The sequence below is a fragment of the Arthrobacter sp. B0316-5-4 genome, from assembly GCF_059090325.1.
The window spans coordinates 286,996-516,014 of sequence record NZ_JBNHFN010000001.1; the positions used below are offsets into that span (position 1 = coordinate 286,996).

Here is a 229,019-nt window from a genome sequence, read left to right on the forward strand (position 1 = left end):
TGCAGTTCGGCGAGATCCTCGATGGCTCCTTCCAAACGATCCGACGCAATGCTGCGGCGATGTTTGGCTCGGCGCTGATCGTGCAGGCCATTGGGGCCGTACTGGCCGGGGCGGTCACGGTGGGGATGGTCCAGATGACCTCATCCCTTGAGACCGTCAACTCAGAGGAGGAGTTCCTCGAAGCGATGGGCCCGGTCTTTGCCGTGATGGCAGGCGCCCTGGGTATCTCGGTACTGATTGGTTTCCTGGGCTCGGTCCTCCAGGGTGTTTTGGTGGTCCCGGTGGCGAGGTCGGTCCTCAATCGAAGGACAGGCTTCAAGCAGATGTGGGTGCTTGCCGGCCGGAGGATCTGGCCGCTTCTTGGCGTTGCCGCCTTGCTGACCGTGGGCGGGCTGCTCGCTGTTGCTGCCGTGGCGGGGATCGCGGTGCTGCTGTTTACGGCGATGGGACCGGCGGCCTTGCTGGTTGTCCTGCCTGTGGGGCTGGGTTCCATCGTCCTTTTTGTTTGGATTGGCCTGAAGCTGATGCTCGCCCCGGCGGCCATCGTCGTGGAACGTACAGGCGTCTACGACGGGCTCCTGCGGTCCTGGCAGCTGACCAGGAACAACTGGTGGCGTATTTTCGGGATCACCCTCGTCGTGGCGATCATGGTCGGAATCATTGCCCAGATCGTGCAGATTCCTGCTTCCCTGGCCGCCACTGCCATCGGAGGGGTGGTTTCGCCCCACCCCGACCAGGAAACAGTTGCGTCCACCATGGTGGTCACTACGGTGATTTCCTCCGCAATCGGGGCTTTGGTGGGGTCAGTGACCTTCGCCTTCCAAGCGTCGGTCCTGGCGTTGCTGTACATGGACCTCCGCATGCGTCGGGATGGACTGGATGTCGAGCTGATGCGGTTGATGGAAACCGGCGCTGACCCGGACGGCATCCCCGGCGCTCCGTCGGCCCAGCCCGGCAGTACCGGCCAGCCGCCGGGCGGTGGACACTTTCCTTACACCCCGCCCGGTCAGCGTCCACCCGCATGAGGCTTAACGGCTGGGACGCACTTGTGGCCTTGGAGCCACCTGTGGTTCCGGATCGCGACGAAGCGCGCCGATGGGCCGCCGAAGAACTCGCCAAAGCCCAATACCCGGACGCCCGCCCCGGTTGGGTGGACCAGATGTGGCGGGATTTCCTGGACTGGCTCTCATCCTTTGATGGGGAGTTGTCCAGTCCGGGACCCGACCTTGCCGTGCCCGTGATCCTCGCCTTGGCCGTAGCAATCATTATCGTGGCCATCTTCGTGGTCCGGCCGAGGTTGAATGCACGGCGGAAAGCGGGGGACACAGACATCTACGGTGACGACCACAGCATGGACGCGGACGGGTACCGGAGTCGCGCCGCAACTGCGGCCGACGACGGCGACTGGCCGGCCGCCGTCGTCGACCTGTTCCGTGCCCTGGTCAGGTCCGCCGAAGAGCGGGACGTGATCGATGTCCGGGCCGGCAGGACCGCAGATGAAGCCGCAGCCCAGCTGGGAAGTGTTTTTGGCGCTGCACAAAGCCGGCTGGATGCTGCGGCCCGCGTGTTCGACGCGGTGCGCTATGGCGAAGCGGGCGCGACGAAAGCCGATTATGGTTCGCTGCGGGAGTTGGACGCCGATGTCCTTGCAATGAAGCCCGACTATGCAGGGCAGGCCACTGCCGGCTTCGCGGTGCCACGATGACGACAATCCCGCAGGAACGCACACAAGATTCGGATGGACCGGCACCGGCCGATGGCTCCTCCAGGCGAGCCTTCCCGGACTGGTTCCGGAAAAACCTGGCATGGATCGCCATTGGTGCCCTCCTCGCCGGCTTGGTGGCCTATCTCGCCATTTCCAGTGTCACTGGAAACGCCGATAAGCGCCCACTGTCCGCCCGGAATCCGGCCCCGGATGGCGCGATGGCAACGGCAGAGATCCTGGGACGCCATGGCGTTTCCGTCACTCCGACCGACACGTTGGAGGAGACCAAGGCTGCGTTGTCGGAGAAGCCCGAAGCCACAGTGCTTCTCTACGATCCACGTGGCTTCCTCGACCAGGACCAAGTACAGGACGTAGCCGCTGCGGCGGACCGGTTGGTGCTGGTCAAGCCAAGGTTGCGGAGCCTGAGCGGACTGGGGCCGGACTTTCGCCCGGGTGGCGTCGTTCCTGAAGCAACCACGGTGATTGAACCGCGTTGCGACCAGGAGGACGCCACGGCGGCCGGCAAAATTTCCGCGCAAGGACCTGTCTTTTGGGGGCCTGTAGTGTGCTTCCCCATCCGGGACGGCGGACCGGGAGTGTATGCCGCAACAGCCGACGGACGCGTGGTGGTGATCGGCAGCACCGAGGTATTGGACAACGGACACCTTGCATCTGAGGGCAACGCGGCCCTGGCACTGCGGACCTTGGGGAACAGCCCTGAGCTTGTCTGGTACATGCCCGGCATCGAAGATATTGCTGCATCCGATTCAAGGCCCACCCTGAACGATCTGGCACCACGTTGGCTGGCATTCGCCGGCCCCTGGCTTGGCCTCGTGGCCGTCCTGGCCATTGCCTGGCGGGGACGGCGCATGGGTCCGCTGGTGTTCGAACCCCTTCCCGTGGTGGTGAAAGCAGCAGAAACAGCAGAGGGCAGGGCCAGGCTGTACCAGGACTCCCGGGCTGTAGGGCGCGCGGCGGAGAATCTTCGGGCAGGAATCCTCACCCGCTTGGCCCGCCATTTCAACCTCGGGGCCGACGCCACCACCGAAGCTATCCTGGACGCCTGCTCCCACCGATTGGGGAGGCCGGCACCCGAAATACGTTCAGTCCTGATCGACGCCATGCCCGCAAACGAAGGCCAACTGGTGCAGTGGGCCCAACAAATCGAACGAATCGAAGAGGAGGCAACCGCCCGATGAGCAGCCAGCCGAACAGCTACACGGACACCAACAGCCAACACACAGGCGGTGCCGCACCACAGCAGGCACCGGAACGCCCTGCGGGGGAAGACCCTGCACGGCAGTCGCTGCTCAACGTCCGGGCGGAAGTGGGCAAGGCTGTCGTCGGCCAGGATGCCACAGTGACGGGCATGCTGATCGCCCTGCTTTGCGGTGGCCACGTGCTCCTGGAGGGTGTGCCCGGTGTGGCGAAGACACTCCTGGTGCGGGCGTTGTCCACGGCGCTTAGCCTGGACACCAAGCGCGTGCAATTCACCCCGGACCTGATGCCGGGCGATGTGACGGGGTCCTTGGTGTACGACTCCCACTCGTCCGAATTCACTTTCCGCGAAGGCCCGGTCTTCACGAACATCATGCTCGCGGATGAGATCAACCGGACGCCACCCAAGACCCAGGCTTCGCTGCTCGAAGCAATGGAGGAGCGCCAGGTCTCGGTCGATGGGGTGTCCCGTCCGTTGCCGGCGCCTTTTATCGTGGCGGCCACGCAGAATCCTGTGGAGTACGAGGGCACCTATCCCTTGCCGGAGGCCCAGCTCGACCGTTTCCTGCTCAAGTTGACCATGCCCTTGCCCGGAAGGGCCGAGGAGATTGAGGTCATCCGACGCCACGCCGGCGGTTTTGATCCACGCAACCTCGCCGCAGCTGGCGTACGGCCGGTGGCTGGCGCCGTCGAGCTGTCCGCCGCCCAGGCGGCAGTAGCGCAGGTGACTGTTGCTCCCGAAATTCTTGCGTACATCGTGGACGTGGTGCGGGCCACGAGGTCCGCCCCGTCCTTCCAGCTCGGCGTCTCGCCCAGGGGTGCCACCGCATTGCTCAACACGTCCAAAGCGTGGGCGTGGCTATCGGGCAGGTCCTTCGTAACCCCGGACGATGTCAAAGCGTTGTCCTTGCCCTGCCTGAGGCACAGGGTGGGCCTGCGGCCGGAAGCCCAGATGGATGGCATCCAGGTGGATGAGGTCCTGGGCAGCATCCTGGCGTCCGTCCCGGTGCCGCGATGATTCCAGGTCTACTCGAGGACCGGGCGGCGTAAGTGGCGATCACAGGACGTTTCGTGCTCCTGGCCTTGCTGGGATTGGTTCCCTTGGTGGTGTTTCCGGCATGGAGCACCGTTCTGCTTGTCAGCCTGGGACTCCTGCTTCTGTTGGTCCTTGACCTCATCGTGGCGGTGTCTCCGGCCAAACTGGGCTTGGAACGACGACAACCCGGCAACGTGACGCTTGAGGGCCAAGTGGAATCCGTTGTGATGGTGTCCAATCCCACGCGCCGTAAGCTGCGGGCCCATCTCCGTGATGCATGGCAGCCGTCAGCTGGAGCCATCAATCCTGTCCAGAGCATCACGGTCCCGTCCGGTGAGCGGCGCCGCCTGACCGTGGCCCTCGTCCCCCGGCGCCGCGGGGATTTGGAAAGCCCGCACCTGACCATTCGCTCAATGGGGCCCTTGGGCCTGGCCGCCCGGCAGCGCACGCGCTCGCTCCCTGGCCGGCTACGGGTTCTGCCGCCCTTCCATTCAAAACGGCATCTGCCTTCCAAGCTCAGGAAGCTCAGGGAACTGGACGGCAAGGCGGCCGTGCAGATCCGCGGCGCCGGAACGGAGTTCGATTCCCTCCGGGACTACGTCCGTGGAGACGACGTCCGGTCCATCGACTGGCGCGCCACGGCGCGTCGGACGTCCGTAGTGGTGCGGACCTGGCGCCCGGAGCGGGACCGGCGCGTCGTCGTCGTCCTCGATACCTCACGCACTGCTGCGGCCAGGATCAACGATGAGCCCCGCCTCGATACCGGCATCGAAGCCGCGTTGTTACTGGCTGTGCTCGCCGAGCGGGGCGGAGACCGGGTGGACTTCCTCGCCTACGACCGCAGGTTGCGCGCCCGCGTCGAATCGGCGTCGAAGGGCAATCTGCTGGGACAGTTGGTCCAGGCCATGGCCCCGTTGGAAGCGGAACTGATCGAACTGGACTGGCAGCAGATACCGGGCCAAGTGCGGGCCGTCTCGGCGCACCGCTCCCTGGTGGTTTTGTTGACGGCGCTCGACGGCGGTGCCCCCGAAGAGGGACTCCTCCCCACAGTTGCGCAGTTGTCGCGTCAACACGCGGTAGTGGTTGCCTCAGTGCGGGACCCCCTCCTCAGCGGCATGAAAGAACAACGGACAACGGCCAGCCAGGTCTTCCGTGCGGCCGCCGCTGAGCGCGCGCTGTTGGAACGGGCCGCCGTTACGGCCCAACTGCGACAGTTGGGAGCCGAGGTAGTGGACGCCGACCCCCTCGACGTTCCGCCGCTCGTCGCTGACACCTATATCCGGCTGAAAGCCGCCGGACGGCTCTAGGAAGGACACCCATGAACGGACCCATCTACCAACTCGCCCTCGGTGAGGACTTCAAAAGGCTCGCGCCAGAGCTTCAGGAGTATTTTTCGCTTTCGGCTGGTTCAGGCACCTACGGAATAGGCGAGGGGACCTTCGATGTTGTGGGTTGCCGGCAGAAATGGCTGCGGCCCCTGCTCGCGTTGACCGGAAGCGAGCAGGCCTTCTTCCCCGAGTACGGCGAAGGCATACGGTTCCGGATCGAAAACCATGCCCATGTTGATCCATTCGGGCGCCCGGCGCTGACGGCCCGCCGGGAGATCTACTTCCCGTCCGGAACGAGGCTTTTCCATGACACGACCAGCGCCATTCCGACGTCCGGCGAGCAACCGGCACCTGGGGTGGAAGCCCGCTTGGTGGACCATGTAGGGCGGTATCGCCGGCTGGTCACGGACCTGGAGGTGGGTGTCACTCCAGAGGGCCGGCTACGTGGAGTGTCCAAAGCCAGCCGGCTCCTGCTGGGGCCGCTGCGGATCCCCTTGCCGGCGGCCCTGGACGCCCGGGCCTACGCCGAACAATGGTGGGACGACACCGAAGGCAAGCACCGGATCCAGGTCAAGGTCATCCAGCCGCAGATCGGCCTGGTCCTGGTGTATGCCGGGCGGTTCGATTACCGTCTGGCACCCTACCTGCCCGGCACGGCACCCGGCACAATGCTCCCGCGGTACGCCGAACCGGACCGCTGGGAGGAACGGATCTAGCCCTGGATAAGTTGGTCCAGACCATCAGCCACGTTCGTCAACTTGGCCAGGACGGCCTTGGCCGACGACGGCGTGAAGTGTTCCAATCCCGTGGAAGGAGTGACCCGCACCCCCGCAAGCTGCGATGCCGGCAAGCCGAGTTGGCGCCACGGCTTCCAGATGCACTCCACCACGTCTGCTGTACGGGGCAGCGTCGCTTGGGGATCACCTGTTGGCAGGGCACCCGCCCACAAGCGTTTCCCGTCTTCGACGGCGGCGGCAAGCTGTTCCCACTGCCGGGTTGTCAGGGCCCTGAGCGGCACGGCAACGCCATCAGCTCCGGCAGCAAGCACGCGGTCAATGGGTGCCTCAATCTCCGGAACCGACACAACGGTTTCCACCACCCCCGCAGCCTTGAGCGCGTCGATGACCAACCGCCACGCGCCGGTCACTTCCTCCCCGGGGATGGAGCGCAGGGTCCGGTAGCCACTCGCCGTCGGGATGGTCCCCGCCATGATCGAAGCGATATCCGGTTCGTCCACCTGGACCACGATTCCGGCGCCCGGCACCGCCGCTGAGAGCCTCCGAACATAGTCACCGACGCCAGCTGCCAGGGACTCCGCAACGTCCCGCCTGGCGCCATAGTCCAAGAGAGCCCGTTCGCCGTTGTGCAGGTAAAGGCTGGCAGCCAGGCTCATGGGGCCCAGCATCTGGACTTTCAGGGACGTGGCCGAAATATCCTCGGCACCAGCGATATCGGCCAGGATGTTGATGTCTGTGGACAGGGCCGATCGTGCGCGTTGGGCATCCTTGCCGGGCCTGTCCACCAGCCGCCAACCATGCGGCTGGACGTCGATGGCCAGGTCCACCAACAGGGAACCCGTTCGGCCGACGGCGTCCGCTCCCACGCCCCTGTCCGGCAGCTCAGGCAGGAACGGTAGATGGGGGTCGCCCAACTCGCCGCGGATAATCCGGTTGGCCTCCGCAGGGTCGCCGCCCGGCCACGGCCCCAACGCCGTGGCGCTGGCACGCAAGTCATTCGCTGAGGACACGGATCAAGCCTGCTGGCTGGAGATCTGGTGATCCTCGGCAATGGCCTCATGGTGGCGGATCACTTCGCTGATGATGAAATTCAGGAACTTCTCCGCGAAGGCGGGGTCAAGGTGCGCGTCCTCAGCGAGCCGGCGCAGCCGTGCGATTTGGGCAGATTCCCGGCCCGGATCCCCGGCGGGAAGTTTATGGGTGGCCTTGAGGACTCCTACCTTCTGGGTGGCCTTGAAGCGCTCAGCCAGCAGGAAAACCAGGGTGGCGTCGATGTTGTCGATGCTGGACCGGATGGACAGCAGCTCATCCATGACGGCGCGGTCCACCTGGCCGGCCAGGGAACTCGCTGCCGGGTTGAAGGAATCGGCGTCATCGGGAAGGGCATTGTTGTACTCGGTCATGCACCCCAGTCTAGGGTGTGGGGACCGGACACCGCCGGTGTTACTTGCCCTCCACGGGCGAGGCACGCACCACGCCCCGCGAGCCCTGAGGGCAGTGTTCCTGATGCCGGAAACGGAGCAGAATGGCAGCATCACTGCAGGTTAGGCAAAGGAGCTCACATGAAAATCGCTGTGCTGGGTACGGGAATGGTAGGGCACGCGCTCGCCGGAAAACTGGTCACCTTGGGCCATGAAGTCACCATGGGTTCCCGCGAAGCCGGCAACCCCAAGGGCACGGAATGGGCCGCCCAAGCCGGTGCCGGGGCCAGCGCTGGCTCGTTCGCGGAAGCCTGCGCGCAGTCCAGCCTGATCATCAATGCCACACCCGGTACCGTCAGCCTGTCAGTCCTGGCCGAGGCGGGGGACGCCACAATGGATGGCAAAATCCTGCTGGACGTCTCCAACCCGTTGGATTCATCAAAGGGGTTCCCTCCCCCGCTCTCGGTCTGCAACACGGACAGCATCGCCGAAACCATCCAAAGGGCCCACCCCGGAGTCCGTGTCGTGAAGTCACTGAACACCGTCACCGCACCGGTCATGGTGGACCCTGGCCGGCTACCGGGCCCACACGACATCTTCATGGCCGGTGACGACGCTGACGCCAAGGCTGTGGTTTCCGGCCTGCTCCAGGAATTCGGTTGGACTCCCCCGCACATCCGGGACCTGGGCGGACTGGACGCCGCACGCGCAATGGAGATGTGGCTCCCCCTCTGGTTGCGTATTTTCATGCAGCAGCCCCAAGGAAAGATGTTCAACATCGGCATCGTCTCCGAATAGGCCACATGCAGCAAAGGCACGCCCCCAAAACATGGGGGCGTGCCATTGCCGTGGCTCTTGCGCCGGGAGAAATGCCGGCTTAGCCGCCCAGCAGCGCCCGGTGCGCTTCCCGCCGTCGTGCTTGTTCGTCCGGGTCCGGCACCGGCAGCGAGGCGATCAGCCGCTTGGTGTAGTCATGCTGGGGCGAACCCATCACATGGTTGCCGATCCCCTGCTCCACCAACTGGCCTTTGTAGAGCACGCCCACCCAATGCGACAACATGTCCACCACTGCGAGGTCGTGGCTGATGAAGAGCGCCGCGAAGCCGAACTGCTCCTGGATGTCCTTGAAGAGGTCCAGGACTTTGGCCTGCACCGACACATCCAGGGCCGAGGTGGGTTCGTCGGCGATCAAAAGCCGCGGGTTCAGCGCCAGCGCCCTCGCGAGGGAAGCCCGTTGCCGCTGCCCACCGGACAACTCGTGTGGGTAGCGTTGAGCGTACGACGCCGGCAACTGGACTGATTCGAGCAGCTCACCGACCTTTTTCCTCGCTTCGGCGGCGCTCGGTTTCGTGTGGATGATCAGCGGTTCCGCCACGCACTCACCAATGGTCAGGTGCGGGTTGAATGAGGCCGCCGGGTCCTGGAAAACGAATCCGATCTCCTTCCGCAGGGGACGGAAAGAACGTTCTTTGAAGTCCAGCATTTCGTAGCCGAGAACTTTCAAACTGCCACCGGTCGTCCGGTTCAAGCCGGCGATGGCGCGGCCGATGGTGGACTTTCCTGAGCCGGACTCGCCCACCAGGCCAAAGACCTCGTTCTCCGACACCGTGAAGCTGACGTTGTCCACGGCCTTGAAACCGTGCCGCCCGAACCGTCCCGGGTACTCGATAGTCAGGTTCTTCGCCTCGACCAGCACCTTGCCATCCTGGTGGAGGCGGCCCCGGGCACCCTCAGAGGCCGAGTGTCGGCCCAAATGGGGCACCGCGGCGAGGAGCTTGCGGGTGTACTCCTGCCGGGGTTCGGCGAAGAGGACGCGGGACGGCGCCTCTTCCACCACATCGCCCTGGTACATGACAACCACACGGTCAGCGAGGTCAGCCACAACGCCCATGTTGTGCGTGATGAGCACAATTGAGGTGCCGTAGTTGTCCCTGAGGTCGCGCAGGAGCTGCAGGATTTCGGCCTGGACGGTGACGTCCAACGCCGTGGTGGGTTCATCGGCAACGATCAGCCCCGGGTTCAACGCGAGCGCCGCGGCGATGACGACACGTTGTTTTTGACCACCGGAGAACTGGTGCGGGTAGTAGTTGACCCGGGTTTCCGGGTCCGGAATACCTACCTTGCGCAGCGCCTCGGTGGCCCTTTTTTTGGCTTCCTTGGCGGAAACACGCTTCCCATCCGTTGCGTGGGCCCGGATACCTTCGGCAATTTGCCATCCCACTGTAAAAACAGGATTCAATGCCGTGGATGGTTCCTGGAAGACCATGGCAACGTCCCTGCCCCGGATTTTCCTGAGCGCGGACTTGCTGACACTGATCACGTTGTTGCCGTTGATCACAACGGCACCTGAGCTGATGGCCGTTTCCGGAAGCAAACCCAGAATGGTCTTTGCGGTGACGGTCTTTCCCGATCCCGACTCGCCCACAATGGCAACTACTTCACCGGCCTTCACATCCAGGCTGACGTCCTTGACGGCGTGAACGTCCCCGCCATCGGTGGCGAACGTGACCTGGAGACGGTCGATGGTAAGCACGGGCTCACCAGCAACGGCCTGGTCTGACACATTTCCAAGGTTGGTGGTCATGGCTTTCCTGCCTCTGCCGGGGTCTCCGGCGTTCCTGTTTCCGGGTTTGCAGACGGTGCCGGGTTTGCGGACGGTACCGGGGTCCTGCCGGCGCGCTTGCGGCCACGGATTCGGGGGTCGTTAAGGTCGTTGATGCTCTCTCCGACCAACGTCAACCCCAGTACGGTCAAGACGATTGCAATACCGGGAAAGACACCCGTCCACCAAATTCCGGACGAGGTGTCAGCCAGGGCCTTGTTGAGGTCGAAACCCCACTCGGCCGCTGACGTCGGTTCGATGCCGAAGCCCAGGAAGCCCAAGCCGGCCAAGGTGAGAATGGCCTCGGATGCGTTGAGGGTGAACATCAGTGGCAGCGTCCTGGTGGCGTTCTTGAAGATGTGCCGTCCGATGATGCGCAGGCTCGACGCGCCCAGGACCTTGGCCGACTCCACGAATGGCTCAGCCTTGAGGCGGATGGTTTCGGCGCGTATCACCCGGAAGTACTGTGGCACGAACACCACGGTGATGGATAACGCACAGGAGAAGATACCGCCCCAGAAACTGGACTGGCCACGGCTGATGACAATGGAGATCACGATCGCCAGGAGCAGTGTGGGGAAAGCATAGATGGCGTCTGCGACCACTACGAGGATCCGGTCAAGCCAGCCACCGAAGTACCCGCTGAGCAGCCCCAGTGCGACACCGAGGAACAGGGACATTGCAACGGACACAATGATGACGGTTACGGCTGTCTGCGAACCCCAGATAACCCGCGACAGGACGTCATAGCCTCCCACGGTGGTTCCCAGCAGGTGCTTTCCACCCGGAGCCTGCTGGGTGGGGAAGGAACCGGAGGCATCGCTGAGCTGGGAGTATCCGTAAGGTGCCAGCAGTGGAGCGAAAATGCTCGTCAGGATGAACAGCCCACTCAGGACTACCCCCACAATGAGCATGCCGCGTTGGAGCCCCACGCTTTTCCTGAGGTGGGACACCACCGGAAGCCGCGAGAACAGGGGCTGCCGGGGCGGGGTGAGCGTTGGTGTGCTCATGGTCAGTACCTCACTCGGGGGTCGATGAGCGCGGCGATGATGTCCACGATGAAGTTGGTGACGGCCACGATGATGGCCAGCAGCACCACGATGCCTTGGACAGCCACGAAGTCGCGGGCGTTCAGGTACTGCACCAGTTGGTACCCAAGGCCTTTCCACTCGAAGGTGGTTTCCGTCAGGATGGCACCGCCCAGCATCAACGCGATCTGCAGGCCCATGACGGTAATGATGGGAATCAGTGCCGGTTTGTAGGCGTGCTTGGTCACAAGCCTGTACTCGCTGACGCCACGGGAACGACCGGCCTCGACGTAGTCCTTGCCGAGCGTGCCGATCACGTTGGTGCGCACCAGGCGCAGGAACACCCCGGCGGTCAACAAGCCGAGTGCGATGGCTGGGAGGACTGCGTGGGCTGCGACGTCTCCAAGTGCCGTGAAGTTGCCACTGCGCAGCGCGTCCAACCAATAGATGCCCGACGGCGCCGCGAGTCCGCCCATGGTCAGTTCCGTGCGGGTTGAAGCACGGCCCGCGACGGGGAACCATCCCAGCCAAACGGAGAAGGTGAGCTTCAGCAGCAGTCCGGAGAAGAAGACGGGTGTCGCGTAGCAAAGGATCGCGAAGAACCGCAGCACGGCGTCGGGCGTCTTGTCCCGGTGTTGGGCGGCGATAAGTCCGAACGGAATTCCCACTGCGAGCGCAACGATCAGCGCGTTGATGGACAACTCCAGCGTTGCCGCACCAAACGTGGTGAGCACCTCGACGACGGGACGCCGGTCGGTGATCGTGGTACCGAAGTTTCCGGTCAGGAGTTGGCCAAGGTACTCGAAGTACTGGACAAGGACGGGCCGGTCGTAACCGGCGTCGTGTATTCGCTGGGCCAGGACATCCGGAGGTAGCCGGCCGCCCTGGGCTGCGGTGATGGGGTCGCCGATGACCCGCATGAGGAAGAAGACGAGTGTCACGAGGATGAAGACGGTGGGGATGATCAGGAAGAACCTGACCACGATATATCTACCGAGGCCACCCCCGGCTTTGGATTTGCTCTTAGGAGCTACGATGCCGGGCTCAGCCTCGGGCACCTCAATAAGTGTTGTCATTATTACCTGTATTTCCTGCCCGTGGATTGCGCGGGATTTGGCTCATACATGCTGGCCACGTTGGGTTGGTCAGCAAAGGAGGCGGGACACCTGGTCAGCGTCCCGCCTTCCCTTCCCATTACTGAGGTGCGGTTACTTGGAAACAGTTCCGAGACGGAACTTGAACGACGGATCCAGCGTCTTATCGACACCGTTCACGCCACTGCCGACAACTGCCACCTGGGCACCCTGGAGCAGGGGCAAAGTGGAGATGTCCTTTGCCAGCGCATTCTGGACATCCTTGATGTCCGCTTCACGCTTGGACTTGTCCGCTTCGGTGAGCTGCTTTCCGATGAGGTCGTTGACCGTAGCGTTGTTGTAGTGGTTCTTCAGGAAGCCGCCCTCCGGGAAGAACGGGGTGAGGTAGTTGTCGGCGTCACTGAAGTCAGGGAACCAACCGAACTGGAACAGCGGGTACTCGTCGGCGCGGCTGGCCTTGCTGTAGGTCACCCACTCTGTGGATTGGAGGTTCACAGTGAACAGGCCGGACTTCTCAAGCTGTTCCTTCACCATGGCGTACTCGTCACCGGAGGATCCGCCGTAGTGGTCCGGGTTGTACTGGAGGTTCAGTGCCACGGGTTGGTTGATCCCGGCATCCGTCAGGACCTTCTTGGCTTTGTCCAGGCTTGGCTTGCCGGCGTCGCCATATGCGTCCTTGAACGACTCGTTGGCTCCGAGGAATCCGTTGGGAACGTTGGAATACAGGGGAAGGTAGGTGCCCTTGTAAACCTGGTCGGCGATGGCCTGCCGATCAACGAGGTTGGCGATGGCCTGCCGCACGGCAAGTGCCTTGGCGGGGTCCGCGCCGGTGGCTTTGGTCCCGAATGGCATGGTGTCGAAGTTGAAGGTGATGTAGCGGATTTCGCCACCGGGTCCGGTGAGCACCTTGACCTTGGAATCCTTGCGGAGATCATCGACGTCGGTTGCGCTCAAGCTGCGGAAGGCTACGTCGATGGCGCCTTGCTGGATTTCCAGTTTCAGGTTGGTGGGGCTGGCGTAGTACTTGATGGTGGCGGCGTCGTTCGCCGGCTTGCCAAGGACACCCTTGTAATCGGCAAATGCCTTGAAACTAACCAGCTCGTTCTTTTTGTAGCTGTCGATCGTGTACTGGCCGTAGAAGGCGTTGGCCTTGATGATTTCATCATCGGAGAGGATCTTGTCGGCCGGGAAGACTTCATCGTCAACGATCGGGGCGGCAGGGCTGCTGAGGACCTGGCCAAAGGTCTGGTCGTTGGCGTTCTTGAGCTTGAACACCACAGTGGTGGCATCCGGCGCGCTCACGCTGGCGATGTTGGTGAGCAACGACGCCGGTCCGGCGGGATCGTTGATGGCTACCTGGCGGTCGAACGAAAATTTGACGTCCTTGGAGTCCAAAGTGTGGCCATTGGCCCACTTGAGCCCCGACTTGAGCTTGACCGTGTATTCGGAAGGGGCCGTGAACGACGACGATTCGGCGAGGTCGGGTACCGGATCTGCGCTGCCCGGCTTGGAATTGAGGAGGAAGGAGTAGATCTGGTTCATCACCATGAATGAACCGTTGTCATAGGAGCCTGCCGGATCAAGGGAGGTGACCTTGTCCGTGGTGCCGTAGGCGATGGGGCCGGCGGCAGCCGGAGCGGATGATGAACCGCCTCCGGAGGGCCCGGTGCATGCCGTCAAGGCGAATGCGGAGATGCCCGCCAGCGCGATAACGCCGTGCAGGGCCTTCTTGTTCAGTGCCATCTGGTGAACCTTCTGTTCGATGGATTGGGCGCGCCGCCGTGGAAAATTTGTGACGACGGACACTCTTGATTCCACGATTCAACCAGACTTCCCAGGCCGGGAGCCCCGGAAATTGTGATTCGAGACACAAAATTTACCTTCCAGTAGCTTTCTTCCCCGTCTGGCAACCATTGCCCGCCCGCAGAGGCCGGAATATCGTTGATCCCGGGTGGTCAGTCAAGGGACGACGGTTCGAAGGACAGGCACATGGATAAGGCAGCCCTCTGCGTAGGCATCAACCAATTCGCATCCCTGCCGCAGTCGAGCTGGCTCCAGGGCTGCGTGAACGACGCCAAGGACCTGGCAGCTGTCCTGGCAAAAACGTACGGCTTCGAGGACTCGTCCATCACCGTCCTCTGCGACGAGCAGGCAACAAAGCAGGCCGTCATGGCGGAGCTGAACAAACTGGTGGACGCGGCGGCCGCCGGGAAGACGACCCATCTCGTTTTCACCTTTTCCAGCCATGGCACCCAAATCCCTGATACCAACGGGGACGAGGAAGATAGCCTGGACGAGGCCTTCGCCTGCCATGACATCACCAGCAGCGGCGACGCGTGGGACCCGGACACTGTGATCTCCGATGATGAACTGGCCGCCGTTTTTGCCCGCTTGCCCGAACGTGTCCTCATGGACGTTGTCCTGGACACCTGCCACAGCGGCACTGGGCTTAAATCCTTGGACCTGCTTCCCGGCAGGCGTCCGCGCTTCCTCCCCGCGCCAACGCCGGAGGCTGCCATAGCGAACGAAGACAAGGAGCTCCGAACCCTGCGTGACCTGGTCAAGTCCGCCAAGCTCTCGACTCCCGTGCTGATGGCAGCCTGCCGGTCGGACCAAACGGCCGCAGATGCGTTGATCGAGGGCCGCTATAACGGCGCCTTCACCTACAACTTCCTGAAGTCACTCCAGAGCGACGGGACGTTGGGCCGGTCGGAAATCCTGAAGCTGGTCAGCAAAGGCCTGAAGGCCGGCGGCTTCGACCAAGTGGCGCAACTGGAGGCCTCGAAGGCAGCCCGCAAGGCCGCTTGGGGCGCTTGACGGCCCGCGTTAGGCGCCGGTCCCTAGTCGCCGGTGTCGTGGAACCTGTCCCGCACGCCTGAGGACGCAGCCTGCTCGGCGTCGTGCTGTTGGTCCGAACCGAACAACTGCCCTTGGCGGTCCCGGTCCATCACGGGCTTGAGTGCGGCGTACACCAGCCGCCCACCGGCGTCGAACCGCAGAACCCCGCCACCGCGGATGTCCACGTAATCCCTTTCGGTCCTCAGGCCGAGGCGCACGTTCGCTTCCCGCCGGCTCATCCGTACCGTTTGGATGAACGAAGCCCCAATCTCGGAAATGATGAACCCGTCCGGGGACACACGCTCCGATGTCCGGACGCGGGTGGAACTCAGTGGAGTTCTTCGCTCCAGCCTTGCCGCCTCAAGTAGCCTCGGGTTTTCCCACACGAATCGCTGCACTTCCTGGGGGTCGGATCCCAGTGCCGAAAGGCGGATGGGATAACGGAGCCCTTGGTAGTTGTCCACACCGCTGATGTTGTACATGGACACCCGCCGGATGCCGATTGCGGAGAATTCCGCTTGAAGCGCCTCACGGTACCCATGCATGTCCTCGGGAACCATATCCAGGTCGGCTGCAATGATGCCCCGCAGGAGATCCCGCCAAGATACGTCCACCGGCGGCATGTACGAAAGGCCCCGGATAACCATGCGCAGGACACGGGTTGCCACGATCGAGCCTGACTCGGCTTTTTGCTGGAGGCTCTGCCCTTCCCCCAGCCTGGCATTCCTTTCGGTCCAGAGCCGCTGTACAGCGCGGAGCACCGCACCCACCACCACGGCGCCACGTGCATGGGGTTCAGGCAGTTCCTGCCACTGGTCCGGAACGGCACCCACGAACGGCTCACGCAGTGGGCCCCGGGCGAACAGGTCGCGTGCGAAATCGAAAAGCGATCGCATCATGACCATGTCGTCAACCACCTGCCCCGCTTCGAAACCGCCCCCGGCCGCTTCAAGCTGCCGGTAGACAACTTCCCGCGAAGAAAATACCGAAAGGATGGCCACGATGTCGGCCAACGCCTCGTGCATCGCCAACTGCTCCATGGTGGCCAGCTCATCGGCCCAGGCCGGACGGAATCCGTCCAGGATCGCGTGCGTCACTTCATGGGCCACGATGTCCCTGTAGAGGGCCGTGGGAACTTTGTAGCCCATCCGATCCACCGAGCCGAAGCGGATGACGTTGCTTCCACGCTGGTATCCGGTATCGGTGGCAGTGACCAGGTCGCGTGCTTTGAGGACCACGCGCCCCTCCGGGTTCCACGGCATGCGCCTGCCCAGTGTGCTCTCAAAAATGTCCAGGGTGCTCATCGCCACCCCGTACACATGTTGGGCCAGGAATCGGGTGTCGTCCAGCAGTTCCCGCAGTCCGTGCGGTGGTGGCTCGTCGACCAACTGCCACGGGTCCCCCTGACGGGTAAGTGTCACCGGGGATACGTTGGTACCGCGCCACTTCCGGATGTGGATGGCGTAGCGGTGCCCGGTGGGACCGCGCCTCAGTCGTTCCACAGGAATCCGCACCTGCGCCGTCAACGGAGCAGCACCGGCCGCTCCAATTGGCCCTTCAGCCAGGACGGTCACCGTGACCATCTGCCCGGCTTTGACGTCTCCCGGGCCCTTCTTTGGAAATGCCACAGTCATCGCCATCCCGAATGCGGACCCCAAACACCGCAGCGGAAAGCGCTGCTTAGCCCAGTATGGAGGCCGGCCAATCGGGAGGCAATGGTCCTTAGAGTGCTGCGCGCTGCAGGGAACGGGCGGCGTCGATGGTTGCTTGCCCCAGGACCCTGCTCCCCTGGTAGAGGACCACGGTCTGGCCGGGAGCTACACCACGCAAGGGATCCGTCAGGGTAACCACGAGCTCAGACCGCTCAATGCCGGAGTCGTCGGTCACTGCTTCCACGTGCGCAACTGCCGGCACGGGATCGCCGTGGGCGCGGACCTGGGCGTAGCAGTCGAACTCTGCACCAGTGGCAACCTCTGAAATGGGCAGCCCTGCCCACGAAACCTTGATGCCTCGAAGTTCATCGATGGCAAGGAGCGCTTCCGGGCCAACCACAACTTTGTTTTCCTTGGGACGGATTTCCAGGACAAACCGGGGCTTGCCATCGGCTGCGGGCGTCCCAAGCTTCAGGCCCCGCCGTTGTCCCACCGTGAAGGCGTTGGCGCCGGGATGCTCCCCGACCTTGGTGCCGGTTTCATCGACGATATCGCCGGTAGTCATCTCGATCTTTTCGGCCAACCAGCCACGGGTGTCGCCGTCGGAAATGAAGCAGATATCGTGGCTGTCCGGCTTGTTCGCCACGGACAGGCCGCGTCGCTCAGCTTCGGCACGGACTTCAGCCTTGGACGGCGTGTCAGCGAGCGGGAACATGGAGTGCTTGAGCTGCTCGTGGGTCAGGACGCCCAGAACGTAGCTCTGGTCCTTTGCCCAGTCAGCGGCGCGATGGAGTTCGCGGTTACCGTCGGCGTCTTCGATGACCTTGGCATAGTGGCCCGTGCACACGGCATCAAAACCCAGGGCAATGGCCTTCTCCAGCAATGCGGCGAACTTGATGCGTTCGTTGCAGCGCATGCACGGATTGGGAGTGCGCCCGGCGGCGTACTCGTCAATGAAGTCCTGGACGACGTCTTCCTTGAAGCGTTCCGAGAAGTCCCACACGTAGTACGGGATTCCCAGGACATCGCACGCACGCCAGGCATCACGGGAGTCCTCAATGGTGCAGCAACCGCGGCTTCCGGTGCGAAGGGTCCCTGGCATGCGCGACAACGCGAGGTGGACCCCGACGACGTCGTGCCCTGCCTCTACTGCGCGGGCGGCTGCCACGGCGGAGTCGACTCCGCCGCTCATTGCTGCAAGTACTCGCATGCTGGCTTTCTGTGTGTTTGGGGCTGCCCTGTGTCCGGCCCGGAACGGCCAGTGGGCCCGTCCATTCTAGCTCGCGGTAGCCGGAGTGTGCTAAATGCCTTGACCACCCCCATTCCTGATTCTAAAATTAGGACTACTGATTTTAGAATCGAGCTGACATGGCTACAGAACGAATGGTCATTTCCGGCGGCGGCCTGGCCGGCGCCTCTGCTGCCAGGACCCTGCGGGCCGAAGGTTTTGATGGCCCCATTACCCTGCTCTGCGCCGAGAACCGCATCCCCTACCTCCGCCCTCCCCTTTCCAAGGAATTCCTGCTCGGAAAGGCAGGCGAAGATTCCGTACCGGTGGTTCCGGCGGGCTGGTACGAAGAAAACGGCGTCGAACTGCTGCTCGGCAACGTCGCGACGGCGGTGGATCCGGCCAGCCACCGGATAGCGCTGCCAGGTGGCCTCCACCTCGAATACGCCAAACTGCTCATCGCAACCGGTGCACGTCCCAGAACCATCCCCCTTCCCGGTGCGGACCTCGAAGGCGTCATGACGTTCCGAACTTTCGATGACAGCCTGCGCCTGCAAAGCCTCCTCAAGGACGGTGGACGGAAAGTGGTCATGATCGGATCCGGCTGGATCGGCATGGAGTTGGCGGCGGCAGCCCGCTCGTACGGCAATGACGTAACGCTCCTGGGACTGGAAGACATTCCGCTGAGCGCCGCCATCGGGCCGGAATTAGGGCGCTACTTCCAGCACCTTCACCTGGAACAAGGTGTCTCGTTCAGGCTTCCGGCGAGCGCGGCGCGAATCGAGGGACGCGACGGAACGGCGGAGGCAGTCGTCACCGACAGCGGCGAAAGGCTACCGGCCGACATCGTCATCATTGCTGTCGGCGTGGTCCCGGACACTGCCCTGGCGGAAGCGGCAGGCTTGGCGATCCGCAACGGCATCCTGGTGGACTCCGGACTCCGCACCAGCGCCCCGGATGTCTTTGCCGCGGGCGATGTGGCAAACGCCCTCCATCCGTTCACCGGCGAACACCACCGCAGTGAACACTGGTCCAATGCGCTCAACGGCGGCAAGACCGCGGCGAGGTCGATGCTGGGCCAGGACGCCACCTTTGATGTGGTGCCCTACTTCTACACCGACCAGTTCGAGGCGAGCATGGAATACTCGGGCTTCCCTTCGCTGGCCTCGGGCCTTTCACCGGTGATTCGCGGCGCCTTGACTGACGAAGGCTTCATCGCATTCTGGGTCAAAGACGGATGTGTGGTTGCCGGCATGAGCGTCAACCAACGCCGTGTCCACAAGGCGATCAAGGCCCTCATCACGGGCCGCGTCCGCGTCAGCCTGGACCGGCTGACCGATCCGGCAGTGCCGCTCGAAGAACTTCTTCCCACCCCATAACATGCACGGAGCAGCTCAAACCTGGTGCTGCCTCGCCACCGTCGCCGCCGTTTGAATGCTGGACTCGTGGCCGGCCATGCCGGCCTGTCGTGCCCGCGCGCACGCCTCCGGCAGCGCCTCGAGGAGGGCGTCAACGTCAGCTTCTGTAGAGCTGTGGCCCAAGGTGAAGCGCTGTGCTCCGCGCGCTGTGTCCTCATCCAAACCCATGGCAAGGAGGACATGCGAAGGCCGCGGCACTCCCGCGGTGCATGCCGAGCCCGTGGACGATTCCACGCCTGCCAGGTCCAGGAGGAAGAGCAACGAATCCCCTTCACATCCGGGGAACGTGAAGTGGGCGTTGCCGGGGAGGCGTCCAGCGCCGGGCGCCCCTCGCAGCACAGCGTCGGGAACGGCCGCCAGGACGCCGTCGATCAGGCGGTCGCGGAGTCCGGCCAGCCGATCCTGCTCCTCCGCCAGGTGGGCGGTGACTGCTTCGGCGGCCGCAGCGAACGCGGCGATCGCAGGCGTATCCAGGGTTCCCGAGCGCACGTCCCGCTCCTGCCCACCACCGTGCTGAACCGGGGTCAACGTCACGGCCCTGCCCAGGAAGAGAGCACCCACGCCCACCGGTCCGCCCAGCTTGTGGCCTGACACGGACATCGCCGACAGGCCCGATCCACGGAAGTCGACGGCAACAGAACCGAATGCCTGGACGGCGTCCGAATGCACCGGGATTCCGTGTGGCTTTGCCAGCCCAACAACCTCAGCTACCGGCTGGATGGTCCCGACTTCGTTGTTGGCCCACATCACGGTAATCAGCGCAATCGAATCAGGATCCTGTTCGATTTCGCGCTGAAGGACGTCCAATCGGATGGTGCCTTCGCTATCCACCGGGAGCCACACAACATCGGCTGCCTCGTGGCGCTCCAGCCACTCCACGGTGTCCATGACTGCGTGATGTTCGACGGCGGAGCAGAGGATGCGGGTCCGGCGGGGGTTTTCGTCGCGGCGGGCCCAGAACAGGCCCTTGACGGCCAGGTTGTCAGCTTCAGTTCCACCCGAGGTGAAGATCACTTCCGATGGATGCGCGCCGGCGGCAGCGGCCAGCGTTTCGCGGGCATCCTCCACCGCGCGGCGAGCACGACGTCCTGCGCCGTGGAGCGAGGATGGATTGCCTGTGCGCGCCAGTTCACGCGTCATGACGGCGAGCGCTTCAGCCGAAAGGGGCGTGGTGGCAGCGTGATCGAGGTATACAGGCACCTTTCAATTCTACCGGGCCTGACCCTACCGGGCAGTTTCAGGTCATCGGCCCTCGGTGGTGCTGGTGATCCTTGCGCAACAGTGCCCGGGGTCCGTTCCGGCGACCACCGTCCCGGTGGGCAGGCCCGATGTTTCCGCTGCCCCTCGAAGGAAAGCGCCGTTCATGGGGCAGACCACGTCCGCGTGGTTTCTTGAGAGCCGGTGGAAGGGGCAGTTGAGCAACAGGTACCCACCGCCGTCGTCGGGAGCGGGCTGGTATCCGAGGTCCGAAAGGGCGCCGATGAAGTCTCCCGGGCGTCCGGCCTCACGGCCGGATGCATGCGCCACATCGAGCAGGGCCCGGGAAACCGGCACATTCTCCGCCTGCGAGTGGGCGATGGCCGACGCCATAAGCTCCCCGGCGAGATCGTAGTTCCGCTCGGGCACGGAAGCACTAACCTCTTCGAGTGCCGGCCTGTAGAGCTTCGACGGTCGCCCGGACCCGGGACCGGTTCTGCCTGTCGGCTTCCTGAACTCACTGCGCAGGAGTCCGCCGGTAACCAATCGGTCCAAGTGGAACGAGGCTGTGCTGCGGGGAAGGTTCAGGGCCGCAGCTGCCTCATCCCGTCCCACTGCGTCCCGGGCACCCACAACGTATTCATAGAGTGCGCGCCGGTTTTCCTCTCCCAGGGAGGCCACGGCGGCAATCCTGCGGAGCCATGGGAGGTCGGAGGAGGTGCCCATGCACACAGGATAACTCTAAAAAGAGACTCATTGATTTAAGAGTGCCGCATATTCACGGCACCAGCTCAGGAGGGTGGAACAACAGCGAGCTTGGAAGCCATCTCCGCCCGGGCACTTGCCAGCGCTCCAGGGTTCGGGCAAGCGAGGGAAATGTACACCGACGACGCCGGCGTGCTGAACAACCTTGCCAGCACCATCGCCGCGGCACCCCCGGAAGAAGAATCCAGGGCGAGGAACTCCACGCTGTGCTGCGGCTTGTCATCGTCCTGCCCCCACCGAAGCGAGACGGGCTTCAGGGTCTCGGCGGCGATCCCGGCATCCAGGTAATGGAACAGTGCCTTGGTGGAAGCGTCGTCGTCGCCTGATACCACCAACGGGCCCTGGTTGACGCTGACACGGATCGCCAACGTGCATCCGTCGGCCCTTTTGTACCGGACTTCTCCCTGCAGGCCGGAATGAACCAGTGACCACCCAGGCACCTCCTCCATCCGGCTGGAGACTGTCACGGGATCCCCTGTGGCCAACGTGGCGCCTGCGGTCATAGGCAGGTCCTTGGCGGCCACAGCCTCCGCATCATGCCCGGGTGTAATGGTGGGGGTCGAAAGCGTGGACTCCGACGGCGACGGCTTCGGTGCTTCCGGGTCCGGGACGTTGACGCTGCAAGAGGCCAGCAGGACGCCAACTACGCCTATGGCAGCCGACCCGGCCAGCCGCCGTCGAACATTCCCTGACACTCCCGCTCAAGCCCCTTCCGGATTCCCCTGTCCCTGACGCGATCGAGTCTATCCGCCTACGGCCGGGCCTCCGCCGTCGCGTCAGGCGAGGACACGCAAGCCGCCCGGCACCACTTCCACGTCGACAGGCAATTCGCCAAGCCTCTCGCCGTCGGCATAAGCAACCACGCCCGCAGCCTCCAGCCGCACTTGCCTCACCCTGCGGATTTGCACGGCCGGGTGGTCCGTATGCTTCCCGGCGAACACCTTGGGAAACACTGCCAGGAAGCGCAGCCTTGAAAGCGGCCGCACCACAAACAGGTCCAACCATCCATCGTCAGGGGCTGCGTCGGGGGTGATCCTCATGCCACCCCCAATCGATTGCCCATTGGCCACGGAGATCAGCAACGCACGCTGCGTCCACTGCTTGCCGTCCGCCATCACCGAATATTCGATCGGCCGAAAGGAGCCCAACTCCCGAAGCATCGCCAGGTTGTACCGGCTCTTGCCCCGCGGCCAGCGCCACGAATTGGCCCGTTCATTCACCGCGGCATCGAATCCGGCAGACAGCACCCCGGCAAAGTACGTCGTCCGCCCCTCCACAGTGACCCGTCCGACGTCGACCTTCCGGCCACCGGCCGCGAGCGCGGACAGCGTCCGCCGACACGCAGCGGTGGCGTCATGGAGGGGCAGGTCCAGCAAGCGCGCCACATCATTGCCGGTACCGCTGGGCACGATGCCCAAGGGGATGTCGAGGCCGGCAAGGGCGTTGACCCCCAGGTGGACCATGCCATCGCCTCCCACCACCACCAACGCAGCGACCTCGGTCCCGGCGAGCGCCTGGTCGACCACGTCCGCCAGGGCGGCGTAACCGTCGGTCTCGAGCACGACGACGTTCCAACCTGCGGCGCGGATGAATCCTGCGGCCTGGTGCCCGGCATGGCGGGTATGCCCAAAGGAAGCGGCAGGATTTATCGCCAGGACAATGTTCCCGGACGTGCCGGAAGGAGGGACGGGTAGCGCCGGAGCAGTCACAGGCTGCATTATGCCAGCCGGGAACCACGCACCCTCGTACACTCGTTCACCAGGTAGCTGGATAAACTTGCCAGTGCCGCGCCGTTCTTGCGCGGACCGTCATAAGAGAAGGGCCCGTGCTTGGCCGAGGGCAGCAGTTCGCACTATCAGGTTCTCCGTGTCTCCGTCACCGCGACGGACAAGGAGATCAAAGTGGCGTACCGCAAGGCCGCCCGCAAGGCACACCCCGATCACGGCGGAGAAGCGGAAATGTTCCGGCGGGTGACCTTGGCCTACGAGACACTTATCGATCCACAACGCCGGGCTGAATACGACCGCCGCTACGCCAGCGGAGCGTCGACCGTCAGCCAGCCGCGGCCAGGCGACTACACGGGCGCGTCCGCACCTGGCCCGGGATCGACCACCAACATCAAACGGCCCCAAACCCAACGAAACACAGCCGGTGATCCCCCGGTCTACGTGCCCGGCTTTGAGGACCCCAACGAGGTTCCCCTGATCTCTGCGGCAGAGGCGGCCCAGCAAGTCCACGGCATGCCCCGCAAGCGCGGGATCTTTGGCGCTGAAGCGCGCATCCAACGCGAAATGAGGACGGTCCAACTCATCAGCCGGCAAGTCCTGACCGCCATTCCCGCGGCCCGCCTGATCAATGGTCTCCGTTCGCCCTCGGACAACAACCACATCGACCACGCCGTCCTGTCCGGCTACCGGCTTGCACTGGTGGGCTCCATGCTCCTCCCCAAGGGGGCCTACGCATGGGACGGCCAATCATTGCGGCACGGCGGCCGTTCCGTCGCTCCCCCGCAACTGGCGCACATTGTCCGCCACATGCAGGACATCTTTCCTGAACTCAACGTCACCGGTTGGGTGGTCCTGCACAGCCCGGACGGCAACCTCCATGAACCTGTCATCGACCAGTACGGTAAAGGCCAGTCTGCCCACAACCCGGTGGAAGTGGTCAACGGCGCAGGACTTGCCCGGGGCTTGAAGCAGTTCCTCAGCTCCGGACCGGCGCCCAACACGGTAGTGGTCCCGGTCCTGGCACGCCTCCTCCGCGGGATGCATTAGGCCCAAGCAGGAGCTCCGTGGATGCCTGACTAAGATGGGACGGTGTTCCGCATCCTCTTCCACACTCCAGAAATCCCGGGCAATACGGGCAACGCTATCCGCCTCGCGGCCATCACGGGAGCAGAGCTCCATTTGGTGGAGCCCTTGGGTTTCGATTTTTCCGATGCCAAGCTGCGCCGTGCCGGCCTCGACTACCACGACCTTGCTGTCGTGACAGTCCATAAGGACATCGACGCTGCCTGGTCGGCCCTGCAGCCAGAGCGCGTCTTCGCGTATACCGCCGACGGCGAAACGTCCTACACGGATATCAGCTACCGGGAAGGCGACGTGCTCATGTTCGGCCCCGAATCGGTGGGCCTGCCGGAATGGCTCAAGCAGGACCCCCACGTCACCGCACGCGTCCGCCTTCCCATGAAGCCCTCCCTCCGCTCACTGAACCTGGCCAATGCAGCCTCGATCGCAGTTTTCGAGGCGTGGCGGCAGAACGGATTCGCGGGCGCCAAACTCTAGCCCATCCAAGGGCCCCACAGCACCGAATACCTTTTGCAGGGACAACCCCTGGACCGGATATTCACTGAGGGAGCCTACGTGAGCGTGCAGCAGACCAGCGTGATGGTAACAAGGCACTGCCTCGCCGCGCCCGCAACACCAACGGCTCATGCTGCCGGATTCAAACGGGACAACATATGCTGGACGGTGATGGACATCCCCAACAAACCCTCCGCTCCGGTCTTCGAGCCGGCCGATACTGCGACAGACCTGAACTCGCAGCTCACCGGCCTGCTCAACCTTGTGGCCGCAGGGGACCAGCAGGCTTTCGCAGAGTTCTACCGACTCACTTCACGCCGGGTATTTGGCATGGCCAAGCGGGTGTTGATTGACCCGGACCTCAGTGAAGACGCCACCCAGGAAGTCTTCATCCAGGTATGGCAAGGCGCTGCGAAGTTTGATCGGGCTGCAGGAAGCCCGCTGGCCTGGCTCATGACCATCGCTCATCGTCGTGCCATTGACCGCGTCCGTGCCGTGCAGTCCGCAACAGATCGTGAGGCCAAGTACGGCGCAGCGAGCCTGGACCCGGACAGGGACCTGGTGGCCGAGGAGGCAGGCAGCAACCTCGAAGCCGAGGCCGTCAGCCGATGCCTTGCCACCCTGACTGACACCCAGCGCGAGTCCGTCAGGCTCGCCTACTACGGCGGCCTGACCTACCGGGAAGTTGCCGAGCACCTTGGCGCCGCCGTTCCCACGATCAAGTCCCGCATCCGCGATGGACTGCTGCGTCTGAAGACCTGCCTGGGGGTGGGTTGATATGAGTGAAAACACTGGTGGAGGCTTTATCCGCAGAATGTTTGCCAACGACATCGCTACCGACCTCGCCGAGGGCCGCGTCCTTGAACTGGCGGAAATCTACGCCCTGGACGCCGTCAGCGACGAGGAACGGGCCATCATCGACGACTTCGTCAAGACCGCTCCCGAGGGTCCTGAATTCCATGAGCGAGTCCGACAGGCCCGCGAAACACTCGCCGCCGGCTTCGCGCCCGAGGAAGAACCGCCCGCGGGTCTCTTCGACAACATCATGGACCGTATCGCCAAGGACGCCGCTACGGAGCCCGCCTCCGCACCGGAAACGCCCGCGGCGGCTGGCCCCGCCGTCGACGAACTCGCGGCCGCGAGGGCGAAGCGCGAAGAACGCCGCAGTGGCGGCGCGCGCCGATGGATTGTGGGAGCGGCAGCCGCCGCAGCCATCGCCATTGGTGGAATTGGCGTGGGGTCGTACGTCTCCGCCCAGAACGATCCCGTCAACCAGGTCCTGCAGGCGCAGGACGTCCAGAAGCAGTCCGCAGCCGTTCCCGGCGGCGGCACAGCCACCATCTCGGCATCCTCGGCCAAGGACTCCTTCGTGGTCCTCATGAACGGCGTTGCACCCGCGCCTGAGGGCAAGGTCTACCAGTTGTGGACGCTGCCGAAGGACGGATCCGCACCCGTACCGCAGGGCACCATGGATGCCCAGACGCTATCGAAGCCGGCGGTTGTGAAGGGCCTTTCTTCGGCGTCCTCCGTAGCCATCACGGTGGAACCAGCCGGCGGGTCGAAAGCGCCCACCACAGCCCCGGTGCTGGTGGTAGCTCTTTCCGCTTGAGCGCTGACGCGCCGACTTAACGCCCGACGGCGGCCGCCCCACCACAAGGGGACGGCCGCCGTCGGGCGTCTTACTGCGTTCCGGAAGCTATAACACCAGCGACAGCAGCATCACGAAGCCGAATCCCACCACGGAAATCAGTGTCTCCATGACGGACCAGGTCTTGAACGTTTGCCCCACGGTGAGGCCGAACAGTTCCTTGACCAGCCAGAAACCGGCGTCGTTGACGTGCGAGAGGAACAGTGAGCCGGCGCCGATCGCCAAGGCGAGCAATGCCGCGTGAGTTGGGCTCAGGCTGCTGGCAAGGGGTGCGACGATACCGGCTGCCGTCACCGTGGCAACTGTCGCCGAGCCGGTGGCCAGGCGGAGGGCCACAGCGACGACGAAGCCCAGGACCAGGACGGACATGTTTGCGCCCTCTGCCCACTTCTTGACCGCGTCTCCGACTCCCGCGCCAATCAGTGTCTGCTTGAAACCGCCACCAGCACCCACAATGAGGAGGATGGCTGCGATCGGCCCAAGGCTCTCCCCCAGTTTGGCCGTGATCCTGGTTCCCGTGAACCCTACGGCATACCCGAAGGTGACGATGGCCAGGAGCACGGCAAGGGTCATGGCCACCAAGGGCTGGCCGACGAAGTCGAAGAAGATCCTGATGCCGGGACCAGTTGCCGCGTCGGGCCAGATGATGCCACCCAAGGCCTTCAAGAGCATCAAAACCACCGGGAAAATGATGGTCAGCAGAGTCACCCCAAAGGAAGGCTGGCGCTTGACTTCGCTCAGGTCCGCCGTGTGCTGGGTGTCAATGCCACCAGCAACCGCAGGAGCGTCCACGGGGACCCACCGGGCAGCCAGGCGTGAGAAAAGCGGGCCACAGATAATGACGGTGGGGATGGCCACCAAGATGCCCAGGCCCAGCGTTGTTCCCAGTTCCGCTTTCACTGCGCTGATGGCAATGAGTGGTCCGGGGTGCGGCGGCACGAGTCCGTGAAGCACCGACAGGCCTGCCAAGGCCGGGATGGCGATGCGCATCAGCTTCATCTTGGATCGCTGGGTGACCAGCACGATGACCGGGAGCAGCAGGACGAGCCCGATCTCGAAGAACATGGGCAGGCCGATGATGACAGCAACCAGCGTGATCATCCAGACCAGCTTGTTGCCGCTGGCCTTGGCCAGCAAAGTATCGACAACCCGGTTGGCGCCGCCGGAATCGGCGAGCAACTTCCCGAGCATGGCGCCAAGCGCGATCAGCAGGCCGACTTCCTTCAGGACACCGCCCACACCGTCCTCGAAGTTGGTGATGACTTTCCCCAGCTCCACCCCTGATGCCAGCCCCACAAAGGCTGAACCCAGGACAAGGGCAAGGAAGGGGTGCATTTTGAGTTTCGCGATCAGCACTACGATCAGGGCGATTCCCAACGCCGCCACCACGAGGAGTTGCGTGTCATGCGCGGTCCATTGCTGGACCTCCGTCGCAGTTTCCAGGGCCTTCACGAAGCACTCGTTCCGGTATTGGCGCCTGCGGGGCGAAGACCAAGCCGCTCAATGACTTCATCCGCTTCTTCGGCGGGCGACGCGGAAACGCACAGCGAGATGTAGTTCTCGTCGTCGGTGGGTTCCTCCAGGGCGTCAAACTGTGATTCCAGAAGCGACGGTGGCATGAAATGCCCGTGCCTGGAGGCCAGTCGGTCCGAGATCTTGTCCTTGCTTCCTTGCAGGAAAACGAAGACCACTCCTTCGCCGCGGAGAACGTCGCGGTACTTCTTTTTCAGTGCCGAGCACGTAATGATTGCCGGGATTCCGGCGTCCGTGCGCTGACGGATCCAATCCGAAATGATTCCCAGCCAGGGCCAACGGTCCTCATCAGTGAGGGCAAGCCCCGACTGCATCTTGGCTACGTTGGCTTCGGGATGCAGGTCGTCGCCCTCGGCGAGATCCCATCCAAGTTTTCCAGCGAGAACGCCGGCTACAGTCGATTTGCCGGAACCGGAGACTCCCATAATCACCAGTACGGGTTGTTGCGCAGTCTTCGCCATCAAAGTCTGCCTTCCTCGAATAAATATGATTTAACCGAGACCAAGCATATGACACGGGTTACATCTCGGCAATGTCAGAAGCCGGCGATAGTGCTGGATCCGTTGACTGACACGACGTGGAAGCCCTCTGCGCTGGTCCCCTCCGGCAGTCCAGCACGATGTCCGTTGTGCTGCATCAGGCCGCGGACCACCCTCTCCATGGCCTCAACATCAGGGTGCTGGCTCGCGTGGACCCGGATGGCGTCGAGCTTGGCGGAAACATGGGCCGAGACATCCACGAAGTGGTTCTCCCTGGCCTCCGGGCTTGAAATAAACCAGAGCCAGGGCAGCTTGTAGGCCTCGAGGCCGGCCTCAGCCAGTTCCGGATAGGCGAAGGGATTCTCCACCGCCGGATACACCGCCCGGGTCACTGCTTCCCCTGCGGCAAGGTGGTCAGGGTGGCTCTTCTGGAGGCGGTCCCAGTTCCTTTCCGGGTGCATGGTCAGCACGATGTCCGGGCGGATTTCACGGATCAGCTTCACAACCTGCTTGATGACGCCGTGTGTCGGTTCAAGGTATCCGTCGCGCTCGTGAAGGTAATGGATGTCCGTGACACCCACCAACGCGGCGGCCCGTTTCTGTTCCTCGGCCCGCAGCTCGATGATGCGTTCCCGGTCCACGGGATCAAAACCGCCGGCATCGCCGTCGGTCATTATGCAGTAGCTGACCTGGACACCGGCTGCAGTCCAGGCTGCGATGGTCCCCGCAGCGCCGAAATCGATGTCGTCAGGATGGGCGGTAAAACAAAGCACCCGCTCGACACGCTCCGTGGAGGCATCGAACGGGCTCTTTGCTGACAGGACGTCAGTAGGCAAAGGGATCAGCCTTTCCGCTTCTTGATTTCCGCGGTGGCCTGCGGGAGGACCTTGAACAGGTCGCCGATGATGCCATAGTCCGCGATCTCGAACACCGGTGACTCGGCGTCCTTGTTGATGGCAACGATGACCTTGGAGGTCTGCATGCCAGCCTTCTGCTGGATGGCCCCGGAAATGCCGGCCGAGATATACAACTGCGGAGACACCGTGACACCGGTCTGGCCGACCTGGGCATCGTGACCAATCCAGCCGGCGTCAGTGGCAGCACGGGATGCTCCCACCGCGGCACCCAAGGCGTCTGCGAGCTCTTCCAGTGGACCGAAGTCCCCGTCCACGCCACGTCCGCCGGCAACAACGATCCTGGCTTCGCTGAGGTCCGGCCGTCCACTGACCGGCTTTTCCGTCCGGGCGGCGATGCGGGCAGAGTTGGCTGCGGCGTCGGCCGGAACCTCCACCGTGGCGGTTGTCGGGGCAACCGATTCAGCAGCCGCTACAGGTTCAACGTTGTTGGCCTTGACAGAAAGCACCGTCACCGGCGTAGTGGCCTTGGCCGTGGTGGTGTACGAACCAGCCAGCACGGACTTGTGCGCAGTGCCGTCGGCTTCGACGCCTACGACATCCGTGATCACACCTGCACTGAGCTTGATGCCGAGCCGGCCTGCGATTTCCTTGCCCTCAGGCGAGTTATCGAGAAGCACTGCGGTGGCTCCCGAAGCGTTTACAGCTGCCGCAAGGTACGCGGCCTTCGGTCCTACGAGGTATTCGTCAAGGTTCGCCAGCGACGGCTGGTACACTGTGGAGGCGCCATAGGCACCCAGGGTGGCAGCGACGTCGTCGGTCAGTTCACCGGTGATTGCGACGGCGGTCTCCCCCAGCGAACGGGCGATGGTCAGGAGCTCCAGGCTGCTCTTCTTGAGAGCGGCTCCCGGGTTGTCAATGAAAACAAGTGCATTTGCCATGGTTGGGATCCCCTTAGAGCAGCTTCTGTGCGGCCAGGAAGTCGACCAGCTTGATGCCGGCGTCGCCTTCGTCTGTGATGATGGTGCCCGCGGTCCGGGGCGGACGCGCATCAGCCGATTCCACCACTGTCCAGGAACCGGCCAGGCCGACCTGGGAGGCGTCCAGCCCAATGTCGGACAGCGTCAGGGAAGTGATCTTCTTTTTCTTGGCCGCCAGGATCCCCTTGAAGTTGGGGTACCGGGGTTCGTTGATCTGGTCCGTGACCGAAACGACGGCCGGAAGGCCCGCTTCGACTGTCTCCGAAAAATGGCCGGCGTCACGGCGTGCGCGGACCTGGCCTCCCGTCACTTCCAGGCTCGATGCGAACGTCACCTGTGGGTACGACAACCGCTCGGCCAGCTGGGCCGGAACCAGCGAAGTCTCGCCATCGGTCGATGCCATGCCCGTCAGGACCAGGTCCACGGGTCGGCCATCTGCCGAAAGGTGGCCAATGGCAGCGGCAAGGGCCAGCGACGTGGCCGCAGCATCCGAGCCCGCCAACGCGTCATCGCTCAGGTGAACGCCCGAATACGCGCCGATCTGAAGGGATTTCTTCACGGCATTGACGGCCCCCGAAGGGCCCATGCTCAGGGCAATGACCTCGTTACCGGCTTTGGGACCGCCACGCTCTTCTGCGAGCTGCAGCGCGGCCTCGAGGGCGTACTCGTCCAATTCGGACAGGATGCTCTCGTCACGGTCGGTTGTGTTGTCTGGGCCGGTGATGTGCCGGTCGAACTGCGCGTCCGGGACGTGCTTGACCAGAACGACAATCTTCAATGTCTCTTCCACTGTCTTCGAAGCAGCCTTCCATGCTTGTGGACGGCCAACCGCAGAAGCGTGGCCGTGAATTGCCCAGCGCGTGGGCTCGTCCTAGCTAAGCATATTGCCCGCAGAATTCCACTCCCAGCGTTAACCCCTGTTGCGGGCCACCGGGCCGGGTACGACGACGAGGCGGGCAACACCCCAAGGGGTGCGGCCCGCCGTCGTACTTGTGTTTCGCGCTGTTGCTGCGCGGCGCCTGCTGCTGGACAGCGCTTACTGCTGGGCGGCGTCGAGGGTAACCTCGACTTCCTGCGACTGGCCGCCGCGGAGGATGGTCACCTTCACCTTGGCTCCGGCCGGCTGTTCCCGGACCGCTGCAGTCAGCTGGTTGGGGTCGCTGACGGTGTAGTCGCCGAACTTGGTAACGACGTCGCCCACCTTGAGCCCAGCCTTCGCTGCGGCCGAGCCGGACGTCACCGAAGCAACCTCGGCACCCACCGAGAAGCTCGAGTCACTGCCCGTGGAGGACTTGGCCCGCACGGACACGCCGAACTGGCCGTGGCTGGCCTTGCCGGTATCGATGATCTCCTGTGCCACGCGCTTGGCGTGGTTGATCGGGATACTGAAGCCCACGCCGATGTTGCCGCTGGACGAATCGGACGTGCCACTGCCAGCGGAGGCGATGGCGACGTTCACGCCGATGATTTCGCCCTTGCTGTTCACCAGGGCACCGCCGGAGTTACCCGGGTTGATCGCGGCGTCAGTCTGGATCACGTTGATGGCAATGGATCCCTCGTTCGCCGTGGACTGGCTTTGGCCACCGCCTGGAGGTGCGAACTGGAAGCCCTGGTCACCGCCCTGCGAGTTGTCTGTGCCCTCCTTCGGAGCGGCCGACGAAGCCACGCTGATGGTCCGGTTCAGGGTCGAAACGATGCCGTCCGTGACCGTCCCGGTCAGGCCCAGCGGCGAACCGATGGCGACGGCGGTGTCCCCCACGTTGATCTTTGAAGAATCACCCAACGATGCGGGAACCAGGCCCGAAGCGTTATCCACCTTGATGACGGCGAGATCAGACAACGGGTCCGTTCCCACTACAGTGCCTTTGAGCACCTTGCCATCGCTGGTCCGGACCTCGATCGCCGCGTTCGACGTCGCCCCATCCAGCGTGACCACGTGGGTGTTGGTCAGGATGTGGCCCTGGTCGTCGAGGATGATGCCGGAGCCCGTACCGCCTTCGTTGCCACTGGTTGCCTTGATGGTCACCACGCTGGGCGAGGCCTTGGCTGCTGCTGCTGTGATGACGTTGACGTCGTCCTTGTTGTTCACAATGACCGTGCTGGACTGGCTACCGGTCGCGGCCGTCGGCGAAGTGTTGTTGTCCCACAACGCGTTGCTGCCTGCCACTACCCCGCCGCCAATCAGGCCAGCAGCGAGCATGCTCGCCACCAGCGTCCCGACGCCGAAAGCCGGCTTGCGCTTGGTGGCGACTGCTGACGAGTGCCCCGGCGTGTGCTGCGATCCCGGTCCCTGCTGGGGTCCCTGGGCGTTGCCGAAATGCGAACCCGGATTGTTGGCCTGTCCACCGCCGTAGAAAGGCTGCTGCGAGGGGTACGCAGGACGCTGTGTCGGATCCTGCGGCTGGGCAGAAGGCTGAGCCGCTCGGGCCGGCCCTTGCTGCGGGGCGCCGTAATAGTGGGGGTTCGGTGCCGGGGGCTGGTGCTGTCCGGCCGGCGGCTGATATGCAGGAATGGGGGTTGTCGGTTGAGCTGCGCCCCGGGCCGATCCACCTTGCCCTGAAGTCCAGGCAGGCTGCTGCTGGGTAGCGTTGGCATCGTTGTGCCCGCCCGGAGTGGCCCGCGCCTCTGACGGCTCACGGTTCTCTGGTGCGGTGCCCTGCGCTGGGTTCTCCGTCATGGGTCTTCCTTTCGTCCTCGTCTTCATCAACTATGTACCCATTTACTGGAACAAAAGCGGACGTTCGCTGGGAGCTTCCTGAAAGGGCAGGCCGACTGGTCCAGGGTTCCCTGGATTGCCCTCAACGGGTCAACAACCCTGCTTTCTCCTATATTTCGCTGGTGGCATATTCAACGCTGTGGACGGGCTATGGGGTGCACCATAGAATCAAGAGGAATTGCCACAGCGACCTGCGGCTTTACACCATGCGTGGGGGCGCTGAGCATTCTGTGACGATTGGTACGCCTTGTTCCAGTCGCAGACGTGCTGAAGGGTTGCACATGCGGTCAATATTTAAACGCGTACTCGCTGTCATTGGCGTGGCCGGAGTGTTGGCCTTGCCGGCCGGCGCGGCTTTTGCTGCCGATCCCGTGACGATACCGTCCGGGCAGAACATCGTGGACGATGCGAATCTCCTGGGCAGCCGCAAGGGTGAAGTACAGGACGCTATTCAAAAGACGCTCAAGGACCACAAATACAACTTGTATGTGGTGACTGTGGACTCGTTCACGAATCCTTCGGATCCCAAGGCGTGGACAAAGGCCGTTGCCGACAACAGGGGCATGGGCAAGCCGGACGCCATTCTAGCGATCTCCAAGGCTGGCCAGTACAACTTCGCCCTGAACTCCGGGAGCGCCATTTACTCCAAGCAATCCGCCATCGCACAGAATGCCGTGTTGCCGAACCTGGCCGGAGGCAAGAAGGACTTTGCCCAGGCCGCGATCGATACCGCAGCCGCTATCGGTGATGCAGCTGGCGGCGGCAGTGGAACTGTGCCCAGCGGTAACGCTGGGGTCGGCGTCCTGGTTGGCGTCGGCGTCGTAGCGGCAGGCGGTGCCGGCACGTACCTCTACCTCCGGAACCGCCGCAAGAAGGCCGGTACCAAGGCGGTCAGTGCAAGTTACGGTCCGCAGGGCGAACAGCTTGACCCATTGGCCGGCCTGAGCATCCCCGAGCTGAGGCAGAAGAGCGGTTCGCTGCTGATTGAGGCCGATGACGCCATCAAGTCAAGCGAGCAGGAACTCGGCTTCGCGCAGGCACAATATGGCGACTCCGCGATTGGCAACTTCACCAAGGCCTTGGAAGAGGCCAAGAACCACATGACTGAGTCGTTCAAGTTGCAGCAGCAGCTCGACGACCATATTCCCGACACTGAAGAGCAGCAACGGACCTGGCTTGGAGAGATCATTCGCCGGTCCGAGGCCGCATTGGCGTCCCTCCGCGACCAAAAAGCCGACTTCGACTCGCTGCGGGAGTTGGAGAAAAACGCTCCGCAGGCTTTGGCCGCCGTCAATTCCGGTGCCAAGGAGGCAGATTCCAAAATTGCCAACGCTGAGCAGTCGCTTGAAGGCCTTCGCGCGAAGTATGCCGAGTCCGCCCTGACGCAGGTATCGGATAACATCCTCCAGGCCAAGGAGCGGCTGGCCTTTGTGCAGAACGCCGCCACGGCCGCGCAGGAGAAGTTGGCTGCAGGCGAGAACAGCCTCGCCGCCGTCGCTGTTCGCGCCGCAGAGGAAAGCCTGCACCAAACGAACGTGTTGATTGACGCCATTTCGAAGACCGCCGGAAGCCTCGACGAGGCCCGCTCCTCCCTTGAAGGTGCAGTCGCGGAAACCAGCCAGGACCTCGCCCAGGCCAGGGCCATGATCCAGTCCGGGGAACATCCTGAACTCGCAGGACCCGTCGCCGGTGTCGAAGCCGCCTTGGCGCAGGTGAAAACCGAGATCCAAGGCGGAAAGATCGATCCCATTGCAACACTCAGCCGCGTTGAGTCTGCGCACCAGGCGCTGGACCAGTCCCTGTCCGGCATTCGGGACCAGCAGGAGCAAGCGCGCCGCGCACAGGCTTCGCTGCAGCAGACCATCATGGCCGCGCAGGCGCAGATCAGCGCAACGTCCGACTACATAACGGCCAGGCGTGGCGGCGTGGGCACGGAGGCACGCACACGTCTGGCTGAGGCCCAGCGAAACCTGGATTATGCCCTGTCGATCTCCCGGAATGATCCAGTTACGGCCCTCACTTACGCCCAACAGGCCCATTCACTCGCTGCCCAGGCAGCCCAACTTGCCCAGTCGGACGTCGACCAGTTCGGCTACGCGGACCAGGGTTACGGCCGTGGTGGCATGTTCGGCGGTGGCGGAGGCGGCGGAGGCGGCCTCGGAGGAGCCATCCTCGGCGGAATTCTCATCAACTCCATCCTCAACGGCGGCGGAGGTGGCTGGGGTGGTGGCCACAACGACGGCGGGGGCGGCGGAGGTTTCTTCGGCGGCGACTCGGGCGGTGGCGACTTCGGTGGCGGTGGCGGCGACTTCGGTGGCGGCGATTCCGGCAGCTTCTAGACCTACAAACTAAGCGGGGTTCGTGCCCCGAATAGAAGCGGTACAACAACTGATCACTGATTTCAGTGGGCATTCACTGAGCAGGACGAAAGGCAACACCATGGTTAAGCAGTCCATTTTCGGTCGGATCTCCCAGCTGGCAAAGGCCAACATCAACGCCTTGCTCGACCAGGCAGAGGACCCTCAGAAAATGCTGGACCAGATGGTCCGCGACTACACGAACAACATTGCCGAGGCCGAGTCAGCGGTGGCCCAGACCATCGGCAATCTTCGGATGCTGCAGGCGGACTACAACGAGGACATCAAGAACGCCCAGGACTGGGGCAACAAAGCCCTCGCCGCATCACGCAAGGCAGACGAATACCGCGCTGCCGGTGACGCCGCGGATGCCCAGAAGTTCGACAACCTCGCCAAGGTGGCCATCCAACGGCAGATGACTGCCGAATCCGAGGCGCGGACGGCAGAGCCGAGCATCGCTTCCCAGACCGAGGTTGTGGACAAGCTCAAGACCGGGCTTGACCAGATGAAGAACAAGCTCAACCAGCTGACCGCCAAGCGCAATGAACTCGTTGCTCGTTCGAAGACCGCCGCTGCCCAGTCGCAGGTACACGATGCCCTCAAGAGCATCGACATCATGGACCCCACCAGCGAGGTAGGCCGCTTCGAAGAGAAGATCCGCCGCGAAGAGGCCAAGGTCCTCGGGCAGCAGGAGCTTGCCAGCTCCAGCCTTGACGCACAGTTCAACCAATTGGAGGACTTGGGCGAGCAGACCGAAATCGAGGCCCGCCTCGCAGCCCTCAAGTCAGGCGGCGCCAAGCCTGCCATCGGCGCTGGCACCCCCGCCTCGAGCGGGTCGACCGTCGACGAAGCCGACTTCGACAAGCTCTAGGAAGCCGCCGGCACATTCATTCCGGCACCCTTCTGAAACATAAGAGTGGGTGGGAACCGTACACGGATCCCACCCACTTTTTTGTCGCCCCTTTTAGGACTGCAGTGCAACTAGGCGGCGGGTAGCGGTTGGTCCTGGCCTGGGCTGACGTCCGTTGCCACTTCCGCCCGGATTTCAAAACCTTTCGGGTGGAAGTAGGTCACCGTGCACTCCAGGACCTCGCCGTGGGGTCCGAGCGTGGTCCGTTCCAGGCGGGGGACCATGGGAAACCCGCGTACGTTCAGCGCGTCAGCGAGGTGCTCTGGGGGCGCATGCATCGTTACCGTGATTTCGGCCCGCTGCAGTGGCTTAAGGGTCCTGTCCTGGATGACCTGGTAAATCGAGTTTCGTTCCGCATCAGCAAGGCTGATGTGGCGTCCAATGTGCGACGGTATGAATATCTCAGCTATGGCGTAGGGCCAGCCCGCACTTGAGTACGAGCGGCGAATGACCAGGACAAGATTGTCGTCGGAGACCAGCTTGGCTGGCACCGATTGGTCCTTCTCCATCCACTTATATTCGATGAGTCCCTTGACGGTCTTCATCCCGGCCGCCGTAAAAGTCTCCATGAAGGGCGCCAGGCGATTGAGCATCTTGACCGGCCGCTGGGCCATCACGAACGTGCCCTTGCCCTGCCTGCGAATCAAGAGACCCTTGACTACGAGCTTTTCAATGGCTTTTCGGACGGTGGTACGGCTGATCCCGTACTCCTCCATGAGGGACTCTTCCGTGGGTATTCGGGCCCCCGGTTCCAGACGGCTGACCTGTTCCGTCAGGACATCGGCCACCTGCTGGTAGACGGCAACAGGGCTGTCCCGTTGAAGGAGCCGACGCTCAAGGTCAGGGTGGGGGTCTTCATTGACCAACGGGGCCGTCTCCTCTGTTCCTGGCACAGTCTGGGATTCGTCAGGCGGCAACGTGTTTCCTTGCGCAGCCAGTCGGCTTCGATGCTAGCATCGGTGACCCAGCCAGCCCTTAAAACAAAAGATCCGGACCAGTATTACTGATCCGGATCTTTCTCCAGTTGCGGGGACAGGATTTGAACCTGTGACCTCTGGGTTATGAGCCCAGCGAGCTACCGAACTGCTCCACCCCGCGTCGCAAGAACAACTCTACCGCACCTTCGGAGTGCATCTGACCAGCCAGCCCATAAGGTGCCGCAGATCACGCCCGGATACCACGGTCACTCCCCCGTTGCAGGCGGAACCTGAGCGAGCGTCGCGCCCAAGCAGGCGGAACCTGAGCGAGCGTCGCGCCCAAGCAGGCGGAACCTGAGCGAGCGTCGCGCCAAGTTTCCGGGGCAAAACAAAAGGTCCGGATCAGTGTTTACTGATCCGGACCTTTCTCCAGTTGCGGGGACAGGATTTGAACCTGTGACCTCTGGGTTATGAGCCCAGCGAGCTACCGAACTGCTCCACCCCGCGTCGCAAGAACAACATTACCGTCCGGTGAATGGCAGACCAAATCCTGGCTACGTGATCTGCATCTCCCTGCACGAGCAAGGGCCGGTGCCGGCCCCAAAAGGGGCTGGCACCGGCCCTAGCCGTGCTCGCTGCTCTTAGCTACTGGGCGAAGGCGACGGGGTCGCGCTCGGAGTAGCTCCCGGCGTCGTGGTTGGTGCAGGAGTAGCACCCAAGCGGTTTTCAGCGTCCACGGCCCTCTTCAGCGCCTCAGAGAGCTTGGTTTGCTGGGCACCATAGCCGGCAAAGTCGCCCTTGGCCAAGGCTGCCTGCCCCTCCTGGATGGCCTTGTTGGCATCATCCAGGGCTGCCTTCAGATCCGCTTTCGCGTCGCTGGGGCCCGCCGGGGGCGTGGTGGTGCCCGGAGGAGCAGTGGGCGTCTGTCCATTGTTTGCGACATCGCCGGCCGAAGCGCCGGAGTCTCCGCCGAACAGCTGGTTGAGTGCCTCATCCAGTGTGGGCGCGAAGCCGATCTTGTCACCGAACGCAACCAGGACACGCTGGAGCGTTGGGTAGGACGTCTCACCCGTCGACTTCAGGTAGACCGGCTGAACGTAAAGCAGGCCGCCACCCACCGGAAGGGTCAGCAGGTTGCCGTTCAACACATCCGAGGCACCCTGGCGCAGGAGGTTCAAAGCCTGGGACACGGTGGGGTCGGAGTTGAACTTGTTCTGCGCCTGGCCCGGCCCGGGTACCTGCGTGTCGGTAGGTAGCTGCAGGAGCCTTAGCTGCCCGTAGCTGTCCGCCTTCACGCCCTTGACGTTTCCGGCGTCAGAGTCGGCCGCCAAGAACCCGTAGAGAATGTTCCTCGCACTGCCATTGACCGTCTGCGGGATGAACGAGGACGTCAGCTGGAAGGCCGGCTTGTCCTGGTCCGGCATCTGCAAGGACATGTAGAACGGTGGCTGCTTGACGGCTTCCGAAACGGTGGGATCGTTCGGGACGCTCCAGGCATCGTTGTTCTGGTAGAAGCTGTCTGGATCCGTGACGTGGTAACGGCCAAGCAGTTCACGCTGGACCTTGAAAAGGTCCTCCGGGTAGCGGACGTGGCTCATAAGGTCGCCCGACATTTCAGAGAAGGGCTTGATGACCGTCGGGAAGACTTTCTGCCATGCCTTCAGGATGGGGTCCTGGTCATCCCATGCGTACAGGTTCACGGAGCCGTCGTAGGCGTCCACAGTTGCCTTGACCGAGTTCCGGATGTAGTTCACGGAGCTGTTGGGCAGAGCGACGGTACGGCCGGCGTTGGTCTGCGAATCGGCGGTGGCGTTCTGCAGCTGCTGCGGTTGCGAGTACGGGAAGTACTGGCTGGTGGTGTAACCGTCGACGATCCACTTAACCCGCCCATCAACGACGGCCGGATAGGCGTTGCCATCCACCGTCAGGTAGGGGGCCAGCTTCTCAACGCGTTCGCGCGGGTTGCGGTCATAGAGAATCTGCGATTCTGCGTTGACGCCATCCGAGAGCAGCAGGTCAGAGGACTGGAACTTGATGGAGTAAAGAATCCGGTTGAGCCAATTACCAACGTTCGGGCCGCCATTGCCGTTGAAGGTGTACTGCGTTTCGCCCCCGCCTTCGCGGCCAACGGGTCGGTCCTGCTCACGGTTCGGGGCACCATCAGGGGCTCCCACGATGGAGTATTCCGGGGAATTTTCGCCGAAGTAGATGCGCGGCTCGTACGACGTGTCGTTGCCGAGTACGCCGTTGGACGGGATGCCTGACTGAAGGAACTCCGGCTTGCCGTCCGCGGTGAACTTGTTGCCCTTTGCGGCAACGACGCCATATCCGTGCGTGTAGACAATGTGCCTGTTGACCCAGGTCTGCTGGTTGGCGCTCAGGCCATCGGGGTTCAGTTCGCGAACCGCGATCACTGTGTCCTGGACCTTGCCGTCCACCACGTAGCGGTCGACGTTGAGGGTCTGCGGGAACTGGTAGTAAGGGCGGAACTGTTCAAGCTGCGCAAACGCCGATGAGATGAGGTTCGGGTCCAGGAGCCGGATGTTCGCCGTTGTTTGGGCGTCCGCGGCCAGCGCACCGGAAGTTGCGTTGGTGGTGGCGTTGTAAGCCGACACATCAACCTTGTCCAGGCCGTAGGCCGCGCGTGTCATCTTGATGTTGCGGTCAATGAAGTCTTTTTCCAGGGTATTTTCCGAAGGCCGGACCTGGAATTGCTGGATGACCCACGGGTAGACGCCACCGGCGAGGATGGCTGTGATGACCAGCATTGCCGTACCGATGACCGGCAGGCGCCAGCGTCCGATGACTGCGGCGATGATGAAGAGGATCGCCACGAGCGCTGCGGCTACCGCAAGGATGGCCTTGGTGGGAACCACCGCGTTGACGTCGGTGTAGAGGGCGCCGGCCCAGCGGCCTGAGTTGCTCTGGACTGTGGTGTACCTGTCCAGCCAGAAGTTGATACCAAGGAGAACCAGGAAAATGGCACCGGTCACGGCGATGTGGATCTGGGCGGCGCGGCTGGTGAAGATGCCGCGTTCCATGAGCCGGATGCTGCCGTAAAGGTAGTGCGTCAGGATGCCCGCGATACCAGCCACAACGGCGATGCTGATGAGGAATCCATTGACGAATCCCAAGAACGGCAGCGTCATCAGGTAGAAGCTGATGTCGAGGTTGAACAGCGGATCTGTCTGGCCGAAGGGTTCCTGGTTGAAGAACAACAGGGCCTTTTGCCACTGGCTGGCGGCCGCACTGCCGGCGAAGAGGCCGAAGAGGATAGGCAGGCCGATCATGACCACGCGGCGGACAGGCTCAAGCTGCGCCTGGTAGCGGTTGAGGTTGTCCCTGGACTCGGCGTCGGGAGCGTAGACGGGCCTGGACCTGTACGCAATCCGGATGGCGAAGAACACGGCTGCGAACATCATCGCGAAACCAATGAGGAAAGTAATGATCCGGGCAAGGTTTTCGCGCAGATAAACTTCGAAGAAGCCGAGCTGCTGGTACCAGAGGACGTCAGTCCAGACGTTGGCGAAGAAAATGAACCCGACGACGGCCACTGCCACGACAATGAGCGTCGGCGTCAGGGCACCTCGTCTCAGCGGTGATCTTCCGGGCGGGTTGGAGCTGGCGGGACGGGACAAACTCTGTACCTCATTGGTGTCAGTGAACAGTCGGTGTGCGAGTGATTGACTTTCTCTGCCGCTGGGATATGGCGGAGGCCGTCATATATGCCACGAGTGGCAGTAAAGCTAAGTTCCACCGTCAGTCTAGTTGTTTGTGCAGGTGGGAAGGCCCGCCGTGTCTTGCCCCGACGCAAGCCGTTCCACCGCGGAGGTCGCGTCGGCGAGCGTTTCGACCTTGACCACCTGCAAACCGTCCGGCACATGGCCTACGACATCGGCACAATTGGCCGCCGGAGCAAGGAACATGGTTGCCCCGTGGCTGCGCGCTCCGATCATCTTCTGGGCAATGCCGCCAATCGGCCCCACAGCACCGTCGGCAGTGATGGTTCCAGTACCAGCTACATGCTTGCCGCCCGTGAGGTCGCCTGGTGTGAGGTTGTCCACGATCCCCAGGGCAAACATCATTCCGGCGCTCGGCCCGCCGACGTTATCCAGCGAGATCCGCACCTCGAACGGGAACGTGAAGTCGCTTGCGAGCAGCACACCCAGGACGTAACGCCCGGCATCGTTCTTGGTCGGCGTGACGGTTTCGGTCACTTGGGTGCCCTTCCGGTCAACGACGACGGCGGCAGGGGCTCCCGCCGCAGCGGCCAGTTCCGCCTGGATCACGCCCATGGACGTAATGGTCTTGCCGTTGATGGAGATCAGGCGGTCGCCTTCCTGGATCTTCCCTGTCGACGGCGACGGGTCGGACAGGCCAGCGACGGTCAGCCGCTGTTCAAACGGGATATCCAGCTCCCGCAACGCCGCGGCAACAGCATTCTCCTGGGACGTCTCCATGGCGATTTCGCCCTGTTGGACGGTCTGCTCCGCGGTTGTGCCCTTGGGGTAGATGAGTTCCTCTGGATAAATGGCTTTGGAAGGGTCCACCCACGCACGGAAGACATCGAAGATCGTGGCCGGGCTCTTGGGGCCGCCGGTCATGACCACCGTTGTGAGGTCCAGGTTGCCACTCGCAGGGAACGACTCCCGGCCGGAGATAGTGATGACCGGCTTGTCGCCGTCCTTACCCAACGTATTGAAGGTGGGACCGGCTGACTCAATAACGTACGGCACGGGCAGGGCCGCGGCGCCGACTCCAAGACCCACAGCCAACAGGCCGGAGATAACCATGACCATGAACCGGATGTCCCGGGGAGGTGCCGGAGGCACGGAGGAGGGATCGGCGTCGTGCACTTGACGCGGGTCCAATGAGCCCTCGGGGCTGGGCGAAGTAAGCATTGGGACCTCTCTATGCCGGCATTGCGTTTCCGGTTACATGGCTCCGGCCGCCGAAGGCGACGGCGGCATATATACCAAGCATCAACAGTACGCGTTCAGACGTTGTGGCACTGCTTTGCCTACAGCGAACGACGCCCCATCCGGGCAGACAGCGTTGGGCCCGCGCGGTACGGTGAAAGAGATCACCAGCCAGTTCGACGATCGGCGGCACCATGACTTCCAACCCCAACAATCCGTCCAATGACGACGAGAATCCCCAGGATCCGCTGGCAGAAATGCTCCAGAACCTGATGGGCGGGCAGGGCATGGGCAACATCGATCCCGCTGAGCTGGCCAAGGCGGCGGGACTGCCCAACGATCCCCAGCTCCTTCAGCAGATGTTCGCGCAGGTCCAGGCCATGATGAGCTCGTCCTCCGACGGCCCGGTCAACTGGCAGCTTGCCCACGAGAATGCGCGGCGTGTCGCGGCCGCTGGCAGTGATCCCTCCGTCAGCGCCCACCAAGCCAAGGAAATCGACGAGGCGCTTCGGCTCGCAGAGCTTTGGCTCGATCCCGTCACCGATCTTTCCGCCACCGGCCTCATTGGCCGTGCCTGGTCCAGGGCCGAGTGGGTTGAAGCCACCCTTGGCACGTGGAAGCGACTGACAGAGCCGGTGGCGAACAGCATCGCCAATGCTTTGTCCAACGCGCTCACCCAGCAGATGCCCGAGGAAATGAAGTCCATGATGGGCGGTGCCTCGTCCATGCTGCAAAACATGGGCGGAGCGATCTTCGGCATGCAGCTGGGACAAGCCATCGGTGCACTCTCCGCCGAAGTGGTCAGCTCCACAGACATCGGTGTTCCGCTGGCCGACCTTGAAATGGCCTTGCTCCCCGCCAACGTATCGAAGTTCGGTGAAGGCCTCAGCCTCCCGGAGAACGACGTCCGGCTCTTCCTCGCGGTCCGCGAGGCGGCACATGCCCGCCTCTTCGTACAGGTTCCCTGGCTGCGGGGCCACCTCCTCGGTGCCATTGAGGCTTATGCCCGTGGCATCCACATTGATATGTCGCGTATCGAAGACCTGGCCCGCGACCTTGATCCCAGCAACCCCGAGGGAATTCAGGAAGCCCTGTCGCAGGGAGTCTTCACGCCTGAACGCACACCCGTCCAGACGGCCGCACTTGAAAAGCTCGAAACGGCACTCGCCCTTGTCGAGGGCTGGGTGGATGAACTAACGGCAGAAGCCACCGCCAACGTCTTGCCGTCCGCCACAGCGCTACGAGAAACGGTCCGTCGCCGTCGGGCAACGGGCGGCCCGGCGGAGCATGCTTTCTCGTCCTTGGTTGGACTGGAACTCCGTCCCCGACGACTCAGGGAAGCTGCGACTCTCTGGGCAACGCTGAAGGAAGAACGTGGCATCGCCGGCCGCGACGCCATCTGGCACCACCCCGACTTGCTCCCTACTGGTGAGGACCTGGACGATCCCAAGGGATTCTCCGAGCGGCGGCGACTCGCCGAGGCCAGCGACAGCGAGGTGGACGACGCCCTGCAGAAGCTGCTGAACGGCGGATACGACACCGATGGTGGGGAAGTACCGGACTCCCCCCGCGGGACAACGGAGGACGAGCCGGAGACGGACGACACCGATCCGCAGTCACCGAATAAGTAGGCAGTACCAACAGTGGCCGTCCCTTCCCGGGGCGGCCACTGTTGCCTTAAAAGCTCCTGCTGAATCAGCAGTCGTCGCTGGCCGCCTCGTCGTGGCCATTGCTGTCCGCGCCGCTCGGCAGCCCCCGGGACGTAGCGAAGGCCACACCTTCCAGAAAAGCCTTGGCGCGCTGCGTTTCCGGATAAGCCTCCACCAACCGCCAGAAGTCGGCATTGTGTCCGGCGACGAGCAGGTGGGCGAGTTCGTGCACCAGGACATAGTCGATGACCCACTGCGGCATGGGCTGGAGCTTGTTCGAAAGCCGTATGGTGCCATCCGCCGGAGTAGCTGAACCCCAACGCGAGTTCTGGTTTCCAACCCAGCGGACCGACGTCGGAACTGCCCGCCCGCCAAGATACGTCCGCGAAAGATGCGCGGCATGACTCGCCAGTGCTTGGTCCGTCGCAGGACGTCGCCTGCCGGCACCTGCCTGGCGCTCCCCCTGCTTCTTGAGTTTGGACAGCATGCGCCCCACCCATTCGCGTTCCTGGGATGTGGTGAAGCTCGCCGGAATGGCCACAACAGCATTGCCGTCTTCCCAGAAGGCAGCGACCGTCCTGCGCCTGCGGGCCGACCTCCGTACTACCACCGGAGCGCCATCTTCAGTGACCAACGGGATGCCGGCCGCGGCCGAAGAAGGGCGCCCCATCAGAGCTCAGTGCTCTCAGCGAGCACAGCCAATACAGCCTCACCGTAGCGCTCAAGTTTGGAGGGGCCAATACCCGCCAAGCCTGCCAACTCCTCAAGGGAGGAAGGCCGTGCCTCGGCAATCGCCGTCAACGTCGCATCGGTGAAAACGACATACGCAGGCACGTCCGCCGACTGGGCCTCTTCCTTACGCCATTGCCGCAGGGCATCGAAAGTCTGCTCCTCATACGTGGGAGGACATTGGTTGCAACGCCCGATTTTCCGCTCGGCTCCGGTGGCGAGCATGCTCCCGCACACCCTGCACGACGCCGGGGCGGCAGCCTTGCGCCGCACAGGACCCGACTTGCTGCGTGCATTTGCGGAAGCCACCGAATCCGGACGAAGCCCATCGAGGAAGCGCGAGGGTTTCCGGTTGGCCCGGCCACCCGGAGTACGCGCGGTGGACCACGACATAGTGAGGTGCTCACGCGCACGGGTGATGCCCACGTAGAGCAACCGGCGCTCTTCGTCCACGTCCTCAGGAGTGTCAGCGAAGGAAATCGGCATCAAGCCTTCGCTGAGGCCCACCAGGAAGACGGCATCCCACTCAAGGCCCTTGGCAGCGTGGAGTGAGGCCAGCGTGACACCCTGAACGGTGGGAGCATGCTGTGCAACCGACCGCTCCTGGAGCTCGTTGACGAATTCGGCCAAGGTGAAGGACTCCCCCCGGCTCACAGCAAGTTCGTCGGCCAGCGCGACCAACGCGGCCAAGGACTCCCACCGCTCCCGCAGGGCTCCCCCGTTATGTGGGGCCGCATCGGTGTAACCAAGCGAGGCGACGATATCCCGTACCACCTGGCCCAGCGATTCCTGGGGGCCCTCGGCTACGGCACGGGTAGCGGCACGCAACTGCAATATTGCGTCCCGGACTTCCTTTCGGGCGAAGAAGCGTTCACCGCCGCGAAGCTGGTAGCCGATCCCGGCTGAAGCCAGTGCTTGTTCGTAAGCCTCCGACTGTCCGTTGGTCCTGAAGAGGATGGCTATTTCGCTGGCCTTGACCCCGGTATTGAGCAATTCCTGGATTCGGCCCGCCACGACGGCAGCTTCCGCTTCGTCGTCAGGGCACTCCATGAACCGCGGTTCCGGACCGGCTGGGCGCTGCGCGATGAGCTGCAGCGGCGGGGCCCAGGCAGCGTCAGCCGCCGGGCCTCCACTTCGGCGCGAGCCAAGGAGCTCATTCGCCAACTTCACTACCTGCGGGGTGGACCTGTAATCCCTGATGAGCTTGGCGACGGTAGCGCCCGGGAACTTCGCTTTGAATCCGAGCAAATGCTTTGGCGAAGCCCCAGTGAAGGAGTAGATGGTCTGGCTGGCGTCACCCACCACGCAGAGCTCGTCCCGACCCCCGAGCCACAGGTCCAGGAGCCTTTGCTGGAGGGGCGAAACGTCCTGGTACTCGTCCACCACGAAATGGCGGTATTGCTCCCGGACGGTTGCTGCCACTTTCGGGTCTTCCTGAAGGATCCCCACAGTGATAAGCAGGACGTCTTCGAAGTCGATGACGTTTCGGTCCGTCTTGATATCCTCGTACGCCTGGAACACCCGGGACACTGCCGTCAGGTCGAAACCTCCGGGGGTTCCCCTGCCTTGGGCGTTTTCCAGGTAGTTGGCGGGTGTCAGCATGGACACCTTGGCCCATTCGATCTCGGCAGCCAGGTCCCTGATGGAGGCACGGTCAGTACTGAGGCGGAGCCTGCGGGAGGCCTCGGCGATCATGTTGGCTTTGTGGTCCAACAGGCTGGGCAGCGTGCCGCCAATAGCCTGGGGCCAAAAGAACTGCAGCTGCCGCAGGGCTGCGGCGTGGAACGTTCGGGCCTGGACATTGGCAACGCCGAGGTCTCGAAGCCTGCTTCGCATTTCAGCGGCGGCCCTGGCGGTGAACGTGACAGCCAACAGTCGCTGGGGGCTGTACACGCCCGAGTGCACACCGTAGGCGATGCGGTGCGTGATGGCCCGGGTCTTGCCGGTGCCCGCGCCGGCCAGGACGCACAGGGGACCTGTCAAGGTACTGGCAACTTCGCGCTGCTCTTCATCCAGGCCACCCAGGATGCGTTCCTCAAGGGAGGTACTGGCGTCGAAAAGGTCTGCTGTCACGGCTGGAGGTCTTCGATGACGCCGCCGTACCAGTGCTCAATCAGGGAGCGTGCAATGGACAGGCGCGTGGAGATGGTGATCTCGCCACTAAGGACCGCTTCCTGCAGTTCCTCACGGCTGAACCACCGCGCACGGGTGACCTCGACGCCGTCGGGCCGCGCCACGGCGTCGTCCGTCGTGGCCGTGAACCCCAACATGAGCGAGGCGGGGAAAGGCCAGGACTGCGATCCGAGGTACTGGCAGGCGGTCACACGGACGCCCACTTCTTCCCCGATCTCGCGCACGACAGCCTGTTCCAAGGACTCGCCCGGCTCCACGAATCCTGCAAGGGTGGAGTAGTTCCTGGCATCGGCAGGTCCGCCGCCGCCAAGGAGGAGCCGCCCGTCCGGGCCCACAACGGTGACAATGATGGCCGGATCAGTGCGGGGATAATGCTCCGAGTTGTCCTTTGGGCATCGCCGAACCCACCCTCCGGCTTCGATGTCAGTGGGATTTCCGCACTTGGGGCAATGCGTGTGGTTTGCGTGCCAGTTGGAAATGGCGCTGGCCTCGATGAACAAGGCAGTATCGATGGCGTCCAGCCGTGCGGCAACCTCCCGGAAGCCGGCCCACTGGACATCCGAAGGCACAGCCAACGTGCCGGGAGCGAGGGGCTGATTCACTGTGAACAGCAGGACGGGAGTGCCTTCCGCCAACGACGACGGTGTGAGGGTGGTGCCGAGGTAGATGGCCGTGACAGCACCGGCGTCGGCTTCCTGGAGGGCGTTCCACAGCGTCGTTGCGTCACCAAACCAAAGGCCGCTCTCGGTGAGCAGCGCCTTGCGCTCCGAAATCACCATGGCCCGGGCACTACCGGAAGCGATGAGTTCCTCGACCATGCCAGGCTTCATACGGGCGGCCGAACCGCGGTCCACCATTGCTGGTCGGACCGGCAAGACTGTGTCCATAAGGTGGTTGGCCAGTGCCGGGGACTCCGTATAACTCATGTATCTACCGTACTGACTCGTACCGACAAAAAACATTTGGCCGGGCCCCACCTTGTGGACACCTGGACAGGATGCCGGTGGAACGACGCATTCTGCCCTGTTTTACTGCGGATCTGAAGACTCGCCGCGCTGCATCATGGCCTGAGGCCGCACTCAATCTACCGTGGAAGACGTGAGAAGAACACCGCTCGAACTGGCCGCTATAGCAACCGCGGCGGTGCCTGGATTGGCGCCGACGGCTACAGCCTATTCCCCCGACGACGACGCCGACTTCGATTCGGCGTTGCTGCTCGACGCGGAAGGCAAGCGCTGGCGCGTCCGTTCGCCGCGCCATCCAGAAGCAAGCACCCGGCTGGAGACCGAGTTCATGGTGCTCCGCGCCTTCGCACCCGCCATCCGGGCTGAGCTGCCGTTCCACGTCCCCACCATCGCAGGCACGGTGCGGCAGGGCGCGCTCACCACCTTCGTTTACGCCCATCTGCAAGGCGGGATGCTATCCATCGAGGAACTCTCGGCTGGCACTCCGGCATTGGCGCGTGAAGTGGGAGCCGCTTTGGCAGCCATCCACGACCTGCCGTTGACGCTGGTCACCAACGCGGACCTTCCCAGTTATTCTGCCAACGAGTTCCGGCAACGCAAGCTCAACGAACTCGACCAGGCCGCCACCACCGGCAAGATTCCGGCAACATTGCTTCGCCGCTGGGAACACGCACTCGAAGACGTCGCCCTGTGGCGGTTCAACACCTCGGTGGTACACGGCGACCTTCACGAGGACAACCTCATGGTCCAGGATGACTCCGTGACCGCGGTGACCGGCTGGACCGATCTTCGCATTGGCGATCCCGCCGATGATTTTGCCTGGCTGGTGGCCTCCAACGAGTCGTCATTCGTCGAAGCGGTCCTGAGCCACTACACCCAGGCACGCCGCGAGACTCCTGATAACCACCTCCTTCGCCGCGCCGCCCTGCTGGCCGAGTTCGCCCTGGCCCAATACCTCGTAAAGGCAATGGCCGCCGGACACCAAAGCATGACAGCCGAGGCGGAGTCCATGCTCCAAACCCTGGCAAACGACATCGAAGAGCAGGCCCGACGCGACGAAGCGGCCCAAGCCGCTGAAGACGAAGCAGCCGCTCACGAGCTCGCCATGGCGGCCGCCTCGCAGCCGCCTGTCAGCGTCATGGCGATTCCCGACGTCGGACCATCCGTTTCGGTGGCGGCCATCCCCGCCACCACAGAACCGGCGGGTGCCACACCCGCTGGGCCTGCCAATGAGGAAAAGGACCCGGAAATCATCGGGGACGAGAACGCAGAGGCCCTGGACAACGCGGGCGAAGCCGGCCCGGGAGCCCAGGTGGACCATGACGAGACCTCGACTGCCGCCATTAGCGTGGTTAACGTGACACCATTGCATTCAGTCGACCGCTCGTAGGCCTCAGGCGCTGTTCTTCAACGCACGCGCAATAATCTCCTCCAGTTCTTCGGCTGTGCCCAGATCATGGGGCCTCACCACGGAGTCGTCCACCACGTAGTAGAACGCGGCACTGACGTCGTCGAGGGGCACCCCTTGCAGCCGTGCCCAAGCGAGCCGGTACACGGCGAGTTGAACTGCGCGCGACGCCAGCTGTTGGCCGGAGGGCCGGCGGCCGGTCTTCCAGTCGATGAGCTGCCAATGCCCGTCCGGGTCACGGAAGACAGCGTCGATGCGTCCGCGGACCACGACATCGCCAATGCGGGTTTCCACGGGAACTTCCACGAAAGCGGGGGCACGATGGGCCCACTCTGATTGTTTGAACGCCGACACCATGTCATCCAGGCCGTAGGCCTCGTCGATGTGCGCGTCGGAACCCGGCGCTTCGTCAAGGTCGAGCATGCCAGTTGTCCCGAAGTACTCCTCCACCCATGCATGGAACGCCGTACCCTTACGGGCAGAGATGCCAGGCTCCCGGGGCACGGGCCTGCGGAGTTGGGACAGGACAGCGGCTGGGTCAGCACCGAGGTCCACGAAAAGGGACGCAGAGATGTGGCTGGGCAGGTGAACATCCTGGACTGATGTACGCATCCGCTGGCGGTCCAGCAGGAGTTCGGCCTCCTGGGACCACTTTGAGGCCACGCCACTCAATTCATCAAGGGCGACACCGGGGGTGGGACGTTCTATGAACTCGCGAACCGAAGCAGCCGCCTGGTCCATGGCAGCCCGACGCCCTGGAACCAGCCTGAGACGCGCGCCGGTCCTGGGATCGGACGGGCCTTCCAAAGGATCATAGGGAAACCGGGCTACTTCCAGGGTCGCGGTCAACGGGCTTTCCTCCGGCAGGGCTTCCTCAGCTACGGATTCCGGATGGACGACTGCCCGCCCATTCCTGCGGGAAGGTCCCGGCTCCGCGCCGTCCCCTTCCAACCCCGCAAGCGGTGCCAGTTCTGAAAGGAAACCCGACATCGAGGCCATCCCTGAACGTGAACCATTCCAGGCTGCGCTGGAGGCCCACAGGACGAATTTCGCCCGGGTGTAGGCCACATATGCCAGCCTGCGTTCCTCTGCCTCGCCGTGATGCTGGACCTCTGACTTGAAATCCTTCTCTGCGTCCAGCCACCCCTTCTGGTCAGGCTGGTCAAGGTCCCACTGGGGAAGGTCGGCGCGGTCCCCCCGCAACGGCCACGGCAATGCTGCAGCTCCGCTGCTCCATCGGGAATCCCGGTTGCTGGGGAACGAGCCGGCGTTGAGCCCGGGAACAAAGACAACGTCCCACTCCAAACCCTTGGAGGCATGGACGGTCAGCAACTGCACGGCTTCCCTGTTGGTCTCCACCGGGGCGACGTCCAATCCGCCCTCCTCTGATGCTGCCGCCTCCAGCCAGGACAGGAAAGCCAACAAGTCGATACGCTGCGACGTCTGCAGGAACCCGGCCGCGGCGTCCTGGAACGCATCCAGGTTGCGGCGCGCCTGGTGAATGCTGATACCTGGTTTGGCGGCCACTTCGATGTCGAGGAGCATAGCCCGTTCCACTTCTCCGAGGAGCGTGGTGAGGTCGTCGCCAATGTAGCTCCTGAGGAAGCGAAGTTCCGAGGCGAGCCTGGCCAGGCGTTCCAGGGCGGCCTCGCTCAAGCTCCTTCCGTGCCCGGACGTCCAGCCGGGCTTGGGCAGGAAGTCCAGTGCCTCCACCAGACTTGCAGCGTCGGTGATGTCGCTTTCAACCACCACCGCGGCAGGCTCCTCATTGGCATCGAGGGGATCGGGGTGGGAAGCGGGGGCAGACCGGCGACGGGCCAGCGAACGCGACCAATCGCTGAAAGCCATCAAGTCCGCCGGACCAATGCGCCAACGTGCGCCGGCCAGCAACCTCATCAGGGCATCAGAACGTCCGGGATCTGCCAGGACCCGGAGGGTGGCCACCAGGTCCACGATCTCCGGCGTGTCCAGCAGGCCTCCCAGACCGACGATCTCGTACGGGATTCCTTGCAGCTCGAACTCACGACGAAGGCACTCCATCTGGGCGCGCCTGCGGCACAACACGGCCATCGTTGGCCGGACGGGCGTACCGTCCTTCTCCTCTTCGAAGACGGTCCGCTGGTAACGCCGGACATCGCGGGCGATGACGGCGGCTTCGTCCTCATCGGTGCTGAAACGCCCGATCACGACGCTCCCGTCAGCCGCCGCCGGGCTGGGAACCAGTGCCGGGACCGAGACGCTGGTGGCTGATTCCCTCTCCCCTGCCGGCCCATCTGTCTCCGCGGCCTTGTTCAGGGGCGACGCTATGGTGTTGGCCGCCTCCAGGATGTTCCGGCCGTTGCGCCAGGCAGTGGTCAAGTACGACGTCGGAGCCACGGAGTATGACTCAGTGCCGCCTGCCACATCAAGGTGCTTGACCGGAAACTCCTGCACAAAATGGAAGAGCTGGCCCGCCGAAGCACCCCGGAAGCCGTAGATCGATTGGTTGGGGTCGCCCACCGCGGTGACAGCATGGCCCTGTCCGAACAAACGGGAGAACAGGACGAGCTGGGCATGGGAGGTGTCTTGGAATTCGTCCAGCAGCACCACCTTGTAACGGGCCCGTTCGGTGGTGGCAGCAAGGGGGATGTCGCTGGCAATCCTGGCGGCAAGCGCCACAAGGTCACCGAAATCGAGGACACCCCGCTGTCGCTTGGCATCCTGGTAGCGGACCACCATGTCCGCGACGCTGGCACGCGTCCGGAGCATCGACGCCAGCTCACCGGCAGCCTGGGTGGGGTTCTTCTTTGCACCCGCTACGTACGGAAGCTCTTCGAAGGCGTGGACGCGTTCAAGGACCCATTCCCTGACAGCGGCCGGATCCTGGAGGTGTTCAGCACACTCCCCCGCCAGCTGGATGACGGCATTGACCAGGGTTGACTTGGCTGCGGTGAAGTGTTCGTAGTCGCCGTCGTAAGCCTCCACGACTTCACTGGCAAGCTGCCAGGACTGGGCGCCGCCCAGCAGGACGACGTCGCGTTCAATGCCCAACCTCAGGCCGTAGTCGGAGACGATGCCGCTTGCGTAGGAGTGGTAAGTGGAGACCTTGGGTTCGAGGTCATCGGCACCCATCAGCCCTTCCGGAAACCCGATGCTGCCATCGTCTTCGGCGGCAATCCGCTGCAGTGTGGCCAGCTTGGTCCGGATGCGACTGGCAAGCTCCCCTGCGGCCTTCCGGGTGAAAGTCACGCCAAGGACTTCTTCCGGGCGCACCCAGCCGTTTGCCACCAGCCACACCACGCGATCCGCCATGGTGGCGGTCTTGCCGGAACCGGCTCCAGCGATCACCAGGCGCGGTGTAAGGGAGGAGGCAATGATGGCTGATTGCTCGTCCGTGGGGTGGTTCTTCTCACCCAGGATGTCAGCCAGTTGCGATGGTGTGAACCGGGGCTCAGGAACGTCCTCCGCGCCAGGAGTGCTGGAGGCAGAACCATCCAGGAGCTCGATTGTCATTCGGTGACCTGCTTTCCTCTGGCGCACAACGGGCAGATATCGGGGAGGCGGCACCCATGGCCACCATGACCGCCTTTGCTGGGGTCGTGCCGGGCTTCGAACGTCGCCGCAGCCATCAACGCAGCAGCCTCATTGACCAGGCCCTCAGCCCAGTTATCGGCAGGGTCAAGCGGCTCCTGCTGTTGCACGGCAGGGCTCTTGGCCTTGGTTCCGAGGTGGGCCAGCACGGCTCCCCCGGGGACGGTGCCGTCAGCTGCTCCGGCGTCGGGCGTTTCCGTCCCGGTTCCGGCCTCCCGGAAGGCACCTTGAAGGACTGCCGCCTGGTATGCCCCCAGTTGGGGGTGCCTGGCAACTTCGGCTTTACCAGGCTGGCGTTTTCCGGTCTTGAGGTCCACGATGACCAGCCGGCCCTCGGAATCGATCTCCAATCGATCCACTTGGCCGCGGAGTACCGCGTGCCGCGTGTTCGCTGCCCCGGGATCGCCAGGGTCAACGGCGTCCACGTGGACATCGGGCAGCTGTACTTCAAAGTCATGCTCGACCGTCAGCAGGCTCCTTCCGTCGCTGCGCATGAGGAGCACATACTGGGCCAGCTTGCGGACCATGAGTTCAGCCCGCTGGAAGTCGAGCTTTCCCTCCCAATTGTCTTTCATGCCAAGGGTGGGCCAGCGCCTGACAAGCTCTGCCACGTACTCGGAACCGGACGCCTCGGGGAGCTCCTGGGCGATGCTGTGCACAAGGGTTCCCAGGCTGCGCGCGAAATCCGTGGCAGCCTCTCCTCCTGCGGCCTGGACAAACCAATCAAGGGGAGACTTGTGGACGGCTTCGACTTTCGAGGGTGAAACGGACACTGTGCCCCCGGGCGGCACCACGGCCGCTTCGGAGCTCAGCGGCGCCAGGCCCCACCAGGTGTCCGGGTGCGCGCCTGGGACAGGGGGCTCGGTGCCGGCAAGACGGGCGAGTATCCGCGCAGCCTCCCGCGCGGCTTCCGGACCGCCGGGACCGGACTCGCCTGCCTGCGCATGCTGCCGCAACTCCGCGACGAGCGCACGCAGCGTCATGGGACGGTCCACGGGCGTGTAATCGCGCCGGTACTCGCCCCCGCCCAGCGGCGCCACGTAGTCCAGGAAGGCCGAGGGCTGCTCGTCTTCAGAAGATACAGCGGTGCAAATGAGGACCTCGCGGGCACGCGATACTGCAGTCGAAAAACTCCTCAGTTCGTCGTAGCGGATGTCGCGGAGCCGGCTCAAGGGTCCGCGACTCAGGGCGTAGTCCACTCCATGCTCCACAGCGTCGGCGTACACGGTGCTGCCGAGCAGTTCGCCGCGCAACCGGGTGTTGGGCCACACACCTTCCTGGAGACCGGCAACGATCACCACCGGCCATTCCCTGCCTGCAGCGCTGGCCGGTGTCATGATCTCAACGCAGGCCTCAAGCTGGGCACGGGCCGCGAGGGTGTCCATGGGAAGTTCCTGGTTCATCAAGTACTCAAGGAACTGTTCGGGACCGGAGCCTGGCAACTGGTCCACGAACCGTTCTGCCGTATGGAACAGGGCCATCATGGCATCCAGGTCGCGGTCCGCACGCGCCCCGGCGGTGCCGCCTTCAAGCGCTGCGTCCGCCCAGCGGGAGGACAACCCGGTGGCCTGCCATAGTGCCCAGAGAACGGACTCGGCGTTGGCCCCGGGCTGCGCAGCGGCTGCGGCGCCCGCAGCGAACATTCGTGCCAGCCGGCGTGCCGAACTGCCCTCGATGCCCAGCGATGCCAGGGCCCCTGGCTGGAGCAGCGCCTCCACGAGCAAAGCGTCGCTGGACCGCCCACCGCCGCCCAGCAGTTCCTCGCGGCGCAGCGACTGCCGCAGCCTGCGCAGTTCGATAGCGCTGGCGCCACCAATCCGCGACGTCAGAAGGGAAACCGCTGTCTCGGGGGTCAACTTGGCAGGGTCCAGGACGATCGCGAAGGCCTCCAAAAGAGGACGTACGGCGACTTCGTCGCGGACGGCGGAGTCGGCCACCGGGACGCGAACGGGGATACCCTGGCCGCCCAGGTAGCGCTGCAACTGCGAAATCTGCCCGCCGTTGCGAACAATCACCGCGATATCGCTGAACTCCCACCCCTCCCGGAGCTGCGCTTCCAGGATGCGTTGGGCTACATAGCGCATCTCGTGGACGGCAGAGGGAAGAACGTGCCCTTCGACGCGGCCCTCCCCTGTGGAGGTGACCTCCCCGGCTTCTGACAGCGGCGGTTGTTCCATCCGCCGGGCGAGCTGACCGCCGGAACGCTGTGAAATGCGGGCGGCGACCCGCGTCCAGGCTTCGGCTACTGCCGGCGTGTGGCGGTGCGTGACCCACAGGGGAAGTTCAAGTACCTCCTGGGTGGCGCCGCCCAACAGGGATGGCAACTCCGCAACGAGGTCTGGGCGCGCACCCCGGAAACCCTGCACGACGGTATCCGGGGAATAGGTCACCACAACATCCTTGCCCTCCGCCACATCGGCGAGGAGCTCGAACACAGCAGGGTTGGATTCCTGGGCATCGTCCACGAGGATGAGCTGGAGGCGTTCGCGTTCGGCGGCCAGGAACGACGGCGAATCCTGGAAAATCTGGCGTGCCGTGGTGATGATTCCGGCGGGGTCGAAGGCCTCGGGCATTCGCAGGTCCAGGACATCCCTGTACTCGCTGTACAGCTCCGCCGCCGCCATCCAATCCGGCCGGCCACACTCATAGGCCAGGCCAACCAGGTCTTCGGCTGTACGGCCCGATTCGATGATGCGGTCGAACAACTGGCGGATCTCGTGGCGGAAACCGCGGGTGGGAAGGGCAGCCGTGAGATCCTCCGGCCAAGGCAAATGGAACCCCGGACGTGAGTGGCCCTCCAGCAGCTCTTTGATGATGAGGTCCTGTTCGGGGCCGGACAGGAGCTTTGGCGGCCGCGCCAGTGGAAGGATGCCTTCTGCCTTGGCCCGCCGGATGACGTCGAAGGCATAGGAAGCCCACGTCCGTGCCGGCGTCGTACTGAGGCTTCGGTCCAATCGCCCCGTGAAGGTGTCCCGCAGGCCTGCCGCCGCGTGCCGCGCCGGGGCAAGGATGAGAATGCTTCCGGGGTCCAAGCCATCCTCGCGGACTCGGCGGACAGCAGATTCGACGAGCACTGTGGACTTGCCTGTTCCAGGACCTCCGGGAACAAGGACGGGTCCACTGCCTTGCGGAAGCGAAACCACTGCCTGCTGGTCCGGGGATAGAACAGGTGCCGCGTAGTGGGTTTCGCGCGGCGGCAGCAGACGGAGTGCTGCCGAAGCTTTGCGGGGTTTGGTACTTGTCGCGGTCACACAGTCATTTCATCATCGGGCACCGACAAAATATGGAGTTGACGCTCCAACTGGTCCGAGATCACATCAAGTTGGTCGAATTCCGCGTCAGTGGGCGCCCATCGCGCGGCAGCCAGGTCCACACGCCAACGGCCCTCGCCCGTCAGCATGAATGCCTGGTACGCGCCATGCAGCGGGGTGGACTCGGCCAGGTAGTGCCGCAGGGCATCGGCTTCGTGCCCGGCAGGTGCCTCGCCACTTGCCCGCAACACCCTCCACCACGCTACGGGGCTGCCGTAATGGCTCATGACGGAGCCAACCTGCCGTGGGCCACCGGCGCCCAGAAGCTCGGCCACATCCCCGTAGGACACTGCTGAGCCGGACGGAACGAGGTCCACAACGGCCAGCACCGCCGTCACGTACTCCATCCGCATGTGTTCAGCGTAACGGCAGGAGTGTCGTGCCCAAATAGTGTCGGAGCCAGCCGGTAGCTTGAAGACATGAGCTCCTGGAACACCCTCTCCCGCGCCGCGTTCGACCTCGAGACCACCGGGAAGAACTCCCGTTCAGCGCGGATCGTCACCGCATCCATCACGGTGGTGGATGAACGCGGGGAGCTCATTGCGGAGCATGAATGGCTGGCGGATCCCGGCGTCGAGATCCCCCTTGAGGCCAGCGAAGTTCACGGAATTTCCACCGAGAAGGCGCGCGCAGAGGGCCGCCCTGCGGCCGAGGTCACCCGCGAGATAGCCGCAGTTCTTCAGGGACTTTTCGACGACGGCACCCCGGTGATTGCTTTCAACGCGAGTTACGATTTCACTGTGCTCGCGGCCGAGTCCGCCCGCTACGGCGTTCCGCAACTGAGCCGCTTCCCCGTCCTGGACCCGTACGTCATGAACAAGCAGGTGGACCGTTACCGCAAGGGCAAGCGAACCCTGACGGCGCTGTGCGAGGAATATGGGGTGGACCTTAACAACGCCCACACGTCAGCTGCGGATGCCCTGGCAACCTTGAGGGTGCTGGACGCCATGGCCGGCAAGTTTCCCAAGCTGCAGATGCCGGCGTCCACACTCCACCAGTTGCAAGTGGACTGGGCGGCATCGCAGGCTGCTGATTTCCAGCAGTACCTCCGCCGCAGCAAGCCGACCGCTGTTATCGAGGGCGAATGGCCCGTCCTTCCGCCCGAGGACGCCAGCCGGGGCGGCTTCTAGCCGCAACGCACGTTCGGGGAACCGTCGCACGCGGATTACGTTCTGCGACGCAAGTCACAAGGGACTTCGGGAACCTCCACCAGGGGTCCAGTCGTGCGCGGATTCCACGATGGTGCCAGCCTCCTGAATACTCCGGCGTCCATGTGGTTTCGCAAGGGAACTTTATTCGAATAAATCGAGGGTAGGCAACCACTTATTCGATTCACTATGCGTTGGTGCCCTGGTGACATAATTAAGTTTGGCGGGTTGAAGTCTGCTAGGGCAGCCAACTTTCGTTTCGCTGCCGTGTTCCCCGCCCAACGCGATACGTCTCCGTGACCCGATGAAAGTGATTTCTTCATGAAATTCAAAGCCCCTAAGTGGCTGTCTGTCGCCCCCGTGGCCGCAGCCCTGGTGATCTCCCTGGCAGCATGCGGCGGTGGATCCTCCACCCCGAGCGGCACCCCCACCGACGCCCTCGCCGGCAGCGACCAGAAGAGCCTGGACTCCTTCACCACCGCTGACGTCACCCCCTTGGACAAGATCGACAAGTCCAAGCTCGGCCTCATCACTGACGGCACCCTTCGCGTCGGCACCCTCTCCGACGCCCCGCCCAACATCTTCATTGATCCTTCCGGCAAGTTCACCGGCTACGACAATGAACTGCTCCGCGCCATCGGCGACAAGCTGGGCCTGAAGGTCGAATTCGCGTCGACTGACTTCTCAGCGCTGCTCTCCCAGGTGGGCAACAAGCAGTTCGACGTCGGATCCTCCTCGATCTCCACCACGGACGCCCGCCGCAAGACAGTCGGGTTCACCAACGGTTACGACTTTGGCTACATGGCCGTCGTGACCAAGAAGGATTCCAAGGTGACCGGCTTCGCCGACATCAAGGAAGGCCTGCGCGTCGGCGTTGTCCAGGGCACCGTCCAGGATGACTACATGACCAACACCCTCAAGATCGAGCCTGTCCGTTTCCCTGACTACAACACCGTCTATGGCAACGTAAAGAACGGCCAGATCGACGCTTGGGTTGCACCGTCGCAGCAGGCCGAGGGTCAGGTCAAGGAAGGCGACAACACCAAGATCGCCGAGAAGGTTGTCAACACCCAGAACTTCACCGCATATGCCGTGAACAAGGACAACAAGCCGCTGATCGACGCCCTGAACTCCGGTTTGGACGCTGTCATCGCCGACGGCACGTGGGCCAAGCTCACGGCCGAGTGGTACAAGGACCGTCCGACTGCTGCTGAGCAGACCCCCCAGGGCTGGAAGCCGGGCAGCAAGGCCGTCCAGATCCCCGCCAAGTAACCCGGACGTTCCATGGATATCCTCAACCAACTGGCCGAAAGCTTCTTTGACTGGAAGGCAATAGGCGAAGTCCTTCCCAAGATGTTCGCCGTCGGCCTGCCCAACACCATCGTGCTGGCTGTCGTCTCCGGCGTCATCGGGACAGCGCTCGGGATGCTGCTTGCCCTCATGGGGATTTCCCGGAACGCTGCGGCACGGTGGATAGCCCGCATCTACACCGACATTCTCCGCGGGCTTCCACCGGTGCTGACCATCCTGGTGATCGGGTTCGGTTTCGGCCCGATCATTCGTGAACTCACGGGCTCCACCAGCCCGTACCCCATGGCCATTGCGGCGCTGTCCCTGATGTCTGGTGCCTACATCGGTGAGATCTTCCGATCCGGCATCCAGAGCGTGGACAAGGGCCAGTTGGAGGCTACCCGCGCCCTCGGGTTCAGCTACGGTTCCTCCATGCGCCTGGTAGTGGTCCCACAAGGTATCCGCCGCGTGCTCCCGGCCCTGGTCAACCAGTTCATCGCGTTGATCAAGGAATCGTCACTGGTCTTCATGTTGGGACTCCTGGCAACTGAGCGTGAGATCTTCCAGATCGGCAAGGACGCGGCGGCCAACACAGGCAACCTGTCCCCCTACGTAGCTGCCGCCATCTTCTACCTGGCACTGACCATTCCGCTCACCCACTTCGTGAACTGGATTGATGGCCGGATGCGGACCGGCCGTCCGGAGAAGAAAGAACCGGACGAAGCAGCAGCCGTCGTTGGAAAAGGAGCCCAAGCATGAGTGAATTCGTTTCAGGCACATTGACGGCCAAGAACATCCACTTGTCCTTCGGCAGCAACCACGTCCTGCGTGGCATCGACCTGCACGTCGAGAAGGGCACCACCGCCTCGGTGATTGGTCCTTCAGGATCGGGCAAGTCGACGCTGCTTCGCGTCATGAACCGGCTCATCGAGCCGGACCAGGGCGACATCCTGCTTGACGGGCGCTCGGTTCTCAAGGACAACCCTGATGAGCTGCGCCGCCGGATCGGCATGGTCTTCCAGCAGTTCAACCTGTTCCCGCACAAGACGGTGGCAGAGAACATCTCGCTGGCACTGCGCAAACTCCGTGGCATGTCCAAGGAGCAGGCGCGGGACGAGGCCCTGAACCAGCTGGACCTGGTGGGGTTGAAGCACAAAGCAGATTCCCGGCCAGCCAACCTCTCAGGTGGCCAGCAGCAGCGTGTGGCTATTGCCCGCGCGCTGGCCATGAAGCCGGAGGTGATGTTCTTCGACGAGGCAACATCTGCGTTGGACCCGGAGCTCGTCAAGGGCGTCCTGGCCCTCATGACTGACCTGGCCAAGGGTGGCATGACCATGGTGGTGGTGACGCACGAGATGGGCTTCTCCCGCAACGTTTCCGATGTGGTGACCTTCATGGATGCCGGTGTTGTTGTGGAGTCGGGTCCGCCGGAACAGCTGTTCACGGATCCGCGCACGGAACGCCTCCAGGGCTTCCTTTCGGACGTCCTCTAGAAGCTACCCAAGCAACAGAAAACCCCGCCTTGCACGCCCCCTTAGGGGCTGCGAGGCGGGGTTTCGTGCGTTGAGAACCAGAAGCTACTGGCCGGCCTTGACCCGCAGTACTGTCAGCGCGGCGGCGTCCACCTTGGCACGGAAGGCCGGATCCGTTTGGGCCTTCTTCACCACAGCCTGGTGCATGGCGGGGATGCTGGCAGGGTCGGCGCACACCAGCATGGTTCCCCCGGCGGCAAAGAAATTCAGTGCCCGGTCCGCATCCGTCCATGCTTTCAACTGGGCGGCGCTGCACAGGTCATCCGACACGACGATTCCCGTGAACCCGGCGTCGGTACGCAGCATAGTCTCCATGATGGTCGGCGAAAACGGTGCAATGTTGGCGGGATCGATCTTGTCGTAGTAGGCATTTGAGACCATGACCCACCGGGCGCCACCTTTGATGGCCGCCTGGAACGGCTCCAGGGCGGGATCATTGCGTGTGGTGGCAGTGTCGCGGACCTCGCTGCTTACGTCCGTGTTCGGAACCACGCGGCCCAAGCCCGGGAAGTGCTTCACCACCGGAGCGACGCCGGCATCCTTCATGCCGTCGGCGAAGGCATTGCCCAACACCGAGACGTCGTGGGGTGTGAAGCCGTACTCACGCTGGAACTGGCCGATCGGGGCGTTGGAGGCCGCAAATTCGGGACTCGTGACGGTATCGAGGACGGGGGCCAGGTTCACGTTGACGCCAACGCTGCGTAGCTCCTTGCCCCAGACAGCGGCATCTGCGCGGAGCTTGGCAGGCCCAGCTCCGGCCTGCACAAGCGCTGTGGGCATCTGCGAGAAACCAGGACCGGACAGGACCTGCACAAAACCTCCTTCCTGGTCTGTGGCAACCGACAGTGGCAAACCACCGGTGGTGGAAGCGGAGACCGTGCTGGTCAACGATGACACCACGGAGGCTGCCGGCGCCGTTCCGGCTTTACTGCGTCCGCTCAAGTACACGTTTCCCACGTGATAGCTGTTCAGCGCCTCCATGGTTGCAGGCTCCACGCCGGTGGCCTTGGCAGCGACCATGAACAACTGTCCAACACGCTGTTCCAAGTCCAAGGTGGCCAGCTGCTGTTCAGCCGCTGATGGGGCGCTCGTCGTCGGCGTTGGGGCTGGAGCAGGAGGCGCTGGAGCGGACGACGGTGCGGATGGCGTTGCCGCCGCGGTGCTGGGGACCGGTGCGGCTGATGACGGGGAAGAAGAGGCCGACGGCGACGCCTGCGCCGGGGTGGGGGCGGAACCGCCACTGCCTGCAGAGCAGCCGGACGCCATGGCGAGGAAAGCTCCAGCCGCCGCGATGCTCATTCCGAGGGATGCAATTGTCTGGGTCTTGCGCATGGTAAACCGTTAATTCGTTGGGGTTGGGTTTCCATCTACGAGCCTACCCCGTGCAGGTACAACAATGCCCCGGGGAGCTACCTGGGGCAGCTCGCCGGGGCACGGTGGCCAGGTCAGGCCGAGGCGGCCGCAGCAGCTTTCGCAGCTGCCGGGAGTGCGTCGAAGATCCGGCTCATTGCCGCGTCGTCGTGGGCTGCAGACAGGAACCATGCTTCGAAGACGGACGGCGGAAGATAGACACCGGAGTCCAGCATGGAGTGGAAGAACGGCGCGTAGCGGAACGATTCCTGGGCTTGGGCGTCGTCGTAGTTGTGCACGCCGTGGGCAGAGGTGCCGAACGCGACGGAGAACAGGTTGCCTGCCCTCTGGATAGAGTGGTCTACTCCGGCGGCGTCCAGGGCGGACGAGAGGGCCGCTGAAAGCTCCAGCGAACGGGCATCAACGTGGGCGTAGACCTCAGGCGTCGCGTTCGTCAGCGTCGCGACGCCGGCGGCCATGGCCACCGGGTTCCCCGACAACGTTCCGGCTTGGTAGACCGGACCAACCGGAGCGAGGTAGTCCATGACGTCGGCACGGCCGCCAAGTGCCGCCGTCGGCATACCGCCACCGATGACCTTGCCGAAGGTGAGAAGGTCCGGCGCCCAGCCTTCCTGGCGGCCGGTCAGACCCCAGTAGCCGGCGTGGCCGGTACGGAATCCCGTGAGGACTTCGTCGAGGATGAGCAGCGCACCGTGTTCCTTGGTGATCCGGGAGAGTCCGGCGTTGAAGCCCTCCCCCGGGGTGACGACACCCATGTTGGCCGGAGCCGCTTCAGTGATGACGGCCGCGATGTTTTCGCCATGGGCGGCAAAGGCAGCTTCGACGGCGGCGAGGTCGTTGTAGGGCAGCACCAGGGTTTCCGCCGCAGTAGCTTCGGTAACACCTGCCGAGCCAGGCAATGCCAAGGTAGCGACGCCCGAACCGGCCGCGGCGAGCAGTCCATCGAGGTGGCCGTGGTAGCAGCCGGCGAACTTGATGATCAGGTTGCGGCCGGTGTAGCCGCGGGCCAGGCGTACAGCCGTCATGGTGGCTTCAGTGCCGGTGGACACCATCCGGAGGCGTTCGACGGCGGAGACACGTTCCTTGACGATGGCGGCCAGGTTGGCTTCATCCGGAGTGGAGGCACCGAAGGAAAGGCCACGGTCCACGGCCGCGTGGACGGCGTCGAGGACGGCTGGGTGGGCATGGCCCAGCAAGGCCGGCCCCCAGGAGCACACGAGGTCGACGTATTCCTTGCCGTCTGCATCAGTGAGATAGGCACCCTTGGCCGAAACCATGAACTTCGGGGTTCCTCCCACGGATCCGAAGGCACGGACCGGGGAGTTCACGCCACCGGGCATAAGGGACCGGGCGCGGTCGAAGAGCTGGTCGGAGACGGGGGTGTTTGAAGTCATGGTTCCTATTCTTTCAGTGATTCATCAGCGGCAGGGCCGTCGCCTATGGAGCCTCGGCAAGCAGCTCGGTGACCCGTGGGGCTACCTGTGTTCCGTAAAGCTCGATGCAGCGCATCATGGACTGGTGCGGCAGCGTCCCGTTGCTGTACTTGAGGTCGAAGCGGTCCACTCCGAGGTTCCGCTTCAGCAGGGCGATCTTCTGCGCCACGGTTTCCGGAGAGCCAACGTAGAGCGCGCCTTCGGGGCCGCACATCGCATCGAATTCGCCCCTGTTGCCCGGGCCCCAGCCACGCTCGGCTCCGATCCTGTTGCGCTGCTCAAGCCAGTGCGGGAAGAGTTCTTCGCGTGCAGCCTCGTCGGTATCGGCGATGAAACCCGGTGAGTGTGTTGCGATCTGGCGCATCGGATGGCCGTACTTGCCCATTGCCTCTCGGTAGAGATTCACCAAAGGCGCAAAGCGGCGGGGCTCTCCCCCGATGATGGCGAAAATGATCGGGTATCCGTATTCAGCACAGCGCAGGACTGATTCGGGTGTTCCCCCGACGCCGATCCAGGCGGGCAACAGATGGTGCTGCAGCTTCGGGTACACCTGGAGTCCGCTGACGTTGGGCCGCGTGCGTCCTTCCCAATGGACGGGTTTCTGCGCCCGTACTTTGTCGAACAGCTCGAGCTTTTCCTCGAAGAGGACCTCGTAATCGGCCAGGTCCAGGCCGAACAGCGGGAAGGACTCCACGAAGGAGCCCCTTCCGAGCATCACTTCGGCCCTGCCATCCGATATCGCATCCACCGTCGCGAACCGCTGGAACACCCTGATGGGATCATCTGAGCTCAGCACCGTGACCGCCGAGCCAAGTCGGATCCGGGATGTCACGGCCGCTGCCGCAGCAAGGAAAACTTCCGGTGCGGACACGGCAAAGTCACGGCGGTGGTGCTCACCTACGCCAAAAGCGTGGATGCCGACGGCGTCCGCCAGTTTTGCTTCTTCGAGCAGCTCCCTCAGGACTTGCGCGTGTTCCTTGGGATTGCCGTCGGCGTCGAGTCCTGCGTCGCCGAAGGTGTTTAGCCCGAGCAGGATCTGGTTCGCCGCTACCGGCGCGGTGGGGTCGGAGGAAACGGAGGTCATCAGGACTCCTTCAGCCAGCCTGCCAGTTCGGAGGCCCAGTAGGTCAGTACGGTATCGGCGCCGGCCCGCTTGATCCCCAGCACGGACTCGGTGATGGCACCACGCCTGTCGATCCAGCCGTTGGCGGCAGCCGCTTCGATCATGGCGTACTCGCCTGAAATTTGGTAGGCCGAGACGGGTACCGGGCTCATGGCTGCGACGTCGGCAAGGATGTCCAGGTAGCTCATGGCCGGCTTTACCATGACCATGTCCGCCCCTTCCTCCAGGTCCAGCTCAACTTCAAGGATGGCTTCGCGACGGTTGGCCGCGTCCATCTGGTAGGTTCGGCGGTCACCCTTCAGCTGGGAATCAACGGCTTCACGGAACGGGCCGTAGAAAGCGGACGCATACTTGGCTGCGTACGCCAGGACAGCTGTGTTCTTATGGCCGGATTCCTCCAGCGCTTGCCTGATGACGGCGATCTGGCCGTCCATCATGCCAGACGGGCCCAGGACGTGCGCGCCGGCATCAGCTTGCGCCACCGCCATCTGGCCGTAAATCTCCAACGTGGCGTCATTGTCCACGTAGCCCTCGGCGTCCAATACACCGCAGTGGCCGTGGTCGGTGAACTCGTCCAGGCAAACATCGCCCATGACCACCAGGTCGTCACCGACCTCGGCTTTGACGTCGCGGATTGCCTTGTTCAGGACACCGTCAGGGTCAAGGGAGGCAGTGCCCTGCGCGTCCCGCACTGCGGGTACGCCGAAGAGCATGATGCCGCCCACACCCAGCTGCACGGCCTCGGCGGCAGCGCGCTTCAGGGAGTCGGTAGTGTGCTGGACGACGCCCGGCATGGAGCTGATGGGGCTCGGTTCTGTAAGGCCCTCCCGGATGAAGGCCGGGAGGATCAGGTCTGCGGGGGCCAGCCGGTTCTCGGCGGTCAGCCTGCGCATGGCGGGAGTTGTGCGCAAGCGGCGGGGACGATGGTTTGGAAAGCTCATTGCGGGTTCCCTTCGTTGGCGAAAACAGATTCCAGGGCGGCCACGATGCCGTCCGGTGTTGGTTCTTTGGCGGTGGCAGCAACGGTGAGTCCGAGCTGGGAGGCTGCCGCCGCCGTCGGACGTCCAATGGCGATGACCTGGCAGCGGCCCAGTTCCGGAAAGTCCCTGGCGATGCGCCGTGCGCCGCTGGGCGAGGCGAGCACCACTGCGTCCATCGTCCCGGCGTCGAAGGCCTGACGCGCTTCCGCGGGGCTCACCGTCCGCGGCGCATGGTCTTGAACCACGACGGCGGACGGCAGTTCCGCCCTCAGGCGGCGTTCAGCGCGGGCAGGGTAATCAACCGTGTGATAGGCGGTCACGGCGGTGACATCGGCGCCCTTGGCGGCCAGGCCTTCACGGAGGCCCGGTGCGGCGATATCGGCCTGGGGCAGGAAGACCTGCTCGGGCGCCGCTGTCCAGAGGCCAAGGAGGCCCTCGGCCGACTGTGCCTCGGTTGGGGCCAGCGCTACCGTGAGTCCAACGGATTCCAGAGCCTGCCTGGACGATTCGCCAATGGTAGCCACCCTGGTGCCGGCCGGCACCAGCTGGGCAAGGGCGACACCGCGTTCGGCAGCCTGCTCCAGGAGGACCCGCACGGTGGTGATGCTGCTGACCACCAGCCAGTCGAAACCTCCCGCTGACAACCGGTCAACAGCGGCATCCAAGGGCGAGCTGTCTTCGGCCCGTTCAAAGTCGATCAGTGGAAGCACTAATGGCTCCGCGCCAGCTCCGGTAAGGAGCGAAGCCAAAGCCTGGGCGCGGTCGGCGGTCCTGGTAACCAGGATGCGCCGGCCGGCCAGGGCCTTTGGTTCCAGGGGCTTAGGATGCGGCAAGGTCCGCAATCTCCGCGGCACCGGCAGCGAGCAATAGCTCAGCCACCTCGATGCCCAGCAGGGTGGCTCCCACTTCAGTCAGGCCGTCAGTGGCCTTTTTCTCGCGCACGGTCTTGGTGCCGTCCACTGAGCAAACAGCAGCTTCCAGGTGAAGCATGCTCCCCTTGCGGAAGGCAAAGGCACCAACAGGAGCCGCGCAACCGGCCTCAAGCCTGGCCAGGACCGCCCGTTCGGCTGTGACTGCAAGGCGCGTGTCTTCGTCGTTCAGCGCGGCAAGCGCCTGGGCCAACACGCCGTTGGAGCCCTCCGTTGTGCCTGCCTGGCGCGGAGCATCCTCCGTCCGGCATTCGATGGCCAGCGCCCCCTGCCCCGGTGCGGGCAGCATGACGTCGGTTTCGAAGAACTCGCTGACGGTGTCCAGCCGGTCCATCCGCTCCAGGCCGGCAGCGGCGAGCACCACGGCGTCGAGGTCGCATGACTTACCGGCAATAACCTCGGACGTAGTGTTTCCCGGGAGCCCCGGGACCCTGCCGAGGCGGGTGTCCACATTGCCTCGGATATCGAGGACCTCGATGTCCGGGCGCGCGGCCCGAAGCTGGGCTGCACGACGGGGTGAGCCCGTGCCCACCTTCGCCCCGCCCGGCAGTTCCGCGAGAGTCATGCCGTCGCGCGCGCAGAGGACATCCCGCACGTCGACGCGCTTTGGCGTCGCAGCGATACTCAGGCCGAGGGCCGCCCCTGTGGGCAGGTCCTTCAAGGAATGCACGGCGACATCGCAGGTGTCAGCCAGCAACGCATCCCGAAGTGCTGCGACGAAAACGCCCGTGCCGCCCATTTGGGAGAGGGAACCGGTCTTGACGTCGCCCTCGGTCCTGATGTGCACGAGGTCTACCGGGAAGCCGCCGACAGCAGCCAGCTTGTCGGCAGTCTGCTGCGTTTGAGTCAGGGCCAGCTTGCTGGCCCTGGTGCCAATGCGGACGGTCACTTGGCGGCCTCCGACGCGGCGTACGCGTCATGGCCGATGCCAATGCGGGTACCTACTTCGGCAATGACGGGCTTGGCACCGCGGAAGTTCTCGCAGCAGTTGGGGCGGCACACGTCGTACCACGGTCCGAGGTCGGTGACATGCGGACGATCGGCGATGTTGTTCTCCACGGTACGTTCGCAGATAAGGTCCACGAGGCCGGAAACGAAAGCCGCGTGCGTGCCCGGCGTGGGAACGCGTGTGGCCTCGATGTTGAGGTTCTTGCACGTTTCCAGTGCTTCCGTGTCCAGGTCCCAGGCAACTTCCATGTGGTCGCTGACGAAACCCAGGGGCACAATGACAACGCCCCGGACACCTTCCGGAGCAATCTCCTCAAGGTGGTCGTTGATGTCCGGTTCCAGCCAGGGAATGTGCGGTGCGCCCGAGCGTGACTGGTACACGAGATCCCAAGCAACGTTGGGTGCCACGGTGTCCATGATGGCCTTGGCGTTGGCAAGGTGCTGGGCTGCGTAGGCAGATCCCTCAGCGAACTCGCGCGGCTCATCGTCGGAACGACCGGCTGCCTCGGCATCGCGGGTGGGAATGGAGTGGGTAGCGAACAGGACCCGGATCTTCGAGTCCGGGTCGGCTTCGCCGGCAGCAGCCAGCTTCCCGCGGATTTCTTCCAGACCGGCGGCTGTTCCCTCAAGGAAGGGCTGGACTACCCCGGGGTGGTCGAAGTACTGGCGGATCTTGTCGACCTCGAGCTTGCCGTCCAGGCCGGTTTCGGTCAGGGCCACGCCAATGTCTTCGCGGTACTGGCGGCAGCTGGAGTAACAGGAGTAGATGCTGGTGGTGAGCATCAGGATCCGGCGGTGGCCGGCGTCGTACGCGTCCTGCAAAACGGGGGCGATGTAAGGGTCCCAGTTACGGTTGCCCCAAAGGACGGGCAGCTCGATGCCGCGCTGTGCCAGCTCCGCTTCGATCGCTGCCTTCAGCTCGCGATTCTGCTGGTTGATGGGGCTGATGCCACCGAATGCGCGGTAGTGGTGCGACACCTCTTCCAGCCGCTCGTCCGGGATGCCGCGCCCGCGGGTGACGTTGCGCAGGAAGGGAATGACGTCTTCCTGGCCTTCGGGTCCACCAAAGGAAGCCAGCAGGACGGCGTCGTACTGCTTGGGTTCCTGGCGGCCACGCTCGGTCACGCTGTTGGGTTCGGTGGAAATGGGGAACTCGCTCATGCCAGGACCTCAGCAATCTCGGCGGCGCTGACGCGGCGGCCGGTGTAGAAGGGGATCTCTTCGCGCACGTGGTTGCGGGCTTCGGTGGCACGCAGGTGGCGCATCAGGTCAACCAAATCCACCAGTTCAGGAGCCTCGAGCCCGAGGATCCACTCCCAGTCACCCAGGGCGAACGAGGAGACCGTGTTGGAAATGACCTGCGGGAATTCGCGGCCGAGGAGGCCGTGGTCACGGAGCATCTTGCCGCGTTCTTCGGCCGGCAGGATGTACCACTCGTAGGAGCGGACGAACGGGTACACGCAGAGCCAGGTGCTGGGCTCGACGCCCCGGGCGTATGCGGGCACGTGGCTCTTGGCGAACTCGGCCTCTCGGTGCACGCCCATGGCGGACCAGACGATCTCCGTTCCTGCGAACAGCTTGCTACGGCGGATGGAGCGGACGGCGGACTGCAGGTCCTCCGGCTTGGCGCCGTGGAGCCACACCATGATGTCGGCGTCCGAGCGCATCGCCGACACGTCATAGCTACCGCGAAGGACCACGCCGCCATCGGCGAGCGTTTCGGTCAGGGCTTCGAATTCCTGGACAGCATCGCCGCTGCGCAGGACGTCGGCCGAGCGCTTGAAGACGGTCCAAAGCGTGAAGAACTGCTCGTCGGTTCCAGCAGTTTTAGTGACAGATTCGGCAGAAGTGTGGCTCATGGTTCAAGTTTGCCCCGTGCCAGCCGCTAAGTCGAAACGGATCAGTTCTACAAAGCGTAGAAGTGATGTAAATCACGCAAAAGCGGGCCCGTCCTTGATGGCTTGGCTAAGTTGCTTCCGGGTGTCCGCCACGACGGCGGCCAAGCCGTTACCGGCCAACCACCCCCCGACCACAGTCAGCCCCTCAGCAGCGGCGCATACCTCACGGACGTGCGCCACGCGCTGTTTATGACCGACGGCGGCAAACGGCAGGGCACCCGCCCAGCGCACCACATCCCAATCCACAATGTCCGCCCTGGAAACCGGCACCGTCAATAACCGTGAGGCATCAGCCAAGGCCGCGGCGAGGAGGGATTCGTCATCCATGACCACGTCAGCGGAGCCACCCGCGTCTTCGCGTCGACCATAGGACAGGCGCAGCACGTGGGTACCCGGGCCGGCTTCCCCTGCGAGCCAGTCCCATTTTGCCGTCGCGTGGGTCAAGGCCTTCGCCGTGATGCCGGGGGTTTGCGGCGCCACCAGGATGCCGGTTCCCCGGGGTCGTCGATCAAGTTCGGGCACGTCCACCACCATCGTCACCAGGCTCACCAAGGGTCCTGGTGCCGGACGCAGATTGGACAATGCCGGCAGCGACTTTTCCAGCAATGCCACCGCCGACGGGCCGTCGAGCGCTACTACCAGATGGTCGGCGTCGTACGTGGAATCGCCAGCGGTGACGCGCCAGCCGGGAGCGGTCTTCGCGACGTCCGTTGCGGCCGCATCCGTGAGCAGGTCCACGCCCCGCCCACGCAGGTCCGCCACCAAGGCCGTCACCAAGGTGTTCATGCCACCCTCTAAACCGGCGACGGCGGAACCCGCCTTGGCCAGCCCGGAGCCACCCTGCTGGGCTGCTGCATCTTTGCCACTGCGGACCGCAGCAACCTTGCGCTGGGCTGCGACGGCCGCCGACAGCGAACCGTGTGTTCGAATTCCGGCCCGCAGCCCCGGCGCAACCATGTCCACGTCCAGGAGTGCGGGGTCCGCGGAGTGGACACCGCCTACCACCGGGGAAACAAGCCGCTCCAGGACCTTCCTGCCCATCCGGGTCCGCACAAGGGAGGCAACACTGGTGACATCCGAGGACGTTCCCAGTGGCGCCGGCAACCAACGATCCCAGGAGGCCCGCAGCGCACCGAAGAAACCCAGTGAACGCCGGACCTCGGGGTCCCACGGGTTCGCCGGAATGCCGAGGACCCCGGTTTTAGGCAATTCCTGCGGACCGTCGGGCAACTGCACCCAGGCACCACCGGGGTGCGGGGCTACGATCCTGTCGCCGAGTCCGAGCTCCCGCGCAAGGTCGGCTACCGCTGAGGACCTCGTGGCATATGACTCTGCGCCGCTGTCGAGTTGGAGCCCCGCAACAACATGGCTGCCCACGCAACCACCCCACGCGCCGGTGGCTTCGAGGACAGTGACCGACTTGCCGGACATGGCAAGTTCCCGCGCAGCCAGCAGCCCTGAGACGCCACCACCCACCACCACGGCACGTGGTCCTGCAGGAGGGGCTGTGGGCGTTGGATGTCCCCCGCGCATGGCCCTACTCTGCCGGAATCGAGTGGATGAGTTCCACGACCCGGGTCAGGACGGTTGGATCCGTCTCCGGAGGAACGCCGTGGCCCAGGTTCAGGACGTGGCCCGGGGCGTGCGCGCCGGCCGCAATGACCTCGCGGACGTGCGCTTCAAGGACATCCCATGGCGCGGACAGCAGCGCCGGATCGATGTTGCCCTGCAGCGGAACGGTCCCGCCAAGGCGACGGTTCGCCTCATCAAGGGGAAGCCGATAGTCCACGCCCATCACGTCCACTCCGACGTCGTGCATGGCAACCAGGAGTTCGGACGTGCCGGTGCCAAAGTGGATCAACGGAGCGCCGAGGTCCCGGACATGGTCGAGTGCCCGGGCGGAGGCCGGTGCTACGTACTTGGTGTAGTCGGCAAGGCCCAGGGAACCTGCCCAGGAGTCAAAGAGCTGTGCGGCCGAGGCGCCTGCTTCAAGCTGCGCCTGGAGGAACATTCCCGACGTATCGGCGGCCCAGTTGGCCAGGGCATTCCACGTCTCAGGGTCGGCGTGCATCATGGTCCGCGGGCCGAGATGGTCGCGGGAGGGCTTGCCCTCAACCATGTAGGCAGCGAGCGTGAACGGGGCACCCGCGAAACCGATCAGCGGAGTTTTGCCGAGTTCCGCGACTGTCAGGCGCACGGCCTCACGGATTGGCTCCAGCGCCTCCCACGTCAGGGTGGGAAGTGCAGCGACATCAACTGCCGTGCGGACAGGCTTGTCCAGGACCGGGCCCACTCCGGGGACGATGTCCACGCCGACGCCTGCAAGCTTCAAGGGAATGACAATGTCCGAAAAGAAGATGGCGGCATCGACGTCGTGACGCCGGACGGGCTGCAGCGTGATCTCGGCGGCGAGTTCGGGGCGCAGGCACGAGTCCAGCATGGCAACGCCTTCGCGGACCTTCAGGTACTCAGGAAGGGAGCGGCCGGCCTGGCGCATGAACCACACAGGCCTGCGTGACGGCTTGCCGCCACGGTAAGCCGTGATCAGCGGTGAGTCCGGGGTACGGCCGTCCTTCAGCGGGTGGTTGGGGCCGAGGGCTCCCGCCGGGGCGTTGGAGGCCGTACTCTGGGATGCTGCCGAGCTAGAAGTCATGCCTTCGATTGTGCCGAAAATCCGGGGCAAAAGATAACGACAAGCTGTCACGTCGCGCCCCAAGGGGGCCGCTGTGGCGGGGATCACGCATCAGCGTGTGGATTACCACGGCGCCATATTGTTCTACCGGGCTACGAAAAAGCTATGATGGGGTTGCTGTGGTTCTTTTCTCATTGGTGGCTACACACGCCGACATCGACCTCGAAACTGTCGCTCAGTTGAGCAACGGTTCCTCCGGGCTTGCCTCCGCAGCCCTCACCGATTCCCCTGTGGTTTCCGGAGCGGTGGTGCTGGCCACCTGCAACCGCTATGAGGTTTACGGCGAAACAGGTAACGGGGCTGACGTTGAAGCGGCCCGCTCCGCCTTGGTTTCCCAGATCAGTGAACTGAGTGGCTTGAGCGAGCAACTCGTCTCCCGCTCTTTTGCAACGCACACCGGTCCCGAGGTCACCAGGCACCTCTTCGCCGTCAGTGCCGGACTGGACTCAGCAGTCGTGGGTGAGCGCGAAATCGCCGGCCAGGTCCGTCGCGCCCTGATCACTGCCCAGCAGGAAGGCACCGCGAGCTCCGGCTTGGTCCGGCTTTTCCAGGCCGCGTCCAAGACCGCCAAGGACGTCGGTGCGCAGACCGCGTTGGGCTCACGCGGCTTGTCGATTGTCTCCGTTGCTTTGGACCTCGCTACCGACCTCGCCGAGAACGATGATTGGTCCACCAAGAAAGTAGTGGTCTTCGGCACTGGCGCGTATGCGGGTGCCACCATGTCGCTCCTTCGCGAACGCGGCTGCACCGCGATCTCGGTTTATTCTTCCTCCGGCCGCGCCGAGGCTTTCGTGGCCACCCGCGGGGGTACAGCGCTCGACGCCGAGACGTTGCCCGCCGCTGTCGCAGCAGCTGACGTCATGATCGGGTGCAGCGGTTCAGACAACCGCGTGGAAGCTGCGGACCTCGCACGCGTCCGGGCACAGTCGGATAAGCCGTTGATTGCGATCGACCTCGCCCTGACCCATGACTTTGATCCCGCCGTCGGCGAACTCGACGGCGTCGAACTCCTCACCCTCGAATCGGTCCGGCTCGCTGCACCCCAGGAACAAGCAGAATCGCTGTCCCAGGCCAGCGCGATCGTGACCGGCGCGGCTTCTTCCTTTGAGTCCGAGCGCGAGGCACGCTCCGTGGACACGGCCATCGTCGCGCTGCGTCGGCACACCATGAACGTGTTGGACGCGGAGATGGAGAAGGTCCGTGCCCGCCACGGTTGCACGGCGGCCGCGGAGGAAGTCGAATTCGCGTTGCGCCGGATGGTCAAGCAGCTCCTTCACATTCCCACCGTCAGGGCCCGTGAACTGGCCGCCAACGGCCAGCAGGAGGAGTACGTCGCAGCGCTGGAGGCTCTGTACGGCATCCAGGTTGAGCAACCGGCCGCAGCCCCGGCCGCGGAGTGCCCTGTGGATCACGGGCAGCTCCGCTCCGAAAGCGCCTGACTCCGCCTGCTAGGCGAAAGCGTTGATCCCTGTCGGCTTCGCGGACAAATCCCATAGCTTGGTGGCATCGGCCTTGTCGATGGCGTGCGCATCCACGCCCTGGTACCTCGCCAACGGCGATTCCTTGTCCGTGGGATTGGCAATATCGCAGTCTTCGCAATAGACGCCGCCCTTACCGGACAGTGCCGGGGAAGTCGCGGCCCATACCGAGGTGGCAGCGCCCTGTTCCGGCGTTTTGAATCCTTCCCGGACGTTTCCCTCCGCATCCATCCACCCCGCTGCGACCATCTCTTCCTTGGGCAAATGCCGTTGGAGTTCGGTCATGATGCCACCCGGATGGACGGCGAAAGCCCGGACTCCGGAGTCCTTGCCGAGGCGGTCCAATTCCACGGCGAAGAGGGCGTTCGCCGTTTTGGCCTGGCCGTAGGCGCGCCATTTGTCGTAACCGCCGTCAAAGTTGACGTCGTCGAACCTGATGGGCGACAACTTGTGGCCCGTGGATGAGAGGGAAATGACGCGGGCGTCCCCCGAGGCGGCAAGGGCCGGCCACAAGGCATTCACCAGGGTGTAATGCCCCAGGTGGTTGGTCGCGAACTGCGCCTCCCAGCCCGGACCTACCCGCTGTTCCGGGCTGGCCATGATGGCGGCGTTGTTGATCAGAATGTCCAAGGAACCGTGCCCGGCCAAGTATCGCTGCGCGAAGGCCTTGACGCTGGCCTGGTCGGCCAAGTCCATTTCTTCGACTGTGACCACATCGGCGAGCCCGGCCGCGGCAAGCACTTCCTTGGCATGCTCCAAGCGCCTTGCGGGGACGGTCACGGCGGCGCCGGCTGAGGCCAGCGCCCGCACGGTCTCCAGGCCCAGCCCCGAATATCCGCCAGTAACGATGGCCGACTTTCCGGAGAGGTCGATCCCGTCAATGACTTCCCGGGCGGTGCCCAAAACCGGAACCAATAGGGTGTTGCAGGGTTTCTGCCAGTTCTTCGCTCATGGTTGAGCTTTGCAGATAAAAGCCGGAACGGGCAACGCTCAGTAGACGGGCTTTTGGGGTTCCACGTCACGCATCCAGGCGAGGATGCCGCCGTCGAGATGGCTGACGCGCGTGTAGCCGGCCTTCTGCGCCGCATCCAGGACCGCAGCCGAGCGGGTGCCGGCCTTGCAGTGGAACACAATGTCCTTATCCTGTGGCAGGTGGGCCCACGCCTCTCCGGCCAGGATCCGGCCTTGCGGGATGAGGACGGAACCATCAATATTCACGATGCTGTACTCGCCCGATTCACGGACATCCACCAGTTCAAAGTCCCGCTCCCCCGACGCCCGCTCGGCCAGCATCCCTGCGAGCTCGGTGGCAGTGACCGTGTGGTCCTGGTCGGTGGCGGAGATGGGAGTGACGCCGCAGAAGGCCTCGTAGTCGGTCAGTTCGGTGATTGGTTCGGCTTCCGGATCCTTGGACACCTTGATTTCCCGCCAACTGCCGCCCAAGGCGTCAAAGAGTGCCACGCGTCCCAGCAAGGAACGTCCGACGCCGGTAATAAGCTTCACGGCTTCGGTCACCATGAGCGATCCAACAGCCGCGCACAACATGCCGAACACGCCGCCCTCACCACAGGAAGGGACGGAACCGGCCGGAGGCGCTTCGGGATAGAGGTCCCTGTACGTGGGTCCGTGTTCGGCCCAGAAGACACTGACTTGCCCATCGAAGCGGAAGATGGAGCCCCACACATAGGGTTTGCCGAGGATGGCGGCGGCGTCGTTCACGAGGTACCGCGTGGCAAAGTTGTCGGCACCGTCCAGGATGAGGTCATACTGCGCAAACAAATCCAAGGCGTTGGAGGAGTCCAGGCGGAGGTTATGCAGGACCACGTCCACCAAGGGGTTGAGCTCGGCGATGGCGTTGCGGGCGGACTCGATCTTGGGCGTACCCACGTCCTTAACACCGTGGATGACCTGGCGTTGCAGGTTGCTGAGGTCCACGGTGTCGTCGTCCACGATGCCCAGGGTTCCCACTCCCGCAGCAGCCAGGTACAGCAAGGCCGGGGAGCCAAGCCCGCCGGCGCCTATGACCAGGACTTTCGCATTCTTAAGCCTGCGTTGGCCCACAGCGCCGATTTCCGGAATGATGAGGTGCCGGGAGTACCGCTCCACCTCGGCCGGAGTAAGTTCGGCGGCAGGTTCCACAAGGGGTGGAAGGACGGTGGGCGCAGCGGTGCGGACAGCAGCAATTGAGGCCATACCCCAATGTATGCCTGCAGATACCGCCCGGTCATATTACCCACCGGTAGAGTGGTCATAACTGCAAAGGAAAGGCGGCAGACTGTGGCTGACGGCACACGGGCAAACGATGGAGCACCCGCGAAGCAGGAACGGACCGGTTCGCCTCGTTCGCCAAGGTTGCCGCGGGACGAGCGTCGCGCGCAGTTGCTTAACGCAGCGTTGGAAGTCTTCGTCGCCAACGGGTTCCACGGCGCAGCCATGGACGAAATCGCAGAGACGGCACACGTGAGTAAGCCGGTGCTCTACCAGCACTTCCCGTCGAAACGCGAGCTTTACATGGCGCTCCTGGATAGCCATCTCGCAACGTTGACCGACCTGATGCTGAGCGCACTGAACTCCACCACGGACAACAAAGAGCGCGTCAAGGCAGTGATGCGGGCCTACTACCGGTTCATTGCCGACGACGACCAAGCCCACCGCCTGGTGTTCGAGTCGGACCTGATCAACGATCCCGACGTCAGTTCCCGTCTGGAAACATTCAACAAAACGTTCGCGGACGCCGTAGCCCACGTCATCGCCGAGGACACCAAGCTACCGCCGCTGGAAGCGCAGCTCCTGGGCCGGGGCCTGGCAGGAATGGCGCAGGTCAGCGCCCGGTATTGGCTTGAGACGGACGGAAACCTGGACCTCGATGTGGCCAGTGATCTGATCTATCGTTTAGCTTGGCGCGGAATCAGTCGATTCCCCAAAGAGTCCTAAGCTACAAATAGAGGACTGACTTAACACTTGATTGGCTTGGAGGCCTTGCTGTGGAAGTAAAGATCGGCATTCAGAACGTTGGCCGCGAAATTGTGCTCGAATCCGCTTTGGATGCCGACGCCGTTGCCAAGATCGTGGCGGAGGCCGTGTCCAAGGGCTCGGAATTGCGCCTCACGGATGAGAAGGGCCGCCAGGTCATCGTTCCTGGCAGCGTTTTGGGCTATGTGGAGATCGGCGCCGAGGAAGTCCGCCGCGTGGGCTTCGGCGCCCTCTAACAGTCCCCAAACACCCCGTCGTCCGCTAAGGAGTCTTCATGCTTTCACTCGTCGTGGTGGTTCTTGCAGCCATTGCCACAGGCTTTATTGTCTGGGCCAACGACAAGCGGCACGGCAGATACGGCGTCGCCCTTCCGGTGGGCGTCTCAACGGCTGTTGCGGCGCTGAGTTGGATTGCCTTTATCAGCGCCGGCCTGGGCTACCAGCCGGGGGTCACGTGGATTCCGTGGGTTCTCCCCATCGTCATTGGAACCGCAGCAGCTGCGGCCGTAGTGGTCTACCTGGGCCGCACGCGGACCAAGCACGATACCGAGGCCCTCACCAAGGCCCTCCGGCTCTAACGGCACCTGACAACAATGGCCATCACCCGCGGGTGATGGCCATTGGTGGTTAACGCGCTCCCAGTACCCCTAAAGGAACTCGGCCCGTCCCTCCATGGCGGAGGACGCCAGAGCGTGTTCCCGCCGGGGAATCCGGCCCGCCTGCTTGGCCAAACGGCCGGCTATGACGGCGTGTTTGAAGGCTTCTCCCATTTGCACCGGGTTCTGCGCGCGCGTCACCGCAGTGGCGAGGAGGACGGCGTCGCAGCCAAGTTCCATCGCCAGCGCCGCATCGGAAGCGGTTCCGATCCCGGCGTCGAGAACCACGGGCACCGACGCCCGTGACACGATCAGCTCAATGTTGTGCGGGTTCAGGATGCCCAGGCCCGTGCCAATGGGTGAGCCAAGGGGCATCACCGCGGTGGCGCCCAGGTTTTCCAGCCGCAGGGCAAGGACGGGGTCGTCATTGGTGTAAGCGAAGACCTTGAATCCGCGGTTCACCAGCTGCTCTGTGGCTTCCACGAGTTCCACGGCATCGGGCAGGAGTGTGTGCTCGTCCGCGATGACTTCCAGCTTCACCCAATCGGTCTCCAGCGCCTCACGGGCAAGTTCGGCGGTCATCACAGCGTCCTTCGCTGTGAAGCAGCCCGCCGTGTTGGGCAACACCCGGATTTTGTGGTCCACCAGGAGCTGGAAGAGTGACCCTGTTTCGGCCGGGGAATAGCGCCGCATGGCAACAGTGGTCAGCTCCGTACCCGAGGCCAGGAGCGCAGCACCCAAACCGTCCAGGCTCGGAGCACCCCCGGTTCCCATGATCAGTCGCGAACCAAAGTCGACGCCGTCGATCACCAAGGCGTCGGTGCTGGGGGCAGTGCTTGTTGTGGTCATTGTTCAGCCTCCCTGGACTGCGGTAACGAGTTCGAGTTCATCGCCGTCGGCGAGCGCTGTTGCCGCCCACTGGCTGCGTGGCACCACCTCGGAATTGCGCGCGACGGCGACACCCAGCTTGCCGCCGTCGGCCGCCTGTCCGCGGTGGTCCAGGACGCGGCCTGTGATGGCGGTGACGAGCGTGCTGACAGAGGCGTCATCGGCCACTGCATGGTCGGATCCATTGAGTTTGATGTTCATGCGGTTTCCTTGCTGCGGACGTGTGCTGGGATGAAGTTCCGTGGATCGGGGGCGCTAGCCTTAAAGCGGTCTGGGCGGAAAGGGGCCCACCGTGGATCGGCCGACCCGTTGATCAGTTCCCCGACAATCCTTGCGGCTACCGGTGTCAGCAGGACTCCGTGACGGAAGAACCCGGTGGCAACCACCAACCCCTCGATGTCGCCCTTGGTTCCGGCGACGCGGCCAAGCAACGGCGCGTTGTCCGGCGTCCCTGGCCTGGCCCGGGCAGTTGCCTCGAGGAGTTCCAGTTCCGCGACCGCGGGGACCATGACCTGGGCGTCGCGCAGGAGCTGGTACACGCCACCGGCCGAGACGGCATTGGACGCTGTGGACAGTCCGTCCTCACGCTGGGTAGCGCCGATCACCACCGTCCCGTCGTCGCGGGGGACGACGTACACCGGAACACCCCGCACTATCCCCCGCACGGTGGAGGTGACCAGTGGTTGCAGGCTTTCCGGAACCCGAAGCCTGAGGATGTCGCCATACACCGGCCGCAGGGGAAGCGTGAGTCCTTCAGGCAGGCCCTTCAAGCCGGCGGCGCCGACCCCGTTGGCGACCACGGTCTCGGCGGCCACCACGCTGACGCCCGAATCGAGTTCGACTCCTGCAACCCGCCCCTCGTCCCACAGCACGCGCTTCGCCAGGGCTTCCAGGGCGAACCCATTGTTCGCCCCCGTGACCCAGGTGGGATCGTCCGGCGAATGCGCGGCCAGCCCGGCCAGGAGGCAGTCCGCGAGCCTGCGCGGGTCCACCTGGTGGTCGGCGGGGATGTCGAAGGCGCAGGAAATTTGTGGACTGAGCAGGGGTTCACGCTCCCTCGCGTCCCGAAGGGCAAGGGGTTCCACGCCCAGGCCGGCAGCCTTCTGTACCGCACGGAGGTCTGCGAGCGCCCGTCGGTCGGCGGCGTCGGCACCCACGGCGAGGGTCGGCGTCGTGCGATATCCGGCGGCGTCCCCGCCTCCGGTGAGTGTGGCGACAAAAGGCGGCCACAGCCGCGAGGATTCGACCATGAGTTCCAGGAGATCTTCTTCCTGGTAGTGCAGTTCACTGACGGGTGCCAACATCCCGGCAGCTGCGAAGGTTGCGCCGCTGGCGGGGTGGGGGTCGATGAGGACGACTGAGCGGCCCAGCCTGCGCGCCTGGTGGGCGATGCCCAATCCGATGATGCCGCCGCCGATGATGGCCACATCTGCATGAATGGCGTCTGCCATGTGTTCCCTTCCCTACGCCGGTATTAGCCGGATCAGGTCAAGCGGTCGGCTCTGAAGCCCTCTCAGCCGGACGGTCACAAAGTCGAACGTCGCGGCTCCCGCAGTACGTGCCCAGTTTAGAGGAACTACTCTGGTTCCCATGACCCAGCCTGTATCCCTCGCCTCAGCCCGACTCTATTTGTGCACCGATGCCCGGAAGCGGCAGGGCGACTTCGAAGACTTCGTAGATGCCGCCTTCGAGGGTGGGGTGGACATTATCCAGCTCCGGGACAAGTCGATCGAGGCAGCCGAAGAACTGGAGCTGTTGGCCATCCTGCGCAGTGTGGCCGAGCGGCATGGACGGCTGTGGGCTGTCAACGATCGGGCCGATATTGCCAGTGTTTCCGGGGCTCCTGTGTTCCACGTGGGCCAGAAGGACCTGCCCTTGACTATTGCCCGGACCTTCCTCCCCTCCCCTGCCGCGATCGGACTTTCCACGCACACTCCGGAGCAGGTCAATGCTGCCCTCGCCGCTTCGACGGGCGACGGTGGCCTGGACTACTTCTGTGTTGGTCCGGTCTGGGCGACACCCACCAAACCGGGGCGCGAAGCAGTAGGGCCGGACCTGGTCACATATGCCGCAGAAGCGATGAAGCGTGCCGACGAAGCGACAGCTGGTGCGGTGCAGCTGCCTTGGTTCGCGATCGGGGGCATTGACCTGAGCAACGTGGAACAGGTCCTTGCTGCGGGAGCCAGCAGGATCGTCGTCGTCCGCGCCATCACGGAAGCTGGAGACCCGACGGCTGCGGCCAAGTCGCTGCTGCAGGCATTGGACTCCATCTAGGGAATCGTCCACCTTGCGGCCTTGACATGGTGTGATCCCCGAAATGCGGGATAACCTGATTTTCGTGTCACATCATCGGATTGCACCCAACGTCGACGACTCGTCGGACCAGCTCGCAGCGGCCCTCGCAGCACTGCGGACGGAGCTGGAACTCCCAGGCGCCTACCCCGCGGGCGCAGTGGAGGAAGCCCAAAGAGCGGTGGCAGACCGGAAGCTGCCGGAACGCGACCTTCGGGATATTCCGTTTGTCACCATCGATCCCGCGACGTCGACAGACCTGGACCAGGCGCTGTTCATAGAGCGCGCCGGCCACGGTTACAAGGTCCTCTATGCGATCGCCGATGTCCCTTCCTTCGTGGCTCCCGGGGGCGCCCTCGACGCGGAGACACGCCAGCGCGGACAGACCTTCTACGCCCCGGATGGTCGGATTCCCTTGCACCCGGAAGTCATCAGCGAACATGCGGGAAGCCTGCTGGCAGAGCAGGACTGTGGCGCCTTCGTCTGGGATTTCGTCCTGGACGCGAAGGCCGAAGCGGTGACGGTGACAGTAGGCCGCGCCACCGTGCGCAGCCGGGCCAAGCTAAGTTACAAGGGCGTCCAGGAGCAGATCGACGACGGGACGGCACCGCCCGTACTGCAACTCCTCAAGGAAGTGGGGTTGAAGCGGGTTGAACTCGAACGCCTCCGCGGCGGCGCGAGCCTGAACATGCCCGAACAGGAGATCGTCCAAGCGACCGACGGCGGCGGCTACAGGATCGTTGCTGCCCCGTCGTTGCCGGTGGAGGACTGGAACGCCCAGATTTCACTGATGACCGGGATGGCGGCGGCCCAGCTGATGCTGGACGGAAAAGTTGGCATCCTGCGCACCATGCCCGCACCGGATGAACGCTCACTGCAGCACTTCAAGAGGCAGACCACCGCCCTCGGCAAACCATGGGACGGCCGGATTACCTACGGAGAATACCTGCGGACCCTGGACGCATCGGATCCGAAGCAACTCGCCATCCTGCACTCAGCCGGGACCCTGTTCAGGGGTGCCGGCTACACACCGTTCGATGGCGAGGTGCCGGCCGACGTCATCCAGGCAGCCATCGGCGCTCCGTATGCGCACACCACGGCGCCTTTGCGCCGCCTGATCGACCGGTTCGTACTGGTGATCTGCGAGGCGCTGAGCAACGGCCACGACATCCCTGCCTGGGCCCGGGAGGCCTTGCCATCCCTGCCCGAGATCATGGCGTCGTCCGACCAGTTGGCTGGCCGCCTCGAACGTGCCGCCGTGGACACGGTGGAGGCGGCGCTGGTCGCCAACCACATCGGCCAGGAGTTCGATGCCGTCGTCATTTCCGGCTCAAAGCCAAACGGATCAGGAAACGGAAATGGCAAGGCCAACGGCAACGGGAACGGCGGCCCTTACGGAATCGTCCAAATAGCGGAACCCGCAGTGACCGCCCGTTGCGACGGCGAACTGGAGTCCGGGACCGAAGTCCGCGTCCGGCTCGTCAAGGCTGACATCGCAAGCCGGGAGATTCGGTTTGAACTGCTGCCGTAGCGCCGTTCCACCCAGGATCCGGGCTTTCCGGCTCCCAGAGGATAGACTGGGCGTGTAGTAATGGATGCCCGGTCGTTGATTCAGTTAATTTTTGAACTCAACAAGCCCGCCCCTACGCGATCTTGAGATGTACCAACTGGTCACCAGTGCCAGTACTTAGATAGCCCGCGATCGGCTTCCACTGGACTTGCTTGCGCGCCCGTTCGTGCTCCGGTACGGCTCCACCGCCCCGTTGAGCATGCAGCGCCATTGCCCAAATGAATAAGGAAACTCCCTGTGAGTGAATTGCATACCCACGAAGTCCTGACGGACTCCACCGGAACTGAAACCATCGAACCCGAGGAAACGATCGTCTCGGACGAGACGCCCCACGAGATCGAAGAAAAGTCGTTCGCGGACTACAACGTCCGTGCCGACATCGTTGAGTCCTTGGCCGACGCCGGAATCACCCACCCGTTCCCCATCCAGGCCATGACCCTCCCGGTCGCCTTGAGCGGCCACGACATCATTGGCCAGGCCAAGACGGGTACCGGCAAGACCCTCGGATTCGGCATTCCTGCGCTTCAGCGGGTCTCTGGCCGCGACGACGCCGGCTATGAGAAGCTCGCCGTCCCCGGCGCACCGCAGGCCCTGGTCATCGTCCCCACCCGCGAACTTGCCGTGCAGGTCGCCAACGACCTCCAGACGGCATCGCGCAAGCGCAACGCGCGCATCGCCACCATCTACGGCGGCCGGGCGTACGAACCCCAAATCGATGCGCTGCAGAAGGGCGTCGAGATCGTAGTGGGCACCCCTGGCCGACTCATCGACCTCTACAAGCAGAAGCACCTGAGCCTGAAGAACGTCAAGATGGTCATTCTTGACGAGGCCGACGAAATGCTGGACCTTGGCTTCCTTCCGGACGTTGAGACCCTGATCGCCGGCACCCCCGCCGTACGCCAGACGCTGCTCTTCTCCGCGACCATGCCCGGTCCCGTGATCGCAATGGCGCGCCGCTACATGACGCAGCCCACCCACATCCGTGCAGCAGACCCGAACGATGAGGGCCTGACCAAGCGGGACATCCGCCAGCTCATCTACCGTGCGCACAGCATGGACAAGACTGAAGTTGTTGCCCGCATCCTGCAGGCCCGCGGACGTGGCCGGACCATCATCTTCACCAAGACCAAGCGCACCGCCGCTAAGGTCGCCGAGGAACTCGTGGACCGCGGGTTCGCGGCTGCAGCCATTCACGGCGACCTCGGCCAGGGCGCCCGCGAACAGGCCCTCCGCGCCTTCCGCAACAACAAGGTGGACGTTTTGGTTGCCACCGACGTCGCCGCCCGTGGCATTGACGTTGATGACGTCACGCACGTGATCAACTACCAGTGCGTGGAAGACGAAAAAATCTACCTGCACCGTGTTGGCCGTACTGGCCGCGCCGGCAACAAGGGCACCGCAGTCACGTTCGTTGACTGGGATGACATGCCGCGCTGGGGACTCATCAACAAGGCCCTGGGACTCAGCGTTCCTGAGCCCGTTGAAACGTACTCCTCCTCGCCGCACCTCTACACCGACCTCGACATTCCCGAGGGCACCAAGGGACGCCTGCCCCGGAACAAGCGCACCCTGGCAGGTGTGGACGCCGAGGTCCTGGAGGACCTGGGTGAGACCGGCAAGAGGAACTCCCGCTCTGGTGGTTCGGACCGCAATGGCTCCCGTGACGGCGGACGTAGCCGCGACAGTGGCCGTGACGGTGGCCGCGGACGCGACGGCGACCGTGATGGCGGCCGTGGCCGTTCAGGCAAGACCGACTCCGGCGAATCCAACGGCGAGGCCGGACGCAACCGTACGCGCCGTCGTCGTACTTCCGAAGGCGAAGCAGCCCCGGCTGCCGTTGCGTCGGAAACGGGCCCGGCAACGGACAACTCCGAGAAGCCTGCACGCACACGCCGCACCCGGACCCGTCGCCGCAACGGCGAAGTGGTCTCCAATGAAACCGCAGCTGCCCAGTCCGGCAGCACCGAGGCCTAAATCCCTCAATGACTGAAACTGTTTGGGCGCCGGACGGCGGCAACCTGGTGGTGCACGCGGATAACGCGGACTTCCTTCCAACGCTGCCGGACGGCGCCTTCACACTCATTTACGTGGACCCTCCGTTCAACACGGGTCGGGTCCAACGACGCCAGGAAACCCGGATGGTCCGCAACTCGGACGGCGACGGCGACCGCGTGGGCTTCAAGGGCCGCTCCTACGACACCATCAAGGGCGCCCTGCACAGCTACGACGACGCCTTCAGCGACTACTGGTCCTTCCTGGAGCCCAAGCTTGTGGAAGCCTGGCGCCTGCTGGCAGACGACGGCACCCTGTACCTGCACCTGGACTACCGCGAGGTCCACTACGCCAAGGTGATGCTCGACGCCATCTTCGGCCGGGAGTGCTTCCTGAACGAAATCATCTGGGCCTACGATTACGGCGCCCGGGCCAAAAACCGCTGGCCCACCAAGCACGACAACATCTTGGTGTACGTGAAGAACCCCACCAAATACCACTTCGACAACGCTGAAGTGGACCGTGAGCCCTACATGGCCCCGGGCCTGGTGACCCCCGCCAAACGCGAACTGGGGAAGTTGCCCACCGATGTCTGGTGGCACACCATCGTTTCGCCGACCGGCCGGGAAAAGACCGGCTACCCCACGCAGAAACCCGAAGGCCTGGTCCGCCGTATCGTCTCCGCATCAAGCCGCGAGGGCGACTGGTGCCTGGACTTCTTTGCCGGATCCGGGACCCTCGGAGCTGTCGCAGCGAAACTGGGACGAAACTTCGTGTGCGTCGACCAGAACGAACAGGCCATTGAGGTCATGCGGAAACGCCTGGGCAGCAAGGCCGTGTTCCACCAGGCCCAAGCCACCGCTCCCTAGCCAGGAACGCTCAGGCGACACCCTTCACGAAGGCCGTCACCGAGTCAGCGATCATCTGCACGGCGATGGCAGATAGCAGGAGGCCCGCAATCCGGGTAACCAGCTCCACTCCGTTCTCCCCGAGCACCCGCTGGACCACGCCCGCGAACCGCATGGCCAGGTACAGCGAGGCGAGAACCACAGCGATGCCCAGGCCTACGGCAAGATAGCCGGACAGGTCCTCGGACTGCTGGACAAACACCATGACCGCCACGATGGCTCCCGGCCCGGCCATCAGCGGTGTGCCGAGGGGAACGAATGCCACGTTCTTGTACTTGGCGGCGTTTTCCTCGCCACTGGTGGACCCAGTCAACAGCTGCAGGGCAATGAGTACCAGCAGCAGGCCGCCGGCACCCTGCAGGGCCGCCAGCGATATGTGCATGTAGTTCAGGATCGACTGGCCGAAGATCGCAAAAACCACAATGACGCCCGTCGCCACCAAGAGAGCCTGGAAAGCCGAGCGGTTCCGGTCCTTGGGCGACATCTGGGCCGTCAGTGACATGAAGATCGGCACCGTACCCGGCGGGTCCATGATGACGAACAGGGTAACGATCACCGAGGCCAGCAACTGCAGGTCCATCAGCGGACTACCGTGCTGCCCGTAGCCAACTCCTCAATACGGGCCAGAACGTCAGCCGGCGTCGTGTTTTCGCCGAGGAGGTTCGGTTTGCCGGCGCCATGATAATCGGAGGATCCCGTCATCAGCAGCCCGTGCGCGGCAGCCAGGTCGCGCAGGAACCGCCTGCCGTCCTCCGGGTTGTCCCGGTGGTCCACTTCAAGCCCGAGCAGGCCGGCGTCGATCATTTCACGGTAGGTGCCCTCCCCCACGATCCGCCCCCGGGACGAAGCCACCGGATGGGCGAACACCGGAACGCCCCCTGCCGCGCGCACCAGCTCGACGGCGACAGCCGGGTTTGGCGCATAGTGCTGGACAAAGTAGCGCGAATGGGAAGTAAGGATGGAGGTGAAGGCTTCCGTGCGGTCCGCGACCACCCCGGCGGCCACCAACGCATCGGCGATGTGCGGGCGGCCCACTGTTGCACCTGGTGCCACGTGGTGGATGACATCGTCCCAGGTCAACGGGTAGTCCTCGGACAGCAGAGTGACCATATGCTCGGCGCGGGTGAGGCGCGCGTCCTTGGACTTGGTGATTTCCTCCAGGAGGCCAGGGTGGGCCGGGTCGTGGAGGTAGCTGAGCAAGTGGACGCTGATGCCCTGCTCCGTCCGGCAGGAGATCTCCATGCCAGGCACAAACTCAATACCGTGTTCCAGTGCGGCTGCCGCCGCCTGCTCCCAGCCATCCGTGGAGTCGTGGTCAGTCAACGCCACGGCGTCCAGGCCAGCCGATACGGCGGAAATGATCACCCCGGCGGGTGTCTCGGTTCCGTCGGAAACATTGGAGTGCGCATGCAGGTCTATCCTCACTTTCCCAGCCTATGGGATGCGGGGCTGCTTGGAGCGTTGCGCCGTTGGCCTCCTCACCGAACTGGTGGGACGATGTAACGGTGAACGATGCCGAAAACACCCAAAACATGGACTCCGCAAATTCCCAGCCGCTGCAGGAGCGCGTTAACAACCGCTCACAGAGGCCAACATCCGATGCTTTCAAAGCATTCATGGCCAGCAATTGGGCTGCCGCCCCGCAGGTGACCCCTGGGCGCGACGCCGTTGCAGACCACGCTGCGCGCCGCCGTCGTGCTATCTCCGAACTGTTCAAAGGCGAACGTCTTGTCATCCCGGCCGGTCCGCTGAAGGTCCGTTCCAACGACTGCGACTACCGCTTCCGCCCCCACTCCGGTTTCGCGCACCTCACGGGTTTGGGCGTGGACCACGAGCCCGACGCCGTCCTCATCCTTGAGCCGGTGGCTGAAGGCAAGGGCGACGACGGCGGTCACCACGCCGCGACGCTCTACTTCCGTCCGCTGGCGGGCCGCGATACCGAACAGTTCTACGCTGACTCACGCTCCGGTGAGTTCTGGATCGGCGCACGTCCGACGTTGGCGGAATTCGAGGCCCGCCTGGGACTGCCCACCGCCCACATCGCCGAACTCGAAATGGCAATCACCAAGAACGTGGGTGCCCCGGAAATCGGTGGTATCTCCATTCGCCTGGTCCGCAAGGTGGACGAGAACATTGACGCCTTGGTGGACACCGCCCGCTACAACACTGCCAAAGACCCCGAAACCCTTGACCTCGGCGAACTCGACGCCATGGACGAGAAGCTCAGCGAAGCACTCTCCGAATTGCGCCTCCTCAAGGACGAGTGGGAAATCGAGCAGATGAAGATCGCCGTGGCGGCCACCGTGGAGGGTTTCGCCGACGTCGTTCGTGCCCTTCCGCGGGCCCTGACCCACGCACGTGGCGAACGCGTCGTAGAGGGCGCTTTCTTCGCCCGCGCCCGCGAGGAAGGCAACGAGCTCGGCTATGACACCATCGCTGCCTCGGGAAACAATGCCACCGTTCTGCACTGGACCCGGAACACGGGAAAGGTCAACGCAGGCGAACTCCTCCTCCTCGATGCAGGCGTGGAGGCTGATTCCCTCTACACTGCCGATGTCACCCGTACCCTGCCCGCCACCGGCACCTTCACTGATGTCCAGCGCAAGGTCTACGAGGCCGTCCTGGACGCAGCCGATGCCGGTTTCGCAGCCGCGCAGCCGGGCGTGAAGTTCCGCGACATCCACACCGCCGCAACCACCGTCCTGGCCGAACGCCTCGCCGAGTGGGGCCTGCTCCCCGTCTCCGTCGAGGAAGCCATCAGCCCCGAAGGCCAGCAGCACCGTCGCTGGATGCCGCACGGCACCAGCCACCACCTCGGCCTGGACGTCCACGACTGCGCACAGGCCAAGCGTGAACTCTACCTGGACGGGATCCTCACCGAGGGCATGGTCTTCACCATCGAACCCGGCTTGTACTTCAAGGACGAGGACCTCGCGATCCCTGCCGAATACCGCGGAATCGGTGTCCGGATCGAGGACGACATCCTGATGACTGCCGATGGCCCGGTCAACCTCAGCGCCGCCCTGCCCCGCAAGGCAGACGACGTCGAATCCTGGATGGCCGGTATCTACCAGGAGGCGCAGGGCTAAGCCCCAGCAGCTCAAGGGAACCGCCAACAGCGCAAAAGGGAAGGCCACCGGAGATCCGGTGGCCTTCCCTTTGTGCTTTGCTGGGGGCTACTGCTGCTTGGGTGCGTCCTCGGACCCGGCTTGCTGTCCGTCTTCCTGGGGCGCGTTTTGGCCCTCCGTCACGCGGACACCATACTGCGGGCGCCCGTCGGGCAGGTCAGGGTAGCGGACAGCTGCCGGGGGCTGTTGATTCGACGGCGCAGCACCGGCGTGGGTGTTCCCGCTTTCCGGCACGCCGGCTTCGGCGTTACCGCGCTGGCCGTACGGGTCGTTCCAGGTGGACGGCCGCTCGGGCGCCTGGCCCGGCTGCTGCAGCGGAGCGCTGTGCTGGTTGTAGTTGGTGGCCTGCGGCGCTGCCGCCTGCGAGGGGTTCATCGGGAGCTGGTGGAGCAGGCGACGGGCCTCGTGGGCTGCTTCAATGGCGACGATGACGTCGTAGTTGGTGGCCACCACCTGGCTGGTTGATGTGAAGTCGCGCTTCCCGCGCTGGGTGGCATAGGTGACGATGCCGAACAGCATGAAGAAGGCTGCGCCCATCAGGACCGAGGTGATGATGGAGAACGGTCCGCCGCCCGGCGTAAAGAAGGACAGCATCACGCCGACGAAAAGGCCAAACCACATACCGCTCAAGGCACCTGACAAAGCCACCCTCGGATAGCTCAGGCGACCGGTCACCCGCTCCACCATTTTGAGGTCGTTGCCCACGATCGACACCAGCTGAACCGGGAACTGCTGGTCCGCCAGGTAATCCACCGCCTTTTGGGCATCCAAATACGAAGTGTACGAGCCAACGGTGTCTCCTTGGGGGACGCTCCGGGACTCCTCGACGGCTTTGGGACCACCAAAAATGTTAGACATAGCCCCATTGTGTCCCATGGACATGTGAAGCGGCTGGAATTCAGCTAAAAGAGAGCAGACTCGGTAGCCTGTAAACATGAGCACACATCCCTCACGCGTCTTTGTCGCGCGCCTGCTCGGCTTGGACGTCTTCGACCCCTTGGGCGATCGTCTTGGCCGGTTGCGCGATGTCGTGGTGCTCTCCAGGGGCACCCGTGGAGCCCCCCATGTGGTGGGCATCGTGGTTGAAGTGCCGGGCAAGAAGCGCGTTTTCGTGCCGATGACCCGCATTACGTCCATCGACCAAACGCAGATCATCTGCACCGGCCTGGTTAACCTGCGCCGCTTCGAGCAGCGGGGAGCCGAGACACTGGTGGTCGCCGAGATGTTCGATCGCCGCGTCACCTTGGCGGACGGCAGTGGAGACGCCACCATCGAGGACATCGCCATGGACCAGCACAGGTCCAAGGACTGGTTCGTCAGCAAACTTTTCGTCCGCCGTGGCCACTCCCTGTCGCCATTGAGCCGGCTGCGCCGCAACGAGACCCTGATCATCGACTGGGCCGACGCCCAGACCGGCGCCCATAACGAGCCGCAGGCGGCAACGCAGTTCGTGGCCACCCACGAGGATCTTAAGCCTGCCGACTTCGCCGAAGCCCTGCAGGAAATGAGCGACAAACGCCGGTTCGAAGTAGCCAGCGAGCTCCAGGACGAGCGCCTCGCGGACGTGCTTCAGGAACTTCCCGAAGACGACCAAGTGGAGATCCTCTCAGCCCTGGACGTGGAGCGCGCCGCCGACGTCCTTGAAGAGATGGACCCCGACGACGCCGCTGACCTCCTGGCTGAGCTCCCCACGGCGCAGGCCGAGGAACTCCTGCAGCTCATGGAGCCGCAGGAAGCCGAGGACGTGCGCCGGCTCCTGGAGTACGACGAAGACACTGCCGGTGGCCTCATGACCCCTGTCCCTGTCATCCTCCCGCCCGAGGCCACGGTCGCGGAGGCCCTCGCCCACGTCCGGCGCGAGGAGCTCTCCCCTGCCCTGGCGTCGTCGATCTTCATAGCCCGCCCTCCGCTGGAGACACCCACGGGCCGTTTCCTCGGCGTGGTGCATATCCAGCAGCTCCTGCGTTTCCCGCCGCCGGAGCCGCTGGGCAACCTTGTGGATAAAAACCTTGAGCCGCTCTCGGACCAAGCCCACATCAGCGAGGTAGCCAGGACGTTGGCCACCTACAACCTGAATTCACTTCCAGTTGTCGACGACGACGGCCGCCTTGTGGGGGCGGTGACTGTTGATGACGTGCTGGATCACCTGTTGCCGGATGACTGGCGGGCCCACGAGGACGACGCCCCTATAAGGAGACTTGGAGGCCGCATTGGCTGATAACAACGCCACCCGATCATCCAAGTCCACTGGACGTTCGGGCAGCAGCCTGGACACTCCCCTGAGCGGGCGCCAACGCATCCTGCCTAAGTTCTCCCCCAACCCGGACGCCTTCGGCAACGCCACTGAGGGCTTCGCCAGGTTCATGGGCACGCCGACGTTCCTCGTCTACATGACGGTGTTCTGTGTGTTTTGGCTGGCTTGGAACTCCTTTGCGCCCACCGAGTGGCAATTCGACCGGATGGAGCTTGGCTTCACCCTGCTGACCCTCATGCTGTCGCTCCAGGCTTCCTACGCAGCCCCGCTGCTCCTCCTGGCACAGAACCGACAGGATGACCGCGACCGTGTCTCCCTCCAGCAGGACCGCCAGCGCGCCGAGCGCAACCTTTCCGACACCGAGTACCTGACCCGGGAATTGGCATCGCTGCGCATTGCCCTGCGTGAAGTGGCCACCCGTGATTACGTCCGCGCCGAGCTGCGGAGCCTCCTGGAAGACATCATCGACGCCCAGGAAGAACTTCGCGAGCATGATCCGGCCACCGACGGCAGCGAATCCTCGGGAGACAAAGTCAAGGAGAAGCTGAAGGAGAAGCGGGACAAGTCGCGCGGACCCCGCACCCAGCAAATCCCCAAGGTCCGTCCGCCGCGGACCGCCGGCCCACAGCATTCCACCGCCAAGCAAACACCTGAGAACCCCGAAAGCCGAGCCTGAGCGTATGAGCACCGTATCTGCCGAGGCGCTCCGTGCTGCCCTGGCAACCGTCATTGATCCGGAGCTCCGCCGCCCCATCACCGAACTCGGAATGGTCGAATCGGTCTCTGCCGATGATGCGGGCGCTGTCCACGTTGCTGTCCTCCTGACCATCGCCGGGTGCCCCTTGCGCGAAACCATTACCGAGGACGCCACTGCGGCGTTGTCCAGGGTGCCGGGCGTGACCGGGGTGGACGTGGAACTCAAGGTCATGACACCAGCCCAGCGCGAAGCACTCAAGGAGCAGCTCCGCGGTCCCGGCGGCCAGCGCGGAATACCGTTCACCAAGCCGGGTTCGTTGACCAAGGTGTACGCGGTGGCCAGCGGGAAGGGCGGTGTGGGCAAGTCGTCCGTTACCGTGAACCTCGCCTGCGCCCTGGCAGCCCAGGGCCTTCGCGTCGGCATAGTGGATGCGGACGTCCATGGCTTCTCCGTGCCGGCCCTTATGGGAATCACGCAGAAGCCCACACAGGTTGACGACATGATCCTCCCGCCGGTGGCTTATGGCGTGAAAGTCATTTCCATCGGCATGTTCGTGGCAGGCAACACGCCCGTGGCGTGGCGTGGCCCCATGCTTCACCGGGCCCTGGAACAGTTCCTCACGGATGTGTATTTCGGTGACCTTGACGCACTGTTCCTCGACTTGCCTCCCGGCACGGGCGACATCGCCATCTCCGTGGCCCAATTGTTGCCCAACGCGGAGATCCTGGTGGTCACCACACCGCAGGCAGCCGCCGCTGACGTTGCTGAACGCGCCGGCACGATAGCCACCCAGACGGGTCAAAAAGTTGCCGGCGTCATCGAGAACATGTCGTTCCTGGAAATGCCCGACGGCGGCCGCATGGAATTGTTCGGAAGCGGCGGTGGCGCCACCCTGGCTGCGCGGTTGAGCGCCGCGGTGGACGCTGACGTTCCGCTGCTGGGCCAGATTCCCTTGGACATCCGTTTGCGGGAAGGCGGGGACGCCGGAAAGCCCGTGGTCCTGGCTGCGCCGGAAACGGCTGCCGCTAAGTCCTTGGAGGTTATTGCCTCAGCCCTGGCTACCCGGCCGCGTGGACTATCCGGCATGCCTTTGGGAATCCAACCCCGCTGACCGGCCCGGCCTGGCATGTCCAGGCGAGCAAAACGCTGCGGTTCGCCTCAGGTGGCTTCAGTGTCGAAAGGCGCGGCTTCGCCATCTGCAAGCCGCTCGATGATCCTCGCCGGGGGTTTGGGTTTGGTGTCCTCAGCCGATGCAGATGCTGCGGCGACCGGCGCACCGGCACTGACCGGCTTGGTGTCGTCCTCCAGGAGTGCATCCTTGATGATGCGCCGGGGGTCGTACTGGCGAGGATCGTACTTCTTCCAGTCGACCTCATCGATGTCGATGCCGACTTCTTCTTTGATCTGCTCGCGTGCGCCGGATGTCATCCGCCGGACTTCCTTGACCAGGTTGGCGAGCTTTTGAGTGTATTCGGGCAAACGGCTGGGACCGATGACGAGTACGCCGATAATCAGAAGGAGTATGAACTCCGAGCCGTTGATTCCAAACACGCTACGAAGATTACCTTGTCTGTGGTGCCGCTCATAAACCGGCGGGACGGAGGAGGGTCTGGAGGCCGCGAAGGAGCCGCCCGTACCAGGACTCAGAGCCCTCCCTGTGCCCCGCCCGCGTCATGGAATCGCCGGCCCGGACGATTTCCGGGACCGCATCATCAGCGCTTTCCGGAGGCAGATCAGAGGCGTAACTGATCACGGCTGCGGGCATGGCGTAGACAGCCTTCCACGGCGTTCCCTGAGTGAGGGAGAGCTGCGCAGTGCTCGACTGGTCAGCTGATTGCCTGTCGGGCGGCAGGTGCTCTTCCGTGATGGTGGCGTAATGGCCGTTGCTTTCGAGCTGGATTTCCACAGCGGGGTGTCCGTTGCGCATCGAGGCTTGGGCGGAGACGACGTGGAAGCCCATGGCCAGGAGTTCCGGACAGGCCCACCCTTGGTCCCGCAGGTCGTCCAGTTGCGACGCACTCAGGCTCATGGTGGTGCCGGCCTTGAACGTCGAATCCATGGCGTCCACTGGTCCAGCGCTCCAGGCCCCCACCAGCGCTCCAGCATTGCTGGTCCCGGCAAGCACCTGGGGTTGGTTATCCCCGGCCACCACGTAAGCGGCGACGCCCAGGGCTCCGGCGCTCACAGCGAGGGTGCCGGCTGCGACGGCGGCGAAACGAAGACCCCGGGACAGTCCGCCCGGTTGGGGCTGGCTCCAGGGATCCTGTGCCGGTTCGCTGGCCAGCCGTTCCGTGTGCTGGATCAGCCGCGCAGCGAGGTCCTGGCTGGCTTCGGGCACGGCCGCACCCCGCAGCCGCTCAAGGTACTGCCGTTCACGGCCTACCGCGGCGCGGCAGTCCGCACATTTTTGCAAGTGTTCCGGTAGCCGCGAATGGCGGCGGGCAGCGAATGCGCGCCGGGACAGGGCTCCCGGACGGAAAGGACGTCGAGGCATCGACAACCTAGTGGATACTGGCGATGCGGGGCATCTTCAAGCGTGGCTTACGGGCCTCGGCGGGTCGGGGATCGCGGTGGGCCAGCTTCTCGCGCAGCATGGTCCTGCCACGGTGGATACGGGACCTGACGGTCCCCAGTTTGACCCCGAGCGCCTCGGCGACTTCGTCATACGAGAGGCCTTCAAGATCACAAAGGACGACGGCGGCGCGGAAGTCGGGCGGGAGCTCCTCCAGCGCCCGCTGGACGTCCAGGTCAAGGTTGTTGTGCTCAAAGCTCTGCTCGGGTCCGGGCTCGCGGCCAGGAAGCCGGGACTCGGCGTCCTCGGCAAGTGCGTCAAAGCGGATGCGGCTCTTACGGCGTGCCTGGTCGAGGAACAGGTTGGTGGTGATGCGGTGCAACCAGCCGTCCAATGTTCCCGGCTTGAAGTTCTCAAGCGAACGGAACACGCGGACGAAGACCTCCTGGGTGAGGTCTTCGGCGTCGAACTTGTTGCCGGTCAGGCGGTAGGCGAGGCGATATACCTTGGCGGAGTGGTTCGCAACCACTTCCTCCCAGCTGGGCATGACCCATTCGGCAACGGCCTCGAGGCCTTCTGATGTTTGGACTGGCGCAGCATGCGATGCCGGCATCGTCCACTCCCCTCAAACTGTGGTTCACCGAAGAATCCGGTGCCGCCCACCTCATGGATGACCGGAGCAATATCATCCCAAGGTTGTCTGGGAATTTCCTGACTGGCCGCCGTTTTCTCCGCAGGGCGGAAAACGTCAGTGGACACAGCCGCATGCCACTCCCCCAACAGCGGGTTTACGCGGGGCAACGCAGTAGTCTGGTACAAACACCCCTACCCGCGGAAAGCGAATCCTTCATGAGTGCCGACAAGTCAACCAGCTGGTCCTATGCAGAAGATCTGCCGGCTGAGGACGACGTCTTGTTGCGTGCCCGGGAGCGGTCCTTCGAGCTGGGTGTTACCCCGATCAGCCCGGGTGTTGGTGCGGTACTGACGGTCCTTGCTGCCGCTTCGAAGGCGCAGACAGTAGTTGAAGTCGGCTCCGGCGCTGGCGTTTCCGGCGTCTGCCTGCTGCGGGGCCTCAGCCCGCAGGCGGTCCTGACAACCATCGACGTCGACGTTGAGCACCTGAAAGCCGCACGGGAAGCGTTCCTGGAATCCGGCAGCCCGGCAAACCGTACGCGTACGATCTCCGGCCGCGCGGCTGATGTGTTGCCTCGACTGACGGATTCGGCCTACGATCTCGTCTTCATCGACGCGGACAAGCCGAACTTCCCCAAATACGTTGAACAGGCGGTGCGCCTGCTTAAGTCCGGTGGCACTTTGGTCATCAACGACGCCCTGGATAAGGACCGCGTCTCCAACCCTGCGGCGCGGGACGCCACCACAGTGGTCCTGCGCCAGATCGGCAAAGCCATCCGCGACGACGAGCGCCTGGCTTCCGCCATGCTGCCAACGGGCGACGGACTTCTGGTGGCAGTCAAGAAGTAGCGGGGAGCTGCGTCCAACGGCGCAGCCTTTAAACTCAAAGCAGGGCTCCAGCTTCCGCCGGGCCCTGCCTGGTAAATCTATTCGGTCACACCTACGAGGCATTCCTTGAGGTTCTCCGCTTCGGAGGCGTTGAGCTCGACCACAAGCCGGCCGCCACCTTCGAGCGGCACACGCATGATCAGGCTGCGTCCCTCCTTGGTAACTTCCATAGGGCCGTCGCCAGTACGTGGTTTCATAGCCGCCATTAGGAAAATCCCCTCCATTTGTCCCAAGTACGCCCAACCCGGCCGGGCTGGATCCGCGTAGCAATTGCAGCCGGCGGCAACGCTTGGGAGGCCGCCTTGGCCGGGCACTTTAGGTGCTTTGTCCTTGCTAGTAGTCCATTATCCCGTACTTACCCGTCCGTAACGAAATCAACAGCCTGTTTGTCAGGGCTTTGTACATATTGCCTTCCGGAACAAAGCTCCACGTCAGGGCGGATAATCGCCGCCACCGGGCAAAGGGGCCCATGCCCAGAGCCATACCACCCAGACGATCTGGAGGAGGATGAACATGACGACGACGGTTCCCCGGTACGCCTTGGACCTGGACAACATCGCAGTTGCCAGGGCCAGGGGAAACAGCGGCAGGAGCATCCGGAAGGTACTGGTTTGCGGGTGCAGGAACACCAGCAGGTAACCCATGTAGCAGGCGCACCATAGCCGGAGCTCCGTACCCAGCGCCCTGACGGGCCTGGAGATCATGACCAGCACGAACAAAGCGGTGAAGACGAAGGGGGCGAGCACGCCCAGGACCGGACCAAAAAGCATCCGCCCGGTGTCAAACCAGGGCTTAAAGGGCACAAGGTCATGTCCGCGCCAAGCCGTTTCCGTGCGGGTATAGGCTGCTGGATCGCCTGTGACCGCCCAGGCAATGGCTGGCCATGCGAGGGCTGCGATACATGTGGCTGCCACCAGGGCACCCAGCGACAACAGGCTTCGCGTAGACAGGGGCTGGCTACTGCCACCGATGCCCTGGCGGTTCCTTGCCGGCCCGAAACGCTGCCATAGCCGCCAGAGGAACAGGAGACCCACCATGGCCGCGAACGGCAACCCGGCGGGCCGCGACAGGGCCATCAGGAGCACCACGGGGATGGCAGCCAGGTAGTGCCGCCGCACCACCAACAACAAAGACGCGGCAAGGAGCAGGAGGTTCAGGGACTCCGCGTATGGGACCTGGAGGATCGGCGAGACGGGGAAGGTCGAGACAAAAATGACGCCCCACATGGCTGTGCGCCTGCCCGCGAACTCCCTGAAGAGCTGGTGAATGACCAAAGCGGCTGCAAGCCCTGCCACCATCGCAATGGCGGTGAGCGCAGGGAGGGTGCCCAGCCCGGTGACGGCCGAAAGCCCACGTGCGAGCAAAGGAAACAACGGATAGAAGGCCCAGGCGTTTTCCTTCACCACGCCGTTCTGGTCGATGGGCAGGACGGTCGGGTAGCCGTTGTCAACGGCCTCCTGGTACCAGCGTCCGTCCCAGATGGTGATGAAGTTCCAGTAGTCCGGAGCCGGCGCAAACCAGGGGTTGGTTCCTTGCTGCACTGCGGCCGCCATGAAGATGCAGGCGCTCACCAAACGGGCGACGACGAACGCCACGGCAACCTGAAGCCACCACGGCCACCCGGCCATCCGTGCGCCGGCGTCCGACACTACGCGGGAAAGGCGTACCGTGGGTCCCACTCCGGCCGGGATCGGAGCCCGGGAACTCACTGTTTGGCCCGGGTGTTCTCGTCGTCGCCGGGCCGTTGCGGTGTGAGCGCACTGAGCCTCTCGATCTCCCTGTCCTTCGCCTGCAACTGGTCCCGGAGCTCATCGAGCACCTGGTCCACCTGGTCCATCCGGTAGCCCCGCAGGCCCAAGGCGAACCGGACCGTATCGACGTCGGACGGCTTGGCGTCCGACGGCAGCAGGACAGGAGGCAGGTTGGGGGTTGGGTCATCGAGCCCCGCCCCCATGGAGCGACCGCGAACGATTCCCGCACCCACAAAGAGGGCAGCGCCAACCAGGACAATCGCAACAAACACCAGAAAAAAGCTCACAGGGTCCATGGTGCCAGAAACACCTTGCTACTCCGGGCGTTGCTCTCCGGTGGGGCTCGGCAGCGGGGCCCCATGAAGCACACGGTGAACGGCGTCTGCCGGGTCATCGACCAACTGGATCAGGTCGAGGTCCTTTTCGGACACCATGCCCTCTGCTACCAGTGTTTCCCTGATCCACTCGATCATGGGGCCCCAGAAGCGGACTCCCAACAGCACAATCGGGAACGAGGTCACCTTGCGAGTCTGGACGAGGACCATGGCCTCGAACAGTTCGTCCAGGGTGCCGAGGCCGCCTGGCAGGACAACGAAGCCCTGCGCGTACTTGACGAACATGGTTTTGCGGGCAAAGAAGTACCTGAAGTTGATACCGAGGTCCACCCACTGGTTGAGTCCCTGTTCGAAGGGAAGCTCGATGCCAAGGCCGACGGAGACCCCGTTGCCCTCCACGGCACCTTTGTTGGCTGCCTCCATGGAACCCGGTCCGCCGCCAGTGATGACCGCGACTCCGGCTTCGGCGAGCTTTCGACCAACCTCGACAGCCATCTCGTAGTACTCGGTTCCCGGCTTGGTCCGTGCCGAACCGAACACGCTGACAGCCGGCCCCAGGTCCGCCAAGGCACCGAAGCCCTCAACGAATTCGCTCTGGATCCGAAGGACGCGCCAAGGGTCCGTGTGGATGAACTGGCCGGCACCGCTCGTGTCCAGCAAATGCTGGTCCGACATCCCCGTATCGGCCTGTTTGCGGCGAAGCTCCAAGGAGCCCTTGTGCTTGGCAGGCGCTATTTCAGACGGCAGGGGCACGTGGGTGGCCTTGACGCGTCCGTTGGCATCCGGATGGGGAACTGGGTGCTGGCTGATGCTCATTGCCCAAGGCTAGTCCCTATGGACCCCTGCTCCGTCCCAGCGACCCGCCTGTTGCATTGCAGTCTGGTATATCGCTGAAGGACAGGTTTCTGTTCAGTCACGATCTTGGGGAAGTTGCCGTGACCGTGGTCATATTTGCGTCTTTGTTCGCTAGATTCTTCGTATGACTACTCAAGCGTCCGGCGATGCCCTCGTCTCACTGAACGGCGTCAATAAGCATTACGGTCAATTGCACGTCCTGAAAGACATCAACCTGCAGGTTCGGAAGGGCGAAGTCGTGGTGGTCATCGGACCGTCAGGCTCCGGCAAGTCCACCTTGTGCCGCGCGATCAACCGCTTGGAAACGATCGACGACGGCGCGATTGCCATTGACGGGAAGAAACTCCCCGAAGAAGGCAAAGACCTCGCCCACCTGCGGGCCGACGTCGGAATGGTCTTCCAGTCCTTCAACCTGTTCGCCCACAAGACGATTCTTGAGAACGTCACGCTGGGGCCGATCAAGGTCAAGAAGGTGGCCAAGGGTACGGCTGACAAGGAAGCCATGGCCCTCCTCGAGCGCGTCGGCGTGGGGCACCAGGCTCCGAAGCTGCCCGCCCAGCTGTCAGGTGGGCAGCAGCAGCGCGTAGCCATCGCCCGTGCTCTGGCCATGAAGCCGAAGGTCATGCTCTTTGATGAGCCCACCTCCGCACTGGACCCCGAAATGATCAACGAAGTCCTGGACGTCATGATCCAGCTGGCCAAAGAAGGCATGACCATGATCGTGGTCACCCACGAGATGGGCTTTGCCCGCAAGGCCGCTGACCGCGTGGTGTTCATGGCTGACGGCCAGATCGTGGAGGACGCGACTCCCGAGGAGTTCTTCACCAACCCGAAGAGCGACCGCGCCAAGGACTTCCTGTCCAAGCTTTTGACCCACTAGCTCCCCACCGCCCGCACCCCGGCTGTAGAGACCGCACCCTGGCCGTACGACGGCCAACCAATGAAAGGAATGTCATGAAGGCTTTTATTACCCGGAGGAAGTCGCTCCTGGTGGCCGCATCGGCCGCGCTCGCCCTCTCCCTGAGTGCCTGCGGCGGTGGCGGAAGCTCCACCACTCCCCCCGTTGCCTCGGCCAGTTTCGACGCCGGAACCACGATGGAAAAGCTGAACAAGGCGCAGAAGATCACCATCGGCACCAAGTTCGACCAGCCGCTCTTCGGCCAGAAGGGCCTTGATGGCAAGCCTGTCGGTTTCGACGTTGAAATGGGCAAGGCAATCGCCGCCAAGCTGGGCATCCCCGCCGACAAGATCGAATGGGTAGAGACCGTCTCCCAGAACCGCGAATCGTTCATCGAGCAGGGCCGCGTCGACCTCGTCATCGCTACCTACACCATCAACGACGCCCGTAAGGAAAAGGTCGCTTTCGCAGGACCGTACTACGAAGCCGGCCAGGCACTGCTGGTGAACAAGGACGACAACTCCATCACCAAGCCTGAAGACGTCAAGGGCAAGAAGGTTTGCTCCGTCACCGGTTCCACCCCTGCCAAGACCATCGCTGAGAAGTACGGCGCAGAGGTTGTCCCTGCCGCCACCTACACCGCTTGCCTTGAGCCGCTGCGTAACAAGCAGGTCGTGGCTGTCACCACCGACAACGTCATCCTCGCCGGCTACGTCGACAAGGAACCGGACGCCTTCAAGCTCGCTTCGGACACGACCTTCACCAAGGAGCCTTACGGCATCGGCCTGAAGAAGGACGACACCGTCTTCCGCAACTGGATCAACGACCAGCTTGAGGGCTTCGAGAAGGACGGCACGTACAAGAAGGCCTGGGAAGCCACGGCAGGCAAGGTCATCAAGACCACGCCTGAACTTCCTGCGATCAACCGCTACTAGTCGGGACCAGTCAGCTGCCGCCGCCCCATGGACGGCGGCAGCTGGCGAATCCAGGACCCTGCTCCCTGATTAGCTGCAGCCAAAGGAACCCATGGACGCCGTTATAGCAAGCCTCCCCGAATACTGGGACGGATTTCTCCGAACCCTGTATCTTTCCGTCATTTCAGGAATCATTGCCCTCATCGTCGGGACAATCCTGGCGGCCATGAGGGTCTCCCCCGTGGCTGCCCTCCGCGGATTCAGCACGTTCTACGTTGAAGTCGCCCGAAACACCCCCCTCACCATCATCTTCTTTTTCGCAGCCATCGTTCTGCCACGGCTGGGCGTCAAGTTCGAACAATTCGAAGTGGCTGCCATCATCGCCTTGAGCAGTTACACGGCCGCTTTCATCGCCGAAGCCGTCCGTTCCGGCGTCAACAGCGTGCCCGTAGGGCAGGCTGAGGCCGCCCGCAGCATAGGCATGACCTTCATCCAGGTTCTGGGCTTCATTGTTCTCCCCCAGGCTGTCCGTACTGTGATTCCGCCGTTGATCAATATCCTGATCGCCCTGGTGAAGAACTCATCGGTAGCCGGCGCCTTCTTCGTCCTTGAGCTTTTCGGCTATGGCCGCAAGCTCTCCAACGACTACGGAGACCAGGTTCTTTGGATCCTGCTCGGGGTGGCGTTCTTCTACCTCCTGATCACAGTGCCGCTGGGCCTCCTGGCTCACTTTGTTGAACGTAAGGTGGCGATTGCCCGATGACCTCGGTCCTGTACGACGTCCCCGGGCCCAAGGCCCGCCTCTACTCGCTCATTGGGTCCGCCGTCGGCATCCTGATCATCCTGGGCGTACTCGCCATCGCAGTGACCACCCTGGCACAACAGGGCATCTTCGACTCCGAACGCTGGGAGATCTTCTACGGTCCCATGGCCCCGGATGTCTGGAGCCTCATTGGGCAGGGCATCCTGTCCACGTTGGCTGCCGCTGCCGTGGCGGCAATCATCGCATTCCCTTTGGGTATTGCGCTGTGCCTGCTGCGGATCTCCTTGATCCCCTGGGTCCGGATTCCCACGCAGGTGGTCCTTGAGTTCCTCCGCGGCATGCCCGTGGTCCTCATGATGTTGTTCATCCTGCTGGTTTTTGCCACTGGACAGTTCCAAGCAGTTGTTGTGGGCCTTACGCTGTACAACGCCGCCATCTTCGCCGAAATCCTGCGTGCTGGTATCCAGTCGCTACCCAAAGGTCAACGTGAAGCCGGCCTGGCCATCGGCTTGCGGAGTTTCCAATCGCGGATGTCCATCGAATTCCCGCAGGCTGTCCGCCGGATGCTCCCCTCGCTGGTTGCCCAGTTGGTGGTTCTCCTCAAGGACACCTCGCTGGGCTACATCGTGGGATATGAGGAACTCCTCCGGAAGATTCAGATCATGGCCGACTTCCTGGGGCCGGACTTCCTGTTCCCCGCGTTCTTCGTGGGCGCCGCCATCTACATCCTGATCAACCTGACGGTGTCCCGGATTGCGATCATGATTGAGCGCCGTGGCTCCAAGAAGGCCGCCGGTGGCATGGCATCGGCCATCAAGACCGTGGATCTTGAGGTCAACGTACCGGGTACGGAAAAGAAGTAGTCTCCGCACCACGCAAAGAAGGTCCGCAGCCACCAGGCTGCGGACCTTCTTTTTGTGCGCTGTTTAAGCCAGCCACGTCCTCAGTGCCCGCAGGCACTCACGGATGGCATCGGCGTCGACGTGCTCGTTGTCCTTGTGTGCCAGCAGTGGGTCGCCGGGGCCGAAGTTCACGGCCGGGATGCCCAGCTCGCTGAAACGCGCGACGTCGGTCCACCCGTATTTGGGCTTGGGTTCAGCACCGACGGCAGCAACGAAGGACGCCGCGGCGGGGTGGTTGAGTCCTGGACGGGCGCCGGCAGCAGCGTCGGTGCGGACGACGTCGAACCCCTCCAGGAGTTCACGGACGTGGGCTTCTGCCTGGTCCGGGGTCTTGTCCGGGGCGAAGCGATAGTTGATCTCAACCACGCAGCGGTCCGGGATGACGTTGCCTGCCGTACCGCCGTTGATCTTCACCGCGTTGAGGCTCTCGCGGTAATCCAGCCCGTCCACGTTGATGGTTCGCGGCTCGTAGGTGGCGAGCCGCGCCAGGATGGGGGCTGCGGCGTGGATCGCGTTGACGCCCATCCACGCCCGCGCCGAATGCGCGGTCTCCCCGAGAGTAGTAGCTTCGAAACGACTGGTTCCGTTGCAACCACCTTCCACTGTGCCGTGGGTTGGCTCCAGCAGGATCGCGAAGTCACCGTGCAACAGGTCCCCGTGGTTGCGGACCAAGCGTCCGAGCCCGCTCTTGACGGCTTCCACTTCCTCATGGTCGTAGAAGACGAAGGTGACGTCCTTGTCCGGCTGCTTGCCGTCGTCGAACAATGTTGCCGCGAGGGCAAGCTGCACAGCAACGCCGCCCTTCATGTCCGTGGTGCCACGGCCATAGAGGACGCCTTCACCGGGAACGCCGGATTCCCACGTGGCCGGTACGGTGCCCAGCGATCCCTCCACGGTGGGCAGGGGCACCGTGTCCAGGTGCCCGGCCAGGATGACGCGCTCGGAGCGGCCAAGTTCGGTACGCGCAATGATGGCGTCGCCGTCCCGGGTCACGGTATAGGCAGGGATGGCGCGCAAAGCGGACTCAACGGCGTCGGCGAGCTCAGTCTCATTGCCGGAAACGCTGTTGAAGTCGATAATTGCGGCAGTCAGCAAGGCAACGTCCTGGCGCAGGTCAAGGAGGGCGGGAGCAGGATTCAGGGTCACCCGTCCAGCCTAATGCCCGCAAATGCGACTTCTGTGGCGTGAGACGGGTTTTAACCGACCTCTGCCTGCTGGATAGACTTGGCCCATGACTGAAACTGCTTCCTCCGCTGCGCCCGCACAGGCGCCCGTAAACAACCGATCGGCCTACGGATTCGGCCTCGCCACCATCGCCACCTCGGCGTCCGGGGAAGCAACCGTGCTGGACGTCTGGTACCCGGCCCCAGCGTTGGGCGTCGCCGCTGACTCCCTGCGGGACGTGGAGAACGCCGATCCTGCGCTGACAGCACTCGCGGACGAGAGCAAGGATGCAGATCGCGGCACCGAGCAAAAGGTGGTCTTCGCACAGATCGACCTCGACGCCGCCCCGGCTGACACCGCGGATGCCTACCTCCGCCTGCACCTCCTCTCGCACCGACTGGTCACACCGAACAGCATCAACCTGGACGGCGTCTTCGGCAAGCTTCCCAACGTCGTGTGGACCAACTTCGGCCCCGCAGCGGTTGACGGCTTCGAGCTGACCCGCGCACGCCTGCGCAAGCGCGGCAACGTGGTGGTTTACGGCGTGGACAAGTTCCCGCGCATGGTTGACTACGTGGTCCCCTCCGGTGTGCGCATTGCCGACGCCGACCGCGTCCGCCTCGGCGCCCACCTCGCCGAAGGCACCACCGTGATGCACGAAGGCTTCGTGAACTTCAACGCCGGAACCCTGGGCACCTCCATGGTGGAAGGCCGCATCTCGGCCGGCGTCGTGGCTGGCGACGGAACGGACGTCGGTGGTGGAGCGTCCATCATGGGCACGCTCTCCGGTGGCGGCAAGGAAAAGATTGCCCTGGGTGAGCGCGTCCTGCTCGGCGCCAACTCCGGCGTGGGCATCAGCATCGGTGATGATTCCGTGGTCGAAGCCGGTCTGTACGTCACAGCAGGTACCCGTGTTCGGGTTCCGGGCCCCAAGGACGAGAACGGCGAGGACACCAGCAAGATCATCAAGGCCGTGGAACTCTCCGGAGTCCCCAACCTGCTCTTCCGCCGCAACTCCACCACCGGCGGCGTGGAAGTCCTTCCGCGCAAGGGCCAGACGGTGGAGCTGAACGAGGCACTTCACGCCAACTAGCAGGAGGAAATCCGTGCGCCGGTTCCGCCGCGCCATCGTTGCGGTGCTGGCATTGGCCCTCGTAGCAGGGGCCATCTACGCGATCGTGGCTGTACTGCAGCGCTCCGAAACCCTGGTGACGGAGCGCTGCGTCGCCGTCGTGGGTTCTGACAGCCACGAACTCGCAACGGACCAGGCCGCCAACGCTTCGCTGATCTCCGCGATCTCCGTCAAGCGGGGCCTTCCGCCGCGTGCCGCGAGCATCGCCCTCGCCACGGCGATGCAGGAATCCAGGCTCCGCAACATCAACTACGGTGACGACGCCGGCCCCGACTCCCGAGGCCTGTTCCAGCAACGGCCCTCGCAGGGCTGGGGCACGGAAGCCCAAGTGATGGACCCCGTGTACGCAACCAACGCGTTTTACGACGGGCTGGTCAAAGTGCCTGGCTTCGAAACCATGGAGATCACCCAGGCCGCGCAAGCCGTCCAGCGCTCAGCGTTCCCGCGCGCCTACGCCCAGCACGAGCCGATGGGCCGGGCCTTCGCTTCGGCGCTGACCGGGCACTCGGAATCTTCACTGAACTGCGAACTGCGCATGCCGGAAGCGGCTGGCGACCCTGCCGCCGTCGTCGATGAACTTTCGACGGCGTTCGGCACCCAGGCGGCCACGGTTCAGGGCCGTACGGTGCAGTTGGATATCGCGGGAACCCAAGCCTGGGCTGTGGCTCACTGGGCGGTGGCGAATGCCAAGACATTGTCCATCACCCAGGTTGATGTTGCCGGCCAGACCTGGAACCGGGAGAAGCGGAACGGCTGGCAAGCGTCGGCGGCTCCAGCCGGACCGGTCACCATCACGGTGTCCGCCCCCACCACCTGAGTCAGGCCAGGAGCTCGACTACCGGCTGGACGTAACTGCGGAACACGTCCGGCTCCGACAGGAGCCGATGGCTCATGATCATGGTGTTGGGCTCCAGATACCAGGCACGGGGTTCGTTGAGTGGGAGTTCGATGATGGTGAGCTCGAAGTCACGCGAACTCCTTCCGACCTCCAGGAGCCTGTCCTCCACCATCTCGTTCAGCACGTGGGTGACGCCATTCGCCTCGCGCGCCGCTTCCAGGTCCGCGTACTCGTCGATCCTGTCCGTTGCCCACCCAAGGGCTGAACCGAAATGGGCCTGCAGGACACGCTGGAGCGCCGGCGAATTCCCGAAAGCCTTGAAGCTGGGAGGCGCCAGTTCCGACGCCGGCTTGGGATAGGACTTCACGAGGCTCTCCCACCAGGCCTCCCACTCGGTCTTGAGGGCCTGGATGCCCCCTACATCCGAAGTAAGGTGGCTATGGTCGGCGTGCCGGACCTTGGGGGCTGCGTGGGACAGCAGCGGTGTGCCGGCACCGTCAAGACCGGCAATGTCACGCAAGTACAAGGCGATGAGCATCGGCCCTGATGTGTCCATGGTGATGCGCCATCCCGGGCCGCCAGACTCATGCATCCGAATTCCTCCCTTTGGCAGGTCCCCGACAAGTCCCAGTCTATTCCCGTTAGCCCCCGGCGGTAGAGGCCCGGACCCACTGCTTGGCAGGCCTGTGGTAACCGCTAATGCTCCGCCGGCAACGCTTCCAGGGAACGCAGGTGGGCGGCGAGGACGTCGCTGCACATCTCAGCGGTCATCCACTCAGGCTGGAGCAACGCGTGCATGCACAGCCCTTCAAGGGTGGCCAGGAGCCTCTCGGCTTCCGCCACGAGTGTTTGATGGGCCTCGGCCTCTCCCGGGCTCAGAAGCATGATGAGACGCCCGACGACGGCGGCAACGGCACGATGGCTCCGCTCGGCTTCTGCGGCCAGCACCGGTTTGATGCGTGCAGCGTGCCGGAAGGCCATCCAGACGCAGGCATCCACCGCCAGTTCTTCGTCCAGGGGAAGGAATTGGCCGAGCAGGTTCAGGACGGCCGCGTGCTGTTCCTTGCTGCCGAGGGGCTCCGCTTCGACGGCGGTGAGCGCGGCCTCAAGCCTGCCGGCAATTCGGTCAATCACCGCTCCGAAAGAGAAGGCCAGGAGTTCGTCGCTGCTGGCGAAGTAGTGGCGTACCGAGCCCACTGCCAGCCCGGCCTCATCTGCTACTTCTCTCAGGGATGCCCGTTCCAAGCCATCACTGGCAATGATCCGGAAAACAGCTTGGACAACTTCCTGGCGCCGGGCTTCGGCATCAACAATTTTGGGCACTAATTGTTTTTAGCACGAACGTGCTTCCACAGCGCTCAACACTGAGCGGCGTGGCTTCGATTTCCGATAGCGTAGGGACCATGAAAATTCTTGTCACGGGTGGCACCGGCTACATCGGTTCCCACACCGTTTTGTCCCTTCAGGAAGCCGGCCACGACGTCGTCGTACTGGATAACCTGGTGAATTCAAGCGAGGAATCCCTCCGCCGGGTCTCGGAGCTGACCGGCAAGAGTGCCGCTTTCCACAAGGTTGACCTGGTGGACGAGCCGGGCGTCGAAGCCGTTTTCGACCAGCACCAGATTGACGCCGTGATCCACTTCGCCGGGCTGAAGGCAGTGGGCGAGTCGGTTCAGGAGCCACTGGCCTATTACTACAACAACATTGTGGGCACGCTGAACCTGCTCCGGGCCATGGACAAGCACGACGTCCGCTCGATCGTCTTCAGCTCCTCCGCAACCGTGTACGGCGAGCACAACCCGATCCCCTACATCGAGAAGATGGAAATCGGCGCCAACAACCCTTACGGTCGCACCAAGGAACAGATCGAGGACATCCTCTCGGACCTGGGCAATGCGGATGACCGCTGGCATATCGCACTGCTGCGCTATTTCAACCCGGTGGGCGCCCACCCGTCGGGCCGCATTGGCGAGGACCCCCAGGGCATTCCCAACAACCTCGTGCCGTTCATCGCGCAGGTGGCCGTGGGACGCCGGGAGAAGCTCATGGTGTTCGGCGGAGACTACGACACCCCTGACGGCACCGCACAGCGCGATTACATCCACGTGGTGGACCTCGCGGACGGCCACGTGGCAGCCCTGAATTACATTGCCGAACGTGCAGGCGTTCGCCGCTGGAACCTCGGCTCGGGCCGGGGCTCCTCCGTCCTGGAAGTCCTGCGCTCCTTCGAGAAGGCCGTGGGACAGCCGATCCCCTATGAGATCACGGGCCGCCGCGCAGGCGACCTTCCCGCATTCTGGGCCGACGCTTCCTCCGCCTTGGCTGACCTTGGCTGGTCCACCACCAAGACAGTGGACCAGATGTGCGAGGACCACTGGCGCTGGCAGAAGAACAACCCCTACGGGTACAACGCCTCCTGAAGCAACGACGGCGGCCGTCCACCTCGCGCGAGGTGGACGGCCGCCGTCGTTATTGGCTTGGTACTAGTTGGCCGGGTAGTTGCGCTCCGGTTCCCCTGTGTAGAGCTGCCGCGGGCGGCCGATCTTGGTCTGGGGATCGTTGATCATTTCGCGCCACTGGGCAATCCAGCCCGGGAGGCGGCCGATGGCGAACAGGACGGTGAACATCTTCTCGGGGAAGCCCATGGCCTTGTAGATCAGGCCGGTGTAGAAGTCGACGTTCGGGTACAGCTTGCGCTGGATGAAGTAGTCGTCCGCGAGGGCCTTCTCTTCGAGGCGCATGGCAATGTCCAGGAGTTCGTCGTTGCCGCCGAGCTTGCCAAGAACTTCGTGTGCCGTTGCCTTGATGATCTTGGCGCGGGGGTCGTAGTTCTTGTAGACACGGTGTCCGAAGCCCATGAGGCGGACGCCGTCTTCCTTGTTCTTGACCTTCTCCATGTAGTCCTCGGGCTTGATGCCGTCGGCCTGGATCTGGCGGAGCATCTTCAGAACTGCTTCGTTGGCGCCACCGTGGGCGGGGCCGAAGAGGGCGTTGATACCGGCGGAGACCGAGGCGAAGAGGTTCGCGTTGGACGAACCCACCAGGCGCACGGTGGACGTGGAACAGTTCTGCTCGTGGTCAGCGTGAAGGATGAGCAGGAGGTCCAGGGCCTTGACCACCACCGGATCCATTTCATACTGCTCGGCGGGAAGGCCGAAGCTCAGGCGCAGGAAGTTCTCCACCAGGTTCATGGAGTTGTCCGGGTACAGCATCGGCTGGCCGATGGACTTCTTGTGCGCGTAGGCGGCGATGACCGGGAGCTTGGCCATGAGGCGGATGGTGGAAACTTCCACGTGCTCCGCGTTAAAGGGATCCAGCGAGTCCTGGTAGAACGTGGACAGCGCGGAAACGGCCGAGGAAAGCACCGGCATGGGGTGGGCGTCGCGCGGGAACCCGCCGAAGAAACCCTTGAGTTCTTCGTGCAGGAGCGTGTGGCGGCGGATCTTCTGATCGAACTCTTCCAACTCCGTCGGGGTGGGAAGGTTGCCGTAGATCAGCAGGTAGGAAACTTCGAGGAAGCTCGAGTGCTGCGCGAGCTGCTCGATGGGGTAACCCCGGTAGCGCAGGATGCCTGCGTCGCCGTCGATATAAGTGATGGCCGAGGTGGTGGCCGCTGTGTTCATGAAGCCGGGGTCATAGGCAACGGCGCCCGTCTGCTTCAGCAGCTTGGAAACGTCGTAGCCTTCGTTTCCTTCTACAACCTTGATACGCGGCAGTTCGAGTTCGCCGCCGGCATGGCGCAGTGTCGCGCTGGTGGTCTCAGTCATGGAGTCCCCTTCATGAGGCCTTTGGGCCTCTATCGAACGCTTGTCCAACCAACTTCTGGTGCCGCCGCCTTCGGCCCTACTGTTGCAGGGCTCCAACGGCCGAAGTGCTTTCTTAGTGAAGGCCACCATTGATAGTCAGTTAAAAAGCTACCGCCAGTAACCCCACGGAACTAATCCGTGCCTTCCGGTTACCGGCGGAATAGCGCCATAAGTGGCGCAAGTCACAGCTTTGTTATGAGCCCGTACCCAAGCGCTCGACGGCGGCATCAATCCGTTCGTCGCTGCCCGTGAGCGCGACCCGAATGAAGCCGTTTCCTGCATCACCGTAGAAAACTCCCGGTCCCACTACGATTCCCAGCTCCGCGAACCGTGCCACGGTGTCCCATGTAGGTTCGCCCGCCGTGGACCAGAGGTACAGTCCGGCCTTGGATTCCTGGATGTCCAGCCCGAACTTTTCCAGCGCCGGGACCAGCCGTTCGCGACGGCCGCGGTACAGGTCCTTTTGGGCGAGGACATGGCTGGCATCACCCAGTGCCACACGCATGGCTTCCTGGACGGGGTACGGAACGATCATGCCGGCATGCTTCCGGCTGTTGACCAGATTGGCCATGATGGCGGAGTCACCGGCGACAAAGGCTGCACGGTACCCGGCGAGGTTCGACTGCTTGCTCAGCGAATACACACTGAGCAAACCGTCCGTGGAACCGCCCGAAACGCGGGGATCCAGGATGCTGGGCACAGCTTCTCCCCCGCGCTGGGCATCCCATTCACCCCAACCGAGCTCGGCGTAGCATTCATCCGAAGCCACCACTGCGCCAATTTCGCGGGCCTGGGCAACGATCCGGCGCAGCGACTCAACGTCCCGGACGCTTCCCGTGGGGTTGCCGGGCGAATTGATCCAGATCAGCCGGACGTTCGCGCGGGTGGCGGGGTCCAAGGCATCGAGGTCGTCCGCGGCGACCGCCGTGGCGCCAGCCAGCGAGGCGCCGATGTCGTAGGTCGGGTAGGCAACCGTGGGGCGCACAACGACATCGCCGGCGCTCAGACCGAGGAGGAATGGCAGCCAGGCCACCAACTCCTTCGACCCGACGGTCGGCATGACATCCTTGGGGTCCAGCCCCGGCACGCCTCGCCTGCTCGCGAACCAGTCCACCACTGCCTGGCGAAGCGCCTCAGTGCCGTGGACAGTCGGGTAACCATGTGCGTCTGACGCGTTGGCCAGCGCATCACGAATCAACCCGGGAGTGGGATCCACCGGCGTACCGATGGAAAGATTCACTGCGCCGCCGGGGTGCTTGGAAGCGGTGGCAACGTAGGGCGCCATGGCCTCCCACGGATAGTCAGGCAGGTTCAGGCCGAAAGCCGGCGCCGCGGAAATCAACGAAACTACCGCCCTTAGTGGTCTTGGTTCTGCGGGGGCAGCGCGGCAATGAAGGGGTGGTCCTTGCCCGTGTTACCCACCTTGGCGGCTCCACCCGGCGAACCGAGGTCATCGAAGAACTCGACATTGGCCTTGTAGTAGTCGGCCCACTCTTCGGGGGTGTCATCCTCGTAGTAGATGGCCTCAACAGGGCATACGGGTTCACAGGCACCACAGTCGACGCATTCATCGGGGTGGATATAGAGGGAACGCTCACCTTCGTAAATGCAGTCGACAGGGCATTCCTCAATACATGCCTTGTCCTTGACATCCACACACGGCTGCGCGATTACGTACGTCACGTCCCAGACCTCTCCACGGTTTGTCCCGGCGATGGCCGGGGTAATACTGCCGGCATCATGCCGGGCACTCAACTTCCGAGCCTATTATCCAACAGTGCGCCGACGCCAACCTAGCCCGCGTCTTAGTATGAATCCGTGACTTCCCCGCATTTGCCACCCGGACAGTTCCTTCGCAGCGCCGAGCCGGGAATCCGGGTCGTGGTGCGCTACAGGATCGACGACGGATTAACGGACGCGCTGGGCTACTTGCTGAAGACCAGCGAAAGCAGCTGCACCGTGCGGACCCGGACATCCGACGTCGACATTCCCCTGGCGATGGTTATCGCCGCGAAAGAGGTTCCGCCACCACCGCCGCGCCGGGCTTCCCGAAGCGCAAGCGAGTGACAACCACGAGCATGATCATTGTCACTGCGCCGATGCCAAACACCCACACATTGCCGACGCCGTCGCCCAGCACCAGCTGCTTGGCCGGGCCCGCAGACGACACAACACCGACGGCGGCATAGCTCACCACACCGGCTACCGCCGTCGGGCCTATTGAGCGTGCCCAGGCGCCCAGCCACAACTGGACGGACGCCAGAAGCAACAAAGCCGCAGCGACACCCCAGGGGACCTCGACGCCGGCCACCGGCACTGTTTGGCGGTGCAGGGCGGTTCCTGCGGCGGCCACGAAAAGAGCCGCCGGCACGGCCGCGGCAATGCCACGAACCGTACCGGCGGCTCCTCTCTTCATTCAGCTGTTCCTGACTGTTTCAGTCAGAGCAGGCTAGGACTTGGCGCGGGCGCGGTTGGCCTTGGCGCGCTCGTTGGAGTCCAGGATGACCTTACGGATACGGATGGATTCCGGGGTGACCTCGACGCACTCGTCTTCGCGGGCGAATTCGAGGGACTCTTCGAGGGTGAGGTCGCGCGGCGGCGTCAGGTTCTCGAAGGTGTCGGAGGAAGCGGCACGCATGTTGGTGAGCTTCTTTTCCTTGGTGATGTTGACATCCATGTCATCAGCGCGGGAGTTCTCGCCGACGATCATGCCTTCGTAAACCTCGGAGGTGGGCTTCACGAAGAAGGAACCGCGCTCCTGCAGGTTGATCATGGCGAATGGGGTAACAACACCGGCGCGGTCGGCGATCATGGAACCGTTGGTGCGGTATTCGATCGGTCCGGCCCACGGCTCGTAGCCCTCGGAGATGGAAGCAGCAATACCGGCGCCACGGGTGTCCGTCAGGAACCGGGTACGGAAACCAATCAGGCCACGCGCAGGGACGATGAACTCCATGCGGCACCAGCCGGTGCCGTGGTTGGCCATGTTGGTCATGCGGCCCTTACGGGCAGCCATGAGCTGCGTGACGGCGCCAAGGTATTCCTCAGGCACGTCGATGGTCATGTGTTCCATCGGCTCGTGCAGCTTGCCGTCGATGGTCTTGGTGACAACCTGCGGCTTGCCCACGGTCAGCTCAAAGCCTTCACGACGCATCTGCTCAACCAGGATGGCCAGCGCGAGCTCGCCACGGCCCTGGACTTCCCAGGCGTCGGGACGCTCGGTGGGGAGGACCTTGATGGAGACGTTACCGATCAGTTCCTTGTCCAGGCGATCCTTCACCTGGCGTGCCGTCACCTTGGCGCCCTTGACCTTGCCGGCCAGCGGCGAGGTGTTGATACCGATCGTCATGGAGATCGCGGGATCATCCACGGTGATCAGCGGCAGCGGCTGCGGGTTCTCGGCATCCGTGAGGGTTTCACCAATGGTGATTTCCTCGATGCCGGCCACTGCGACGATTTCGCCCGGGCCTGCGGATTCGGCGGGAACACGGGTGAGAGCCTTGGTGGCAAGCAGTTCGGTGATCTTGACGTTCTTGAGCTCACCGTTGGCGCGGGCCCAGGCAACGGTCTGGCCCTTGCGGAGGGTTCCGTTGTAGATGCGGAGCAGGGCGAGGCGGCCAAGGAACGGCGAGGCGTCCAGGTTGGTCACGTGTGCCTGCAGCACGCCGTCCGGGTTGTACGTCGGAGCCGGGATGTGCTCGATGATGGTCTTGAAGAGGGGCTCGAGGTCCTCGTTCTCCGGTGCCGAGCCGTTGGCGGGCTGGTCCAGGGATGCGCGGCCAACCTTGGCGGCGGCGTAAACGACGGGAACTTCGAGGACCTTGTCGAGGTCCAGGTCCGGAACTTCGTCGGCGAGGTCGGAGGCGAGGCCCAGGAGAAGGTCCATGGACTCGTGGACAACCTCGTCGATGCGGGCGTCGGGACGGTCGGTCTTGTTGACCAGGAGGATGACCGGCAGGTGCGCTGCAAGGGCCTTGCGGAGCACGAAGCGGGTCTGCGGCAAGGGGCCTTCGGAGGAGTCGACCAGCAGGACGACGCCGTCAACCATGGACAGTCCGCGCTCAACCTCGCCACCGAAGTCGGCGTGGCCGGGGGTGTCGATGACGTTGATGGTGATGGTCTCGCCATTGGACGACGGGCCGTTGTAAGCGACCGTGGTGTTCTTCGCGAGAATGGTGATGCCCTTTTCGCGCTCCAGGTCACCGGAGTCCATGACGCGGTCCTCAACCTCACCATGGGAAGCGAAGGAGTTGGTCTGCTTGAGCATGGCGTCGACCAGGGTGGTCTTACCGTGGTCAACGTGTGCGACGATCGCGACGTTGCGCAGATCGCTCCGCGACGCAGTGTTGGTGATGGTTTCAGACATGCGTTAATGACTCGTTTCAGTGGTGAAGTCAGCTGTTTGTATCCGCGCGCATACCTGATCGACTTGATCGGAACACACAGCGAAAAGACCCCGGGACACAGGGCACCTAAAGCAAGTCTAAACGCAGAAGCATTTATGCGCCTAAAAAGCAAGCCATCGGCGGCCGGGATGTGGCCTTGCTCACAGCGCATCACCGTTCAGTAACCACACGTCCACTTGCTGGATTTTCCGACGTTCGTGCCCCATGATTGCAGCAGAACCAGTGCCACACGGAGACCAACGATGCGCAAAGCCCCGGCAACGTTCCGCATGCTCGCACCATTGATCGCCGTCGGCGTTCTACTGGTGGGCTGCGGACAGAACCAAACACCCCTAGAACCCGTCCCGACGCGCTCAGCCGCGCCCGGGCCAGCCCCGACGTCCGCCGCGGAAAAGCCACTCCGGTCGGCGCCCTCGCCCACTGCACTGAACCTGCCTGTCGGTTCCCTGTACAAGAACCCGGCGAACAACCGCAATGAACTGGTACTGGCCGACGTCCGCCACACGGCGGTGTTGATCGGCGATTCCCAGGCCATGCCCAAGGACTCCTGGCCGCAGCAGGGCATCGCTGCCTTGGGATACAAGCTGCACGTCGTGGGCATGGGCGGGACAGGGTTTGTTGCCACAAACGGCAAGACGGGCAATTACATTGACGCGCTTCAGCGTGGCGACTGGGTTCTCCCCTATGGCGAGCCTCCCCTGATCGTCATTGAGGGTGGCGGCAACGACGCCACCCAGCGGGCCACCGATGCCCAGATCACCAGCAATGCGGAGCGGCTTCTGGCGGCACTGACCAAGCGCTACCCGGGCTCCAAGCTCGCCATGATCGGTACCTTGGCCCGCGGCGCCAGCTACGGGGGCGCCCGACGCACCGAAGTAGATGCGCTCGTGGGCAGGATCGCGGCCAAGCACGGCATTCCGTTCGTCAGCGCCGGCGACTGGCTCACCCGGTACAACGCCGTGGGAGATCTCCAGGATGGCGTCCATCTTAAACCCGCAGGACACGCGAAGCTGGGGGCCGTCCTGGCACGTGAACTCACCGCACTGGGCCTCACGGCGCGTCCTGACAGTGAAGCCGCAACGCCGGCGCAGTAGCGGCCCTCAAAGCAGCTTTAACGGCAAGAGCCGGTGGTTCCCATTGAGGGGAACCACCGGCTCTTGTCGTTTGCGGCTTTGTTGGAGTTCGACGCCGGGTCAGGCCACCTCAGGCGGCAAAAGCAGCGAACCGCCGGGGATGGCATCCAGCAGGGCCTGGGTGTAAGCCTCGCGGGGGTTGTCGAAGACGTCGTCCGTGCTGCCCGTCTCAACCAGCTTGCCCTTTTGCATCACGCAGACGTGGTCTGCGATCTGCCGAACAACAGCGAGGTCGTGGGTAATGAACAGGTACGTCAGGCCCAGGTTGTCCTGGAGCTCTGCCAGCAGGTTCAGGACCTGAGCCTGCACCAGCACGTCCAGGGCCGAGACGGCCTCATCGCAGATGATCACTTCAGGATCCAAGGCCAACGCACGGGCAATCGCAATACGCTGGCGCTGACCGCCCGAGAGTTCATTCGGGTAGCGGCGCATGGTCGACTGTGGCAAGGCCACCTGGTCCAGCAGTTCACGGACCTTTTTCTCCCGGCTGGCCTTGGTACCGATCTTGTGGGTCCGCAGCGGCTCTTCGATGGTCCGGAAGATGTTGTACATCGGATCGAGAGAGCCGTAGGGATCCTGGAAGATGGGCTGCACCCGGCGGCGGAACTTGAACAAGTCCCGGCTGTTCAGCGTGGAAGTATCGACGCCGTCGAAAATGATCTTTCCGGACGTCGGTTCCAGCAGGTTCAAGACCATTTGGGCCACAGTGGACTTGCCCGAGCCGGACTCCCCCACAATGGCCGTGGTGGTTCCACGCCTGACCGAGAACGAGACTGAGTCGACAGCCGTGAAATCAGTGGTCTTGCCAATGCCTCCACGGAGTTTGAAGACCTTGGTCAGGTCCTCAACCTTCAGCACCTCCTCGGGAAGCGCAGACTCGACCACCACGGGTTCCGTGGGGGCCAATAGCTCGTCGGACTCAACACCCTGTTCCTTGGCGACCTGGATACGCCGGGACGCAAGGGACGGGGCTGAGGAAACCAGCCGCTTGGTGTAAGGGTGCCGCGGGTTGCGGAGCAGTTCAAGCGACGGACCGGATTCCACAACCTGGCCCTTGTACATCACCACCACCTTGTCCGCCCGCTCAGCTGCCAGGCCGAGGTCGTGGGTGATGAGCAGTACAGCCGTACCCAGCTCGGACGTCATCTTGTCCAAGTGGTCCAGGATCTGGCGCTGGACCGTAACGTCAAGGGCCGACGTCGGCTCATCCGCGATCAGCAGGCGCGGCTGGCAGGAAAGGCCGATGGCGATCAGCGCGCGCTGGCGCATGCCACCCGAGAACTCGTGCGGGTACTGCTTGGCGCGACGGGCAGCGTCGGGCAGGCCAGCCTCGGACAAGACCTTGGCAACGTCCTCGGGGCCGGACGGAAGACCGTTGGCTTTCAAGGTCTCCTTGACCTGGAAGCCGATCTTCCACACCGGGTTGAGGTTGGACATCGGGTCCTGCGGAACCATCCCAATGGAGTTGCCGCGGAGTTCGATCATCCGCTTCTCGCTGGCGTGGGCGATGTCTTCCCCGTCGAACAGGATCTCGCCGCCGGCTACCCGGCCGTTCCCGGGCAGCAGACCGATGGCAGCGAGGGCCGACGTCGACTTGCCGGAACCCGACTCGCCCACGATGGCCACCGTCTCACCGGGCATCACCGTAAGGTGCGCATTCCTGACGGCGTTGACCTCACCATTGCTGGTGGCGAAGTTGATCGCGAGGTTTTTGATCTCCAGCAGGGGACGCTCGGAGCCAGCGACTTCTTCCTTGATGTGAACTGAAGAGTTCATGGCTTCGCCTTTCATCGCTTACGCGCTTTGGGGTCGAGGGCATCACGCAGGGCATCGCCGAGCATGATGAAGCTCAAGACTGTAATCGACAGGGCAATAGCCGGGTAGAGCAAGGGCATCGGGTTTGAACGCAACGAAGCCTGCGCAGCCTGGATGTCATTACCCCACGACATGACGCTCGGTGGGAGCCCGATGCCGAGGAAGGACAACGTGGATTCGGCCACGATGAACGTGCCCAGCGAGATGGTTGCAACCACGATGATCGGAGCCAACGAGTTGGGCAGAACGTGTCGCAACAACGAACGGAACTTGGAAACACCCAGCGAGCGGGCAGCGACCACAAAGTCGGCGTTCCTGACTTCGATCACGGCGCCTCGGGTAATGCGGGCAATTTGGGGCCAGCCGAAGACGATCAATATCAGTACCAAGGTCCAAACAGTGCGGTTCGCACGGAACACGGGCAGCTGCATCATGACAATGGCGCCGAGGATGAGCGGCAAGGCGAAGAAGATGTCCGTAAGGCGCGCCAGCAGGGCATCAGCCCAGCCACCGTAGTAGCCGGCCAGCGCACCAATGATGCCGCCGAAAAGAACGACGCCGATGGTGGTGAACAGGCCAACCGTCACCGACGAACGGGTACCGAAGATGACACGGGCAAAAACGTCACAGCCTTGCTGGGTAAACCCCAGCGGGTGGCCGGCAGCGGGTCCGCCATCGGAGTTGGACAGCTGGCAGGCCTCGGACGTGGGATCGATCTGCGAGAACAGGCCCGGGAAGAGCGACACAACTACGACAGCCAGGATCATGATGGCCGAGATGATGAACAGCGGCTGCTTGCGCAGGTTCTTCCATGCTTCGCCCCAGAGGCTCGAAGGCGCGGAGTCTTCCTTGACCTTGTCCGTCGCCTGGAGGGGCGTCTCTTCAAGATCAGCGACAAAGTGCTCGATGTGGCGCGGGGCAGTGTCCTGCCCAGTCAGGTTATTTTCAGGAGTCATAACGGATCCTCGGATCAAGCCAGGCATACAGAAGGTCAACGAGCAGGTTGGAGAGACAGTAGATCAACACCAGCACTGTGACGATGGAGACCACGGTTGGGCCTTCACCTGACAGGACGGCACGATACAACCGGTTACCCACACCAGGGACGTTGAAGATGCCTTCCGTAACGATTGCTCCACCCATCAGTGTGCCAAGGTCGGCTCCCAGGAAGGTCACCACTGGGATGAGCGAGTTGCGGAGAATGTGCACGTTGATGACACGGAAGCGGGACAGGCCCTTGGCCGTCGCGGTCCGGACATAGTCGGCATTCATGTTCTCGATGACGCTGGTGCGGGTGAGTCGCAGAACGTAAGCGAATGAGGCCAGGCCCAGAACGATGGCGGGCAGGATCAGGTCTTGAACCGTAGCCGCCGCGCTGACCGTGGGTTTGGCCCACCCCAGTTGCACGCCAATGAAGAACTGCAGGATGAAGCCGAGCACGAAGATCGGGATACCAATGACAATCAGGGATGCGATCAACACGGTGCCGTCGAAAAGCTTGCCCTTGCGAAGACCCGCGACCAAGCCGAAGGCGATGCCGAAGACAGCTTCAAAAATCAGGGCCATGACGGCGAGCCGTGCAGTGACGGGGAAGACCTCGCCAAGCACCGCTGCGATCGGCCGGCCGGAGAAGTCCTGGCCGAGGTCGAACGTGAAGATGCTCTTGAGGTAGAGCAGGTATTGAACAATGAAGGGCTGGTCCAGGTTGTACTGGGCACGCAGCTTGGCCGCGACTGCTTCGTTGACGGGTTTGTCACCGAAGAGAGCAGCAATGGGGTCGCCAGGAAGGCTGAAGACCAGGAAATAAACCAGCAGTGTCGCTCCCAGGAAAACGGGAATCAGCTGGAGGAATCGTTTAAGGATATAGGTGGCCATCAGCTCACCACACCCCGATCAGCAGGCACCCGGGGCTGGGGTGCAGCGGAGTTGTTCATCAAAGAACCTTTTCGTCTGATGTGCAAACGTTCCATGCCAAGGCAGTGTAGGCCTGCACAAGGACGCCCAACCAGAGTTGGGCGTCATTGATTTGCAACGAGATAAGGCGGCGGAGGTGCTCAACTGAGCACTTCCGCCGCCGAATCGCGCTTACTTGCCGGTGATGTTGTAGTACAGCGGGACGCCGTCCCAGCCGTAGTCAACATTCGAGACGCCGGTGCTCCAGCCACCCTGTGCTACCTGGTACCACAGCGGGATGGCGGGCAGGTCCTTGAGAAGGATTTCCTGCGCCTTGTTCATTGCCTTGTTGCCGTCGGAAACGCTTGGGGCGGACAGGCCATCAGAGATAGCCTTGTCGAACTCCGGGTTCGCGTAGCGGGCATCGTTGGAGCCTGCACCGGTCTTGTAGATCGGGCCGAGGAAGTTGTACAGCGACGGGTAGTCTGCCTGCCAGCCGGCACGGATCGAACCGGTCAGCTTGGCCGAGGTCGCGAGATCGCGGGCTTCCTTGAAGGTGGCGAACGGAAGGCCTTCGGCCTTGATGCCAAGGTTGTTCTTGAGCTGGTTGGTCATTGCCTCAACCCAAGCCTTGTGGCCACCCTTGTCAGCGTTGTAGGCAACGGTGAAGACGGTGTTCGGATCCCACTTCTGGATGGCGTCTGCCTTGGCCCAGAGGTCCTTGGCCTTGGCGGCGTCGAACTTCAGGTTCTCAGAACCGGGGATGCTGTCGCTGTAACCGTCCAGGACGGGAGCAGTGAAGTCCTTGGCCGGCTGGCGTCCGCCGCTGAAGATGACCTTGGTGATCTCATCGCGGTTGATGGCCATGGAGATGGCCTGGCGGCGCAGCTTGCCGGCTTCGCCACTCCATTCCGGCAGGTATTCCGGGATGGCAATAGTCTGGTTGCCCGCGTACGGCTTCTCAATGAAGCGGTCGCCGAGATCGGTCTTGAAGTTCTTCAGCGCGCTGGTGGGGATGGTCTGCAGGATGTCCAGGTTGTTGGACAGCAGATCCTGGTATGCAGCGTCGTCGTTCTGGAAGATCTTGAACGTCACGCCGCCGTTCTTGGCCTTGCGCGGACCGTTGTAGTCAGCGTTGGGGACCAGCTGGATCTGCACGTTGTGCTGCCAGCCGTTCTCTGCCATCTTGTACGGGCCGTTGCCTACAGGCTTCTCGCCGTAGGTCTTGGGATCAGCAAGAGCTGCTGCCGGAATGGGCATGAAGGCCGTGTATCCGAGGCGCAGCGGCCAGTCAGACTCGGGCTGCTTGAGCTCGACCGTGAAAGTGGTGTCGTCCACGACCTTGAGGCCGGACATGGTCTCCACAGTGGAGCCCTCGGCACTGGTCTCGTCGTAACCCTTGATGCTCTCAAAGAAGGTGGCGCTGAGCTGTGCGTTCTTTGCTGCTGCACCGAAGTTCCACGAGTCAACGAACGTCTTGGCCGTGATGGCCTCGCCGTTGGTGAACTTCTGGTCCTTCTTCAGCTTGATGGTGAAGTTCTTGGCGTCGGGCGCCTCGATGGACTCCGCCAGCTCGTTGACAGGCTTACCGGACGGGTCGTAGCTGACGAGGCCAGAGAAGATCAGCGTGGCAATCTTGCCACCGCCAACCTCGTTGATGTCGGCCGGCATGAGCGGGCGCTGCGGCTCGGAGCCGTCAGCAATGATGACCTTGTTGGGGTCGCCCGTGGATGAACCGGAGTTGTTGCTACCGCCGCCACCGCAACCGGTGGCTGCGAGGGCGATGATCGCCGCTACGCCTAGAGCTTTGGAAGTGCGCGAGAAACGCATTCCGCCTCCTATGAGTCGGGGAATTGAACAGGGGAAATTCGTGATTCCCCCCAGGCACAGGCACAGTTTCCTACTGTGACGTTGCCTACATGTGAGTGTAAGCCTACCCACATTGTGTCCGGATGTTGGGACTTGATGGCCAAACTGTAACCGTTCCGCAACCTCTACATGCCTAAACTGCCGGGAATTTCAAGTCAAACGCTACTCGGTGGTAGCATTCGCTGTCTGACAGCAGGACAGGAACCTTTTTCGCCCGCGCCGGGGCGCCGTAGGGCCGCCGTCGTGCATGTAGTTAGGCTGGGTGGATGGCGACAGTTATCCTCGTGCGGCACGGACGCACTACAGCCAATGCATCCGGACTCCTGGCTGGCCGGGCCCCCGGCATCAGCCTCGACCAGATCGGCCGCGATCAGGCAGCCGTCGCCGGAGACCGGCTTGCGCCGGTGCCATTGGTCGGGGTGGTGTCGAGCCCTCTTGAGCGTTGCCAGCAGACCGCCCAGTTCATCCTTGATCGCCAGGCCGCCAAGCCTTACGCCCCCATCGAACCAGCTCTCACCGAGTGTGATTACGGACAGTGGCAGGGCCGCAAGCTCAGTGACCTCGCGACCGAGGACCTGTGGCAGGTCGTACAATTCCAACCATCAGCAGTCGTCTTTCCCGGCGGCGAATCGATGGCCGCCATGCAGGCGCGCTCGGTAGCGGCCATTCGACGCCACGATGCAGCCTTCGAAGCCGAACACGGCCCGGAGGCCGTTTGGGTGGCGGTCAGTCATGGCGACATCATCAAGTCCATCCTCGCCGACGCGCTCGGCATGCACCTTGACCTCTTCCAGCGCCTCAGCGTGGACCCCGCCTCGGTATCGATCATCCGTTACGGCTCCAACCGACCGAGCGTCTTCGCAACCAACACCGTCGCCGGCGATCTGTCCTGGCTGTCCCGGAACGTGCCTTCCGGTGATGCCCCAGTGGGCGGCGGCGCAGGGCATGCGACGCCGTGAGCGTCCTCTGCCTAGAATATTGACATGCCTACACGTGTTCACGAGTTTGCCTGGCCCGATCGGGTGGTGGTTGGCACGATCGGTCTTCCGGGAGCGCGCACGTTCTACCTGCAGGTGCGCGCAGGGAAGCAGATCGTCAGTATCGCCTTGGAGAAACAACAGTCGGCACTCCTGGCCGAGAAGATCGATGAGATTCTCGACCAGCTCATCACGGTCGGAGGCAACCCCTTCAGCGTTCCCACGGGCACTCCCATAGAGCTTGTGGACAATGACCCGTTGGAGGCCGTTCAGGAGCAGTTCCGTACCGGAGCCATCAGCCTTGGTTGGGACCCAACTACGGCCCAAGTGGTGATAGAGGCCTACCCCATCTCCGAGCTGGATGATGAGGACGATGAGGCGATGGACGTTGACGATGCTACCGACCGCGAAATGCTGCTGGTACGGATGCCGGTAGGAACGGCCCGTGCCTTCGCCAAGCGCACCCGGGAGATCGTGGACGCCGGCCGTCCTCTGTGCCCGCTGTGTGGCAACCCGATGGATGCCGAAGGTCACGTCTGCCCCTCCCCCGGGCTCTGATGCCGACGCCGGACCTGCTGACCGCGGAGCTAACCCTCACCGGACGCATCACGACGGCATCCAACGCCACATTCCTTGGCAGCATCGGCGAGCTCGTGGTGGTCTACAAGCCGATAGCAGGCGAAAGTCCGCTCTGGGATTTTCCCAGCGGGACCCTGGCTCATCGTGAGGTGGCCGCTTACAAGGTGTCCGAAGTGTTCGGCTGGAACATCGTGCCCCACACCTGGTTGCGCGATGGGCCGTTGGGTAAAGGGATGGTCCAGGCCTGGCAAGAGGAAGACCCCAGCCAGAATCCAGTGGACCTCGTTCCGGCAGAGGCCGTGCCCGGCAGCGACTGGAAACAAGTGCTCCGCGGGCAAGGCGAGGACGGGCAGATGGTGGCCCTCGTCCATGAAGATTCGGCGGCGCTCAGGAGAATGGCTGTGTTCGACGTCGTGGTCAACAACGCCGACCGCAAAGGCAACCACATCCTGGCCATGGCTGAGGGCCACCGCCACGGCGTAGACCACGGCCTCACTTTCCACCGAGAACACAAGCTGCGCACCGTGTTGTGGGGGTGGGTCGGGGATGCCCTGATTGATGGAGAGCTCGACGGCGTCCGCCGCGTCAGCGACGCACTCGAGGGACAGTTGGGGCGGGACTTGGAAGAACTCATCACGCCTGCCGAAGCTGAAGCACTTGCCGACCGGTGCGCCGCGTTGCTCGAAGAGGGGCAGTTCCCGGCGCCCAGTGGAGAAGCCTCAGCGGTACCCTGGCCCTTGTTCTAGGGGTGAACTCAAGCACTATCAAAGCCAATCTGATGCTGCCGCCTGGCCGTCAACCGATTATGTACGCGAATCCGCGCCCGTCGGAAGCCACAGCGGCAGCAAACTGGCTGGCACGATGCAAGTACTCGGCGGCATAGGCCGCATCGGCATCCAGTGAGGTACCGGGCGAGAGGCTGGCTATGATGTCGCGGTCACTTATGTTTCCAAGATCCCGAGCGACCGCCGCGACAGCGTCAGGCGGAAGAGCGCGCACCCACGGTCGCCAAGAACAGCCATCGTCGTCGAAATCCACTTGCCCCTCGAACATCTGATATGCCATCCTCGGCGTTGCGTCTGAACGTCGGGGAGCGGTAGCCCGCTGCAGGAATCTCCAGGCCTTATCAAGGTACAAGAAGTCGCGTTCGGGAAGCGCCGGCAGGGAGCCCACGATGCCCATCGTGGAGGCTGGCTCGACTCCCCACGCGTCCGCGAGGGGATCGGATCCAATCACGGACTTCGGGTCAGCCAGTGCTTTCCCGGTCTGATCGCTGTCGAATGCATAAGCGTAATACCTGATTCCCATAAAGACAGTCTGGGCCGGACAGCGTGCTGCCCAGCCCAGAAAACTGTCCTATGTGGAAAACGAGTGGCGCCCTGACAGGACGTGACCCCTCGCTTTGAGGGCAGCGAACGGGTCCGCTTTGCTAGACGTTAAAGCGGAATTCCACCACGTCGCCGTCGGCCATTACGTACTCTTTGCCTTCAATGCGGACCTTGCCGCGGGACTTTGCCTCAGCCATGGAGCCGGCATCGACGAGGTCGTCGAAAGAGACAACCTCAGCCTTGATGAAGCCGCGCTGGAAGTCGGAGTGGATGACGCCGGCTGCCTGGGGAGCAGTGTCACCCTGACGGATGGTCCACGCACGGGTTTCCTTCGGGCCGGCAGTCAGGTAGGTCTGAAGGCCAAGAGTGTGGAATCCGACGCGTGCCAGCTGGTCCAGGCCCGACTCGCTCTGACCGTTCATTTCCAGCATTTCGCGGGCTTCTTCCTCGTCCAGTTCAACGAGGTCTGATTCAAGCTTGGCGTCCAGGAAGACCGCGTCGGCCGGGGCAACGAGGGCACGGAGTTCTTCCTGCTTGGCCGGGTCGCCCAGGATGCCTTCATCGGCATTGAAAACGTAGATGAAGGGCTTGGCCGTGAGAAGTCCGAGCTCCTTGAGGTGCCCCATCTCCAGTTTGTCGCTCTTGATCGAGCTGAAAATGGTGTCGCCGCGCTCCAAGACAGCCTGGGCCGCTTTGATGGCCGCCAGTTCGGCAGCTTCGCGCTTCTTGATCTTGACTTCTTTTTCGATGCGCGGAATCGCGTTTTCGATGGTCTGAAGGTCGGCCAGGATCAGTTCAGTGTTGATGGTCTCCATGTCGGAGCGGGGATCCACTTTGCCGTCCACATGGATGACATCCGGGTCATCGAACACACGGACCACCTGGGCAATGGCCTCGGCCTCGCGGATATTGGCCAGGAACTTGTTGCCCAGGCCTTCACCCTCGGAGGCGCCCTTGACGATGCCTGCAATGTCCACGAAAGACACGGGCGCGGGCAGCAGCTTCTGGGAACCGAAGATCTCGGCCAGCTTCGCCAGGCGCGGATCCGGCAGGTTGACTACACCCACGTTCGGCTCGATCGTCGCGAACGGATAGTTCGCGGCGAGCACCTGGTTACGGGTCAGTGCGTTGAAAAGGGTTGATTTGCCGACGTTGGGCAGTCCGACGATGCCAATAGTAAGAGCCACGAGCATTGATTCTACCCGTTGATACCTTGTCCATGCTTGTTCGGCCCAGCGCTGTGGCGACCCCCACGGCCGCAGCCTCGCTAAAAGTGTCGTACCCCTGTGACAGGGTTGCCACATGGATGGATTTGGATTGGTTTTGGCACTGCTCATGTTGCTGATCGGCGCGGCCCTGGGTCTGGCGGCCGGCTACGTCGTCTTCCGACGCCGGGGCGCCGGCTTGGAGGAGGACTTCGACGCCGTATCGTCACGCCTTTCGGAGGTGACGGCTCAGCTCGCAGCGGCCGACGCCGAGCGGCGGCTTTTGTTCACACAGAACCGGGAACTCAGCGCAGCAAGGAACTCTGATGGAAGTGTCCTGCGCGCCCTGGCGCCCGTGGCGGAAAAGCTGACCGCGGTGCAGCAGCAGGTTTCGCTGCTCGAACGTGACCGCGTTGAGCAGTACGGACAGCTCGCCCAGCAGCTGCAGGACGCCCGTTCGTCCGATGAACAACTGCTTCGGTCAACCCACGCACTGGCCTCAGCCCTGCGTTCCAACAGCGCACGCGGGCAGTGGGGCGAAGTCCAGCTTCGGCGTGTGGTTGAAGCTTCCGGGATGCTCAGGCACGTGGACTTCCATGAGCAGGTCCACTCGGGCCGCACCGAGAACACGCTGCGACCGGACCTTGTGGTCCAGCTGCCCGGGGATAAGCAGTTGGTGGTGGACGCCAAGGTCCCACTGGCCTCCTACCTCGCGGCACAGGAACAGCTCCACGGAGACGGGGCATTCGGCGAATCGGTAACGCAAGCCTCCGCCCATGATTCCAAGACCCTCCTGGCCCAGCACGCCAAAGCCCTGAAGGCGCACATCGACGCCTTGGCCGGAAAGAAGTACTGGGACATCCCGGGGAACTCACCGGAACTGGTGATCTGCTTCCTCCCGGCCGAGTCCATCCTCGCCTCTGCCCTTGAGGCCGACCCCGGCCTGCTTGAACACGCACTGTCCAGGAACGTCGTCCTGGCATCACCCGGGACGTTGTTGGCAGTCCTCAAGTCGGTGGCCTTCACGTGGCGGCAGGACGTCCTCACCGATAGCGCGCACGAGCTGTTCGACCTCGCCAAGCAGCTGTACGAGCGCATGGGCACGTTGGGAGAGAACGTCAGCAAGCTGGGAAGCTCACTCAAGACGTCCGTGGACCGCTACAACGCCATGGTGGGCACCCTCGAAGCCCGGGTGCTCCCGACCGCACGGAAGTTGAACACCATGGACGATGCAGGCCTCACGGCGCCCATGTCCGTGGAAGCTGTCCCCCGGGCATTGGCAGCCCCGGAACTTCTTACGGAGGAGCCCCAAGAGTCTGCTGCTTAACGAACTGGCCCGCAGGGGCGACCACTTCCGTCAGGAAGGGCGCCCGCTGCGGGCCAGATCCATAAGAGCTTCTTGCTAGGACGTAGGACGGTTCCCGCGGCCACCGAGGGCCCGGGTCACGTCGCCGGCCTTCTTCAACGTAGCTCGCAGCTCCTTGGGGAGCGAGAAGAGGAGATCTTCCTCCGCTGTTACCACTTCCTGGACTTCGCCATAGCCGTAGTCGGCCAGCAGGCGCAGGACATCCTGGACAAGAACTTCGGGGACGGACGCACCAGAAGTTACGCCGACGGTCGCCACGCCTTCGAACCAGCCTTCGTCCACCTCGTTGGCGAAGTCCACGCGGTAGGAGCTCTTGGCCCCGTACTCGAGGGCGACTTCAACCAGGCGTACTGAGTTCGATGAGTTGGCCGAACCAACCACAATAACCAGGTCAGCCTGCGGTGCGATCTTCTTGATGGCCACCTGGCGGTTGGTGGTGGCATAGCAGATGTCGTCGCTGGGCGGATCCTGGAGCGTCGGAAAACGGTCCTTCAGGAGGCGGACGGTCTCCATGGTTTCATCCACGCTCAACGTGGTCTGCGAGAGCCAGATGGTCTTCTCGGGATCGCGCACTGTGACCTTGTCCACCTCGTGCGGACCGTTGATGATTTGGATGTGCTCGGGAGCCTCGCCGGCTGTGCCCTCGACTTCCTCGTGGCCTTCGTGGCCGATGAGAAGAATGTCGTAGTCGTCCTTGGCAAAGCGCACGGCTTCGCGGTGGACTTTGGTGACCAGCGGGCACGTCGCGTCAATGGTGCGCAAGCCACGGTCCTCTGCCGACTGGACCACTGCCGGTGAAACTCCGTGGGCGGAGAAAATGACCAGTGCGCCTTCGGGAACCTCGTCCGTTTCCTCAACGAAGATGGCCCCTTGTTCTTCCAGTGAGCTGACCACGTGGACGTTGTGGACGATCTGCTTGCGAACGTAGACGGGAGGACCGTAGTGCTCCAGGGCCTTTTCGACGGCAATGACAGCCCTGTCCACGCCGGCGCAATAACCGCGGGGGGCTGCCAACAGCACCTTCTTGGGACCTGTGACGGGTGCCGCCGCCTGTACCTCTTCCGGCGATCGCCGTCTCCGGGGCACGCTGGGCATCGGAATCGAAATTGCTGTGGAGGTCATCCCACAATGTTACCGGTCAGGTCATTGACCCTGGGCATAAGGTGATGGCCGTCTCGCGGAAATGATCCATGCGACTAAGCCGATCACCAACAATGCCGCCGAGACCAGGGCTGTCACCGTTGTCCAGGAACCGAAACCGGACTGGACTGCCGTCAGGAACTTACCGGTGAACAGCCCGGCCAGTTCGTTGCCGTTGGAGAGTGTACCTACTGCCGCTTCAGCGACATTCAGTCCAGCCCACCAAAGACTTGCCACGGCCAAACCTCCCAGCCCAAGGAACGCCAGGACCGCGGGCCGCCTGCGTGCCACGAACAAAGCCAGCAACGCCGAAACGAGAGCTCCCAGGGCGGCAACCCACCACAAGGGGGCAAAGGTTGCGACCCGTTCCACCAACTGGCGGTGGGACGGCTCACCCAACGAAATCAGCCTTTCAGAGGGGACATCCAGGCGGACGCGCGTGGCCTCGGCAAAGTGGTCACGGATCAGCCTGACCAGGGGCGCAATGTCCAAGACCAGGGCCGTGGAAGCACCGGATTCTTCCGGCTGCCCAGCCGCACCGAAGTTCAGTTTGTGGCTGTTCCTTACTGTCTCTTCCCAAGCCTGCGGATAGTCGCTCCAGGACTGCATCCCGGACGCCGCCTGTTCAAGAACCCCGGCGGCCAGGGATTTGATGGGCCCCGGGAGGTTGACTGAGGATTCGAAGGAGCCGACGGCGGCGTCCGCCAGACGCGCCTGGAAATCGGGATCACTGCCCAATCCACCGGCGATGCGCGTGAAGCCATCTTCCTGAACAATGTTTTGGTCCACCCACGCGGCTGGAACGGCGACGGCGGTGAGCACCAGGGCGAGGATCACTCCCAGTGCTGAAACGAAGGTACGCAAGGTCATCCTCGGGGTCGGGGCCAGTGCCACCATCCTAGGTCTGTCCACATGATACGAAAAATGTCGGAGCCACCCGGTAAAGCTATGGATAGAGTTGGAAGGCGGTCGGCACTCCTTGCCGCACCCCGAGCAAGTTGCCGCACCCCGAGCGAGGATAGTGATGATGCTGGTACAACCACGGCTTCCGGCCCAGTCGCGGACCTGCCATGTCCGCTGAAGCGACTCCCGAGTCCACCCTCCCCGGGACTGCTGCCGAGACCAGTCCGGATAATCCCTGGCCTTTGCAGCTGCTTTCGCGCAAGCTCAAGGCCCACATTGAGAGGGCACCGGCAGCCTGGATTGAGGGCCAGGTCATCGAGTTGAACCGCAGGGGTGGCAATGCGTTCCTGACGCTGCGTGATGTTGACGCCGAGATTTCACTGCCGGCATCTGTGTGGTCCACAGTCCTGGACCGGCAAAAGGTACCGCTTGAGCGCGGGTCGCGGGTAGTCGCCTTGGTCAAGGCGGATTTCTGGGTCAAGACCGGACGCCTGAACATGTCGGTCAAGGACATCCGGCCTGTTGGCCTGGGCGACCTGTTGGCTCGCATTGAGCGGCTCCGCCAGGCTTTGGCCGCGGAAGGCCTGTTCGCTGATTCGCGCAAACGGAAGCTGCCCCTGCTCCCCCACCGCATAGGTCTCATCACGGGCCGTGACTCGGACGCCAAGAAGGACGTGTTGCGTAACGCGGCCCTGCGCTGGCCAGCCGTGGAGTTCGATGTTCGAGAGGTTGCCGTGCAAGGCAACACGGCGGTGTCCCAGATCATCGCTGCCCTGAAGAAGCTGGACGCAGATCCGCATGTGGACGTCATTGTCCTGGCCCGTGGCGGCGGCGCACTGGAAGATCTGCTCCCCTTCAGCAACGAGGACCTGATCCGTGCTGTCTCTGCAGCAACCACTCCTATTGTCAGTGCGATTGGCCACGAGGCAGACCGGCCGATTTTGGACGACGTCGCCGACCTCCGCGCCTCCACGCCCACCGATGCCGCAAAGCGGATCGTCCCGGACGTCGCCGAGGAACTGGCCATGGTTCGCCAGGCCAGGGACCACCTCCGCCGGAGTATTGGCCGGATGGTGGATCGCGAAACTGACCGGCTCCACTCCTTGAGGTCCCGTCCGGTCCTGGCATCCCCCGCGTCCATGGTGGACGCGCGCGCCGAGGACATTCACCGCCTGCAACTGCGCTCACATTCGGCGGTCAGCACAGCCGTTGTGCGCGCGCTGGACCAGGTGCACCACCTGCGGGCACAGGTCAGGGCGTTGTCGCCGCAGAAAACACTGGACCGGGGCTATGCCGTTGTCCAACTGGTCGGCGATGACCAAGCCGGACACCAGGTGGTCAGCAGCCCTGAGGACGCGCCCGAGGGCGCGGAACTGGCGATCCGCGTGGCCGACGGTCGCTTCAGGGCTGTCTCCGGCGGCCAGGGACAGCTCCTGGAGCATTGAGTCCGCAGCCAACATTGTCAGCATCACAATCGAAGGACATCATGACCGAGAACAATTCAGCGGCGCCAACACCTGATTCCCTGGACGCCTTGAGCTACGAGGAGGCCCGGGAACAGCTCGTGGCCGTTGTTGGCCGCCTCGAAGCCGGCGGGGCCAGCCTCGAAGAATCACTGGCGCTCTGGGAGCGTGGCGAGGCCTTGGCCAAGCGCTGCGAGGATTGGCTTGAGGGCGCCCGCAAGCGCTTGGCCTCGGCACGGGATGCCGGCAACGACGGCGGACCTGTCGCCAGCACCGACTAGCGGTCAAGCAGGGGCTCAGGACTCCTCGACGAGCTTCCTTTCAGCAGCGACGTCGAAGTCGGCTTTTGGCCAGTTCAGCTGCATCCCTTCGAGCGCATCCAACAGCAACTGCTGAACCGCGATACGGGCATACCACTTCTTGTTGGCTGGTACGACGTGCCACGGGGCAATGTCCGTCGAGGTCTTCTGGAAGGCCACGCTGTACGCGTCCATGTAGTCGTCCCAGTAGGCCCGTTCCGTGAGGTCGCCGCGGCTGTATTTCCAGTGCTTGCTGGGATCGTCCAAGCGGGCAATGAGGCGCTTCTTCTGTTCCTGCTTGCTGATGTTAAGCATGACCTTGACGATCGTGGTGCCCTGCTCCGCCAGGCCCGCCTCGAAAGCGTTGATGGCCGCGTACCGGCGCTCCAACTCGGCAGGGTCGGCCCACGCGTGGACGCGATGGATCAGGACGTCCTCGTAGTGCGATCGGTCAAAAACCCCCACCATGCCGGCATCCGGAACGTGCTTCTCGATCCTCCAGAGGAAGTCGTGGGCCTTCTCCTCGTCCGTTGGCGCCTTGAACGCGGCTAGTTGCACCCCTTGCGGGTCCATGGCACCTACGACGTGGCCAACGATTCCGCCTTTACCCGCAGTGTCCATGGCCTGCAGAATCAGCAGGAGCCGCTTAGTGCTGCCGAACTTGCCCTCCGCGAACAGTTTCTCCTGCAGTTCTGTCAACCGTGAATCCTGGGCAGAGAGCAACGATTTTCCGTCAGATTTCGCACCGTCGTAGCCCGGGGTGGATTCCGGATCCACCTCCGCCAGCGAAAACCCCGGTCCGACCCTCAGTACGCTGGCCGGACTCTTGGCGAACTCAACTTCAGCCATCAGGCGTGCCTTTCTGCCGGGCCGCGCCCCCGCGGCGCGGCCATGGACCTCAGGCTAGTTGCCCGGGTACCTCGACAGGAAGTCCGCCATGCGGCCAATCGCTTCTTCGATGTCCTTGACGTTGGGCAGCGTGACCATCCGGAAGTGGTCTGGGCGTACCCAGTTGAAGGCTCGCCCGTGGGAGACCAGGATTTTCTGTTCCTTCAGGAGGTCCAGGACAAATTTCTCGTCGTCCCGGATGTGGTAGACCTCCGGGTCCAGTTTGGGGAAGAGGTAGAGAGCTCCCCTGGCCTGCTGCGTACTGACCCCGGGAATGGCATTGAGCAGATCGTAGGCCTTGTTGCGCTGTTCCAGCAGGCGGCCTCCGGGCAGGATGAGGTCGTTGATGCTCTGGTAGCCGCCAAGAGCCGTCTGGATGGCGTGCTGCGCCGGAACGTTGGCACACAGGCGCATGTTAGCCAACAGGTTGATGCCTTCAAGGTAGTCGGCAGCATCCTTCTTGGGCCCCGAAATAGCCATCCAGCCTGCGCGGTACCCGCAGACCCGGTAGGCCTTGGAAAGCCCGCTGAAAGTCAGGCACAGGACGTCGTCTCCGGTCAGCCCGGCAAGATTGACGTGGACTGCGTCCTCATAAAGGATTTTCTCGTAGATTTCATCCGAGAAAAGAACCAGCCCATGCTTTTCGGCCAAGGCAACAATCTTCTTGAGGGTTTCCTCGGGGTAGACGGCTCCGGTGGGGTTGTTGGGGTTGATGACCACGATGCCCTTGGTGCGCGGGGTGATCTTGGCTTCGAGGTCCTCGAGGTCGGGCTGCCAACCGGAATCTTCGTCGCAGAGGTAGTGAACGGGACGGCCGCCGGCCAAAGCAACCGATGCCGTCCACAGAGGGTAGTCCGGAGTGGGAATCAGGACCTCGTCGCCGTCTTCGAGGAGGGCCATGAGGGACATGGTGATCAGTTCGCTGACCCCGTTGCCCAGGTAGATATCGTCGACGTGGATGTTCTGGATCCCGCGGGTCTGGTAGTACTGCGAGACCGCGGTCCTGGCCGAGAAAATGCCGCGCGAGTCGCTGTAGCCCTGGGCGTTCGGCAAGTGGCGGATCATGTCCACCAAAATGGCGTCAGGCGCTTCAAAGCCGAAAGGAGCCGGGTTTCCGATATTCAGTTTGAGGATCCTGTGACCCTCCGCCTCCATCTGCTGGGCGGCCTGAAGAATCGGTCCACGGATGTCGTAAAGGACATTATGAAGCTTGGTGGACTGCTTGAAATTCGCCATCCCTCAAATATGCCACACGGGTGATGGACTTCTGCTGAGACTTGACTCACACAAACGACGACGGCGGTGACGGGCCCGCGCGGGTCCGTCACCGCCGTCGTACGCGGTTTTCGTCAGGCGTTACTTAACGATGCCCTTGTCCTTCAGCCATGCGGCTGCGGCATCCTTGGGGCTCTGCTTCTGATCGCCGCTCACTGCACGGTTCAGGTTGATCAGGTCATCCGTGGTAAGGGTCTTGGAAACGTTATTAAGCGCTTCCTTGGCCTTGTCCGTCATCTTGGCCTTGCTGTAGAGCGGCACGACCTGCTGGGCCTTGAAGTTGTTCTTGGGATCCTCAAGGACCACGAGGTCGTTGTCGACGATGGAGGGAGTGGTGGTGTAGATGTCAGCCACCTGGACCTTGTCCTCCAGCAGCGCCTGCAAGGTCAGGTTACCGCCGCCGTCGTTGAACGGCTGCAGTCCCTTGAGTTCGCAGTTGTAGTTCTTCTTCAGCCCCGGGAAGCCGTAGGAACGGGTCTCGAACGTGGCCGGAGCTGCCATGGTGAAGTCCTTGCAGACCTTGGCCAGGTCCTCGATGGACTTCAACTGGTACTTCTCGGCGGTGGCCTTGGTAACCACCATGGCGTCCTTGTCCTCTGCCTTCGAGGCTTCCAGGACGGCCAGCCCATCGGGGAGCTTGCCCGAAAGTGCCTTGTAGACGTCCTCAGCTGACACCTCGGAAGCCTCGGTATCAACGTAAGACAGCAGGTTGCCCGAGTAGTCCGGCACGAGGTCGATGGAGCCATCCTGGACGGCCTTGAAATAGATCTCGCGCGATCCGATGTTCGGCTTGGACGTTGCTGTGAGGCCTGCGGCGTTCAGGGCACCAACGTAGATTTCTGCGATGACCTGGCTTTCCGGGAAGTCGGCAGAGCCGACCACCAGCGAGCCGCCGGCAGCTGAGCCGCTGGGCGCCGAGGTGGATGGCGTGGCCAGCGGGCTGCCGCCACAGGCGCTCAACGCGAGGGCTACACCCAGGCCGGCTGCGAGGCCGCCAAGTCCACGGCGCGTAAGGGTCATGGGGACGGGATTTTTCATGGTGTACCTCCTTGAACGGCAGCCCCGGCGGGAGCTGTGGCTGTGAGATCGTCGGCCGCCTTCTGGCGGCCGCTTGAATCGAGGGTCAGGCCGGGCGAGAGAACAAGCCTCTGCACGCCGGCAAGGATCAGGTCCACGGCGATGGCGAGCCCGGCAATGAGCAGGGAACCGCCAAGCATGCGTGGGAAGTCCTGCAGGACGAGCCCGTCAAACAGGTAACGTCCCAAACCGCCCAGGGGCAGGTAGGCCACTACCGAGACGGTGGCAATGACCTGCAGGACCGCGGTGCGGATGCCGCCGAACATGACTTGCAGGCCGTTGGGAAGTTCCACCCGGAAGAGGATCTGGAGTTCGGTCATGCCCATGGCCCGGGCAGCGTCCACCACCACAGCGTCGACGCTGGAGATCCCGGCGTAGGTGCCGGCGAGGAGCGGAGGGACCGTCAAGATCACCAGGGCCCACACCGGTGGCATCAAACCACTTCCGGCGAGCAGGGCAAACAGGACCAGCAAGCCGAGCGTTGGCAAGGCACGCAGCGCACCGGCCACCGCCACGGCAACCACACGCCCACGCCCTGTATGGCCGATGAACAGCCCGATGGGTACGGCGATGATTGCGGCGATGAGGAGCACCAAAGCGCTGTATTGCAGGTGCTCGAAGGTACGGGTGGGGATTCCACCGCTTCCCCTCCAGTGGATGGGATCGGTCAACCACGCTATGGTCTCGGCGAAGATGTTCACGAAGACGCCCCCGGATCGGGGTGCAGGGCCGCGTGCGGAACGACGGGCCCGGACTTGGGTTCAGTCAGCAGCGTGTTGGCGTCCTGGCGTTGGGACTTGCCGCCGGCGGCCCGGGTCCACGGGGTCAGCAACCGCTCGAGGATGACCAGGACGGCGTCCATGATCAGCGCCAGGACTAGGATGGCGATGATGCCCACAACCACTTCGGTGATGAAGGTCCGCTGGAGGCCGTCCGTGAACAGGACGCCAAGGTTTCCCACACCAAGGAGCGCCGCGACGCTGACCAACGAAATATTGCTGACCGACACCACGCGAAGGCCCGCGAACAGGACAGGCAGGGACAGCGGGAGGTCCACCTGGAAGAATCTGGGCAGCGGTTTGAAGCCCATGGCTACGGCCGCGTTGCGAAGGTCGTCGTCAACGGAGTCGAAGGCGTCCATGGCGGCACGGACCAGAAGCGCCACCGCATAGATGGTCAGCGCAACCACCACGTTGATGGGATCCAGGATCCGCGTGCCAAGGACGGTGGGAAGAATGATGAAGAGGGCCAGGGACGGAATCGTGTAGAGCAGCGACGTCGCGGTGGCTACCACCGACCGGAGTGCGGCATTGCGCCGGGCCAGTTGGGCCAGGGGAATCGAAATCAGCAGCCCAAGGATCATGGGAACAATGGCGAGCACCAGATGCTGCCCGGCCAGTCCCAGGACCATGCCACTGTTGGCAAGGAACCACTCCATCAGGTGGCGTCCTCCCTGTGGTGCCGGACTTCCTCGATCAGGGCAAGGACTTCCGCCCCCTTCAGCACTCCGGCCACCCGACCGTCGTCGCCCACTGCGACGCCAAGCCCCGACGGCGACGACAACGCGGCATCGAGCGCGCGGCGCAGGGTGTCGCCCTTGCGGAACAGCGAACCTCCCGGGATCAGGCCTGCCCCGTCGCGCGGAGAGGACCAGCCAAGGGGCCTTGAGTCGGCGTCCACCACCAAAGCCCACTCCCCCGACTGGCGGCCTGCATGGAGGCCGTCGGAGGGGCTGACCATGGTCACGGGGTGCAATGTCACGGCATCGGCGGGGTTGAAGGCAAGGTGGCGGAAACCGCGGTCACGTCCAACAAAGGAAGCAACGAAGTCGTTGGCTGGCGCCCGGAGAATCTCTTCTGGCGCCGCGTATTGGGCGAGCTTGCCGCCGACAGCGAACACGGCGACTTTGTCTCCGAGCACGGTGGCTTCGTCGATGTCGTGCGTGACAAAGACGATGGTTTTGGCCAATTCCCGCTGGAGCCGCAAAAGTTCCTGTTGCAGTTCGTCGCGGACCACGGGGTCGACGGCGCTGAAGGGTTCGTCCATGAGCAGGACGGGCGGGTCGGCAGCGAGCGCCCGGGCCACCCCGACGCGCTGCTGCTGGCCACCTGAGAGTTGAGACGGATACCGCTTGCCAAGCACTGAAGCCAACCCGACGACGTCGAGCAGTTCCGCTGCGCGCTTCCGCGCCGCCGCCTTGGAAACACCGTTGAGTCGCGGGACGGTGGCGATGTTGTCCAGCACTGAGCGGTGCGGGAGCAAACCGGAGGACTGCATGACGTAGCCCATGGAGCGGCGGAGCTGCGCGGCGGGAACCCTGGAGACGTCGTCGCCGGCCACCGTGATGGTTCCGCTGGTTGGCTCCACCATCCGGTTGATCATGCGCAGGGACGTGGTCTTGCCGCAGCCCGAAGGTCCGACGAAGACGGTAATCGAGCCTTCGTCGATGGACATACTCAGAGCGTCCACCGCCGGCTGCCCGCCTTGATATTGCTTGGTGACGCTCTTGAACTCAATCATGGCTTCAGCCATACCCGGGCTTACCTATCTTTGGCGGACATTATCGGTAGAGCCAAACGATCATATGCAGGCTTATTACTCGGCTGCAAAGCAATCTTCACCCAGCGTAGCCAGCGGCACCGACGATGTCAGCGCCGCCACGGATTCCGTAATGAATCGGCAATGTTCACCGTCTGCGTCGTTTACCGCCCTTCCCTGCGCGTTCTTCAGCTTGATCGTGCCTGGACCGCTCCGCGGCGCGCTGGCCCCTGTCCGCGGACATGACCTTTTGGTGCCATTCCCGCTGGTAGGCCCGGCGTGCTGCGGCATCATGTTTCCTGCTGAGGGCGGCCAGTTCGCGCTGAAGTTTCAGGTAGCTGGCCCAGCGCCTGGGATCGAGGGACTCGTCCGCGAGCGCCTCCTGGACGGCGCATCCCGGCTCTGCCTGGTGGGCGCAGTCGGCAAAGCGGCATTGGGTGAAGAGTTCGTCGAGGTCCCCGAACATCTCGTCCATTCCGTCGTCCGCGTCGAAGAGCCCAAAACCGCGCACGCCCGGGGTATCCATCAGCACAGCGCCGCCGGCCAACGGCACCAACTCGCGTGAGGTTGTGGTGTGTTTTCCTTTGCCGTCCCCCGCCCTGACGGCGCCGGTCTGCTGGATCTCCCGTCCGGCGAGTGCGTTGATGAGGGTTGATTTACCCGCGCCGGACGGACCCAGCAGGACCAGCGTTGCACCCCCGGGAATGTGGCGCATCAGTTCCTCGAGACCGTCGCCCTGCTCAGCGGAGGTGGTGACGACCTCCACACCGGCTGCCTGGAGGATCACCTCCCCCACGACGTCATCAGCCAGGTGGGCAAGGTCCGCTTTGGTAATGACCACCAGAGGCGTGGCGCCCGAGTCCCACGCGGCAACGAGGGTCCGTTCCAGACGGTTATGGGTCAACGGACGGTCCACTGGAACCACCACTGCCACGATGTCGATGTTGGAGCCCAGGATCTGCTCCTCCGAGGAAGCCTCAAAGGCACGCTTGCGGCTCAGGGCCGAATGCCGCGGCAGGACCTCGACGACGGCTGGCTCGCCGGCGTTGTTGTGGCCGAGCCACACCCAGTCCCCGGTGGCTGGAACCAGGCCGTGTGCCGGATAGGGCAGGTGGAGGAGACCGTCACGTGATGCCACGAGGACGCGGTTCCGGTCGAGGCGGACGACTCGGCCGGGCGTGGCCCGCGCATCAGGAGCCGCATTGGCGCGGAAAAGCTCCGCAGTCCGCCCGGTGAAGCCATATTCCACGGGTCCGTGGAGTGCTTGGCTGGTATTGATTGAAGGGTTGCTTGAGGAAGCGTAAGTGTTCAATGGAAGCCTCTGCTGAGGCCCGGCCGCCCTAGCTTTGGCAGGCTGATGCCGGGACAGGAATGGTGGGGTGATGACGGTGCGCCGCAACTGTGTGCGGGGCGCGCAAGATCGTGGCAATCATCAAATCCACCTCCTCGGCATCAAGGGCCGGCTACTCAAAGTCCGGCAACGATGTTCAGACTAGCCAACAGCCATCGCTTTTGGCTAGGCCTGCGGGTTAGTTGAGCTTCCCGTCCTCGGGTCGCTCCCGGTGCAGGCGCAGGGCAGTGTCCACCAGGGAGACCCTGTTCAGCTTCCCAACATCCTCCAAGGGGATCCAGGCTGCATGCGTCGTGCTTCCGTCCACTTCATGGGTCAGCTCGCCTCCCACCACGGTGGCTTCATAGACCAAGCGGAGCGCCTCGAAGTCCGTCCCGGTCCCATCGGGCCGGGTTTCATCCTGCCAGTGGCCCACGTCTATGCCCAGCATCCGTTCGATCTTCGCTTCATAGCCGGTTTCTTCGAAGACTTCCCGCCGGCATCCGTCCACCGGATGTTCCGCAAAGTCGAGTCCCCCGCCGGGAAGCGTCCAGCCTTCCTTATCGTCCTGTTTCCAGTAGGCCAGCAGGATTCGCCCATCCCTGACGATCACGGCGTAGGCGGCTGGGCGGGTATCGAACTGCAGCGTCATGGTGCCAGCATATGCGCCGCTCCGGACGCCCTACTCCTACGAAAGCTCCGCAGCAGTTATCGGCCCAGCTTCCTCCGGGCCCAGGTCAGGCTTTTCGCGAAGCTCGACGACGGTCCCCGGCTTGGCCAGTTCAAGAACCTTGATCGTGTTGCGGCCGGCTTTTACCAAGGGGGCCGGGGCGTAAAGGGCTCCCTGCGGGCCCTTCTCCCAATACCGCCCAAGCAGGAAGCCGTTGAGCCAGACGAATCCTTTGCCGGAATCGGGCAGCGCAATGTAGGTGTCGGCGGGCTGCCCGACGTCGAAGTGGGTTCCTGCCAGGTCCTCAAGGTCTTCTTCCTTCCAGTCCGCCAAGGCAACTGGGATCTGTGTCCAGTGGAAGGTGTAGCGCTGGTTGATGAGGACGCCGCCCAGGATGCCTTTACCGTGTCCGGTCAGCGGGCCGTAATTGATGCGGCCAAGGTTCTCAACGAGGATCTCGAGCTTGGCCGGCACGCCATGTCCGGTGACAACCAGCCCCTCAGCACCATTGACATCATCCAGGACCCCGGCGAAGTCGCCATCCACCCACACATAGGCCCGATCGTTCAGCCCAGCGATTTTCAGGCGGCTTTCTGTCGGGGCATCGGCGCGTCCGGGAAGAATGGCTTCGGAGGCGTAGAGGACCATTCCGGCATCGAGCCCCAATTGCTCGAAGCTGAGGGGTTTGACGCTGCTCGTGGGCTTACCGGCTGCCCGGAGCAAGTCCAGCAGGTCCGGAGCTTCCGGCAAAGCCAACGACCGGGCGGGGACCACCGGAGCTTCGGCGAGCAGTTCTGCGGGGATTTCCGGCAGGTCCTCAATGCCCTGCGCGCGGTAGAACTCAGCGCGGAAAGCATGGAACTTGGCAGTCAAGGCACCGTTTTCGGCGATGGGTGCGTCCGAGTCGTAGCTGGTGACTGTCGGCTGCAGCATGGTGCCGTCGTGGTTACTGCCGGACCACAGGCCAAAGTTGGTTCCACCATGAGCCATGTAGACGCAAAGCGAGCCGCCAAGGTCAAGCATTTTCCGCGCTTCCAACGCCGCGTCCTCGGCATCCCTGCGGTGGTGGTGCTCGCCCCAGTGATCGAACCAGCCGCCCCAGAATTCGACATTGAAGAATGGCTCATCAGGCCTTCGCCGCTGCCAGGTTGCCACAGCTTCGTCACCCCGGCTTCCCAGGGTTGCCGTCGCCCAGGTTCCTTCCACCGAACCGCCGTCGAGGAAGTAGTCGGTGCCTCCGTCGGCTGTGAAAAGCAGTTCCGTGATCCCGTGCTCCTCCAGGACACGCCGGTTCCAGCGGATGTACTCGTGGTCGTCGCCGTAGCTGCCGTACTCGTTTTCGATCTGCACGGCCACCACTGGTCCACCCACGGATGCCTGGCGCGGGGTAATGATGGGCAGGAGGTGGTCGAACCACTCCTCCACTGCGGCGGTAAATTCAGGATCCATGCACCTGAGGCCGATGCCTGGGATGCCGGTCAGCCAGGCGGGGAAGCCCCCGTTGTCCCATTCCGCGCAAATATAGGGCCCAGGGCGGACAATCACGTCCAGGCCCTCCTCGGCGGCCAGGTCAATGAACCGTCCCAGGTCACGCCATCCGGTAAAGTCCGGGGCCTGATCCGGCTTGGGCTGGTGGAAGTTCCACGCGACATAGGTGTCCACCGTGTTGGCGCCCATGGCCTTGAGTCGACGCAGCCGGTCCTGCCACAGCTCCGGGGGGACGCGGAAGTAGTGGATGGCTCCGGCGAGGATGCGGTACGGTTCACCCGAACGGTAAAGGACAGCGTCGTGGTAGCTCAAGAGGGCGTTGTTCACGTGGAACAGATTAGCTCAATTTCCAACATTTATGCACAGGTGATGAACACATGACCAATCTTGATACGTCCCCAGCGCAGGAAGTTTGCCCTGCTGCACCGGAGGGGCAAGGTCCATGCGTCCAGCTGTGGCCTGAACGGGAAGTTCCCCTGGGTGGGGTCCGCGCCATGAACGTCATGCGCACCCTGCCGCAGCGCGGGCTGCCAACAGTGGGAGCCTGGTGCTTCCTGGACAGCTTCGGGCCCGATCGGGTAGCCATGAGCGTCCTTCCCCACCCGCACTGCGGACTCCAAACGGTCACTTGGCCACTGGAAGGTGCCGTTCGGCACCGCGACAGTGTCGGCAGCGATGTGGTGGTGCGGCCGGGCGAGCTGAACATCATGACGGCGGGCCACGGCATTTCCCACTCGGAATTTTCCGTCCTTCCCGCAACCACCGAGTCAGGCTCCAGCCCCCTGGTGGCTGAGATCCCCGTCTCCCGGGGGCTTCAACTGTGGGTTGCCCTACCTGAAGAGCACCGCCACCGGGCCCCGTCCTTCGAGCAGGTCCGCGATCTCCCGGTAGCTACCGGACCGGGCTATACCGCGACGGTCATGGTGGGCGAGTTCGCCGGACAGCGCTCCCCGGCCACCATGTTCAGCCCCATTGTTGGTGCCGACATCGTGGGCACGGGACGCCTTGAGCTGCCGCTCCGCCCGGACTTTGAACACGCAGTGCTGGTATTGGATGGCGGCGTTGCCATCGACGGACAAGACATCGAAGCCGGCCCGTTGGCCTACCTCGGCGCCGGGAGGAGCAACCTTGCCGTGGAAGCCCAGCCCGACACCCGCTTCATGCTTCTTGGCGGCGAACCGTTCGGCGAAGACCTGCTGATGTGGTGGAACTTCGTAGGACGGACACATGAAGAAGTGGAAAAGGCCCGCGAGGAATGGGAGGCCGAAGGACTGCTCGACGACGATGCTGCCGCCACCTCGCGCTTCGGCTTCGTCCACGGCCACGGACCCGATGCCGGCCCCGAAGCCGGACGAATCCCGGCTCCCCCGCTTCCGGGAGTCAAGCTCCGGCCACGCACGCGTTCTTGAACAGCTGGTGCCCTTAGCGGGCTTCTGAGGACATCAGCTGTACGAACCCTGCTCTAGTCGCGTTGCTCTGCCACGAGCCGGGGAACCCCGAACACCGGGTCCTGCTGGAGGATCCGCACATCCACGATGCCGGCCTCAGCCAACCTGGCTTTGAAGGCTTCCTGGAGCCTTGGCACGTTCATGCCCAGTCCACTGCCCAGGATCACCGGGCCGTCCAAGCCGAGTTGTCGAATGGCCTGTTCGGCGAGGTCGGCGAGGTCGGCACCTGCCTGCTGCACCAGTGCCAGGCTCACGCCGTCACCGGCGTCGGCTGCTTCGACCACCAGGCGGGCCTGCTGCGCCCAGAAACGGCGGCCCGTGTCCGGTGAATGGAACAGGGCAATCAGCTTGCCGGGTTCCTCCACGCCACATGACTCCAACAGGGCACGGCTGAGCTGATCCGGCTCCAAGCCTTGGTTCATCCGCCGGAGGCTGTGGCGTACGGCTTCGCGGCCCAGCCAATATCCGCTGCCTTCGTCGCCCAGGAGATAACCCCAGCCGCCCGCCCGGGCCTCTTCGCCGGCGTCGTTCCTCCCCCAGGCCGCAGAGCCGGTGCCGGCGATGACGGCCACGCCAGTACTGGCTCCACCAGCGGCCAACAGCAGCCGGGAATCGTGGACCACCGTGATCCGGGCTCCGGGTGCGTGCGGGGCAATCAGATCTGCGAGCGCCTGGGCGTCCTCGTCGGTATCTATACCGCCGGCGCCAGCGTAAACCTCTTCGATAACGCCTCCGCCGATCCTGCCAAAGAGTTCGGCAAGGTTGGCTGCCGCCTGCTCGCGGCTGACGTTCTGGACGTTGGCGCTTCCGGCACTCCCATCCCGTACGGGAGTGCCGTTTTCGAACCGCACGCCGCGGGTTTTCGTCCCACCGATATCGAGCCCGATGACGGTGCCGCTCAGGACATTCTCACGGGCAGGGGAATGTTGGGCAGAGTCAAGATTGTTCACCGTGAAAGACTAGCTTGGAGCGTCCTGAGGAGGAACCGCACATGCCTGGATCCATGTTTGGCACCCCGTTCATCGCAGCCCCCATGGCTGGCGGAACATCAACCCCGGCGCTGCTGCGGGCTGTCCACGAGGGTGGGGGCCTGGGTTTCCTTGCCGCCGGTTACAAAAGCCCCGAGGCCATGGTTGCGGAGATAGCAGCGACGCGGACCCTCAACATCAGGTTCGGCATGAACGTCTTTGTTCCCAACCCACAGCAGCTTCGACCCAGCCCGGAAGCGGTGGCACGTCTTGAGGCGTACCGGCGCGAACTGGAGCCCGAAGCCGCCCGCTACGGCGTGATCTTGCCTCCGCTGCGCCTGGACGACGACGACGCGTGGCAAGACAAGATCGATGCGCTGCTTGCCGATCCGGTGGAAGTGGTGAGCTTCGCTTTTGGCCTGCCGGGAAAAGCAGTTGTCCAGGCACTGCAAAAGGCTGGCACTACGGTCGTCTCGAGTGTGACCAGCGTTCAGGAGGCCCTCGCCGCCGCGGAGGAGGGACCGGACGCCATCGCGGTGCAGCATGGGTCCGCTGGTGCCCACAGCGCGGCTTTCCTCCCCCGCACCAACGAACCAGCCGACGCACAGGGAGCCCGGACGACGGCGGAGCTGGTCGCCCAGGTGCGGGCCGCCGTCGGACTTCCGCTGATCGCGGCGGGCGCGATCATGGACAACGCCGGGCTTCGCGACGTTCTGGCGGCCGGGGCGGAAGCCGCTCAAGTCGGCACGGCGCTGGTCCGGACAGACGAAAGTGGTGCCCGGCAAGCGCATAAAGATGCCTTGGGCGATCCTGCGTTCACCACAACGGCCTTGACCCGGGCGTTCACGGGGCGAACGGCGCGATCGTTGGTCAATGACTTCGTTCGCGATCACGCTGACGCACCCGAGGGCTACCCCGCCATTCACCACCTCACGGCACCGGTACGCGCGGCGTCGTCGGCTGCCGGGGACCCGCAACGCCTGAACTTGTGGGCAGGCACCGGTTGGCGGCAGTCGCGTACAGGTTCGGCAGCGGACGTGGTCAGGGAGTTCCTGACCGGGCTCTGACAAGTTCGGCCAGCAAGCCGCCGCCCTCGGTGACCACCATTTCGCGGAAGAGCCGAACGGCGTCGGGTTCAAAGCTCCGGTCCCGCCACGCCAGGCCAATCTGCCTGAATGCGAGCCCGGACTCGATGCCCACCTCAACTAGTCCAAGTTCCGCCTCCGGAAGGAACTGTCCGGTTCCTGAGCCGGGCCCTGCAGGTGGGAGGATGCTGAAGCCCAGTCCGGCGGAAACCAGCCCACGTGCTGTGGTGGATTCCTGGACTTCGAACGCGATCCGGGGACGGAATCCGGCTTCCCGGAACAGCGCCTCACCCAGCGCCCTGAGGCCAACACCGGTGGGCAGGGTTACGTAGGGCTCGTGCCGAAGTTCAGAAAGGCGTACGCTGGGCCGCTCCGCCAGTGGGTGGCGGTAGTGGAGGACCGCCCTCAACGGTTCACGGTAGAGCGGCAGGGAACGGATGCCCTTGCCGTCCGGCGCCATGGGTGCGATCAACGCGAAGTCGGTTTCCCCTGCCGCCAGTTCCTGCAGGCAGTCGTCGCGCGGACCCTGCCTGAGCTCAAAAACGGTATGGGGATGGCGCCCGCGGAAGGCGCTGATGAGCAGTGGCAGGGTGGCTTCACCGAACGTGTGTTGGAACGAGACGCCTATGCGCCCCCGCACGACGTCGGACTCGAGCCTTACCCTGTCCAGTCCGTCCTGAAAGTCCTCCAAAGCGGCCTCAATGTAGGGCAACAATGTCCTGGCGGCGGGAGTGAGACGGATGCCCCGGCCGTCCCGGATGAGCAAATCCATCCCGACGATCGCGCTGGCCCTGGCCACGGCCCGGCTGACCGTGGACTGGGGTACCCCAAGCAACTCGGCTGTTTCGGTCATGTGTTCGGTGCGCCCCAGTTGCGCGAGGACAGGCAGGAGCGGGAGAAGCTGGATGAGTTGGTGATGATCGGGCTCCATGAAGCTCCCTGGCTGGTCGGAACTATTCATGCTGTATCGCATGAATCGTATCGAACTTATGCATTGGATCATGAAGAGGGCCCGGGCCTACTGTTGCCCGGTGAGTAAAACGACGGTCATGGGAAACACGCAAACGTGGGACGGGCACGCCAAAGGATCCCCCGGATACCGTCGCGTCCTGGCCGCGTTGGCCCTCGCCGGGGTGGCAACATTCGCCCAGCTGTACTCCACCCAGGCCGTCCTGCCACTCATGGCAAGCGATCTCCACATCACCGCCGCCGAGGCCGCGCTCAGCATCTCCCTCGCAACCGTGGGACTCGCCGCAACGGTTTTGCCGTGGTCGTTCGTGGCAGACAGGATCGGCCGCGTGCGAGCCATGGCCATAGGCATCGCCGCAGCCACCCTGCTTGGGTTGATGGTTCCGCTGGCACCGACCCTCCCCTTGCTGCTGAGTCTCCGGACGCTTGAAGGCATGGCCCTGGGCGGTATTCCGGCCATCGCGATCGCCTACCTGAACGAGGAAGTCACCAAGATCCATACCGCCCTGGCAGCGGGCAGCTATGTTGCGGGAACCACGCTGGGCGGTCTCGCCGGCCGATTAGTTGCCGGCCCTGTTGGCGAATTGTGGGGCTGGCGGGCCGCCGCACTGGCCGTCTCCCTGCTCGCCACAGTCTCGGCCGTGCTCTTCCTGGTACTCGTCCCCAAGCAACGCCGGTTCAGCCCCTCTCCAGCCATGGGATTCCGGGGTGCGCTGGGCACCTTGGGCGGACATTCCCGCAATCCCAAACTCCTGGCGCTCTACTTGCAGGCGTTCCTGCTGATGGGCGGCTTCGTGGCCGTCTACAACTACCTGGGCTTCCGCCTCCATGCTGAACCGTTCGGTCTCCCCGCCACAGTGGTGAGCCTCATCTTCCTGGCCTACCTTTCCGGCACCGTCAGTTCACGATGGGCCGCCGGCCTGACCACCCGGTTCGGCAGGCGCAACGTCCTCCTGGCCGGAATTGCCATCATGTCCGGAGGCCTCGCCCTTACCCTGGCCGAGAATCTGGCAGCCACGCTGGCCGGGCTCGTTATTTTCACGGGAGGCTTCTTCGCTGCGCACAGCGTCGGCTCGGGGTGGACCGGTGCCATCGCCACCACGGGTCGCGCCCAGGCAGCATCGTTGTACAACCTCTCCTACTATCTGGGGTCGAGCATCATCGGCTGGGCTGGCGGTCTCGCCTTCCAGGCCTACGGTTGGCCGGCTTTGGCGTGGAGCGTCATGGCCCTTTCATGCACGACGGCGGTTGTCACCTTGGCGGTACACCGCGAGCCACGCCACACCAGTTGATCCCCGCCGGCCTGGACCTACAATCGGAGGCATGACACAGGTCACGAAAACCCGGGAGCTGTCGTCGCCAGAACGTTTGCAGGCATTTACCGATGCCGTGGTGGCGATTGCGTTGACGTTGCTCATCCTGCCGCTCATGGAAAGCGTGGGGGAACTCGGGGACCATGACGGCACCACCGCGCAATGGTTGGCTGACGAACGCTACGCGTTGCTCGGCTTTGCCCTCAGCTTCGTCCTGATCGCAGTTTTCTGGCGGCACCATCACCAGCTTTTCACCCAAGTACGCCAAGTGGACAGCGGCTTGCTCTGGTTGACGGTGCTGTGGATGTTCACTATCGTCTGGATGCCTGTCGCCACTGCCCTGTCCACGCAGATGCGAGCGGACTGGGCCCAGCCACTGGTCTATATCGGAACGCTGTTCGCGACCAGCCTGATGCTGGTCCTGGCCCGGGTGTATTTGCGCTCGCACCCGGACCTGCACACCATGGACGACGACGAAGCCCGGGACGGAATCCGCGCCGGAAGCATCGTGTCAGGACTTTTCCTGGCGGCGTTGCTGCTTGCCCTGGCCATTCCTTCTGCCGGCAACCTGCCCTTGCTGCTCATGCTCCTGTCCGAACCGCTCCAGCGCTTGGCCCGGCGGGGCGGACGGCAGAGGTCCACTGCCCGATAGTCAGCTGAAGATTTCACCGTCTAGGATGAATGAAAGGCAATTTCAGGAGGATCCGTGAGCAACCCCACGAAGAATGTTCGGTCAACCACGGGCAGCACTGAGCCCTTGGATGCGATCGACGAACGGATCCTTGCGGCTTTGGTGGATGATGCCCGTATCTCGAACAAGCAATTGGCCGAGCTCGTCGGAATCGCCCCCTCCACGGCTTTGATGCGGACCCGGGCGCTTTCCGAGCGCGGCATCATCGAAGGCTTCGAGGCGGTCCTGAGTTTGCCGGCCATTGGTCGCTCGGTCCAGGCCCTTATCGCCGTTCGGCTCCGCGCCCACGACCGTGACCAAATCGACCGTTTCACGGCACGCGTTCCGAAGCTTCCCGCGGTGATCTCCACGTTCCACACCACAGGCTCGGTGGACTACCTCCTGCATATCGCGGTGGCCAACACCGATGATCTCCGGAATTGGCTCCTGGACAATCTCGCCACCGACCCCGTGGTGGGTCATACCGAAACAACCATGGTCTTCCAGCACATTCCGGGAAACCGCGGACCACTGCCGGAATAGCCTCGACTGTCAGGCTCGCAGGGCGCTCCGAAGTGAGAAGACCGCCAGGGCCAGGGCAGCCACTCCGCAGAGGATGGTGAAACCCACGACGGCGGCCTGCAGCCCGAGCGATGAGACGGCCAGTCCCAGCCCAATCACCGGAACGGCGCTCCCCAAGTACGTAATCACGTAGACCGTGCTGATGACCTGTGCATGGCGTGCCGCTTCGACTTTTCCGGCCACCTCGTTGAAGACCTGGCGGAAAGCAATGCCTTGGCCCGCGCCTGCCGTAATGCTGGCGGCGACAAGAAGCCATGGGCTCGACCACGCGGCCGCCGCTCCCACCAGAACCACAGAGACACCCAGGACGCCCAGTGCGACAGGGACCACGAATCGTCCACGGGCCCCCAGCAGTTGGCTCAGGGCCGAAGCACCCAGGGTGACACCCGCCAGAAGTCCTATCAACGGCCTCGAATCGGCGTGCACCACCGTGGCGAAGTACCCCGGCGCCAGGGACAAGCAAAAACCGAACACCGCAAAGCTCAGGAACCCGGTGGCTGCTGCCATCCAGAATGCTCCGCGTGCGTCTTTGGAAATGGACGGCTTCCTGGGGGCAAGGACCTTCAATGGCCTGGGGCCTTCCGCCGGTGCGATGGCCGGCCGGGCTTTGAGCAGCCACAATGGAATGAGCGCCGCCAGCAACACTGCGGAATGAACGTAGTAGGGCGTACGTGTGGGGTCCGGCAGGAGTGACAGCAGGCCGCCGATTGCGGGGCCGGAAGCGACGCCACCAGCTGAGGAGAGCAACGTGAACCGCGACGCCCAGTCCGGCCGTTGGGGCAGCAGTTCGCGGAGGGCTGCGGAGCTCGCACCGGTGGCGAGACCCACGGCCACGCCTTGGAGGGCCCGTCCCATGGACAACGACACCAGGGTGTCGGCGTTTGCGAAGATCACCCCGCCTACCAGGCCCACCATCACCGCAAGGACCAACGCGGCCCGGCGGCCGATGTGGTCGGACCAGTGGCCGGCCACCATGAGGACCGCAACCAAGGCCAGCACATAGCTTGAAAAGGCTATTGTCACGTCAAGCGAGGACATGCCGATCCTGGCCTGAAGCAACGGGTACAAGGGCGTGGCAAGGTTGGCGCCAACCAGCAGCGTGAAGATCACCACCCCCGCGAGGACCAGCCGGGCGGTGGTGGAGGCATCCCATCCCCAGCGTGCAGCGGTGGCCGGACGCATGCGGAGTTCGCTCAAGACAGTCATTTCCATGCCTTCGGGCTCGGTGGCCGGGCTGGGAAGTCCTTGTGGGAGAACCAGCACGACTGAACAGTGATGGCAATAGAATGCAATAGAGCTGCGCTCAACGAACCAAGCGAATGCATGAATTGATCAAAAGACTCAAAGTGTAGCTATCAAAGTGAGCTGGAGTGACCATTTGAACAGTCTTGACCCTATGGACCTGAAAATTCTGCTGGAACTGATCCGGGACCCCCGCATCCAGATTGCCGAACTGAGCGAAGCCCTGGGGATAGCCCGCAACACTGCCCAAAGCCGGATCAAGCGTCTTCTGCGCTCCGGAGTCCTGCAGGCAGCAGGCCGTGAAGTGGACCTCGAAAAGGTGGGGTACGACGTCGTCGCTTTCGTCACCATCGAGGTCACCCACCGTGAACTGGACGGCGTCATTGGGGCGCTGCGCCTGATACCGCAGGTGCTGGAAGTGCACGAGATCTCCGGCCGGGGTGATCTCTGGTGCCGGGTGGTCGCCACGGACACCCACAACCTCCAGTCCGCCCTGCGTGCAGTCCTGCGCACCAAGGGCGTGATCAGGACCGAAACGGTGTTGGCCCTGCACACTCATATTCCGTACCGGACGGAGCCACTGATCGGAAGGATGGCAGCGGCCCCAACACGGGGCAAGTCCGAAGGGCAGAGCGCCGGCGCTGCGGCCCAAGCGGACTAGGATTTCTTGCATGGATTGGCTTTCACACATCTCCCAGATCAATTGGCTCGCCGTACTTTTGGCTTTCGTTTCAAGCATGGTGATCGGCTTTGTCTGGTACATGCCGGCCGTTCTGGGAGGGCGGTGGATGCAGGCAATCGGCAAGACCGAAGACGACCTCAAGAACATTGACGGCGGCGCCGGAATTTGGGTTCCCATGATGGTCGCAGCGGCCGTTACCAGCATCCTGCTGGCCATACTGATCACCGCACTGGACCTCAACACATTCCTTGCAGGCGGCTTCTTCGCCCTGGTCATCGCCCTGGTTTTCCGGTCCGGCGGCCACGTCATCCACAACGGATTCGCAGGGCGCCCCACGGCGGTGACGTTGATCGACTCCGGCCACGACATCGCGGCGATGACTGTCGCCGGGGCCATCATCGGGGCCATGCAGTAGCGTTCAACCAGTGACCATTATCGACAATGCCGTATATGTAGACGGCGTACGCACTGCCACCCCCAACAGCCTTGAGCAGACTTTCGAAACCCTTTCGGTGCACGGGGGCATGGCCTGGATCGGCTTGTACCGGCCAACACAGGAGGAAATGGCGGCGGTCGCCGCAGAGTTCGGCCTCCACGAACTGGCAGTGGAAGACGCTGTCTCGGCGCACCAGAGGCCCAAGTTGGAACGCTACGACCACAGCCTGTTCACAGTGCTCCGCCCCGCCCGCTACCTGGACGAGACCGAGACCGTGGAATTCGGCGAACTCCATGTCTTCACCGGTCCGAACTTCGTGGTCACCATCCGCCATGCTGAAACGGGAGGAGTGGCCCGCGTCCGCAAGCGTTTGGAAGAACGCCCCGATCTGCTGCGGCACGGTCCGGAGGCGGTGCTGTATGCCCTGGTGGACCAAGTGGTGGACGATTATGCGCCCGTGATTGCCGGCCTGGAAAACGATATCGACGAGATCGAAGACCAGCTCTTCAGCGGCGACAGTGCGGTCTCGCGCCGTATCTACGAACTGGCGCGCGAAGTCATCCAGTTCCAGCGGGCCATCCATCCCCTCCCGGAGATGATGGTCCTGCTGGAAAAAGGCTTCGAAAAATACGGGGTGGACATCGAATTGCAGCGTTCACTGCGCGACGTCGAGGACCACGCACAGCGTGTCATTTCCCGCGCGAACTCGTTCCGTGACCTCCTCCAGAACGCCCTCACCCTGGACGGAACACTGACGGCCAACCGCCAAAACGAGGCAAGTGCCGCGCAGAACGAGCAGGTCAAGAAGATCTCCTCCTGGGCGGCCATCCTCTTCGCCCCATCCTTCGTGGCAGGCGTCTACGGGATGAACTTCGACAATATGCCTGAGCTGCACTGGGAATTCGGGTATCCGCTGGCCATCGGCCTGATGTTCGGCGCCGCCCTGCTCATGTACCTCATCTTCAAGCGAAAAGGGTGGCTGTGACTCCTGCCCTTGGGGTGGGTCCGCGTTCATTGCCGAACTCTGGCCGCGCCATGGTTGACGACATAGCGGACGACGCCGGCCGCTCGGGTTTCGAACTCGAGCACAGCCAGCGTCTGGCAGCCGAGCGGTTGGCGGCTTTCGGCGCCCAGCTGACCGGCCGCCGTCGTGCACTATCCCGAAAGGCGCCCCGGAGCCTCTACCTTCACGGACCCGTGGGCCGCGGCAAGACGTGGCTGATGGACAGCTTCTACTCGAAGTTGCCGGTCCGGAAGCGGCGGGTGCATTTCCACGATTTCTTCCGCTCGCTCCACGCCGGAACGCATGGTTCCACAGCGGGTAATGGAACCATGATCCAGCGGTCGGTGGACGCGCTGCTGGCTGACATCGATGTGCTGTTTTTTGACGAGTTCCACGTCCATGACGTTGGAGACGGCATGTTCATCGCACGCCTCCTCCGGGATGCGGCCAAACAACGCATTCCCTTGGTGGTGACGTCGAATTACGCTCCGGACGAGCTGCTGCCCAACCCCTTGTGGCATGAGCATTTTGTGCCCACCATCCAGGCCATCAAAGAAATGATGGACATCGTGGAGATCTCCGGGGCGTCGGATTTCCGGCGCTTGCCTGCAGGCGAGGCCAAACCGGAGGGCCCTACGGAGGGGTTCCGGTCAGGGCGCATCATTACGCCTGGGACGTCCACCCAACTGGGTCGTTTGGGCCTCTTCGCGCCTACACCGTCGCAGAGCCGCGTTTTGACCCCCACCACGCAGCCGATCGTTGTCAGGAATTCCGATCCGGACCTGCTCTGGGTGGGCTTTGATGAACTATGCGGAGGGCTGACGTCGCCCGCGGACTACCTTGCCCTGGCGGACAGCTACACCACATGGGTGATCGACAATGTTCCCTCACCAACCGGAAACCATCCCGCGCTGGCGCCCGCCTGGCAGCGGTTCAGCAACGTGGTGGACGTTCTCCACGATCAGGACATCACCCTGTTCCTGGTAGGCAAGGGCCCCCTGGACTGGGATGGCGCCGGTTCCGGAGGCGTACTGCCGGTGGATCTGGCACGCATCGCGAGCCGCTTGTCATTGCTGACCCGTGACGAATCGGCCGGATCTCTTCACAGCGAAGAGTCTGCCGGAAGCTGAGCTTCCGGCAGACTTTCCCTAGTGTCCAGATGCCTAGAGGGCTCCGCCAGCGGCGCCAGGGGCGCTGGCATCGTTTCCGCCGTCGCCGACGGTCTCGCGGGCCACATAGTTTTCGATGTCGAAGAGGTTTTCGGCGCGTTCGGTGATGTTCAACAGGGTGGTCATTGAAGCCACTTCCTCCACCTGTTCTTTCAGGAACCACAACATGAACTGCTCGCCCAGGGCATCCCCCTCAGCACGGGCGACGCGGAACATCTCCTCGATATCGCGGGTGACTTGTTTCTCCTGCTCCAAAGCCAACGCAATCGGCTCTTTGGCGTTGGCAAAGTTATTGCGCACAGGGGCGACGCCCGGAATCTCCACATGCACATTGCGGTCCAGCATGTACTGAACCATCATCATGGCGTGGTTACGTTCCTCAAGTGACTGACGATAGAAGTGACGGGCCAGTTGCGGCAGGTCCTCGCCGTCAAAGTACACAGCTACAGCGATGTACTGCTGGGACGCTGCAAACTCGTTGGCAACCTGGGCGGACAACAGTTCATTGAATGTCTTCTTAGCCATGGCACGATCCTACAGTCGGGCCCGGACAGTTCACGGCCTCCGATTTACGGGAGAAGAGCAGCGATCCACACGCCTGTCGCAGCCGCGAGCACGCTCGCGGCCATGGTTCCCAAACCATTGACAAGCGCCAAACCCGTTCGCCCGCTTTGGACCAGGCGAATGGTCTCCAAGCTGGCCGTGCTGAACGTGGTGTAGCCTCCCAGGAAGCCTGTGCCGACGATCAGCAGCAGCGACTCGGGCGCCTGACCACGCATGACGAGTCCGGCGAGGAAGCCCAGGACCAAGGACCCGGAAACATTGATGAGGATCGTGCCCCAAGGCAATGCCGTCCGGAAGCGGGTGCGGACCAGCCCGTCCACCACGAAACGTGCCGCCGCGCCCAGTCCGCCGGCGAGCGCCAGAAGGATGACTGTCACGGATATCGGCCTTTGGTGAGCCTGTGCTGCCATGAACCCAACCAGATACCTGCAGTTGTAGCGGCCACACCGCCCACGAGGCTGGCAGCAAGGTAACCCAACGCTGCGGGCCCCGTACCTGCGGCAAACAGGTGAACAGCGTCCACCGCCAATGTGCTGTACGTGGTGTAGGCGCCTAAGAACCCCGTACCCAGGGCGAGCCTGATGACCCGGCGACTGCCGACGTCGGGCCCCCTGCGTGACAGTCCTTCGAGGAGTGCGCCGAGCGCCAACGCTCCGGTCAGGTTGATGGCCAGGGTGGGAAGAGGCCACCCTCCTGGCGCCGGGATGACGAGGCCAAGGCCGTAGCGCGTGAGCGCGCCCAGGACTCCGCCTGCAGCCACCATTCCAATGAATCGCCAATGAAGGTGGACTGGGCGCTTGGCCTCAGTCGTCGTCATCGTTGGCCGGGACCCTGGGGTTTACGGGGACGACCAGCACGGGACGGTCTTGACGATGGAACAGATGGCGGGCAACGGAGCCGGAGGTCATTTCCTTGAGTGCGGCAGTCAACGTATGGTCGCGTGTGCCCACCACGATCATGGCCGCGCCCAGCTCGTGGGCTTCGCGGGCCAGTGCGTGCGCAGGCTCCCCCGCCAGTGGCACCAGTGACCATTCGACGCCGGCACCAGCCAGTTGGGCGGCCAGCGATGCCTTCAGCGAGCGGGGAATGGCCTCGGTTTCTTCGTCAACTCCGTCCGGATCGATCGGGGCCGAGCGACCCCCTACGGTGCCATCAACCGGATAAACCGTTGTGTCAGCGTAGGCGCACACCAGAGGCCGTCCCGAGAGGGCAGCCATGTGGGCGGCCTGTTCAACCACGACGGGATGTTGGCCAGGCATGACGCCTACCAGGATTGGTCCGGTCATGCGGCCGGGCTCCGGTGAGCGGCGTTCGGGCGTGTCAGTCACACGGCAAGTCTAAGACGCCCTCCCTGCCGCATCTGCAACGCCTTGCCCGTCCCGCCGGAATCATCGACGGCGACCCGCCCACCAGCCGGCCAGCAGCGGGAGCACCGAACCGAACATCAGCACGGTACCCAAAGTGGGGTCGGCTTCCCGAACCACGGCGCCCGCAATCAGGACGGCACCAAAGATCACCGCGCCCACTGCCCTGTGTGCCAGTCGAATGAGCCGTCCCACTTGCCGTTCCAGCCGTCGGCTGGAAATCTGCAGCGAGCCGTCCTCGATCTGCGTGATCACGCCATCCAGGCGCTTGGGCAAGCGCAAGGCAACGACTGCGGCATCAAACGCCTGGGCCGCCACATCCTTGGCAAGCCCGCCGCGCTCATCGCGGAGCAACTGCGCCGCGTAAGGCTCCACGGAGTTCCAGAGATTGAACCGGCTGTCCAATGAGCTGCAGACCCCCGACGTGAGGGACATTGCCCGGATGATGAGCAGGAAATTCTCCGGCAACTGGAAGGGCAGCGATCGGACCACCGTGCCGAACTCGGCACCGAAATCGCGGAACTCGCGCGGATCCACGTCCCTCAATTCGGCGAAGCCCATTCCGCCAAACCGGTCGAAGAGCTGGGACATGGCCCGCTCCAGCTCAGGTTTGTCAGCCGAAGGCATCAGAACGCCAACGTCGCCGATGGCCTCCACCAGCCCCTTGCCATCCCGGGAGGCGGCCGCGATCAAAAGTTTGCGCAGGCCACTTCGCGTCCTCGGGGCAACCTCGCCCATCATGCCAAAGTCGATGAACGTCAGCTTCCACGGATGCTCCGCTGGGCCCTTGGCTGGCGTGACGAAAATATTGCCCGGATGCGGGTCGGCGTGGAAAAACCCGTTCGTGAACAACTGGTCGAACATGACGGAGGCGAAAACTGGTGCGACCTTGGCCGGGTCTATGCCGGCTTCCCGCAAAGCCCCAGCGTCGGTGATTTTGATGGCCGTGACATCTTCCAGGGTGAGCACGCGCCTTGTTGTCCGTTCCCAGACGATCGCGGGCACCGTTACGCGGGCATCGTCGGCGAAATCAGCCGCGAAACGTTCCGAATTCGCCGCCTCGTTCAGGTAGTCGATTTCCTCGAGGCTGGTCTTCTCGAACTCTTTGATGAGGGCCGACACATCGGCACGGTCTGACACGAGGCGGATGCGGCTCAGCCAGCCACCCACCCGGCGCAAGGCGGCCAGGTCGACGTCGACAATGGCTTGGATACCCGGGCGCTGAACCTTGAACACCACGCTGCTGAGTCCGGTGTCGGCGGCATTAGCGGGCAGGAGCTGTGCCCGGTGCGCCTGGCCCAGGGACGCCGCGGCGATTGGCACTTCCTCGATCGAAGCAAAAATTGCCCCCAACGGCGCGCCCAACTCGGCCTCGGCAAGGGATCGGATCGCAGGGAAAGGCACAGGAGGCACCTCGTCCTGCAGCCCTTCCAATTCGGCGGTGATTTCCGGCGGAAGGACATCCAGGCGGGAAGACATGAACTGTCCCACCTTGATCATCAGTCCCCCCAGCTCCACCGCCAGGTCATGGAACCGTTGCGCGAAAGTGCGCATCCTCCTGGCCCGGTTGCGCTCCCCAATCCGACGCAGCCCCACCCGCGGCAGCAGGAGCTCAAACCACCAGGTGACAGCAAGGTGCCAAGCGGCGAAACGCAGGATTCGGCGATAGCGGGCACGGGTGTCCCCCGCGCCCGGTGCTGGATCTGCCCGGTCGCGCCGAACCGACGTCACCCCTGTCAATCCTGGGCGAGGATGGAGTAGAGCCGGCGTCGTGCCTCTTCAAGCACGGTGACCGCTTCCTGCACTTGCTTGGGCGTTCCGGTGCGACCCACTTGGGCCGCCGCTTGCGCAAGCGCCATTCCGGCTTTGGGAAGGGCCCCGAACCCTGGGCCCGACCCCGTGCCCGTGGACTCCCATGGTGAAGAGGTTTCAGAGTCGGCCAGGTACTCCCGTCCGGCCTCAGTCAAGGAGTAGATCTTGCGTCCGTTGGATTCCTCCGAACTGACGAATCCTTCGTCCGCGAGCAGTTGCAGCGTGGGGTAGACGGACCCGGCGCTTGGCTTCCAGCTTCCTTTGCTGCGCTCATCGATTTCACGAATGATCTGATAGCCGTGCATGGGGCGCTCTGCCAGCAGCGCCAGGACGGCCGTGCGGAGTTCGCCCCGCCCTGCCCTGGTTCCGGAACGTTTCTCGAACCGCGAACGAAACTCGTCAACGGCCTGCCACATCCCGTCAAAACTGTTGCCCATGAATCCGCCTGCGGGGAATGAATCCTGCATCTTGCCCACCTCAATTTGTAGCGAACGATACTGAACGATAGTTAACGATATGCCCCGATCCAGGCCCAGACAATGGCCGTGACGGCCTCCGGGTACAGGAAATCCCGGGCAGACGCGTGGATGGAAACGCGTCTGCCCGGGGCGATGCCGGATTGGCTATGCTGCGACCCGCGAGGGCTTCTTCAGGAACAGTGCCACAACCAGTGCAGTGAGCAGGCAGAGTCCTGCGTTCACGCAGATGGCGGTAGTGACGCCGCTAAGGACAGCGGGAGCCTGGTTGTTGCCGACGGCCAGGATCTGAGCTGTGAAGATTGCGCTCATGACCGGGATACCCATGGTGATGCCGACCTGCTGGCTCATGGTCGCCAGCCCCGTTGCCAAGCCCTGTTCCCCATCCGGGAGTCCGCAGGTTGCGGTGACCATGAACCCGACAATGACTATCAGGTTGGCGACTCCGCCAATGAACGTGGCAACCAGCAACATCCTATGACGCGAATGCCGCACGGGAGGTCAGCAGGGTCTACGCCGTCATCCCGTGGGAACCCATCCACAGGGAGTGATGAGCCAAGAAGGTGCTATGAGACCAGCCAAGCGACACTCACATGTTTTCGGTTGACGACGCACCCTGCAGACCTGAAACTGAGCCCATGGCCAAAGAAGACGAGGGACAAGCCGTTGCTGCTGTGATCGGCAGGTTGGTGAACAAGTTCCCGAACGCTCCCCGACCCCTGGTCGAAGAAATTGTCAGCGAGGAATACAACGCACTCAATGACGGCCCGATCAGGGACTACGTACCTGTGCTGATCGAAAGGGCAGCCAAGATCCGGCTCAAGGACTCTCTCAAAAGAACCTAGAAACACCACTATTTACCGAACGGTTCCCGCCTGGCGGGACACCTTCGGGCCCATTTATCTGCCTGACAGTCGGAGGCAAAGAGGTTAGGTGGGTGGAGGGTGATACCAATAATTTAGTAATCATGCTTACTATTAGGCGTCGTTAGGCACGTCGGAGGGACACTGCTCACTGGGGGCAGCGGAACCCGTGCCGGAAATTGGAGCCAATCGTGAGTGCTGAATCCGCCACCAGCGGGCTGTCCGATGAGGAACTGATGGCGGAAGGTGCAACGCCGCTGCCCGACAAGGAGGTCGCCTCCGTCTTGGACTTGAACGCCGATCTCAACCTCGGCATTAGTGCCGCGGCCCCGATCGACCTCGGCGTCGCAGCCAACGCCAACGTTGCCGCCCCGATCGACGCAGCCGCCTCTGCCAACGTTCTGTCCTTCGGCTCCGAGTCCCAGGCCCTTGCTGACCAAGGCACCTTGATTACCCAGGGCGTCACCGGAGACGCTACTGCCCACTCAGTGCAGGACAGCGGCATTGACCAGGGCACCGCTGCACCCGCGGACGGCAGTGGCACCGCCGCCACCACAGAACCGACGACGACGGACCCGGCCACCGCGGGTGCGACGCTTCCCGCTGAAACCAGCGACGGCGCCCTTCCCGGCGGTGTGCTTCCGGCAGGAAGCACACCGGATCTTGGCGGGACCGCAGCTGGAGCTTCGGGCGCCCTGAATGGCAACCTGCTTAACGTCGACGTCAACCTCGATGCGAATGCCGGCATTGCCGCACCCATTAACGGCGCAGTGGCCGCCAACGCCAATGTTGCTGCCCCGATCGATGCTGCCGTGGGCGCCAACATCGGCTCGATCGACAGCAACGCGGTCGCGGTCGCCCAGCAGGATGCCATCATCAACCAGGACATCAACGGCAACGCCACGGCAGGGGCTGAGCAGCAGTCCACCATGAAGCAGTAACCAGTCCATGACCAGCGTTCAAGACGGGCCGTCCATGCCGGACGGCCCGTCGACCCCTGCCCCGGCATCCGAATCCTCGGCGCACCCGGACATCCTGCCGCCGCCCGGGCTGGCCGACGGCGTCGAACTGATCGGCGAAACCAGAGGTTCCGGCTACAAGCAGGCCCCGTCGCTCGTTCGGCGCGCTGACGGCCAGACAATCCAGTTGACCCGGCTGCTGTACGTGATCCTCGAAGCGGTGGACGGCAACCGCGGCCTGGAGGAGATCGCACAGCATGCCAGGAGCGCCGTCGGCAAGGATGTCAGCGCCGCCAACGTGCGGACCCTGATCGACACCCAGCTGCTCCCGCTGGGTCTGCTGCGGCTGGCCGACGGCTCGCAGCCGCAGGTCCGCAAGGCCAACCCGCTCTTGGGCATGCGGTTTCGCTACTCCGTCACTGATCCGGAACGCACCCGAAAAATCACGGCGCCGTTCGCCGCGCTGTTCAACCCGCTGATCGTCATCGCCGTGACCGCTGCCTTCCTCGTCATCTGCTGGTGGGTGCTGATGGTCAAGGGGCTTGCTTCCGCCACGCATGAGGCCTTCGCGAACCCAGGCTTGGTGCTGCTGATCCTCCTGGTCACTGTCCTGTCAGCGGGCTTCCACGAATTCGGCCATGCCGCCGCTGCCCGCCGCGGCGGCGCGACCCCCGGTGCCATGGGCGCCGGCCTGTACTTGATGTGGCCGGCCTTCTACACAGACGTCACCGACTCCTACCGGCTGGGCAGGGGCGGCCGGATCCGCACCGATCTGGGCGGCCTGTACTTCAACGCGATCGTGGCAGTAGCCATCATGGGCATCTGGTGGGCTACTGGCTTTGATGCACTGCTGCTGGTGGTCGTGACACAGATTCTGCAAATGGTCCGGCAGCTGATGCCGATGGTCCGCTTCGACGGTTACCACATCCTCGCCGACGCCACCGGCGTCCCCGACCTCTTCCAACGAATCAAGCCAACGCTGCTCGCACTGATCCCTTGGCGCAAAACAGACCCACAGGCACAACTGCTCAAACCCTGGGCCCGCGCTGTCGTCACTATCTGGGTCTTGGTCACAGTGCCCCTGCTGGTGTTCAGCCTGGCCACCATGGTGCTCACCCTCCCCCGCGTCGTCGGCACCGCCTGGGACCACGGCGAGAAACAGCAAGCCGCCCTGGCTCACAGCCTGGCCGCCGGGGACTTGCCGGACGCCGCTGTGCGGGTGCTCGCTCTGGTGTGCATCGCCCTTCCAGTGGTGGGCATCTTCTACATCCTGGTTCGCCTGGGCCGCCAGGCCGTTACCGGCCTGTGGCAAAAAACCCAGGGCAAAACCTGGCAGCGAGCCGTCGCCATGGCCGCCGTCGCAGCCGTCACCGCCGGCCTCGTCTGGGCATGGTGGCCCAGCGCCGGGACATACCGTCCGGTCCAGCCCTACGAGAGCGGCACACTGACCGACGTCACCACCACGATCTTTCCAACCTCAGGTGGTCATAACCTCAAACAAGGCCAAGCCGGAGGGACTGTGGCCCTTTGGCCACAAGATGCCCGCAAACCCACCAGGGACGAACCGCAGCTGAGCATGGTTCTGGTCCCCCACACCTCCTCGGCGACACCAACAGCCTCCGACACAACGACGGCGGCCCCGTCCTGGGTGTTTCCCTTCGACAAACCGCCAGCGCCCGACGACGGCGACAACCAAGCCCTCGCCGTCAACACCAAAGACGGATCCGTGGTCTACGACGTCGCCTTCGCCCTGGTCTGGGCCGAAGACGGCAAGGACGTACTCAACACCAACGAGGCCTACGCCTTCGCCAGCTGCAAAGACTGCACCGCCATAGCTGTGGGCTTCCAGGTGGTCCTGATCGTAGGACAAGCCAACGTAGTAGTCCCGGAAAATCTCTCCGCGGCGGCCAACTACAACTGCATCCGCTGCCTCACGTACGCCCTTGCAAACCAGCTGGTCCTGACCCTTGACGGGCCACTAAGCGCCGACGGCATGGCCAAACTGAATGCGCTCTGGCAACAGATCGCCGAGTACGGCAGGAACCTGCAGAACGTACCGCTGTCCGAAATCCAAGGAAAGCTCGAAGGCTTTAAAAGACAGATCGTGGAGATCATCCAAACCGACCCCAGCACCACCTCACACGTAGCCGGGACCCCGACACCAACGTCGTCAGCACCCCCCGGACCAACGCAGTCCACTGGCCCGCTCTCCACCCCAAATCCAGGGACAACCACACCAGCGTCCGGCGTCGAAACAGTGCCGCCGCCCGCACCAGCGGCTTCAACACCGGCACCGTATCCAACCCAGGCCACCGGCCCCGCCCAGCCGACCGCCGCCCCCACCGTCCCGGCACCCGGTCCAGCCCCCTCCGGCCCGGGCCTACAAACAGCGGAGCCCGCACAGACACCAATCACCGCGCCCACACCATAGCCCCCACCGGGTCGGCGCCCAGTATGAAGGGCGCCCGTAAGTAACGCCTCGAAATGGCTTGATCAGGCATCGTCCCGGGCGGCTATCCAGACGGTCCAGTAGTCGATTTCCTCAATCGGCCCTTCGGCATGGACCCTGGCAGAAATGTAATCGATGAGGCGCTCGAGCTCCGGGCTAGAGAGCTCATGCAGAATGGACCGCCCCGTACGTGCCGCCAAGTCGTCGGACAGTTCATCGATTGACGTGTAGGTGCGGCGCCTTTCGGCGAGCGTGTGTCGTTCAGGGTTGCTGAACCCAGCCGAGCGAAGATCGGCCTCCACCTGTTGTTCCTTAGGGCGGCGTGCTGCCTCGAAGTCAAGAAGGCGGGGGTAAAGCTCGAAGAAGTAGCCGCGGAGGTGTGTCGGGGATCCAGGTCGACGCACGTCCGTCATCGTCCGGTCCTGGATCATCAGACGCCCCGCCGGGCTAAGGATTCTTTTGGCTTCCCGGTAAGCGAGAACTGGATCGTTGAGGTGATGGACCAGTGCCCGCTGAAAGACCAGATCGGCTGAGTGATCCGCCAACCCGGTCGCGGTGGCATCTGCCACCAAAAACGTAAGGTCCGGCGACTCGTCGGCGCGTGTGACGGCATCTTCGATCATCTGGGCGGAGAAGTCGACGCCGACCACGGACTCAGCTCCGAGTTCGAGCCATGAGGTCGAATAGATCCCTCCACCGCATCCTATGTCCGCCACCCGCAGGCCTTGGGGATCGATCAGCGCGGTGATCCCTTGCGTCCACGTCTGGTCGGCAACGCGCAGGGCATAAGTATTGCGGTTGGCAGGGCTGGAGAAGTCGATGGGCATAGGGCGCTCCGTTCGAGACCGGTTTAGGTTACGAGTGTGACGCTACCCGCGTAAATATCTTGACGTCAAGATATACTCGGTGGTGTGAAAGCAACCCATGACTCCCCTGCCGACAGCGTCGACCTGCTCGTCGAGGGGTGGCAACGCGCTCTTCCTCAGGTCGATGCTTCTCCGCTTCAGATCTTCAGCCGCATTGGCCGGATCGCGCAGCGTCTGGACGCCGCGCGCAGGGAAGCCTACGCACTGCACAATCTCCAGGGGTGGGAATTTGATGTCCTTTCCGCCCTGCGACGGTCGAACCCTCCCCATGAACTCACCCCGGGGGAACTGATTCAGCAGACCCTTGTCACTTCCGGCACGATGACCAACCGGGTGAACCGACTGTTGGACCGATCTCTGGTAGAGAGGCGCGTCAGTGACCGTGATGGTCGGGTGGTCCTTGTGCGGCTCACCGGTAGTGGTCAAGCCATTGTCGAAGCGGCGTTCACCACGCTGATCGAGAAAGAACGGATGCTGATAGCCGACGTCCCTGGTCGTCATGAGGAGCTCATCGGACCCCTGCGGGCGATGCTTCTGGCCCTCGAGTAAGGTCCGATGGGGTTGGAGACGCCAGCGATGTAGCAAATTCCTGTGTTTATGGCCTCAAATTTGTGGAGCTAAGGGGATTCGAACCCCTGACCTCTTCGATGCGAACGAAGCGCTCTACCAACTGAGCTATAGCCCCTGGGCCGGGTATTGATGCCGGACCAGTGTCCCTAGGCTACAAAGTTTCCCCGCGCTTTTCCAACCACGACACGAACGTCTCGGTCCCAACCTTTTGCTCTGGGACCAGGTTGTAGCCTGCACGCAGGTAAGCGCCCATCGGTCCCGGCAACGGCAGCCCGATGATCTTTCCACGTGCGCCCGTGACACGTTTCCAATCTTCGGCCAGTTGCCTCATGGTCAGCACCTCCGGACCGCCCACAGTGCGGATGCTGTGTGATGTGGAATCGTGCCCAGCCATTGCCGCTTCCAGCAGGGAGGCTGCGGCATCCTCCGGCGAGATGGTCTGGAACCTGGCCCCCGTGAAAGTGGGAATGAGCCCTAGCCGCGCGCCGGTGGCAAAGATGATCGCTACGAGGCTGTGGAACTGCGTGGCCCTGACCACGATGCTCTGCAACGGCGACCCCGCGTACACACGCTCCTTGTCGGCCTTGGAGACATAATACGAATAATTGCTCAGGTCACAGTTAATAATGGAGAGCGCCACAACCCTGGCCACCCCGGCCAGGTGGGCGGCCTCGACGAGGCGAGCACCGCCGTCGGCGAACTGCTTTTTGGCTTTGCCAAACTGTCCCTCAAGGCAATCAATAACGACCTCGGCATCCGCCAGGGCGGCAGCCAGCCCTTCGCCCGTGGTGACGTCGGCCGCGAAGTAGGTGGCGCCGTCGAGACGCTGATCCGAACCCGCGGCTGGCACATGGCGGCTCAGCACGGACACCGCGTGTCCCGCAGCTAGGGCGAGCCGGACCACCTCACGGCCAACCTGGCCGGTGCCCCCTGCTACGCAGATGCTGGTCATGAAGGCTGTTACGCGCGACGGCGTTGAAGGACGTCATCCAGGTTGCTGAGTGCGCTCTGGCTTTTGACGGAAACCGCAGCGGCCTCTGCCTGCTCGGCATTTTGCTTCAAGATGGGCTTACCCACAGGCTTGGGGGCTTCCGGGAGATCCAACGGCTCGGGTGCCGGGCGGGCTGCTTTAGCGGCATCGACATACGTGGGTTTTGGGACCTCAACAGGTTTCCAGCTTGCGCCCTTGGATTCCTTGGCAGTGCTGGCTGAGTGATCCCCGGCGGCAACGGCAACTGCCAGGGCAGCCTGACGCAACTCGTCCGCCGTGGGTCGGTTGGCTTCGCGGCTGGCGGCCTCAGCATCGAAGACTATGGTGGCCTTCGGCTCGGCAGGCTCTTCCTTGGGCAGGTAACGCGCCGGAGTCGGGATGGGCGCTGCCTGCGCTGCGCGCCGTGCCCGTCGTTCACGAAGGTCGCGAAGGGCGAGCCTGCGCAACACCACGACGGCGACTACCGCACCGATCACCGAGACGAGCGGCAACCAAAACGATCCCTTACCGAAAAGGCTAAGGACGCCTGAAACTATCGCCGTCAAGAGCAGGGCAAGCCCCGACAACGCCAACGTAAACCGGGCATATCGAATAGTGAAGGGTGTGGAGGACGCCTTCTGAGGGGCAGACGCGGCCGCTGGGGATCCTTGGGGCGACGCCGGTGCTGTCCTGTGCATGGTCTCCATCGGTTTCTCCTGCTGAGGTGCCAAAGTCAGTACCACCCCTGCCTGCGGTTCGTCTGGTTCGTCGTCGATAGCGTCTGCTGGAACAGCTACTGTTTGGACTTGCGAACGCCTGTTCCGTAAAACGTAAGGCGCCACCCAGACCATCCACAGCGCGACAGCGACCACGAGTATCACTGAGCTGCTGAGAGGGAAGTCCACATTCAAAACCGTAGAAGCAAATCACCGGGGGCGGCGGCATTGAGGCCGGTGTGTCGTGGGCGAGTCCGCAAATGACTGGACTTAGGGCCAAAAAGGACTATGACCTGCCCGTTTGTCCGCTCAGCCACCTGCGCAGGAGTCCTTCGGGAACTTCGTCGGAAGTAAGCGCAAAGGAGCGGTGGTCGGCCCACTCACCGTTGATATGCAGGTACCGTTCCCGGTAGCCCTCATCACGGAAGCCCAGTTTCTCCACGACCCGGAGGCTAGGCGCGTTTTCGGGCCTGATATTGATTTCCATCCGGTGCAGGCCCAGCACGCGGAAGCAATGGTCGGTGGCCATCGCGACGGCGGTCGGAGCGATGCCATGCCCGGCACGGTCCTTATCGACCCAATAGCCCAGGGTGGCCATCATCGCCGAACCCCACACAATGGAGGAAACCGTTAACTGCCCCACAATCTTCGGTTCACGAAAGCCGGGGGTCCGCTCGACGATCACAAAAGGCAGTGCGGTGGACTGGCGGGCCTGATCGTTCAAGGAGGCCACCATCTGGCGATAGCTGGGGAGGCGCCCACCCGGAGCCGGGTTGGACGCCTCCCACGGCGCAAGCCATTCACTGTTCCGTGAACGGACTTCGGACCACTCCCGCTTATCGCGGTAGCGGATGGGCCGAAGCAACAGGTCTCCGCTTTCCAGCGTCACCGGCCAGATCGCAGAGCCGTACATCCGTTGTTACTTGGGAAGAGCTGCAGTGAAGTTCGGCAGCCACTCGCGCAATTCGGGACCGAGGTCCTCGCGTTCGCAGGCAAGCTCGATGCAGGCCTTGAGGTAGCTCAGCTTGTCGCCGGTGTCGTAGCGGCGTCCGCGGAACACAACGCCGTACACGCCATAGCCTTCACCCTCGCCCGCCGCGAGTACCTCGAGGGCATCCGTCAACTGGATTTCCCCGCCACGGCCGGGCCCGGTCTTCTCCAGGACCTCAAACACTGCCGGGTGGAGGACGTAGCGGCCAATCACGGCCAGGTTTGACGGAGCTTCTTCCGGCGAAGGCTTCTCCACGAGCTGCTTGATGCGCACGTAGCCGTCCTCGCCTTCGTCCTCAACGTCCGCGCAGCCGTAGGCGCTGATCTTTGAGGGCTCAACTTCGATGAGGGCCACCACGGATCCGCCGGTCTTCTGCTGGACAGCAATCATCTCGCTGAGCAGGTCGTCCTTGGGATCGATCAGGTCATCACCAAGCAGCACGGCAAACGGTTCGTAGCCAACGTGCTGCTTTGCACGAAGAACTGCGTGGCCGAGCCCGTTGGCGTCGCCCTGGCGAACGTAGTGGATGTCGCCCAGGTTGGTGGCCGACTGAATGGCCTCCAACTTGGCAGTATCACCCTTTTCCGCAAGCGTTGCCTCGAGGGCAGGCACACGGTCAAAGTGATCTTCGAGGGCGCGCTTGCTGCGCCCTGTGATCATGAGGACGTCGTGCAGGCCCACCTTAACGGCTTCTTCGACGACGTACTGGATGGCTGGCTTATCAACCACGGGCAGCATTTCCTTGGGCATCGCCTTTGTTGCAGGCAGGAACCTGGTGCCAAGGCCCGCTGCGGGGATGACGGCCTTACGGACAGCATTGTTATCGAGAGTCACCGGACTAATCTAACGGAAGGAAGACATCAACGGCTAAACCCCGCCGCACCGGCAGGGAGTTTTTTGATTCAGGAAAGGGCAGCCCTGCTGCTCCTTCCGATGGCACGGACAGACCCTAGGAACGGATATGAATGGCAACGAAGGAAGACATCCGGAGCAGCCGCCGGCTGCACAGGCGAAGCCTGACCTCGGAGCAGATTGCAGCCGCCGGCACGTCGATTGCACGGCACGGCACGGAGTGGGCGGCCGCAAGGACCTCCTCCGCCGGCACTTTTGCGGTCTACGTCGGCGTCGCCTTCGAACCTCCCACACTGCCCCTCATTCAGGCCCTCTACGACGCCGGACATCGGATCCTGCTCCCGGTCTGTGAGCCTGGGCGGCAACTGAGCTGGGTCTACTGGACCCCGTCAACCGTGTTCGTGCGGTCCTCCTACGCCCCCATCGACGAGCCCGAGGGCGAACGGCTGGAAAGTTCAGTAGTAGCGGACGCCGCAGGGATTTTCATGCCTGCCACGGCTGTAGACCGGGACGGTAACAGGATCGGCCAAGGTGGCGGCTACTACGACCGGCTCCTCCAGGGACTCGACGCATCCGGCCAGCGGCCGCCCACCATCGCGGTGGTGTACGACGACGACCTGTTGCCTTCCGGTTCCATTCCCGCCGAACCGTTCGACCGCCCCGTGCGGGAAGTGCTCACGCCCTCCGGGTTCATTCGCCTCGACGGCCCGGAATAGGCGACCACGTCGCGATGTTATGACCTTCAGTCCGGCACGACTGCTGCCAAGGCACCGGATGATAGAATTGGCACTCAGGCCCTGCGACTGCTAACCCGGATACGCTCCGGAGGCGTGGCACAGGACCTGAACCTTGTCCTGAAGGAGGAATTCAGTGCCCACTTACGCATACGCCTGCAAAGACTGTGACCATGCCTTTGACATCGTCCAGTCCTTCTCTGACAGCTCCCTGACGGAGTGCCCCGAATGCAAGGGAGCGCTTCGCAAGAAGTTCAACAGCGTTGGCGTCGTTTTCAAGGGCTCCGGTTTCTACCGCACTGACTCCCGCGACGCCAAGGGAAGCACGGTTTCGGCTGCTCCCGCAGCGCCCGCAGCTGCGTCGTCGACGCCCGCGGCAACACCCGCGCCGGCAGCCGCGGCCAGCTAGGAACCGTCTTTTCCACATAGGACAGCCCGGCACTGTTTCCGTGGGTGCCGTGCTGGCTAGCGTGGCTGCATGCCACACCAGCCACGAAGCACACTCCTTGCCCGCGCCGAGCGCTCAGCTGCGGCCGTCGGGAACCGGTCTCCTCAATTACGGCCGCCCGTACGCGCCCCGTTTGATACCAAGTTCAGCCGGAACCGTCCGCGCAACCCTGACACTCGGCGTGGACTGAGGCGCAGGTTCGGATCATGGATCTCACGCAACCGCCGCCTCACTGTTGCGCTCCTGCTCTGTGCCGCTGCCGGCATCGCAGTCCAGCAACTGACACCCGCAGCAGAGCAACGCGTCAACGTACTGGTGGCTGCCCGGGACCTCCCGGGCGGCACCAGCTTGGCTGCCTCCGACTTCACCGCAATCCCCGTGTCCCGGGACCTGGCAATCTCCACCGCATTTGACGACCCTGGCGTCCTGGTGGGACGCCAGCTTGCCGCGCCCCTTGGCCGGGGGCAGATCCCCACGGAATCGAGCCTGCTGGGTCCTGGGCTGCTCACCGGCGCACCCCCTGGCACGGCAGCAGTCCCTCTGCGGATGGCCGACCCGTCATCCATCCAGCTACTCTCCCCCGGGCAGTTAGTGACCGTGGTCCTCACCTCAGCCGGATCCTACGATGAGTCCCGCGAAAGCCAGGTCCTGGCGGGTCCTGTTGCCGTGCTCTGGACCTCTGCCCAGGGCGGGAAGCCCGGTGAGTGGCTCGGTACGGGTGACAGCGACGGCTTGGTGGTAGTGGCGGCTGATCCCCAGCAAGCAGAAAAGCTCGCCGGCGCATCAACGCAAGGCAAGCTTTTCTTTGTACTGGTCAGCCCGTGATGGGAAGTGCCGTCGGGACGCGCCTTCAGGGTGGACTGTTAGCCCCAGTGAGGGGGCTTTTGCTCCTTCAGCCACTCCTCATGGTCATAACCGGACTCGTCTCCCCACCGGCGCGGATCGTCCTCCGCGGCCTTCGTAGGAAGAATTCCTTGCGAGGCCGGCTTGGCAGGAACAGCCTTCGACTCCTCCGGGTCCCCCGCGCTGCCTTGGACAGCATCATCAGAGCGCTCCGCGGCGTTGTCTTCCTCGCCGGTTACTTGTTCCGTCATTGGTGCTTCTTTTCCGTTGTCGGCAGCAGCATCGTCCGGCTTGGTGCCAGCCTCGTTGTTGCCGGCCGCCCTTCGCGCACTGGGCGTGAAGGATGGCTGTGCTTTGTCCAGGTTCAATTGTTCAACATCCACGTCCAGGAAGCCATGCTGAGGAGTGGAGGCGAGCTGCGGGATGTGGTTTTCAAGTCCCAGGTAGGAGCCGATACGGTCGGCACAGGACGACGGGTCAGTGAAGACTTCGATCGTCCACAGCGACATGTAGCGCCAACCCATGCGCTCCAGCAGTTGTGGTCGCAGGCGGCTTCGCTCGCGCACGCTCATACGCCTGTAACGCTCGGTTCCATCGGATTCAATGGCCACCGGAGTAGGAATCTCCGCACCCTCCCGGCCAATGGTATGCACCGGATCCGCGGCGGCAGCGATGTCCAGTACCCCATCGTAGAGATGCCAGACACGCGCTCCACGGGCACGCAGCCGCTCCCCCAGATCTGCCACCAGGGGATCCTCACCCAGTGCTTGTTCGCTGGCGACAGCACGGGAAGCAGGCGTTCCAAGGTTGCTGTTTCCAGAGAGTTCACGGTCCAGCAACTCGTAGAAGTCCACGGCACCATGAGCCAGGCGGTCCTGGTCGAGGTCTTCGGGACGGAAGCAGGTCAGCACGTGCATGGAGCGACGGGCTCGGGTCATTGCCAAAGCGAAGCGGTTACGCCCGCCTTCCGTGGACAAGGGCCCGAAGGAGTGGAGCGCACGGCCATGCGGAGTGCGTCCGTAGCCGAGCGAGAAAATGACGTGATCCCGTACCAAACCCTGAGCGCGCTCCAGGTCCACCACCCTGAAGGACTCGGGACCCGCTCCGAAGAAGGTGGACAGGAGGGGATGGTTGGGCAGTTGGAGCCTAATGGCCTCACCAATCCTGGCCGCGTGGCGCAGGCTGGCCGTTACTACCGCCAAGGATGTGCGGGGGCGAAGCCTTGCGTGTTCGAACACAAGGTCCACTACGCGGTTGACCTCCGCGGTGACGGACTCGACGCCTTCGTGGTCGGCGCCCGGGAGGCCAGTACCATCGGGGATGTATTCCACCAGGATCGAACGGTCCAGGCCGGTGACCGAATTGCCGTCGGGCAGGCGCCGCAGTCCGCCGTCGTAGTAGTTCTTGCTCAACTGGAGGATCAAGTCCTCGTCCACTGCGCGGTAGACCCAATTCAGCTGCCAGGTCGGAAGTACACGGGCAAGGGCCTTGAAGGCGCTGTCCACAACTTCGTGGCTGGCTACGCCAGCAACCGGGGGTTCCACGGCAACACTGAAAGTGCGCGCGTTGGCGATTTTCGCGTCCCCGAAAGCCACTACCTGATGTGCACGGGCAATGGCAGGAAGAACTGCCTGCAGGGAGGTGGACTCAGCATCGATGATCACCACGGCGTCAAACTTTTGCTCGGCAGGAAGGACGCCGGTCAGCAGGTAGGGGCTGACCGACCACACCGGCACCAGCAGCGGCACTAGGTCCGGCGCCTGCGCGCTCAGCGCTGGCAACGTCACACGGCCGTCCTTCAACAGGGCGCGAAGCAACTCGGCCTGCCGCGGGTGTTCGAGGATGCCCTGACGCCATTTCTGCGCCAACTGCCAACGAAGGCGGGCGGCACCACTGGCTATATGGGCCTGGTCCGCGAGCCGGTATTCGGCCTCGAGGCGGCGCAACGAGTCACCGTCGGACATTGCAAGGTAATCGTCGCCGCTGATCATGGCTTCCAGCGCGGACTGCCACCAGGCAAGGTCCAGCTCTGCTGCCACCGAGGGTGCCGGGACTTCGCGGGCAGCGAGATCAGCGAGCAACTCACCAAGACCGTGCTCGCGCATCTCCTCAATCAACAGCGTCCGCTCGGGCAAGGTCTCCAAGGTGGCGGTGTCCGCTACCAGGCGCTCCAACCGTTCCATGAGTTCCAGGTACGGCGTTTGGTGCAGGGAGCCTCCGGCGGCAGTGTGCTTGAGGGCTTCACCGAGCCGGAGCAGTTCGACGTCCAGCTCCCGGTAGAGGGCACCGAGGTCGGCAAGGCCGGACGGCACAGCCGGGTGGCGCTGCGTCGTCGCGTAGCCGGCCCACAGGGCACGCTGTTCCTGGACCAGTACCAGCGAACTATGGAGGTCCGCGATGTGGACGCCGGGCCGTACGTATTCCTTGGCCACGCGCCGCAGCCGGGAACGCTGCATGGAAGGCATTTCCAGGTTTCGTTCACGGCGCCACGCGGAGCTGGCTGTCGCGGAGATGAGGTCGTGGACGGGCCGGTCAAAGATATCCGGGGTGAATTTGTCCAGGCTTTCACGCACTGCAATGAGCAGTTCGAGCTGCGCTCCCCACTCGGTGAAGGTTTCGCCCAGCCTGATCTCGGCGTGGTCGGAGACCTGCTTCATGCGGTCACGCAGGATGGGGAGTTTCTCCTCAGCCAGCCGCACCAACTGTTGGGCTTCTTCTGTCTCTTTGCGGGTCACCAGACGTGCGCCATACCAAGGGCTGGAAGTCGAGGCGCGGCTAAAGCTGCCCAGCTCGGCCGCACGACGCAAACGGCCGGCGAGCTCTTCACGATCCTTGATGTTGTCCAGGACGCTGCGTTTCAACCGCACGGTCGTGGAAGGCGCAGGGTGGATGGACGTCAACTCCGCGAGCGACTGCATAGCCTGGTACGGCGAGCAACCCCAGCGCTCACGGACATTGTGCAGGGACGCCACATGGTCCATCAGGGCATGCCGGTGTTCGGTCAGCGTCTGATGAAGGTTCCCCAGCTGAGGCTCCAGGGCCTTCTCGCTGCGCATGATGGCCCGGACCAGCTGGCCCTTAAGCTGCTGCGGCGTCGTTCCGTTGCCTGGCCGGAAGAACATCGAATCGAGGCCCAACGATTCCAGGTGCGCGGACAGTCCGGCAAGGCTGGACTGCCTGTCCCCCACCACGAGGACGGACTTTCCTTCGCTGACCAGGGCGCCGATGGCGTTGATCGCGGTCTGCGTTTGCCCACTTCCCGGAGGGGTGCTGACAACGAGGGAATCTCCAGCCCGGACGGCGTCCACAACGTACTGCTGGTCCGTGTCGGCGTCGAGCAGGAGGAGTTCATCGGCGGGATCCCGCTGGTCAAGATCGGCAAACCTGCCCGCTTTGATGGGTTCAGGCTCAATATCGCCACCGTTGGCGGCACTGGCCAAAGCGGCCACCGTGGGGTTGTTCATGTTGATCCACGGATCATCCAGGTTCCCCGAGAGATCAGCCAAGGTGGTGACGAGCAGATTGAACTCCACCTCGGCCCCGTGAATGGGCTGGACCAAGGTAGCCAAACGATCCAGAACCGGCTGCGGATCGAGCCTGGCCGTGTTGTAGGCCATGCGTGCCACGGCGTTAACATCAAAAACGATGCCATGAACTGTTTTCAAGTGCCGAACGAGGGCCGGGTTCATACGGGCCTGTTCGGTGAGCTGGAGCTCAAAGTCGTCCTCGCCGGGCCGGACGGTGAGAACAATGGACGTGAGCATGACCGGCGCGGAAACGCGCTGCGGCTTGCCACCTACCGCCGATGTCCACACCACGGTGCCGGCGGACAAGTATCCGGCTTCGATACCGCGGTCGTTGCTGAGTTCGAAGATTTTGGACCGGATATTCCGGGCTGCCCGGGCGGCAACCAAATACTGTTGCCGGTCCCTGATCAGAGTGGACAAACGCGTCCTGCGGCCCGCGAGCAGCTGGGCGAGGCCGGACGGGTGGGCATTGCTGAGATCAATGGCGCCTTCCGGGGTCTTAACGAAACGCAGCATCGTATCCGCCCCGGTAACGGGCTTAAGACCAGACAGCCATTTCCTGAGCTCCTCGGAGCCCTCTTCCTGGCCTAGACCTAATGACACAACTTCTGCCTTCTTTTCTGTACTAGCTTTAGACGCCCTGGACCATAACGGCATACTTTCGAGGGTAGCCGGAATACCCGGCCAGCCCACTTCGCAACGCTGTTCCGACGCGAAATTCGCCGCCAGTTAGCAACTGGCTACCCGTCGACGGCTCACAATGCCCCTGGTTGAAGCACAGTGGCCGGCCCCCAAGGGAGGCCGGCCACTCAGAATGCTATTCCCACTCGATGGTTCCCGGTGGCTTGCTGGTGACGTCCAGCACCACGCGGTTCACCCCTTCCACCTCATTGGTGATGCGGTTGGAGATCCGGGCCAGGAGGTCATACGGCAACCGGGACCAGTCAGCCGTCATGGCATCCTCGGAGGACACCGGGCGGAGCACGATCGGGTGTCCGTAGGTGCGGCCGTCGCCCTGAACACCAACGCTGCGTACGTCAGCGAGCAAGACGACGGGCATCTGCCAGACGTCGTTGTCCAGACCGGCAGCCGTCAGCTCTGCACGGGCAATGGCGTCAGCCTTGCGCAGCAGGTCCAGGCGCTCTTTGTTCACTTCACCAACGATGCGGATACCCAGGCCGGGGCCGGGGAACGGCTGGCGGCCAACGATTTCCTGCGGCAGGCCAAGCTGGGCGCCTACGGCACGGACTTCGTCCTTGAACAGGGCGCGCAGAGGCTCGACAAGCTCAAACTGCAGGTCCTCGGGAAGCCCACCCACATTGTGGTGGCTCTTGATGTTTGCAGCGCCTTCTCCACCGCCTGACTCGACGACGTCGGGGTACAAGGTGCCTTGGACCAGGAACTTGATCTTCTCGCCGTCGGCCGCGGCCTGGGCGATGATGGCCCGTTCCGCTTCCTCGAAGGCGCGAATGAACTCACGGCCGATGATCTTGCGCTTGGTTTCGGGATCGCTGACGCCTGCAAGCGCCGACAGGAAGCGTTCCTGCTCGTTCGCAACATACAGGTTGACACCCGTAGCGGCCACGAAGTCCCGTTCAACCTGCTCGGCTTCGCCTTCGCGCAGGAGACCGTGGTCCACGAAAACACAGGTCAGCTGATCGCCGACCGCGCGCTGGACAAGGGCGGCGGCAACGGCGGAGTCAACGCCACCAGAGAGGCCGCAAATGACCTTGGAGTCCCCGATCTGCTCGCGGATACGATCCACTTGCTCTTCGAGGATGTTGCCTGTTGTCCAGTTGGGGCTCAGGCCCGCTCCCTTGAACAGGAAGTTTTCCAGGACATGCTGGCCAAGGACCGAGTGCTTCACTTCGGGGTGCCACTGCACACCGTAAAGGCGCTTCTCGTCGTTGGCGAAGGCCGCTACCGGGGCTCCGGCCGTAGTAGCCAGCACTTCGAAGCCCTCGGGCGCTTCGTGAACGGAGTCGCCGTGGCTCATCCAGGTGTTCTGGGACGCCGGTACGCCATCGAGGATGGATCGTGCGTCACCCACAAGGAGCGCTTCGGTTGCGCCGTATTCCCGCAAACCGGTCTGGGCCACTTTGCCACCCAAGGCATTTGCCATGGCCTGGAATCCGTAGCAGATGCCGAAAACGGGAACGCCGGCCTCGAAGAGGTCCGGGCCCACAAACGGCGCGCCCTCGGCGTAGACGCTGGAGGGTCCGCCGGAAAGAATGATGGCTGCCGGGTTCTTGGCCAGAAGCTGCTCGGTGGTGAAGGTATGCGGAACGATTTCCGAATACACATTCGCTTCCCGGACGCGGCGGGCAATCAGCTGCGCGTACTGGGCACCGTAGTCAACAACCAGCACCGGCTTCTGGGAAGTCTGGGGTGCGGTGGGAGTAGTCACCCACCAAGACTACTTTGCCGGACCACCCGGGTGCACGTTGGCAGCGGCGCAGGACGGCCAAATCCGGGCCGGTCGTTAGGCATCTCACACCAGCGATGCCCAGCGGAGCCTAGTAACGCTTGGAGGCCTGCGGGTTGGCGGCCAGCTCGGCCTCCACCTCTGCGTGGAATTTCTTCTCGACGAAGAACGACAGCAACGGGATGACGCCGCCCAGTGCCAGCAGGATCATCTTGGAGAACGGCCACCGCATGAGGGACCACAGCCGGAAGTTGGAGACCAGGTAGACGACGTACATCCAGCCATGGACAATCAGCACCGAGGTGGAGATGTTGAACCCACCGATGACGCCCTTTGGCTCGGACTCGGCAAAGCCGAAACCGAACGGCTGCCCGGTGACCGCATCAGTACCGCCTGCGAAGAGCGAGACACCGAAGGCGTAGCGGGCAATCAGCTCCGCGCACAGCAACAGAAGCATCGCACCCGTGAGGTAGGCCATCACCTTGTAGAACTTCAGCGCAGAACGGATCTGGGCTTCCGTTCCGCCGAACCGCCGTTTCTTGGGCTTGTTTCCGGATTGCTCGGGCTGGATGGCCGGTTTGGGCTCAATCATTGCTGCACCTTTTGTTCTTGCTCTGGGCTTGTAGGTTCTGTGCTGGCTGTCGTAACTGTGCCGTTTTCGGCGTCGAACTCGTCGTCCTCATCCTCTTCCAGGTCCCGGCGGTAGTCGTCCTTGACCAGCCGCCACCAGATGAAGATCGAGAAGCCTGCGAAGACCACCCATTCCACTGCGTAGAAGAGGTTCAGCCAGTTGACCTGCTCAGCGGGCGGCTGCGCGGGGATATTGAGGGCCTTCATCGTGTCGGAGACCGGCACTGCTACCCCATCGGCCATCTCTGACGTCGCGGCGATGAAGCCAGGATAGCTGGACACTTCCCAGTCGTTGATGAGTTCCGCGGTGGACACCGCAGACGCGCGTCCTGGCCCGGCGTCGAGGTTTGGTACGGGGGCTTCAGACGGGATGAGGCGACCGGTAAGCGTGATAGTGCCCGACGGCGGCGGCCCGGCTTGGGAGGCGTCGGCCACCCAGCCACGGGCTACCGGGATCCAGGTCTGGGGCGAAGCGGCCACGCCGCTGAGCTTTGGGGCGTCGTTGACCGCGAAGGCCGAGACGATCCAGTAACCCTTTTGGTTGTTGTACAGGCGGCCCTCTACAAGGACCTGCTTGTCGGGGTCATAGCTTCCGGTCGCGCTGACCATTTGGTCGGATACGGATCCGTGGAAGAACTCGCCCGGCTTAAGGACGTCCACCAGGGGTTTTACTTCCTCGATGCTGGACGGCGCAGGCGGTTCGTGCTGGGTGGACCGGCTGAGCTGCCACTGACTGAGCAGCACAAACACCCCGGACAGCACAAGCGCAAAGACCAGTCCTGCGATCCAGCGGGGTTTCAACGCGGTTTTCAACACCCCTTAACCGTACTTCGTCCGGCTGTAGAACAACGAAACGGGCCCTGGAGTAGGGCATCAGGGTCCCTGCGCGGCGACGGAGTCGACACGAAAGGGCCTGCCCCAATCTTTAGTGGTCGAAGAACACCAGGCTGGAGTTGATGAGTTCGGAGATGACTTCGGGATCGTGCGCCCGGCGCATGGATTCCCTGAAGGATTCCTTCGATAGGGACCGGGCGAGGGTGGCCAGGACCTCAAGGTGGTCCGAGAAGGAGCTCGCCGGGGTTGCGATGAGGAGGATCAGTGTTGCGGGACCGTCCGTTGCGCCGAAATCCAGGGCGTGGCCAAATTTGGTCACGCCCACTGCAATGGAGATCCTGTCCACGTACTCGCTGCGGGCGTGCGGCAGCCCAATTCCCCCGGGAAGTCCCGTAGCCAGCTGGTGCTCACGGGAATGTACCTGCTCCAGGAAGCCCTCGAGGTTGGTGATCCTGCCAGCAGCGTGGAGCTTCGTGGCCAGTTGGGCCGCGGCATCGATCTTGTCCTGGGCAACAAGTTCGAGGATGACAGTATCCGGGGTTGTCAGTTCCGCGTCATACCGGTCAAGTGGTTCAGCCAAGTCGTGTTCCCTCCAGTGTGGCCTTCTGGCCGCATTTTCCTGAACTGGTCAGCGAAGGGGAACGATGTCATCCACTCCCATGCGTGCGGCATCGGCCGATTCGTCATCGGGTTGCTGTTGACTGAGTCGTTCAGCTTCCACCCGCGCCAGGTAGTGCTTGATTTCGCTTTCGCGCTGAGTCTCGCTCCAGCCAAGGATTTCTCCCATCAGCTTAGCTACTACGGGCGCGGCAGACACACCCCGGTCCCAGGCTTCGATGGAAATACGGGTACGACGGGTCAAAACGTCGTCAACGTGACGGGCGCCTTCGTGGGTTGTCGCGTAAACAACCTCTGCGGCCAGATAGTCGTCGGCACCGGGAAGAGGCTCTGCCAGCTCCGGTCGGTTGGAAACGATGTCGAGGACTTCCGGGGTCATGGAGCCGAAACGGTTGAGCAGGTGCTCAACACGGGCAACGTGGACGCCCGCCTGCTCAGCGGACCTGCCCCGCCGGTTCCATGCGGCTTTGAATCCTTCGGCGCCGAGCAGCGGAATGGTGTCCGTGCAACTGGATGGAACGCGTTCGTCCATGGCCCTGGTTGCCTCGTCCACTGCATCCTTGGCCATGATCCGGTAGGTGGTGTACTTTCCGCCGGCCACAACCACCAGCCCCGGCACAGGATGCGCCACAACGTGTTCGCGGGACAGCTTGGCCGTGGAATCGTTGTCGCCGGCCAGGAGCGGCCGGAGCCCTGCGTAGACGCCCTCCACGTCTTCCCGGGTCAATGGACGCTTCAGGACCTTGTTCACATGGTCCAGCACGTAGTCGATGTCCTTGCTGGAGGCAGCCGGGTGCGCCTTATCGAGCTTCCAGTCGGTGTCGGTTGTTCCGATGATCCAGTGCCGCCCCCAGGGAATGACAAAGAGCACTGACTTTTCCGTGCGCAGGATCAACCCCACAGTGGACTGGAAACGGTCGCGCGGCACAACGAGGTGAATGCCCTTGGAGGCCCTGACCTTGAGTTGCCCCCGGTCCGTGACCATCGCCTGGGTTTCATCCGTCCACACGCCGGTGGCGTTGACTACTTGCTTGGCCCTGATTTCGAAGACACTGCCGTCCTCCTGGTTTTCCACTTTGGCGCCCACGACGCGTTCGCCTTCCCGCAGGAAGTCGACCACCCGTACCCGGTTGGCTGCATACGCACCGTAATGGGCTGCAGTCCTGACCAGGTTGACCACGAGCCGGGCGTCATCGACTTGCGCGTCGTAGTAGCGGATGGAGCCGACGAAGGCGTCGTCCTTCAGGCTGGGAGCAGCGCGCAGGGTGCCGCGCCGGAAGAGGTGCTTATGCATGGGCACGCCGCGGCTGTGCCCGGATGTCAGGCCCAAGGTGTCGTAAAGCAGGATGCCTGCGCCGACGTAGGGGCGCTCCCAGAAACGGCGGGTCAGCGGATACAGGAAGGGCACAGGGCGGACCAGGTGGGGTGCGATCTGCTGGATCAGTAGCCCGCGTTCCTGGAGTGCCTCCTGGACCAGTCCGAAATCGAGCATCTCCAAATACCGAAGGCCGCCGTGAATGAGCTTGGACGAGCGGGACGAGGTTCCTGAGGCCCAGTCCCTGGCTTCGACGATGCCGACTGTCAGCCCACGGGTCACGGCATCCAGCGCGGCGCCGGCTCCAACCACACCGCCGCCCACAATCAGGATGTCGAGCTCCTTGCCGGCTTCCGCGGTGGCTTTCAGGACTTCGATCGACGCGGCGCGGGATTCCGGGCTTAATGCTCCCTGGGAATTCCCCTGCGGACCGCCTGCGATATTGCTCATCGGACCCCTCCTCAAACGCAACAGCTGGTAGTTCCCTACCCTACTTGTTGCTCGCCGCCTTGGGCAGGGCCGCGATCGGGGCGGGCCGGATCAGTTGCCCGAGTACGGTGACACGACGACGTCAACGCGCTGGAACTCCTTGAGGTCCGAATATCCAGTGGTGGCCATGGAGCGCCGGAGCGCACCAATGAGGTTTGACGTGCCATCCGTGTGGTGCCCCGGTCCGAAAAGAACCTCTTCCAACGGACCGACCGTACCGACATTGACGCGGTCACCACGGGGCGTTTCGAGGTGGTGCGCCTCCGGGCCCCAGTGCCAGCCACGGCCGGGGGCTTCCTCGGCACGTGCCAAAGCGCTCCCGAGCATGACAGCGTCGGCGCCCATGGCGATGGCCTTGACGATATCGCCCGAGCTGCCCATGCCGCCGTCGGCAATGACGTGAACGTAACGGCCACCGGACTCATCCATGTAATCGCGGCGGGCAGCAGCGACGTCGGAGATGGCAGAAGCCATGGGCGAGTGAATGCCAAGCGCGCGGCGGGTAGTGGTGGTTGCGCCGCCACCGAAGCCAACCAGCACACCGGCAGCTCCTGTGCGCATGAGGTGCAGGGCGGGCGTGTAGCCGGCGGCTCCGCCGACGATCACGGGAACGTCGAGTTCGTAGATAAACTGCTTGAGGTTCAAAGGCTCGTGGTTCTTGGAGACGTGTTCCGCTGAGACGGTGGTACCGCGGATGACGAAGATGTCGACGCCGGCCGCCACCACCGTCTTGTAGTGTTCCTGCGTGCGCTGCGGGGTCAGGGAGCCTGCAACAGTGACGCCTGCGGCGCGGATCTCGGCAAGGCGGGAGCTGATGAGTTCAGGCTGGATGGGTGCCATGTAGAGGTCCTGCATGCGCCGGGTGACGGCTGGGCTGCTGGTCTCGTCCGGCAGTCCTGCGATCTCGTCGAGGACCTTCTGCGGGTCCTCATAGCGCGTCCACAGGCCCTCGAGGTCAAGGACGCCAAGACCGCCCAGGCGGCCAAAAGCGATGGCCGTATCAGGGGACATCACGGAGTCCATGGGGGCTGCGATGACCGGGGTCTCGAACTTGTAGGCATCGATCTGCCAGGAGACAGAGACGTCCTTCGGGTCACGTGTCCGGCGGTTCGGAACGATCGCAATGTCATCCAGGGAGTAGGCACGACGCCCACGCTTGCCACGGCCAATCTCAATCTCATAAGTCACTGCTCGAGTTTATCCCACCAACTCCACGCCACCGGTCCGGCCCCGCCACGGGGCGCAACGAGACACTGTGACTAAGGAACGTTCCGGCTGGTCTCGTCGACGGAGAGCTGGGACTCGAACATCCGGAAATACCGGCCCCGCAACGCAACCAGCTCCTTGTGCGTTCCTTGTTCGGCGATCCGGCCGTCCTCGAGCATGTACACGATGTCCGCCTTCTCGATGGTGGCCAGGCGGTGGCTGATGGCAATGATGGTGCTGCTGCGGTCCGCGAAGAGGCGGGTGAAGATGCGGTGTTCGGCCAAGGCATCGATTGCCGATGTGGGCTCGTCCATGACCATGAAAGAGGCATCGCGGTAGAAGTTCCGCGCCATGGCCAGCCGCTGCCATTGGCCGCCGGAGAGTCCGCTCCCCTTGCGCCCCCGCGGGTCTTCCATCCAGTTGCTGACGTGGTTTTCCAGGCCATTGGGCAGCTTGTTGATGAACTCCATCGCCTCGGCGTCGGAAGCGGCGCGCCTGACGCGGGCATCATCCCGTGGCGCGTCGACATCGCCCAGGTAGATGTTCTCGGCCGCTGTGGCGAACTCGTACTTGAGGAACTCCTGGCTCAGGACCGCGAGGTGCCTGTGCCAGCTGGTGACGTCGATCCCGGCGAGGTCCACGCCGTCGAGCAAGACCTGACCCGAATCAGGCCGGTACAGCCCGGCCAGGATGCGGATCAAGGTGGACTTCCCTGCACCGTTTTCACCGACGATGGCAATATGCTGGCCCGCCTTGATGGTCATCGAAATGCCTTTGATGACTTCGATGTCACTGCCGGTGTAGCTGAAGCGGATGTCCTTCAACTCCACTGTCGAAGGAGAAACGGCCAGGGGCTTCTCCTTGCCACCCGGAACCGGCAGTGCCATGAAGAGTTCGTAGTCCTTGAGGTTGGCAAGGTCCTCATCAATGGAACTCAGTGACGACACGAGGTTGTTGGCCGTGGACAGGGCCCGGCTCACGATCTGCTGGACGTAGAGGAACTGGCCCACGGGTTGAGCCCTGGCGATGATCTGCCCCACCACCCAGATCAGCGACACCACCTCTGCACCGTATTGCAGGGAGTCGGCCACCAGTTGTTTGGGGATGTAGCGCTTCTGGAAGTCCAGGCGCCTCCGCTCGTCCGCGTCCCGCAACCGGGAGCGCAGGTCCATCAGGTACCCCACGATCCCGTAGAGCCGCATTTCCGCGATGTGCTGCGGCCGGAGGAGGTTTTGCTCGATCATCCGCCGTTGCCGGCGCGAATCCACTTGGGTGTTCCAGTGCGCGATCTGCTCACGGGAAAGTTTGAACTGCAAATAGACGCTGGGCACAATCGCCACCAGCACGATCACTGCGATCCACCAACTGACCAGCAGCAGCGCACCGATGGCCAGAATCACGGACACAAGCTGCGTGAAAATGGCAGCGATACGGTCCAGTACCCGGGCATACGAATCGGAGAACCGCTTGGCGCGGTCGTAAAGGTCCACCGTCTCTTTGTCGTCATAGCGCCAGAAGTCCAGCGCCAGGAAGCGTTCATACATCATGTCGCCCACGATCGCGCCAACCCGGAAGCTCATCAACTGCTGGATGTAGCGGTCAACACTGCTGAACGCACCCCAAAACAACCCCAGCGCAGCGGTGACGACGACGTAGAGAACAGCCCGCGGACCGGCGTCGGGATCCCCCGCATAACCGGCCGCCAGGGCGGTGGTGGTGAGCGCGGCAAAGTAGGTGGTGACCAGCGGCAGGGTGGCCGAGATCAGCGAACCAAGGACCTTCATGACCACCGCTGCCGGGGACGCCTTGAAGCTCACCTTAAGGACCTGCCCGACGGCGCGAGCGTACGGACGCAGCGCCAGCTTGCGGGGCGGTGCCTTGTTCAGCCGGACCGACTCCGGGTGCCGCGGTTCCGCGGGCTTTTCAGACATGTGCCCAGCCTATGCTTCCGGGCCGACATTTCAGCCGCCCGGCTTAAACAGCTGGTCCCCATGGATTACTCCACGGGGACCAACAGGTCAGATCAGCGGGAGCCGTAGTTCGGCGCCTCGACGGTCATCTGGATGTCGTGCGGGTGCGATTCCTTCAGGCCGGCCGGCGTGATACGGACGAACTTGCCGCGCGCCTTGAGCTCGGGAATGGTGGGGGCACCCGTGTAGAACATGGTCTGGCGGAGGCCACCCACCAGCTGGTAAGCCACCGAAGCCAGCGGTCCACGGAACGCCACCCGGCCTTCGATGCCCTCGGGGATGAGCTTGTCATCACCGGAGACGTCGGCCTGGAAGTAGCGGTCCTTTGAGTAGGACGTGTTCTTGCCGCGGGACTGCATGGCACCGAGGGAACCCATGCCGCGGTAGCTCTTGAACTGCTTGCCGTTGACGAAGATGAGGTCTCCCGGGGACTCCTCGCAACCGGCAAGGAGGGAACCGAGCATCACGGTATCGGCGCCGGCAACCAGGGCCTTGCCGATGTCGCCGGAGTACTGCAGGCCGCCGTCGGCGATCAGCGGGACACCGGCCGGAATGGCGGCCTTGGCGGACTCGTAGATCGCAGTGATCTGCGGAACGCCAACACCGGCCACAACACGGGTGGTGCAGATAGAGCCCGGGCCAACGCCCACCTTGATGCCGTCGGCACCGGCGTCGATCAGTGCCTGCGCACCTTCACGCGTTGCCGCCTGGCCGCCGATGACGTCCACGTGTGCCGCTACGGGATCGGACTTCAGCCGGGAAATCATATCGAGCACGCCCTGGGAGTGGCCGTTGGCCGTGTCCACGAACAAAGCGTCAACGCCTGCGTCGATGAGCTTCATGGCGCGCTCCCAGCCGTCACCAAAGAAACCGATGGCTGCGCCCACGCGGAGCCGGCCCTCATCGTCCTTGGTGGCCAGCGGGTACTGCTCAGCTTTGGTGAAGTCCTTGGTGGTGATGAGGCCCTTGAGCCGGCCCTGCTCGTCTACCAGCGGGAGCTTTTCGATCTTGTTGGTGGCCAGCTTGTGCGAGGCTTCCTCGCGGCTGATGCCAACGTGCCCGGTGATGAGGGGCATCTTGGTCATGGTGTCGGAGACGCGGCGGGTCGGGAACTCGGACTCCGGAATGAAACGGGTGTCACGATTGGTGACGATGCCCAGGAGGCGGCCTTCGGGATCCACCACCGGGAGACCGGAAACACGGTAGCGGGAACACAGTTCGTCCAGTTCCTGCAGCGTGGCCTCGGGGTTGATGGTCAGCGGGTTGGTGATCATGCCCGATTCACTGCGCTTGACGCGGTCCACGTGCTCGGCCTGGTCGTCAATGGACAGGTTGCGGTGGACAACGCCCAAGCCACCCTGGCGGGCCATGGCAATCGCCATGCGGGACTCGGTCACGGTGTCCATCGCGGCAGAAAGCAGTGGGGTCTGCACGGTGATGCGCTTGGAAATGCGTGACGTGGTGTCTGCCTCGGACGGAATGACATCGGTGTGTCCGGGGAGCAGCAGGACGTCGTCGTACGTCAGGCCAATGAAGCCAAACGGATTATGTTCGGGCTGGGTCATGAGTGTGCGCCTCTTACCTGGGTTCTTGGGGGCTTAACTGGTAGGGGTTGCAACTGATGACCAGCCCGTCATTACGGGACTGGCCTGTGCATAGGTACTGCATGGCAGAAGGTGCTGCCGGTATTGAATAAATAGTAGAACCTCCGCGGCGATCGCCATATTCCGCGACGCCTGACTGTGAGCAACAGCACTGGCGGCAGGTCGCCGTCGTACGTTTCCTGGACGCTGCAGGACGCGGGACTAGCTGTCCGACCAGCCCGTGGCGGCCAGTAACCGTTGCTCGAACATCGGGATCATTGTCTGCACGTACGTCTTGCTGAGGTGGTTGTCGTCCTTGTAGACATACACGTTGCCCACAACTGCCGGGCACGTCCCTTGCTCGCAAATGAAATCGCTCATGTCCATCAGGTAAAGCCGGTCCACCTTGCCCACATAATCGTCCAGGGGCGAGGCCGCCGCCAAGGACTCTTCCAGGGGCACATTGCAGTCGGGCGAATCCTTGCCCTTTTTCTGCACGCACTCGGGCATGTTAAAGCTGAAGCGCGGATTGTCCCGGACACCCACCACATCGATACCGAGGTCCGTGAACGGTTTGATGCCTTCGAGGTAGCCCGGCACTTCAGTTTCGAAGGGCGCCTCGACGTGCGTCAGCGACGCCACCGTGAACACGGCATCCGGTTTGTGCTCCAGGACGTATGCGGAACTTGCCCTGTTGAACTCGTTGCAAAAATCGGCCCGCTCCGACGATTGCGCTCCGAACCGGCAGCCACCCTTAAGGAGCGTCACCACTTCCCAGCCATGCTGCTTGGCGACAGGGCCCAGGGCAGCCATGTACTGCTGGGAATGCGAGTCCCCCAGCACCACAATTCTCTTGGTGACCACCTCGGGCTCCTCATTCTGGAGGCAGCCCTCCAGCACAGGATCGCTGGGCACGTTATCCCCGGTGCACTCCCCATCCACGTTCGCCCATTCATCCTTCATGGCCGCCGGCGCCGGGATGACCAGGGCTTCCTCCGACGGCTTCCCCGCATAATCCGGGGACAGCGCGGCCGCGCCCGGCGTCAGCTCGTGGGGCTGGGAAGCAATCGCGGTGGCCTCCGCAGTGATGGCACCCTGCCAGGCCGTGACCGGCAACGCCAATAACGCGCCGCAGGAGGCAATCACGACGGCGGCACGCCAGGACCGTACGTCCGGCCACTTCCAGCGCCGCAATGGTTGTTCGACATATCTGGTGGTGGCCACCGCAAGCACTGCGGCAGCCCCCATGATTCCCATGCCTTCCAGGATGCTGGGCGTGGTGGTCCCGGAGGCGAGCAGGAAGAACACAAGGATGGGCCAGTGCCACAGGTAAAGGGCATAGGAGATGCCCCCCACTTTGACCAGCGGACGGGAACTGAGTATCCGGTCAACGCCCCAATGGCTGCCGCTCTGCCCGGCGACGATGACGGCCGCGGCGGCGAGGGTGGGCCAAAGGGCTACGAAACCCGGGAAGGAGCGGTCCACCTTGAGCAGCAAACCACAGGAGAGCATGGCTGCGATGCCGGCCCAGCCAAGGAAAACCCGGAACCGACGTCCTGGATTCAGGTAGGGCAGGGCCAGGGCAAGCAAGGAACCCAGGGCGAACTCCCACAGTCGGGCGCGCGTGTCGAAGTAGGCGTAGGCCTGGTTGCTGTAGGTCTCTTCGATGGAGAACAGGAGCGAAGCCACGAACACCACGGCGAACGCCAGGAAAAGCAACTGCCGGTGGCCAACGGCTTTGCGCTGCGGAAACCGCCTGGCCAAGTGAGGCTGCAGCAGTGCAATGCCGGCAAAGATCAGCGGCCACAGAATGAACACCTGGCCCTGCACGGACAGCGACCAGAAGTGCTGGAGCGGGCTCGCATCCACGTGCTGCTGGGCGTAGTAATCCACGGCGAAAGCTGCAAGCTGCCAATTTTGCCGGTACAGGAGGGAAGCCCACGCCTCCGTGAGGACATCGGGCCAACGGCTCTGCGGGATAAGCGCCCACGTGCCGGCCAGGACGGCCAGTAACACCACGACGACGGCGGGCAGCAACCGCTTGAACACGTGCAGCCAGTGCTGCACAAGGCGCAAGGGCCGATTTGCCTCAAGCTTGCGGGTGAAGGACAACGTCAACAGGAACGCTGAGATCAGCAGGAAAACATCCACACCGCCGGACACCTTGCCAAGCCAGATATGGTAGGCAGCCACCATCACCACAGCCAAGGCGCGCAGGCCCTGGACTTCCGGACGGAAGCGGCGTTCCGGCGTCGTGGTTTCCGCGGTTCCTGACGCAGCCGCGCTGCCCTGGGTCTCCATCATTCTTGCCACCCGGTCGCGGCAAACCACCTCTCGTCGAACATCTCGCTCATGCTGGTGACGTAGGTCTTGGACAAGTGGTTGTCGTCCAAATACACGAACACGTTTCCCACGACGCTCGGACACGTGACGCCGTCGCAGAGGAGGTCAGTCATGTCCAGGAACGCAGCGTTGCCAAAAGTTCCCTGTAGTGCGACAAAGGGGCTTTGGGCGGCAAGGACCTCGGTCTCATCCGATTTGCAATCGGCACTGTCAACGCCCTTGGCCAATGCGCATTCGGTGACGTTGTAGTCGTACCGCGGGTTGTCACGGATGGCGACCACGCCGATGCCCAGGTCGTTGAAGTTAGTCACAGTCTGCTCGAAGCCGTGCACCAGCTGCTCATCCGGAGAGGACGGGGATGCCGCGGTTCCGACCATGAACACCGTGTCGGGTAACTTTTCCGCAGCGTATTTGAACGCCGCAGCATTGAAGTCGTTACAGGCGTCGTCGGCATCCGGATTCTCCGGCATGAAATGGCATCCGCCCAGAAGCAAGGCCGTAACCCTCCAGTGGTGGGCCTCGGCAAGAGGTCCAATCGCGGCGAGCCACTGCTGTGAATGCGAGTCGCCCAACACCAAAATGTCCTTGGTGGCGTCAGCCCCCACGTCATTCTGCTGGCACTTCTCCTGAAGAATCTTGTCTTCGGGCTTGGACTCCCCCTCGCAGGCACCTGCGAGTGTTGCCCAATCCTCAGGCAGCTGCTCGGGAGTGGGCAAGGTCTTGGCGTCCTGGCTGACCAGGTCCACATACCCAGGAAGGAGTGCGTGGGCGCCGGGATTGTCATTGAAGGCCTGCGCCTGGGCGGCTTGCAAGTCCAGATACTGCTTGTACTGGAATCCGAACAGCGGCGCACACGCCACGGCCAGGCAGGCAGCGATAGCAATGGCGGAGCGACGGCGGTTCACCTCCGGCCACTTCCATTCCCGGAACGGCTTCTCCACGTACTTCGTGGTGAGGAAGGCCAGGACCAACGCCAGCGCGACGATCAGCGTTCCGGAGAGCCAGCCGGCATGGTCCTTGCCGGTCCAGGCCAAGGCAATCACCAGAATGGGCCAGTGCCAAAGGTAGAGGGCGTAGGAGTTGTCACCCAGCCGGACCAGGAGCCGGGAGCTCAGGATCCTGTCAACGCCCAGGCGGCTGCCCGTCTGGCCAGCGGCGATCACTGCGACTGCAGCAAGGGTTGGCCACAAAGCAACGAATCCCGGGAAGGCAGTCTGGACCTGCAGCAGGATTCCGCAACTCAACATCGCGGCAACGCCGATCCAGCCCATCACCACGCGGACTGGCTTGGCGAAGTTCAGGCCAGGCAGGACCAGCGCAAGCAATGTTCCCAACGCGAATTCCCACAGCCGGGCAAAAGTGTCGAAATACGCCACAGCCTGGTTGTTGGCCGTGAAAATGATGGAGTACGCCAGCGAGACAACGAAGATGATCGCAAAGACGTAGGCGAGCGTGGCACGGTACCTGAGGCTGAAGCGCCGGCACAGGAGCGCCACGGAAGCGAAAATCACGGGCCACAGAATGAAGACCTGGCCCTGGATGGAAAGCGACCAGAAGTGCTGCAACGGGCTCGCCAGGCTGTGGTCCGCAGCGTAGTAATCAACGGCCAGGCCCTGAAGGAGCCAGTTCTCGTAGTAGAACAGCGAGGCCCACCCTTGGTTGACCACCTCGACCCAGCGGGTGGCCGGCAGGAAGACGAAGCTGGCCGCAAGCGTGGCCAGGAGGACGACCACGACGGCGGGAAGCAGGCGGCGGAACAGGTGCAGCCAGTGCCGCAGTAGGTCCATCGGCCGGCGTTGTTTGTAGCGTCCTGTGAACTGCAAGGTCATGAGGAACGCCGAGATGAGGAGGAACACATCCACGCCTCCGGAGACCCGCCCGATCCAGACGTGGTAACTCACCACCATCAGGACAGCGAGCGACCTCAGACCTTGGATTTCAGGGCGGAACTTCGACTTTCCAACGGGTCCCGAAGCCCGCCTGCCGGGTCGGGCAGGGGCTGGGATCGTTGGCGTAGTCACGTTAGGCAGTTCCTCAAAAGCTGTGGCACAAAGCATCCATCATACGCGGTCCGTCCGCGCCAACCCATTTGGGTCCGTCATCCGGGCTGCGTTCCAAGGCCCCATTAGCTCAGGTTCAGCTATGGATTATCCCAGTCTCGGCTGTGCGTCGCCTGTGCCCGTTGCGCCCTCCGGGCCGTCCCGGGAACTACGCTGAAACCTGATGCAACGGAGGGAGCACCATGATCGTCCAGCTGCGCCTATGCGTGCCGGCGGAATTGTCTGAGTCGGTTCTGGAATGCTGCCTTGAGCAGAACGGAGCGGCCGAAACGGCGGTACACAAGGGAGCCTCCGTGGAGCCGCCCGGGGACGTCATAACAGTCCAAATCGCACGGGAATCCGCCGAAGAGCTGATACAAAGGCTGCACACCCTGAAGCTTCCGGAACTCGGCTCCATCTCAGTTTCCTCGCCGGATCTGGTCCTGTCCGCACGCGCGGATGAGGCCGAGGCGGCCGCCCCAGGGGAATCCGCCGATTCCGTCATCTGGGACGAGGTATCCCGGCAAACCGGGGAAGACTCCAAACTGACATGGAGCTTCCTCGCGTTCCTCATCATTGCGGCGCAGTTGGCAGCAATAGGAATTGTGACCGATTCCACCATCGCCATTGTGGGTGCGATGGTGGTCGGCCCCGAGTTCGGCCCCCTTGCCGCGTTATCGGTGGGACTGGTGGAACGGAAGTGGCGCCTGGTACGGAGTTCCTTGCTGGCCCTCGGCGTCGGATTCCCCGTAGCGATGGCGGTGACGGCAGCCGCAGCGTGGTTGTCTGTCCCGCTGGGCTTGTTTCCCGCTGACGCTTTGGTCCAGGGCTCCGCGGTGGAGTTCATCTATCACCCGGGACCCTATTCACTTATTGTGGCCGCCCTCGCCGGGGCGGCCGGAATGCTGTCCATGATCAGCCACAGGTCTTCAGCCCTAGTGGGCGTATTTATCTCCGTCACCACTGTCCCTGCGGCCGGCTATGTTGCCGTAGCTCTTGTCCTGGGCGAATACAGCAAGGCTGCGGGGTCGGCGATGCAGCTGGCCCTGAACCTCGTGGGCATCGTGGCAGCAGCCGCCGCGGTTCTGGTGTTCTACCGGCTCATCGGCAAGCGCGCATCCTCGGTCCGGCGGCCAACTGCTCCCACGGCTACCGCGCGACGATTCGGCGCAATCCGGCGGGCGAAGTAGCTGGCTGCTGGGGCCAAACCCTCCACCACATCCCACCCCCTTCAACCCAACCCTCCACCACACCCCACCCCCTTCAGCCCGACCCTCCACCACATCCCACCCCCTTCAGCCCAACGCTCCACCACATCCCACCCCCTTCAGCCCAACGCTCCACCACACCCGGGGCGTGAGAGAGCGTCCCAGCCAAACAGACGGGACGTGAAAGAGCGTCCCGGGCAAACAGGCGGGACGTGAGAGAGCGTCCCGGGCAAACAGGCGGGACGTGAGAGAGCGTGCACAGCAAAAAACCCCGGCCACGATGTCGTGGCCGGGGTTCTTTGGAGCAGGCAGCTTAGTGCTGGTGGCCTGCGTGTGCGTCTTCTTCCTCGGCCGGCTTTTCGGCAACCAGGGTCTCGGTGGTGAGGACCAGGGCAGCGATGGAAGCGGCGTTGCGGAGTGCGGAGCGGGTGACCTTGACGGGGTCGATCACGCCAGCGGCGATCAGGTCCTCGTACTCGCCGGACTTGGCGTTGAAGCCGTGGTTGGCTTCCAGCTCGGAAACCTTGGCAACAACCACGAAGCCGTCGAAGCCGGCGTTCTGTGCGATCCAACGCAGGGGCTGGACCAGGGCACGGCGAACGATGCCAACGGCTGCTGCCGCGTCACCTTCCAGTGCCTTGACGGCCGGGGACTCGTCCAGTGCCTTGAGGGCGTGGATGAGTGCGGAACCGCCGCCGGAAACGATGCCTTCTTCAAGGGCTGCACGCGTGGAGGAAACGGCGTCCTCGATGCGGTGCTTCTTTTCCTTCAGCTCCACCTCGGTGGCAGCGCCAACCTTGATCACGCCGATGCCGCCGGCGAGCTTGGCCAGGCGTTCCTGCAGCTTTTCCTTGTCCCAGTCGGAGTCCGTCCGGGTCAGTTCGGCACGCAGCTGTGCAACGCGGTCGGCCACGTCCTGGGCCGAACCTGCGCCGTCCACGATGGTGGTGTTGTCCTTGGTGACCGTGATGCGGCGTGCGGTACCGAGTACCTCGAGGCCGACGGAGTCCAGGGTCAGGCCGAGGTCCGGGGAGACAACCTGTGCGCCGGTGAGCGTGGCGATGTCCTGGAGCATAGCCTTGCGGCGGTCGCCGAAGCCCGGTGCCTTGACGGCAACAACGTTGAGCGTGCCGCGGATGCGGTTGACGATCAGCGTGGAAAGGGCTTCGCCTTCGATGTCTTCAGCAATGATGAAGAGCGGCTTGTTGGCCTGCAGGGCCTTCTCCAGGAGCGGCAGGAAGTCCTGCAGCGAGGAGATCTTGCCCTGGTTGATCAGGATGAGGGCGTCCTCAAGGACGGCTTCCTGGCGCTCTGCGTCGGTGACGAAGTACGGGGACAGGTAGCCCTTGTCGAACTGCATGCCTTCGGTGAGGACCAGCTCGGTCTGCGTGGTGGAGGACTCTTCAATGGTGATGACACCGTCCTTGCCCACCTTGCCGAACGCCTCAGCCAGCAGTTCGCCGACCTCGTCGCTCTGTGCAGAGATCGCAGCAACGCTGGCAACCTGGGTGCCTTCGACTTCGCGGGCGTTCTCCAGGAGGCGGGCAGCTACGGCTTCAACGGAAACCTCAATGCCACGCTTGATTTCGCCCGGAGCGGCGCCGGCTGCAACGTTGCGCAGGCCTTCCTTGACCAGGGCCTGTGCCAGCACGGTAGCCGTGGTGGTGCCGTCGCCGGCGACGTCGTTGGTCTTGGTGGCTACTTCCTTGGCCAGCTGTGCGCCAAGGTTCTCGTAGGGGTCGTCAAGCTCAACTTCGCGGGCGATGGTGACGCCGTCGTTGGTGATCGTGGGAGCGCCCCACTTCTTGTCCAGCACGACGTTGCGGCCGCGCGGACCAAGCGTCACCTTGACAGTGTTGGCGAGCTTGTCGATACCGGCCTCAAGAGACCGGCGGGCAGCATCGTTAAAAGCAAGCTGCTTTGCCATGGTTGTGTCCTTTCAAGACAGAAAACCCGCACCGCTGTCGGGTCGGAATGATTCCAACGCGGCGGCGGTGCGGGCTCCGGGAAGTTACTTTACGACGATCGCGAGGACGTCGCGGGCGGACAGAACGAGGTACTCGTTGCCGCCGGTCTTGACTTCGGTTCCACCGTACTTGGAGTAGATGACGACGTCGCCAACGGTTACGTCAACCGGCACGCGGTTGCCGTTGTCATCGAAGCGGCCGGGGCCGATTGCAACAACTTCGCCTTCCTGCGGCTTCTCCTGTGCGGAGTCCGGAATAACCAGGCCGGAAGCCGTGGTCTGCTCTGCTTCGAGCGGGCGAACAACAATACGATCCTCAAGAGGCTTAATCGAGACCGACACTCGGACTCTCCTTTTCATGAGCTGATTCATGGACTAAGAACTAGGGTGCCGGGGCGTGCAACCGTCGTCGCGGTGCCGGAGGAACGCCTGGCGTGGTTAGCACCCTCCGGGGGAGAGTGCTAATAAGACTCTATGTAAGCGTTAGCACTCGGTCAAGGTGAGTGCCAGCATTTCGTCATCGGTGAACTCCGCTCACCGGCCGGTGAGGTCGTCCAGGTCGTAGTCTTCGCCGTCGTCGTCCCCATCCACGGGGGCGTTGCCGCGGTTCCGGTACAGCACTACTGCGGACAGGACAGCCACGACGCCGGAGATCACCAGGGCGATGATCCCGCCGATGCGGGCGCCGCTGTAGAGGTCGCGGATCTCCCGCGCTTCGTCGGTGGCATCGTTGACGCTCTTGCCGGTGACGGAGTACGCGGCCGCATTGAAGGAGTCCAAGGCCAGGATGATGATGAGCAGGGCTATGCAGACCACGGCTATCACGATGCCCGCAATAAGTGCGGGACGGGCATATTTGGTGATGCGGGACGGCTGTGCGGCTGCGTTGTCTTCCATGAAAACAACCCTATCTGGCCGATTCACCAGTCACGCTGTCATATCCTGCGACGTTAGGCTTGATCCCATGCCTCATGCACCGCAGGAACAGATCGCGCCCTTGCTGACCACCGAAGGATGGGAACTTCTTGCCTCACTGGGGCCGTACAAGGAAGCCGATGCATTCAGCGTTAATGCCGACCTCCGGAAGGCAGGCCACTCCCCCGAACTTGTGGCCGCCGTCCTGACCCAGTCCCGCCTGCGGACCCGGGCCGAGGCCAAGTTCGGTGAATTTGCCCGCCAGATGCTGTTCACGCAGGCAGGCTTGGAGCAGGCCACCCGGTTGAACGTCGCTGCCCGGCACGCCGAGCGTTTTGCCACGGCAGGTGTTGCGCACGTCGCGGACCTCGGTTGCGGCTTGGGCGCCGACTCCATGGCAATGGCTTCCATGGACATCGCTGTGACCGCCGTGGAGATGGATGAGACCACTGCTGCCTGCGCGACGATCAACCTGATCCCCTTCCCGCACGCGACGGTGGTGCACGCGGACGCTACCTCCGTGGAGCTGGACGGCATTGACGGAGTGTGGCTGGATCCCGCCCGTCGCACCACATCCACTTCGGGAACAAAGCGGATTTGGGACCCCGAGGCCTTCTCTCCCCCTTTGTCGTTCGTGGAAAGACTGGCCGCTACCGGGCGTGCCATTGGAGTCAAAATGGGTCCGGGCATCCCGCACGATTCCGTGCCTGCCGGGTGCGAGGCCCAGTGGGTTTCCGTCGGGGGCGACGTCACCGAGGTAACACTGTGGTTCAACGCGGTGGCGCGACCCGGGGTACGACGCGCTGCGCTGGTCCTCGGCAGCCAGGGAGCTGCCGAAATCACCAGCGGCGAGGATTTCGACGGCGGTCCGGTAGCCGCCGTCGGGCCGGTGGAAGGTTTTCTGTACGAACCGGATGGGGCGGTGATCCGCGCGGGCCTGGTGGCCGATGTCGCAGAACGCCTTGGCGGTCACTTGGTGGATGAGCACATCGCCTACATTTGCGCTCCAGGGTTGCATGACACCCCGTTTGCCCGCGCCTACAAGGTGCTTGAGGTCCTGCCGTACAACGTCAAGGCCCTGAAAGCCTGGGTGAAGAGCAACGGCATCACCGTGCTGGACATCAAGAAGCGCGGTACGGCCGTGACCCCCGAAGAGCTAAGGAAGCAGTTGCTTCCCGCCAAGCCCGGCAAGGGCAAAGCGAAAACAGCCACCCTGGTCCTCACCAGGATCGGCGAGGAACGAGTGGTTGTCGTGGTGGAGCCGGTGTCCGCCTAGGGCTTCAGCGGCGCGAGAATTCAGAGGCTTCGCGCACCTGGCCGGGGGTCGGACGCACCCCCGTGTACAGGACGAATTGTTCTTCAGCCTGGATGGCGATGACCTCGGCCCCGGTGATCACCGGCTTGCCGGCTGAGCGCGCGGCGGTGATAAGCGGCGTCTCGGACGGCAGCGCAACGACGTCGAATACCACCTGCGCAGCTGCGATCGTCGCGTCATCGAAGGACTGCGCCGATTCGTCGGCACCTGCCATTCCCAACGGTGTGACGTTGATGATGAGGTCCGCCGTCGAGCCGTTGACGTCGTCCTGCCAGCCGAAACCGTAGAGGTCGGCGAGGGCGCGACCGGCGGTTTCATTGCGGGCCACGATGGTGACAGCGGTGAAGCCCGCGTCGCGTAGCGCTGCCGCCACGGCCTTGGCCATGCCGCCCGCTCCACGGAGGAGCACGGAGTGGCTGCTGGGCACCTCATGGTCCTTCAAGAGCCGCGCTATGGCGATGTAGTCAGTGTTGTAGGCGGTGAGGACACCGTCGTCATTCACGATGGTGTTCACCGAATCAATGGCTTTGGCCGACGGATCCATCACGTCAACCAGCGGGATGACGGCTTCCTTGTAGGGCATGGACACCGCGGCGCCCCGGATGGGGAGGCCGCGGATGCCCGCCACCGCGAGGGTGATGTCAGCTGGCGCGAACGCCTTATAGACAAAGTTCAAGCCGAGCAGATCGTACAGATAGTTGTGGAACCGGGTACCGATGTTGCTGGGCCGGGCCGCGAGCGAAATGCACAGGGACATGTCTTTGTTCAGGATGGGCATCCACCCATTAAACAACGCCCCATGGATGCAGCACTGGGATCAGCCCTGCCGCGCCTTCATCCGCGGGTTGTTCTTGTTGATGACGAACGTGCGTCCACGCCTCCGGACGATCTGCGCTCCGGGGATCTTCTTGAGCGCACGCAGTGAGTTCCTGACCTTCATGGTGTTTCTCCTCTTGTTGGTGGTGCGGCTTAGAGTGCGTCGCTGAGTTCCAGGGGATCGTCCCAGACACCAAAGTCCAGTTCCATTTCCGCGTCCGTCAGTTGGCATTCGTCCAGGAGCCCGCGGATTTCGCGGGTATCAATATCTTCCGAGCGCCCGGTCATCGCCAATACCGTGCCACGGTCGCCATGGTTCGGATGCCAGTCAAGGACGGAGTCGACGTCGGGACCCGACCTGCCTGCCGATGCTCCACTGGGTGCCGCGTCAGCAGAGTCGGCTAGCCATTTCCCGGTACTTTCAAGCCAAACCCTCGGCCCGATTCCCTGGACGGCGATCCGGGTGGCGGGAGCAGAAGCGATCCATAGCCGGCCACGCATCCAATGCGTACCCGCAGCCAGATGGGGCAGCGCATCACGGAAGCGTCCCGGGTGCAGCGGACGGCGCGCTTTGTGAAGCACCGTCCGGAAAGAACCTGGCGTTTCACTCGCAGGCACACGCACGACGCCGGGCCGGTTGCGTGCCGCTGCTTCGGCCAGGTCGAAGCAGCCCGGACGGTATGGGTCGGCTGCTCCGACTGCAGCCGCATGCGGAGCCAATTCGATGAGCAACTCCATTCCTGTCAGCCATGGCGCCGAGCCTTCAGGGTGCTCGCCGGTCAAGGCTGCACCGAGGCCCGGGTACACCATGACCGTATCCACTTCGCCGAACTCCCCAATCAGGAACTCGCCACTGGTGCGGTCGTCCTGGGGCATGGACGTGAAGCCGGACTCGAACAGCGTGTGGCGGTCCCAGATGTGGTCATCGAGATCTCCGGGATCCAGGGCCAGCACGGCGTTGTCGATGACTGCCGGGCGGCTGAGGCCCCGGCGAAGCTCCGCAACGGCCATGCCTGCGGCGACACCGGGCGGCAAGCCAAGCACAACATGGTCGAAGCCGGACGCGGCAAGGCGCTCCGCCGTCGGTACTACGTCAAGCCGAACGGTGCAGCTGAGGCAGCCATGCTCCAGGACCGTCGTTTCGCGTTCGACCAAGCGTCCCCTGTGGTAGACCCTTCGCAGGACCAGTGAACCGTCCAGAAGATCGTGGAGTACCACTGCCGAATTTACGTGGGTTCGGCCCAGCCTCCCGGTGGCTGCCTCCCGGCATTGGCTGTCGAGGGAACTGACGACTGTGAGATGCATGCGTCCATACTAATGAGAATCATTCTAATTAGCAAATGACTGTTCATTGCAGCCCGCACTGCGCCGATATCACGGGTGTTCAGGCTGCATTAGACTTGATCCGACCGCTGGCGGCCCCGCAGCGGGGAACCGCGCCCGGCTGACACAACACAATGAGGGGACTACGTGCAGATTGATTTTGCGCCATCCAGGCAATCGACACTGGGTGTGGAATGGGAGTTGGCGCTCGTCAATGCACGCACCGGGGAACTGGTTTCCGTCGCGAACGATGTCCTGAAAGGCGTCGCCGCGAACCATCCCGACCTCAACGAAGACGATGAGCACCCCCATATCAAGCGCGAGCTGCTCCTGAACACCGTGGAGCTCGTCACCGGGATCTGCGAAACGGTCAAGGATGCCAAAGAGGACCTCAGCCGCTCACTGGCAGCTGTCCGCGAAGTCACGGACCCCATGGGCGTTGAGGTGTTCTGCGCAGGCAGCCACCCCTTCAGCCCTCCCCTGCTCCAGCCGGTCACCGACAAAGAGCGCTACGCCAAACTGATCGAGCGGACCCAATGGTGGGGACGCCAAATGGTTATCTACGGCGTGCACGTCCATGTGGGTATCGACCGTCGGGACAAGGTCCTCCCTATCTTGGACGGACTGGTCAACTACTTCCCGCATTTCCAGGCATTGTCCGCTTCCAGCCCCTACTGGGCAGGCGAGGAAACCGGCTACGCTTCCCAGCGCGCCCTGATGTTCCAGCAGCTTCCGACGGCCGGGCTCCCGTTCCAGTTCGAAACTTGGGAGGCCTACGAGTCATACGTCCAGGACATGTTCACCACCGGGGTCATTGACGCCACCTCCGAAATCCGCTGGGACATCCGGCCGGTTGCCAACCTTGGCACCATCGAAATGCGCATTTGCGATGGCCTTGCCACCCTCGAAGAAGTCGGGGCCATAGCTGCCCTGACCCAGTGCCTGGTGGACGAGTTCTCCTCCATCCTGGACGCCGGCGGCACCATCCCCACCATGCCGCCCTGGCACGTTCAGGAAAACAAATGGCGCGCCGCCCGCTACGGCATGGAAGCCATCATCATCCTGGACGCTGAAGGCAACGAACAGCTTGTCACCGAACACCTCGCGGAAACAGTAGCCCGGCTGGAACCCGTAGCTGCCAAGCTGGGCTGTTCCGAGGAACTGGCCGACGTCCTCCGGATCATCGAACGCGGCGCCAGCTACCAGCGCCAACGCCGCGTCGCCGCTGAGCATGACGGAGACCTTCAGGCAGTGGTCATGGACCTGGTGCAGCAGATGCGCAAGGGGCCGGACGCCTAGCTGACGGCTCGGTGGCCTGCCCGGGCTCAGAGCCTAGGCAGCCAGGGACACCGAGGTCACAGGCATGGACGAGTCCGGGGCAAAGGCAAGTCCGCTCGGCCCGATGCCCGCCATAATCAACTGCGCACCCAGCGCTGCGACCATGGCACCGTTGTCCGTACACAGGTCCAGCGACGGTACGTGGAGGGTGATCCCGGCTGAGGTACAGCGCTGCCGGGTCAATTCGCGGAGCCGTGAGTTCGCCGCGACGCCGCCCCCCAACAAGACATCGGTTATGCCGTTCTCCTTGCACGCAAGGACAGCCTTGGAACTGATGACATCCACCACGGCTTCCTGGAAGGCCGCGGCGATGTCAGCCACGGGCACTTCCTCGCCGCGGGCCTCGAACTGCTCCACGCAGCGGGCCACGGCTGTCTTCAGTCCACTGAACGACCAGTCGTAGCGGTGCGGGCCCTTGTCCTCGGCGGTCCCCATGTACTTGGGCTGGGTCAGTCCCCGTGGGAAACGGATGGATTTGGGGTTGCCCTGGCGTGCCAGCTTATCGATGGCCGGACCACCGGGATAGCCAAGGCCAAGGATGCGGGCCACTTTGTCGTAGGCCTCGCCGGCAGCGTCATCGATGGTCGAGCCCAACAGCTCAACATCGTCCGTGATGCTCCTGATCCTGAGGATCTCCGTGTGCCCGCCCGACACCAGGAGCGCGCCGAGGTTCTCCGGCAACTGCCCGGCACCCAAGCCGGCGGCAGCACCGGCGTCGGGCTTTCCATCCAGCAGGCCGACACCCACATGGGCTACCAAGTGGTTGATCGCATACAGCGGCTTGCCCGTGGCCACAGCCAAAGCCTTCGCGGCACAGACCCCAACCATCAGGGCGCCGGCGAGGCCCGGTCCTGACGTGACCGCAATGGCGTCGATGTCCTCCAAAGTGACACCGGCTTCATGCAGCGATTCCTGCAGCGTGGGAACAAAGGCATCCAAATGCGCGCGGGAAGCGATTTCGGGTATGACACCACCAAAGCGCACATGCTCGTCCATGGATGAAGACACGGTGTTGGTCAACAACGTGGTCCCACGGACGATCCCGACACCGGTCTCATCGCACGAGGACTCAATGCCGAGCACCAAGGGCTGCTTCAGGTCCTGTGGGAAAGTCGCGGTCATGCCGGAGCTCCTTCAGAAGAAGTGGAATCGTTCAACGGGAGGCGCATGATCAGGGCATCGGTGCCATCCCGGTAATAGCGCGGGCGGACGTGGATCTGTTCGAATCCGAAACGCACGTACAGCTTCTGGGCGCGCGGGTTGTCCGCGCGGACCTCCAAAAGCACGTCTGCGGCCCGTCGGCGCCGCGCTTCTTCGATGAGTTCGGTCAGGACCGCGGAGCCGATGCCCTGGCCCTCGAATTCAGGCACGACGGCGATCGTCTGGACATCCGCTATGGGCTCAATGCACATCAACCCGGCATAAGCCACGATCTCCCCAGCGACCTCGGCCACCACGTAACGGCGGGTTTCGGGCTGGGCCAATTCGTCAAAGAACATCTGCAGCGGCCAGGCATCCACGGGGAACAACCGACGCTCCAACGCCTCGACCACGGGAATATCGGCCTCGGTCATGTCGCGCAGGGAAATCTCAGCGGCCCCGGTCACAGTGCACGCTTCCGGGGGCCCGGAACCTGGGCGTCCGATTCCCGCAAGTAGAGGGGCGTTGAGTCGAGAAGGGCCTGTCCCGAGGCGAGCCGGGCCAGCGCGAACTGGCCCAGGGCTGCGGCATTGGGCTGGGTCCTGGCGAAGTCCTCGTCCGCCTTAAGGACGTCCGCGTACAGACCTGCGCCGGCGCCAAAGACGGGAAGGTCCGGCAGTTCCGCGGCGAAGCCCACGTGCGGGCCATCCACGAGTTCGGGAAGCCGACCATCGGCCACCGTATACCGGGCCCAGTAGACCTCTTTGCGCCGGGCATCGGTAGCAACCAGGAACTCGGAAACCGACGCCGTGGATTCCGCCACTTCCAGGGCAATCGCGTCCAGGCTCATCAGACCGTGCAGCGGCTTGTTCCACACAAAAGCGAGGGTGCGGGCCGTGGCAATACCGGAACGCAGCCCAGTGAACGGGCCAGGACCTACCCCGGTGACGATCGCATCAATGTCAGCGCCGGTGGCACCAGCCCCAGCCAGGAGCTTCTCAATGCCAGGGGCAAGGACCTCGGCATGGCTGCGGGTATCCTCGGTGGCGAAGGAATCCACCACGCCCTCCATGGCGTCATCCGAGATCAGGGCAGCGCTGGCAACAGCGGAGGTGTCAATGGCCAGGATCAGCATCAGTTGCCTCCTTCTTCGGCAGGGCGGGATTCTGCTTCGCCCAGCAGCTGGGGTGCTCCGGTCCAGCGGGGACCGAAGCCCCGGAACACAATGGTGCGGGGCTCGTCGTCGTCCTCGGTGTCAAAGTCCAGGACGCCGCCGGTAGCCGCGGTGTTGGCACCGCCCACCGACCTGTGCAAATCGACTTCCAGGCGGCTGTCGGAGAGATGCTCCACCCGGTCCCTGCCCCACTCCACCACCGTGACAGCGGAGTCCATGGTGTTCTCAAGATCGATGTCGTCCACTTCCGCGGCCGAGTCGAGCCTGTACGCATCCACGTGGACCAGGTCCGGACCGCCAGGCCGGGGTCCATCAGGAAGGTTCGGGTGGATCCGGACAAGGACAAAAGTGGGCGAGATGATTCCTGCGCGAACGCCCAGGCCTTCCCCGAGCCCTTGGGTAAACGTGGTTTTGCCCGCACCCAGTTCCCCGGTCAGGACCAGGAGGTCCCCCGCTTCAAGCACCCCACCCAGCGCCGCGGCGAGAGCGTGGGTCTGGTCCGCCGTCGTGACCTTGATTGTGCGTTCCCACTGGGGTTGGCTCACAGCGCCGCCGTCCCGGCGTCGACGGCACCAGCAGGCGCCGTTGGTTGGGTGGCGAGCTCGTTGACGTAGCTGCGCGGAACCCGGGAGCTGATGCGCGTGACAATCTCGTAGTTGTTGGTTCCTGCTGCTGCTGCCCAATCGTCCGCCGTCGGACCGCCATCGGCACCGTCCCCGAACATGACAGCTTCGGCGCCTTTGAGGGCGTTGGCGGCGTCGGCTGTCAGCGGGCCAAGGTCGATCACCATCTGGTCCATGGCGATCCTGCCTACCACCGGGTAGTTGACCCCGTTGACGCGCACAGGGCCGCCAGTAGCAATGCGCGGGACGCCGTCGGCGTAGCCCAACGGCACCAGGCCAAGCGTGCTTTCCCCGGTGGTGCGGTAGTTCAACCCGTAGGACACTCCCTGGCCTTCGGGGACTTTCTTGCAGTTGGACAGGAGTGTGCGGACCGTCATTGCCGGATGCAGGCCAAGTTCGGCCGACGTCGCGCCCTCAAACGGCGAGAGTCCGTACACGCCAAGACCCACCCGGACCAGGTCGAAATGCGAGTCGGGGCGGGACAGCGTGGCGGGCGTGTTGGCGATGTGGCGGACCTCGGTGTCCACCCCCGCGTCCTCGGCCATGGCGATCGCCTCACGGAAGACGGCGAGTTGCTGGTCAGTTTCGGGGCGGTGCGGTTCGTCGGCCACGGCGAGGTGGGAGAAGATACCGACCACGCGCAGGAGCCCCTGGTCCTGGTAGTCCATTGCCTGGCCCACCAACTGGTCCCAGTCCTCAATGGTGCAGCCGTTCCGGCCAAGTCCCGTGTCAACCTTCAGGTGAACCCGTGCCGGCCGTTCCTGTTCCCGGGCTGCAGCTACCACTGCGTCCAGTTCCCAGCCGGAAATTCCGACGTCGATGCCGGCCGCGACTGCCGCTTGGAAGTTGCTTTCCCGGGTGTGCAGCCAGGCCAGCAGCGGCGCGTCCACCCCGGCAGCGCGCAAGGCGAGCGCCTCCGAAATATGTGCAACACCGAGCCAGGCCGCTCCGGCGTCGAGGGCGGCCCGGGCCACTTGGACCGCACCGTGGCCGTAAGCGTCGGCCTTTACCACCGCCATCACGGAGGCGGGCGAGGCGATGGCGACGAACTGACGAACGTTGTGCCGCACCGCGTCGAGATCGATCACAGCCGAACGTTCCAGCACCGCCGACTTTGCTATGGAGGCCCTGGACCCGATCCCGATATCTGCTGCTGCTTCGTAAGTCACCCTAGAGATTCTAGTGGTGCCAGTGAATTCGGGTTAACTGCCGGTGGCTGCGGACGGTGTCCCCGCCGCGTTACTGGGCGTCGGACAAGTGTGCGATCGTAGCGCGTGCCCGGCGTTGCGCCTCTGCAGGGATGTCCTTGACGATCGGTTCCAGGAACGCGAAGCGACGGACCCACTGGCTGGACTGACGCTCCTTACGCGCGTTTGCCCGGTGCCACCAGTCGGCGATGTCACCCCATCCGGGCGCAGCCAGCGAACCTCCGACTTCCTGGACTGCCAACGAGGCACAGAGGTTCGCGAAACGCAGCCGGTCCCCCAGCGTCCACCCCGCAAGGCAACCCACAATGAAGGCCGCCCCAAAACAATCGCCAGCGCCCGTTGGGTCGGAGGCGGAGACCGGCAGGGACGGGACCCATTCCTCTTCCCCGGTTTCTGAATCCACTGCCACAGCCCCCTGGGGGCCAAGGGTTACCACCGCAACAGGCACCCGGTCGGCCAGCGAATACAGGGCAGCCCACGGATCGGCCTTGCCGGTGAACGCCATGGCTTCGGGTGCATTGGGCAGGAAAGCATGGAAGTTCCCGAGTTGCTCGAGCCGACGCTCGGACCATTCGCCGGTGGGGTCCCACCCCACGACGCCGAAGAGTTTGGTTCCCGCCTTCTTCGCGGCCATCATCCACGGCTCCAATTCCTCACCCAGGTCCGCGACGGCGGCGAGCGCCTTGGGTGGTTGACCAATCAGTTCGGAGGAGCTGATGGGGGCTGGGTGGCCGTGGGTGACCATGGACCTGTCCTGGTTCACGCACATGGATACCGTGACCGGGGAGTGCCAGCCGGGAATCGTTCGGGACAGGGACAGGTCCACGTGCTCCTGGCTCTCCAGGATCTGCCAGTTGTAGTCGCCATAGCCGTCGTCCCCGAAGGTTGCCGCAAGGTTGGTCCGCAGTCCCAGGCGGGCGGCAGCGATGGCTTGGTTGGCCACACCGCCCGGGCAGCTTCCCATGCCTTCGCTCCAGACTTCCGTCCCGGGTTCCGGTGGGTGGGACAAACCGGTGAAGATGATGTCCTGGAACACCGTGCCGGTGAGGAGGAGGTCGCATTGGTGATCGCCGTCAGACCTTACGGCGGCAAGGGGGTCGTATCGTCGCTGGGGCATAGCGTCCATGCACGGCACACTACGCTGCACCCTCCGGGCTGCATAGACTCGGACCATGCGGCTCATGATCGCCGGTGGCGGCGGATTCCGGGTTCCCCTTGTGTACCGGGCTTTGTGCGCGGGCCCTTTCGCTGGGCTGGTGGACACACTGGTGCTTTACGATGTCGACGCGTTGCGGGTCGCGGCCATTGAGGCAGTACTCCGCGATATGCCAACCGCGCCAGGTTCCCGGCCCGACGTCGAGGTTTCAACGGACCTTGCACAGGCGCTTGAGGGGACGGATGTGGTGTTCGCGGCGATGCGCCCCGGCGGAACGGCCGGTCGGATCGCCGACGAGCGCGTCGCCCTGGGCTTGGGTCTGCTGGGACAGGAGACCACTGGCGCGGGTGGGATTTCCTATGCGCTGCGCTCCATTCCCCGGATGCTTGAACTGGCAGATGCCATGCGCCGCCACTGCCCGGATGCGTGGCTGATCAACTTCACCAACCCCGCCGGAATGGTCACCGAAGCGCTGCGGCCGGTGCTGGGCGGGAGGGTGATCGGGATCTGCGATTCCGCTGGTGGCCTGGTGCAGCGGGCGGCCCGCGCTGCGGGGGCGCAGCTGGAGGACGGAAGGCTCGACGGCGTGGGCTACTACGGGCTGAACCACCTCGGCTGGCTGTATCGGCTGGCGCCGGGCGGGACTGACCTGTTGCCCGGCTTGCTCAACGACGAGCAGGCCCTTGGGTCCATGGAAGAAGGGCGCCTGTTCGGCCGCGATGTCCTGAAAAGGCTCGGCTGCCTTCCCAACGAGTACCTCTACTACTATTACCGAACCGCGCAAGCTACGGATGCCATCAGGTCGCAACAGGAGACCCGCGGGGCCTCCATCCACCAGCAGCAAAGCTCGCTGTACCCGGCGTTGGTGGAGTCCGACCACGCCTATGCGCTGTGGGACGCCGCGCGTCGGTCACGGGAGGAAGGCTACCTGGCCGAAGCCCGCACCCACGGGGAACAACGGGACGAGGAAGACCTGGCCGGTGGCGGCTACGAACGGGTGGCGTTGGCCCTCATGAAGGCACTCTTCGGGGGTGGGAAGACGCAGTTGATCCTGAACGTTCCCAACTCTCCGGTGTCTTCCGCCGCTGGCCCGGCCACAGCGGATGGTGCGGTACCCGGGCTCCCGGGGGACGCCGTCGTCGAGGTTCCCTGCGAGGTAACGCCCGACGGCGCCCTGCCGCTTGCGCAGGAACGGCCCGCCGCGCAGTTCCTCACCCTGATGAAACGCGTCAAGGAGGTGGAGCGGCTGACCATCCGTGCTGTCCGGGAGGGCGACCGTGAATCCGCGCTTCGGGCCTTCGCGGCCCATCCGCTGGTGGGTTCTCTATCGCTGGGCAAGAATCTGTTGGAACGGTACGAGCAGGCATTCCCGGAACTACGTGGTCTGTGGTCCTGAGGCCCTAGAGTTTACGGTACATCACGTGCAGTCCCACGAAGCCGATCTCCGGATGGTTGAAGGCCTCTGGCACGGTGGCCAGGATGGTGAACCCCATGGACTGCCAGAGCCAGACCGCTCTCATGTTGCTCTCCACCACCGCGTTGTACTGCATGGCGTAGAAGCCTGCTGCCTTTGCTTCCACCAACGAGTAGGCGCATAGAGCCCGGGCGATGCCCTTGCCGGAGTGCTTGGCCCCCACCATGTAGCCGGCGTTGGCCACATGGCTGCCGCCACCGCCCTGGTTCGCATGGAACTCGCCGGTGCCCAGCACCTCGCCGCTTCCCTTGTCTACGGCCACGAAAGTCTGGCCGGGGGCTTCCTTGACCCACTTGACCCTGGCTGTGTCTTCCGTGGTGTCGCGGTCCCAGGTGAAGGTTTCGCCTTCACGGATCACGGGTTCCAGCACGGACCAGATGCCGGGCCAGTCCGCTGTTGTTGCTTCTCGAATATCGAAAGTCTGTTCATCGGTCACAGCGGCCACGCTAGCAGCGTTGTCCACATAGCGGGGTTGCTTGGGCTTGGCCATGGCAGGCAGGAGTAGTGTTTTCTGCAGGGCAAACAGCATTTGCCCGGTCTTGTCAGGAGGAATGCCATGCCATTGATTCGTCGCGTGGCATTCCTGTCGTTGCACACCTCCCCCATGGAACAGCCCGGCGCCGGGGACGCCGGCGGAATGAACGTCTACGTGCGGGCCCTCGCCATGGCATTAGCTGAGACCGGCGTGGAGGTGGAAATCTTCACGCGCTCCACCAAAGCCAACCAGCCCGCCGTCGAGCATCCCGGGCCTGGTGTCTGCGTCCACAACGTCATGGCGGGACCGCGCCGGAAGATTCCCAAGGAAGAACTGCCCGAACTCCTCCACCAAATGGTCGGGGAAATCGACAGGATCCGGCACGAACAACTCCACGGCCGATACGACGCCATCCACTCGCACTACTGGGTTTCCGGGGTGGCAGGCCTCGAACTATCGGAGCTCTGGGGTGTCCCCCTGGTGCACACCATGCACACCATGGCCAAGGTCAAGAACCTCGTGCTCCAGTCCGGCGAGCGCCCCGAACCGCGTCGAAGGGAAGAAGGCGAACAAAGGATTGTCGACGGTGCTGCCCGCCTGGTGGCCAACACCCCCGCCGAGGCCGAAGAACTCGTCTCGCACTACGGGGCCGACCGCGACCGAATCGACGTCGCACCGCCCGGGGTGGACCTCAACGTCTTCACACCGTCCTTCCGTAAGAAATCCCGTGCCCTCAGGGGGGTGCGCCCGGACAGTTTCCACATCCTCTTCGCCGGCCGGATCCAGCGGCTCAAAGGTCCGCAGGTGTTCGTGAAAGCCGCCGGAATCCTGCGTCGGCGCCGGCCCGACATCGACCTCGAAATGACCATCCTGGGTTCCCTCAGCGGATCGAAGGACTTCAACCTCAAGCAGATCATCCACGACGCCGGCCTCGACGACGTCGTCACCCACAGGCCCCCAGTCGTAGCTCCCGAGTTGGCCAGCTGGTTCCGCTCCGCCGACGTTGTGGCCATGCCGTCCTTCAGCGAGTCCTTTGGGCTGGTCGCCTTGGAAGCACAGGCGTGCGGCACACCCGTCATTGCCACCAACGTCGGCGGCCTTTCCCGCGCCATCTCCGATGGGCGCACCGGTCTGCTGGTGGATGGGCACGACCCCTCGGACTGGGCAGACGCCCTGGAAGACCTCTACGACGACGTCCAGACCCGCGAAGGCATGGGACGGCTTGCGGCCACACATGCCGAGTCCTTCGGGTGGCAGCGGACGGCCGCGATCACCCTGGAGAGCTACAGGGAAGCTGTCAGCGGTTTGTTGGTCCCCAGGCGCTGAGTCCTCGCCAGTTTGACCCAACGGTGCTGGTAGATTGTCGCGCACAGCGCAAGTACGTCCGGCCCGCAGCACCCTGTAAGGCCACAGCCAAAGGACATCGATGTCTGAACAAAAGGTCTTGAGTGATCTTGAGATTGCCCACAACGCCACCATGCTGCCCATTGAGCAGATCGCCGAGCGTGCAGGAATCGCGGTGGACGCCCTGGAGCTGTATGGGCCCTACAAGGCCAAAATCAATCCAGCCAAGCTACGACTCCCCCAGGGCAAGAAACCAGGCAAGGTGGTCCTGGTATCGGCGATGTCACCCACCCCTGCGGGCGAAGGCAAATCAACCACCACCGTGGGGCTGGCCGATTCCCTCGCACGCGCAGGGAACAACGTGATGATCGCCTTGCGTGAGCCTTCCCTTGGTCCGATCCTGGGGATGAAGGGCGGAGCCACGGGAGGCGGCCTCTCCCAAGTCCTGCCCATGGACGACATCAACCTGCATTTCACCGGGGATTTCCACGCCGTGACGTCGGCCAACAACGCCCTCATGGCATTGGTGGACAACCACATCTTCCAAGGGAACGCCCTGGGCATCGACCCGCGCCGGATGACCTTCAAACGGGTGCTGGACATGAACGACCGCGCATTGAGGGAGGTGGTCATCGGGCTTGGCGGACCGGCGCAGGGGGTTCCCCGGCAAGATGGCTTCGACATCACCGTCGCCTCCGAAATCATGGCTGTGTTTTGCCTCTCCACGGATCTGGACGACCTGCGGAGCAGGCTCGGTCGGATCACTTTCGGCTACACCTTCGACCGGGCCCCGGTGACCGTCGCCGACCTCGGCGTTGAGGGAGCCCTCACCATGCTGCTCAAGGACGCGATCAAGCCGAACCTCGTCCAGACCATTGCAGGCACCCCCGCGCTGGTTCACGGCGGCCCGTTCGCCAACATAGCCCACGGCTGCAATTCGTTGATTGCAACCCGCACGGCCATGGAACTCGCCGACATCGTCGTCACCGAGGCGGGCTTCGGAGCAGACCTCGGGGCCGAAAAGTATATGGACATTAAGGCGCGCATCGCAGACGTGGCGCCCTCCGCCGTCGTAGTCGTTGCTACCATCCGCGCGCTGAAGATGCAGGGCGGTGTTCCCAAGGACCGGCTCGACGAGCCCAATGTCGAGGCCGTCGCGGCCGGTGTGGAGAACCTGAAGCGGCACGTCGGCAACGTGGCAAAGTTCGGCATCTCCCCCGTGGTCTCCATCAATAAATTCGCCACCGACACCCCGGAAGAACTGGAATGGCTTCTGGCCTGGTGCGCAGCCGAGGGCGTGGATGCGGCAGTCGCCGATGTCTGGGGGCGCGGTGGCGGAGGCGACGGCGGGGATGAGCTCGCCGCGAAGGTAGCCGCCGCACTGGACCGGCCCTCGGATTTCCACCACTTGTACCCGTTGGAGCTCTCCGTGGAAGAAAAGATCCAGACCATCGTCCAGGAAATCTACGGGGCAGACGGCGTGGACTTCTCCGTACCGGCGCTCAAACGCCTCGCCGAGATCGAGAAGAACGGCTGGTCGGGATTCCCCGTCTGCATGGCCAAGACGCAGTACTCCTTCACTGACGACGCCGCCAGGCTGGGCGCGCCCAAGGGCTTCAAAGTGCACGTACGTGATCTCATTCCCAAGACCGGGGCGGGGTTCATTGTTGCACTGACCGGCGCGGTGATGACCATGCCCGGCCTTCCCAAGGAACCGGCCGCCATGCGCATGGACGTCGACGCCGAGGGCAACCCCACCGGCCTCTTCTAGCCCGCCCCCAGAATCCACCTGCCAAACGACAAGCGCCCCCGCAACCAGGTGTGTTAAAACCAGGTTGCGGGGGCGCTTGTTGAAGGCGTTCGGGCTTTAGCGCTCGATGTCGCCGCGAATGAAGGCTTCCACCTTGTCGCGGGCGAGGTCGTCGTTGAACTGCTCCGGCGGGGACTTCATGAAGTAGCTGGAAGCGGAGAGCAGCGGGCCGCCGATGCCGCGGTCCAGGCCGATCTTGGCGGCGCGGATGGCGTCGATGATCACGCCGGCAGAGTTCGGGGAGTCCCATACTTCGAGCTTGTACTCGAGGGACACGGGGGCGTCACCGAAGTTGCGGCCCTCGAGGCGGACGAAGGCCCACTTGCGGTCATCGAGCCAGGCAACGTAGTCGGACGGTCCAATGTGGACGTCGTCGGCGTGCAGTTCAGCCTCGACGTTGGAGGTCACGGCCTGGGTCTTGGAGATCTTCTTGGACTCGAGGCGGTCGCGCTCAAGCATGTTCTTGAAGTCCATGTTGCCGCCGACGTTCAGCTGGTACGTGCGGTCCAGGGTGACGCCGCGGTCTTCGAACAGCTTGGCCATGACGCGGTGGGTGATGGTGGCGCCGATCTGGCTCTTGATGTCGTCACCAACAATCGGGACGCCGGCCTCGGTGAACTTGTCAGCCCACTCCTTGGTACCGGCGATGAACACGGGCAGGGCGTTGACGAATGCGACACCGGCATCGATGGCGCACTGCGCGTAGAACTTGGCGGCCTGTTCCGAGCCCACGGGCAGGTAGCACACCATGACGTCGACCTTGGCTTCGCGGAGCGCTGCGACGATGTCCACCGACTCTTCGGGGGCTTCGACGATGGTCTCGCGGTAGTACTTGCCCAAGCCGTCCAGGGTGTGGCCGCGCTGAACGGTGACACCGGTGGCGGGGACGTCGGCGATCTTGATGGTGTTGTTTTCGCTGGCGCCGATGGCGTCGGCCAGGTCCAGTCCAACCTTCTTGCTGTCGACATCGAAAGCAGCGACGAACTGGACGTCATTGACGTGGTACTGACCGAACTCAACGTGCATCAGACCCGGGATCGTGGCCTTCGGGTCAGCGTCGCGGTAGTACTGGACACCTTGGACCAGCGATGCAGCGCAGTTTCCTACACCAACAATGGCAACACGAATCGGATGTGAAGACACGGAACTCCTTTGAGAAATAACCTCAGGTGCCTAGCGGGTCCCTGAGTGTGTCCAGGGCGCGGCTAATTGGCACGGCGCCATTCGGCGCACACTTGCATTCTAACCAACACAGCAGGGACCGGTTTTGTTCCTTACCGGCCCCTGCTGTTTGTGTCAGTTCCTGCTGGCTACTTCTGCGCCCAAAGGTTGATGTCGGATTCCACCGCGAACTCATCGATCGCAGTCAGCTCATCCTGGGTGAACGCCAGGTTGTTGATGGCACTGAGCGTGTCCTCGAGCTGCGCAACACTGGAGGCCCCGACGAGGGCCGATGTTACGGGCGAGCCCTTGGGCTGGTCGCGCAGGATCCAGGCAATCGCCATTTGGGCCAGGGTTTGCCCACGTCCTTCGGCTATTGCCTTGAGCCCGCGCACACGGTCCAGTTTCTCTTCCGTCAGCGCCGATTCGGACAGGAACCTTTCCTTGGCGGCGCGGGAATCCGCTGGGACACCGTTGAGGTATCGGTCGGTCAGCATCCCCTGGGCAAGCGGCGAGAACGCGATGGAACCGGCCCCCACCTGGTCCAGAGCCTCGTAAAGGTTGGGCGAGCCGTTCTCTGTCCAGCGGTTGAGCATGGAGTAGCTGGGCTGGTGGATGAGCAGCGGCGTGCCGAGTTCCTTCAAAATCCGGGCCGCTTCGAGCGTCTGCTCCGGAGTGTAAGACGAGATGCCCGCGTACAGGGCCTTGCCGGAGCGGACTGCGTAGTCCAGTGCCCCCATGGTCTCTTCCAGCGGCGTCTCAGGATCGGGACGGTGGCTGTAGAAGATGTCGACGTAGTCCAGGCCCATCCGCTCCAGCGACTGGTCGAGGCTGGAGATCAGGTTCTTGCGGGAGCCCCACTCACCATAGGGGCCGGGCCACATGTAGTACCCGGCCTTGGTGGAGATAATGAGTTCGTCCCGGTATGGCTTGAAGTCGTCTTTCAGGTGGCGCCCGAAGTTCGTCTCGGCGGAACCGTCCGGTGGTCCGTAGTTGTTGGCGAGGTCGAAGTGGGTGACCCCAAGGTCGAACGCACGGCGCAGGATGGCGCGCTGTTCGTCGAACCGCTTGTCGTCGCCGAAGTTGTGCCAGAGGCCCAAGGAGATGGCGGGAAGCTTTAGTCCACTGCGTCCGACGCGGCGGTAGGGCATGGTCTCGTAGCGGTTCTCCGCAGCCGAATAAGTCATACGTTCTATCCTGCCACTGCACAATCCAAGGGTGACGGCGCGTCCGCTATGTGGGCGCCGTCACCCTCGAATCAGGTCAGTTGACGCGTACGACGACGGCGCTACCGCCGGGGAGCGTCAACGTTCCCTCGTCCAGGACTGCTTCGTGGTCGGTAGCCAGCAGCACGGAGCCGTCCAAAGGTGTCGCGAGTGCTTCCTCCCCGAAGTTGCACACAACCCGCACATCGCCACGGGACATCTGCAGCCAGAGTTCGTCGTCGTCGAACTCAACGGATGTCTCGCCAAAACCGCCATCCACCAGTTCCGGCGTGTTATGGCGCAGCTGTGCCAGATCCCTGTACAGCTGGAGCAGGCGGGCGTGGTCACCCTCTTCTGCTTCCTCCCATTTGAGCTTCGAGCGCTGGAACGTTGCGGGGTCCTGGGGGTCGGGAACCACCGCCGGGTCCCATCCCATGCGTTCAAACTCCTTGATCCGTCCCTCGGCGGTGGCTTTGCCCAGCTCAGGTTCCGGATGCGAGGTGAAGAACTGCCACGGCGTGGAGGCGCCATACTCCTCACCCATGAACAACATGGGAGTGAAGGGGGATGTCATGGTCAGCACCGCACCGATGGCCAGTTTTCCGAAGGACAGCGAGGCGGTGAGCCGGTCGCCGATTGCCCGGTTGCCGATTTGGTCGTGGTTCTGCAGGCATACCACCAGCGCTGACGGGTGTGCCAGGTCGTGCCGGATGGGCCGGCCGTGGTGCCGCCCGCGGAAGCTGGAGTAGCTGCCATCGTGCAGGAAACCATGTTCCAGGACCTTGGCCAGTACAGCGAGGGAATCGAAATCCGAGTAGTAGCCGGTGGTCTCGCCGCTGAGGTTGACGTGGACCGCGTGGTGGAAGTCGTCGCTCCACTGGCCTTCCAAGCCGTACCCATTGTCCTGCCCGGGGTAGATGAGGCGGGGGTTGTTCAGGTCCGACTCCGCGATGAGGGTTTTGGGAATGCCCGTCTCGGCCTCGATCCGGTCCGCCAAGGCCCCAAATTCCTCCAGGATGTGGACGGCCCGTTCGTCGCGCAGGGCATGAACGGCATCCAGGCGGAGCCCATCCACGTGGTAGTCGCGGAGCCACATTTCTGCGTTCTCCAGGATGTAGCGGCGAACATCGTCCGAGCCTGGGCCGTCCAGGTTCACGGAGTCACCCCAGGTGTTGCCCTCCCCCGACTTCAGGTACGGGCCATACTTGGGCAAATAGTTGCCACTGGGTCCGAGGTGGTTGTAGACAACGTCCTGGATAACGCCCAAGCCTGCCGCGTGGGCTGCATCGACGAACCGTTGGTAAGCCGCGGGTCCCCCGTACGGTTCATGGACGGCGTACCAGAGGACGCCGTCGTAACCCCAGTTGTGGACGCCGTTGAAGCCGTTGACCGGCAGCAACTCGATGAAATCGACGCCGAGGTCAACCAGGTAGTCCAGTTTCCCCACGGCAGCATCCAGCGTTCCTTCCGGAGTGAAGGTGCCCAGGTGCAGCTCGTAAATGACCGAGCCTTTCAGGGCGCGTCCCTTCCACCCGGCGTCCTGCCATTGGTGGGCACCGGGATCGAAGATCGCGGACAGGCCGTGGACGCCTTCGGGTTGCCTCCGGGAACGGGGGTCCGGGAAGGGCCCTTCCCCGTCCACGAGGTAACCGTAGGACACGCCGTCTGCTCCCTGTGCCACCGCGTCAGCCGGCGCGCGCCACCAACCGGAGGCGGCGCCGTCGTGCTGTTGTTCCATGTCGTACTCTTGACCGCCGGCGACCAGCCGCACCGAACCAGCGTTCGGCGCCCAGACGTCATAACGGTCTTTTCCAGCAGCGTGCTCCAGCATCATGCTCCCTTTAAGTGTTCAAGCGTGCATTGCAGTGACGACGTTGGTCGTTCCGGAATCAGGTGGCAGGTACCAGCAGGGCCACTGGATAGTGCTCCAGGAGACGGGCAACAGGGACGGCCCCGGCGCTGTAGGACGCACCCGTCAGTTGGTCGGTGCTGTCCACCGTGAGGTCGATGACAGTGTCCCGCCACCCGCCGTCCCGTTCGAGCCGCCTGGGCAGCCGGGTGGCTACCGTGAGGGCTCCCCGCTTTTCCGCTCCCCTGTCGAAGGCCACCACATGGCCTGCCGCCGAACCCCGCGCTGCCACCGGCAGGTAGCCTGCGAACAGCTCCGGCCGATCGCGGCGCAGCCTCAGGGCGCGGGACAGCACCAGCAGCTTGGCCGATTCATCCGTGAACTCCGGCTTGGCACCACCATCCAGCTCCGCGAGTGCCGCGATACGGGCTTGGAAGTCCACCGGCCGCCTGTTGTCCGGATCGGTCAGCGAACCATCCCTGAACTCCGTGCCCTGGTATACGTCCGGGACGCCGGGCATGGTCAGTTGGATCAGCTTCGCTGACAGCGAGTTCGACGTCCCGAAGGGTTCGAGCTCGGCCACGAAGTTGTTGAGTGCAGCCGCGACTTCGGGGACGTCAAAGGCGGCGTCGACGGCGGTAGCCAGGTGCCGTTCGAACTCGGCGTTGGGGTCGGTCCAGTTAGTCGAGTTTCCTGCTTCCCGCGCCGCTTTAAGGGCGTAGGACTGCAGGCGTCCACGATCGGCCGGCCAGGCCCCGACGATTGACTGCCATATCAACGCTGCGAGGGGGCCGTCCGGAATCGGAGCGAGTTGCTGAACCGTTCCCAGGAACAACTCCCATTCCGGAACAGCCTCCGAAATGACCGAAATCCGGGCGCGGGCGTCCTCGCTCCGTTTGGTGTCGTGCGTGCTCAGCGTGGTCATCGACAACGGCAGGAGCTGTTGACGACGTGCCATGCGCTCGTGGAAGACTCCGGCGGGGATCGAGAACTCGGTGGGGTCGGCTCCCACTTCCGTGAGCGTCCCCAGCCGCGTGTAGCGGAAGAACGCGGTGTCTTCCACGCCCTTGGCCATGACCATTCCGGAGGTCTGCTGGAAACGCCGGGCCAGCGGGCCGGATTCATCAAGGAGCAGTGGCTCCAAGCGACGGAGCACGGTGTCAAGGTCCGGGCGATGCCGGGCTGCTTCTTCTATGGACTGGCTCAGGACCTTGGCCCCGTAGGGCAGGTAAGTCCTGTAGATCGGGAAGCAGCAAATAATCTCAGCGAGGGCATCGGCGACTTTCCCGTGGGGTAGTTCCAGGGAATCAGGAACCAAACGCGCCAGCCGCAGTATCTCGGAGCGCAGGATCCCGTCGGCAATGCGTCGCTTCGTCCCACGGATCATGGCGTGGTAATCAGCGGGCGCGTCTGTTCCCCGGAGCCGGGCGTCGAGGGAGTTCAGGTACTCCTCGGCCGTAGGGTCTACGAACAGACGGTCCACATCAGCCAGTGCGTCATAGCCTGTGGTGCCTTCACAGTCGAAGGCCTCCGGAAGCTGTTCGCCCGGTTCAAGGATTTTTTCCACCAGCAGGTATGCCCCGCCGGTAGCCTCCCGAAGCCTGGCCAGATAGCCTTCCGGATCGGCCAGGCCATCGGGGTGGTCAATCCTCAGCCCGTCAACAAGGCCTTCACGGAACCAACGGACAACTTCTTCGTGCGCTTCGTCGAAAACCCAAGGGATTTCCACGCGCACTCCAGCCAAGGTGTTGACCGCGAAGAAGCGCCGGTAGTTCAGCTCGGCATCCGCACGCCGCCAGCCAACCAGCTCATAGTGCTGCCGGGCGTGCACATCCTTCGGGCTGTCCCCGTCGGCGTAAGTGCCTTCAGCCAACGGAAAGGCGTGGTCGTAATAGCGCAGTTCGCCGTCAACGACCTTGAGCTCGTCGAGGTCATCGTCGCTGCCCAGGACGGGAACACGGATCTTGCCGCCGCCAAAGTCCCAGTCGACGTCGAAGGCTTCGGCGTATTTGGAACCCCGCCCCTCTTTCAGGAGCTGCCACCACCACGAGTTCTGCTTCGGTGAGGCTACTCCCATGTGGTTTGGCACGATGTCCGCCAGGATGCCGAGGCCCTGTTCGCGGGCCGACCGGGCAAGGGCGTCGAGCCCTTCAGGTCCGCCGCGCGAGGGGTCCACGGTTGACGGATCGGTGACATCGTAGCCGTGATCGGAGCCTTGTTCGGCCGTCAGGATCGGTGACACATAGACCCAGTCGACTCCCAAGGAGCGCAGATAGCCGGTCAGCCCGGCAGCATCCTGGAGGGTGAAGCCCGGACGGATCTGCAGCCGATACGTCGAGATGGGAGTTTTCACGCCTGGTCCTCCTTTGAAGCCGGCTCAGCTGCAGCGTCGCCGTCCTGGCCGCTCTCCTGCGTGGAGGTCCCCTCCCCCTTGTAGTCGAAGGGCAGGGACGTTACTGCGGGAGAAGTGAGCGATGCCGTTTCCGGGGTGCTCGTCTGGGTCAGGGCAGCCAAGGATGCAGCCACGGAGTGGTCGGGTTCCACCTCGGGGGTGCTGTGTGCCCGGAGGACCACCAGTGACTTCCCGCCGACTTTGAGGATCTGCTCGGGCTTGATGACTCCGGCTTCGGCACCCTCCCCAGCGGTGTCGATCATGACGTCCCAAGCGGGCGCGTACTCGTCCGAGGGGATCTGGAAGTCCACCTCTTCCTGGTCAGCGTTGAAGTAGAGCAGGAAATTAACGTCCGTGATCCGACGACCCTGGTTGTCACGGCCATGGATGCCGTCACCGTTCAGGAAGACGCCCACGGAACGCCCAAACGCCTCGTCCCAGTCAGAGGGGCTCATGGTGGTGCCGTCAGCGTCCAGCCAAACGATGTCCGGGAGCCGTTCGCCTTCGCCTCGAAGGACAGGGCGTCCGTCGAAGAATCGGCTTCGGCGAAGGCTCGGGTGCTTCGCGCGGAGGGCGCTCACTGCCGCCGTGAATTCGATCAGGGGCTGGTCCACGTTGTCCCAGTTGATCCATGTGAGTTCGGAGTCCTGGCAGTACCCGTTGTTGTTGCCGTTTTGCGTACGTCCGAGCTCATCGCCATGGAGGAGCATCGGCACGCCCTGTGAGAGGAACAGGGACGCGATGAAGTTGCGCTGCTGGCGGGCCCGCAGCGCAAGCACTGTGGGATCGTCCGTGGGCCCTTCCTCGCCACAGTTCCAGGAACGGTTGTGTGATTCGCCGTCGTTGTTGTCTTCGCCGTTGGCCTCGTTGTGCTTCTCGTTGTAGGAAACAAGGTCAGCCAAGGTGAAACCGTCATGGGCGGTGACAAAGTTGATCGAGGCCACCGGCCGGCGGCCAGAGTGTTCGTAAAGGTCGGCCGAACCGGTCAGGCGGGACGCGAATTCACCCAGGGTGGAGGGCTCGCCACGCCAGAAGTCACGGACGGTGTCGCGGTACTGGCCGTTCCATTCGGTCCACTGCGGCGGGAAGTTTCCTACCTGGTAACCGCCCGGGCCAACATCCCACGGCTCGGCAATGAGCTTTACCTGGGAAACTACGGGGTCCTGCTGGATGAGTTCGAAGAACGTGGACAGCTTGTCCACGTCGTAGAACTCGCGGGCCAAGGTGGAGGCGAGGTCGAAGCGGAAACCATCAACATGCATTTCGGTGACCCAGTACCGCAGTGAGTCCATCAGCAGCTGCAGGGAGTGCGGGCTGCGGACGTTCAGCGAGTTGCCTGTGCCGGTGTAGTCCATGTAGTACTTCTGGTCATCTTCCACCAGGCGGTAGTACGCCGAGTTGTCGATGCCCTTGAATGACAGGGTGGGGCCCAGGTGGTTGCCTTCGGCGGTGTGGTTGTACACGACGTCCAGGATGACTTCGATGCCTGCGGTGTGCAGGGCCCGAACCATGGCTTTGAAGTCCTGGACCTGCTGGCCGGTGTCGCCCTTGGAGCTGTAGCTGTTGTGGGGCGCGAAGAAACCAATGGTGTTGTAGCCCCAGTAGTTGTTCAGTCCCTTGTCCTGCAGGATGCCGTCATTGACGAACTGGTGCACGGGCATGAGCTCGATGGCTGTGATGCCCAGCTTCTGCAGGTGGGAAATGACCGCCGGGTGCGCAACGCCGGCGTAGGTGCCGCGCTGTTCCTCGGGAACCTCGGGGTGCATCTGCGTCAGGCCCTTGACGTGGGCCTCGTAGATGACCGACTTGTGGTACGGAATCCGCAGCAGCTTGTCGCCATCCCAGTCAAAGAAGGGGTTGATGACGACGCCGAGCATCATGTGCGCCGCTGAGTCCTCGTCATTTCGGGACTCCGGGTCCCCCAGGTTGTAGGAGAACAGGGACGGGTCCCAGTCGATCTGGCGATGGATGGCCTTGGCGTAAGGATCCAGCAGCAGCTTGTTGGGGTTGAACCGTTGGCCGGCGTCGGGGTCGTAGGGCCCGTGTACGCGGTACCCGTACTTCTGCCCGGGCTGAACCTGGGGAAGGTAACAGTGCCATACATAACCATCAACCTCGGTGACATCTACGCGGACTTCCCCGCCGTCGTCGTCGAAGAGGCACAATTCCACTTTTTCGGCCTTCTCGCTAAACAGCGCGAAGTTGGTGCCGGTGCCGTCAAAGGTGGCACCCAGCGGATAAGCCGATCCGGGCCAGACTTCCATGCGTTCTCCTCTTGATGATGCGAACAACTGTTGCAAGCCTACAGACGACCTATGAGTAGACAGTAACCTTACGGTCTTGGGCGGTCGTATTCCGCCGCAAGCGAACCAATTACGCGTGGCACCCCCGCCATGATCGCCGAGGCTGTAAGGGGGCCACCCTCGAAATTGGCGGATGCCTCTGCTCCTGCCCTGCCGTGGACGCTCGCCGCGACAGCTGCCACAGCAGCCCAACGGTCCGCTTGGTCCAAGCCCAAGGCGGCATAAGCGCCGTCGTCGTCCCTGACCTCTTCGGCGGACTGCGCCACCAAGGCGCCCAAGACGCCGGACAAGACATCGCCGCTCCCCGCGGTTGCCATCCACGCGGTACCTTCCGATTGGCTGAAGACAACGCCCGACGGCGAGGCCACGAGTGTGGTGGCACCCTTCAGTAGCACGGTGGCGCCGGTCAGCTCGGCGGCCAACCGTACGAAGTGCAGTGGACGGGCTTCAACGTCGTCGCGGGTAACGGCGATCTCGCCCAAAGACGGAAGCGAATCGAGCAGCGTGGCCAGCTCACCCGCGTGCGGCGTCAGGATCCAGTGTGGCGGGCAGCGATCCGGCAAGGCGTCCAACGCTCCAGCATCAACCACCACGGGCAATCCGGCGTCCATGGCTGTCTTCGCCGCGTCGCGGACCCGACGCAATTGCTCGTCTCCATCCACCCCAGGGCCCAGTACCCAGGCCTGGACGCGGCCAGGATCGCCGGTCTCCCACAGGGCTTCAGGGGTCCGGGACAGCACCGCCTTCGCAGCGCTTTCCGGGCCCACATAACGCACCATTCCCGCCCCGGCCAGTGCCGCAGCGTGGACGCTGAGGACGGCAGCGCCGGCGAACCGCGCGGAACCCGCTACCACCCCGAGGACGCCGCGGGAGTATTTGTGCGCGCGGCGATCAGGCACCGGAAGCAGGCGACCAAGATCCCTGGCAGTGAGGCGCCGCAATTCCGGGCTCATGGAACCTAGCCCGGGTTCGATGCCGATGGACACCAATTCAACGCGGCCCGCGCAGCCCTCCCCCGGATCAGTCATCAGTCCGGCTTTGAGGCCGCCAAAAGTGACGGTAACGTCCGCGTCCAGCACCGGCCAATGGACTTCTCCTGTGCCGGCGTCCAGCCCGCTGGGGAGGTCGCAAGCCACCACCAGGGATGGCCGTAGTTCCTGCAGGGAGGCAATCAGTTCGGCTGCTGCCCCACGCAAGCCTCCGCGCGCACCCGTACCGAGTAGGGCGTCGATGATTGCGTCATCGTCGGCGCACATGACGGCGAGCTCTTCGGCGTTGTCTGGCTCCAGGCTCAGGGTCCGCCCACCGGCGGCGGTGAAAGCAGCAAGCGCCTCGGGATGGACTTCGGGGGCGGCGAGGACCGCCGTCGTGCGCATTCCGCGGCGGGCAAGAAAAGCTGCGGCGAAAAGGCCGTCACCACCGTTGTTTCCTTTGCCTGCCAGGACGGTGATGCTGGCGCCGGTCAGCTTGCGTTTCCTTTTGATCTGCCGGGCAACCTCTTGCGCAAGCCCGTAGGCTGCCCGCTGCATAAGAACAGCGCCCTCACCGGAGTCCAGGAGCGGTTTTTCCGCATCCCTGATCTGTTGTCCGGTGAAGGCGCTGATCATTGCTTTGTTACGTCCGTTCAGCCTTCGGCGAGGACAGTCGCCGTAGCGATGCCGCCGTCGTGGCTGATGGACAAGTGCCAGCGTTTGACGCCCTTGGCCTCGGCCACGGCAAGCACCGTGCCCTTGACCTGAACGGTGGGGCCGTTTTCGTCGAGCCCGATCCAGCAGTCCTGCCAGTTCATTCCCGCGGGCGCGCCGAGCACCTTGGCCACGGCTTCCTTGGCCGCGAAGCGCGCGGCCAAGGATCGGGTGTTGAGTTCCCGCTCCGCAGGGACAAACAGGCGGTCCCTGAGTCCCGGCGTCCGTTCCAGCTGCTTGCCGAACCGTTCGATGTCTACGACGTCTACCCCAATGCCAACAATCATGCCGTTATTCTACGGTCACGCTCTTGGCCAGGTTACGCGGCTGATCAACGTCGTAACCCTTCGCTCCGGCAAGTTCAGCGGCAAAGATCTGCAGCGGAACCGTGGTGAGCAGCGGCATCAACAGGGTGGGCGTTTCAGGAACGTAGAACACGTGCTCTGCGTAGTCCTTGACCGACTCGTCGCCTTCTTCGGCAATCACCAGGGTGCGGGCGCCACGTGCGCGGACTTCCTGGATGTTGCTGACTACCTTGGAGTGCAGGGAGTCGCGGCCACGCGGGGACGGCACTACGACGAAGACGGGCTGACCGTCGTCGATCAGGGCGATCGGGCCGTGCTTGAGCTCGCCGGCTGCGAAGCCTTCTGCGTGGATGTACGCAATTTCCTTGAGCTTCAAGGCACCTTCGAGGGCTACCGGGTAGCCAACGTGGCGGCCCAGGAACAAGACGGACTTTTCGTCCTTCATGCTGCGGGCGAGCTCGCGGAGGGGGCCTGCGTTGTCCAGGATGTGCTGGATCTTGGCCGGGATCTTGGACAGGTCCGCGAGGACGTCCTTGATCTGGCCCGAGAAGATGTTGCCGCGCAGCTGGGCCAGGTACAGGCCCAACAGGTAAGCGGCAGTGATCTGCGCCAGGAACGCCTTGGTGGACGCGACGGCGATTTCCGGGCCGGCGTGCGTGTAGAGCACGGCGTCGGATTCACGCGGGATGGTGGAACCGTTGGTGTTGCAGATGGAGATGGTCTTGGCACCCTGCTCGCGGGCGTAGCGGACGGCCATCAGCGTATCCATGGTTTCGCCGGACTGGCTGATGGAGACCACCAGCGTGTTGGAGTCGACGATCGGGTCGCGGTAACGGAACTCGTGTGCGAGCTCCACTTCCGTGGGGATGCGGCACCAGTTCTCGATCGCGTACTTGGCAACCAGGCCGGCGTAGGCCGCGGTGCCGCAAGCGAGGACGATGATCTTGTTGACCTGCTTCAGCAGTTCCGGGTCGATGCGGAGCTCATCCAGGGTCAGCTTGCCGTCAAGGTCCGAACGTCCCAGGAGGGTCTGCGCTACTGCGTCAGGCTGGTCGTGGATTTCCTTCTCCATGAAGGAGTTGAACCCACCCTTTTCGGCCGATGCCGGGTCCCAGTCAACGTGGTATTCCTTGCCTTCGGCGGGGGCGCCGAAGAAGTCGGTGATCTCAACGGACTCTGCGGTGATGGTAACGATCTGGTCCTGGCCCAGTTCCACTGCCCGACGGGTGTAGTCGATGAAGCCGGAGACGTCGGAGCCGAGGAAGTTCTCGCCCTCGCCCAGGCCTACAACCAACGGGGAGTTACGGCGGGCGGCCACGACGACGTCGGGCTGGTCCGCGTGAACGGCCAGGAGGGTGAAGGCACCCTCAAGGCGCTGGCAGGCCAGGCGCATGGCCTCGGTCAGGCTTCCGCCGCCGTTGTTCAGTTGCGTCCTGAAGATGTCCCCGAGGAGGGCTGCAGCTACTTCGGTATCGGTTTCCGATTCGAAGGTGACGCCCTTGCCCAGGAGTTCCTGCTTGAGTTCGGCGAAGTTTTCAATGATGCCGTTGTGAATCACGGCCAGGCGGCCGCCGTCGGAAAGGTGCGGGTGCGCGTTACGGTCGGTCGGGCCGCCGTGCGTCGCCCAGCGGGTGTGACCGATACCAGTCAGGGATTCCGGGATGGGGTTTGCTTCCAGCTCACCGATCAGGTTGCTGAGTTTTCCGGACTTTTTACGGGACGAGATGGTCCCGTCAGCCACCACTGCGACGCCGGCGGAGTCATAGCCGCGGTACTCAAGACGACGCAGCCCTTCCACGACGACGTCAAGGGCGCTGTGACCAGCTGCCTTGCGAGACGAATTGCCAACATAGCCTACGATTCCACACATGGGCTCAAGCTTAGCGGCTCGTGCAAACAACTGATGTGGGACGTCCTAGCTCCTGGGGTATGTGACGAGAGCTGCGTCACGCACAATTCACCCGCCCGTCGTCGCGCATTTCCTGATCCGCCGCGTGGAGGGCAGAATCATGAGCGTGACTTTGCAACGCACCGAAGCTAATGGCGACGGCGCTTCCCCGTTTGTTGAGCTGGACCGCCAGACCTGGTCCAGGCTTGCAGCACAGATGGAGCAGCCCCTCAACGAAGAGGACATATTCCGTCTCCGGGGCCTCGGCGACCCCCTCGACATGAAGGAAGTCCGGGAAGTTTACCTGCCCCTTTCGCGACTCCTCCACCTGTATGTGCAGGCTTCGCACCAGCTCCATGCCGCCACCACCACGTTCCTGGGCGAACAGACACAACGCACGCCTTTCGTCATCGGTGTCGCAGGATCCGTCGCCGTGGGGAAGTCGACCATCGCACGTGTGCTCCGGGAAATGCTCAGGCGCTGGCCCGGGACGCCCAATGTGGAACTCATCACCACTGACGGTTTCCTGTACCCCTTGGCCGAGCTGAAGCGGCGCCACCTGCTCGAACGCAAGGGTTTCCCCGAGTCCTACGATCGCCGCGGGCTCCTCCGCTTCGTCTCGGAAGTCAAGGGAGGCGCGGAGGAAGTCCGCGCGCCCTGGTACTCGCATGTCACCTACGACATCGTGCCGGGGAAGGAAGTCGTGGTCCGGCGTCCCGACGTCCTGATCGTCGAAGGCCTGAACGTGCTCGCACCCGCACGTCCACGCATGGACGGCAAGCAAGGATTGGCTGTCAGCGACTTCTTCGACTTCTCCATCTACGTGGACGCCAAAACCTCGTACATCGAGGAATGGTACGTGGACCGTTTCCGCAAGCTCCGCAGTACGGCCTTCGCGCAGCCGGAGTCCTACTTCCACCGTTACGCCACACTCTCCGACGACGACGCCGAATCGACGGCCCGTGGCATCTGGAAACGAATCAACGAGCCGAACCTTGAAGAAAACGTGCTGCCTACCCGTGGACGCGCCCAGTTGGTGCTCACCAAGGACGCAGACCATTCAATCCGCCGTATGCTCCTCCGGAAGGTCTAAGCCCTTGGCTACCCCACAACCAAGCCGCAGGGCCTTCACAGGCCTGCTAACGGCCGGCGCCGGGATGCTCGCACTGTCAGCCTGCACGCCGGATAACGCAACACCCCCCACCGCCGTGGCCGATGCCTCCACTGGATCCCCGAGCCCCACGGTTGCGGCCCCATCTGCGTCGCCTGGCGTCACCCCTGCCGACGGCGCCGCGACTCCGGCACCCAGCGCCCCGCCGTCGAGCGCTGCCGCCACCCGCTTCTCCCTCACCGACCCCACCAGCCCGTGGGTAGTAGTGAACAAGCACCGGCCGCTGAACCCGCAGGACTTCGTCCCCGCAGACCTGGTGCAGCCGAACATCCGGCTCGCAGTCAGCGGCGAGGCAGCCCTGGTCAACAGCACGACGGCGACTGCCGCAGAGAAGATGTTCGCGGCCGCAGCCGCGGAGGGCGTCATCATGACGTTGGCATCGGGCTATCGCTCCTACTCCACGCAGGTAGCCACCTACAACGGCTACGTCGCCAGCACCGGACAAGCAGCGGCCGACCGCGCATCCGCCCGCCCCGGACACTCCGAACACCAAACGGGCTGGTCCTTCGACATCGGCGACGGCGGGGGCGCCTGCAGCTTCCAGCCGTGCTTCGCCGACCAGCCAGCTGCCGTGTGGGCCAAGGCCAACGCAAGCAGGTTCGGTTTCGTGGTGAGGTACCCGTGGATGTTCCACGACACCACCGGTTACTTTTACGAGTCCTGGCACCTGCGTTACATCGGCGTGGAAGCGGCAACAGACATGGCGGCACGAGGCATCGCGACGTTGGAGGAGTACTTCGGCCTCGAAGCGGCGCCGGACTACCTCTAAGCAATCGACGTTAAAGAGGAATGGCCCGCTCCCTGTTGAATCAGGGAGCGGGCCTTTTCAATTCCTAGACAGCCAATTCGCTGGAAGCGCCCAGGCGCTCCCGGACCACAGCAGCAAGACCCGTACAGATCCGCTCGGCCGTTTCCATGTCGGCGGCCTCCACCATGACCCGCACAAGGGCTTCGGTACCGGACGGACGAAGCAGTACGCGGCCGGTCTCGCCCAATTCAAGTTCCGCCGCGGCAACCGCTGCAGCGACGCCTTCATCAGTACCCGCGCGGGCCTTGTCCACGCCCTTGACGTTGATCATGAGCTGCGGAAGCTTGGTCATCGCAGTGGCCAGTTCCTTGAGGCTGCGTCCGGTCAGGGCCACCTGCGCTGCAAGCTGAAGGCCGGTCAGGACACCGTCGCCCGTGGTTGCGTAATCGGAGAAGATCACGTGGCCGGACTGCTCGCCACCAAGGTTGTAGCCGCCGTCGCGCATGCCTTCAAGCACGTAGCGGTCACCCACTGCCGTTTCGAGGATGGTGATTCCGGCGTCGCGGAGGGCGAGCTTGAGGCCAAGGTTGCTCATGACGGTGGCCACCAGGATGTTGTCCTTGAGCTTCCCGGCGTCGTTGAGCGCGAGGGCCAGGATCGCCATGATCTGGTCGCCGTCCACCTCGTTGCCTTCATGGTCCACTGCCAGGCAGCGGTCGGCGTCGCCGTCATGGGCTATGCCGAGGTCCGCTCCGTGCTTGACGACAGCTTCCTTCAGCGGGCCGAGATGGGTTGATCCCACGCCCTCATTGATATTCAGGCCGTCCGGCTCAGCACCAATCACCACAACATCGGCGCCGGCGTCCTTGAAGACCTGGGGTGAGCAGCCGCTCGCCGCGCCGTGGGCGCAGTCGAGGACAACTTTCAGGCCGTCCAGGCGCTTTGGCAGGGTGCCCAGCAGGTGGACGATGTAGCGGTCTTCGGCGTCGGAGAACCGCTGGATGCGTCCGACGTCGGCTCCCACCGGGCGCTGCGGCTCCTGCCCCAGCTGGGCCTCGATGGCGTCCTCGACGTCGTCGGGCAGCTTCTGGCCGCCACGGGCGAAGAACTTGATCCCGTTGTCCGGAGCCGGGTTGTGGGATGCCGACAGCATGACCCCAAAGTCTGCATCAAGGTCAGCCACCAGGTAGGCGGCGGCCGGAGTCGGGAGGACACCGGCGTCATAGACGTCGATGCCGGAGCTGGACAGCCCTGCTTCGACGGCCGCGGCGAGGAACTCACCGCTTGCCCTGGGATCCCTGGCGACAACGGCGCGGGGCCGCTTGCCGTTGGTTGCGCGGTCATGGCCGAGTACGACGGCGGCGGCCTGGGCAAGCTGCATAGCCAGCTCAGCGGTAAGCAATCCGTTCGCGAGACCGCGCACGCCATCTGTTCCAAATAATCTAGACATCGGCTCAAGTTTAGACGACGCCGGGGCACCATCAGTTCAGGCACGCGTCGGGGCGTCACACTGGAGCTTCAATCCAGGCGCCCGCAGCCCCCCCCCTTTAACGGCGAAAGCCCGCCCCGCCAAAGTGGCGGAACGGGCTTTCGTGCAGCGAATTAACGCTTGGAGTACTGCTGAGCCTTACGTGCCTTCTTGAGACCAGCCTTCTTGCGCTCGATGACGCGGGCGTCACGGCTCAAGTAACCGGCCTTCTTGAGGGTTGCGCGGTTGTTGTCGACGTCGATCTCGTTCAGCGAGCGAGCAACGCCGAGACGCAGCGCACCAGCCTGGCCGGAGATGCCACCACCGTGGATACGGGCGATGACGTCGTAGGCGCCTTCGAGATCAAGGATCTTGAAGGGCTCGTTGACGTCCTGCTGGTGCAGCTTGTTCGGGAAGTAGTTGTCCAGCGTGCGGCCGTTGATGGTCCACTTGCCGGAGCCCGGCACAACGCGAACGCGTGCAACGGCTTCCTTGCGGCGGCCAACAGCTGCGCCGGCAACGGTCAGTGCCGGGCGCTCCTTCTTGGGAGCATCTTCAGCAGCGTTGCTGCTTTCAGAGGTGTAGCTGGTGAGGGTTTCCTCGGCCTCGACGGCTTCGGCGGTCAGTTCTTCGTTCTGAGCCACGGTTCTCCTTGTAATGAAAAGTTGGTTGGTGGCCAGGACTACTGGGCGACCTGGGTGATTTCGAAAGTCTTCGGCTGCTGTGCAGCGTGGGGGTGCTCAGCGCCACGGTAGACCTTGAGCTTGCCCAACTGCTGTGCAGCGAGAGAGTTCTTGGGGAGCATGCCCTTGATGGCCTTCTCAACAGCGCGAACCGGGTTGGATTCCAACAGTTCGGCGTAGTTGACGGAGGTCAGGCCGCCCGGGTAACCGGAGTGGCGGTATGCGCGCTTCTGCTCCAGCTTGGCGCCGGTGAGGGCAACCTTTTCAGCGTTGATGATGATGACGAAGTCGCCCATGTCCATGTGGGACGCAAAGGTCGGCTTGTGCTTTCCGCGCAGCAGTGTTGCGGTCTGGCTGGCAAGACGACCAAGGACAACGTCGGTGGCGTCAATGACGTGCCACTGGCGGTTGATATCGCCGGGCTTCGGGGTGTACGTACGCACGGTTTTGCCTCGTTCTTGTTCTGGCGTTCATGTTTTAGGCGACACGCAATAAGGCGTGTACCTACTATGTATGCGCTACCGGAGCAGAGGTGAGGGCTCTATGTACCAGTCATCCCAGGATCTCGAAATGCCTCAGGAGTTAGCGATCCTGCAACTGGATCCCCCATAAGGCATGTGTCATCGAGATAGGACACGCACAACGACTCTAAACAATACCTTCAACGGGGCGCCCGGGTCAAAATGGGGTTACCGAACATGGGGGTACCTGTGTTAATGAGGGGGAACACGTGACCGATGGACTTGCCTTGACGCTCCTGCTTGCGCTGTCCGGCTTGCTGTTGAGCCCGCCGGCCGAGTCCCTCATCCATGCCTGGCTGCCGCGGCTTGGCGGACTCCCCTCCCCCAAGGTCCGGATCACGACGGCGGCCGTCACCGCCTTGCTGTTTGGCTTGCTCGCGTGGCGGTTTGGCTTTTCTGGCGAATTGCCAGCTTTCCTTTTTCTGGCTCTTTGTGGGGTGCAACTTTCCCGCATTGATTTCACGCTGCATTTGCTGCCGAATCCGCTTGTCCTGCTCCTGCTGACTGGCGGCGCAGGCCTTCTCGCGGCCGCCGCAGTGCTGGCCCCCGCGTGGAGCGACCTGCTCCGCGCCCTGGCGGGTGGCGCCATCCTGTTCGCCGGCTACCTGATTCTGGGACTTTTTTCACCAGGAAGCATCGGAATGGGCGACGTAAAGCTCGCAGCTCCCCTCGGCCTGTACTTGGGTTACTTGGGTTGGGCACAGGTACTCTACGGCGGACTGCTGGGATTCGTGGTGGGCGGGTTGCTCACGGTGCTGATGTTACGCCTGCGACGCGCGGAAAAACCGAGGGAAACCGCCCACGGACCAGCCATGGTCATCGCCGCCCTGGCCGTTGCCATGGTCATGGCCTAGCCCAACCTGAGTACGCACCAACCAAGGTTGATTACTGCGTCGCAATTAATAAGGCCACTGTCAAAACCAAGTAGTTTGTGCCCCTTGCACGCCAAAAACTGAGTACTTCCCAGCTCGGGCGCACCCCGCCAAGTAGAGCCCCCACCAGGAAATCGAGTACGGCTACGCATTGTCGCGACGGCCGCCCAGGGTGAATTCTTATGTCATCGAATTCCGAACCGCTAAAGGAAACATGGGGGTAGTTCGGAACTCGAAGCAAATTCCGATAATTTGCTGGACCTATAACCTATTTTGCATTCACTTTTTCTGGGAAGGATTTTCCAATGTCATCTTTTATGTTCACCATTACCTCGTACATCGCCGGCGTCAAGGACCGCTTCACCAACGAAGAAAAGGGGGCGACAGCCGTTGAATACGGTCTGCTCGTGGCCCTGATCGCAGCCGTGATCGTTGGCGTGGTCGCCACCTTGGGTACAGACATCCTGAAGGGTTTCACCACTATCACCGACAAGCTGCCGTCGTAACAGGGAACTGGCCGGCTTCATTTCGAATCCCGGGCCGGCTGCCCCGATGTCATCATCGGCCGCAGCCGGCCTGGACTCGTTTCTGGGAGATGCAATGAAATCCAAAAACAGGAAGAGCAGGACATCCCGCTCGGGGAATGCCTCAACCTGGACCAACCAGACCGGTGCGGTAGCTGTTGAATTCGCTCTGGTGCTGCCCATATTTCTCTTGTTGGTACTCGGTATCTTTGAATTCGGGCGGGCCTTCAACATCCAGATTTCGTTGTCGGAGGCCGCTCGGGAAGCAGCCCGCTACGCAGCCATTCATCAGTCAGATTCCACCTACACCGTAGGGGCTGCGCAAGCCGCCGGCGTGGCTGCCGCGCCCAGCGTGGACCTGGCGCCCGGTGACATCAGTATCTCTTCATCAGGCAGCAGTCCCTGCAACGTGTCGGTCAACATCTCCTACACCACGCCCTGGATGACAGGGTTTCCGGCGCTGGTGCCTGGAATGCCCGCAGAGCTCGACGTCTCAGGGACAGGAGTCATGCGATGTGGCGGCTGAAGCACAAAGACCCGGAACGCGGTGCCGTGGCACCCATGACTGCCTTGCTGATGGTGGCCCTTTTGGGCATGACCGCCTTCGCGGTTGACGTGGCCATGATGTACTCTGAGCACGCTCAACTCCAGAACGGTGCCGACTCCTCGGCCATCGGCATCGCCCAAGCCTGCGCAAAGAGTGCAAGCGCCACAGACTGCACCGCGCCGTCCGTGGCAGCCACCTCCCTCGCCGGACTGAACGCCCTTGACGGAGTCAGCAACGCACCTGTGGCTTCGGTCAACCTCTCCACGGGCAGCGTGGATGTCACCACCCAGTCACGGAACTCCTCTGGGGACAACCACTTTTCCCTGGTGTTCGCACGGGCGCTCGGGGTCACAACGGCCGACATCAAAGCCCATGCGCAAGCGAAATTCGGCGGCTTCTCCGCGACCGACGCGGTCCCGCTGACGTTCTCTCAATGCGAGGCTGACCCAAGCTTCACCAAGGGCCTGCAATTCTTCCCCGTCCACGGCACCACACTCGCGGATGACCCTGCCTACGCTTGCAAGCACAAATCCTCTTCCGGGTTCGAATTGCCAGGCGGCTTCGGCTGGCTCAAACATCCGGGTTCCACGTGCTCAATTCACCTCGATACCAAATCACCTTGGATTGAATCCAGTGAAGGCAACGACTTCGACTCGACCTGCAGCACAGCTTTTGCCGCCTGGGAAACAAAGTTGAAGGCTGGGAAGCCGGTTGAAATTCTGATTCCGATTTTCAAGACGGCCTGTCCGGTCAAGAAGGGTTCGGGAAGCAACCCTTGTGCTTCTTCTCCTTTCAAAAAGTCTTTCGAGATAGAGGCCTTCGCGCAGATTTCCCTCCGGGGATGGCATCTCACCGGGGGCGGACCAACCTACATGACGTCCGAGGCCACGGCACTTGAGAAGTCCCTGAAACTCAAGAACAGCGACACAGGCCTTTACGGCACATTCATCAAGAAAGTAAGCCTGACGGAGGCCGCAACTCTGGGCGGTCCAACCACGTACGGCGCCTTGGGCGTCCAACTCACCAAGTAGTACTCAATCTGGGAGAAGACTCCATTGCATTAAGGAGAAGGAAAGTGAAAACTCGCCTACTGGGAGGCATAGTGGCACTAGTGCTGGCAATAGTCGGCACACTGCTACTGGTCACATACGTTCAAGCAGCAGACGCCAGGGCACAAAAGGACCTCCAGCCCGTTGACGTTCTCGTTATTCAGAGTCCGGTCCCCGAAGGCTCGGACCTCCAGCAGATTAAATCCGCAATCAAGCTCACATCGCTTCCTGCGGCTTCGGTCCCCAACGGAGCGTTAAAAAGTCTCTCTGGGATGGAAGGCAAGGTGGCGGGGGCAGATCTCATGCCCGGGGAAGCACTGTTGGGGAACCGCCTCGTGGATCCCAACAGCCTCGCGGCTCCGGGGTCAGTCCCGGTGCCCGAAGGACTGCAGGAAGTCTCGGTACAGCTCGATGCACAACGTGTCGTGGGCGGGCGGCTGGCGGCCGGCGACACCGTGGGGGTGGTTGTGCTGCTGGGCAACTCCGGACAAGCCGACAGTGATGCATCAGCCCAGCTCGTCTTCCACAAGGTCCTGGTGACCAGCGTCCAGCGTGCCACGGCCAGGACCTCCAATACCGCTCAGGCAAGTTCCGAACAGGCGAATACGCAACTCCCGGAAGGCTCGTTCATCGTGACGCTCGCCCGCAGCGATGTAGAGGCAACCAAGATCGTCTACGGAGCCAAGTACGGGGACATCTGGCTAACTAAAGAGCCCTCCGCGGCACAGGAAAGCGCACGCGTCACCATCAAGAAGGCTGAGGTCCTCCAATGAGCCGTTTTCTCGTCATCACGGCAGACACCGACTTCGAACGGCGCGTTCGCCAGGCCGCAGCCGGAATCCACGGCGATGTCCATTCCATCATTGCCGATTACCTGCCCCAGGGTCCGGACGACGTCCTCCGCGTCCTGTCCGGCGAACTGCTCGAAGTGTTGGTGCTCGGCCCTGGCCTTCAAGCCGACGACGCCATCCGTTTGGCAAGCCTGTTTGATCTCCAGTACCCGGAGATCAGCGTGGTGCTTGCATCAACAGACGCCGCACAAGTCGCGCTACCTGCCATGCGTGCCGGCATCCGTGATCTGCTCGATCCTGCCTCGACCGCCGCTGACATTCGCATCCTGTTGGAGCGTGCCAGCCTCGCAGCGGCTGGTCGCCGGCGCGGGTTGGGCGCCCAAGTGGACTCTGGTCCACAGGGCGGACGGATCATCGCCGTCATGTCTCCAAAAGGCGGCGTGGGCAAGACAACCATCTCCACCAACCTCGCCATCGGGCTCGGCCGCACATCTCCCATGAAGGTCGTTATCGCCGATCTGGATCTTCAGTTCGGGGACGTGGCGTCCGGGTTGCTCTTGAATCCTGAAAAGACGATTGCGGATGCCGTCACGGGTGCCGCAGTCCAGGACAGCATGGTCCTGAAGTCATACCTTACGGTTCATCCCGGCGGTATCTACGCTCTGTGTGCACCGAGCAACCCGTCCCAAATCGAACACATTTCGGCCGAGCAAGTGGGCCATCTGCTCGAGCAGTTGGCGAAGGAATTCGAGTATGTTGTGGTGGACACGGCTCCCGGGCTTGGTGAACACGTCCTGGCCACCCTCGAACGCGCTTCTGACGTTGTTTGGGTTTGCGGAATGGACATCCCGAGTATCCGGGGCCTTCGCAACGGCCTTGAGATTCTCGAAGAGGTTGGACTGGTCCCAGAGCAACGACACGTAGTCCTCAACTTCGCGGACAAGCGCAGCGGCCTAACGCTGGTGGACGTTGAAGCAACCATTGGATGCCCCGTTGACGTCACCTTGCCGCGGTCCCGTTCACTCCCCTACTCAACCAACAGGGGCGTGCCCGTACTTCAGGACGGCACCAAGGACGTCACCCTGCGTGGGCTCCGCCAGTTGGTTGATCGATTCCAGCCTGGGTGGAATGAGCGGCCACACAAGAAACTGCACCGAAGGGCGGTAGTCAAGTGAACCTCGCAAAGCGCCTTCAAACGGCCCGCGGACTCGAAGTTGAAGCTCCTGGTGCACCATCACTGGGTGATCCCTGGGCCGCGCCAGCAACGCAGACCCCCGACTACCTTGCGGTTTCGCCGGAATCCGGGGCAGCCACGGAGGACTCCAGCCAGGCTTTGTCCGCAGTCAAGGAACGCACGAGCAATGCGCTGTTTGACCGGATGGGTTCCCGGATTTCCGATACCACACTGGATGAGACAGAGCTCCATCGCTATGTCAAAGAGGAACTCCGCGCTGTCATCGACGAAGACGACATCCCGCTGACATCGCTGGAAAGGCAACGGCTGGTCCAGGAGATCGCCGACGACGTACTTGGACTTGGGCCTCTTCAGCGTTTCCTTGACGACAAGGACGTCACTGAGATCATGGTGAACGGAGCCGACAAGGTCTACGTGGAGATTGCTGGAAAACTCCATTTGACCAATGTCCGTTTCACTTCCGAGGAGCACCTCCGCAGAATCATCGAGCGGATTGTCTCGAAGGTCGGCCGCCGCATCGACGAATCCTCTCCTCTGGTGGATGCGAGACTTACGGATGGATCCCGTGTCAATGCGATCATTCCTCCCTTGGCGGTAGGTGGATCGTCGCTGACGATTCGAAAGTTCGGCCGTGTGCCGCTAACGGCCCAGAATCTCGTTCAGCTGGGAACCATGAGCCCCGAAATCACCGAGCTGCTGCATGCTTGCGTGCAGGCGAGGCTGAACATCATCGTCTCCGGAGGTACAGGCACCGGGAAGACAACACTGTTGAACGTCCTTTCATCCTTCCTTCCCGCGGACGAGCGCATCGTCACCATCGAGGACGCAGTGGAGCTGCAGTTGCAGCAGTCCCATGTTGTTCGTTTGGAAAGTCGCCCCAGCAACATCGAGGGCAAGGGTGAGATCGCCATCCGGGACCTTGTCCGCAATTCGCTTCGTATGCGGCCCGACAGAATCGTTGTCGGCGAAGTTCGCGGCGGCGAAGCATTGGACATGCTCCAGGCAATGAACACTGGCCACGACGGCTCCATCTCAACAGTCCACGCGAATTCTCCGCGTGATGCCATTGCCCGCCTCGAGACCTTGGTTCTGATGGCGGGAATGGACCTGCCACTGAGGGCCATCAGGGAACAGATTTCATCCGCAGTAAACCTGGTTGTGCAGATCTCGCGTTTGCGAGATGGCACCCGCCGCATCACGCATGTGACGGAAGTGCAAGGAATGGAGGGGGATGTAGTTACCCTGCAGGACGCCTTCACTTTCGATTACTCGGCAGGTATGGACACCAACGGACGATTCCTTGGAAAACCCGTTCCTACAGGAGTGCGGCCACGGTTCGTCGACCACTTCGCTGACCTTGGAATCCGTATTTCCCCGGCTGTTTTCGGTTCCGTGGCGTCTGGGGGTGGGCAGCGATGACCGCCACCAATCCCTTACTGCTCATCGCCGGGGTGCTCCTCGGGCTTTCGGCCTTAGTTATCGGGCTGTTCCTTATCCCACGGTCAAGAAGCTCAACAATCGCCTTGTCGAGGCGGCAGCCGAACGCCGGGCCTCAGGATTCTGTACTGACTCGGGTGACGAATTCCGCTGTTGCGCTGGTCGATGGCCAAGTTTCGGCCGGCCGTTCTTCCGGAACCAAGGTCCTCCTTGAGCAGGCTGGCTCTCGAATGAAGCCCGCCGACTACGTGCTGCTGGTCATCTGTGCAACCTTCACTGGCCTCGTCGTCGGATTCATCCTCGGCGGTATTCTGGTCGCAATATTGTTCGGTGTCGCCGCCCCTCTGGGCGCCCGCGCAATCCTTGGCATCATGACATCCAGGCGGAGGGCGCAGTTCGAGACCCAATTAGGTGACACCCTGCAAATGCTGTCCGGCAGCATGCGGGCCGGCCACAGTTTGCTGCGGGCCGTGGATGCTGTGGCCCAAGAGGCGCAGTCGCCCACCAAGGATGAGTTCGCCAGGATTGTCGGAGAAGTACGGCTGGGTCGCGACCTGCGTGATGCCCTTTTGGACGCGGCATCGCGTCTCCATAGTGAGGACTTTCTCTGGGCCACGCAAGCCGTTGAAATTCACCGTGAAGTGGGCGGCGACTTGGCTGAGGTACTGGACCACGTGGCCGAAACGATCCGTGAGCGGACCCAAATCAAAGGGCAAGTGCGAGCGCTCAGCGCGGAAGGCCGGCTCTCCGCCTATGTGCTCATTGCCCTACCGACCGGCGTGTTCATGTATCTGAGCCTGGCGAACGGAACGTATATCCAGCCGCTATTCACGCACCCCGTGGGTTGGTTAATGCTCGTTGTGGCCGTCGTCCTTTTAGGTTTGGGCTCTTTCTGGCTCAGCCGCGTAGTCAAGATCAAGTTCTAGGGAGTGACCATGAACCTCATTGCATGGGTGTCTGTCGCATTGATCGTAGTCCCCGTTGCCTTCATGGCATGGGCCTTTATTTCCGTTGATCGCGCCGGACTAGCCACCGTTCGAACCAACTTGAGCCGAAGTGCGGGGATGGCAACGGACCTGGGGGCGCAGCCATCATCATTCAACCTCAATCGTCTCGGTGCCAAGCTAACGCCCAAGGGGTACACCGTCTGGTTGGACAAATTGCTTGCCAGATTGGGCCGACCGGCCGGTATGCCACTTGGACGTCTTCTGATCGTCAAGCCCGTGTTGACCTTAGCTGCAGGACTCGTGGGTCTTCTCTTCTTCCTGCGGGCCCCGTCTGGTCCGGGCTTCCTGCTGTACCTCGCAGCAGTGACCTTGACGTATTTCATTCCCGATCTCCTGATCCACGGGAGGGCAGCGGAACGGCAGAAGGCCATCCAGACCGAACTACCCAACACCCTGGATCAAATGCTGATTTCTGTTGAGGCCGGTCTTGGTTTCGAAGCTGCCATGGCCAGGGCCGGACAGAATGGTTCGGGACCTTTGGCCATGGAAATGCTCCGAACCCTGCAGGACATGCAGGCCGGACGTAGCCGCAAGGAAGCATACGTCGCTCTTTCCGAACGCGTAGACGTTCACGATCTGCGGGCATTCGTTGGCGCGATCGTCCAGGCCGACGCCTACGGGATCGCCATCGCCAATGTCCTGCGAACCCAGGCTAAGCAAATGCGTATCAAGCGTCGCCAAAGGGCGGAAGAACAGGCAATGAAGCTGCCCGTGAAGGTCCTCTTCCCCTTGATGTTTTGCATCCTGCCGGTGCTCTTCATCGTGATTATGGGTCCGGCCGTTATCAATGTGATGACCAATTTGGCCGGCGCTTTTTAGGGCTCTGGTGCCCTTGCCCTGGAGACCGGCACTTCGCGGATCCCAGACCGCGGAGTGCCACAACGGCCCCCTTCCGGTACCCAGAGCCGGGAGGGGGTCCTCCAACGTTCGGGCTTAGCCGGCGAACTACTGCCGCCGAGCGCGGGTCAGCTCGGCCCGGGCCAACAATTCACTGTCCGATGGGTAGGCGACCTCTTCCAGCACGAGCGGGTGGGGCGCGGCAAGAACGGACTTGGCATCACGCTTCCGCTCCAGCAGGCGGGAGTGCAGCCACTCCGGAGACTCCAGGCCCTCGCCCACCCTCAAGGCAGAACCAACCAGTGAGCGCACCATGTTGTGGCAGAAGGCATCCGCCTGGACGGTCGCGACAATGACACCGTCACTCCCCCGCGCAAACGAGAACTTCTGCAGCTCACGGACTGTCGTGGCACCTTCGCGGGGTTTGCAGTAGGACCTAAAATCCTGGAGTCCCAGCAGCGCCTGCACGCCGTGGTTCATCACCGAGACATCCACAGCAGACTTGTGCCACAAGGTGATGCTTCGAAGGACAGGGTCCCAGCGTTCCGGACCATCGGCAATCCGGTAACTGTAGCTCCGCCACAAGGCAGAGAACCGGGCGTCGAAACCTTCAGGCGCCAGGCCGGCGTCGTGCACTTCCACGGCACCCGTCAGGTCGCCAAGAATCCGGCTCAGCGCACCACGGAGACGACGCAAAAGTGCGACGGCGGGATCGAGTTCGTGCCCGCGCGGCAGTGACAGCCACTCGGCTTCTGTCAGGTCCAGGTGAACTACCTGCCCACGGGCATGGACCCCGGCGTCAGTCCTGCCGGCAACCGTCACGCGGACGGGCCGCTGCAACAGGAGCGTCAGTGCTTCCTCCAGCGACCCCTGCACCGTGCGAAGACCAGGCTGCAGCGCCCACCCGCTGAAAGGGCCGCCGTCGTACGAGAGATCCAGCCGGACACGCAAAAACCCGCCGCCCCCCATAACGGGGGCAGCGGGTTTTCGTTCGTTCATAGACTTAAGTCTACTGTGAAGAATTCAGTGAATTACTTCTTGTCCTCAGCGGCCGGAGCCTCTTCGGTTTCAGCAGCTTCAGCTTCAGCAGCGTCAGACTCAGCGGCCGGAGCCTCTTCGGTCTCAGCAGCTTCGGTCTCAACGACCTCTTCCTCGGCAGCCGGAGCTTCAGCAGCCGGAGCAGCCTTGGCAGCAGCGTTGGTTGCTTCAGCAACAACGGCCTGCTTCGGGGAAACCGGCTCGAGGACGAGCTCGATGACAGCCATGGGAGCGTT

211 protein-coding genes, 3 tRNA genes and 1 riboswitch (2 of these 215 only partly in view) are annotated in these 229,019 nt (G+C 63.4%); of the genes, 82 read left to right on the plus strand and 132 right to left on the minus strand.

Annotated elements, in window-relative coordinates; genetic code table 11:
* The 6 genes in view from AC5RU9_RS01290 to AC5RU9_RS01315 are tightly spaced (at most 41 nt apart) and all read left to right on the plus strand, a layout consistent with a single transcriptional unit that may run on beyond the window.
* Positions 1–1,025, plus strand: the 3' portion of a protein-coding gene (locus tag AC5RU9_RS01290) for a DUF7847 domain-containing protein (RefSeq protein WP_494015043.1). It extends 289 nt beyond the left edge of the window; 1,025 of the gene's 1,314 nt are visible here — the last part of the coding sequence; the start codon falls outside the window, past its left edge; the stop codon is at positions 1,023–1,025.
* A gap of 41 nt (positions 1,026–1,066) precedes the next feature.
* Positions 1,067–1,705: a DUF4129 domain-containing protein gene (locus AC5RU9_RS01295; protein WP_494015044.1), complete on the plus strand. Its 639-nt coding sequence runs from the start codon at positions 1,067–1,069 to the stop codon at positions 1,703–1,705.
* Positions 1,702–2,904 (plus strand): DUF4350 domain-containing protein, encoded by a 1,203-nt coding sequence (locus tag AC5RU9_RS01300; RefSeq protein WP_494015045.1) that lies wholly within the window; start codon positions 1,702–1,704, stop codon positions 2,902–2,904. Before AC5RU9_RS01295 ends, AC5RU9_RS01300 begins: the two co-directional genes overlap by 4 nt.
* Complete coding sequence (locus tag AC5RU9_RS01305; protein ID WP_211714201.1) at positions 2,901–3,941, plus strand: AAA family ATPase; 1,041 nt, start codon at positions 2,901–2,903, stop codon at positions 3,939–3,941. Before AC5RU9_RS01300 ends, AC5RU9_RS01305 begins: the two co-directional genes overlap by 4 nt.
* Before the next feature lie 32 nt (positions 3,942–3,973).
* Positions 3,974–5,266 (plus strand): DUF58 domain-containing protein, encoded by a 1,293-nt coding sequence (locus AC5RU9_RS01310; protein ID WP_494015046.1) that lies wholly within the window; start codon positions 3,974–3,976, stop codon positions 5,264–5,266.
* Between the two features lie 11 nt (positions 5,267–5,277).
* Positions 5,278–6,003: a DUF4166 domain-containing protein gene (locus AC5RU9_RS01315; protein ID WP_494015047.1), complete on the plus strand. Its 726-nt coding sequence runs from the start codon at positions 5,278–5,280 to the stop codon at positions 6,001–6,003.
* On the opposite strand, the gene AC5RU9_RS01320 is transcribed toward AC5RU9_RS01315, so the two are convergent.
* Positions 6,000–7,034, minus strand: a complete 1,035-nt coding sequence (locus tag AC5RU9_RS01320) for a uroporphyrinogen decarboxylase/cobalamine-independent methonine synthase family protein (protein WP_494015048.1) — start codon at positions 7,032–7,034, stop codon at positions 6,000–6,002. The two genes, AC5RU9_RS01315 and AC5RU9_RS01320, sit on opposite strands and share 4 nt — an antisense overlap.
* 3 nt (positions 7,035–7,037) lie before the next feature.
* On the minus strand, positions 7,038–7,427 hold the full coding sequence (locus AC5RU9_RS01325; protein WP_211714205.1) for a chorismate mutase: 390 nt from the start codon (positions 7,425–7,427) through the stop codon (positions 7,038–7,040).
* 159 nt (positions 7,428–7,586) lie between these two features.
* On the opposite strand from AC5RU9_RS01325, the gene AC5RU9_RS01330 reads away from it, so the two are divergent.
* The gene (locus tag AC5RU9_RS01330; protein ID WP_211714206.1) at positions 7,587–8,243 is read left to right on the plus strand and encodes an NADPH-dependent F420 reductase; all 657 of its coding nucleotides are present in this window, start codon (positions 7,587–7,589) and stop codon (positions 8,241–8,243) included.
* Between the two features lie 79 nt (positions 8,244–8,322).
* Here AC5RU9_RS01330 and AC5RU9_RS01335 read toward each other — a convergent pair whose 3' ends face one another.
* The 4 genes from AC5RU9_RS01335 to AC5RU9_RS01350 form a co-directional block, all read right to left on the minus strand.
* A complete protein-coding gene (locus AC5RU9_RS01335) occupies positions 8,323–10,029 on the minus strand; it encodes an ABC transporter ATP-binding protein (RefSeq protein WP_494015049.1) in 1,707 nt (568 codons plus the stop codon).
* The gene (locus tag AC5RU9_RS01340) at positions 10,026–11,057 is read right to left on the minus strand and encodes an ABC transporter permease (RefSeq protein WP_494015050.1); all 1,032 of its coding nucleotides are present in this window, start codon (positions 11,055–11,057) and stop codon (positions 10,026–10,028) included. Before AC5RU9_RS01340 ends, AC5RU9_RS01335 begins: the two co-directional genes overlap by 4 nt.
* 2 nt (positions 11,058–11,059) lie before the next feature.
* The gene (locus AC5RU9_RS01345; RefSeq protein WP_494015051.1) at positions 11,060–12,151 is read right to left on the minus strand and encodes an ABC transporter permease; all 1,092 of its coding nucleotides are present in this window, start codon (positions 12,149–12,151) and stop codon (positions 11,060–11,062) included.
* Between the two features lie 132 nt (positions 12,152–12,283).
* Positions 12,284–13,912, minus strand: a complete 1,629-nt coding sequence (locus AC5RU9_RS01350; protein WP_494015052.1) for an ABC transporter substrate-binding protein — start codon at positions 13,910–13,912, stop codon at positions 12,284–12,286.
* Between the two features lie 246 nt (positions 13,913–14,158).
* Here AC5RU9_RS01350 and AC5RU9_RS01355 point away from each other — a divergent pair, with 246 nt between their 5' ends.
* Complete coding sequence (locus AC5RU9_RS01355; RefSeq protein WP_494015053.1) at positions 14,159–14,986, plus strand: caspase family protein; 828 nt, start codon at positions 14,159–14,161, stop codon at positions 14,984–14,986.
* A gap of 23 nt (positions 14,987–15,009) precedes the next feature.
* On the opposite strand, the gene AC5RU9_RS01360 is transcribed toward AC5RU9_RS01355, so the two are convergent.
* Both AC5RU9_RS01360 and mnmA read right to left on the minus strand, forming a co-directional pair.
* Positions 15,010–16,635 carry a gluzincin family metallopeptidase gene (locus AC5RU9_RS01360; RefSeq protein WP_494015054.1) on the minus strand — a complete coding sequence of 542 codons (1,626 nt, stop codon included), beginning with the start codon at positions 16,633–16,635 and terminating at the stop codon, positions 15,010–15,012.
* Between the two features lie 94 nt (positions 16,636–16,729).
* Positions 16,730–17,851 (minus strand): tRNA 2-thiouridine(34) synthase MnmA, encoded by a 1,122-nt coding sequence (gene mnmA, locus AC5RU9_RS01365; RefSeq protein ID WP_494015459.1) that lies wholly within the window; start codon positions 17,849–17,851, stop codon positions 16,730–16,732.
* A gap of 176 nt (positions 17,852–18,027) precedes the next feature.
* Between mnmA and AC5RU9_RS01370 the strand changes: the two genes are divergently transcribed.
* Positions 18,028–19,266, plus strand: coding sequence for an NAD(P)/FAD-dependent oxidoreductase (locus AC5RU9_RS01370; protein ID WP_494015055.1), 1,239 nt, complete (start codon positions 18,028–18,030; stop codon positions 19,264–19,266).
* A gap of 15 nt (positions 19,267–19,281) precedes the next feature.
* Here the strand turns inward: AC5RU9_RS01370 and AC5RU9_RS01375 are convergent, their stop codons facing one another.
* The 4 genes from AC5RU9_RS01375 to AC5RU9_RS01390 form a co-directional block, all read right to left on the minus strand.
* Positions 19,282–20,505, minus strand: a complete 1,224-nt coding sequence (locus tag AC5RU9_RS01375) for a cysteine desulfurase family protein (protein ID WP_494015056.1) — start codon at positions 20,503–20,505, stop codon at positions 19,282–19,284.
* Positions 20,506–20,547: 42 nt separating this feature from the next.
* Positions 20,548–21,228, minus strand: coding sequence for a helix-turn-helix transcriptional regulator (locus tag AC5RU9_RS01380; protein WP_494015057.1), 681 nt, complete (start codon positions 21,226–21,228; stop codon positions 20,548–20,550).
* 65 nt (positions 21,229–21,293) lie between these two features.
* Entirely contained in the window at positions 21,294–21,962 is a 669-nt protein-coding gene (locus AC5RU9_RS01385) for a hypothetical protein (RefSeq protein ID WP_494015058.1), read from the minus strand.
* Positions 21,963–22,043: 81 nt separating this feature from the next.
* Positions 22,044–22,985 (minus strand): diacylglycerol/lipid kinase family protein, encoded by a 942-nt coding sequence (locus tag AC5RU9_RS01390; RefSeq protein WP_494015059.1) that lies wholly within the window; start codon positions 22,983–22,985, stop codon positions 22,044–22,046.
* A gap of 111 nt (positions 22,986–23,096) precedes the next feature.
* Between AC5RU9_RS01390 and AC5RU9_RS01395 the strand changes: the two genes are divergently transcribed.
* The 4 genes from AC5RU9_RS01395 to AC5RU9_RS01410 all read left to right on the plus strand — a co-directional run bounded on the left by AC5RU9_RS01395 (position 23,097) and on the right by AC5RU9_RS01410 (position 26,178).
* Positions 23,097–24,041 (plus strand): J domain-containing protein, encoded by a 945-nt coding sequence (locus tag AC5RU9_RS01395; RefSeq protein ID WP_494015060.1) that lies wholly within the window; start codon positions 23,097–23,099, stop codon positions 24,039–24,041.
* 42 nt (positions 24,042–24,083) lie between these two features.
* Complete coding sequence (locus tag AC5RU9_RS01400) at positions 24,084–24,551, plus strand: tRNA (cytidine(34)-2'-O)-methyltransferase (RefSeq protein ID WP_211714220.1); 468 nt, start codon at positions 24,084–24,086, stop codon at positions 24,549–24,551.
* A 189-nt stretch (positions 24,552–24,740) separates the two neighbouring features.
* Positions 24,741–25,346: an ECF RNA polymerase sigma factor SigK gene (gene sigK, locus AC5RU9_RS01405; protein ID WP_494015061.1), complete on the plus strand. Its 606-nt coding sequence runs from the start codon at positions 24,741–24,743 to the stop codon at positions 25,344–25,346.
* Between the two features lies 1 nt (position 25,347).
* Entirely contained in the window at positions 25,348–26,178 is an 831-nt protein-coding gene (locus AC5RU9_RS01410) for an anti-sigma factor (protein WP_494015062.1), read from the plus strand.
* 87 nt (positions 26,179–26,265) lie between these two features.
* On the opposite strand, the gene AC5RU9_RS01415 is transcribed toward AC5RU9_RS01410, so the two are convergent.
* The 6 genes from AC5RU9_RS01415 to AC5RU9_RS01440 all read right to left on the minus strand — a co-directional run bounded on the left by AC5RU9_RS01415 (position 26,266) and on the right by AC5RU9_RS01440 (position 32,740).
* Positions 26,266–27,669 (minus strand): GntT/GntP/DsdX family permease, encoded by a 1,404-nt coding sequence (locus AC5RU9_RS01415; protein WP_494015063.1) that lies wholly within the window; start codon positions 27,667–27,669, stop codon positions 26,266–26,268.
* The gene (locus AC5RU9_RS01420; RefSeq protein ID WP_211714223.1) at positions 27,666–28,211 is read right to left on the minus strand and encodes a gluconokinase; all 546 of its coding nucleotides are present in this window, start codon (positions 28,209–28,211) and stop codon (positions 27,666–27,668) included. Before AC5RU9_RS01420 ends, AC5RU9_RS01415 begins: the two co-directional genes overlap by 4 nt.
* Before the next feature lie 74 nt (positions 28,212–28,285).
* Positions 28,286–29,065 carry a PIG-L deacetylase family protein gene (locus AC5RU9_RS01425; protein WP_494015064.1) on the minus strand — a complete coding sequence of 260 codons (780 nt, stop codon included), beginning with the start codon at positions 29,063–29,065 and terminating at the stop codon, positions 28,286–28,288.
* A 5-nt stretch (positions 29,066–29,070) separates the two neighbouring features.
* Positions 29,071–30,024, minus strand: a complete 954-nt coding sequence (locus AC5RU9_RS01430) for an electron transfer flavoprotein subunit alpha/FixB family protein (RefSeq protein ID WP_211714225.1) — start codon at positions 30,022–30,024, stop codon at positions 29,071–29,073.
* Positions 30,025–30,037: 13 nt separating this feature from the next.
* Positions 30,038–30,841, minus strand: a complete 804-nt coding sequence (locus tag AC5RU9_RS01435) for an electron transfer flavoprotein subunit beta/FixA family protein (protein WP_494015065.1) — start codon at positions 30,839–30,841, stop codon at positions 30,038–30,040.
* 258 nt (positions 30,842–31,099) lie between these two features.
* Positions 31,100–32,740: a S1C family serine protease gene (locus AC5RU9_RS01440; RefSeq protein WP_494015066.1), complete on the minus strand. Its 1,641-nt coding sequence runs from the start codon at positions 32,738–32,740 to the stop codon at positions 31,100–31,102.
* 320 nt (positions 32,741–33,060) lie between these two features.
* On the opposite strand from AC5RU9_RS01440, the gene AC5RU9_RS01445 reads away from it, so the two are divergent.
* Positions 33,061–35,118, plus strand: coding sequence for a TPM domain-containing protein (locus AC5RU9_RS01445; protein ID WP_494015067.1), 2,058 nt, complete (start codon positions 33,061–33,063; stop codon positions 35,116–35,118).
* Positions 35,119–35,218: 100 nt separating this feature from the next.
* Entirely contained in the window at positions 35,219–36,007 is a 789-nt protein-coding gene (locus AC5RU9_RS01450) for a PspA/IM30 family protein (protein WP_494015068.1), read from the plus strand.
* A gap of 110 nt (positions 36,008–36,117) precedes the next feature.
* Here AC5RU9_RS01450 and AC5RU9_RS01455 read toward each other — a convergent pair whose 3' ends face one another.
* The 5 genes from AC5RU9_RS01455 to AC5RU9_RS01475 form a co-directional block, all read right to left on the minus strand.
* Positions 36,118–36,963: a GntR family transcriptional regulator gene (locus AC5RU9_RS01455; RefSeq protein WP_249184912.1), complete on the minus strand. Its 846-nt coding sequence runs from the start codon at positions 36,961–36,963 to the stop codon at positions 36,118–36,120.
* Between the two features lie 107 nt (positions 36,964–37,070).
* Positions 37,071–37,144, minus strand: a tRNA-Met gene (locus AC5RU9_RS01460).
* A 252-nt stretch (positions 37,145–37,396) separates the two neighbouring features.
* Positions 37,397–37,470, minus strand: a tRNA-Met gene (locus tag AC5RU9_RS01465).
* 134 nt (positions 37,471–37,604) lie between these two features.
* Positions 37,605–40,601: a UPF0182 family membrane protein gene (locus tag AC5RU9_RS01470; RefSeq protein WP_494015069.1), complete on the minus strand. Its 2,997-nt coding sequence runs from the start codon at positions 40,599–40,601 to the stop codon at positions 37,605–37,607.
* A 126-nt stretch (positions 40,602–40,727) separates the two neighbouring features.
* Complete coding sequence (locus AC5RU9_RS01475) at positions 40,728–41,864, minus strand: YlbL family protein (protein ID WP_494015070.1); 1,137 nt, start codon at positions 41,862–41,864, stop codon at positions 40,728–40,730.
* A 212-nt stretch (positions 41,865–42,076) separates the two neighbouring features.
* Between AC5RU9_RS01475 and AC5RU9_RS01480 the strand changes: the two genes are divergently transcribed.
* Positions 42,077–43,513, plus strand: a complete 1,437-nt coding sequence (locus AC5RU9_RS01480; protein ID WP_494015071.1) for a zinc-dependent metalloprotease — start codon at positions 42,077–42,079, stop codon at positions 43,511–43,513.
* 64 nt (positions 43,514–43,577) lie between these two features.
* Here AC5RU9_RS01480 and AC5RU9_RS01485 read toward each other — a convergent pair whose 3' ends face one another.
* The 3 genes from AC5RU9_RS01485 to nudC are packed head-to-tail and all read right to left on the minus strand — an operon-like array spanning position 43,578 to position 47,319.
* The gene (locus tag AC5RU9_RS01485; RefSeq protein ID WP_494015072.1) at positions 43,578–44,201 is read right to left on the minus strand and encodes a M48 metallopeptidase family protein; all 624 of its coding nucleotides are present in this window, start codon (positions 44,199–44,201) and stop codon (positions 43,578–43,580) included.
* Complete coding sequence (locus AC5RU9_RS01490; protein ID WP_494015073.1) at positions 44,201–46,333, minus strand: ATP-dependent DNA helicase UvrD2; 2,133 nt, start codon at positions 46,331–46,333, stop codon at positions 44,201–44,203. The genes AC5RU9_RS01485 and AC5RU9_RS01490 overlap by 1 nt, the downstream gene beginning before the upstream one ends.
* Positions 46,330–47,319: an NAD(+) diphosphatase gene (gene nudC, locus AC5RU9_RS01495; protein WP_494015074.1), complete on the minus strand. Its 990-nt coding sequence runs from the start codon at positions 47,317–47,319 to the stop codon at positions 46,330–46,332. The genes AC5RU9_RS01490 and nudC overlap by 4 nt, the downstream gene beginning before the upstream one ends.
* 172 nt (positions 47,320–47,491) lie before the next feature.
* On the opposite strand from nudC, the gene AC5RU9_RS01500 reads away from it, so the two are divergent.
* The gene (locus AC5RU9_RS01500) at positions 47,492–48,748 is read left to right on the plus strand and encodes a macrolide 2'-phosphotransferase (RefSeq protein ID WP_494015075.1); all 1,257 of its coding nucleotides are present in this window, start codon (positions 47,492–47,494) and stop codon (positions 48,746–48,748) included.
* Positions 48,749–48,751: 3 nt separating this feature from the next.
* Here the strand turns inward: AC5RU9_RS01500 and AC5RU9_RS01505 are convergent, their stop codons facing one another.
* The 3 genes from AC5RU9_RS01505 to AC5RU9_RS01515 are packed head-to-tail and all read right to left on the minus strand — an operon-like array spanning position 48,752 to position 56,000.
* Positions 48,752–52,258, minus strand: coding sequence for an ATP-dependent helicase (locus AC5RU9_RS01505; RefSeq protein WP_494015076.1), 3,507 nt, complete (start codon positions 52,256–52,258; stop codon positions 48,752–48,754).
* Entirely contained in the window at positions 52,255–55,587 is a 3,333-nt protein-coding gene (locus AC5RU9_RS01510; RefSeq protein WP_494015077.1) for an ATP-dependent helicase, read from the minus strand. The genes AC5RU9_RS01505 and AC5RU9_RS01510 overlap by 4 nt, the downstream gene beginning before the upstream one ends.
* A complete protein-coding gene (locus tag AC5RU9_RS01515; RefSeq protein ID WP_211714238.1) occupies positions 55,584–56,000 on the minus strand; it encodes an MGMT family protein in 417 nt (138 codons plus the stop codon). Before AC5RU9_RS01515 ends, AC5RU9_RS01510 begins: the two co-directional genes overlap by 4 nt.
* 66 nt (positions 56,001–56,066) lie before the next feature.
* Between AC5RU9_RS01515 and AC5RU9_RS01520 the strand changes: the two genes are divergently transcribed.
* The 4 genes from AC5RU9_RS01520 (at position 56,067) to AC5RU9_RS01535 (ending at position 59,578) form a co-directional block, all read left to right on the plus strand.
* On the plus strand, positions 56,067–56,777 hold the full coding sequence (locus AC5RU9_RS01520) for a 3'-5' exonuclease (protein WP_211714239.1): 711 nt from the start codon (positions 56,067–56,069) through the stop codon (positions 56,775–56,777).
* A gap of 339 nt (positions 56,778–57,116) precedes the next feature.
* A complete protein-coding gene (locus AC5RU9_RS01525) occupies positions 57,117–58,067 on the plus strand; it encodes an ABC transporter substrate-binding protein (RefSeq protein WP_494015078.1) in 951 nt (316 codons plus the stop codon).
* A gap of 12 nt (positions 58,068–58,079) precedes the next feature.
* On the plus strand, positions 58,080–58,844 hold the full coding sequence (locus AC5RU9_RS01530) for an amino acid ABC transporter permease (RefSeq protein ID WP_211714241.1): 765 nt from the start codon (positions 58,080–58,082) through the stop codon (positions 58,842–58,844).
* Positions 58,841–59,578: an amino acid ABC transporter ATP-binding protein gene (locus AC5RU9_RS01535; protein ID WP_211714242.1), complete on the plus strand. Its 738-nt coding sequence runs from the start codon at positions 58,841–58,843 to the stop codon at positions 59,576–59,578. The genes AC5RU9_RS01530 and AC5RU9_RS01535 overlap by 4 nt, the downstream gene beginning before the upstream one ends.
* 84 nt (positions 59,579–59,662) lie before the next feature.
* Here AC5RU9_RS01535 and AC5RU9_RS01540 read toward each other — a convergent pair whose 3' ends face one another.
* The 10 genes from AC5RU9_RS01540 to hemE form a co-directional block, all read right to left on the minus strand.
* Positions 59,663–60,949, minus strand: a complete 1,287-nt coding sequence (locus AC5RU9_RS01540; RefSeq protein ID WP_494015079.1) for a glycoside hydrolase family 3 N-terminal domain-containing protein — start codon at positions 60,947–60,949, stop codon at positions 59,663–59,665.
* Between the two features lie 113 nt (positions 60,950–61,062).
* Positions 61,063–62,382 (minus strand): glutamate-1-semialdehyde 2,1-aminomutase, encoded by a 1,320-nt coding sequence (gene hemL, locus AC5RU9_RS01545; protein ID WP_494015080.1) that lies wholly within the window; start codon positions 62,380–62,382, stop codon positions 61,063–61,065.
* 43 nt (positions 62,383–62,425) lie between these two features.
* Complete coding sequence (locus AC5RU9_RS01550; protein ID WP_211714245.1) at positions 62,426–63,505, minus strand: LLM class flavin-dependent oxidoreductase; 1,080 nt, start codon at positions 63,503–63,505, stop codon at positions 62,426–62,428.
* A complete protein-coding gene (gene hemB, locus AC5RU9_RS01555; protein WP_494015081.1) occupies positions 63,505–64,485 on the minus strand; it encodes a porphobilinogen synthase in 981 nt (326 codons plus the stop codon). The genes AC5RU9_RS01550 and hemB overlap by 1 nt, the downstream gene beginning before the upstream one ends.
* Positions 64,482–65,357, minus strand: coding sequence for a uroporphyrinogen-III synthase (locus AC5RU9_RS01560; RefSeq protein WP_494015082.1), 876 nt, complete (start codon positions 65,355–65,357; stop codon positions 64,482–64,484). The genes hemB and AC5RU9_RS01560 overlap by 4 nt, the downstream gene beginning before the upstream one ends.
* A complete protein-coding gene (gene hemC, locus AC5RU9_RS01565; RefSeq protein WP_494015083.1) occupies positions 65,344–66,342 on the minus strand; it encodes a hydroxymethylbilane synthase in 999 nt (332 codons plus the stop codon). Before hemC ends, AC5RU9_RS01560 begins: the two co-directional genes overlap by 14 nt.
* Positions 66,339–67,562, minus strand: a complete 1,224-nt coding sequence (locus tag AC5RU9_RS01570; protein ID WP_494015084.1) for a ferrochelatase — start codon at positions 67,560–67,562, stop codon at positions 66,339–66,341. The genes hemC and AC5RU9_RS01570 overlap by 4 nt, the downstream gene beginning before the upstream one ends.
* Positions 67,559–68,260, minus strand: a complete 702-nt coding sequence (gene hemQ / locus AC5RU9_RS01575; protein ID WP_211714250.1) for a hydrogen peroxide-dependent heme synthase — start codon at positions 68,258–68,260, stop codon at positions 67,559–67,561. The genes AC5RU9_RS01570 and hemQ overlap by 4 nt, the downstream gene beginning before the upstream one ends.
* A 72-nt stretch (positions 68,261–68,332) precedes the next feature.
* On the minus strand, positions 68,333–69,832 hold the full coding sequence (gene hemG, locus AC5RU9_RS01580) for a protoporphyrinogen oxidase (RefSeq protein ID WP_494015085.1): 1,500 nt from the start codon (positions 69,830–69,832) through the stop codon (positions 68,333–68,335).
* Positions 69,833–69,836: 4 nt separating this feature from the next.
* A complete protein-coding gene (gene hemE / locus AC5RU9_RS01585) occupies positions 69,837–70,952 on the minus strand; it encodes a uroporphyrinogen decarboxylase (protein WP_494015086.1) in 1,116 nt (371 codons plus the stop codon).
* A 158-nt stretch (positions 70,953–71,110) separates the two neighbouring features.
* Between hemE and AC5RU9_RS01590 the strand changes: the two genes are divergently transcribed.
* The gene (locus AC5RU9_RS01590) at positions 71,111–72,430 is read left to right on the plus strand and encodes a glutamyl-tRNA reductase (protein WP_494015087.1); all 1,320 of its coding nucleotides are present in this window, start codon (positions 71,111–71,113) and stop codon (positions 72,428–72,430) included.
* A gap of 9 nt (positions 72,431–72,439) precedes the next feature.
* Here AC5RU9_RS01590 and AC5RU9_RS01595 read toward each other — a convergent pair whose 3' ends face one another.
* Together AC5RU9_RS01595 and moeB are read right to left on the minus strand one after the other, a co-directional pair.
* Positions 72,440–73,372, minus strand: a complete 933-nt coding sequence (locus AC5RU9_RS01595) for an SDR family NAD(P)-dependent oxidoreductase (protein ID WP_494015088.1) — start codon at positions 73,370–73,372, stop codon at positions 72,440–72,442.
* A gap of 87 nt (positions 73,373–73,459) precedes the next feature.
* Positions 73,460–74,662 carry a molybdopterin-synthase adenylyltransferase MoeB gene (moeB, locus tag AC5RU9_RS01600; protein ID WP_494015089.1) on the minus strand — a complete coding sequence of 401 codons (1,203 nt, stop codon included), beginning with the start codon at positions 74,660–74,662 and terminating at the stop codon, positions 73,460–73,462.
* 6 nt (positions 74,663–74,668) lie between these two features.
* Here moeB and AC5RU9_RS01605 point away from each other — a divergent pair, with 6 nt between their 5' ends.
* The 3 genes from AC5RU9_RS01605 to AC5RU9_RS01615 are packed head-to-tail and all read left to right on the plus strand — an operon-like array spanning position 74,669 to position 76,019.
* The gene (locus AC5RU9_RS01605) at positions 74,669–75,403 is read left to right on the plus strand and encodes a TetR/AcrR family transcriptional regulator (RefSeq protein ID WP_494015090.1); all 735 of its coding nucleotides are present in this window, start codon (positions 74,669–74,671) and stop codon (positions 75,401–75,403) included.
* 50 nt (positions 75,404–75,453) lie between these two features.
* Positions 75,454–75,678, plus strand: a complete 225-nt coding sequence (locus tag AC5RU9_RS01610) for a DUF3107 domain-containing protein (protein ID WP_211714257.1) — start codon at positions 75,454–75,456, stop codon at positions 75,676–75,678.
* A 38-nt stretch (positions 75,679–75,716) separates the two neighbouring features.
* Positions 75,717–76,019: a hypothetical protein gene (locus AC5RU9_RS01615; RefSeq protein ID WP_211714258.1), complete on the plus strand. Its 303-nt coding sequence runs from the start codon at positions 75,717–75,719 to the stop codon at positions 76,017–76,019.
* A 69-nt stretch (positions 76,020–76,088) separates the two neighbouring features.
* Here the strand turns inward: AC5RU9_RS01615 and AC5RU9_RS01620 are convergent, their stop codons facing one another.
* The 3 genes from AC5RU9_RS01620 to thiO form a co-directional block, all read right to left on the minus strand.
* Positions 76,089–76,886, minus strand: a complete 798-nt coding sequence (locus AC5RU9_RS01620; protein WP_494015091.1) for a thiazole synthase — start codon at positions 76,884–76,886, stop codon at positions 76,089–76,091.
* A gap of 3 nt (positions 76,887–76,889) precedes the next feature.
* On the minus strand, positions 76,890–77,126 hold the full coding sequence (gene thiS, locus AC5RU9_RS01625) for a sulfur carrier protein ThiS (protein ID WP_211714260.1): 237 nt from the start codon (positions 77,124–77,126) through the stop codon (positions 76,890–76,892).
* Positions 77,123–78,376 (minus strand): glycine oxidase ThiO, encoded by a 1,254-nt coding sequence (gene thiO / locus AC5RU9_RS01630; protein ID WP_494015092.1) that lies wholly within the window; start codon positions 78,374–78,376, stop codon positions 77,123–77,125. The genes thiS and thiO overlap by 4 nt, the downstream gene beginning before the upstream one ends.
* Positions 78,369–78,488: riboswitch (TPP riboswitch) on the minus strand. Its footprint overlaps the gene before it by 8 nt.
* A 27-nt stretch (positions 78,489–78,515) precedes the next feature.
* Between thiO and thiE the strand changes: the two genes are divergently transcribed.
* From thiE to AC5RU9_RS01650, 4 genes are all read left to right on the plus strand, one after another.
* Entirely contained in the window at positions 78,516–79,199 is a 684-nt protein-coding gene (thiE, locus tag AC5RU9_RS01635; RefSeq protein ID WP_494015093.1) for a thiamine phosphate synthase, read from the plus strand.
* 64 nt (positions 79,200–79,263) lie between these two features.
* Positions 79,264–80,748: an RNB domain-containing ribonuclease gene (locus tag AC5RU9_RS01640; RefSeq protein WP_494015094.1), complete on the plus strand. Its 1,485-nt coding sequence runs from the start codon at positions 79,264–79,266 to the stop codon at positions 80,746–80,748.
* A 276-nt stretch (positions 80,749–81,024) separates the two neighbouring features.
* Positions 81,025–82,761, plus strand: a complete 1,737-nt coding sequence (locus tag AC5RU9_RS01645; RefSeq protein ID WP_494015095.1) for a DEAD/DEAH box helicase — start codon at positions 81,025–81,027, stop codon at positions 82,759–82,761.
* An 8-nt stretch (positions 82,762–82,769) separates the two neighbouring features.
* A complete protein-coding gene (locus tag AC5RU9_RS01650) occupies positions 82,770–83,648 on the plus strand; it encodes a DNA-methyltransferase (protein WP_494015096.1) in 879 nt (292 codons plus the stop codon).
* Positions 83,649–83,658: 10 nt separating this feature from the next.
* On the opposite strand, the gene AC5RU9_RS01655 is transcribed toward AC5RU9_RS01650, so the two are convergent.
* Positions 83,659–84,267 (minus strand): MarC family protein, encoded by a 609-nt coding sequence (locus AC5RU9_RS01655; RefSeq protein ID WP_211714266.1) that lies wholly within the window; start codon positions 84,265–84,267, stop codon positions 83,659–83,661.
* Positions 84,267–85,112: a PHP domain-containing protein gene (locus tag AC5RU9_RS01660; protein ID WP_494015097.1), complete on the minus strand. Its 846-nt coding sequence runs from the start codon at positions 85,110–85,112 to the stop codon at positions 84,267–84,269. The genes AC5RU9_RS01655 and AC5RU9_RS01660 overlap by 1 nt, the downstream gene beginning before the upstream one ends.
* A gap of 80 nt (positions 85,113–85,192) precedes the next feature.
* On the opposite strand from AC5RU9_RS01660, the gene AC5RU9_RS01665 reads away from it, so the two are divergent.
* Positions 85,193–86,776: an aminopeptidase P family protein gene (locus AC5RU9_RS01665; protein ID WP_494015098.1), complete on the plus strand. Its 1,584-nt coding sequence runs from the start codon at positions 85,193–85,195 to the stop codon at positions 86,774–86,776.
* Between the two features lie 87 nt (positions 86,777–86,863).
* Here the strand turns inward: AC5RU9_RS01665 and AC5RU9_RS01670 are convergent, their stop codons facing one another.
* Positions 86,864–87,673 carry a YflT domain-containing protein gene (locus AC5RU9_RS01670; protein ID WP_494015099.1) on the minus strand — a complete coding sequence of 270 codons (810 nt, stop codon included), beginning with the start codon at positions 87,671–87,673 and terminating at the stop codon, positions 86,864–86,866.
* A gap of 76 nt (positions 87,674–87,749) precedes the next feature.
* On the opposite strand from AC5RU9_RS01670, the gene AC5RU9_RS01675 reads away from it, so the two are divergent.
* Genes AC5RU9_RS01675 through AC5RU9_RS01685 form a run of 3 tightly spaced genes read left to right on the plus strand, consistent with a single transcriptional unit; the run spans position 87,750 to position 90,877 of the window.
* Positions 87,750–89,033, plus strand: coding sequence for a magnesium transporter MgtE N-terminal domain-containing protein (locus tag AC5RU9_RS01675; protein ID WP_211714270.1), 1,284 nt, complete (start codon positions 87,750–87,752; stop codon positions 89,031–89,033).
* Positions 89,014–89,745 carry a DUF1003 domain-containing protein gene (locus AC5RU9_RS01680; RefSeq protein ID WP_494015100.1) on the plus strand — a complete coding sequence of 244 codons (732 nt, stop codon included), beginning with the start codon at positions 89,014–89,016 and terminating at the stop codon, positions 89,743–89,745. The genes AC5RU9_RS01675 and AC5RU9_RS01680 overlap by 20 nt, the downstream gene beginning before the upstream one ends.
* A gap of 4 nt (positions 89,746–89,749) precedes the next feature.
* Positions 89,750–90,877, plus strand: coding sequence for an Mrp/NBP35 family ATP-binding protein (locus tag AC5RU9_RS01685; RefSeq protein ID WP_494015101.1), 1,128 nt, complete (start codon positions 89,750–89,752; stop codon positions 90,875–90,877).
* A gap of 47 nt (positions 90,878–90,924) precedes the next feature.
* Here the strand turns inward: AC5RU9_RS01685 and AC5RU9_RS01690 are convergent, their stop codons facing one another.
* From AC5RU9_RS01690 to sigE, 3 genes are read right to left on the minus strand one after another with little or no spacing between them, the layout of a single operon-like run.
* The gene (locus AC5RU9_RS01690; protein WP_494015102.1) at positions 90,925–91,317 is read right to left on the minus strand and encodes a twin-arginine translocase TatA/TatE family subunit; all 393 of its coding nucleotides are present in this window, start codon (positions 91,315–91,317) and stop codon (positions 90,925–90,927) included.
* 31 nt (positions 91,318–91,348) lie between these two features.
* Complete coding sequence (locus AC5RU9_RS01695; RefSeq protein WP_494015103.1) at positions 91,349–92,260, minus strand: hypothetical protein; 912 nt, start codon at positions 92,258–92,260, stop codon at positions 91,349–91,351.
* Positions 92,261–92,267: 7 nt separating this feature from the next.
* Complete coding sequence (gene sigE / locus AC5RU9_RS01700; RefSeq protein WP_211714275.1) at positions 92,268–92,891, minus strand: RNA polymerase sigma factor SigE; 624 nt, start codon at positions 92,889–92,891, stop codon at positions 92,268–92,270.
* Positions 92,892–93,127: 236 nt separating this feature from the next.
* On the opposite strand from sigE, the gene AC5RU9_RS01705 reads away from it, so the two are divergent.
* Entirely contained in the window at positions 93,128–93,760 is a 633-nt protein-coding gene (locus tag AC5RU9_RS01705) for an O-methyltransferase (RefSeq protein ID WP_211714276.1), read from the plus strand.
* A gap of 77 nt (positions 93,761–93,837) precedes the next feature.
* Here the strand turns inward: AC5RU9_RS01705 and AC5RU9_RS01710 are convergent, their stop codons facing one another.
* The 4 genes from AC5RU9_RS01710 to AC5RU9_RS01725 form a co-directional block, all read right to left on the minus strand.
* Complete coding sequence (locus AC5RU9_RS01710; protein ID WP_211714277.1) at positions 93,838–94,005, minus strand: DUF3117 domain-containing protein; 168 nt, start codon at positions 94,003–94,005, stop codon at positions 93,838–93,840.
* Between the two features lie 225 nt (positions 94,006–94,230).
* Positions 94,231–95,427, minus strand: a complete 1,197-nt coding sequence (locus tag AC5RU9_RS01715) for a hypothetical protein (protein ID WP_494015460.1) — start codon at positions 95,425–95,427, stop codon at positions 94,231–94,233.
* A 77-nt stretch (positions 95,428–95,504) separates the two neighbouring features.
* A complete protein-coding gene (locus AC5RU9_RS01720) occupies positions 95,505–95,846 on the minus strand; it encodes a DivIVA domain-containing protein (protein ID WP_494015104.1) in 342 nt (113 codons plus the stop codon).
* An 18-nt stretch (positions 95,847–95,864) separates the two neighbouring features.
* The gene (locus AC5RU9_RS01725) at positions 95,865–96,701 is read right to left on the minus strand and encodes an LOG family protein (RefSeq protein ID WP_211714280.1); all 837 of its coding nucleotides are present in this window, start codon (positions 96,699–96,701) and stop codon (positions 95,865–95,867) included.
* A gap of 163 nt (positions 96,702–96,864) precedes the next feature.
* On the opposite strand from AC5RU9_RS01725, the gene AC5RU9_RS01730 reads away from it, so the two are divergent.
* From AC5RU9_RS01730 to AC5RU9_RS01745, 4 genes are all read left to right on the plus strand, one after another.
* On the plus strand, positions 96,865–97,620 hold the full coding sequence (locus AC5RU9_RS01730) for an amino acid ABC transporter ATP-binding protein (RefSeq protein ID WP_235516869.1): 756 nt from the start codon (positions 96,865–96,867) through the stop codon (positions 97,618–97,620).
* Between the two features lie 74 nt (positions 97,621–97,694).
* Positions 97,695–98,573, plus strand: coding sequence for a glutamate ABC transporter substrate-binding protein (locus tag AC5RU9_RS01735; protein ID WP_494015105.1), 879 nt, complete (start codon positions 97,695–97,697; stop codon positions 98,571–98,573).
* Positions 98,574–98,664: 91 nt separating this feature from the next.
* Positions 98,665–99,315: an amino acid ABC transporter permease gene (locus AC5RU9_RS01740; protein WP_494015106.1), complete on the plus strand. Its 651-nt coding sequence runs from the start codon at positions 98,665–98,667 to the stop codon at positions 99,313–99,315.
* Positions 99,312–100,178, plus strand: a complete 867-nt coding sequence (locus AC5RU9_RS01745) for an amino acid ABC transporter permease (protein ID WP_494015107.1) — start codon at positions 99,312–99,314, stop codon at positions 100,176–100,178. The genes AC5RU9_RS01740 and AC5RU9_RS01745 overlap by 4 nt, the downstream gene beginning before the upstream one ends.
* A 63-nt stretch (positions 100,179–100,241) precedes the next feature.
* Here AC5RU9_RS01745 and dapE read toward each other — a convergent pair whose 3' ends face one another.
* Positions 100,242–101,363 carry a succinyl-diaminopimelate desuccinylase gene (dapE, locus tag AC5RU9_RS01750; protein WP_494015108.1) on the minus strand — a complete coding sequence of 374 codons (1,122 nt, stop codon included), beginning with the start codon at positions 101,361–101,363 and terminating at the stop codon, positions 100,242–100,244.
* A gap of 85 nt (positions 101,364–101,448) precedes the next feature.
* Between dapE and dapD the strand changes: the two genes are divergently transcribed.
* Positions 101,449–102,474: a 2,3,4,5-tetrahydropyridine-2,6-dicarboxylate N-succinyltransferase gene (dapD, locus tag AC5RU9_RS01755; RefSeq protein WP_211714285.1), complete on the plus strand. Its 1,026-nt coding sequence runs from the start codon at positions 101,449–101,451 to the stop codon at positions 102,472–102,474.
* Positions 102,475–102,487: 13 nt separating this feature from the next.
* Positions 102,488–103,330, plus strand: coding sequence for a hypothetical protein (locus AC5RU9_RS01760; RefSeq protein ID WP_494015109.1), 843 nt, complete (start codon positions 102,488–102,490; stop codon positions 103,328–103,330).
* 1 nt (position 103,331) lies between these two features.
* Here the strand turns inward: AC5RU9_RS01760 and AC5RU9_RS01765 are convergent, their stop codons facing one another.
* Together AC5RU9_RS01765 and AC5RU9_RS01770 are read right to left on the minus strand one after the other, a co-directional pair.
* Complete coding sequence (locus AC5RU9_RS01765) at positions 103,332–103,943, minus strand: hypothetical protein (protein WP_494015110.1); 612 nt, start codon at positions 103,941–103,943, stop codon at positions 103,332–103,334.
* Positions 103,944–104,047: 104 nt separating this feature from the next.
* Positions 104,048–104,674 carry a TetR/AcrR family transcriptional regulator gene (locus AC5RU9_RS01770; protein WP_494015111.1) on the minus strand — a complete coding sequence of 209 codons (627 nt, stop codon included), beginning with the start codon at positions 104,672–104,674 and terminating at the stop codon, positions 104,048–104,050.
* Between the two features lie 80 nt (positions 104,675–104,754).
* On the opposite strand from AC5RU9_RS01770, the gene galE reads away from it, so the two are divergent.
* Positions 104,755–105,771 (plus strand): UDP-glucose 4-epimerase GalE, encoded by a 1,017-nt coding sequence (gene galE / locus AC5RU9_RS01775; protein ID WP_494015112.1) that lies wholly within the window; start codon positions 104,755–104,757, stop codon positions 105,769–105,771.
* A 63-nt stretch (positions 105,772–105,834) separates the two neighbouring features.
* Here the strand turns inward: galE and AC5RU9_RS01780 are convergent, their stop codons facing one another.
* From AC5RU9_RS01780 to fdxA, 3 genes are all read right to left on the minus strand, one after another.
* Positions 105,835–107,118 carry a citrate synthase gene (locus AC5RU9_RS01780; RefSeq protein ID WP_024817462.1) on the minus strand — a complete coding sequence of 428 codons (1,284 nt, stop codon included), beginning with the start codon at positions 107,116–107,118 and terminating at the stop codon, positions 105,835–105,837.
* 232 nt (positions 107,119–107,350) lie between these two features.
* Entirely contained in the window at positions 107,351–108,499 is a 1,149-nt protein-coding gene (gene dapC / locus AC5RU9_RS01785) for a succinyldiaminopimelate transaminase (RefSeq protein WP_494015113.1), read from the minus strand.
* A 14-nt stretch (positions 108,500–108,513) separates the two neighbouring features.
* A complete protein-coding gene (gene fdxA, locus AC5RU9_RS01790; protein WP_211711286.1) occupies positions 108,514–108,840 on the minus strand; it encodes a ferredoxin in 327 nt (108 codons plus the stop codon).
* 135 nt (positions 108,841–108,975) lie between these two features.
* On the opposite strand from fdxA, the gene AC5RU9_RS01795 reads away from it, so the two are divergent.
* Complete coding sequence (locus AC5RU9_RS01795) at positions 108,976–109,224, plus strand: putative acetyltransferase (protein ID WP_494015114.1); 249 nt, start codon at positions 108,976–108,978, stop codon at positions 109,222–109,224.
* On the opposite strand, the gene AC5RU9_RS01800 is transcribed toward AC5RU9_RS01795, so the two are convergent.
* Together AC5RU9_RS01800 and typA are read right to left on the minus strand one after the other, a co-directional pair.
* Complete coding sequence (locus AC5RU9_RS01800) at positions 109,160–109,573, minus strand: hypothetical protein (RefSeq protein WP_494015115.1); 414 nt, start codon at positions 109,571–109,573, stop codon at positions 109,160–109,162. The genes AC5RU9_RS01795 and AC5RU9_RS01800 overlap by 65 nt on opposite strands.
* A gap of 33 nt (positions 109,574–109,606) precedes the next feature.
* Positions 109,607–111,523 (minus strand): translational GTPase TypA, encoded by a 1,917-nt coding sequence (gene typA / locus AC5RU9_RS01805; RefSeq protein WP_062072937.1) that lies wholly within the window; start codon positions 111,521–111,523, stop codon positions 109,607–109,609.
* A 282-nt stretch (positions 111,524–111,805) separates the two neighbouring features.
* On the opposite strand from typA, the gene AC5RU9_RS01810 reads away from it, so the two are divergent.
* Positions 111,806–112,657, plus strand: coding sequence for an SGNH/GDSL hydrolase family protein (locus tag AC5RU9_RS01810; protein ID WP_494015116.1), 852 nt, complete (start codon positions 111,806–111,808; stop codon positions 112,655–112,657).
* 99 nt (positions 112,658–112,756) lie between these two features.
* On the opposite strand, the gene AC5RU9_RS01815 is transcribed toward AC5RU9_RS01810, so the two are convergent.
* The 4 genes from AC5RU9_RS01815 to AC5RU9_RS01830 form a co-directional block, all read right to left on the minus strand.
* Positions 112,757–114,472, minus strand: coding sequence for an ABC transporter ATP-binding protein (locus AC5RU9_RS01815; RefSeq protein ID WP_494015117.1), 1,716 nt, complete (start codon positions 114,470–114,472; stop codon positions 112,757–112,759).
* Between the two features lie 11 nt (positions 114,473–114,483).
* A complete protein-coding gene (locus AC5RU9_RS01820) occupies positions 114,484–115,467 on the minus strand; it encodes an ABC transporter permease (RefSeq protein ID WP_494015118.1) in 984 nt (327 codons plus the stop codon).
* The gene (locus tag AC5RU9_RS01825) at positions 115,457–116,386 is read right to left on the minus strand and encodes an ABC transporter permease (protein WP_235516911.1); all 930 of its coding nucleotides are present in this window, start codon (positions 116,384–116,386) and stop codon (positions 115,457–115,459) included. Before AC5RU9_RS01825 ends, AC5RU9_RS01820 begins: the two co-directional genes overlap by 11 nt.
* A gap of 210 nt (positions 116,387–116,596) precedes the next feature.
* Positions 116,597–118,234, minus strand: coding sequence for a peptide ABC transporter substrate-binding protein (locus tag AC5RU9_RS01830; RefSeq protein ID WP_494015119.1), 1,638 nt, complete (start codon positions 118,232–118,234; stop codon positions 116,597–116,599).
* A gap of 305 nt (positions 118,235–118,539) precedes the next feature.
* On the opposite strand from AC5RU9_RS01830, the gene AC5RU9_RS01835 reads away from it, so the two are divergent.
* Genes AC5RU9_RS01835 through AC5RU9_RS01845 form a run of 3 tightly spaced genes read left to right on the plus strand, consistent with a single transcriptional unit; the run spans position 118,540 to position 120,575 of the window.
* Positions 118,540–119,232: a histidine phosphatase family protein gene (locus AC5RU9_RS01835; RefSeq protein ID WP_494015120.1), complete on the plus strand. Its 693-nt coding sequence runs from the start codon at positions 118,540–118,542 to the stop codon at positions 119,230–119,232.
* A gap of 24 nt (positions 119,233–119,256) precedes the next feature.
* The gene (locus AC5RU9_RS01840; protein ID WP_494015121.1) at positions 119,257–119,808 is read left to right on the plus strand and encodes a DUF3090 domain-containing protein; all 552 of its coding nucleotides are present in this window, start codon (positions 119,257–119,259) and stop codon (positions 119,806–119,808) included.
* A complete protein-coding gene (locus AC5RU9_RS01845; RefSeq protein ID WP_494015122.1) occupies positions 119,808–120,575 on the plus strand; it encodes an SCO1664 family protein in 768 nt (255 codons plus the stop codon). The genes AC5RU9_RS01840 and AC5RU9_RS01845 overlap by 1 nt, the downstream gene beginning before the upstream one ends.
* A gap of 49 nt (positions 120,576–120,624) precedes the next feature.
* Here the strand turns inward: AC5RU9_RS01845 and AC5RU9_RS01850 are convergent, their stop codons facing one another.
* Both AC5RU9_RS01850 and ychF read right to left on the minus strand, forming a co-directional pair.
* Positions 120,625–121,137 carry a hypothetical protein gene (locus AC5RU9_RS01850; protein ID WP_494015123.1) on the minus strand — a complete coding sequence of 171 codons (513 nt, stop codon included), beginning with the start codon at positions 121,135–121,137 and terminating at the stop codon, positions 120,625–120,627.
* Between the two features lie 121 nt (positions 121,138–121,258).
* Positions 121,259–122,344 (minus strand): redox-regulated ATPase YchF, encoded by a 1,086-nt coding sequence (gene ychF / locus AC5RU9_RS01855; RefSeq protein ID WP_284986546.1) that lies wholly within the window; start codon positions 122,342–122,344, stop codon positions 121,259–121,261.
* A gap of 115 nt (positions 122,345–122,459) precedes the next feature.
* Here ychF and AC5RU9_RS01860 point away from each other — a divergent pair, with 115 nt between their 5' ends.
* Positions 122,460–123,689 carry a DNA recombination protein RmuC gene (locus AC5RU9_RS01860; protein WP_494015124.1) on the plus strand — a complete coding sequence of 410 codons (1,230 nt, stop codon included), beginning with the start codon at positions 122,460–122,462 and terminating at the stop codon, positions 123,687–123,689.
* 75 nt (positions 123,690–123,764) lie between these two features.
* Here AC5RU9_RS01860 and AC5RU9_RS01865 read toward each other — a convergent pair whose 3' ends face one another.
* Together AC5RU9_RS01865 and AC5RU9_RS01870 are read right to left on the minus strand one after the other, a co-directional pair.
* A complete protein-coding gene (locus tag AC5RU9_RS01865) occupies positions 123,765–124,850 on the minus strand; it encodes a 4-hydroxy-3-methylbut-2-enyl diphosphate reductase (protein ID WP_494015125.1) in 1,086 nt (361 codons plus the stop codon).
* Between the two features lie 21 nt (positions 124,851–124,871).
* On the minus strand, positions 124,872–125,738 hold the full coding sequence (locus tag AC5RU9_RS01870; RefSeq protein WP_494015126.1) for a hypothetical protein: 867 nt from the start codon (positions 125,736–125,738) through the stop codon (positions 124,872–124,874).
* Positions 125,739–125,938: 200 nt separating this feature from the next.
* Here AC5RU9_RS01870 and xseA point away from each other — a divergent pair, with 200 nt between their 5' ends.
* Together xseA and AC5RU9_RS01880 are read left to right on the plus strand one after the other, a co-directional pair.
* Positions 125,939–127,216 carry an exodeoxyribonuclease VII large subunit gene (gene xseA, locus AC5RU9_RS01875; protein WP_211711257.1) on the plus strand — a complete coding sequence of 426 codons (1,278 nt, stop codon included), beginning with the start codon at positions 125,939–125,941 and terminating at the stop codon, positions 127,214–127,216.
* Positions 127,217–127,257: 41 nt separating this feature from the next.
* Positions 127,258–127,515: an exodeoxyribonuclease VII small subunit gene (locus tag AC5RU9_RS01880; RefSeq protein WP_494015127.1), complete on the plus strand. Its 258-nt coding sequence runs from the start codon at positions 127,258–127,260 to the stop codon at positions 127,513–127,515.
* A gap of 15 nt (positions 127,516–127,530) precedes the next feature.
* Here the strand turns inward: AC5RU9_RS01880 and AC5RU9_RS01885 are convergent, their stop codons facing one another.
* From AC5RU9_RS01885 to AC5RU9_RS01925, 9 genes are all read right to left on the minus strand, one after another.
* On the minus strand, positions 127,531–128,382 hold the full coding sequence (locus tag AC5RU9_RS01885; protein WP_211711255.1) for a polyphosphate kinase 2 family protein: 852 nt from the start codon (positions 128,380–128,382) through the stop codon (positions 127,531–127,533).
* 54 nt (positions 128,383–128,436) lie between these two features.
* Positions 128,437–129,657: a pyridoxal phosphate-dependent aminotransferase gene (locus AC5RU9_RS01890; RefSeq protein WP_211711254.1), complete on the minus strand. Its 1,221-nt coding sequence runs from the start codon at positions 129,655–129,657 to the stop codon at positions 128,437–128,439.
* 120 nt (positions 129,658–129,777) lie between these two features.
* Positions 129,778–130,734, minus strand: coding sequence for an ABC transporter substrate-binding protein (locus tag AC5RU9_RS01895; RefSeq protein ID WP_211711253.1), 957 nt, complete (start codon positions 130,732–130,734; stop codon positions 129,778–129,780).
* Complete coding sequence (locus AC5RU9_RS01900) at positions 130,731–131,474, minus strand: ABC transporter permease (protein ID WP_211711252.1); 744 nt, start codon at positions 131,472–131,474, stop codon at positions 130,731–130,733. Before AC5RU9_RS01900 ends, AC5RU9_RS01895 begins: the two co-directional genes overlap by 4 nt.
* Positions 131,471–132,211: an ABC transporter permease gene (locus AC5RU9_RS01905; RefSeq protein ID WP_494015128.1), complete on the minus strand. Its 741-nt coding sequence runs from the start codon at positions 132,209–132,211 to the stop codon at positions 131,471–131,473. The genes AC5RU9_RS01900 and AC5RU9_RS01905 overlap by 4 nt, the downstream gene beginning before the upstream one ends.
* Entirely contained in the window at positions 132,211–133,305 is a 1,095-nt protein-coding gene (locus AC5RU9_RS01910; RefSeq protein WP_494015129.1) for an ABC transporter ATP-binding protein, read from the minus strand. The genes AC5RU9_RS01905 and AC5RU9_RS01910 overlap by 1 nt, the downstream gene beginning before the upstream one ends.
* A gap of 154 nt (positions 133,306–133,459) precedes the next feature.
* Complete coding sequence (gene rsgA / locus AC5RU9_RS01915) at positions 133,460–134,623, minus strand: ribosome small subunit-dependent GTPase A (RefSeq protein ID WP_494015130.1); 1,164 nt, start codon at positions 134,621–134,623, stop codon at positions 133,460–133,462.
* Between the two features lie 217 nt (positions 134,624–134,840).
* Positions 134,841–135,293, minus strand: coding sequence for an NUDIX hydrolase (locus AC5RU9_RS01920; RefSeq protein WP_494015131.1), 453 nt, complete (start codon positions 135,291–135,293; stop codon positions 134,841–134,843).
* 36 nt (positions 135,294–135,329) lie between these two features.
* Positions 135,330–137,126, minus strand: a complete 1,797-nt coding sequence (locus AC5RU9_RS01925) for a glycoside hydrolase family 35 protein (protein ID WP_494015132.1) — start codon at positions 137,124–137,126, stop codon at positions 135,330–135,332.
* A gap of 50 nt (positions 137,127–137,176) precedes the next feature.
* On the opposite strand from AC5RU9_RS01925, the gene AC5RU9_RS01930 reads away from it, so the two are divergent.
* The gene (locus tag AC5RU9_RS01930; RefSeq protein WP_494015133.1) at positions 137,177–138,208 is read left to right on the plus strand and encodes a pirin family protein; all 1,032 of its coding nucleotides are present in this window, start codon (positions 137,177–137,179) and stop codon (positions 138,206–138,208) included.
* 53 nt (positions 138,209–138,261) lie between these two features.
* Here the strand turns inward: AC5RU9_RS01930 and AC5RU9_RS01935 are convergent, their stop codons facing one another.
* Entirely contained in the window at positions 138,262–139,197 is a 936-nt protein-coding gene (locus AC5RU9_RS01935) for an N-acetylglucosamine kinase (protein WP_494015134.1), read from the minus strand.
* 41 nt (positions 139,198–139,238) lie between these two features.
* Here AC5RU9_RS01935 and AC5RU9_RS01940 point away from each other — a divergent pair, with 41 nt between their 5' ends.
* Positions 139,239–140,282, plus strand: coding sequence for a nitronate monooxygenase (locus AC5RU9_RS01940; protein ID WP_494015135.1), 1,044 nt, complete (start codon positions 139,239–139,241; stop codon positions 140,280–140,282).
* Here AC5RU9_RS01940 and AC5RU9_RS01945 read toward each other — a convergent pair.
* A complete protein-coding gene (locus AC5RU9_RS01945) occupies positions 140,257–141,231 on the minus strand; it encodes a LysR family transcriptional regulator (protein ID WP_494015136.1) in 975 nt (324 codons plus the stop codon). The two genes, AC5RU9_RS01940 and AC5RU9_RS01945, sit on opposite strands and share 26 nt — an antisense overlap.
* Before the next feature lie 118 nt (positions 141,232–141,349).
* On the opposite strand from AC5RU9_RS01945, the gene AC5RU9_RS01950 reads away from it, so the two are divergent.
* The 3 genes from AC5RU9_RS01950 to AC5RU9_RS01960 are packed head-to-tail and all read left to right on the plus strand — an operon-like array spanning position 141,350 to position 143,795.
* The gene (locus AC5RU9_RS01950) at positions 141,350–142,561 is read left to right on the plus strand and encodes an MFS transporter (protein ID WP_494015461.1); all 1,212 of its coding nucleotides are present in this window, start codon (positions 141,350–141,352) and stop codon (positions 142,559–142,561) included.
* 31 nt (positions 142,562–142,592) lie between these two features.
* Positions 142,593–143,234 (plus strand): TMEM175 family protein, encoded by a 642-nt coding sequence (locus AC5RU9_RS01955; RefSeq protein ID WP_494015137.1) that lies wholly within the window; start codon positions 142,593–142,595, stop codon positions 143,232–143,234.
* A 54-nt stretch (positions 143,235–143,288) separates the two neighbouring features.
* Positions 143,289–143,795, plus strand: a complete 507-nt coding sequence (locus tag AC5RU9_RS01960; RefSeq protein WP_211711241.1) for an Lrp/AsnC family transcriptional regulator — start codon at positions 143,289–143,291, stop codon at positions 143,793–143,795.
* 9 nt (positions 143,796–143,804) lie between these two features.
* On the opposite strand, the gene AC5RU9_RS01965 is transcribed toward AC5RU9_RS01960, so the two are convergent.
* The gene (locus AC5RU9_RS01965; RefSeq protein WP_494015138.1) at positions 143,805–145,040 is read right to left on the minus strand and encodes an MFS transporter; all 1,236 of its coding nucleotides are present in this window, start codon (positions 145,038–145,040) and stop codon (positions 143,805–143,807) included.
* Positions 145,041–145,230: 190 nt separating this feature from the next.
* Between AC5RU9_RS01965 and AC5RU9_RS01970 the strand changes: the two genes are divergently transcribed.
* The 4 genes from AC5RU9_RS01970 to zapE are packed head-to-tail and all read left to right on the plus strand — an operon-like array spanning position 145,231 to position 148,327.
* Positions 145,231–145,737, plus strand: coding sequence for an Lrp/AsnC family transcriptional regulator (locus tag AC5RU9_RS01970; protein ID WP_442789697.1), 507 nt, complete (start codon positions 145,231–145,233; stop codon positions 145,735–145,737).
* Positions 145,738–145,747: 10 nt separating this feature from the next.
* Positions 145,748–146,173 (plus strand): DUF1761 domain-containing protein, encoded by a 426-nt coding sequence (locus AC5RU9_RS01975; protein ID WP_494015139.1) that lies wholly within the window; start codon positions 145,748–145,750, stop codon positions 146,171–146,173.
* Positions 146,174–146,183: 10 nt separating this feature from the next.
* Entirely contained in the window at positions 146,184–147,179 is a 996-nt protein-coding gene (corA, locus tag AC5RU9_RS01980; protein ID WP_494015140.1) for a magnesium/cobalt transporter CorA, read from the plus strand.
* Complete coding sequence (zapE, locus tag AC5RU9_RS01985) at positions 147,176–148,327, plus strand: cell division protein ZapE (protein ID WP_494015141.1); 1,152 nt, start codon at positions 147,176–147,178, stop codon at positions 148,325–148,327. The genes corA and zapE overlap by 4 nt, the downstream gene beginning before the upstream one ends.
* A gap of 33 nt (positions 148,328–148,360) precedes the next feature.
* Here zapE and AC5RU9_RS01990 read toward each other — a convergent pair whose 3' ends face one another.
* The 7 genes from AC5RU9_RS01990 to AC5RU9_RS02020 all read right to left on the minus strand — a co-directional run bounded on the left by AC5RU9_RS01990 (position 148,361) and on the right by AC5RU9_RS02020 (position 153,056).
* Positions 148,361–148,891 (minus strand): ferritin, encoded by a 531-nt coding sequence (locus AC5RU9_RS01990; RefSeq protein WP_211711236.1) that lies wholly within the window; start codon positions 148,889–148,891, stop codon positions 148,361–148,363.
* A 44-nt stretch (positions 148,892–148,935) separates the two neighbouring features.
* Positions 148,936–149,307, minus strand: a complete 372-nt coding sequence (gene crcB, locus AC5RU9_RS01995; RefSeq protein ID WP_494015142.1) for a fluoride efflux transporter CrcB — start codon at positions 149,305–149,307, stop codon at positions 148,936–148,938.
* Entirely contained in the window at positions 149,304–149,747 is a 444-nt protein-coding gene (locus tag AC5RU9_RS02000; protein WP_494015143.1) for a fluoride efflux transporter FluC, read from the minus strand. The genes crcB and AC5RU9_RS02000 overlap by 4 nt, the downstream gene beginning before the upstream one ends.
* Positions 149,734–150,258 (minus strand): universal stress protein, encoded by a 525-nt coding sequence (locus AC5RU9_RS02005; RefSeq protein ID WP_494015144.1) that lies wholly within the window; start codon positions 150,256–150,258, stop codon positions 149,734–149,736. The genes AC5RU9_RS02000 and AC5RU9_RS02005 overlap by 14 nt, the downstream gene beginning before the upstream one ends.
* A 60-nt stretch (positions 150,259–150,318) precedes the next feature.
* A complete protein-coding gene (locus AC5RU9_RS02010) occupies positions 150,319–152,025 on the minus strand; it encodes an ABC1 kinase family protein (RefSeq protein WP_494015145.1) in 1,707 nt (568 codons plus the stop codon).
* A 5-nt stretch (positions 152,026–152,030) separates the two neighbouring features.
* Complete coding sequence (locus AC5RU9_RS02015; RefSeq protein WP_211711232.1) at positions 152,031–152,573, minus strand: PadR family transcriptional regulator; 543 nt, start codon at positions 152,571–152,573, stop codon at positions 152,031–152,033.
* 156 nt (positions 152,574–152,729) lie between these two features.
* Positions 152,730–153,056: a hypothetical protein gene (locus AC5RU9_RS02020; RefSeq protein WP_494015146.1), complete on the minus strand. Its 327-nt coding sequence runs from the start codon at positions 153,054–153,056 to the stop codon at positions 152,730–152,732.
* A 164-nt stretch (positions 153,057–153,220) separates the two neighbouring features.
* Here AC5RU9_RS02020 and AC5RU9_RS02025 point away from each other — a divergent pair, with 164 nt between their 5' ends.
* The 3 genes from AC5RU9_RS02025 (at position 153,221) to AC5RU9_RS02035 (ending at position 156,835) form a co-directional block, all read left to right on the plus strand.
* On the plus strand, positions 153,221–153,427 hold the full coding sequence (locus tag AC5RU9_RS02025) for a three-helix bundle dimerization domain-containing protein (RefSeq protein WP_211711229.1): 207 nt from the start codon (positions 153,221–153,223) through the stop codon (positions 153,425–153,427).
* 209 nt (positions 153,428–153,636) lie between these two features.
* Positions 153,637–154,386 (plus strand): peptidoglycan-binding protein, encoded by a 750-nt coding sequence (locus AC5RU9_RS02030; protein WP_494015147.1) that lies wholly within the window; start codon positions 153,637–153,639, stop codon positions 154,384–154,386.
* Positions 154,387–154,393: 7 nt separating this feature from the next.
* A complete protein-coding gene (locus AC5RU9_RS02035; RefSeq protein ID WP_494015148.1) occupies positions 154,394–156,835 on the plus strand; it encodes a hypothetical protein in 2,442 nt (813 codons plus the stop codon).
* Between the two features lie 62 nt (positions 156,836–156,897).
* On the opposite strand, the gene AC5RU9_RS02040 is transcribed toward AC5RU9_RS02035, so the two are convergent.
* Positions 156,898–157,680: a class I SAM-dependent methyltransferase gene (locus tag AC5RU9_RS02040; RefSeq protein ID WP_494015149.1), complete on the minus strand. Its 783-nt coding sequence runs from the start codon at positions 157,678–157,680 to the stop codon at positions 156,898–156,900.
* Between the two features lie 84 nt (positions 157,681–157,764).
* Here AC5RU9_RS02040 and AC5RU9_RS02045 point away from each other — a divergent pair, with 84 nt between their 5' ends.
* Positions 157,765–158,268, plus strand: coding sequence for a MarR family winged helix-turn-helix transcriptional regulator (locus AC5RU9_RS02045; RefSeq protein WP_494015150.1), 504 nt, complete (start codon positions 157,765–157,767; stop codon positions 158,266–158,268).
* 63 nt (positions 158,269–158,331) lie between these two features.
* Here the strand turns inward: AC5RU9_RS02045 and AC5RU9_RS02050 are convergent.
* From AC5RU9_RS02050 to galU, 5 genes are all read right to left on the minus strand, one after another.
* Positions 158,332–158,404, minus strand: a tRNA-Ala gene (locus AC5RU9_RS02050).
* 36 nt (positions 158,405–158,440) lie between these two features.
* Positions 158,441–159,241 (minus strand): SDR family oxidoreductase, encoded by an 801-nt coding sequence (locus AC5RU9_RS02055; RefSeq protein WP_494015151.1) that lies wholly within the window; start codon positions 159,239–159,241, stop codon positions 158,441–158,443.
* An 8-nt stretch (positions 159,242–159,249) separates the two neighbouring features.
* Complete coding sequence (locus AC5RU9_RS02060) at positions 159,250–160,110, minus strand: hypothetical protein (protein WP_494015462.1); 861 nt, start codon at positions 160,108–160,110, stop codon at positions 159,250–159,252.
* Positions 160,111–160,261: 151 nt separating this feature from the next.
* Positions 160,262–160,888 (minus strand): GNAT family N-acetyltransferase, encoded by a 627-nt coding sequence (locus AC5RU9_RS02065; protein ID WP_211711225.1) that lies wholly within the window; start codon positions 160,886–160,888, stop codon positions 160,262–160,264.
* 6 nt (positions 160,889–160,894) lie between these two features.
* Complete coding sequence (gene galU, locus AC5RU9_RS02070) at positions 160,895–161,800, minus strand: UTP--glucose-1-phosphate uridylyltransferase GalU (RefSeq protein WP_211711224.1); 906 nt, start codon at positions 161,798–161,800, stop codon at positions 160,895–160,897.
* A gap of 131 nt (positions 161,801–161,931) precedes the next feature.
* On the opposite strand from galU, the gene AC5RU9_RS02075 reads away from it, so the two are divergent.
* From AC5RU9_RS02075 to cpaB (AC5RU9_RS02085), 3 genes are all read left to right on the plus strand, one after another.
* Positions 161,932–162,534 (plus strand): 5-formyltetrahydrofolate cyclo-ligase, encoded by a 603-nt coding sequence (locus AC5RU9_RS02075; RefSeq protein WP_494015152.1) that lies wholly within the window; start codon positions 161,932–161,934, stop codon positions 162,532–162,534.
* A gap of 154 nt (positions 162,535–162,688) precedes the next feature.
* The gene (locus AC5RU9_RS02080) at positions 162,689–162,961 is read left to right on the plus strand and encodes an FmdB family zinc ribbon protein (protein WP_494015153.1); all 273 of its coding nucleotides are present in this window, start codon (positions 162,689–162,691) and stop codon (positions 162,959–162,961) included.
* 69 nt (positions 162,962–163,030) lie between these two features.
* Complete coding sequence (cpaB, locus tag AC5RU9_RS02085; protein ID WP_494015154.1) at positions 163,031–163,825, plus strand: Flp pilus assembly protein CpaB; 795 nt, start codon at positions 163,031–163,033, stop codon at positions 163,823–163,825.
* 38 nt (positions 163,826–163,863) lie between these two features.
* Here cpaB (AC5RU9_RS02085) and AC5RU9_RS02090 read toward each other — a convergent pair whose 3' ends face one another.
* The 11 genes from AC5RU9_RS02090 to AC5RU9_RS02140 all read right to left on the minus strand — a co-directional run bounded on the left by AC5RU9_RS02090 (position 163,864) and on the right by AC5RU9_RS02140 (position 182,840).
* Positions 163,864–168,027, minus strand: coding sequence for an AAA family ATPase (locus AC5RU9_RS02090; RefSeq protein ID WP_494015155.1), 4,164 nt, complete (start codon positions 168,025–168,027; stop codon positions 163,864–163,866).
* Positions 168,028–168,187: 160 nt separating this feature from the next.
* Positions 168,188–169,777, minus strand: a complete 1,590-nt coding sequence (gene guaA / locus AC5RU9_RS02095; protein ID WP_494015156.1) for a glutamine-hydrolyzing GMP synthase — start codon at positions 169,775–169,777, stop codon at positions 168,188–168,190.
* Positions 169,778–169,886: 109 nt separating this feature from the next.
* Positions 169,887–170,387 (minus strand): DUF3817 domain-containing protein, encoded by a 501-nt coding sequence (locus AC5RU9_RS02100; RefSeq protein WP_211711218.1) that lies wholly within the window; start codon positions 170,385–170,387, stop codon positions 169,887–169,889.
* Positions 170,384–171,241 (minus strand): SURF1 family protein, encoded by an 858-nt coding sequence (locus AC5RU9_RS02105; protein ID WP_494015157.1) that lies wholly within the window; start codon positions 171,239–171,241, stop codon positions 170,384–170,386. The genes AC5RU9_RS02100 and AC5RU9_RS02105 overlap by 4 nt, the downstream gene beginning before the upstream one ends.
* Positions 171,242–171,350: 109 nt before the next feature.
* Positions 171,351–171,839: a PTS sugar transporter subunit IIA gene (locus AC5RU9_RS02110; RefSeq protein ID WP_494015158.1), complete on the minus strand. Its 489-nt coding sequence runs from the start codon at positions 171,837–171,839 to the stop codon at positions 171,351–171,353.
* 48 nt (positions 171,840–171,887) lie between these two features.
* The gene (locus tag AC5RU9_RS02115) at positions 171,888–173,642 is read right to left on the minus strand and encodes a glycerol-3-phosphate dehydrogenase/oxidase (RefSeq protein ID WP_494015159.1); all 1,755 of its coding nucleotides are present in this window, start codon (positions 173,640–173,642) and stop codon (positions 171,888–171,890) included.
* 90 nt (positions 173,643–173,732) lie between these two features.
* A complete protein-coding gene (locus AC5RU9_RS02120; RefSeq protein WP_494015160.1) occupies positions 173,733–174,869 on the minus strand; it encodes a GuaB3 family IMP dehydrogenase-related protein in 1,137 nt (378 codons plus the stop codon).
* A gap of 71 nt (positions 174,870–174,940) precedes the next feature.
* Positions 174,941–176,818, minus strand: a complete 1,878-nt coding sequence (locus AC5RU9_RS02125) for an ABC transporter ATP-binding protein (RefSeq protein ID WP_494015161.1) — start codon at positions 176,816–176,818, stop codon at positions 174,941–174,943.
* A gap of 92 nt (positions 176,819–176,910) precedes the next feature.
* Positions 176,911–178,422: an IMP dehydrogenase gene (guaB, locus tag AC5RU9_RS02130; RefSeq protein ID WP_211711212.1), complete on the minus strand. Its 1,512-nt coding sequence runs from the start codon at positions 178,420–178,422 to the stop codon at positions 176,911–176,913.
* 240 nt (positions 178,423–178,662) lie between these two features.
* Positions 178,663–180,744, minus strand: a complete 2,082-nt coding sequence (locus tag AC5RU9_RS02135; protein WP_494015162.1) for an acyltransferase family protein — start codon at positions 180,742–180,744, stop codon at positions 178,663–178,665.
* Entirely contained in the window at positions 180,741–182,840 is a 2,100-nt protein-coding gene (locus AC5RU9_RS02140; protein ID WP_494015163.1) for an acyltransferase family protein, read from the minus strand. Before AC5RU9_RS02140 ends, AC5RU9_RS02135 begins: the two co-directional genes overlap by 4 nt.
* A gap of 185 nt (positions 182,841–183,025) precedes the next feature.
* On the opposite strand from AC5RU9_RS02140, the gene AC5RU9_RS02145 reads away from it, so the two are divergent.
* Positions 183,026–184,012 (plus strand): DUF389 domain-containing protein, encoded by a 987-nt coding sequence (locus tag AC5RU9_RS02145; protein WP_494015164.1) that lies wholly within the window; start codon positions 183,026–183,028, stop codon positions 184,010–184,012.
* 331 nt (positions 184,013–184,343) lie between these two features.
* Here AC5RU9_RS02145 and groL read toward each other — a convergent pair whose 3' ends face one another.
* The 3 genes from groL to AC5RU9_RS02160 form a co-directional block, all read right to left on the minus strand.
* Positions 184,344–185,957: a chaperonin GroEL gene (groL, locus tag AC5RU9_RS02150; RefSeq protein ID WP_309992090.1), complete on the minus strand. Its 1,614-nt coding sequence runs from the start codon at positions 185,955–185,957 to the stop codon at positions 184,344–184,346.
* 84 nt (positions 185,958–186,041) lie between these two features.
* Positions 186,042–186,338 carry a co-chaperone GroES gene (gene groES, locus AC5RU9_RS02155; protein ID WP_211711208.1) on the minus strand — a complete coding sequence of 99 codons (297 nt, stop codon included), beginning with the start codon at positions 186,336–186,338 and terminating at the stop codon, positions 186,042–186,044.
* A 192-nt stretch (positions 186,339–186,530) separates the two neighbouring features.
* Entirely contained in the window at positions 186,531–186,893 is a 363-nt protein-coding gene (locus tag AC5RU9_RS02160) for a hypothetical protein (RefSeq protein WP_211711207.1), read from the minus strand.
* Positions 186,894–186,960: 67 nt separating this feature from the next.
* Here AC5RU9_RS02160 and AC5RU9_RS02165 point away from each other — a divergent pair, with 67 nt between their 5' ends.
* A complete protein-coding gene (locus AC5RU9_RS02165; protein ID WP_494015165.1) occupies positions 186,961–188,187 on the plus strand; it encodes a THUMP-like domain-containing protein in 1,227 nt (408 codons plus the stop codon).
* Between the two features lie 4 nt (positions 188,188–188,191).
* Here AC5RU9_RS02165 and AC5RU9_RS02170 read toward each other — a convergent pair whose 3' ends face one another.
* From AC5RU9_RS02170 to AC5RU9_RS02180, 3 genes are read right to left on the minus strand one after another with little or no spacing between them, the layout of a single operon-like run.
* Positions 188,192–189,004, minus strand: coding sequence for a shikimate 5-dehydrogenase (locus tag AC5RU9_RS02170; RefSeq protein ID WP_494015166.1), 813 nt, complete (start codon positions 189,002–189,004; stop codon positions 188,192–188,194).
* A 39-nt stretch (positions 189,005–189,043) separates the two neighbouring features.
* Positions 189,044–189,166 carry a type B 50S ribosomal protein L36 gene (gene ykgO / locus AC5RU9_RS02175; RefSeq protein WP_011775528.1) on the minus strand — a complete coding sequence of 41 codons (123 nt, stop codon included), beginning with the start codon at positions 189,164–189,166 and terminating at the stop codon, positions 189,044–189,046.
* Between the two features lie 29 nt (positions 189,167–189,195).
* Positions 189,196–190,347: a GTP-binding protein gene (locus AC5RU9_RS02180; protein WP_494015167.1), complete on the minus strand. Its 1,152-nt coding sequence runs from the start codon at positions 190,345–190,347 to the stop codon at positions 189,196–189,198.
* 165 nt (positions 190,348–190,512) lie between these two features.
* Here AC5RU9_RS02180 and AC5RU9_RS02185 point away from each other — a divergent pair, with 165 nt between their 5' ends.
* On the plus strand, positions 190,513–191,664 hold the full coding sequence (locus AC5RU9_RS02185; RefSeq protein WP_211711203.1) for a glutamate--cysteine ligase: 1,152 nt from the start codon (positions 190,513–190,515) through the stop codon (positions 191,662–191,664).
* Between the two features lie 33 nt (positions 191,665–191,697).
* Here the strand turns inward: AC5RU9_RS02185 and tsaD are convergent, their stop codons facing one another.
* From tsaD to AC5RU9_RS02215, 6 genes are all read right to left on the minus strand, one after another.
* The gene (gene tsaD, locus AC5RU9_RS02190) at positions 191,698–192,825 is read right to left on the minus strand and encodes a tRNA (adenosine(37)-N6)-threonylcarbamoyltransferase complex transferase subunit TsaD (protein WP_494015168.1); all 1,128 of its coding nucleotides are present in this window, start codon (positions 192,823–192,825) and stop codon (positions 191,698–191,700) included.
* Positions 192,822–193,277, minus strand: a complete 456-nt coding sequence (gene rimI / locus AC5RU9_RS02195; protein WP_309992113.1) for a ribosomal protein S18-alanine N-acetyltransferase — start codon at positions 193,275–193,277, stop codon at positions 192,822–192,824. The genes tsaD and rimI overlap by 4 nt, the downstream gene beginning before the upstream one ends.
* 29 nt (positions 193,278–193,306) lie before the next feature.
* On the minus strand, positions 193,307–193,978 hold the full coding sequence (gene tsaB, locus AC5RU9_RS02200) for a tRNA (adenosine(37)-N6)-threonylcarbamoyltransferase complex dimerization subunit type 1 TsaB (RefSeq protein ID WP_494015169.1): 672 nt from the start codon (positions 193,976–193,978) through the stop codon (positions 193,307–193,309).
* Complete coding sequence (gene tsaE / locus AC5RU9_RS02205) at positions 193,978–194,562, minus strand: tRNA (adenosine(37)-N6)-threonylcarbamoyltransferase complex ATPase subunit type 1 TsaE (RefSeq protein WP_494015170.1); 585 nt, start codon at positions 194,560–194,562, stop codon at positions 193,978–193,980. Before tsaE ends, tsaB begins: the two co-directional genes overlap by 1 nt.
* Positions 194,559–195,809, minus strand: coding sequence for an alanine racemase (gene alr, locus AC5RU9_RS02210; protein ID WP_494015171.1), 1,251 nt, complete (start codon positions 195,807–195,809; stop codon positions 194,559–194,561). Before alr ends, tsaE begins: the two co-directional genes overlap by 4 nt.
* Before the next feature lie 70 nt (positions 195,810–195,879).
* The gene (locus AC5RU9_RS02215; RefSeq protein WP_494015172.1) at positions 195,880–196,974 is read right to left on the minus strand and encodes a carbohydrate kinase family protein; all 1,095 of its coding nucleotides are present in this window, start codon (positions 196,972–196,974) and stop codon (positions 195,880–195,882) included.
* A gap of 46 nt (positions 196,975–197,020) precedes the next feature.
* Between AC5RU9_RS02215 and AC5RU9_RS02220 the strand changes: the two genes are divergently transcribed.
* Positions 197,021–198,400 (plus strand): family 4 glycosyl hydrolase, encoded by a 1,380-nt coding sequence (locus AC5RU9_RS02220; RefSeq protein ID WP_494015173.1) that lies wholly within the window; start codon positions 197,021–197,023, stop codon positions 198,398–198,400.
* 4 nt (positions 198,401–198,404) lie between these two features.
* Here AC5RU9_RS02220 and AC5RU9_RS02225 read toward each other — a convergent pair whose 3' ends face one another.
* On the minus strand, positions 198,405–198,923 hold the full coding sequence (locus AC5RU9_RS02225) for a GNAT family N-acetyltransferase (RefSeq protein WP_494015463.1): 519 nt from the start codon (positions 198,921–198,923) through the stop codon (positions 198,405–198,407).
* 111 nt (positions 198,924–199,034) lie between these two features.
* Here AC5RU9_RS02225 and mshA point away from each other — a divergent pair, with 111 nt between their 5' ends.
* Both mshA and AC5RU9_RS02235 read left to right on the plus strand, forming a co-directional pair.
* Positions 199,035–200,279 carry a D-inositol-3-phosphate glycosyltransferase gene (mshA, locus tag AC5RU9_RS02230; RefSeq protein WP_494015174.1) on the plus strand — a complete coding sequence of 415 codons (1,245 nt, stop codon included), beginning with the start codon at positions 199,035–199,037 and terminating at the stop codon, positions 200,277–200,279.
* Between the two features lie 100 nt (positions 200,280–200,379).
* A complete protein-coding gene (locus AC5RU9_RS02235; RefSeq protein WP_494015175.1) occupies positions 200,380–202,068 on the plus strand; it encodes a formate--tetrahydrofolate ligase in 1,689 nt (562 codons plus the stop codon).
* Between the two features lie 96 nt (positions 202,069–202,164).
* Here AC5RU9_RS02235 and AC5RU9_RS02240 read toward each other — a convergent pair whose 3' ends face one another.
* The 8 genes from AC5RU9_RS02240 to glmS all read right to left on the minus strand — a co-directional run bounded on the left by AC5RU9_RS02240 (position 202,165) and on the right by glmS (position 214,877).
* Positions 202,165–203,250, minus strand: a complete 1,086-nt coding sequence (locus tag AC5RU9_RS02240) for an inositol-3-phosphate synthase (RefSeq protein ID WP_309992134.1) — start codon at positions 203,248–203,250, stop codon at positions 202,165–202,167.
* A 167-nt stretch (positions 203,251–203,417) separates the two neighbouring features.
* On the minus strand, positions 203,418–204,455 hold the full coding sequence (gene mgrA / locus AC5RU9_RS02245) for an L-glyceraldehyde 3-phosphate reductase (RefSeq protein ID WP_494015176.1): 1,038 nt from the start codon (positions 204,453–204,455) through the stop codon (positions 203,418–203,420).
* A gap of 76 nt (positions 204,456–204,531) precedes the next feature.
* Entirely contained in the window at positions 204,532–206,304 is a 1,773-nt protein-coding gene (treZ, locus tag AC5RU9_RS02250) for a malto-oligosyltrehalose trehalohydrolase (RefSeq protein WP_494015464.1), read from the minus strand.
* Positions 206,305–206,362: 58 nt separating this feature from the next.
* Positions 206,363–208,675: a malto-oligosyltrehalose synthase gene (gene treY / locus AC5RU9_RS02255; RefSeq protein ID WP_494015177.1), complete on the minus strand. Its 2,313-nt coding sequence runs from the start codon at positions 208,673–208,675 to the stop codon at positions 206,363–206,365.
* The gene (gene glgX, locus AC5RU9_RS02260) at positions 208,672–210,978 is read right to left on the minus strand and encodes a glycogen debranching protein GlgX (RefSeq protein WP_494015178.1); all 2,307 of its coding nucleotides are present in this window, start codon (positions 210,976–210,978) and stop codon (positions 208,672–208,674) included. The genes treY and glgX overlap by 4 nt, the downstream gene beginning before the upstream one ends.
* Positions 210,979–211,046: 68 nt before the next feature.
* Positions 211,047–212,624, minus strand: coding sequence for an NAD(P)H-hydrate epimerase (locus AC5RU9_RS02265; RefSeq protein WP_494015179.1), 1,578 nt, complete (start codon positions 212,622–212,624; stop codon positions 211,047–211,049).
* Between the two features lie 17 nt (positions 212,625–212,641).
* Positions 212,642–212,989 (minus strand): holo-ACP synthase, encoded by a 348-nt coding sequence (locus tag AC5RU9_RS02270; protein WP_284986492.1) that lies wholly within the window; start codon positions 212,987–212,989, stop codon positions 212,642–212,644.
* Between the two features lie 4 nt (positions 212,990–212,993).
* Positions 212,994–214,877 (minus strand): glutamine--fructose-6-phosphate transaminase (isomerizing), encoded by a 1,884-nt coding sequence (glmS, locus tag AC5RU9_RS02275; protein ID WP_494015180.1) that lies wholly within the window; start codon positions 214,875–214,877, stop codon positions 212,994–212,996.
* Positions 214,878–215,016: 139 nt separating this feature from the next.
* On the opposite strand from glmS, the gene coaA reads away from it, so the two are divergent.
* A complete protein-coding gene (gene coaA, locus AC5RU9_RS02280; RefSeq protein ID WP_211711187.1) occupies positions 215,017–215,988 on the plus strand; it encodes a type I pantothenate kinase in 972 nt (323 codons plus the stop codon).
* A gap of 64 nt (positions 215,989–216,052) precedes the next feature.
* Positions 216,053–216,835, plus strand: a complete 783-nt coding sequence (locus AC5RU9_RS02285; protein WP_494015465.1) for a M15 family metallopeptidase — start codon at positions 216,053–216,055, stop codon at positions 216,833–216,835.
* 64 nt (positions 216,836–216,899) lie between these two features.
* Here the strand turns inward: AC5RU9_RS02285 and glmM are convergent, their stop codons facing one another.
* The 3 genes from glmM to rplM all read right to left on the minus strand — a co-directional run bounded on the left by glmM (position 216,900) and on the right by rplM (position 219,408).
* A complete protein-coding gene (glmM, locus tag AC5RU9_RS02290) occupies positions 216,900–218,264 on the minus strand; it encodes a phosphoglucosamine mutase (protein ID WP_211711186.1) in 1,365 nt (454 codons plus the stop codon).
* Positions 218,265–218,416: 152 nt separating this feature from the next.
* Complete coding sequence (rpsI, locus tag AC5RU9_RS02295) at positions 218,417–218,926, minus strand: 30S ribosomal protein S9 (RefSeq protein WP_024817562.1); 510 nt, start codon at positions 218,924–218,926, stop codon at positions 218,417–218,419.
* Between the two features lie 38 nt (positions 218,927–218,964).
* Positions 218,965–219,408 (minus strand): 50S ribosomal protein L13, encoded by a 444-nt coding sequence (gene rplM / locus AC5RU9_RS02300; protein ID WP_024817563.1) that lies wholly within the window; start codon positions 219,406–219,408, stop codon positions 218,965–218,967.
* A gap of 287 nt (positions 219,409–219,695) precedes the next feature.
* On the opposite strand from rplM, the gene AC5RU9_RS02305 reads away from it, so the two are divergent.
* From AC5RU9_RS02305 to AC5RU9_RS02345, 9 genes are all read left to right on the plus strand, one after another.
* The gene (locus AC5RU9_RS02305) at positions 219,696–220,340 is read left to right on the plus strand and encodes a prepilin peptidase (protein WP_494015181.1); all 645 of its coding nucleotides are present in this window, start codon (positions 219,696–219,698) and stop codon (positions 220,338–220,340) included.
* Between the two features lie 323 nt (positions 220,341–220,663).
* Positions 220,664–220,864 (plus strand): Flp family type IVb pilin, encoded by a 201-nt coding sequence (locus AC5RU9_RS02310; protein ID WP_494015182.1) that lies wholly within the window; start codon positions 220,664–220,666, stop codon positions 220,862–220,864.
* Positions 220,865–220,958: 94 nt separating this feature from the next.
* Positions 220,959–221,408 (plus strand): TadE family protein, encoded by a 450-nt coding sequence (locus AC5RU9_RS02315; RefSeq protein WP_494015183.1) that lies wholly within the window; start codon positions 220,959–220,961, stop codon positions 221,406–221,408.
* The gene (locus AC5RU9_RS02320) at positions 221,396–222,460 is read left to right on the plus strand and encodes a pilus assembly protein TadG-related protein (RefSeq protein ID WP_494015184.1); all 1,065 of its coding nucleotides are present in this window, start codon (positions 221,396–221,398) and stop codon (positions 222,458–222,460) included. Before AC5RU9_RS02315 ends, AC5RU9_RS02320 begins: the two co-directional genes overlap by 13 nt.
* Positions 222,461–222,540: 80 nt before the next feature.
* Positions 222,541–223,251, plus strand: coding sequence for a Flp pilus assembly protein CpaB (gene cpaB / locus AC5RU9_RS02325; RefSeq protein ID WP_494015466.1), 711 nt, complete (start codon positions 222,541–222,543; stop codon positions 223,249–223,251).
* A complete protein-coding gene (locus AC5RU9_RS02330; RefSeq protein WP_494015185.1) occupies positions 223,248–224,444 on the plus strand; it encodes a CpaE/TadZ family protein in 1,197 nt (398 codons plus the stop codon). The genes cpaB (AC5RU9_RS02325) and AC5RU9_RS02330 overlap by 4 nt, the downstream gene beginning before the upstream one ends.
* The gene (locus AC5RU9_RS02335) at positions 224,441–225,883 is read left to right on the plus strand and encodes a TadA family conjugal transfer-associated ATPase (protein WP_494015186.1); all 1,443 of its coding nucleotides are present in this window, start codon (positions 224,441–224,443) and stop codon (positions 225,881–225,883) included. Before AC5RU9_RS02330 ends, AC5RU9_RS02335 begins: the two co-directional genes overlap by 4 nt.
* A 155-nt stretch (positions 225,884–226,038) precedes the next feature.
* Entirely contained in the window at positions 226,039–226,827 is a 789-nt protein-coding gene (locus AC5RU9_RS02340; protein ID WP_494015187.1) for a type II secretion system F family protein, read from the plus strand.
* 9 nt (positions 226,828–226,836) lie between these two features.
* On the plus strand, positions 226,837–227,727 hold the full coding sequence (locus tag AC5RU9_RS02345) for a type II secretion system F family protein (protein ID WP_494015188.1): 891 nt from the start codon (positions 226,837–226,839) through the stop codon (positions 227,725–227,727).
* Positions 227,728–227,853: 126 nt separating this feature from the next.
* Here AC5RU9_RS02345 and AC5RU9_RS02350 read toward each other — a convergent pair whose 3' ends face one another.
* Both AC5RU9_RS02350 and rplQ read right to left on the minus strand, forming a co-directional pair.
* Positions 227,854–228,744, minus strand: coding sequence for a tRNA pseudouridine synthase A (locus AC5RU9_RS02350; protein WP_494015189.1), 891 nt, complete (start codon positions 228,742–228,744; stop codon positions 227,854–227,856).
* A gap of 32 nt (positions 228,745–228,776) precedes the next feature.
* Positions 228,777–229,019, minus strand: partial view of a 50S ribosomal protein L17 gene (rplQ, locus tag AC5RU9_RS02355; RefSeq protein ID WP_211712137.1) — the 3' portion only. 318 nt of this gene lie beyond the right edge of the window; only the last 243 of its 561 coding nucleotides appear in the window; the start codon falls outside the window, past its right edge; the stop codon is at positions 228,777–228,779.

Excerpts from the sequence above, each read along its gene's own strand:
- AC5RU9_RS01300 (WP_494015045.1), top strand. The coding sequence starts at position 1,702 with ATGACGACAATCCCGCAGGAACGCACACAAGATTCGGATGGACCGGCA.
- AC5RU9_RS01305 (WP_211714201.1), top strand. The coding sequence starts at position 2,901 with ATGAGCAGCCAGCCGAACAGCTACACGGACACCAACAGCCAACACACA.
- AC5RU9_RS01315 (WP_494015047.1), top strand. The coding sequence starts at position 5,278 with ATGAACGGACCCATCTACCAACTCGCCCTCGGTGAGGACTTCAAAAGG.
- AC5RU9_RS01325 (WP_211714205.1), bottom strand. The coding sequence starts at position 7,427 with ATGACCGAGTACAACAATGCCCTTCCCGATGACGCCGATTCCTTCAAC.
- AC5RU9_RS01330 (WP_211714206.1), top strand. The coding sequence starts at position 7,587 with ATGAAAATCGCTGTGCTGGGTACGGGAATGGTAGGGCACGCGCTCGCC.
- AC5RU9_RS01335 (WP_494015049.1), bottom strand. The coding sequence starts at position 10,029 with ATGACCACCAACCTTGGAAATGTGTCAGACCAGGCCGTTGCTGGTGAG.
- AC5RU9_RS01340 (WP_494015050.1), bottom strand. The coding sequence starts at position 11,057 with ATGAGCACACCAACGCTCACCCCGCCCCGGCAGCCCCTGTTCTCGCGG.
- AC5RU9_RS01345 (WP_494015051.1), bottom strand. The coding sequence starts at position 12,151 with ATGACAACACTTATTGAGGTGCCCGAGGCTGAGCCCGGCATCGTAGCT.
- AC5RU9_RS01350 (WP_494015052.1), bottom strand. The coding sequence starts at position 13,912 with ATGGCACTGAACAAGAAGGCCCTGCACGGCGTTATCGCGCTGGCGGGC.
- AC5RU9_RS01355 (WP_494015053.1), top strand. The coding sequence starts at position 14,159 with ATGGATAAGGCAGCCCTCTGCGTAGGCATCAACCAATTCGCATCCCTG.
- mnmA (WP_494015459.1), bottom strand. The coding sequence starts at position 17,851 with ATGAGCGGCGGAGTCGACTCCGCCGTGGCAGCCGCCCGCGCAGTAGAG.
- AC5RU9_RS01370 (WP_494015055.1), top strand. The coding sequence starts at position 18,028 with ATGGCTACAGAACGAATGGTCATTTCCGGCGGCGGCCTGGCCGGCGCC.
- AC5RU9_RS01380 (WP_494015057.1), bottom strand. The coding sequence starts at position 21,228 with ATGGGCACCTCCTCCGACCTCCCATGGCTCCGCAGGATTGCCGCCGTG.
- AC5RU9_RS01390 (WP_494015059.1), bottom strand. The coding sequence starts at position 22,985 with ATGCAGCCTGTGACTGCTCCGGCGCTACCCGTCCCTCCTTCCGGCACG.
- sigK (WP_494015061.1), top strand. The coding sequence starts at position 24,741 with ATGGACATCCCCAACAAACCCTCCGCTCCGGTCTTCGAGCCGGCCGAT.
- AC5RU9_RS01410 (WP_494015062.1), top strand. The coding sequence starts at position 25,348 with ATGAGTGAAAACACTGGTGGAGGCTTTATCCGCAGAATGTTTGCCAAC.
- AC5RU9_RS01420 (WP_211714223.1), bottom strand. The coding sequence starts at position 28,211 with ATGGCGAAGACTGCGCAACAACCCGTACTGGTGATTATGGGAGTCTCC.
- AC5RU9_RS01430 (WP_211714225.1), bottom strand. The coding sequence starts at position 30,024 with ATGGCAAATGCACTTGTTTTCATTGACAACCCGGGAGCCGCTCTCAAG.
- AC5RU9_RS01440 (WP_494015066.1), bottom strand. The coding sequence starts at position 32,740 with ATGACGGAGAACCCAGCGCAGGGCACCGCACCAGAGAACCGTGAGCCG.
- AC5RU9_RS01445 (WP_494015067.1), top strand. The coding sequence starts at position 33,061 with ATGCGGTCAATATTTAAACGCGTACTCGCTGTCATTGGCGTGGCCGGA.
- AC5RU9_RS01450 (WP_494015068.1), top strand. The coding sequence starts at position 35,219 with ATGGTTAAGCAGTCCATTTTCGGTCGGATCTCCCAGCTGGCAAAGGCC.
- AC5RU9_RS01475 (WP_494015070.1), bottom strand. The coding sequence starts at position 41,864 with ATGCTTACTTCGCCCAGCCCCGAGGGCTCATTGGACCCGCGTCAAGTG.
- AC5RU9_RS01480 (WP_494015071.1), top strand. The coding sequence starts at position 42,077 with ATGACTTCCAACCCCAACAATCCGTCCAATGACGACGAGAATCCCCAG.
- AC5RU9_RS01485 (WP_494015072.1), bottom strand. The coding sequence starts at position 44,201 with ATGGGGCGCCCTTCTTCGGCCGCGGCCGGCATCCCGTTGGTCACTGAA.
- nudC (WP_494015074.1), bottom strand. The coding sequence starts at position 47,319 with ATGAGTTATACGGAGTCCCCGGCACTGGCCAACCACCTTATGGACACA.
- AC5RU9_RS01505 (WP_494015076.1), bottom strand. The coding sequence starts at position 52,258 with ATGACAATCGAGCTCCTGGATGGTTCTGCCTCCAGCACTCCTGGCGCG.
- AC5RU9_RS01515 (WP_211714238.1), bottom strand. The coding sequence starts at position 56,000 with ATGCGGATGGAGTACGTGACGGCGGTGCTGGCCGTTGTGGACCTCGTT.
- AC5RU9_RS01520 (WP_211714239.1), top strand. The coding sequence starts at position 56,067 with ATGAGCTCCTGGAACACCCTCTCCCGCGCCGCGTTCGACCTCGAGACC.
- AC5RU9_RS01525 (WP_494015078.1), top strand. The coding sequence starts at position 57,117 with ATGAAATTCAAAGCCCCTAAGTGGCTGTCTGTCGCCCCCGTGGCCGCA.
- AC5RU9_RS01530 (WP_211714241.1), top strand. The coding sequence starts at position 58,080 with ATGGATATCCTCAACCAACTGGCCGAAAGCTTCTTTGACTGGAAGGCA.
- AC5RU9_RS01535 (WP_211714242.1), top strand. The coding sequence starts at position 58,841 with ATGAGTGAATTCGTTTCAGGCACATTGACGGCCAAGAACATCCACTTG.
- AC5RU9_RS01540 (WP_494015079.1), bottom strand. The coding sequence starts at position 60,949 with ATGCGCAAGACCCAGACAATTGCATCCCTCGGAATGAGCATCGCGGCG.
- hemL (WP_494015080.1), bottom strand. The coding sequence starts at position 62,382 with ATGACTTCAAACACCCCCGTCTCCGACCAGCTCTTCGACCGCGCCCGG.
- AC5RU9_RS01550 (WP_211714245.1), bottom strand. The coding sequence starts at position 63,505 with ATGACCTCCGTTTCCTCCGACCCCACCGCGCCGGTAGCGGCGAACCAG.
- hemB (WP_494015081.1), bottom strand. The coding sequence starts at position 64,485 with ATGAGCTTTCCAAACCATCGTCCCCGCCGCTTGCGCACAACTCCCGCC.
- AC5RU9_RS01570 (WP_494015084.1), bottom strand. The coding sequence starts at position 67,562 with ATGAGCGAGTTCCCCATTTCCACCGAACCCAACAGCGTGACCGAGCGT.
- hemQ (WP_211714250.1), bottom strand. The coding sequence starts at position 68,260 with ATGAGCCACACTTCTGCCGAATCTGTCACTAAAACTGCTGGAACCGAC.
- hemG (WP_494015085.1), bottom strand. The coding sequence starts at position 69,832 with ATGCGCGGGGGACATCCAACGCCCACAGCCCCTCCTGCAGGACCACGT.
- hemE (WP_494015086.1), bottom strand. The coding sequence starts at position 70,952 with ATGACTTCTAGCTCGGCAGCATCCCAGAGTACGGCCTCCAACGCCCCG.
- moeB (WP_494015089.1), bottom strand. The coding sequence starts at position 74,662 with ATGGCCTCAATTGCTGCTGTCCGCACCGCTGCGCCCACCGTCCTTCCA.
- AC5RU9_RS01605 (WP_494015090.1), top strand. The coding sequence starts at position 74,669 with ATGTATGCCTGCAGATACCGCCCGGTCATATTACCCACCGGTAGAGTG.
- AC5RU9_RS01615 (WP_211714258.1), top strand. The coding sequence starts at position 75,717 with ATGCTTTCACTCGTCGTGGTGGTTCTTGCAGCCATTGCCACAGGCTTT.
- AC5RU9_RS01620 (WP_494015091.1), bottom strand. The coding sequence starts at position 76,886 with ATGACCACAACAAGCACTGCCCCCAGCACCGACGCCTTGGTGATCGAC.
- thiS (WP_211714260.1), bottom strand. The coding sequence starts at position 77,126 with ATGAACATCAAACTCAATGGATCCGACCATGCAGTGGCCGATGACGCC.
- thiO (WP_494015092.1), bottom strand. The coding sequence starts at position 78,376 with ATGGCAGACGCCATTCATGCAGATGTGGCCATCATCGGCGGCGGCATC.
- thiE (WP_494015093.1), top strand. The coding sequence starts at position 78,516 with ATGACCCAGCCTGTATCCCTCGCCTCAGCCCGACTCTATTTGTGCACC.
- AC5RU9_RS01650 (WP_494015096.1), top strand. The coding sequence starts at position 82,770 with ATGACTGAAACTGTTTGGGCGCCGGACGGCGGCAACCTGGTGGTGCAC.
- AC5RU9_RS01655 (WP_211714266.1), bottom strand. The coding sequence starts at position 84,267 with ATGGACCTGCAGTTGCTGGCCTCGGTGATCGTTACCCTGTTCGTCATC.
- AC5RU9_RS01670 (WP_494015099.1), bottom strand. The coding sequence starts at position 87,673 with ATGTCTAACATTTTTGGTGGTCCCAAAGCCGTCGAGGAGTCCCGGAGC.
- AC5RU9_RS01675 (WP_211714270.1), top strand. The coding sequence starts at position 87,750 with ATGAGCACACATCCCTCACGCGTCTTTGTCGCGCGCCTGCTCGGCTTG.
- AC5RU9_RS01685 (WP_494015101.1), top strand. The coding sequence starts at position 89,750 with ATGAGCACCGTATCTGCCGAGGCGCTCCGTGCTGCCCTGGCAACCGTC.
- AC5RU9_RS01695 (WP_494015103.1), bottom strand. The coding sequence starts at position 92,260 with ATGCCTCGACGTCCTTTCCGTCCGGGAGCCCTGTCCCGGCGCGCATTC.
- sigE (WP_211714275.1), bottom strand. The coding sequence starts at position 92,891 with ATGCCGGCATCGCATGCTGCGCCAGTCCAAACATCAGAAGGCCTCGAG.
- AC5RU9_RS01705 (WP_211714276.1), top strand. The coding sequence starts at position 93,128 with ATGAGTGCCGACAAGTCAACCAGCTGGTCCTATGCAGAAGATCTGCCG.
- AC5RU9_RS01710 (WP_211714277.1), bottom strand. The coding sequence starts at position 94,005 with ATGGCGGCTATGAAACCACGTACTGGCGACGGCCCTATGGAAGTTACC.
- AC5RU9_RS01715 (WP_494015460.1), bottom strand. The coding sequence starts at position 95,427 with ATGGCCGGGTGGCCGTGGTGGCTTCAGGTTGCCGTGGCGTTCGTCGTC.
- AC5RU9_RS01720 (WP_494015104.1), bottom strand. The coding sequence starts at position 95,846 with ATGGACCCTGTGAGCTTTTTTCTGGTGTTTGTTGCGATTGTCCTGGTT.
- AC5RU9_RS01725 (WP_211714280.1), bottom strand. The coding sequence starts at position 96,701 with ATGAGCATCAGCCAGCACCCAGTTCCCCATCCGGATGCCAACGGACGC.
- AC5RU9_RS01730 (WP_235516869.1), top strand. The coding sequence starts at position 96,865 with ATGACTACTCAAGCGTCCGGCGATGCCCTCGTCTCACTGAACGGCGTC.
- AC5RU9_RS01735 (WP_494015105.1), top strand. The coding sequence starts at position 97,695 with ATGAAGGCTTTTATTACCCGGAGGAAGTCGCTCCTGGTGGCCGCATCG.
- AC5RU9_RS01740 (WP_494015106.1), top strand. The coding sequence starts at position 98,665 with ATGGACGCCGTTATAGCAAGCCTCCCCGAATACTGGGACGGATTTCTC.
- AC5RU9_RS01745 (WP_494015107.1), top strand. The coding sequence starts at position 99,312 with ATGACCTCGGTCCTGTACGACGTCCCCGGGCCCAAGGCCCGCCTCTAC.
- dapD (WP_211714285.1), top strand. The coding sequence starts at position 101,449 with ATGACTGAAACTGCTTCCTCCGCTGCGCCCGCACAGGCGCCCGTAAAC.
- AC5RU9_RS01765 (WP_494015110.1), bottom strand. The coding sequence starts at position 103,943 with ATGCATGAGTCTGGCGGCCCGGGATGGCGCATCACCATGGACACATCA.
- galE (WP_494015112.1), top strand. The coding sequence starts at position 104,755 with ATGAAAATTCTTGTCACGGGTGGCACCGGCTACATCGGTTCCCACACC.
- AC5RU9_RS01780 (WP_024817462.1), bottom strand. The coding sequence starts at position 107,118 with ATGACTGAGACCACCAGCGCGACACTGCGCCATGCCGGCGGCGAACTC.
- AC5RU9_RS01800 (WP_494015115.1), bottom strand. The coding sequence starts at position 109,573 with ATGAAGAGAGGAGCCGCCGGTACGGTTCGTGGCATTGCCGCGGCCGTG.
- typA (WP_062072937.1), bottom strand. The coding sequence starts at position 111,523 with ATGTCTGAAACCATCACCAACACTGCGTCGCGGAGCGATCTGCGCAAC.
- AC5RU9_RS01810 (WP_494015116.1), top strand. The coding sequence starts at position 111,806 with ATGCGCAAAGCCCCGGCAACGTTCCGCATGCTCGCACCATTGATCGCC.
- AC5RU9_RS01815 (WP_494015117.1), bottom strand. The coding sequence starts at position 114,472 with ATGAACTCTTCAGTTCACATCAAGGAAGAAGTCGCTGGCTCCGAGCGT.
- AC5RU9_RS01820 (WP_494015118.1), bottom strand. The coding sequence starts at position 115,467 with ATGACTCCTGAAAATAACCTGACTGGGCAGGACACTGCCCCGCGCCAC.
- AC5RU9_RS01825 (WP_235516911.1), bottom strand. The coding sequence starts at position 116,386 with ATGGCCACCTATATCCTTAAACGATTCCTCCAGCTGATTCCCGTTTTC.
- AC5RU9_RS01830 (WP_494015119.1), bottom strand. The coding sequence starts at position 118,234 with ATGCGTTTCTCGCGCACTTCCAAAGCTCTAGGCGTAGCGGCGATCATC.
- AC5RU9_RS01835 (WP_494015120.1), top strand. The coding sequence starts at position 118,540 with ATGGCGACAGTTATCCTCGTGCGGCACGGACGCACTACAGCCAATGCA.
- AC5RU9_RS01840 (WP_494015121.1), top strand. The coding sequence starts at position 119,257 with ATGCCTACACGTGTTCACGAGTTTGCCTGGCCCGATCGGGTGGTGGTT.
- AC5RU9_RS01845 (WP_494015122.1), top strand. The coding sequence starts at position 119,808 with ATGCCGACGCCGGACCTGCTGACCGCGGAGCTAACCCTCACCGGACGC.
- AC5RU9_RS01850 (WP_494015123.1), bottom strand. The coding sequence starts at position 121,137 with ATGGGAATCAGGTATTACGCTTATGCATTCGACAGCGATCAGACCGGG.
- AC5RU9_RS01860 (WP_494015124.1), top strand. The coding sequence starts at position 122,460 with ATGGATGGATTTGGATTGGTTTTGGCACTGCTCATGTTGCTGATCGGC.
- AC5RU9_RS01865 (WP_494015125.1), bottom strand. The coding sequence starts at position 124,850 with ATGACCTCCACAGCAATTTCGATTCCGATGCCCAGCGTGCCCCGGAGA.
- AC5RU9_RS01870 (WP_494015126.1), bottom strand. The coding sequence starts at position 125,738 with ATGACCTTGCGTACCTTCGTTTCAGCACTGGGAGTGATCCTCGCCCTG.
- xseA (WP_211711257.1), top strand. The coding sequence starts at position 125,939 with ATGTCCGCTGAAGCGACTCCCGAGTCCACCCTCCCCGGGACTGCTGCC.
- AC5RU9_RS01880 (WP_494015127.1), top strand. The coding sequence starts at position 127,258 with ATGACCGAGAACAATTCAGCGGCGCCAACACCTGATTCCCTGGACGCC.
- AC5RU9_RS01885 (WP_211711255.1), bottom strand. The coding sequence starts at position 128,382 with ATGGCTGAAGTTGAGTTCGCCAAGAGTCCGGCCAGCGTACTGAGGGTC.
- AC5RU9_RS01890 (WP_211711254.1), bottom strand. The coding sequence starts at position 129,657 with ATGGCGAATTTCAAGCAGTCCACCAAGCTTCATAATGTCCTTTACGAC.
- AC5RU9_RS01895 (WP_211711253.1), bottom strand. The coding sequence starts at position 130,734 with ATGAAAAATCCCGTCCCCATGACCCTTACGCGCCGTGGACTTGGCGGC.
- AC5RU9_RS01905 (WP_494015128.1), bottom strand. The coding sequence starts at position 132,211 with ATGGAGTGGTTCCTTGCCAACAGTGGCATGGTCCTGGGACTGGCCGGG.
- AC5RU9_RS01910 (WP_494015129.1), bottom strand. The coding sequence starts at position 133,305 with ATGGCTGAAGCCATGATTGAGTTCAAGAGCGTCACCAAGCAATATCAA.
- AC5RU9_RS01920 (WP_494015131.1), bottom strand. The coding sequence starts at position 135,293 with ATGACGCTGCAGTTCGATACCCGCCCAGCCGCCTACGCCGTGATCGTC.
- AC5RU9_RS01930 (WP_494015133.1), top strand. The coding sequence starts at position 137,177 with ATGACCAATCTTGATACGTCCCCAGCGCAGGAAGTTTGCCCTGCTGCA.
- AC5RU9_RS01940 (WP_494015135.1), top strand. The coding sequence starts at position 139,239 with ATGCCTGGATCCATGTTTGGCACCCCGTTCATCGCAGCCCCCATGGCT.
- AC5RU9_RS01945 (WP_494015136.1), bottom strand. The coding sequence starts at position 141,231 with ATGGAGCCCGATCATCACCAACTCATCCAGCTTCTCCCGCTCCTGCCT.
- AC5RU9_RS01950 (WP_494015461.1), top strand. The coding sequence starts at position 141,350 with ATGGGAAACACGCAAACGTGGGACGGGCACGCCAAAGGATCCCCCGGA.
- AC5RU9_RS01955 (WP_494015137.1), top strand. The coding sequence starts at position 142,593 with ATGACACAGGTCACGAAAACCCGGGAGCTGTCGTCGCCAGAACGTTTG.
- AC5RU9_RS01965 (WP_494015138.1), bottom strand. The coding sequence starts at position 145,040 with ATGACTGTCTTGAGCGAACTCCGCATGCGTCCGGCCACCGCTGCACGC.
- AC5RU9_RS01970 (WP_442789697.1), top strand. The coding sequence starts at position 145,231 with ATGGACCTGAAAATTCTGCTGGAACTGATCCGGGACCCCCGCATCCAG.
- AC5RU9_RS01975 (WP_494015139.1), top strand. The coding sequence starts at position 145,748 with ATGGATTGGCTTTCACACATCTCCCAGATCAATTGGCTCGCCGTACTT.
- AC5RU9_RS01990 (WP_211711236.1), bottom strand. The coding sequence starts at position 148,891 with ATGGCTAAGAAGACATTCAATGAACTGTTGTCCGCCCAGGTTGCCAAC.
- AC5RU9_RS02000 (WP_494015143.1), bottom strand. The coding sequence starts at position 149,747 with ATGACGACGACTGAGGCCAAGCGCCCAGTCCACCTTCATTGGCGATTC.
- AC5RU9_RS02015 (WP_211711232.1), bottom strand. The coding sequence starts at position 152,573 with ATGCAGGATTCATTCCCCGCAGGCGGATTCATGGGCAACAGTTTTGAC.
- AC5RU9_RS02020 (WP_494015146.1), bottom strand. The coding sequence starts at position 153,056 with ATGTTGCTGGTTGCCACGTTCATTGGCGGAGTCGCCAACCTGATAGTC.
- AC5RU9_RS02025 (WP_211711229.1), top strand. The coding sequence starts at position 153,221 with ATGGCCAAAGAAGACGAGGGACAAGCCGTTGCTGCTGTGATCGGCAGG.
- AC5RU9_RS02035 (WP_494015148.1), top strand. The coding sequence starts at position 154,394 with ATGACCAGCGTTCAAGACGGGCCGTCCATGCCGGACGGCCCGTCGACC.
- AC5RU9_RS02040 (WP_494015149.1), bottom strand. The coding sequence starts at position 157,680 with ATGCCCATCGACTTCTCCAGCCCTGCCAACCGCAATACTTATGCCCTG.
- AC5RU9_RS02055 (WP_494015151.1), bottom strand. The coding sequence starts at position 159,241 with ATGACCAGCATCTGCGTAGCAGGGGGCACCGGCCAGGTTGGCCGTGAG.
- AC5RU9_RS02060 (WP_494015462.1), bottom strand. The coding sequence starts at position 160,110 with ATGGTCTGGGTGGCGCCTTACGTTTTACGGAACAGGCGTTCGCAAGTC.
- AC5RU9_RS02065 (WP_211711225.1), bottom strand. The coding sequence starts at position 160,888 with ATGTACGGCTCTGCGATCTGGCCGGTGACGCTGGAAAGCGGAGACCTG.
- AC5RU9_RS02075 (WP_494015152.1), top strand. The coding sequence starts at position 161,932 with ATGGCAACGAAGGAAGACATCCGGAGCAGCCGCCGGCTGCACAGGCGA.
- cpaB (WP_494015154.1), top strand. The coding sequence starts at position 163,031 with ATGCCACACCAGCCACGAAGCACACTCCTTGCCCGCGCCGAGCGCTCA.
- AC5RU9_RS02090 (WP_494015155.1), bottom strand. The coding sequence starts at position 168,027 with ATGCCGTTATGGTCCAGGGCGTCTAAAGCTAGTACAGAAAAGAAGGCA.
- AC5RU9_RS02100 (WP_211711218.1), bottom strand. The coding sequence starts at position 170,387 with ATGATTGAGCCCAAACCGGCCATCCAGCCCGAGCAATCCGGAAACAAG.
- AC5RU9_RS02115 (WP_494015159.1), bottom strand. The coding sequence starts at position 173,642 with ATGAGCAATATCGCAGGCGGTCCGCAGGGGAATTCCCAGGGAGCATTA.
- AC5RU9_RS02125 (WP_494015161.1), bottom strand. The coding sequence starts at position 176,818 with ATGTCTGAAAAGCCCGCGGAACCGCGGCACCCGGAGTCGGTCCGGCTG.
- guaB (WP_211711212.1), bottom strand. The coding sequence starts at position 178,422 with ATGACCCAGCCCGAACATAATCCGTTTGGCTTCATTGGCCTGACGTAC.
- AC5RU9_RS02135 (WP_494015162.1), bottom strand. The coding sequence starts at position 180,744 with ATGATGGAGACCCAGGGCAGCGCGGCTGCGTCAGGAACCGCGGAAACC.
- AC5RU9_RS02140 (WP_494015163.1), bottom strand. The coding sequence starts at position 182,840 with ATGCTTTGTGCCACAGCTTTTGAGGAACTGCCTAACGTGACTACGCCA.
- AC5RU9_RS02145 (WP_494015164.1), top strand. The coding sequence starts at position 183,026 with ATGATCGTCCAGCTGCGCCTATGCGTGCCGGCGGAATTGTCTGAGTCG.
- groL (WP_309992090.1), bottom strand. The coding sequence starts at position 185,957 with ATGGCAAAGCAGCTTGCTTTTAACGATGCTGCCCGCCGGTCTCTTGAG.
- AC5RU9_RS02160 (WP_211711207.1), bottom strand. The coding sequence starts at position 186,893 with ATGGAAGACAACGCAGCCGCACAGCCGTCCCGCATCACCAAATATGCC.
- AC5RU9_RS02165 (WP_494015165.1), top strand. The coding sequence starts at position 186,961 with ATGCCTCATGCACCGCAGGAACAGATCGCGCCCTTGCTGACCACCGAA.
- AC5RU9_RS02170 (WP_494015166.1), bottom strand. The coding sequence starts at position 189,004 with ATGCCCATCCTGAACAAAGACATGTCCCTGTGCATTTCGCTCGCGGCC.
- ykgO (WP_011775528.1), bottom strand. The coding sequence starts at position 189,166 with ATGAAGGTCAGGAACTCACTGCGTGCGCTCAAGAAGATCCCCGGAGCG.
- AC5RU9_RS02180 (WP_494015167.1), bottom strand. The coding sequence starts at position 190,347 with ATGCATCTCACAGTCGTCAGTTCCCTCGACAGCCAATGCCGGGAGGCA.
- tsaD (WP_494015168.1), bottom strand. The coding sequence starts at position 192,825 with ATGACCGCGACTTTCCCACAGGACCTGAAGCAGCCCTTGGTGCTCGGC.
- rimI (WP_309992113.1), bottom strand. The coding sequence starts at position 193,277 with ATGACCGAGGCCGATATTCCCGTGGTCGAGGCGTTGGAGCGTCGGTTG.
- tsaB (WP_494015169.1), bottom strand. The coding sequence starts at position 193,978 with ATGCTGATCCTGGCCATTGACACCTCCGCTGTTGCCAGCGCTGCCCTG.
- AC5RU9_RS02215 (WP_494015172.1), bottom strand. The coding sequence starts at position 196,974 with ATGGACGCTATGCCCCAGCGACGATACGACCCCCTTGCCGCCGTAAGG.
- AC5RU9_RS02220 (WP_494015173.1), top strand. The coding sequence starts at position 197,021 with ATGCGGCTCATGATCGCCGGTGGCGGCGGATTCCGGGTTCCCCTTGTG.
- mshA (WP_494015174.1), top strand. The coding sequence starts at position 199,035 with ATGCCATTGATTCGTCGCGTGGCATTCCTGTCGTTGCACACCTCCCCC.
- AC5RU9_RS02235 (WP_494015175.1), top strand. The coding sequence starts at position 200,380 with ATGTCTGAACAAAAGGTCTTGAGTGATCTTGAGATTGCCCACAACGCC.
- mgrA (WP_494015176.1), bottom strand. The coding sequence starts at position 204,455 with ATGACTTATTCGGCTGCGGAGAACCGCTACGAGACCATGCCCTACCGC.
- treZ (WP_494015464.1), bottom strand. The coding sequence starts at position 206,304 with ATGCTGGAGCACGCTGCTGGAAAAGACCGTTATGACGTCTGGGCGCCG.
- glgX (WP_494015178.1), bottom strand. The coding sequence starts at position 210,978 with ATGGAAGTCTGGCCCGGATCGGCTTATCCGCTGGGTGCCACCTTTGAC.
- AC5RU9_RS02265 (WP_494015179.1), bottom strand. The coding sequence starts at position 212,624 with ATGATCAGCGCCTTCACCGGACAACAGATCAGGGATGCGGAAAAACCG.
- AC5RU9_RS02270 (WP_284986492.1), bottom strand. The coding sequence starts at position 212,989 with ATGATTGTTGGCATTGGGGTAGACGTCGTAGACATCGAACGGTTCGGC.
- glmS (WP_494015180.1), bottom strand. The coding sequence starts at position 214,877 with ATGTGTGGAATCGTAGGCTATGTTGGCAATTCGTCTCGCAAGGCAGCT.
- coaA (WP_211711187.1), top strand. The coding sequence starts at position 215,017 with ATGAGCGTGACTTTGCAACGCACCGAAGCTAATGGCGACGGCGCTTCC.
- AC5RU9_RS02285 (WP_494015465.1), top strand. The coding sequence starts at position 216,053 with ATGCTCGCACTGTCAGCCTGCACGCCGGATAACGCAACACCCCCCACC.
- glmM (WP_211711186.1), bottom strand. The coding sequence starts at position 218,264 with ATGTCTAGATTATTTGGAACAGATGGCGTGCGCGGTCTCGCGAACGGA.
- AC5RU9_RS02310 (WP_494015182.1), top strand. The coding sequence starts at position 220,664 with ATGTCATCTTTTATGTTCACCATTACCTCGTACATCGCCGGCGTCAAG.
- AC5RU9_RS02315 (WP_494015183.1), top strand. The coding sequence starts at position 220,959 with ATGAAATCCAAAAACAGGAAGAGCAGGACATCCCGCTCGGGGAATGCC.
- AC5RU9_RS02320 (WP_494015184.1), top strand. The coding sequence starts at position 221,396 with ATGTGGCGGCTGAAGCACAAAGACCCGGAACGCGGTGCCGTGGCACCC.
- AC5RU9_RS02330 (WP_494015185.1), top strand. The coding sequence starts at position 223,248 with ATGAGCCGTTTTCTCGTCATCACGGCAGACACCGACTTCGAACGGCGC.
- AC5RU9_RS02345 (WP_494015188.1), top strand. The coding sequence starts at position 226,837 with ATGAACCTCATTGCATGGGTGTCTGTCGCATTGATCGTAGTCCCCGTT.
- AC5RU9_RS02350 (WP_494015189.1), bottom strand. The coding sequence starts at position 228,744 with ATGAACGAACGAAAACCCGCTGCCCCCGTTATGGGGGGCGGCGGGTTT.